Origin of the sequence: Vibrio litoralis DSM 17657, assembly GCF_000426765.1 — a bacterium.
In the GTDB taxonomy this organism is placed as follows: domain Bacteria; phylum Pseudomonadota; class Gammaproteobacteria; order Enterobacterales; family Vibrionaceae; genus Vibrio; species Vibrio litoralis.
This window is the reverse complement of sequence record NZ_KE384567.1, coordinates 528,166-699,419: the sequence shown is the minus strand read 5'-3', so window position 1 is coordinate 699,419 and position 171,254 is coordinate 528,166. Positions and strand designations below refer to the sequence as shown.

The following is a 171,254-nucleotide window of genomic DNA, read 5'->3' as shown; positions in this document are numbered from 1 at the left end:
CGCACCAATCGCGATGGACGAAGGTCTACGTTTCGCAATCCGTGAAGGTGGCCGTACAGTTGGTGCTGGTGTTGTAGCGAAAGTTATCGCTTAATATCAGACTCAAATCTGTATGAAAAAGGGGAGCTTCGGCTTCCCTTTTTGTTGCCTACTCCGAAATTAAGCAATAAAATCATCCCGTATCTTATCTTTTCGCGATTAATTTTCGAACACCACTTGCATCCCATTATGTGATCTGTATAATGCACGGCTCTGGTTTAGCCAGTTGTGAACCAATGAGCAGCGAGGATTCGTGTTAGCACTCCTAGTTCTTAAGGAATTATTCGGTGACTAGCCATAATGTATACTCAGCTTATGTTCGCAGTTAATAAAATTAGTCGTCTAGTTATCTAGAAATAGTTAAGTAGTTTCTGATGAAATTAACTGACAATGTACCCAATAAGGGCACTACGGTTTCACATAAATCAATCGGCATTCCTGCGAACTTACGCAGTTGAGTGGCGATATTGTTTGTGTAATTAATTAATTGGAGCTCTGTCTCATGCAGAACCAACGTATTCGTATCCGCCTAAAGGCTTTCGATTATCGTCTAATCGATCAGTCTACTGCGGAAATCGTTGAAACAGCAAAGCGCACCGGCGCACAGGTTCGTGGTCCTATTCCACTACCTACTCGTAAAGAGCGTTTCACAGTTCTTGTTTCTCCTCACGTCAACAAAGACGCACGTGACCAGTACGAAATTCGTACTCACAAGCGTTTAATCGACATCGTTGAACCAACAGATAAAACTGTTGATGCATTGATGCGTTTAGATCTTGCTGCTGGCGTTGATGTTCAAATCAGCCTAGGTTAAGGGAGAAGAAATAATGATTGGTCTAGTCGGTCGTAAAGTGGGTATGACCCGCGTATTTACCGAAGAAGGCGTTTCTATCCCTGTAACAGTTGTTGAGGTTGAAGCTAACCGTGTTTCTCAAGTGCGTACACTTGAAACTGATGGTTATGCAGCAATCCAAGTAACTGCAGGTGCTAAGAAAGCCAACCGTGTATCTAAGCCTGAAGCTGGTCACTTTGCGAAAGCAGGTGTTGAAGCAGGCCGCGGTCTTTGGGAATTCCGTTTAGAAAACGGTGAAGAGTTTGAAGTTGGCGCTGAGCTAAACGTAGAACTTTTCAATGAAATCAAAAAAGTAGACGTTACTGGCACATCTAAAGGTAAGGGCTTCCAAGGCGCTGTTAAGCGTTGGAACTTCCGTACTCAAGATATGACTCACGGTAACTCTTTGTCTCACCGTGCTCCGGGTTCAATTGGCCAATGTCAAACTCCAGGTCGCGTGTTTAAAGGCAAAAAAATGGCTGGTCACATGGGAGCTGAGCGTGTAACGACTCAAAACCTAGAGATCGTACGTGTTGACGCTGAGCGCAATCTGCTTCTTATTAAAGGTGCAGTACCTGGTGCTATCGGTGGCAACGTAATCGTAAAACCAGCTGTTAAAGCATAACGTCTAGGAGTAAGTAATGGAATTGATGGTTAAAGGTGCTGATGCACTAACTGTTTCCGAGACTACTTTCGGACGTGAGTTTAACGAAGCTCTTGTACACCAAGTAGTTGTTGCGTATGCAGCAGGTGCTCGTCAAGGTACTCGTGCTCAAAAGACTCGTTCTGAAGTATCTGGTGGCGGCGCTAAACCATGGCGTCAAAAAGGTACTGGCCGTGCGCGTGCTGGTACAATCCGTAGCCCAATCTGGCGTACAGGTGGTGTTACTTTTGCTGCGAAACCACAAAATCACAGCCAAAAAGTAAACAAAAAAATGTACCGTGGTGCTATGAAAAGCATTCTTTCTGAATTAGTTCGTCAAGAGCGTTTAATCGTTGTTGATAACTTCTCAGTTGAAGCGCCAAAAACTAAAGACCTAGTTGCTAAGCTTAAAGATCTTGAGCTAAACGATGTATTAATCGTAACTAGCGAAGTAGACGAGAATCTATTCTTAGCTGCTCGTAACCTTTACAAAGTTGATGCACGTGATGTTGCTGGTATTGATCCAGTAAGTCTAATCGCATTTGACAAGGTTCTAATGACTGCTGACGCAGTTAAGCAAGTTGAGGAGATGCTGGCATGATCAGTGAAGAGCGTCTACTAAAAGTTCTACGTGCTCCGCACATCTCTGAAAAAGCGACAATGGCTGCTGAAAAAGCAAACACTATCGTTTTTAAAGTTGCGACTAACGCAACAAAAAAAGAGATCAAAGCAGCTGTAGAAAAGCTATTTGAAGTTGAAGTTAAGTCTGTAAATACCCTAGTACAAAAGGGTAAGACCAAACGTCAAGGTATGCGTGAAGGCCGTCGTTCAGACGTGAAAAAAGCTTACGTTACCTTGAAAGAAGGTCAAGACCTTGACTTCGTTGGCGGTGCTGAGTAACAGGAGTAGTTAAAAATGGCTATTGTTAAGTGTAAGCCGACTTCCCCTGGTCGTCGCCACGTTGTTAAAGTAGTTAATGCTGACCTACATAAAGGTAAGCCTTACGCACCTCTTTTAGAGAAAAACTCTAAAAATGGTGGTCGTAACAATAACGGTCGTATTACAGTTCGTCACATTGGTGGTGGTCACAAGCATCATTACCGTGTAATTGACTTTAAACGTACTAAAGACGGTATCCCAGCGAAAGTTGAGCGTCTTGAATACGATCCAAACCGTAGTGCAAACATTGCTTTAGTATTGTATGCAGACGGTGAACGTCGTTACATTATTGCACCAAAAGGCATTCAAGCCGGTGATGCGATCCAATCTGGTGTTGATGCGCCTATTAAAGCAGGTAACACCCTGCCGATGCGTAACATCCCAGTAGGTTCTACAATTCACTGTATTGAACTTAAGCCTGGTAAAGGTGCACAGCTAGCTCGTTCAGCTGGCGCATATGCTCAACTTGTCGCTCGCGACGGTTCATATGTAACTCTACGCTTACGTTCTGGTGAGATGCGTAAAGTATTATCTGAAGGCCGTGCAACTATCGGTGAAGTAGGTAATTCTGAGCACATGCTTCGTGAACTAGGTAAAGCTGGTGCTAACCGCTGGCGCGGTGTTCGTCCAACCGTTCGCGGTGTGGTAATGAACCCAGTAGACCACCCACATGGTGGTGGTGAAGGCCGTACTTCTGGTGGTCGTCACCCAGTTTCTCCTTGGGGTATGCCTACTAAGGGCTTCAAGACTCGTAAGAACAAACGCACTGACAAGTACATTGTACGTCGTCGTAACAAATAATCTATAAAGAGGAATCGCCATGCCACGTTCTCTCAAGAAAGGTCCTTTTATTGACCTACACTTGCTGAAGAAGGTAGAGAAAGCGGTGGAAAGCGGAGACAAAAAGCCTATTAAGACTTGGTCCCGTCGCTCAATGATCATTCCATCAATGATTGGTTTGACCATCGCTGTCCATAATGGTCGTCAACACGTTCCAGTATTCGTAACTGATGAAATGATCGGTCACAAACTGGGCGAATTTGCACCAACTCGTACCTATCGCGGCCATGCTGCAGATAAGAAAGCTAAGAAGAAGTAAGGAGTAAATAATGGAAGCTATTGCTAAACATAACTTTGCTCGCATTTCTCCTCAGAAAGCTCGCTTAGTTGCAGACCAAATCCGTGGTAAATCAGTAGACCAAGCCCTTGAAATTTTAACTTTCAGCAACAAAAAAGCTGCTGAGTTAATCAAGAAAGTACTTGATTCTGCGATTGCAAATGCGGAACACAACGAAGGTGCAGATATCGACGATCTATCAGTCGCTAAAATCTTCGTAGATGAGGGCCCTATCATGAAGCGTATTATGCCTCGTGCTAAAGGCCGTGCGGATCGTATCTTGAAGCGTTCAAGCCACATCACTGTTGTTGTAGCAGATCGCTAAGAGACTAGGAGAGTAAGCAAATGGGTCAGAAAGTACATCCAAATGGTATTCGTCTTGGCATCGTTAAGCCTTGGAATGCTACATGGTTTGCTAATACCAACGAATTCGCTGACAACCTAGACGGCGACTTCAAGGTACGTCAGTTCTTAACGAAAGAACTGTCTAAAGCGTCTTTATCTCGCATCGTTATCGAGCGTCCTGCGAAGAGCATCCGTGTGACTATTCACACTGCTCGTCCAGGTGTTGTTATCGGTAAGAAAGGCGAAGACGTTGAGAAGCTACGCGCAGCTGTAGCTAAAATTGCAGGTGTACCAGCGCAAATTAACATTGCAGAAGTACGTAAGCCTGAGCTAGACGGTCAATTAGTGGCTGATAGCATCTCGTCTCAGCTAGAACGTCGTGTTATGTTCCGTCGTGCTATGAAGCGCGCAGTACAAAACGCAATGCGTCTAGGTGCTAAGGGTATTAAAGTAGAAGTAAGTGGTCGTCTAGGCGGCGCTGAAATCGCGCGTACTGAATGGTACCGTGAAGGCCGTGTGCCACTACATACCCTACGTGCTGATATTGATTACGCAACTTCTTCGGCTCACACTCAATATGGTGTGATCGGCGTTAAAGTTTGGATCTTCAAGGGTGAAATCCTTGGCGGTATGCCAGACGCTAACGCGGTAGAGCCAAAGGCTGACAAGCCTAAGAAGAAGCCACGTCAAAGCCGTAAGTAAGGAGTCGACTGATGCTACAACCTAAACGTACTAAATTCCGTAAGGTTATGACTGGTCGTAACCGTGGTCTAGCGAAAGGTACTGATGTAAGCTTCGGCGAATTCGGCCTTAAAGCTGTTGGCCGTGGTCGCATTACTGCTCGTCAGATCGAAGCGGCTCGTCGTGCAATGACGCGTCACGTTAAGCGTCAAGGCCAAATCTGGATTCGTATTTTTCCAGACAAACCTATCACTGAAAAACCTCTTGAAGTTCGTCAAGGTAAAGGTAAGGGTAACGTTGAATATTGGGTTGCCCAAATCCAGCCTGGTAAAGTGATGTACGAGATGGGTGGTGTACCTGAAGAGTTGGCACGTGAAGCGTTCCGCCTAGCGGCACGTAAACTGCCTATAAAAACAACTTTTGTAACTAAGCAGGTGATGTGATGAAAGCACAAGACCTACGCGAAAAAAGCGTTGAAGAGCTTAACGCTGAGTTATTGAATTTGCTACGCGAACAGTTCAACTTGCGCATGCAAGCTGCAACTGGTCAGCTACAGCAAACTCATACTCTGAAAGCTGTACGCCGTGATATCGCACGTGTTAAGACTGTTTTGACTAGTAAGGCAGGCGCATAATGAGCGAAACAACTCGTACGACTCAAGGTCGTGTAATTAGCGACAAAATGGACAAGTCTATTGTTGTTGCTATCGAACGTTTTGTTAAACACCCAATTTATGGGAAGTTCATCAAACGTACGACAAAAGTACATGCACACGATGAAAACAACGAATGTGGCCTAGGCGACAAAGTTGAGATTCGTGAGTGTCGTCCACTGTCTAAGACCAAATCTTGGACATTGGTTAAAGTTCTAGAAAAATCGAAAATTTAATTTTTCCTTATTTTTTAGGCTTTTAAAGCGGCCCCAAAGTTTTTTTTGGGGCCGTTTATTTTTTGACTACCTTTCTTCTGGAAACGGTGGTACAATTCGCAGCCCTTATAAAGAGGCAGCCCGACCCGAGATGGGTCTAGTTTTAATATTTAGCGGAGCACTAACATGATCCAAATGCAAAGTACACTGGACGCAGCGGATAACTCCGGCGCTCGCAGAGTAATGTGTATTAAGGTTCTGGGTGGCTCTCACCGCCGTTATGCACATATCGGAGATATCATCAAAGTTACTGTTAAGGAAGCAATTCCTCGCGGTAAAGTAAAAAAAGGTGATGTTCTGAAAGCGGTAGTGGTGCGCACCCGTAAAGGCGTTCGTCGTCCAGACGGTTCTGTCATTCGCTTCGACCGTAATGCTTGTGTATTGTTGAACGACAATACTGAGCAACCAGTCGGTACACGTATCTTTGGTCCTGTGACTCGTGAGCTTCGTAATGCGAAATTCATGAAAATTGTGTCACTAGCACCTGAAGTTCTGTAAGGAGCGGCAATAAAATGGCAGCTAAAATCCGTCGTAATGACGAAGTAATCGTTCTTGCTGGTAAAGATAAAGGCAAGCGCGGTAAAGTAACTAAGGTTCTCGAAACTGGTAAAGTTTTCGTTGAAGGTATCAACCTTGTTAAAAAACACCAAAAGCCTCAACCGGCTCTAGGTCAACAAGGTGGCATCGTTGAACAAGAAGCAGCTATTGATGCTTCTAACGTTGCAATCTTTAACGCATCTACTGGTAAAGCGGATCGTATCGGTTTCCGTTTGGAAGAAGGCAAGAAAGTGCGCTTCTTCAAATCAAACGGTGAATTAATTAAGTAATTTGGAGTTCTACTATGGCGAAACTGCATGATTACTACAAGTCGTCTGTAGTCGCTGAACTGACCAAAGAGTTCAGCTACACAAGCGTCATGCAAGTCCCTAGGATTGAGAAAATCACCCTAAATATGGGCGTTGGTGAAGCAATCAACGATAAGAAGCTACTTGAGAATGCTGCAAGTGATATGGCGACCATTTCTGGTCAAAAGCCACTTATCACTAAAGCACGCAAATCTGTTGCTGGTTTCAAAATTCGTGAAGGCTACCCAATTGGTTGTAAAGTAACCTTGCGTGGCGAGCGTATGTGGGATTTCTTTGAGCGTTTGATTTCTATCGCTCTTCCACGAGTACGTGATTTCCGTGGTGTTAGCGCTAAGTCTTTTGACGGACGCGGTAACTACAGCATGGGCGTTCGCGAGCAAATCATCTTCCCGGAAATCGACTACGATAAAGTCGATCGTGTACGCGGTCTTGATATTACTATCACGACGTCTGCAAACACTGATGAGGAAGGCCGAGCTCTGCTGGCTGCCTTTAACTTCCCATTCCGCAAATAAGGTGAAGGGTTACTGTTATGGCTAAACAATCAATGAAAGCACGTGAAACTAAACGTGCAAAGCTTGTAGCACAATACGCTGAAAAGCGTGCTGCGCTTAAAGCAACCATCAGTGATGTTAACGCATCTGAAGAAGATCGTTGGAACGCAGTTCTTAAACTGCAAGCTCTTCCACGTGATTCAAGTGCATCGCGTCAGCGCAACCGTTGCAACCAAACTGGTCGTCCACACGGTTACCTACGTAAATTCGGTCTAAGCCGCATCAAAGTTCGAGAAGCTTGCATGAAAGGCGAGATTCCTGGACTTCGTAAGGCTAGCTGGTAATTGCCACTTAATCATTTGGAGTAAATCATATGAGCATGCAAGATCCGATTTCGGATATGCTGACCCGAATTCGTAACGGTCAGGCAGCAAATAAAGTTGCTGTGAAAATGCCTTCTTCAAAGCTTAAAGTTGCAATTGCTACTTTACTAAAAGCTGAAGGCTACATCGCTGATTTCGCTGTTGAAGGCGAAGCAAAACCAGAGCTAGAAGTTACTCTTAAGTACTTCCAAGCAAAACCAGTAATCGAGCAAATCCAACGTGTTTCACGTCCTGGTCTACGCGTCTACAAGAAAAAAGGCGAGTTACCATCAGTGATGGGCGGTTTGGGTGTTGCTGTTGTTTCCACTTCCAAGGGTCTGATGTCTGACCGTGCTGCTCGCAAAGCAGGTCTTGGCGGTGAAATCATCTGTTACGTAGCTTAAGGAGTAGAATATGTCTCGTGTTGCTAAAGCACCTGTCGCTATTCCAGCTGGCGTAGAGGTGAAACTGAATGGTCAAGAAATTACTGTTAAAGGTGCTAAAGGTGAGTTAACTCGCGTTTTACACAATGCAGTAGTGATCGCTCAGGAAGAAAACAACCTGACTTTCGGTCCACGTGAAGGTGTAGTGAATGCTTGGGCTCAAGCAGGTACTGCGCGTGCACTTGTAAACAACATGGTTGTTGGTGTTACTGAAGGCTTTACGAAGAAGCTAGTTCTTAAGGGTGTAGGTTACCGTGCTGCTATTAAAGGCAACTCTGTAGCTCTAACTCTAGGCTTCTCTCATCCTGTAGAGCATGAATTGCCTTCAGGTGTTAAAGCTGAATGTCCAAGCCAAACTGAAATCGTCTTAACTGCTTGTGATAAGCAATTAGTCGGTCAAGTTGCTGCTGACATTCGTTCTTACCGTGAGCCTGAGCCTTATAAAGGCAAAGGTGTTCGTTACGCAGATGAAAATGTGCGTACTAAAGAAGCTAAGAAGAAGTAAGGTAACACTATGGATAAGAAAGCATCTCGCATCCGTCGTGCTACACGTGCACGTCGTAAGATTGCTGAGCTAGGTGCAAACCGCCTAGTAGTACACCGTACTCCGCGTCATGTGTACGCTCAGGTTATCGCACCAAACGGCTCTGTGGTTATCGCTTCTGCTTCTACTGTAGAAAAGGCGATCCGTGAGCAAGTTAAGAATACTGGTAACGTTGACGCTGCTAAAGCTGTAGGTAAAGCTATTGCTGAGCGCGCTATCGAAAAAGGCATCTCAGATGTGGCTTTCGATCGTTCTGGTTTCCAATACCACGGTCGAGTGGCGGCACTTGCAGATTCTGCACGTGAAGCTGGTCTGAAATTCTAAGGTAGGGTTGGAAGATGGCTAAACAAGAACAACAAGCTTCAGATTTGAATGAAAAGCTAATCGCTGTTAACCGTGTTGCTAAAACGGTTAAAGGTGGTCGAATCTTTAGCTTTACTGCACTAACTGTAGTTGGTGACGGTAATGGTCGCGTTGGTTTCGGTTACGGCAAAGCTCGTGAAGTACCAGCTGCGATTCAAAAAGCAATGGAAAAAGCGCGTCGTAACATGGTTACTATCGCTCTTAACGAAGGCACTCTTCACCACTCGGTGAAAGGTCGCCACACAGGCTCTAAAGTTTACATGCAACCAGCTTCTGAAGGTACAGGTATCATTGCCGGTGGTGCAATGCGTGCAGTACTTGAAGTTGTAGGTGTTCATAACGTACTTGCGAAAGCGTACGGTTCTACGAACCCTATCAACATCGTTCGTGCAACGATCGATGGTTTGAGCGGCATGAAGTCACCAGAAATGGTTGCTGCTAAACGTGGTCTAACTGTTGAATCTATTTCGGAGTAAGAACACATGGCAACTATTAAAGTAACTCAAACTAAAAGCTCAATTGGGCGCCTACCAAAGCACAAAGCTTCTTTGCGTGGACTAGGCCTTCGTAAAATCAACCACACTGTAGAACTTGAAGATACTCCGTGCGTGCGCGGCATGATCAACAAAGTTCACTACATGGTTAAAGTTGGGGAGTAATCAGAATGCGTTTGAATACTCTATCACCGGCTGCGGGTTCTAAACCTTCTAAGAAGCGTTTAGGTCGTGGTATCGGTTCTGGACTAGGTAAAACTGGTGGCCGCGGTCACAAAGGTCAAAAATCACGTTCTGGCGGCTCTGTTCGTCCAGGTTTTGAAGGCGGTCAAATGCCTTTGAAACAACGTCTACCAAAATTCGGTTTCACTTCTCGTAAGAGCCTAGTGACTGCTGAAGTTCGTCTAGCTGAGCTAGCGAAAGTAACGGCTGACGTTATCGATCTTGATAGCTTGAAAGCTGCTAACGTAATCACTAAGAACATCGAGTTTGTTAAAGTTGTTCTTTCTGGTGAAATCAGCAAGCCAGTAACTGTTAAAGGTCTACGTGTGACTAAAGGTGCTGTAGCTGCTATCGAAGCTGCTGGCGGTAAAATCGAAGCTTAATCTTCGAAGGATAGGTACAGATGGCTAAAAAACCAGGACAAGATTTCAGTACTGCTAAACAGGGTACTGGTGAATTAAAATCGCGTTTATTATTCGTAATCCTCGCGCTTTTGGTATTCCGAGCTGGCTCTTTTGTGCCGATTCCTGGTATTGATGCGGCTGTACTTGCCGATTTGTTCGAACAGCAAAAAGGTACCATCATTGAAATGTTTAACATGTTCTCTGGTGGTGCTCTTTCGCGTGCATCTATATTAGCGTTGGGCATCATGCCGTATATTTCGGCCTCGATTGTTGTCCAATTGCTAACTGTAGTTCATCCAGCGTTAGCGGAACTCAAGAAAGAGGGTGAAGCAGGCCGTCGTAAGATAAGCCGATACACACGCTATGGCACGCTTGTACTAGCAACTTTCCAAGCAATTGGTATTGCAACTGGTCTGCCGAATATGGTCCAAAATCTGGTCGTTATCGATCAAACCATGTTCACAATCATTGCTACCATCAGTTTAGTAACCGGCACCATGTTCTTAATGTGGTTAGGTGAACAAATTACTGAGCGCGGAATTGGTAACGGTATCTCGTTGATTATTTTCACGGGTATTGTTGCTGGGTTGCCAGCTGCAATCGGACATACAATTGAGCAAGCGCGTCAAGGTGAATTGAACGTGCTTCTTCTATTGTTAATCGCTGTGGTTGCGTTCGCTGTTATTTATTTCGTTGTTTTCATGGAACGTGGTCAACGTCGTATTGTCGTTAACTATGCGAAGCGTCAACAAGGTCGTAAAGTGTTTGCAGCACAAAGTACGCATTTACCATTGAAGATAAACATGGCGGGTGTAATCCCTGCTATATTTGCTTCAAGTATTATCCTGTTTCCAGGTACTCTAGCTCAATGGCTTGGCCAGAACGGCGAGAGTAAAACATTTGGTTGGTTAACGGACGTGTCTTTGGCACTAAGCCCAGGTCAACCTTTGTATATAATACTTTATGCGACAGCAATTATTTTCTTCTGTTTCTTTTATACAGCGATGGTGTTTAACCCTCGTGAAACAGCAGATAATTTGAAGAAGTCCGGTGCATTCGTACCCGGCATCCGCCCAGGTGAGCAGACAGCAAAATACATAGATAAAGTAATGACTCGTTTAACGCTAGTTGGTGCTTTATATATTACCTTTATTTGTTTAGTCCCACAGTTTATGATGACCGCGTGGAACGTTAAGTTCTATTTCGGTGGTACTTCACTACTTATCGTAGTGGTAGTAATCATGGACTTTATGGCACAGGTACAGACTCATCTGATGTCTCAACAGTATGATTCTGTGTTGAAAAAAGCGAATCTGAAAGGCTATAACCGCTAATAACAGCGTGTATAGTTCAGATTTCATTACGGAGTTTAGCAATGAAAGTTCGTGCTTCCGTTAAAAAAATCTGCCGTAACTGTAAAGTTATCAAGCGCAACGGTGTTGTGCGTGTAATTTGCAGTGAGCCAAAGCATAAACAACGCCAAGGCTAATTAGCAGAAATTTTTACTTGAAATATGAGGGCAGGCCGAGTATATTCCTCGGCCTACCTTTTGCGTGCAAAAGAAGTAGTATGCCGCTGCGTATCCTCGACGGGCTTTGCAGCGGATAATTCTTTATATAAGTACTAGGAGTGAATAGTGGCCCGTATAGCAGGCATTAACATTCCTGATCATAAACACGCTGTTATCGCATTAACTGCGATCTACGGCATCGGTAAAACTCGTTCTCAAGCTATCCTAGCTGAGCTGAGTATTGCTGAAGATGTTAAGATCAGTGAACTAACTGAAGAGCAGATTGATCAACTGCGTGATGGTGTAGCTAAATACACTGTAGAAGGTGATCTACGTCGTGAAGTATCGATGAACATCAAGCGTCTTATGGACCTTGGCTGTTACCGCGGTCTTCGTCATCGTCGCAGTCTACCACTACGTGGACAGCGTACTAAAACCAACGCACGCACTCGTAAGGGTCCGCGCAAGCCGATCAAAAAATAATCGGATAAGGTAGAGAGTACAATGGCAAAACAACCAACACGCACGCGTAAACGCGTTCGCAAGCAAGTAGCAGATGGCGTAGCGCACATCCATGCTTCTTTTAACAACACAATCGTGACCATCACTGACCGTCAAGGTAATGCTCTTTCATGGGCTACTGCAGGTGGTTCAGGTTTCCGTGGTTCTCGTAAATCTACGCCGTTCGCTGCACAGGTTGCTGCTGAACGCGCAGGTGAAATGGCCAAAGAATATGGCCTAAAGAACTTGGAAGTTATGGTTAAGGGCCCTGGTCCTGGTCGTGAGTCTACTATCCGTGCTTTAAACGCATTGGGTTACCGCATCACTAACATCGTTGATGCAACTCCGATCCCTCATAACGGTTGTCGTCCACCTAAGAAACGTCGCGTTTAATTCGTTTCTAGGAATATTGGAGAAAGATCATGGCAAGATATTTGGGCCCTAAGCTGAAGCTTAGTCGTCGTGAAGGTACTGACTTATTCCTTAAGTCAGGTGTCCGCGCGATCGATACCAAGTGTAAAATTGATAACGCACCAGGTGTACACGGCGCTCGTCGCGGTCGTCTATCTGAGTTTGGCGTTCAGCTTCGTGAGAAGCAAAAAGTTCGTCGTATGTACGGCGTTCTAGAAAAACAATTCCGCAACTACTACAAAGAAGCTGCACGCCTTAAAGGCAACACAGGTGAAAACCTGCTTCAACTTCTTGAAGGTCGTTTAGATAATGTCGTATACCGCATGGGTTTCGGTGCTACTCGCGCTGAATCACGTCAGCTAGTTAGCCACAAAGCTATCCTAGTAAACGGCAAAGTAGTTAACGTTCCTTCATTCAAAGTTACGGCTAACGACGTTGTTTCTATCCGTGAAAAAGCTAAACAGCAATCACGTATTAAAGCTGCTCTAGAAGTTGCTGAACAACGCGAAAAACCAACTTGGATTGAAGTAGATGCTAGCAAGATGGAAGGTACTTTCAAACGTATCCCAGAGCGTTCTGATCTATCTGCTGACATCAACGAACACTTGATCGTCGAACTTTACTCTAAGTAAGGTTTAAACAAAAGAGAGGACACAATGCAGGGTTCTGTAACAGAATTTCTTAAGCCACGTCTTGTTGACATCGAACAGATCAGCACGACACATGCAAAAGTAACTCTTGAGCCTTTAGAGCGTGGTTTTGGCCACACTTTAGGTAATGCACTTCGCCGTATTCTTCTATCTTCTATGCCAGGTTGTGCTGTAACAGAAGTTGAGATTGAAGGCGTTCTACACGAGTACAGCACCAAAGAAGGCGTTCAAGAAGATATCCTTGAGATCCTTCTTAACCTTAAAGGTCTTGCTGTGAGCGTTGCCGAAGGCAAAGATGAAGTGTTTATTACACTAAAAAAATCAGGCTCGGGCCCTGTTGTTGCAGGTGACATCATCCATGATGGTGATGTAGAGATCGCTAACCCAGAACACGTTATTTGTCACCTAACGGATGACAAAGCTGAAATCGCTATGCGTATTAAAGTTCAACGTGGTCGTGGTTACGTTCCGTCTTCAGCTCGTATCCATACTGAAGAAGATGAGCGTCCAATCGGTCGTCTACTTGTTGATGCTACATACAGCCCGGTTGATAAAATCGCCTACGCTGTAGAAGCAGCACGTGTAGAACAACGTACTGACTTAGACAAGCTTGTTATCGATATGGAAACAAATGGCACTTTAGAACCTGAGGAAGCTATCCGTCGTGCAGCTACAATTTTAGCTGAGCAACTGGATGCATTCGTAGATCTTCGTGATGTACGTGTTCCAGAAGAGAAAGAAGAGAAGCCGGAGTTCGATCCTATTCTACTGCGTCCTGTAGACGATCTTGAACTAACAGTTCGCTCTGCTAACTGCTTGAAAGCAGAAGCGATTCACTACATCGGTGATCTTGTACAGCGTACTGAGGTTGAGCTTCTTAAAACGCCAAACCTTGGTAAGAAGTCTTTAACAGAGATTAAAGATGTTCTAGCGTCGCGCGGTCTGTCTCTAGGTATGCGCCTAGAAAACTGGCCACCAGCGTCGATTGCTGAAGATTAATTGATATTAGTTAGAAGGATTAGGTCATGCGCCATCGTAAGAGTGGTCGTCAACTCAACCGCAACAGCAGCCATCGTAAAGCGATGTTTAGCAACATGGCTAGCTCTCTAGTTCGTCATGAAGTTATCAAGACAACTTTGCCTAAGGCAAAAGAGCTTCGCCGCGTAGTTGAGCCTTTGATTACACTAGCTAAGACTGACAGCGTTGCTAACCGTCGTCTAGCATTTGCTCGCACTCGTGATAACGAAGTTGTAGCAAAATTATTTAATGAATTAGGTCCACGTTTTTCTGCCCGTCAAGGCGGTTACACTCGTATCCTAAAAGCTGGCTTCCGTACCGGTGATAAAGCGCCAATGGCATACATTGAGCTTGTTGACCGTCCAGAAGCAGCAGCTGAAGAAGCTGCTGAATAAGCAAAGTTAAATGAATAAAAACGCCGAGTATTAATTACTCGGCGTTTTTTTATGTCGAAAATATAGTGTGAACCATTAATGTTTTAATCTATATAAAAGTTGTTATTTCCAAAGGCTAGTTAATGAGCTTAATAGTCCACTACTTGCCCCTTCGTCACCTAAATAATCCAGTACGATTGGTACATATTGTTCTACCATTGAGCTATCTAGGCCTAACTTTTCAAAAGCACTCTTTACAGCAGCCATGCTATCTAATGTGTTACCCGCTGATTTAGCTCCGTCTAACATACCACTAAGGTTGGAAGACAATCCTGAGAACTCTTCTCCAGCGCTACCAGATAATTCATTTGAAGCCATCGCTAATAGCGCTCCCGCGCCACCGGCAGCTTGCTCGGTAGACACCCCTAATTGATCTTTTAGTGAATTGACTAATTCAGTGCTGCTTTGCGCTTGAGAAGCAAGTTTAGTCACTGCGTCGGTGTTTTCTTCTCCTAGTCCAAATAATGCATAGCTTGGTGATGAGATGACAAGGCTGGCGGAGATGAGGATGAGGGCGAATTTTTTCATAACAGAATTCCATTTATCTTGAATTAGAATCTAGTTATAGCTGTTTTTTATGAATAAAAAAAGCAGCGTTCGCTGCTTTTATATAAATTAACAATCTAAAAACAATTGTTATAAGATAGCAAGAAGCTCAACTTCAAATACTAGGGCTGCAAAAGGAGGGATTGCTGCACCTGCGCCACGCTCACCGTAAGCAAGATCTTGTGGGATATACAGTTTCCATTTTGAACCAACAGGCATAAGCTGTAGTGCTTCAACCCAACCAGCGATAACGCCAGTTACTGGGAATTCAGCAGGTTGGCCGCGAGATACCGAGCTATCAAATACAGTACCGTCAGTTAATTGGCCGTGGTAGTGTACGCGTACTTGCTTGTCTGATGTTGGGATTTCACCAGTACCTTCAGTGATCACTTCGTATTGAAGGCCTGATTCTAAAATCGTTACTTCAGGACGTAAAGCATTGTCTTTTAAGAATACTTCGCCATCTTCAGCAGCTGCTTTTGCTGCTTCTGCACGTACTGTTTCAGCGCGAGTATGAAGCTCACGAAGTGCATTGTTAATGTCATCAACTTCGATTTCAGGCATGTCACCTGTTAATGATGTTGCGATACCTTTAGCGATAGCGGCAACATTTAGGCCTTCTAGGCCACTTCCTGCAAGTTGTTGACCCATTTGAAGACCAATACCGTAACTTGCTTTTTGTTCAATAGTTTCTAGTTTAACGTCAGACATGCGAATCTCTTGTTTGCTTAAATGAAGCACTAAGAATATCAGTTCTGATTCATAGATGAAACTTTGTTAGCAATACAAGATTAACAGTTACAGCTATAGAAAATTTTGTAATATACTGACAAAACGATTAGTTTATTGAATATCCTTGACGCAAATAATATTAGGATGATGCAACGTGAACCAACGTAAAAAAAATAACCAAAGCCGTACACAAGTTATAAAGGATAAATTTATCCAATCAGATCTTGTGATTAGAGTTATTGATGCTTGGCATTCTTTGCCTAAACTGCATCAGCGTATTCTGATGGTGCTTATTCCACTCGTCATTGTCTTACTGTTACTTCCTAGTGAAAAATCACCAGAATTTAAAGATCAAGAGGTTAGCGTTAAGACTAATAAGCCGTCACGTATGACGGTTCCTTTGGTTATTAACGGTGAAGAAACGGCAGCAACCAAACCTAAGCCTAAAGTTGAAAAAAGTGAAAAGCGTGTACAGTTAAGTGGGCCTGAAGCGGATGCAGAAGATAAACCCGAGCGTAAGGTGAGCAATAATGCTGGGCCTGAACCTTGGAATGACTATACAGTACAGAAAGGCGATACCCTTTCGCAGATCTTCCGCAACAATGATTTGCCACTATCTGATTTGAATCAGCTGGTTGAAATTCAAGGTAAGGATAAACCGTTGAGTCAAATTCAATATGGTCAATTGGTACGGTTTAAACTCACCAATCGTGGCGATCTTGATATTCTTCGAATAGAAAAAGAAGATGGCCCGGTGATGTTTTTCCGCTTATCCAGCGGAGGCTTTGCACGTAGTACGGAATAATCCCAGTATTACTACGCACTTCTTGTCATATCAATATGAGGAATATCATCTTCTAGATATTCCTCTGAAACCTTCTTGAATCCATGTTTAGCATAATAGTGCTCAAGATGAGATTGTGCGCCAATGGTAATGTCAGCATCTCCCCATAATTGAACACTATACTCAATCGCAGTTTGAATCAGTTGATGTCCTAAGCCGTTACCGCGGTGATTTATATCAGTGGCTACTCTTCCAATACTGGCATTATCAAAGCTTATGCCTTGTTTAAGAAGACGAGCGCAAGCAATTAATTGATTGTCTTGGTAGCCTAACAGTTGATAAACCCCTTCAAGTTGATCTTTGCCATCGAGCTCTGGATAAGGGCATGTTTGCTCAACCACAAACACATCTACACGCAGTTTTAGTAATTGGTAGAGTTCGTGAGTGGTAAGTTGGTCGAAAGATTTACAAATCCATTGCATAAAAACACTTCTCTTTGGCTTAGTCGATCAGTAAGACAAACTAAGATAATCGACTCAAGCGTCCAGTCAAGCTATATCCCACCTATATTTGTCGTCTATTTGTTTTCATTTATAACTGTCTTTTATATTCCCTTAGCAGTTATTCGAATAAAAAATGAAATTTTAGCATTTCAGGTAATAACGTCTGATCGTCATAATGATTGCCTAATAAGCATTCAGTCGAGAAGAGCTAGTAGTATGGATACGATTACTTTATTCCCAAATAGGAAGGGAAGCAGCGCAGCAGCAAATCAAGCTAGCCAAACAAAGAGCTTGCTGAATTTTAGTCAAAGTCAATTGAAGCCAGGTCAAGTTGCGCTGATTGGTGCGGGACCTGGTGATGCTGAACTTTTAACCTTGAAAGCTTTGTCTTACTTACAACAAGCGGATGTGGTGCTGTATGACTACTTGGTCTCCGATGAGATTATGGCGCTTATTCCTAGTGATACCATTTTAGTTTGCGTCGGTAAAAAAGCGGGACATCACAGTGTGCCTCAGCATAAAACCAATCAGCTATTAGTCGACTTTGCTCAGCAAGGCTACAAGGTCGCCCGCATTAAGGGTGGCGATCCATTCATGTTTGGTCGTGGCGGTGAAGAGCTGGAAGTGCTCGCCGATGCAGGTATTGGTTTTGAAGTTATTCCTGGCATTACCGCGGCGGCAGGTGCGACTGCTTATGCCGGGATCCCGCTGACACATCGTGACTACGCCCAATCCGCCATGTTTATCACTGGCCATTTAAAATCTGAAGATGATCAGATGGAGTGGTCGACACTTGCTCGTGGCCATCAAACTCTCGTGATCTACATGGGCTTGATGAAGTCTTCTTATATCCAGCAGCAATTGATTGAACATGGTCGAGCAACCAATACCCCAATTGCCATCATTGAACGCGGAACGCAAGCCAAACAAAAAGTGCTTATTGGAACATTATCCGAGTTAGCGAGCCTCGCCGAGTATGCTCAGTCACCGTCTTTAATTGTGATTGGTGAAGTGGTGAATCTGTCATCAAAGCTTTCTTGGTTTGGCTCTCATGCTCAACAACAAAATTCAACTCAGCCGATCGCGATTTAGCTCTAGTTAGGAGCCGCATCGTTGAATATTAAACGCATTTAGCGCAAGGACATGAATCATGGAACAAGAACGTTTAACCCATTTACAGCAACTTGAGGCGGAGAGTATTCATATTATCCGTGAAGTGGCTGCCGAGTTTGATAACCCGGTAATGATGTATTCAATCGGTAAAGACTCAGCGGTTATGCTGCATCTGGCACGTAAAGCTTTTTATCCAGGGAAGATCCCATTCCCACTTTTGCATGTGGATACCGATTGGAAATTCAAAGAAATGATTGAATTTCGTGATCGCACCGCGAAGAAATATGGCTTTGATTTATTGGTGCACAAAAATCCTGAAGGACTAGCGATGGGGTGTAATCCCTTCGTTCATGGCTCATCGAAACATACCGATATCATGAAAACCCAAGGCTTGAAGCAAGCATTAAACAAATATGGTTTTGATGCAGCATTTGGTGGCGCTCGCCGTGATGAAGAAAAATCTCGTGCTAAAGAGCGTGTCTACTCATTCCGTGATAAGCACCATACTTGGGACCCGAAAAACCAGCGCCCAGAGCTTTGGCATACTTATAACGGCCAGGTGAATAAAGGCGAAAGTATTCGTGTATTCCCACTTTCAAACTGGACCGAATTGGATATTTGGCAATACATCTACCTAGAAAATATTGAGATTGTTCCTCTGTACCTTTCAGCTGTAAGACCTGTAGTTAATCGTGACGGCATGCTGATCATGGTTGATGATGAGCGTTTTCAATTCGAAGAAGGTGAGAAGGTTGAGCATAAGAGTGTACGTTTCCGTACTTTAGGTTGTTACCCATTAACTGGCGCAATCGAATCGGAGGCAGCGACTTTGCCAGAGATCATTCAAGAAATGTTGGTGGCGACATCCAGTGAACGTCAGGGCCGCGCGATCGACCATGATCAGTCAGGATCGATGGAATTGAAAAAACGCCAAGGCTACTTCTAAGCCCGTTAAGTTATCAAAAGGATTTTATTATGAACGCAGTTGTTGAAGCCGAACTGGCTGAATTGGGCATCGAAGGTTACCTCACCCAGCATCAATATAAATCATTGATGCGTTTTTTAACCTGTGGCTCTGTTGATGATGGCAAAAGTACCTTAATCGGTCGCCTGCTCCACGATTCAAAGCAGATTTATGAAGATCAATTAGCCGCAGTGAATAGTGATAGCCAACGTGTGGGTACTACTGGTGAGCGACCTGACTTAGCATTACTAGTCGATGGGTTACAAGCCGAGCGTGAACAAGGTATTACCATCGATGTCGCGTATCGTTATTTCTCAACCAAGAAACGTAAATTCATCATTGCCGATACTCCGGGCCATGAGCAATACACCCGTAATATGGCAACCGGTGCTTCGACTTGTGATGTTGCCGTGATTTTGATTGATGCCCGTAAAGGGGTATTAGATCAAACTCGTCGTCATTCATTTATTTCCAGTTTATTAGGAATTCGCCACTTTGTAGTTGCGGTTAATAAAATGGATTTGGTGGAATACTCTGAGCAACGTTTTAACGATATCCGTGAAGAATATTTAGAGTTCTCGAAGAACCTAAATCCAGATATCAACATTCAACTGATCCCGATTTCCGCATTGGAAGGCGATAACGTTGTCGATCAGACTCAGAACCTCGCTTGGTATCAAGGTCAGCCATTACTGAAAATCTTAGAAGATATCGATTTAAGCCAAGAACATACTCAAGGTGAGTTCCGCTTACCGGTGCAATATGTTAATCGGCCTAATCTCGATTTTCGTGGTTTTGCTGGCACGATTGCCAATGGCACGATTGCTGTTGGTGATAGTGTGACTGCTCTGCCTTCTGGTAAAAGTTCTAAAGTTGCTCGCATTGTTACCTTTGATGGTGATTTAGACTCTGCTCGAGCAGGCCAAGCGATAACCGTTACGTTAGAAGATGAAATTGATATTAGCCGTGGTGACTTATTAGTTCCAACCGGCGCGACCATCAAAGCTACTAATCAGTTTTTAGCCGATGTGGTATGGATGACCGATCAGCCTTTCGCTGCGGGTCGTCAATACGACATTAAAGTGGCTGGTAAACAAACGGTAGGGCAATTGGAGTCGATTAAGCATCAATACGATATCAATAAGTTAGAAGCGTTTGATGCGACGGAATTGCCGTTGAATGGTATTGGTTTATGCGAAATATCATTAACTGAAACTGTCGCGTTAGATAAATATACTGAGTGCGCGGATACCGGTGGTTTTATCATTATCGATCGCTTAACCAACGTTACTGTTGGTGCTGGTATGGTGCGTGAGCGTTTAACCGAACAGCAAGCAACTGCTCCTGCTTCATCAAGCTTTGAAGTTGAACTCAATGCGCTGATCCGCAAGCATTTCCCGCATTGGGGAGCGAAAGATATTAGCCAGCTTTTTGATTCGTCTTCTCTTAACACTCAAAAGAAGTAAGGCAAGGTGATGGTGGAGTTTGCCATGTGGGATAAATGGTTGGTATTACTGCTGTTGATCGCCATTATTGGTAGTTTAATCTTCACCAAGATTAAGCCGAGCTTTATTTTCGCTACCGCCGCGTTAGTCGCATTTATGACTGGCGCGGTGGATCTTGACGGCATCGCAAAGAACTTTACTAACTCATCATTATTGACGTTAGTACTGTTGATCTTAGCTTCATGTGCCTTAGAGAAAACCCGCTTGATCAGTTGGATCAGTCGCCATATTTCATCAGGTCGATTGGGTAGTGTAGTCGCCAAGCTTGGTTTTTCGACTGCTTTTCTTTCTTCTTTTACCAATAATACCGCGGTCGTGGTGGCCTTGATTGGTGCGATTAAGCGTAATAACTCTCATGCCCCATCGCGGTTATTAATTCCGTTATCTTACGCTGCAATTCTTGGTGGTACTTTAACCTTAATTGGCACTTCGACGAATTTAATTATTAATAGCTTTGTCGTAGATGCTGGATTGCCGAGCCTTGGCTTTTTTGCTCCAACCTGTATTGGTTTAGCGATTTTAGTGATTGGCGTTTTAGTACTGATTCCACTGAGTTATTTACTGCCACATAGCGATTCGAATGAGCAAGATGATCTCCCTTACTTTTTAGAAGCGCGAGTGGAAGCAGGCTCGCCTTTAATTGGTAAAAGTATTGCGCAAAATCACTTGAGAGCGTTACGTAAGTTATTTTTAGCTGAAGTGATCCGCGATGGGGTGACTATCGCATCGGTGACGCCAGATCTAGTATTACTTGAAAATGATCGTCTGTTGTTTTGTGGTGATGTTGAAAGTGTTGCCACATTACAAGAGATCCCCGGCATTACCTTATTTGGCCAGCATCACCTGAACGGACAAAGCTTCATTGAGGTAGTGGTGAGCCAGTCGGCTTCAATTTGTAATAAGACTTTAAAGTCGAGCCAATTCCGTGATCGTTTTGATGCAGTAGTCGTGGCGATTCGTCGCGGGCACGAGCGTTTAGAAGGTGGCTTAGGCAATGTAAAACTGGCCGCTGGCGATACTTTAGTATTGGTTCCAGGCAAAGGCTTTCATTCTGCGCGTCAAGATCATGGCAAAGAGTTTGTGTTGATCAACGATCTTGATTCGAGTGCCAAGCTAGATCGAGCTAAATCCGCGATTGCTTTATTCGGTTTTGCCGCGGTTATAGGGTTATCACTGGTAGGCGCGATTCCGATTATCAAAGGATTAGCTGGCTATATTGTAGTGATGTTAGTGCTCGGGGCGGTGGGCATTAGTGAACTCAGACGTCGTTTCCCTATCGATATAGTGGTGATCGTGGGATCTGCTTTGTGTTTGGCGCAGCTCATGATGTCTTCAGGCTTATCTAAACAAATGGGGGACTTGTTCATTTATTTGTTTAATGGTGGTGGGCCAATGGGCGCAGTGATTGCCACCTATTTACTTACGCTTATTTTAACCGAGTTGATTACTAATAATGCCGCGGCCGCTTTAGCTTTTCCGATTGGTTATAGCATGGCGATAGGTTATGGCGTCGATCCAATGCCGTTTATTATGGCGGTATTGTTTGGGGCGAGCGCCAGCTTTATTTCGCCTTATGGTTATCAAACCAACCTGCTGGTTTACAGTGTTGGTAATTATCATATTAACGATTTTATTAAGATAGGAGTGCCAATCTCGATTGTTTATTCGATCGTGACATTGACGCTAATCCCTTATTTCTTCCCTTTTTAACGCGGACTCTTCGATATGAATCGTAAGGGTTGGCTAAGTAACATGGAATCTATTAATGACTGTTTTGAATAAAGATGAAAATGTCATTTGGCACCAGCATCAGGTGACCAAGCAAACACGCTCTGAATTAAAAAAGCAAAAGCCAGTAGTGCTTTGGTTTACCGGCTTATCGGGTGCGGGAAAATCGACGGTCGCAGGGGCATTAGAGTCTCAATTGGCTAGTTTGGGGTATCACACCTATTTGCTGGATGGCGATAATGTGCGTCATGGCTTATGCAGTGATTTAGGCTTTTCCTCTCAAGATCGCCGAGAAAATATTCGTCGTATTGGTGAGTTGGCTAAACTAATGGCTGATGCTGGTTTGATTGTACTCTCGGCGTTTATTTCTCCACATCGCGCTGAACGCCAAATGGTGCGTGATTTACTGCCCGATGGTGAGTTTATCGAAGTGTTCGTTAATGCGCCTTTAGAAGTGTGTGAAAAGCGCGATCCGAAAGGTTTATACAAGAAAGCGAGAGCTGGTGAGATCCCAAATTTCACGGGTATTGATTCTGAGTATCAAGCCCCACAACATCCTGAAATTGATTTGCCAGCAGGCGATAAATCATTGGATGAGCTGGTGGAGGTTTGTCTACATCAGTTACGAGATAGAGCGATAATTGCTTAACCTAGTTAACCGATAATAGAAGCAAAAAGGGAGCCGTTGAGCTCCCTTTTCGTTATTTACTTAGTTATTTGATTCGTTATTTGGGCTGGCTACATATCGTCATATTCTTCGATGGCATCACCTTGTAAGGTATATCCCGTTTGAGCCAGTTCATGATCCAGTACTTGAGTTTCTAACTTCCCAATTACGTATACCACATCCCATAGTTGTTGAACCGGCGCACCTTTTGGAAATTTGACATAAATAATCTGATTAGGTGGCGGTGGCGGCACATGGATACAAGCTCCAAAATATGGCACCAGTAAAAACTCGGTGATGGTATTCTCATCGCCCTCTAGCGGAATAACAAAGCCGGGAATTTTGACATAACTGTTATTGAGTTCAGGACGAGTATTACCAATTGGATTTTGTTTTGCCTTACCGCCAGTATGATTGCCGGGAGCAGGCATGCCGAGTTTATCAAAGTTCTTTTGCTCATCGACTGGAACTAAGTCTATCCAGTCAAGTTTTAATGGCTCTTGTTTTTGTTCTGCATGAGCTGCGAGAGGCACGCAAAGGCACACCAACAGCATATTTAGCCATAAGAATCTATTGACGAGATGGTTTGATTGAAAAGGTTGAATGGCGATAGTTTGCATCTTTATACCTTTATGGTCATGCCATCAGCGACAGAATGACGATATGCCTTAAGTGATGGGAATAGTCCGATCACGACTCCTGAAATTTGTACCAGTAGTAGTAACATAAGGTCATGTTGGGATAAAGCGGTTAACGCAATTTTGACGCCATATTGATGTTCTATGATTGGCGCACAAGCGGCTAACACAAGGTAGAGTATTCCAGTGCCAACCGTGATACCAAGTAAGGTTAATAAACTCGCTTCACTCATCAATAAAAAGAAGATGTGTTTAGGTTGTGCCCCCATGGCCCGCAAAATTGCCATCTCGCGGCGACGTTCTTGTAGTCCGGTAAGTAAACTCGTCAACATACCTAGTAGCCCAGCAATGACCACAAAACCTGAGATGACCATTAAGGCTTGTTCTGCTACTGACATCATTCCCCACAATTCACTTAATGCAATACCGGGTAAAATGGCACTCAAAGGTTCTTTGTTGTAATTGTTGATTTGCCTTTGCAGCATAAAGGTTTGGATTTTAGAGTTCAGACCCAGCATAAACGCGGTGATTTCTTTGGGCTCAAATTGTTGGTTCTCTAATACTTGTTTATCAGGAGTGTGTCCTAGGTGTGCACCGGATTCCCAGCCAACATGAATCGCTTCAATTGCACCTAATGAAACATGCACAGTTTTATCAACGGGCGTACCGGTTGGCGCTAAAATACCCGTAATGGTGAAGGGTAAGTTTTTGTGGCGAGTAAAAGACTTATCACTGATGCCATGAGCAATAATGATCTCATCACCAATTTGGTAGTTGAGTTTCTTAGCTACATCCGAGCCAATCACGGTTTCAAATAAGCTATGAAACGCTTTCCCTTGAGAGAAAGTAAGTGGTTGCTTACTTCCGTAGCGATAGAATGTAAAGTAGTCCTGATTAGTGCCCATGACACGGAAGCCACGGTGTGAATCTCCCAGAGAAATCGGAATGGCCCACTTAACTTGTGGTAGAGCTGCGATATCTTGATAGCTCTGCCAGCCAATATTATTGGTGGCATTACCAATGCGAAATACCGAATAAAGCAATAAATTCACTTCACCCGAGCGCGCGCCAACGATGAGATCGGTACTTGAAATGGTGTTAGCAAAACTGCTTTTCGCTTGGGTACGGATTTGTTCGACACCCAGTAATAGCACCACTGAAATCGCCACGGTAATGATGGTTAGTATGGCGGTGGTTTTTCGGTTGAGTAAGCTCTTCCAAGCAAGAGAGATAATCGCACTCATTAGTTTGCCTCTTGTTGTGGGTTCACTAGGCTGATTTGGTTAATGGCTGGTAGGTCAACATAGACCTCAAAGTAACGACGCAAACTAGAATCATGGCTGACAAAAATTACCGTGGCACCTGATTGATTGGCTTCTTCAATTAAGAGCTCAATAAAAGCTTGGCGATTATCTTGATCTAGGGCTGAAGTGGGCTCATCGGCAATAATGATTTCGGGTTGACCGATTAATGCTCGGGCGGCGGCGACTCGTTGTTGTTGACCAATACTCAGTTCGTTGATCGGTTGCTCAAAACACGATGTAGGCAAATGTAATCGAGTAAGTAGTTGCTTTGCTTGTTGCTCTAGAGAGGCACTTTGTTGCTCAGCTTTGGCTTTACGATCGCGAGAAAACCGGCAAGGCAGCAAGACATTTTCTAGCACCGATAAGTAAGGCAGTAGATTAAATTGCTGAAAGATATAGCCAATATGACGAGCGCGAAATTTGTCTCGCTCTGCTTGCGATAACAGGTTGAGTTGCTTATCGAGAATACGAACTTGACCTGATTGCGGCGTCATTATTCCGGTTAATAAGCTTAACAAGGTCGATTTTCCACAACCGCTGGGCCCTTGAATAAACACATGTTGCTGAGATTTAATCGCCAGCTGTTCTATCACTAGGGTAGGTGTGGATTGTTTCGGCCAAGTAAAGCTGACCTGTTTAAGTTCTATCGCAAGAGGCATCGTCATCTTGGTCTCTTTTCAGCTTGTTTTTTGAGCCAATAACGACGCGATTAATCCTGAGACTAATCGCGCAACGTTAATTTTTTGAGTCACTATTTTACCATGTAATGGTTTGTTGTGGTTGCTTGAGTTCAATGTGTTTTTGAGCGCTGTCAGTTAATAGATTAACTTCAATGGTTTGGCTTGCTGGGAAGTGACTAAACCATTGAGTCTCTATTTTAGATAATTGAGAAATATTTTTACATTGATACTGGTATTGCATGGTGAAGGTGCCATGCTTTTGGTCGTGGTCGTGGTCGTGGTCGTGGTCGTGGTCGTGGTCGTGGTCGTGGTCGTGGTCGTGGTCGTGGTGATCATGATCGTGTTCATCTTGACCTATGTTGTCTTTGACTAAGAAATCAACTGGCTGGCAATTAGCCGCAGCAGCTAAAGTGAATAACTGGTTAGGTTGTTTAAGTAAGTCGACCGCTTGTTGATAGGCTTGTTTTTCTGCTTGGCTGATTGGTGCATGCTCAAAGCCTAAAATATCTTGCCCTGGAGATTCAACTTCGATTAGAAAGTCATTGCCATCTTGCACCATGTTAACAGTAACCATACCGTGAACATGCGCTTGGTGTTGGCTAAATTCATGTTGCGGCTCTGCGATCGCGAGACTCGATAGACCGAATAGACTGACTGATAAAATCGAAGGGATAAAAATGTTTTTGTGCATTGTGGGCTCTCACTGAATGAATATAGGGTGTGAGAGTAAGCATTATGGCTTGAATTCTCACCAGACGTGTAACTGTTATACTATAACAATTAAGTGCCTGGCAAGAGAATGTTATATTATTACATTATGTATTAATCACAGGTTTTGTTTGATCAGTTGTAGAACCTGATTGATTTGTTGTTCTGTTAACTCGCCATCTTGGTTGAAAAGAACTCGACCGGTTTTGTCTTGGACTATGATGGTTGAAGATTTAGGCGTTAGTTGCCATTGCTTTGCCGCTACCCCTTCTTGATCTAATACCATTGAAGACCAAGGAAAGTCTTTCTTACCATCTTCCGCTGATGATTTTACAAATGAGCTAGTACCCCAAATCGCATCATCTTGGTTCACAATAGTGGTGGTTTGGTATTTATCTTCCGGGAATTTTGCGTGGGTAATAGCTTCCATTAGAGGAGCATTCATGGCTTTCGCTCCACTTCTGCCTGCAATTGCTTGAATCACACGAACTTTGCCGAGCAGTAACTCTGTATTCCAAGGTAAGTAATTGACATCATCATTTTGCATGAAAACCTCGCCACCTTTTTCTACTGTTACTGCAGGTACGCTGCGACCAATTTGAATGTTATTTGCACTTGCAGTGAGTGACACCATGCTTAAAAGAAAGAGGGCAATGGATAGTTTTCTTATCATAGTTGTCTACCTAGTTAGATACGGAAAGTGAGAAAGTCCTCATATAATAGCGCATAAATAGATTTGAAAAGTGTGAAATGTTGCCTAGTTCTAATTTTGCATAACTATTTTTGACTATAAACAGAGCTGGAGGATTTGCGTTTGCGCTTTGTCACGAATTTGCAGCAATTTTACTGTATCAATGTGGCTCAATTAAGTTTTAGCCACTATATATGTATTAAAGCATTATCGAAATATGCGTAGAAGGCTCTTTAAAATGCTCTTAAGGCCTGTTAGAGCGTTATCGCAAATAACAATAATCTGGATAGACTAATGAACATGCAGCCAATTTTTAATCGTTATCGCCCACTTCAAATTGCTCGTTTTGTAAAAGTTGTATTTAAAGGGCACTTTGGAATCAAAGGGGTTGGGGAATTTTATTTCGACCAAGGTAAAGTACTATTGCCAGATGTGTCGAATAAGAAACAGCTGAAGATTATGAAAGAGGTCAACTTGGCTATTCATCAATTATCGATGGAATCTTGAGCGGGGATATAAGAAAACAGGCTTAGAGCGTTAAGCCTGTTTATGCAGTATCTCTTACGAGAAATGTATTAAGCTAGACTCGGTGGGAAGCACACTCCAGTGCCGCCAATGCCACAGTAGCCTTGCGGATTTTTGGCTAAATATTGCTGGTGGTAGGTTTCCGCTAGGTAGTAGTCACCCATTACCGCCAATTCAGTAGTGATATTTTTACTTAAAGATTCACCGATTGCTTGTTGGTAGGTTGCTTTGCTTTGTTCTGCAATCGTGAGATCGCTTTGATCTTCGGTATAAATCACTGAGCGATATTGAGTGCCAATATCATTACCTTGGCGCATACCTTGGGTTGGATCATGTTTCTCCCAAAAGATCACAAGTAACTCTTGTAGCGTCAATTGACTTGGATCGAAAATTACCCGTACTACTTCAGCATGTCCGGTTTCTCCGCTACATACTTCTTGATAAGTCGGATTCGGGGTATAACCACCGCTATAGCCAACCGATGTGCTGAGCACACCATCTAATTGCCAGAAAACACGTTCTGCACCCCAGAAGCATCCGAGTCCTAATATTACTTCTTTACTGCCGGTTGGTTTGTCGGCAGTTAAATCTGTTTGATTAATATAATGTAACTCGGTGATGAGCATTTTTTCATCACGGCCAGCTAATGCCGTTTCTTTGGTCACTAATTTATCTTTATTCGACATATATAATCCTTACTGGCTTTTGAGAAAAGGGAAAGTCTGGTAGTTTAATCTAGGTTCTAAACCATAGACCGATAAATCCCTGTGGTCATTTCAAATAAATATTTTGATTTGACAAATTACAGCAGTTTTGACAATGAGTACAAATATTCAAGTATGAAAAACCGTCTCCTCACTTCATTGTTGACCTGTTTGCTGATTTTTTCGGCTACGCCCAGCTATGCGGAAACCGAGCTGACCATTGAAGGTTTAGATGGTGAGCTAGACGATAATGTGTCGTCGTATTTATCGGCAATTAAAGAAAGTGAATATTCCACCTCATTGCGTTTTCAATCGCGCGTCAAAGAAAATATCATTGATGCCCTCAAAGCGTTAGGTTATTACAACCCGACAATTCTGTTTCAAATTGAAGGTAATACGGACGATCCGGACGCGGATAGCGAGTTAATTGTGACGGTCGATGCTGGCATTCCTACCATCATTTATGAAAGTGATATTGTGATAGAAGGTGATGCGGCCACTGATGTGGATTTTATGCGATTGGTGGATCGCTCCAAATTAAATTTAGGCCAAGTACTGAATCACGGGAATTATGAAGGGTTAAAGAGTGCTTTGCGTAATCTTGCATTACAGAAAGGCTATTTCGATGGCCAGTTTATTGATACTCGCTTGCAAGTCTCGCCAAGTCGCAATCAAGCGTTTGTGCACCTTCATTACCAAAGTGGTCAACGCTACGTGTTTGGCCAAACCACCATTACCGGTAGCCAAATTGAGCAAAAACGGGTTCAGTCGTTAGTACCGTATGAAGATGGTCAACCGTACCAATCGGTTTTAGTCGGTGAGCTTAACCAAAACTTATCGAGTTCTGAGTGGTTTGCTAACATTTCCGTTGAGCCGGATATTGAAAGCGTTAATGAAGATAAGTCATTACCAATGAAAGTGCGAGTCTCACCGCAAACACGTAACCAAATAGAAACCGGTTTAGGTTATTCCACCGATGTTGGTCCGCGCGGCAAGCTTTCATGGAAAAAACCTTGGCTCAATAAATATGGGCATAGTGTCGGGGCCAGTGTGATGTTATCGCACCCAGAAAAAACCTTTACTGCCAACTATAAGATCCCATTGGAAGATGTACTACACGATTACTATCTCGTGCAGTATGGTTTTAAAGATGAGGATGACAATGACACCGATAGCCAAGAGCAAAATCTATCGTTTGAACGTCATTGGCTTTACGATAATGATTGGCATCGAACTATTTATTTACGTTTATTGTATGAAGACTATGTGCAAGCGTCCGAATCAGGCCACTCGTTATATGTGCTACCGGGGATTTCATTTTCCCGAGTAAGAACGCGTGGCAATACCATGCCAATGTGGGGCGATAAACAAAGTATCAGTTTTGAATATGGCGATCCGTCACTGCTCTCTGATACGCGAATTATCCGTGTGGTAGGTCATACTGGATGGGTTCGCGGGATTGGCCCTAATCACCGTTTCCTTACTCGCTTAGATGCGGGGGGCGCTTTTGCCGATGATTGGTCGGAAGTCCCACCATCATTACGGTTTTTTGTCGGTGGGGTGAACTCACTGCGCGGCTATGGTTATGAAGAAGTATCGCCAAGAGATAGTAACGATGAGCTAGAAGGTGGTGCTTATATGGCAACCTCTAGCTTTGAGTATCAATATCGAGTAACCGGCAATTGGTGGGGCGCGGCATTTTTAGATGTTGGTGATGCTTGGACCGATACTCCAGAATTGAAACGAGGTGTTGGTGTAGGCGTGAGGTGGGGCTCTCCGGTTGGTCCGGTGCGTCTTGATTTTGCTTATGGGTTAGATGCCGATGATGGTGATGAATTCCGTATCCACTTTACCTTAGGTCCTGAGTTGTAATGAAGCGATTACTTAAATGGCTACTTGGCATTATTTTATTGATCCCAACGACGGTTTTGGTCGCTTTGCTATTCGTCGCGCTATTGTTGTTTACCAATGTCGGTTTAAACAGTGGTTTGTGGGTAGCGCAAAAAGTCGTGCCAGAGCTGAAAGTGGGTTCTACCGAAGGTAGTTTATTACCCGCTTTTACTTTGCACGATGTGCAATATAACGATGAAACGTTAGGCGTTGCGACGGAATTAAAGCGTTTTGATTTCTCCACCTCAATTGACTGTCTATTTGAGCACTCAGTGTGTATTGATACTATCGCGGTCAATGGCCTGAAATTTTCAATGCCGGATGCGCCTACTTCTGAAAGTAGTGAGCCAGACGATAGTAGCTCATTGATGCCAGCCATTTTTATCCCTATTCCAGTGTCACTGACTCATCTCGAACTTAATGATATTGATTTGAATGTCTTGGGCTATAAAGCATCTTGGAAGCATTTTTCTACCGGGCTTTATATGCAAGGGCGTACGCTGACATTGCGCCCAACTAATTGGCAAACCATTCGTTTAACTTTAGCGCCCGATGAGGCTGACAAAACACCTGAGCCAGTCGATAAAACCCCACTAGCACAGCGGCCCGATATTCCTCTACCTAAAGTTGCATCGCCTATCAACTTGCAAGTCGAACAATTTAATATTGATGACTTTATTTTGCAGCAAGACTCACCGATTAAAGTGAATCACCTAGGCTTTACAGGCTCATTAACGGGGAGCCAACTTGATATCCGGGATCTTAAGCTTGATATGCCACAGGCCGATTTAGATTTAAATACCAAGCTAACGATGTCTGGAGACTACCCGTTAACGCTGAAAGCGAAAGGTCTAGTCAAAATGGCGGAATATTCAGGTCAGACGATAACCTTAGATGCCAAAGGCAGTGTCGCCAATCTTAATTTATCGAGTGAACTTTCGGGGGGAGTGGAAGCTACAATAAAGGCTCACCTTAAACCACTGAAAGCCACGTTACCATTTGGCTTATCTATTAAAGATGCTAAAGCACAATGGCCAGTTAAAGGACAAGCCGACTATAACGTTAATATTGAACATTTAGATGGTAGTGGCTCATTAGAGGGCTATCAATTTGACTTAAACTCGGATGTTTCAGGCAAGGATATTCCCACTTCAGATATCGAATTTGATGCCAAAGGCGACTTTGAACAAATTGAATTACATAAATTAAATATTTCGACGCTCGGTGGCAATGTCACCGGTCAGGCGATGGTGAATTGGCAAGCGCCATTAAATTGGAAAGCGACCTTAGGTTTGAGTGATATTCAGCCCGGCATGCAATGGCCACAAGCAGAAGGTATCCTTAACGGCAGCTTAATTAATACCGGAAACTTAACGCCACAAGGAGGTTGGAAAGTACGGTTCCCAAGCTTGGCGATAGATGGCAAGTTGCGTGGTTATCCTTTGTCTTTAAAAGGTCAGTTTAATGCCAGTGATCTTCATGGCAAAGGCCAATACATCGTCCGAACTCGCGGATTAAAACTCTCTCATGCAAGAAATAGTGTCAAAATTAAAGGCAGGCTTGAGCAGCAGTGGAATATGGATATAGCGCTTCGTATGCCTAAACTGGAAAAAACCATTCCAGAGCTAAAAGGCCAAGCGATGGGCGATATTCAGTTACGTGGTGAGCAAAAGTCTCCGCAAATCTTGACCGACTTATCGATCAGCGACATCGACTGGCAGCAAGGTGAAGCTAAGTTGAAATCGCTGTTGGTTAAAGGGCAAGTTTCGCCTTTCCCATCACCAAGTGGCGATATTCGTTTGAGTGCCCAAGGCGGTTTATATCAAGAACATCAACTCAAAGATCTTACTTTAGCTTTTAAAGGTAATGAGAAAGATCATCAACTCGATCTTGATATGATGACGGATCTATTTTCAACCAATTTAACCGTTCAGGGAGGGATGGGAAATAAGCCGCAACAAATTTGGAAAGGGCAATTAGCCTCAGCGCAAATTACCTTAATGGAGCCAAATACCAACCAACAAACCAACCCAATCTGGCAGATCGATCACCCTGTTGATATCGGCTATCAATTGGCATCGCAACGCGTCGATGTGCAAGCGCATTGTTGGCAACATCTACCTTCGAAAATTTGTTTAGATAAAGACCTTTCAGCTGGCAACGATGGCGAGGCAACGTTGTCGATTCAACAATTTTCTTTTAATGAGTTAGCGGTATTCCTCCCAGAAGATACTGAGATTAATGGTGAGCTAAACGTTAATGCTTGGTTGAAGTGGGCAAATAATAAAGCGCCTCAGGTGAAACTGGATGTCGATATTCCCCAAGGTAATGTCGTTCAGAAATTGGATACTCCACTCACCATTCCTTGGGACAAAATTCAATTATCGGCTAATTTACAGCAAAATAAGCTCGATATGAGCTGGCTATTGGCGTTAACCAATAACGGCCAACTCAAAGGCCAAGCCACGATTCCCAATGTGCAAGCTCAACAGATGTCGATTGATGGTGATAATACTATCGCAGGGATTCATCTCGGTTTTCTGCGTCCTTTGCTCGGTGAGCAAAACCGTCTTAATGCTAATCTGAACTCCAAGCTCGATTTTAATGGCCCCATTTTAAACCCTAAAGTATTGGGCAATTTTGATATTGAGGATTTTCAATTAGAAGGCCCGATGTTCCCAGTCGATATTCATCAAGGGGAAGTTAAAACCCAATTTAATGGTTATTCGGCGAGCTTGAATAGTGTATTAGAAACCGATGATGGTGATTTACAGTTACAAGGGGATGCCAATTGGGCGCAACGTAATAACTGGTATGCCAATTTACGTGCCTTTGGTGATGAGTTGAAAGTTGAATCTCCGCCTATGTTGGCTTTAAAAGTGAAGCCAGATCTCACCATTGCGATTACGCCTACACTGGCAAAAATTACCGGTAATATTGATATTCCTTGGGGGCGCATTTTAGTCGAAGACTTACCAGAAAGTGCGGTAGGGCTATCGAAAGATGAAATTATTTTGGATGAAAAGCTAAATCCAGTCGAAGAGAATAATGGTCTACCGATGGCGCTAGAGAGCGATATTACCATCAATATTGGTGATGATGTCAGTTTGTCGGCATTTGGTTTAAAAGGCTATTTAGTGGGAAGCTTGAAAGTTTCTCAGAAAAATAAAGGTCCATTTATTTTAGGGGAAGTGAGAATCGAGGAAGGGCATTACCAATCCTTTGGACAGGATTTGATCATTCAAGAAGGCAAGATCTTAATGAATGGGCCCGCCGATCAACCTTATGTGGCAATTAAGGCGATCCGAAATCCAGACAATACTCAAGATGATGTGATTGCTGGGATCCAAGTAACTGGCCCCGCCGATGCGCCTGAAGTTAAAGTGTTTTCTGAACCCGCGATGTCGCAAACCAATGCATTATCTTACTTATTGCGCGGTCAAGGTGTAGAGGACGGTGCAAGTGGCAGTACCATGACTACCGCATTAATCGGTTTAAGTTTGGCTAAGAGTGGTCAGTTAGTTGGCGAGTTAGGTGAAGCGTTTGGTGTGCAAGATTTACAATTAGGAACTGCGGGTTCAGGGGATGATTCTCAAGTCACGGTAAGCGGTTATATTGCGCCAGGTCTGCAAGTTAAGTATGGCGTTGGGATATTTAACGCATTAGGCGAGTTTACCGTACGTTATGAATTACTCACCGATTTCTATGTTGAAGCGGTAACAGGGGTCGATAGTGCCGTCGATTTCCTCTACCAGTTTAGTTTTAATTGATAAAAAGAGCCGATAGTGGCTCTTTCATGGCTAGCAGTTCAAATGAGTAGTGGTTATTATTTCTGAGCGCGCTCGTAAGATTCTAGAATCTCTTTACGTGCAGACGCGACATCTTCCCAACCATCAACTTTTACCCACTTACCTTCTTCAAGATCTTTGTAACGCTCAAAGAAGTGTGTGATTTGAGATTTCAGTAACTCAGGTACATCGTTGATATCTTGAATGTGTTCGTACTCTTTAGACAATTTGCTGTGTGGTACTGCAATCACTTTGGCATCTTCACCAGACTCATCCGTCATTTTTAATACGCCAACCGGGCGACAACGAATCACTGAACCTGGCATTAATGGAAATGGTGTAGGGACCAAAACATCGACCGGGTCGCCATCTAAAGATAGGGTGTCGTTCACATAGCCATAGTTACATGGGTAGAACATCGGCGCAGACATAAAACGATCAACAAATACTGCGCCACTGTCTTTATCGACTTCATACTTAATTGGGTCTGCATTCGCAGGGATTTCGATCACTACATATAAATCGTCTGGTAGTGATTTACCAGCAGGTACATTATTCAAGCTCATTGGGCTTCCTTTCTATGTTTGGCTATCTTGAGATAACTTAGATTTGAAATTAACGCTTTGATTATAACGTGACTTGTTAAGGGGTTGTAAAGGGCTTGAGTGAAATATGCGAAGGAAATTCTAGCGAAGTGATAAACGAAAAGAGAAAAAGATAGGAGGAATAAGCTCCTCCTATCTTTATTGTTAGTTGAGGCAATGAGCTATTCTGGATATTGTTCTAAAAAGCTTTCTACTTTATCGACCATTAATGGTGAACCAACGACAAAAGGAACACGCTGATGCAGTTCGGTTGGTTTTAAATCTAAGATACGATTTTTACCGTCGCTTGCTTTGCCGCCAGCTTGTTCCATCAAAAAGGCCATCGGGTTGCATTCATATAATAAGCGTAATTTACCATTTGGATGACTTTCAGTGCTTGGATAAAGGTAGACCCCTCCTTTTAATAAGTTGCGGTGAAAATCAGCCACTAAAGAGCCAATGTAACGAGAGGTATAAGGACGTTTATCTTCTGGTACATTTTCTTGGCAGTATTTGATGTATTTTTTGATGCCGGTTGGGAAGCGAATGTAGTTGCCTTCATTGATTGAATAAATGGTGCCAGATTGTGGGATCACCATCTGTTCATGCGATAGGCAAAATACCCCTAGCGATGGATCGTAAGTAAATCCATGCACGCCGTTACCCGTGGTGTAAACCAACATGGTGGATGAACCGTAAATGATATAACCGGCCGCCACTTGCTTATGACCGGGCTGTAAGAAATCTTCTTCAGTTGGCGGCGTACCGATTGGAGAGACACGTTGATAAATAGAGAAAATTGTTCCGACCGACACGTTAACATCAATATTAGATGAGCCATCGAGAGGATCCATTAGCACGACATACTTGGCATTTTTATTGAGATCTTTATTAAAGGCGACGGCTTCATCTTCTTCTTCACTGGCAACACCACAAACTTGATCGCGAGCTTCTAGCGCCGCTTTAAATTTGTCATTGGCATATAAATCGAGTTTTTGTTGTTCTTCTCCTTGAACATTCTCAGCGCCCACCGAGCCAGTAATATCAACCAGTCCGGCTTTATTGATTTCCCTATTGACTATTTTAGCCGCCAATTTAATGGAACCGAGTAGAGAAGATAAATCTCCACTGGCGTGAGGGAAGTGGTGTTGATTTTCAACAATAAATTCACCAAGTGTACGCATGGTCGACATGTTTAATCCTTTTGTGTCGTTAAGCAGTATGCCCCTATTACGGGTGTGTTAAGGGCTAACTCATTGTAAAAGGATAAACTTTTTTATGGTAATGAAGTAACTTGTGAAATTTCACAAATGTGACATTTGAAGTTTTGTCGTTCGATACTCTTAAATCAAACCATACTTTTAACTTGGTTTACGATACTATTTACGTTTCAAATATTTATTACTTTTTTGCCTCCTAAATGAGGTTGGAACCACTGTTATGCATATTCATATTCTTGGTATTTGCGGCACTTTCATGGGCGGTGCGGCAGTTTTAGCACGTCAATTAGGACATAAAGTGACAGGCTGTGATGCCAATGTTTACCCACCAATGAGCACTTTACTTGAGTCTCAAGGTATTGAGATTATTGAAGGTTTTGACCCCTCTCAGCTGAAGCCAGCCCCCGACCTCGTGGTGATTGGTAACGCGATGAGCCGTGGTAATCCTTGTGTTGAATATGTTTTAAATAACAATTTGAAATACACCTCAGGTCCGCAGTGGCTACAAGAATTTTTATTGCATGACCGTTGGGTATTAGCAGTATCGGGTACCCACGGTAAAACCACCACCTCGAGCATGTTGTCTTGGATCTTAGAAGATTGCGGTTATGCACCGGGATTTTTAGTTGGTGGCGTATTGGGCAACTTTGGTGTGTCGGCTCGTTTAGGCGAAAGCATGTTTTTTGTGGTCGAAGCAGACGAATATGACAGTGCTTTTTTCGATAAACGTTCTAAGTTTGTGCACTACCACCCACGAACACTGGTTATGAATAATTTAGAGTTCGATCATGCTGACATTTTCGATGATCTTGAAGCGATCAAGCGTCAATTCCATCACTTAGTTCGTACTGTGCCGGGTAATGGTCGCATTTTGACGCCAAGTAACGATGATGGCCTGCAAGATGTCATCAAGCGCGGTTGCTGGAGCGAATTAGAATATATTGGCGACGATGGTCACTGGAAAGCTAAGAAAGTAAAAAAAGATGGTAGCCACTTCCAAGTTTATTTAGATGGCCAGCATCACGGTGATGTGGTGTGGGATTTAGTCGGTGATCATAATGTGAATAATGCATTAATGGCGATTGCCGCAGCGCGTCATGTTGGTGTCACGCCTGATCTGGCTTGTGAAGCATTGGGTAAATTCATTAATACCAAACGCCGCTTAGAGCTTAAAGGTGAAGTGAAGGGCATTAAGGTCTATGACGATTTTGCTCACCACCCAACCGCAATTGATCTCACGTTAGAAGGCTTACGTAATAAAGTCGGTGATAGCAAAATTATCGCGGTGTTTGAGCCTCGTTCGAGCACAATGAAAATGGGTGTGCATAAACAAACTTTAGCCGCCGCTTTTAAGCATGCTGATCAAGTTTGTTTATATCAACCAAGCAATATTCAATGGTCGGTAGAAGAGGTGGCACAGCAGTGTCCTCAACCAAGTTATGTTGATGACAATATTGATAACTTTGTAGAATATATTGTGGCTCAAGCAAAAACGGGCGATCAGATCTTAGTGATGAGTAATGGTGGCTTTGAAGGGATCCACGCCAAGTTATTACAAGCTTTACAGCAAAAGTAGTAAAAAGATCACCATAAGTCTAAAGATCATAGCAAGCAAAAAGATCATTGGTGGTAAAAAGATCACTATGATCCTTTTATTTGGTAAACTCACTCTCTATTGAGGAAGCGAATATGTCTCAATTGGTGGAAAAGAAAATCACTCTAGCTTTCACTGGTGCTTCTGGCGCCCCCTATGGATTACGTCTATTAGAGTGTTTGCTGGCAGCGGACTACACCGTTTATTTGTTGATCTCATCAGCGGCCCGTGTCGTGATGGCAACCGAGCATGGTTTAAAGTTACCAAGTGGCCCAGAAGCCGCGCAAAAAGCTTTGGTTGAGCACCTTAAATGCCGCAGTGATAAGTTAATCGTATGTGGTAAAGAGGATTGGTTTTCGCCAGTTGCTTCGGGATCAGCTGCGCCAAAACAAATGGTGGTGTGTCCATGTTCTGCTGGTAGTGTGGCTTCGATTGCTCACGGCATGTCGGATAATTTAATTGAACGTGCTGCCGATGTGGTGATGAAAGAACGCGGCCAATTATTGCTGGTGGTACGTGAAACGCCATTTTCGACTTTGCATTTAGAGAATATGCATAAGCTATCGCAAATGGGCGTCACTATTATGCCGGCAGCACCGGGCTTTTATCATCAACCGAAAACCATTGAAGATTTAGTGGATTTTATGGTGGCGAGAATTCTCGATCATTTAGGTGTTGAACAAGGTTTAGTGCCTCGTTGGGGCTACGATCAACGCTCTAGCTAACAGTTTTGATATTAAGCTAATATAACGACTCGTTTACCGTTACCTAAGATCTTATAATTTGTACAACTCATCGGGGTGCTGAATCATGTGATTTGGCTGAGATAACACCCGTGACCTGAACCAGATAATGCTGGCGTAGGAATTGAGTGGGTTTCTCCTCCTTTTCCCTGTGCCGCTCACTAAATAAGGATTAATCTAGTGAACTTCACACCTAAAGCGCTTACTTTTCTTGCTCTCTCTTGTGCTGCGACCTTTTCTACTTCAGCGCTTGCTAATTCAGAGCTAGCGGAGCAAAAGCCTACCTTAACCGTTTATACTTACGACTCTTTTACTTCCGATTGGGGCCCAGGTCCGAAAATCAAACAAGCTTTTGAAAGCCAATGTGGCTGCAATCTGAATTTTGTTGCCTTGGATGATGGCGGTTCAGTGTTAAGTCGTATTCGTTTAGAAGGCAACAATACCAAAGCGGATGTGGTGCTGGGGTTAAATAACAACATTATGGCGCAAGCTCAGCAAACGGGACTACTTGCCAAACATGATGTTGATACATCTCAAGTCACCATTCCCGGTGGTTGGAATAATCCTTATTTTGTGCCTTTTGATTACGGCTACTTTGCCTTTGTGTACAATAAAACCAAAATGAACAACCCGCCAAAAAGCTTAAAAGAATTAGTTGAGCGTGATGATTTTAATATTATCTATCAAGATCCACGCACCTCGATTACCGGCCAAGGTTTATTGTTATGGGTGAAAGCGGTTTATGGTGATGACGCGGCGCAAGCATGGCAAAAAATTGCCGATAAAACCGTTACGGTGAGCAAAGGTTGGTCAGACTCTTACCCTATGTTCTTAAAAGGGGAGAGCGATATGGTGCTGTCCTATAGTACCTCTCCGGCTTATCACATTATTGCTGAAAATGATGACCAATATGCGGCGGCAGATTTTACTGAAGGGCAATATGCACAAATAGAATTGGCAGCTAAGGTGGCAAGTACCAAGCATCCTAAATTAGCCGATGAGTTTATGCATTTTATCTTAACCGATGATTTCCAATCTGTGATGGCAACCGGTAATTGGATGTACCCAGTGACCGATGTTGAACTGCCGAAAGGTTATGAGCAATTAACGGTGCCAAGCAAGATGTTGTCGTTAGAGCCAGAAACCGTTGCTAAGCAACTGAAAGGTTGGACTCGTGAGTGGCAGACTGCTTTGTCGCAATAACCCCATGACTATACTCTTCGTACTTGAAGCTGCAGCCTTGTTGACGGCGTTCATTCGCCTCAATCACATAGGCAAGCTATGCTCATGGGGCCTCATTCTCTTGTCGCCTTACTGCAACTCCAATTACTTTGAGTATATTCTTGTAGCTTTTAAGGATATTAATAGGATGCCAGCGTGATTAATGTTCCGGTTCCTAAGTTAGGTATTGCGGTTGCGCTGGCGATTGCCGTGTTTGTCTGCGCAACAATAGGAGCGCTAGTTCAGCACGCTCCAACGCTGAATCTTGCTTGGATTTTATCCGATCCTTATTATCGGCATATCACCTTCTTTAGCTTCTATCAGGCATTCTTTTCGACTTTGTTGAGTGTTGGTTTAGCGATTCCGGTTGCTCATGCGTTATCTCGACGAAAATTTATAGGCAAATCGCTATTATTGAAACTGTTTGCTTCGACATTGGTATTGCCAGTGTTGGTAGGAGTATTCGGTATTTTAGCGATTTTAGGTAATAGTGGTTTAGTCGCTGGATTATTTAAAGCTTTTGATACTCGTTTACCCTTTTCGATTTACGGCCTAAGCGGCATTCTAGTCGCTCATGTCTTTTTCAACTTACCCTATGCCTGTCGCTTGTTATTGCATGCTTTAGTGTCGATTCCTAATGAGCAACATAAATTGTGCGCTCACTTGGGAATGAATGGATGGCAGAAGTTTCGCCAAGTTGAATGGCCCCGTATGAGGCAGCAACTTCCACATGTCGCTGGTCTAGTGTTTATGCTGTGCTTTACTAGCTTTTCGACGGTTATGGCATTAGGCGGTGGGCCTAAGTCGACCACGATTGAGCTGGCTATCTACCAAGCAATTAAGTTTGATTTTGACCTACAAGCTGGCGCGATTCTCGCGTTATGGCAAATGCTGCTATGTGGTGGATTAAGTTTACTATTATTGCGTTTAGCGAAAACCTTGCCAGCTTCGACTCAGTCTAGCCAACAAGTGTTACCGGTGTGGTCAGATTCTCGCTTAGCGAAAGTTTGGGATAGCATTTGGATCATAGCGGCAATGTTGCTTGTGTTGCCGCCTTTATTGATGGTGATATGGCAAGGTTTGAATCTTCAATCCTTGATTGTGCTGCAAGATGCTAAGTTTTGGCAGGCGTTGATGGCTTCGTTGAAAGTCGCAACATTAGCCAGTTCGCTTGCCTTGGTGATGGGCATCGCGATTTTATTTACCAGTCGCGCTTGGCATTTGAAAGGGCGTAGTCACTGGGCAGGGCGTTTAGAATTGATGGGTACGATTATTTTAGTGACGCCGGGAATTGTGATTAGTACAGGTCTATTTTTATTGCTGCGTAATCAAGTTGATGTATTCAGCCTTGCTTTTGTGATGGTGATTTTAGTGAATGGTTTAATGGCGTTGCCTTACATAATCAAAACTTTGTCGCAGCCTATGTTGCAAACTGCCCAGCAATATCAATTTTTATGTCAAAGCCTAGGGATGACAGGTTGGACTCGTTTTAAAATGGTTGAGTGGAAAGCGCTGAATAAACCAATAGCTCACGCCTTTGCGATTAGCTTTATGTTCTCGATGGGCGATTTAAGCGCCGTAGCACTATTTGGTAACCAATCTTTCACTACGTTGCCTTTGTATTTATTTCAACTACTGGGAAGCTATCAAATGCCTGCGGCGGCGATGGTCTCTCTGTGTTTATTGGTGTTTAGTGTTATCTGTTTTAGCTTGATTGATGTCGTGTTTAAACGAAGTAGCCGTTAATTATGAAGAAGAATTACCATGTCTGATTGTGCCATTGATATCCAACAAGTCATTTATGATTATCAAAGTGAAACCTTTTATTTTGACTTACAGGTAGAGCGTGGCTCGATTATGGCTTTGATGGGGCCTAGTGGCTCTGGCAAATCAACCTTACTCAGTTTAATCGCCGGTTTTATTGAACCTAAACAAGGGAAGATTAACGTCGATGGGGTATCTGTGGTTGGTTTGCAGCCTCACCAAAGGCCACTGGCAATGTTGTTTCAAGAGCATAATTTATTCAGCCATTTAACGGTAAGACAAAATATTGGACTCGGTTTACATCCGGGCTTGAAATTAACTAGCCAACAAAAACAACAAGTGGAACAAGCCGCCCAGCAAGTTGGTATTGTTGAACTGTTAGATCGCCTGCCAGAGCAGTTATCGGGCGGACAGCGGCAACGCGTCGCACTGGCAAGATGCTTTGTACAGCCACATTCTATTTGGTTGTTGGACGAGCCTTTTTCAGCGTTAGACCCGATTTTACGTCAAGAGATGTTGTCGCTGGTGGCAAGCCTAGCCAAAGAGCGCAATATCACCGTATTGATGGTGACGCATCATTTGTCAGATGCTAAATCGATAGGTAGCCATTTTGCCTTTATGGAGCAAGGACAAGTGACAGAGTGCGATCAAATATCACAGTTAACCCAAGAAAGTAGTAACGCTCATTTAAAAGCATTTCTTAAAGCGAGTGGGAACTAATTCTGAGCTAGATAATGACAGTTTCTATAAAAATGACTGCCAAGTACAAATTAGTAAGGCCTTGACGTAAGTTATATCAGGGCCTTACTATTTTAATATGAGATCAATTAGGTAATTTTTATAGGGATTATTTCTTCGTTAATCTATCGATGAAAAATTGATCACGCTTACCGATAAATTGAGCGTAGTTTTCATCAACAAGACGGTATTTACGCCAAGCTAAAAAGCCTTGTAGATAGCCTATGGCAGAATAAAAAATAACTACGTAAGCTAATACTTCTAACCCTTCCTCTACTACACGTTTGATCACCCGATCGTAATCTGGCCCAAGAATACCTTGCCAAAAATGGCCCATACCGAATAAACGAGAAAATACTAGAAGTAGTGCCATACCTAAGCATAAGGAAAAAAAGTTACGGTTTTGGGTGAAATGAGCAAAGGTATAAATAGTTTGCTTAATATCTCTAGAGGCATAAGCAATCGCTGAAATTGCTACCAATAATGCGGGAACGATCCAGAAACCATGAAAAACCAGATCAAATAACCCGTCTAATTCACGGATGAACATGCAGCTAAAAAAGCCAGTAACCAGAGTACAAAAGTGTCGGGTAGAAGTTTCCTTATAGGTTACATAGCCAAAGGAGAGAGCGGTAAGAAAAAGAATCAACTCCTGAAAGTATTCTGTTAGTGATGTTTCACCAATCCCATGTTTGAGATAAATCAGATCATAACTAAGAGTGGCAACTGGTAAAGTAACAAGCAAAGCAAGTAATAGAAATTGGCCAAGCCCTTTGAGAATAAAACGTATATCAGTAGACATAATTCCTCCGAAATTAAAGCTGCCTTTATTTTTATATTCTAGTCCGTTTTATGTAGCAGTCCGTGTGATATTGGCAGAGGGAGGGGGATTCTATAGTTGATGATATTTCGATGCTAATATTTTTTAGTTTTATAAAATAAAGTTTAATAATAATCAATTCTAAGTTATTCACTAGACAATCAAGGCACACTGTGTGCACCTTGATTGCTATTATTTCCTTTTTTTGAGTGGTTATAGGTTTTCTTCAGCGAACTCCGCTAAACGGCTACGAACCACGCCATTTAAGTGAATATTGGCACTACCTTCGAAGTTTTTAAAACGTTCAACCATGTAAGTTAACCCAGAGGTTACAGGCGTTAAGTAAGTGGAGTCGATTTGCGCTAGGTTACCCGAGCAGACAATTTTGGTGCCTTCACCACAACGAGTAATGATGGTTTTTATTTGCGAAGCGGTCAGGTTTTGGCATTCATCCAGTAATACGAAGGCATTTTGAATCGAACGACCACGCATAAAGTTGATGGATTTGAATTGAATATTGGCTTTATCACAAATGTACTTTAATGAGCCTTCAGTGCAGTGATCGTTTTTATGCAGCGCTTCTAGCGTGTCGGTAATCGCCGCCAGCCAAGGCATCATTTTTTCTTCTTCCGTGCCGGGTAAGAAACCAATGGCTTCACCGATATCGGGGGTATTACGAGTGACAATAATCTTATCGAACATTTTTTTCTCGATGGTCATCTCTAACGCCGCTGCCATGGCAAGCATGGTTTTACCACTACCCGCTGCGCCGGTTAAAATCACCAAATCAATTTCGGGATCAAGCAAGGCATCCATCGCCATTCCTTGATAGACATTTTTCGGATAAATATCCCAAGCATGTCGGTGCATCAGCCGTTCTCGGCTAAGGTCTTTAATTTTGGCACTTGTCGGATGCAGCTCTTCAACACGGCCAGCAAAGTCGGTATCTTCATCGATAATATATTGATTAATAAAGGTTGGCTCTAAGCCTTCTCGATCAACGGTATGAAAAGTTTTACTGCCGCAGTTGTGGCTTTCTACTTGTTTAAAGTTATCCCAAAAGCTGCCTTGGTATTCATTAAAGCCCTTGGTTAGGAACTGCACATCATCAATTAATTGGTCGGTTCGGTAGTCTTCAACATATTGAACTCCTGCGCCTTTGGCTCGTAAGCGCATATTGATATCTTTGGTGATCAATACGACTTCTCGCGGTGCGCGACGGTTTTGCAGAGCAATCACGCCATTTAAAATGCGGTTGTCGCCTGCTTTATCGGCAAAGGCTTTATCACTATCTTGGATATCAAAATCGGCCAGAATTGAAATGGTGCCAGTGGCTTGATTATCCTTAGCAAAAGGAATGCCTTGGGATATTTCATCGGGCGTTGCATCGTGGAAAATCGCTTCTAGGGCTCGAATGGCGACTCGGGCATCTCGGGCAACATCACGTTTGCTGTCTTTGATGCGATCAAGTTCTTCTAATACTGTCATTGGAATGACGACATCGTGTTCTTGGAATGAGTATATGGCGTGGGGTTCGTGGAGTAGGATGTTGGTATCAAGGACAAAGATTTTTCGCGATGATTTATCGTGTGATGTATGGCGTGTTGATGATATTGCGCTAGTTAGCGTTCTGTCGGTCGAGCCCATAGCGTCTCCTTGTTCCGCGGTGCGGAAGGCTAGCAATGTTTGATTGCTATAGAGGCAGCTGGGAACATCCTGTTCCTATTTTCGCTATCGAGAGTGTCGGTAGCGTGCTGCTACATAACGATCAAACCCTTTTTATGGATAAGCAACGATAGCTTTTTAATACAAAACTATCTGAATGCTTATGTTAAGTATACCCAAGTAACTTCAGGATGCGAGTTTCAGCAAGAATAAAACAAGCTTTAGGCAAGGCAAATTGAATATGATCATAGTGATTCTATCTCTGTTCAGTTTAACGCAGCATAAAGCTTGTTTTAACTTGCCCTTTGGAAGCTTCATCCAAACCTTTATGCCGCGTCAGTTTGGTTTGAAAGGTGTTTACATTCCTTCGCCAATCTTCCTTGCCTAAAGGTCTGGATGATAGCTCTGAATTCTGCATCTTGAAGTCACTTGGGTATATTGAAAGATTTTTACTTTCAGCTCTAATTTACCTCTCAAATATTGACACTTTTATGTCAAGGCGAAAATTAACTTCAAATCAGGATGATATATCTAGGCTCATCAAGTAAGATGTGCGGCTTTTTCCTTGTCGGGAAAGCGTATTTAAATGGGGTTTGAGGGAAGAATATTTCATCAAAAACCACTAAAATAGATTTCAATAAAGTTAGATTCATAAGGTAGTCGATTACATGGCATTTGCGTTAGGTCAGCGTTGGATTAGTGATACAGAAAGCGATTTAGGATTAGGGACAGTGGTCGGGCTTGATGCTCGTACTGTGACCTTGATGTTTGCTGCGTCAGAAGAAAACCGTTTGTATGCCCGTAATGATGCGCCGATCACTCGAGTGGTGTTCAATGTCGGTGATGTTATTGAAAGCCAAGAAGGGTGGACTTTAAAAGTTGAGCATATCGAAGTACAAGATGATGTGATCAGTTATATCGGTACTCGCCAAGATAACCAAGAAAGCGATGTTGTATTACGTGAGATTTTCTTAAATCACCAAATTCGCTTTAATAAGCCTCAAGATAAATTGTTTGCCGGTCAAATTGATCGTATGGATAACTTTGTCTTACGCTACAACGCATTAACCAATCAATATCAGCAGCATAAAAGCCCAATGCGTGGCCTTTGTGGTATGCGCGCGGGCCTGATTCCGCATCAGCTTTATATTGCCCATGAAGTGGGACGTCGTCATGCGCCTCGCGTTTTACTCGCTGATGAAGTAGGCCTAGGTAAAACCATTGAAGCGGGCATGATCATTCACCAACAAGTATTAACCGGTCGTTCTGAGCGAATTTTGATTGTGGTGCCGGAAACGCTACAACATCAATGGTTAGTTGAGATGATGCGTCGCTTTAATCTGCATTTTTCGGTATTCGATGAAGAGCGTTGCCTGGAGTCACAAGCTGATGCTTTGAATCCATTTGATACTCAGCAATATGTCCTATGTTCACTCGATTTTTTGAAAAAGAATGAAAAACGTTTCAATCAAGCCTTAGCCGCTGATTGGGATTTATTAGTCGTCGATGAAGCGCATCACCTAGAGTGGAGTGTTGACGCACCAAGCCGTGAATATCAAATGATCGAAGGCTTAGCAGCAAGAATCGCTGGCGTGCTTCTTCTTACTGCAACCCCTGAGCAGCTAGGTCATGAAAGTCACTTTGCTCGACTGCGCTTGCTTGATTCAGACCGCTTTTTTGACTACCCAACTTTTGTGAAAGAAGAGCAGCAATACGAACCGGTAGCCGAAGCGGTCGCAAGCTTAGAATCTGGTCAGCCGCTGACTAACGATCAAAAAAATAGCATCACAGAGTTGTTATCAGAACAAGATGCCGAGCCGCTATTTAGAATTTTAGATGGTTGTAGCTCACAAGCTGAATTTGATATTGAGCAGAAAACCTTAGCCCGCCAAGAATTGATTGATAACTTAATGGATCGTCATGGTACTGGGCGCATATTGTTCCGTAATACTCGTGCTGCGATCCAAGGTTTTCCTGAGCGCCACGTACACATGTTAGAAATGCCAATGCCAGAGCAATACACTCGAGCAATGCGTGTTTCTAAGATGATGGATGGCGAACTACCTGAGCAAACCCAAGCGTTGAAAAACTTATACCCAGAAGAAATCTTACAAGATCTTGAAGGCGATAAAACCTCATGGTGGACGTTCGATCCTCGCGTAACTTGGCTTATCGATAAAGTACTAGAAAAACGCTCTGAAAAGATCTTAGTGATCGCATCTCGCTCTTCTACTGCCTTGCAACTAGAGCAAGCTTTGCGTGAGCGTGAAGGTATTCGTGCCACAGTATTCCATGAAGGTATGTCGATTCTTGAGCGTGATAAAGCGGCTGCTTACTTTGCTCAAGAAGAAGGTGGTGCGCAGGTACTGATCTGTTCTGAAATAGGCTCTGAAGGACGTAACTTCCAGTTTGCCAATCAGTTAGTGATGTTCGACTTGCCATTCAACCCAGACCTACTAGAACAACGTATCGGCCGTTTAGACCGTATTGGACAAACTCGCGATATTGAAATTTTCGTTCCGCATTTAGAAAATTCAGCGCAATCAATTTTGGCTCATTGGTATCACCAAGGCTTGAATGCATTTGCAGAAACCTGCCCGACAGGCCGTGCGGTGTATGATGAATATTCTGCCAACTTAATTGCCATGCTAGCCTCGGGCGACATGAGTGAATTGGATCATTTAGTCGAGCAATCGGCAACGCTTAATAAACAGCTGAAATCGAAATTAGAACAAGGTCGTGACCGTTTGCTAGAAATTCACTCGAACGGTGGCGAAAAAGCACAAAAAATCACTGAAACTATCGCAGCTGGTGATAATGACACCAATCTTGTGACCTTTGCTCTTGGCCTGTTTGATACCATAGGTTTGAACCAAGATGACAAAGGTGAAAATGCCCTAGTGGTGACGCCATCAGAACACATGATGGTGCCAAGCTACCCAGGGCTGCCGTATGAAGGTGCGACTATCACGTTTGATCGCGACACTGCACTTTCTCGTGAAGATATGAACTTTATGAGTTGGGAGCACCCAATGATCCAAGGTGGTATAGATCTACTGCTTAGCGAGAATGTGGGTACTAATGCGGTTTCGTTATTGAAAAACAAAGCGCTACCGGTTGGCACTATGTTCTTAGAGCTAGTGTATTTAGTGGATGCTCAAGCGCCAAAACGCAGTGGCATTAACCAATTCTTGCCAAAAACGCCAATTCGTTTATTGATGGATGCCAAAGGTAACGAACTTTCAGAGCAAGTACCATTTGACACATTTAACCGCCAACTTAGCCCGATTAACCGTCATATGGCGAGTAAAGTGGCCAGTTCGGTGCAAGATCAAATCCATAGTTTAATTGAAAGTGCTGAGCAAGCCGTTTTACCTAAACTGGATGAAGTGCGTCAAACCGCGAAATCTGAGATGCAGCAAAAGCTTAACTCTGAATTAGAACGTTTATTGGCACTTAAAGCCGTCAATCCAAACATTCGTGATGAAGAAATTAGCGCGATTGAAACGCAAATCGAAACGCTGTCTGGTTACATCGAAACCGCTCAGCTACAGCTCGATTCTCTACGTTTGATCGTGGTTGCTCATCAGTAAAAAAAGCAGTCCCTAGTTCCTAGTTTTTAGTCCCTAGAGGTTAATTTCTAGGAACGGGGATGTTTTTATGTATTTTATTTTCTAGTTTTCTATCTTAAATATTCTTCCTTGAACTATTTCCTAGGGACTAGGGACTAGGGACTAGGGACTTGAAACTAGGAACTCTAAACTAGGAACTCTAAACTAGGAACTTGTTTTTCTATGGCCCTACTTGAATACCTCCCACCCATTGATCCTTGGACGGATATCGTCTATCAAGATGAACATATTTTGGTGGCGAATAAACCAGCAGGTTTGTTGTCTGTTCCGGGGCGCTTGGCTGAGCATTACGATAGTATTTGGAGTCGTTTACGTGAGACTTATCCAAATATTGAAGTGGTGCATCGCTTGGATATGGCGACTTCTGGTTTGATGTTATTTGCTTTAACTAAAGAAGCGGAACGCCATCTTAAGAAGCAATTCCAGTATCGCCTCACTCATAAAATTTATTATGCGCGCGTATGGGGAAGGGTTGAGCACGACCAAGGTGAGATTGATTTACCGCTGATTTGTGATTGGCCTAATCGCCCGCGACAAAAAGTCTGTCACCAAGATGGCAAGCCTTCTTTAACACGTTATCAAGTGGTGGCGCGAGAAGAGCAGACTACCGTCGTTCGTCTACTGCCGATCACGGGGCGATCACACCAGCTTCGGGTACACATGATGGCGCTAGGTAACCCGATTATTGGCGATGAATTCTATGCGGCTCAAGAGGCGTTTGAGTACTCAACAAGATTACAATTACACTCGACTGAATTGAGTTTTTATCATCCGAAAGACAATCAATTAGCGACGGCGTTTGTTGATTGTGATTTTTATCCCGACGTAAAAGCGCAAATTTTGCAACACTTTAACGCTGAACCTGAGTTGCCAGATTATAAAACTTTGGTATCGTCGTAGGGGTATTCCCGAGTAACTTATCCCGTGGGTATATTTTATTTTCAGGCCGAAAAGGATTTTACATGTCGATCCCTCCTACTCATTTACCTAGTAAACCAACGGTGGTTTTTTTAGATCACGCCACCATTCCTGAACATATTAGCGTGCCAAACTTAACCTTTGAGCATCAATGGCAACAGTTTGATTTAACGCCAGCGGAGAAGGTGGTAGAGCGTATTGCATCGGCCGATATTGTGATCACCAATAAAGTGCAATTAACGGCAGGCATTCTAAAGCAAGCCCCGAAACTCAAGTTAATTGCGGTCGCGGCGACAGGAACCAATAACGTTGATTTAGACTACTGTCGAGAGCATGGAATAGTAGTAACCAATGTACAAGGGTATGGAACGCGCTCTGTGCCAGAACATGTGGTGGCGATGATGTTTGCGCTAAAGCGTAATTTAGTGGGGTACCATCAAGATATCGCCGCAGGTGAATGGCAAAAACAGAAGCAGTTCTGTTTCTTTACTCATCCTATTACTGATGTGGCCGATTCAACCATCGGGATCATTGGCAGTGGTAGTCTAGGGCAAGCAGTTGGCGTGTTAGCCAAAGCGATTGGCATGAAGGTAGTATTTGCGGAGCGTAAAGGGGTAAAACCTGCGCGCCCTGGCTATATGGCGTTTGAAAAAGTCCTTGAAACGGCTGATGTGTTGACTTTGCATTGTCCACTTACTGATGACACGCAAGATTTAATTGCGATGCCAGAATTGACAGCGATGAAGCCGAGCGCAATTTTAATTAATGCCGGTCGCGGTGGGCTAGTTAATGAGTCAGACTTGGTGGAAGCATTAAAAGCCAAACAAATTGCTGGTGCAGGGTGTGATGTATTTACTCAAGAGCCTGCTGATGAGTCGAATCCGCTTATCGCCAATATGGACTTACCAAACTTACTTCTCACTCCTCATGTCGCGTGGGGGAGCCATTCTTCTATTCAAGCGTTATGTAATATCTTGATGGATAATATTGAAAAATACCAACAAGGTGTGGAGCAGAATCGAGTCTGTTAACTTACCCTGCTTATTTTTTTAAGGTAATAAGCCGACTTCTTTATAATAACGAATTGCGCCCGGATGTAGTGGCGCGGATATACCATCTTTGATCATATGTTCTTTCTTTAACATCGCAAAAGCAGGGTGTAGGCGCTTAAAAGTATTAAGGTTCTCAAATACTGCCTTGGTGATGTTATAAGCAAGTTCGTCGGACATTCGTTTATCGGTAAATACAACCGATAGAGTGCCGAAGGTTTTGATGTTCTGATCGTTGTTTGGGTATAGGTTTGCCGGAATGATCGTAGTGGCATAGTAAGGGGTGCTATCGACTAAGCTATCGATTTTAGAGCCAATCACTGGAATTAACTTGGCCTGACAAGAGGTTGTCGCTTCTTTTATCGAAGCATTAGGGTTACCTAAAATGGAAACAAAAGCATCAATTTGATTATCGCACAACGCTTGAGCTCGGCTTGCCCCGGTAAATTCAGTTGCCCGCGAGAAGCTTTTTGGTGACCAGCCAAATTGCTGCATGATCTTATTCATAGTTGCTCGATCACCCGATCCTTTATTACCAATGTTGACTCTTTTATTGACTAAATTCGCGACATTTTTGATATTTGAATCTTTGCGGACGATGAGATTAAACGGTTCATTGTGCAAAGAGAAGAGCGCGCGCATATTGGTATAAGGCGCTTTAGGGGTAAATTCTTTACTACCTTGATAGGCAAAGTATTGCCAATCTGATTGAGTGATCCCTAAATCATTCTTACCTAATCTCACTTGATCAATATTATCAACAGAGCCTGCTGAAGGCTCGACTGAACAGCGAATATTATGCTGTAAACGCCCTTTATTGATTAACTTACATATAGAGCTACCAGCAGGGTAATAAACCCCTGTTACTGCTCCAGTGGCAATAGTGATATAGCTTTTATTCTCTTCTGCTTTTACCGTTGTGGTTGAGATAACCAATAGGCAAGCCAGTAAGATTTTATGGAGACGGTGAGATAAAAAACGATGAAAATGGAGGGCTGAGGCAGTCATAGCATAATCCTTAATGCTAATAAAACGAGAAATGGCGATCCTTGCCATTGTATATCAACAATATGTGAGAGGTTGATAAGTTGTTAATAAACATACTAACAATAAGGGTTATAAAGATAGATAATTATTGAAAATTATATAAAAAGTGAGAAGGCGTTCACGACTAGTGAGTAAAAAGCTCAAAAGAACGCCTAGCGAGAAGGGAGTTTTATGCCTTAACCTGCGTATTCAAATAACTCGCACACAGAATCGAATAGTTGCTTGGTACTAATATTTAAGGTCGGTGTAATGAAAATTGTATCATCCCCCGCAACGACTCCAAGAATGCCTTCTGATTTGCCTAGAGAGTCAAGCAAACGAGCTATCAACTGGGCCGCTCCCGGACCGGTATGAATCACAACTAAAGCATCGTTATGACCAACATCGAGCACTAGTTCGCGTAAAGAGCTTGAGGCAGTAGGGACACCTAATTCAGCCGGTAAGCAATACACCATTTCCATTTTCGCATTACGCGTTCTTACCGCACCAAACTTCGTCAGCATACGAGAGACTTTGGATTGATTGATATTTTCAAAGCCTTCTTCTCTCAGTGCATCAACAATCTCGCCTTGAGAGCCAAAACATTCTTCTTTTAATAAAGCTTTAAAAGAGCGGACTAAATTATCTTGTTTGTCACTATTTCGCATAATGGATTCTTTTAATGGTACATATAATTTCAATATTTTCGCATAGATGCTCAGTAATCACCAAACGATTAGGTCAAGTTTTCAATAAAAAAATATTGTGAATGTAATGTTGTTTTTTTATGTCGGAAGCATTGATGAAAGGGCCTTACTTTGGTTTGAGCTTTTAATTTAGTTATTGATTTTATATGTAATTTAACAAGGGATGAGTGCAATATCGCAAAGCTGATGTTGAATAATTGTAATTATATTCGACTTATTGTACTTTCGAAGGTATTAAAATTAGGCCCTAAAAATTTCTTAGGGAGTGTCGTTCCAACTCCTTAAACTCAGACCTAAATAATGTAAAAAAATAATCAAATTTTTCGAAGGAGAAAGGCTCATGAAAGTAGCTGTAATTGGTGCTGCTGGTGGTATTGGTCAAGCACTTGCTTTATTGCTGAAAAACGGACTTCCTGCAGGATCAGATCTTGCTTTATACGATATTGCTCCAGTTACACCAGGGGTTGCTGCTGATTTAAGTCATATCCCAACGCCTGTTTCGATCAAAGGTTATGCAGGTGAAGATCCAACTCCAGCATTAGAAGGCGCTGACGTAGTGCTTATTTCTGCCGGTGTTGCACGTAAACCTGGCATGGATCGCTCGGATCTTTTCAATGTTAATGCTGGGATCATTAAGTCTCTAGCTGAAAAAATTGCGAATACTTGTCCAACTGCGTGTGTTGGTATTATTACTAACCCAGTTAATACAACCGTGCCAATTGCCGCTGAAGTATTGAAAAAAGCGGGTGTTTACAATAAGAATCGCTTATTTGGTATTACTACACTCGATGTGATTCGTTCTGAGACTTTTGTTTCTGAATTGAAAGGTGTTTCACTTGATGGTTTAGAAGTTCCGGTTATCGGTGGTCACTCTGGTGTGACGATCCTACCTCTACTTTCTCAAGTAAAAGGCGTGGAATTCTCTGATGATGAGCTAGCTTCTCTAACTAAGCGTATTCAAAACGCAGGTACAGAAGTAGTAGAAGCTAAAGCGGGCGGTGGCTCTGCAACGCTTTCTATGGGCCAAGCAGCTTACCGTTTTGGTTTGTCTTTAGTCAAAGCACTGAACGGCGAGCAAGGAATTGTGGAATGTGCTTACGTTGAAGGTGATGGCGAACACGCACGTTTCTTCGCGCAACCTATTCGTTTAGGTAAAGAAGGCGTAGAAGAAATTCTAAGCTTTGGTGAGTTAAGTGCATTTGAACAACAAGCGTTTGATAGCATGCTAGATACACTAAAATCAGATATTGCTCTAGGTGAAGAGTTCGCTAAGTAAGATAGGCGATATCATCTGATAAAAATAATCCCGTGTAGTTATTGAACTGCACGGGATTTTTATATTTATTGGTTCCTAGGGCTTTTTCTAGAAACTAGGGACTGCAACCTAGAAACTTTGTTATTTCGTCCTTCTAACCGCCATGTGCGCAAGAGTAATCAGAGCTTGTTTGTAGTCTGACTCTGGAATAATGGCTAGTTCTGCAATGGCTTTATCGGCTTCTTCTTCTGCACGTTGTGTCGTGTATTCGAGTGAACCCGTTTCACTCATGGCCGCTATAATAGCGTCCAGTTTTTCCATGCCATTCGAGTGTTCAATTGCATCACGAATCATAGCCGCTTGTTCTGGTGTGCCGTTTTGCATTGCATAAAGTAGAGGTAGGGTAGGTTTACCTTCGGCAAGATCATCACCGACATTTTTGCCCATCTCTTTACCATCAGATGTGTAATCCATCACATCATCAATTAACTGAAAAGCGGTGCCTAAGTACTTACCGTAATTTTGCAGTGCGACTTCGGTTTCTTTTGGTGCATCAACCAACAAAGCACCAATTTGAGTGGCCGCTTCAAATAGACGTGCCGTTTTCGAATAGATCACTTGCATGTAGCTTTCTTCGGTAGTGTTTGGATCGTTGCAATTCATTAATTGCTGAACTTCACCCTCGGCAATCACGTTTACCGCATCACTCATTAACTTGAGGATCTTTAAAGATCCAAGGCTGGTCATCATTTGGAAAGAGCGAGTATAAATGTAGTCGCCAACCAGAACGCTAGCGGCATTACCAAATGCAGCATTAGCGGTTTCTTTACCACGACGCATATCCGATTCATCTACCACATCATCATGCAGTAATGTAGCGGTGTGAATGAATTCTACAAACGCAGCGGCAGTGATGTGATCTTGACCTTGATAGCCTAAAGCTTTGGCTGATAGTAACGCTAAAAGAGGGCGCAGGCGTTTGCCTCCACCACTAACAATGTAGAAACCGAGTTGATTAATAAGGCTAACTTCTGAATTCAATTGTGCATGAATGGTTTCATTCACTTTTACCATGTCGTCGGCAGTGAGTGCCTGGATAGCTTTAAAATCCATTGTTCTTCCAGCTGAGAATAGGGCGTGCTAGGCCTAAATTTAAAAAATAATCATGGATTCTACACTAAAAAACATTGATAAACACGAGTGTAAACGGCATCATTAGCGCACTTTAATCAGGCGATGATCTTTTCGCCATTTTTTTTAATATTTATCTTGTCAAAGGCCAAGCTCTCAAGTAGAATCTGCGCCCTATTGATGACAAGTTTAAGCGCACACCTGATATGTTTAAAATAATTAACATGATGCTGTGCGGAAAAAGCGGAGTAAAATATGTACGCTGTTTTCCAATCTGGTGGTAAACAACACCGTGTAAGCGAAGGTCAAACTCTTCGTTTAGAAAAATTGGACGTAGAAACTGGCGCAAACGTTGAGTTTGATTCAGTTCTTATGGTTGCTAATGGTGAAGAAATCACTATTGGTGCACCTCTGGTTGCTGGCGGTAAAGTAACTGCGGAAGTAGTTAAGCACGGTCGTGGCGATAAAATTAAAATCGTTAAGTTCCGTCGTCGTAAGCATTCTCGTAAGCAAATGGGCCACCGTCAGTGGTTCACTGAAGTCAAAATTACTGGCATCAGCGCTTAATTAACATAACGGAGAAGCTAACATGGCACATAAAAAAGCTGGTGGTTCTACCAATAACGGTCGCGATTCAGAAAGCAAACGCCTAGGTGTTAAGCGTTTTGGTGGCGAATCTGTTCTAGCTGGTAACATCATTGTTCGTCAACGTGGTACTAAATTCCACGCTGGAACGAATGTTGGTATCGGTAAAGACCATACTCTATTTGCTTTATCTGAAGGTAAAGTTAAATTTGAAGTTAAAGGTCCTAAGAACCGTAAGTTTGTAAGCATCGAAACTGCATAAGTTTCTGTTTACTATTGAATTCAAAGCCCTGCCTTTATGGCGGGGTTTTTTATTTATAGCAAAGTTATATAATAGACCCTAGACCCTAGACCCTAGACCCTAGACTCGATAGTCGAGAGTTGGGATTTACAGTCTGTGGTCTACACTCATAATAACTTGCCAATAATGCAGGTGGAGTAGCAAATGAAGTTCGTTGATGAATCAACCATAAAAGTAGAAGCTGGCGATGGCGGTAATGGCGTTGTTAGTTTCTGGCGTGAAAAATTTGTTGAAAAAGGCGGTCCTGACGGTGGTGACGGTGGTGATGGCGGTGATGTTTACATGCAAGCCGACGAAAACCTCAATACACTAGTCGATTACCGCTTTGAACGTTTCCATAAAGCGGAACGCGGTAAAAATGGTAGTGGTGGTAACTGTACCGGTAAACGTGGTGCAGATAAAACCATCAAAGTACCAGTCGGGACTCGTGCAATTGATATTCATACCAATGAAGTGGTAGCAGAAGTCACCGAGCATGGTCAAAAAATCATGATCGCGAAAGGCGGTTGGCATGGTTTAGGTAACCAACGCTTTAAATCTTCAGTTAACCGTGCGCCACGTCAAAAGACCATGGGCACCAAGGGTGAAGTGCGTGAGTTACGTCTAGAGCTATTGTTGCTTGCTGATGTCGGTATGCTTGGTCTACCAAATGCGGGTAAATCAACCTTTATTCGTGCAGTGTCTGCGGCGAAGCCTAAAGTGGCGGATTATCCATTTACTACCTTGATCCCAAGCTTGGGTGTGGTTCGAGCAGGCTCTGAACGCAGCTTTGTGATTGCTGATATTCCAGGTCTAATTGAAGGTGCCGCGGATGGCGCAGGTCTTGGTGTTCGATTCCTAAAACACTTAGAGCGTTGTCGTGTGCTATTGCATATGATTGATCTATTGCCGATTGATGGTTCAGATCCAATTGAAAATGCACTGACGATCATTGATGAGCTTGAGCAATACAGTGAAAAAGTCGCTGCTAAACCTCGTTGGTTGATCTTTAACAAAGTCGATCTTCTTCCTGAAGAAGAAGTAGATGAAAAGATCCAGCAGATCATCGATGCATTAGGTTGGGATGGTCATTACGCTAAGATCTCGGCTTCTAATAAATTAGGTACCAAGGAGCTGGCTTTCCAATTAGCTGAGTTTATGGAAACTTTGCCTAAAGAAGAGCAAGTGATTGAAGAAGAAGAGAAAGTCGACTTCAAGTGGGATGATTACCATAAAGATGCCATGAGCGGTAAAGATGTGATTACCGAAGAGTGGGATGACGATGACTGGGATGATGACGAAGATGACGGTCATGTTATCTACGTTCGTGACTAGTCTACATAATCGATAGATATATAAGCTGTGATTCTTTAAGGATCACAGCTTTTTTTTATCCTAAATCATGCTATTGGATAGGATTTTAGTGCACACTTTAACCACTAGCCTTAATTGTCGATAAAGTGATAGTTCTTATCTGCAGAATGGGCCAATTATCAATGGATTGATGAGAATATAATAATGGATGAAAAACAACGAATAATTACTCGGATGATTATTCAAGCTGGTCAAATGCTGCTTGCACATGGCGCTGAAAGCACTCTAGTCGGAGATTTAATTCGAAGGTTAGGCCTTGCAAGTGGAATGACGGATGTTGAGGTGTCAATGTCAGCTAGCTCATTAGTGGTGACCACTGTTATGAATGAGCATTGTATTACTACCGCCCGCCGTTGTCCTGATCGTGGCATCAATATGACAGTTGTTACGGAAGTTCAGCAAATCTGTATTATGCTCGAGCGTAAAATTATTGACTATCGATTAGCGCTTCATAAACTCGAGCAAATTAAGCCCGTTAGATATAACCGTTGGTTGGTTTTATTTATGATTGGTTTATCTTGTGCTGCGTTCGCGCGCTTAGCGGGTGGGGATGTAATGATATGTGCGATTACCTTTATCGCATCCTGTTGTGGTATGTTTGTTCGTCAAGAAGTGGGGCATCGCAACTTTAACCCACTAGTCAATTTTGCAGTGACTGCATTTGTGACCACATTGATTTCCTCTCAAGCAGTTATCCACCAATTAGGCAATGCTCCATTTACTGCCATGGCATCTTCGGTGCTGATGCTGGTTCCTGGTTTTCCTTTGATTAATGCGGTTGCAGATATGTTGAAAGGTTATATCAATATGGGAATTGCTCGATTTTTCATGGCAAGTTTATTGACCTTTGCCACTTGCTTAGGGATTGTGGCTGCAATGACTGTAACGGGGACATGGGTATGGGTGAGATAATGGATTTTTTGATTGCTTTGCTTACTGATATGTCTCTTGCCGCTATTCCAGCTGTCGGGTTTGCTTTGGTATTTAATGTCCCGGTTAAAGCTCTAAAATATTGTGCTTTAGGTGGAGCCATTGGGCATGGAATTCGATTTGTACTGATGACGTATAATATACCTATTGAATGGGCAACATTTTTTGCAGCAACTATAGTGAGTATGGTTGGAGTTCATTGGTCACATCGTTTTTTAGCACACCCAAAAGTCTTTACTGTTGCTGCCATGATTCCAATGGTACCGGGAGTTTATGCATTTAAAGCGATGATCGCTCTAGTTGAAATAAACCAAAATGGCTATGATGCACAATTATTTAGTATTCTGATCGATAACTTTTTACAAGCTATGTTTATCATTGCAGGGTTAGCAATTGGCCTCGCAATGCCAGGTTTGTTATTTTATCGAAGACGATCCATTGTTTAAAAAGGACGAAATGTGAAGATCAGTATGATTGCCGCGATGGCAAACAATCGTATTATTGGTAAAGACAATCAAATGCCATGGCACCTACCGGCCGATTTTGCTTGGTTTAAACGTTGTACAATGGGAAAGCCGATAGTCATGGGGCGTAAGACCTATGAATCGATTGGGCGACCATTGCCGGGACGTTTAAATATCGTGATTTCAAGAGATGCTTCACTATCCATTGAAGGTGTCACCACAGTAACCAGCATTGAACAAGCCAAACAAGTAGCCGGTGATGTTGATGAATTGATGATTATCGGTGGCGGCACCATCTACGATTTCTGTTTACCTCAAGCCGATTGTCTTTACTTAACCTTTATCGATGCGGATATTGATGGCGATACTCAATTTCCAGATTGGGGAGATAATTGGCAAATTGTTGAGCAAGAAGAATATCTTAAAGATGATAAGAATGCCTACAATATGCGCTTTGTGTGTTTAGAAAAGATTTGATGAGCGAATGAAAAGCTCGTCGGCTATGCTCTGGCGCTAAAATTTGACCAGTAAATCTCGATAAATTGGGGCGTTATTGTAGACTTGCTTGAGTAAACATTTGTTTATCTTCCCAGCGTAACATAGACAAATGTTCTCCCCACACACAACCTGTATCCAGTCCTATCACATTTGCTTTATCATCATGACATCCCATCAGAGCGGCCCAATGCCCAAAAATGACGGTTTTATTTAATGGGATACGTTCTCTCACTTTAAACCAAGGCACTAGACGACTATTGTCGACTTTAGTCGGAGGAAGTTTGCACTCCATCTCTAATTGTCCTTGCTGATTACAAAAACGCATTCGAGTGAAGGCATTGATAATAAAACGATACCGCTCAATGTCTTGTAAATTAGTATCCCATTGAGTGGGGTGGTTGGCGTACATATTTTTGATTAACCAAGACCAATCATCGCTTTGTAAAATAGCGCTAATTTCTTGGCTCGATTGTCTAGCTGTTGTGAGATCCCAACTAGGCGCTATTCCTGCATGACACATGACAAATTCTTCATGCTCTGCCATTAATGGTTGCTGGCGTAACCAGTCAATTAACTCTTGGCGATCGGCTGCCTGCAGTATCGGAAATGTTTTATCTTTAGGCTTAGCATTGAAGTAACCTAAATGTACTGCCAGAAGATGTAGATCATGGTTGCCGAGGATACACTTTGCAGAATCGCCTAAGTCTTTGACAAAGCGTAATGTTTCTAGCGATTTAGGGCCACGAGCAACTAAGTCACCAGCTAGCCATAGTTGATCGACTTGTGAATTGAAATTGACTTGTTTTAGGAGTGCTTGCAGTTCATCAAAGCAGCCTTGGATATCACCAACTATGTAGGTCGCCACAAAACCTCGCTTAATTTAAAATATTTGGGATGGCCATGCGAAATGGCTCGACTTCAGCAAGAAATTGCTCACTTTGCTCATCGAGCACCACATAGTGGCCTTGCATTACGCCTAATGGGGTTTCTAAAGCGGTGCCACTGGTATAAGTATACTCTTGCATCGGTTCAATCACGGGTTGCTCACCGACCACACCATCGCCTTCAATGGTTAACTGTTTGCCGTTAGCATCGGTAATTAACCAACGACGGCTGATTAGTTGAACAGGTTGTTGACTGAGGTTACGAATGGTAATGGTGTAGGCAAAGATATAGCGACTTTTTTCCGGCTGAGATTGTTCTTCTATATAACGAGTGTGAACTTGGCAAGTAATGCTCGGTGCTTGTTGTTGAATCACAAATCTCTCCTATCCTTAGAGAATTGATGTTGAATAGTATCGGTAGAATAAGAGCACCTCTTTGTGCTCTTATTATTTAGTGATGGTTTTATCTGAGTGACTTACTTATCTTTCGCATCAAGGTAGTTTGCCAGAGCAACAAACTGTACTAATGTTAAGTTCTCAGGACGCACACTTGGTTTAATATCCAATTGCTCGAGCTCTTCCGCTGACACTAAGCTTTTAAAGCAGTTTCTAACCGTTTTACGGCGTTGATTAAACCCTTCGCGACACACTCGATCTAACCATTTTAAGCTCGTTGCAGGGTGAGGCAGTACTTCATAAGGCGATAATCGTACTACGGCTGAATCAACCTTTGGCGGCGGAATAAACGCCGTTGGCGGTACTTCAAGTACAGGCATCACTTTACAAAAGTATTGAGCCATAACCGTTAAGCGGCCATACGCTTTGGTGCCAGGGCCTGCTGCCAGGCGATTAACCACTTCTTTTTGCAGCATAAAGTGCATATCTTGAATGTCTTTATGAAATTCAAACAAGTGGAACATTAATGGTGTTGAGATGTTATAAGGCAAATTGCCGAAAATACGTAACTTATTATTTGGTTTTACTAATTCATTGAAGTCAAAGCGCATGGCGTCGCCTTCATGAATGGTTAACTTGCTGGATAACTCTGGGTGATTTCTTAGGCGTTCAGCCAGATCACGGTCCAGTTCGATAACTGTTAATTTATCAACTTCACGGCCAACCGGTTCAGTGATTGCACCTAAGCCTGGGCCAATTTCAACCAGGTTTTGTCCTGGCAGTGGGTTTATTGCAGAAACAATACCATCAATAATATAGGGATCATTTAAAAAGTTTTGGCCAAAGCGTTTACGGGCTTTATGACCTAGATGGACATCATTACTCATTGATTACTCTCTTGTTGCTTTGATTCTGGCTGCTTTGAGCTTTCCACCAGTTGTAAAGCATGGGTGATTGCAGTTAAAAAGCTGCCTATATCGGCATTCCCTGTGCCAGCTAGATCCAGTGCGGTACCATGATCAACTGAGGTCCGAATAAAAGGTAACCCCAGGGTAATATTGACTGAATTACCGAAGCCTTTGTATTTTAGCACGGGTAACCCTTGATCATGATACATCGCCAATACGGTATCGGCTTTTTCTAAATATTTTTGATTGAAGATGGTGTCTGCCGGTAGTGGACCGATTAAATTCATGTCATCTTGTTGACGCATTTTTTCTAATGTAGGCGTGATGGTTTCAATCTCTTCGCGCCCTAAACAACCGTCTTCACCTGCATGAGGGTTAAGGCCACATACGTAGATGTTTGGTTGCTCAATACCAAATTTATTGACTAAATCGGTATGCAAAATTCGGATAATACTTTCAAGGCGTTCAGCGGTCACCGCTTGGCTAACATAAGCCAAAGGAATATGGGTGGTGACAAGCGCTACTCGTAATCCCTCTGTCGCCAACATCATCACCACTAATGGGGTGTTAGAGCGCTCGGCAAAGAACTCTGTATGGCCGCTAAATGCAACACCAGCGCGATTAATCACTCCTTTATGAACAGGGCCTGTGACAATGGCATCGAACTCACCTGTCATGCTTCCTTGGCAAGCACGTTCTAACGTTTGTAATACATAATGGCCATTGGCTTCATTGAGTTGACCAGCTGCAACTGGTTGAGAAACTGCAATATGCTCAACGTATAACTGACCTTTTTGCTGCACTTGAGCAGGTAGAGCTGCGTCGTAGTCTAAGAGTTGCACTTCAATGCCAAGTTGCTCTGCACGCTCAGTTAGCATTTGTTTATCCGCGCAAACCACCAATTGATGTGGCCAATCATATTGAGATAGCGCTAAGACCAGATCGGGACCAATACCAGCTGGCTCACCAGCGGTAATCGCAAGACGACGAATATTTACCATTTGTTCAATGCTCATTGGTCATCTTGCTCGTCTTGTTGATCTAACATTTCAACATAAGCACTGGCGCGAATTTCTTGTAGCCATGCTCCGGCTTCTTCGTTGAATTTACGTTTGAATAAAATTTGGTAAGCGCGGTTTTTCATTGCCGATTCCGTGCGATCGACAGTGCGGCGATCAAGCACTTTAACGATATGCCAACCATGAACCGTTTTGAATGGTTCGCTTATTTGATTTACAGGTAAGGTTTCGACCTGATGTTTAAACTCAGGCACGTAAGTATCGGGCGTTTGGTAACCTAAAATGCCATCAGCCACCGCTGAACCAGTATCTTGGCTGTATTGCTGAGCTAGTTCGCCAAAAGTACGTTTGCCAGTGTTGATTTCGTCAATTAAGCGGTTTAGTTCTTCTTTTGCGCCTTCATCACTTAAAATGATCGACGGTTTAATCAGTATGTGCTGCGCGTTAACTTCGGTAACTGCCACCGTTTTCAAGCCTTTTACATCATCAATTTTCATGATGTGAAAGCCAACACCACTGCGGAATGGGCCAATGATGGCGCCTTTGCCTTGAGTGCTAATTTCATCAGCAAAGATGGTTGGCATTTCTTCTTTACGCATCCACCCCCAATCACCACCTTGTAGAGCTTTTGGGCCTTTCGAGTAGGTGTAGGCGAGAGTAGAAAAGTCTTCACCTTGTTTTAATCGCTCAATCAGCTCTTGCGCTTCTTTTTCTGTGGCGTCTTTATCTTCACCAAAGCGTAATTGAATTTGAGAGACTTTATATTCAACATTTTGAGTGGTTTGTTCAGCCAGCATAGTTGCTAGAGTATCGACTTCGGATGGCGAAATATTTACTCGGCGACGAACCTGCGCATTTCGAGCTTCACTAATCGCGATTTCCTTGCGAATTTGCTCGCGGAAAACAGGGTATGCAATACCTTGTTGCTGCAGTGATGCTCTTAACTGATCTAATGTTTGTTGGTTATCTTTAGCGATACCTTCAATCGCCTGATCGAGACGTTGGTCATCTACTTGAATACCCATTCGTTTTGCTTCTTGCAATTGAATTTCGTCTAGAACCAACTTTTCAAGTACCTGTTCTTGTAGGGTGTCGCTATCAGGAAGCGATTGTTTTTTGTCTTGTGCATTAGCTTGTACTGTTTTTATCGCGGTATCGACGTCCGTTTGTAAAATAACGCCATCGTTAACTATTGCCACAACATGGTTGAGAGGTTGTGGGGCAGCCAGTGTTGTTGAGGCCGTAAACAGACTCATTATTCCAAGTAATGCGGGAATCCATGTCTTCATTTCAGGTATCCAATTAGTACAACAAATATAAGTACAGTAAGTAAGCCTGTCATATTATCATGGCAGACTTATCGATTCATTAGTCAGCAAGGCTAAATGGTCGGCCATAGCCCAATGCATTGCCGCCATCGCTGTAGGTTACGCCTGCACTTTGGCCTAGGCCTTTGATGCCAATGTTTAGGCTAACTTTTGATTCGTATTCTGGACCAGGTTCTGGGTAGACACTTCTAACATCACCTGAGTTCATGATGTGGCGAGAATACGTCAAACCTAAGAACCAGCAATCATCGTTATAAGTGACACCAACTAAGCTTTCTAACATGTTCTGTTCAGTTAGATCATGGTAGTAATTTGCTTGTACACTCCAACGTTGAGCGATCGTAAAACTATTCATTATTCCGGCCTGAGATATACCATCACGAGTGTATTGGTCGACATTATTCAAATTAGTGGTGTTATCTTCTATGTAACCTTTAGATATATAACGATAATTTAATTGAGTATAACCACCGCCGGGTAATTTATATTCAAGGGTGCTGTTGGCCATTTGTAATTCAGACACATCGCCATCGTACTGCACCCCACCTTTAAATAGCCATTCATCGTTGATGTTCCACTCATTCTCTAGTGCCCAAGCAGATAAATTCGCCTCGCCATTATTAGGGTTGATGTAATAGATTTGTCCTAATGAGACATTAAAGCGTTCTTTATAGTTATCATCGTAGAAACGAGACGTTGCACCATAGCTAAGCTGATTGGCTGGTGCGATGTAATCGACGCTGCTGTATTTCATATCACGGAATAAACCGTAATAATCCAATTGCATAAGAGTTGTATCATAACCTTGATAGATATCGTCTTGATTAACTTCAGGGATGTACAGATATTGCAATCGAGGTTCAAGGGTTTGGGTATAGCCACCGAGCCATTTTTGGCTGTTATCTAAAAATAGTGTGCCCGTCATACGGTATTCGGGCACGGTACGGCTGGCATTTTCTTTTAGATCTGAACTAGCGGAAGTTCCATTTTTTAAATCCTGATCATAATAGGTATACATCAACTTCGCTTCGGAAGTTAATTGTCCCCACGGTGCGTAGAAAGGCACCACTACACCAGGCTCTAAATGGACACGGGTTGCATCTGGTAAGTCATCATCATCAGTCTCAAAGCGACTGATATGGCTATTCCATTCCATATCAAAATGAGGCAGCACATCGGGTCGATGGTATTCATATTGTAGTTGTGGCATTAATCGATAAGGTTGCGAGGTTGATAGTACTTGGAAGTCACGTACCTTTAACGTGGTATCCGAATAATCGGTACGGTATGCCACTTCCCCTGCTTGTAATAACTGACCATCTTCACGGTTACCAATATTGGAATCAAGGTCTTCAAAGTAGTCATTATCACTGACGCGAGAGTAGTCGACCGAGAACTTCCAATGGCGATCATAAATACCATCGTGAGAGAAGTTCACCCCCCAACGAGCACCTTTTTCGCTATACAAGTCATCTTTATTTAGATATTCAAAATCGATTGAACCTCGACCAAACCCATCGGTTAAATACCTAAATTCATTTTCAAACTGTACCCCACGTCTTTGCATGTAATTGACGGTGGTGGTCAAATCATATTGTGGTGCAATGTTGAAGTAGATTGGTACATTAATTTCCAAGCCATTTTTTGAATCGTAACCACCGGTTGGATAGAGAAAGCCCGTTTTACGCTTGTCACCAATCGGGACCGTAATATATGGCCAATAAAACACAGGTACATCTAAGATCTCAAAGCGAGTGTTATAAAAGGTGGCTTCTTCTTCTTCGTTATCGATATCAATATCGCTGGCTTTAACACGCCATGATTTATTGCCCTCAGGACAAGTAGTTAATGAACCATCTTCCATGGTGTAGATGCTTTGGCCATCTTTTAATATGTAGGTGGCTTCACCGCGGGCAGGTTGGCAGAGTAGTTTGTATTGTGTATCGTACAGTTCAACGCGATCACCTTTTAAATCAGAATTCACTTTATTTGAGTTCGATTTGATTTGGCCATCGTTCATATTCACATTGCCATCGGCAGTGATGGAGTTCTCACCTTGATTGATGGTGACTTTGTCTGCGGTAATTTTTCTATGCCCTTGGGTGATAACCACATCACCTTGATAAACGGCTTGGTTCCTCCCTGAAGCATTAATGCTATCGGCTTCAATATTTACTGTTTCTTCTGCTGGATCTGCGGCGTTTTTTTTTGGTGCAATACATTGATCTACAGGTACGATTTCCGGCACACTGTCGCTACTACTTTCATCGGCGAAAGCACTAGGTAGGAAGGCAGCACTTATAAGTGTGGTAAGAAAAGTGCGAGAAATTGGTAGCATGAAATAAAATAGTCCTGTGAAACTGAGTGAGATTATAGTTTTTGATAATGCTTATGTATAAACAAAGGTTATTTACAAAAATAAGACGAAATATACACAGATTTTTATATACCCAAGTGACTTCAATATGCAGAATTCAGAGCTATCATCCAAGCCTTTAGGCAAGAAAGATTGGCGAAGGAATGTAAAAACTACCTTTCAAATCAATCTGACGCCGCATAAAGAAGGTTTGGATGAAGCTCCCGAAGGGCAAGTTAAAACAAGCTTTATACTGCGTTAAATTGAACAGAGATAGAATCACTATGATCATATTCAATTTGCCTTGCCTAAAGCTTGTTTTATTCTTGCTGAAACTCGCATCTTGAAGTTACTTAGGTATATCATATAAGAATCTTGCAACAATCGACACTATACAGACAATAGTTAATAATAAAAATTCATAGTTTGGGATTTGGAATCAACATATGTTAGGTAAATTACTGGGGATTTTGTTTGGCTCGATGATTGGGAATATTCCCGGGGCGATCATAGGTTGCTTTATCGGTCATCAATTTGATAAGGCTCGTCGCCGCCAACAAGGATTCCAATCTGCATTTGGATCTGGCGCTTCTCAAGCAGAAAGACAAACCGAATTTTTCCAAGCAGCTTATGCGGTAATGGGACATGTCGCTAAAGCGAAAGGTCAAGTGACCAAAGAGGAAATTCAATTAGCTTCCGTCATGATGGATCGAATGAACCTCACGGGAGAGCAGAAAAAAATCGCTCAAGAGGCATTTCGTCAAGGTAAGGAATCGAGCTTTCCATTGGAAGAGACGCTACGCAAAGTGCGCTTTTCCGCTGGTCGTCGACGTGATTTGTTACAGTTCTTTTTAGAATTACAAATTTCATCTGCCTTTGCTGATGGCTCTCTGCATCCTAGTGAAATTAATGTCTTGCAAATAGTGGCATCAGAGCTTGGCTTTACTGCTCAATATTTGCAACAGCGTTTACGTATGCAAGAAGCGGCATTTCGCTTTCAGCAAGGTGGCGGCTTTGGGGGATATCAGCATCAAGGCCAACAACAATCCGGTGGTCAATGGCAACAAGGACCAACAGCATCTCAATTGGATGACGCCTATGAATTATTAGGGGTAGATAAAAGTGCTGATGCTAAGACGATTAAGCGTGCTCATCGTAAGTTAATGAATGAGCACCACCCTGATAAGTTAGTCGCCAAAGGTTTGCCGCCAGAGATGATGGAAGTGGCGAAGCAAAAAGCACAAGAAATTCAATCTGCTTATGACTTAGTTAAGAAGAGTAAAGGCTTTTAATTCAGCCTAGTTCCAATTTTACTTTTCGTTGAGAGCCCAGTTATATTGATAGCTGGGCTTTTTGTTTGTCTGTTGTATTTCAGGCTTAAAGCGAGATAAATACCCCAACACGCCTTGCTCACCGCCAAAATCTACCGCATACCAATCATAAATAGAAGATAGCTCAAGCTTACCATTAGTTATGTTGACGCCTTTCGAGCTGTTGATGAAGGTTAATTCAGCTTGCTTGAGTAAGCTTTGAGTATTGTCAGCGGTGAAAGCTGTAGCAGGTAAGTTAGGGCAGCCTAAACTGGCGCAATTGACTGCATAGTGGATACGTTTGTCTTGCCAAATCGGGCGCAGGATTCGATGCTCAATATCGTTTAAGCTCAATTCTTGGTCATTAACTGTGAGGATCTCTTGATCCCACGGGCCAAATGAAAATAATCCGCCGAGTTTAGTAATCGAGCTGATCGGGTAGTTGTCTAAAATGAGTTGAACGGTTGCTGCATTGTATAAGTTAACCCAATAAGCAAATTGCTCATTTTTATTGAATTGGCGTGGATCGAGTTTGGTTAGCCTGTTGAGATAATGAAGCAAAGCTTGGCGGTCCGTCGAGCTAATATGTGCGTAGTCAAACAAAGTATTCGAGTCTTGCTGAACGAGATTGTTATCTAATATCCGTTGCCATTCACTATTATCAATGACTTGTGAGTTAGCCGGATTGCTTTGATTCCAATAAGGCCACGGATCGGCTTTGGGAGCCGCATAGGAAAAGAAACTCAAGCTGGCGAGTAGTATTAACCCAACGTATTTCATATTCATTTTTCAATCTCCTCTTTACTACCAATAAAGAATTAGACCTGTAGAGATACTTAGAACTTTCACTTTAGGTTTTAGCTATAAAAAAGCCCAAATACTTATTGAGCATTTGGGCTAGTTTGCTTGCGTTTTTATCTAGTTCAAAGGAGGGCTAGACAAAAAACTGACTACTTCAAAAAGCTAGGAATGTTATTTTCAAACTCTGTGATTTTATCAGCATGTTGTAGTGTTAAACCAATATTATCTAAGCCATTAAGTAAACAATGACGACGGAACTCGTCTATTTCAAAGTTATATTGCTTTCCGTTGGCTGACACTGTCATCGCTTCTAAATCTACGGTGATTTGTGCGCCTTGATTGTTATGAACAAATTCAAATAACTCATCAACTTCACTTTCGGTTAAACGTACTGGCACCATTTGGTTGTTGATGGAGTTGCCGTAGAAAATGTCAGCAAAGCTAGGTGCGATCATCACTTGAATGCCGTAGTCGGCAAGCGCCCAAGGAGCGTGTTCACGAGACGAACCACAGCCGAAGTTTTCACGGGCCAGTAAAATACTTGCGCCTTGATAGCGTGGTGCGTTCATTACAAACTCAGGATTAGGCTGTTTGCCCGCGTCATCTAAAAAGCGCCAATCATGAAATAAATGCTGACCAAAGCCTAAGCGAGTAACTTTTTGTAGAAACTGTTTAGGAATGATCGCATCGGTATCAATGTTAGCAATATCCAGTGGCACGACTAGGCCAGTATGTTGTTTAAAACCTGTCTGTTTAAGGTTTTGAGACATAGCGTGCTCCTTATATATTCTTTTGGTGAGTAAATTCTAGTGAACGGATATCGACAAAGTGACCGGCAATCGCTGCCGCCGCTGCCATTGCTGGGCTAACGAGATGGGTACGACCATCACGGCCTTGGCGACCTTCAAAGTTACGGTTACTGGTAGACGCGCAGCGCTCTTGTGGACCGAGGCGATCGTTGTTCATCGCAAGACACATCGAGCAGCCCGGTAGACGCCATTCAAAACCCGCTTCAATAAAGATCTTATCTAAGCCTTCTTGTTCCGCTTGAGCTTTAACTTGCTCAGAACCTGGAACAATCAGCGCTTGAACATTGGCAGCCACTTTACGGCCTTTGGCAATGGCTGCCGCAGCGCGCATATCTTCAATACGTGAGTTAGTACAAGAGCCAACAAACACTTTGTCTACCGTGTAGTCAGACAGTTTTTTACCCGCTTCCAAGCCCATGTAAGCCAAAGCTTTTTGAGCCGATGCTTTTTCGACTGGGTCAATGAAGTCTTGAGGGTTAGGAATAATGCCATCAACCGACATTACTTGGCCCGGGTTAGTGCCCCAAGTGACTTGTGGTGTGATGTCTGCTGCATCTAGAGTGACCACCGCATCAAATTGAGCGTCATCATCCGATTTAAGGGTTTTCCAGTACTCTACTGCCGCATCAAATTCGGTGCCTTTCGGAGCAAACTTTTTATCTTTGATGTAATCGAAAGTAGTTTGATCTGGTGCGATTAGACCCGCTTTGGCACCTAGTTCAATCGCCATGTTACAAACCGTCATGCGGCCTTCCATTGAAAGGTCGGTAATGGCTTCACCGCAAAACTCTACCACATAACCGGTTCCGCCAGCTGCCGTGGTTTTACCGATGATTGCTAATACGATGTCTTTGGCGGTAATGCCTTCGGCGACCTTGCCTTTGACTTCGATTTTCATGGTCTTGGCTTTGGCTTGTTTTAGCGTTTGAGTCGCCAGTACGTGCTCCACTTCGGAAGTACCAATACCGAAAGCCAATGAACCAAATGCGCCATGAGTGGCGGTGTGGGAGTCACCACAAACAATCGTCATACCCGGCAAAGTAATGCCAAGCTCTGGCCCCATTACATGCACAATACCTTGATATTTATGGTTTAGATCGTACAGCGTGACGCCGAAATCTAAGCAGTTTTTCATCAAGGTTTGCATTTGAATGCGTGCCATTTCACCAGAGGCATTAATATCTTTGGTGGTAGTCGAAACGTTGTGATCCATAGTGGCAAAGGTTTTGCTGACTTGGCGTACCTGGCGACCTTTTTCGCGTAAGCCATCAAAGGCTTGAGGTGAAGTCACCTCGTGTACCAAATGACGGTCGATATATAAAATCGGGTTTTCACCTTGGGCGGCTACGACTACGTGAGCATCGTAGACTTTCTCATATAATGTTTTTGATGTTGAGTTTGACATTGCTAGCTACCTGCTCAAATTAATTATAATGACTGAATGTATTGCGCAATCTTGTCACCCATTTCTGAAGTCGAAAGGGCGGGATTTTTACCAGCAAGATCAGCAGTCAGCTCTCCGGCTGCTAGTGCTTTTGATACCGCTTGTTCGATATCTTGCGCCGCTTGCTCTTCATTTAAGCTATAACGAAGCATCAATGCTGCTGATAGAATTTGCGCCACTGGGTTAGCAATATTCTTACCTGCGATATCTGGCGCACTACCACCTGCGGGCTCATACAGGCCAAACTTACTTTCATTTAAGCTAGCGGATGGCAACATGCCCATTGAACCTGTGATCATGGCGCATTCATCAGAAATAATATCGCCGAAAATATTCGAACAAAGCATCACGTCAAATTGAGATGGATCTTTGATTAACTGCATAGTGGCGTTATCGATGTAGATGTGAGATAGCTCGACATCAGGGTAGTCTTTAGCGATTTCTTCAACCACTTCACGCCATAAAATTGAGCTTTGTAGTACGTTAGCTTTGTCTACTGAGCAGACTTTTTTATCGCGTAGACGCGCTGATTCAAACGCAATTTTGGCAATGCGCTCAATCTCATAACGATGATAAACTTCAGTATCAAAGGCTTTTTCTTGTGGGCCTTCACCTTCGCGACCTTTAGGTTGACCGAAGTAAATACCGCCAGTTAATTCACGAACGACTACGATATCAAAGCCGCGATCAGAAATATCAGCACGTAATGGTGAGAAGCTTTCTAAGCCTGTATGAATTTGCGCAGGACGTAGGTTACAGAAAAGTTGGAAGTGTTTACGTAGCGGCAGTAGTGCACCACGTTCAGGTTGGTCATTTGGTGGAAGATGTTCCCATTTCGGACCGCCTACCGAGCCAAACAATACGGCATCGGCATCTTCACAGCCTTTGATGGTTGCTTCTGGTAGAGGCGTGCCGTGGTTATCAATCGCAATCCCGCCGACATCAAACTCTTGGCGCTCAAATGAAATGTCATGCTTTTGTTCAATCGCATCTAGCACTTTTTGCGCTTGTTGCATGACTTCTGGGCCAATGCCATCTCCGGGTAAAACAGCAATTTTATATGTACCTGCCATGGTTCTCTTTTCCTTAAATATTATCTAAATCACTTTATAAGTAGCTGAGCAAAAGGTTTCAATGAGTTTGGTCAGCTACTTTTTGTTTTTTGCTTGAAAATCTACACAGTTTCCATTCTTTTTGATTGCTTGATCTCGGCAATTTGGTCAGCGCGCTGAATGCTATTGATAACATGTAATAGCGCTTGGCCTGAAGCTTCTACGATATCAGTCGCAAGCCCAGTACCATGGTATTTACGCCCTTTGTAGTTAGCGATGATATCTGCTTGACCTAGGCCATCTTCACCTTCACCTTTGGCGGTTAGGTCAAATTTATCTAACACGATTTCATAACCGGTTAGCTTGTAGATGCATTGGTAAAGTGCATCGACTGGGCCATTACCGACCGCCGCTTCGCATTTTTCTTCATCGCCACATTGCAATTTAATGCTGGTGGTTGCCATCACGCTACCTGATTGCACGCTTAGGTAATTTAACTTAAAGAAATCATCTTCTTCGCGCAAGTTAGCAAAGTGCATTAATGATTCTAAATCGTAATCAAATACTTGGCCTTTACGGTCCGCTAGCTTCAAGAAGTCTTCATATAGAGTATCTAGGTTGTAGTCACCATCACTGTAACCCATGGTTTCCATATGGCTCTTAACCGCTGCACGGCCGGAACGACTGGTTAGGTTTAGAGCTTGGTTTTTAAGGCCGATAGTCTCTGGTGTCATGATTTCGTAGGTATTCTTATTCTTCAACATACCATCTTGGTGAATACCCGATGAGTGACTAAAGGCATTGGCACCGACAATTGCTTTGTTCGATTGAATCGGCATATTACACAATTGACTGACTAGTTTACTGGTGCGGTGAATTTCGTCGTATTTAAGGCCAGTATGAACACCTAGCAATTCAGCACGTGTTTTGATAATCATGGCGATTTCTTCCAATGCACAGTTACCAGCACGTTCACCAATACCATTAATCGTACCTTCTACTTGGCGAGCACCGGCTTGAACCGCGGCCATCGAGGTGGCAACCGACATACCTAAGTCATCGTGGCAGTGCACCGAAATGACGGCTTTATCAATGTTTGGTACGCGATTAAATAGCGTTTCGATGATGCCTCCAAATTCACTCGGTAGGGTATAACCAACGGTATCTGGGATATTGACTGTAGTTGCACCAGCATCGATGGCGGCTTCAACAATGCGACATAGGTTATCAATCGGAGTACGGCCCGCATCTTCACAAGAAAATTCCACGTCATCGGTATATTTACGCGCACGTTTAACCGCATTAACCGCCATTTCTACGACATCATCATAACTACGGCGAAGTTTATCTTGTACGTGGATAGTGGAAGTAGAAATAAAGGTATGAATACGAAAGGCTTCCGCTACTTTTAACGCTTCTGCGGCAACATCAATATCTTTTTCTACTGCACGGGATAGGGCACAAATACGGCTGTTTTTGATTTGTTTCGCGATGGTTTGAACGGATTCAAAATCACCGGGTGAGGAAACCGGAAAGCCAGCTTCAATAACATCAACACCTAAACGTTCTAGGGCATAAGCGATCTGTAGTTTCTCTTTTACGGTTAGGCTCGCTGAAAGTGCTTGTTCGCCATCGCGTAGTGTGGTGTCGAATATAATGACTTGATCGTTCATGTTATCTTCCTTGTGATTAATGCTGTGCTATCCAATGCGGTTTATTCGGCTACTTATTTTTGAGTATTTGCGAATAAAAAAGCCCGCATCGGGATGCGGGCTTGTTTGAAATCGTATGTGGTTTTTCTTCCACTGCCTACCCGCGCGATTGAGTCACGATGAGGAGGAGGTTCAGTAGAGTAGAAAATTGTTGAGTCATGCTTGTTACCTTAGCTATGTCTGCGACCACGTAAAAACTGATTCAATTAGTACCGCACTCAAGGGGGAAGCGTCAACCCTTTAGTCGAAAAAATATCCAAATAACTTCGCCAACTCTCATTTAAACTCGACCCTCAAAAAATCTATCTTCATCATAAGAACAAAAGATCGTCACGTTTTTGTCATTTATCTCCCTTAACTTAGCCAGTGTAGTGCTGATTAAACATCGAACAAGGAGCATACGATGAAAACCATACAGCCGATTGCACGATTTGATTTAGCGTTTTCTTTATTTTGCCTACAACACCGTTTTAATTTGCCAGTTGCTCGTATTAGCAAAGCCATCTCACACACTGGTGATGGGCATTTATATGCAGTAATGGGGCTGTTAGCTTGGTGGTTTGAGCCGAGAACAGGGCAATATTTTTTACTGGCAGGATTGTTAGCATTTTTAGTGGAACTGCCAATTTATTGGTTAGCAAAAAACAGTTTTAAACGTCGCAGGCCCGCACAAATATCTCATTTGTTAACTTCTTTCATTACTCCGTCAGATCAATATAGCTTGCCTTCTGGCCATACGGCTGCCGCTTTCTTAATGGCGGTACTACTCCAACATTTTTATCCAGAGTTTGGCTTGTTGCCTTTTGTTTGGGCTGGGTTGATTGGCATCTCTCGCATTCTGTTAGGAGTGCACTTTTTAACGGATATTGTACTCGGTGCAGCTTTGGGAATCAGTTGTGCTATTGCGGCAATTAACATGTTGGCTGGTGGGTGAAAACAATGAAGATCTTATATGGCGTGCAAGGTACAGGAAATGGTCACATCGCTCGAGCACGGGCAATGGCGGCGGCTTTAGCTAAACAATCGGATGTCTCGGTTGATTTCTTATTCTCTGGGCGAGATGACAAAGCTTATTTTTCGATGGAAGATTTTGGGGATTATCAAACCCGACGAGGGCTGACATTTACCACTGAAAAGGGCAAAGTCAGTCATATGAAAACTGCCTTGAATACCAACCCTAGTCAGTTATGGAAAGAAGTCTCAGATATGGACTTGGGAGGTTATGATGTGGTGCTCAATGATTTTGAACCGATCACTGCCTGGGCGGCCAAAAAGCAAAACGTGCCAAGTATTGGGATTAGCCATCAAAATGCCTTTCGTTATTCGGTGCCCAAAAAGGGGGCCAGTTGGCTTGATCAAACCTTGATACAGCATTTTGCGCCGACTCAACATCATTTAGGCTTGCACTGGTACCATTTTCAGCAGCCTATTCTGCCGCCGATAGTTCATACGCCCACGCAAATTGATAACCAGAAGCATGACTTTATTCTGGTCTATTTACCTTTCGAGGCACTACCGGCTATTAGTGATCTTTTACAGCGCTTTGCCAATCGCCATTTCATTTGTTATCACCCAGAAGTAAAAGAAATGAGCCAACAAGAACACCTCACCTTTATGCCTTTGTCATACCAAAACTTTCAACGAGACTTACATGCTTGTCATGGCGTGATCGCCAATGGTGGTTTTGAGTTGCCTTCTGAAGCATTAACCTTGGGCAAGAAATTACTATTAAAACCATTAGATGGGCAATTTGAACAGATGAGCAATGTAGCGACGCTTGAATCATTAGGTCTCGCCAGTTCAATGCAATGGCTTGATCCTAGTATCGTGCGCTCTTGGCTAGATGACCAGCCAGCTGAGCGAGTGATTTACCCTAACGTTGCCGAGTCGATTGCTGATTGGGTTGTACAAGGTGAGTGGGGAAATATCGCACCACTGTGGAGCCATTTATGGGAGCAGGTCGATTTCCCTCACTATGCATTGATTAATGAGTGAACAACTTTTTTGTCATCAATTTAGTCGCTAAATACTTTTTAGGTTCTTTTATGTATTCCCTTAACTTGTTGAAAATTTGGTTTTTTTAGTGATTATTAGTAAATAAAAATGATTTAATATCAATACAGTTGCTTCTAATATTTGCTTGGTGAATAGTAAGTGCAACCCGACCTATTGGCGGGGCAAATACAATCATTATTCGATATCTTTTTGTGGCGGTTAATCACGTTTGTTATGTGTGATTGGGCTACAATTAAAAGAGGCACAACATAACATGACACTTTCTACTGAACCAAAAAACACGGCCCTTAACTTAAGAACGGAATCAACTTTACGTGGCGTAGATCTTAACTTATTGACGGTTTTTGATGCAGTAATGCAAGAGCAAAATATTACTCGTGCAGCACAGTATTTAGGCATGTCACAACCAGCGGTAAGTAACGCGGTTGCTCGTTTAAAAGTAATGTTTAATGACGAATTGTTCATGCGTCATGGTCGTGGTATCCAACCGACTCAACGCGCTCGTCAATTGTTTGGCCCGCTTCGTCAAGCCCTGCAATTGGTACGTAATGAATTACCGAACTCTATTTTTGTTCCTGAAACATCAGAGCGAGTATTCAAATTAGCGGTTTGTAGCCCTTCAGATTTACGTTTTGCACCAAGAATTATGCGTGGCATTGCTGAAAAATCGCCAAGCATTCAATTAAGCCTTGATGCTGATTTTGATCGTCACTTACCTGAAAAACTTCGTTACCAAGAAGTAGATTTCGTGATTGATTATGCGCGTTTTGAGCAGCCAGGGTATTCAAGTACTGAGATTTTCAGTGATGAATTAGTCGTTGTGACTGCTGCAAATCACCCACGTATCGGCTCTCAAATTAGCCAAGCTGAATTTATGGCAGAAAAACATGCAACGTTATCGAAAGTAAACGGTGTGCGTAGTTTCTATGAGCGCGTTTATACTGGCGATTTTGAATTCCAAGCGTCTTACCATGGTACAAGTTTGAGCAATATCTTGTACGTAGTTGGTCAATCTGAGTTAGTGACAGTGGTTCCTCGCTGGTTGATTGATTCGGTGCCTAACCGTGCAAACTATAAAGTTATGCCTTACCCATACGCAGACAATAAAGTAGCGGGTTACTTAAGCTGGCATGAATCAAGTGAGAAAGATAAAGGTCACATCTGGATGAGAGATCAACTTATGCTGATTTGTGGCGAAACACTTGCTGCAAGCCTATAACAAGTAAACACTTCTAAAAAGCGCAGTCTCTATTTGATTAGAGGCTGCGTTTTTTTATATCTTATTTTTATGATTTAGGAAAATGAGATTATTCTCTCAATATTGATATTATTATCTGCTGAATTTTTACGTCAAACCATTCAAAGTGATTGATGGTTGCTAGGTCAAGTAGATGCTTTCACTGTTTAAGCGTGATCGGTGTGAGTTTTTGAAGGTTTGCTCAAATTAAGTCCGTAGACAAGCCTTTGTCGATGGCGGTAAAGTGAGCAGATTCGGAACATAATTCGAATGTATGCACCCTAGTTGCTTGTTATGACAATGCAAATAGGTACATAGCTAGATTGCTGAGCGGTTATGGAATAACACAGCGTCAGTGGTCTGAAATTTCTTAGGCTAAAAATAAGCCCTAACTATGTAGCACTGAATCATCGCACTTTATTAAGGTCGGTGAGATTCAGTTAACAGGAGGCAACATGGAAATGTTATCTGGCGCGGATATGATCGTCCGCTCCCTAATAGATGAAGGTGTAGAGCACATCTTCGGTTATCCAGGCGGTTCGGTTTTGGATATTTACGATGCTCTACATGAAAAGAGTGATATTGAACACGTACTGGTTCGTCATGAACAAGCAGCGGTTCATATGGCTGATGGTTATGCTCGCGGAACCGGAAAAGTTGGTGTCGTTCTCGTCACTTCCGGCCCAGGTGCCACCAATGCGATAACCGGTATTGCGACTGCTTATATGGACTCCGCGCCAATGGTCGTGTTGTCAGGCCAAGTACCAAGTAGCCTAATTGGCAATGACGCTTTCCAAGAATGTGACATGGTGGGGATCTCCCGCCCTGTGGTTAAACACAGCTTCCTCGTCACTAAAGCAGAAGATATTCCTGAAACCATCAAGAAAGCCTTTTACCTTGCGTCTACTGGTCGCCCTGGCCCGGTAGTGGTTGATCTGCCGAAAAACGTGTTAAATCCATTAGAAAAATTTCCTTATCAGTACCCTGATGAAATTAAAATGCGCTCTTATAATCCGACAACTTCGGGGCATAAAGGGCAAATTAAGAAAGGGCTGAAAACCTTACTGGCAGCGAAAAAACCCGTTCTTTATGTCGGCGGCGGTGCGATTATTTCTGAAGCTAGCGAGCAATTAATTAAGCTTGCAGAAGCGCTCAATTTACCGGTAGTTAGTACATTAATGGGGCTTGGGGCTTTCCCTGCTACTCACCATAATTCGCTGGGCATGTTGGGTATGCACGGTACTTATGAAGCCAATATGGCGATGCATAACGCCGATTTGATATTTGGTGTCGGGGTACGCTTTGATGATCGTACGACAAACAATGTCGAAAAATACTGTCCGAATGCCAAGATCATGCATATCGATATCGATCCATCTTCGATCTCTAAGACTATTCAAGCGGATTTACCTATCGTTGGTTCTGCCGATGAAGTGTTAAATAGCATGTTAAAGCTGCTTGAAGATCAAGGCGCAGACCAAGATAGCGAAGCACTTGAAACTTGGTGGCAAGAACTACAAAGCTGGCGCAATCGTAAGTGTTTAGAATTTGATCGTACTTCGGATCGCATTAAGCCTCAGCAGGTAGTCGAAACGCTTTACAAGCTAACCAAAGGTGAGGCTTATGTCGCTTCCGATGTTGGTCAGCACCAAATGTTTGCTGCGCTATATTACCCATTTGATAAGCCGCGTCGTTGGATTAACTCTGGCGGTTTAGGCACCATGGGCTTTGGCTTACCAGCGGCAATGGGCGTTAAGTTTGCCATGCCAAAAGAAGAAGTAGTGTGCATTACTGGTGATGGCAGTATTCAGATGAATATCCAAGAACTATCAACCTGTATGCAGTACGATATTCCGGTGAAGATCATTAACTTGAATAACCGTTTCTTAGGCATGGTAAAGCAATGGCAAGATATGATTTATCAAGGTCGCCATTCTCATTCTTATATGGATTCTGTGCCTGACTTTGCTGCAATTGCTGAAGCTTATGGCCATGTTGGTATTCGTATTAACAAGCCTGAAGAGCTAGAAGCTGGCCTACAAAAAGCCTTGGATATGAAAGATCGTCTCGTGTTCGTTGATATTAATGTTGATGAAACTGAGCATGTTTATCCAATGCAAATTAAAGGCGAAGCGATGGATAAAATGTGGTTAAGCAAGACGGAGAGAACCTAATATGAGACATATCATTTCATTACTATTAGAAAACCAACCGGGTTCTTTATCACGTGTTGTTGGCCTGTTTTCACAGCGCGGTTATAACATTGAGTCATTAACCGTTTCTCCTACGGATGATGAAACCTTATCGCGTATCAATATCACTACCGCAAGCGATGCACTACAGCTTGAGCAGATTGAAAAAAACCTGCATAAACTTGTCGATGTGCTGAAAGTACAAGAAGTTACAGAGTATGACTACGTTGAACGTGAGTTGATGTTAGTCAAAGTGAAAGCCAGTGGTTTTTCTCGCGCCGAAGTACATCGTTTATCCGATGTGTTCCGAGGGCAGATTGTCGATGTAACAGCGTCGTTGTTTACCATTCAATTGGCCGGTGATAGTGCGAAGTTAGATGCCTTTATCAAAGCGGTATCTGAAATGACCGATGTCATTGAAGTTGCACGTAGTGGGGTGGTTGGTATTGCCCGTGGAGAGCGTGCTTTAAAAGCATAACGCCTGCTATTTTATACATCATAACGCAATAACAGATAACGCAGCCTACGGGTTGCGTTTTTTTATGCTCCAATCTTTTATACCCAAGTGACTTTAAGATGCAGAATTCAGAGCTATCATCCAAACCTTTAGGCAAGGAAGATTGGCGAAGGAATGTAAGTACCTTTCAAACCAATCTGACGCTGCCTATCTCTTATAAAAAAGAAGAGGTTTGGATGAAGCTCCCGAAGGGCAAGTTAAAACAAGCTTTATGCTGCGTTAAATTGAGCAGAGATAGACTAACTATGATCATGTTCAATTTGTCTTGCCTAAAGCTTGTTTTATTCTTGCTGAAACTCGCAGCTTGAAGTTACTTGGGTATATAAAGAAAAGATCTAAGACTTTAGTCTAATAAATCGGCAAAACTTCACTAAACTTATTGAATGGATATTTATCAATTTCGGTGAGTGGCTTATGTCTAATGTCGTGGTTGTTAGAGTAACGATTGCTAGTTTGTTAGTACTCGCTATCAATATTAGTGCTTTATATTTCTTATTGCTGGTGGTGTTGCTGAATACTCATCATCAAGAGTTCTTTGGTTGGTAATGGGGTAGGAAAGGTAGTATCTAATGTAGGGAAGGATAGTGCAGTGAGTTGTACAGCTAAAGGTGGATTGTGTTTTGTAAGGGTAAGAAAAGCATAAAAAAGGAGGCCAATTGGCCTCCTTTTGGTATTTCTATCCGTTCGTTTTAATTAAAGAACGTGAACAGAAGAAGTGTTAGTTGTGCCTGATGGTACTAGAGCACCAGAAACCATAACAGTTACATCGCCTTTCTCGCCGTAGCCTGTTTCTAGCGCTAGAGCCATACCTTGACGGTAGAAGTCTTCAGTATCATTGATAGACTCAACAACGATTGGCGTTACACCTTTAGACAAGCAAAGTTGTGCTGCAGTCTTAGTGTTAGTCGTAACGGCGATGATTTTCGCTGTTGGGAAGTATTTACGAACTGAACGCGCAGATTTGCCTGCTTCAGTTGCCACAACGATTACAGGAGCGGCAAGTTTCTCGGCAGTTTCTACTGCTGATTTACATACTGCTTCAGTGATACGTAGACGAGGGCTGTCTAAACGAGAACCTAGTTCTGCTTTTAGAGCACGGTCAGTACGAGCACAGATTTGCGCCATGATAGTTACCGCTTCAACAGGGTACTTACCTTTCGCAGACTCACCAGAAAGCATTACTGCATCAGTACCATCCATGATTGCGTTCGCAACGTCACCCGCTTCTGCGCGAGTTGGACGTGGGTTTTTGATCATAGAATCAAGCATTTGAGTTGCAGTGATAACCACTTTACGTGCGCGGTTACATTTCTCGATCATCATTTTCTGAGCGAAGATTACTTCTTCAACTGGGATTTCAACACCTAGGTCACCACGAGCAACCATGATGCCGTCAGAAGCTTCTAAAATCTCATCGAAGTTATCAACACCTTCTTGGTTTTCGATTTTAGAGATGATTTGGATGTTTTCGCCGCCGTTTGCACATAGCAATTCACGAATTTCTTTTACGTCGTCTGCTTTACGGATGAAAGAAGCAGCAACGAAATCAACGCCTTGCTCACAACCAAATTTAAGGTCAGCTTTATCTTTTTCAGCTAGTGCTGGAAGTTTTACAGAAACGCCAGGAAGGTTAACACCTTTGTTTTCGCCTAGGTCGCCGTTATTTAATACTTTACATTTAACTTCAGTATCAGTTGTTGCAACTACTTCCATTTCGATAAGACCGTCGTCTACTAGGATAGTATCGCCAGCTTTAAGGTCTTGAGCGAAACCAGGGTAGGTTACTGCTACTGTGTTTTTGTTACCCACAACAGAAGTGTCAGTTGTGAATGTGAAATCTTGACCCGCTACTAGAGCAACATCATTGCCGTTTTCTAGTTTGATAGTGCGGATTTCAGGACCTTTAGTATCTAAAAGGATTGCAAGTTGTTTGCCTGTGTTCTTCATTACTTGGCGAAGGTTAGCAATACGATTGCCGTGTTCTTCGAAATCACCGTGTGAGAAGTTCAAACGCATTACGTTCATACCAGCGTTTGCTAGTTCAGTTAGTTTCTCAACAGATTCAGTTTTCGGGCCAATCGTACATACGATTTTGGTCTTTTTCATGAGTAGATACTCTCCGGTAAGTAATATTACATTTTTCAATTTTTACACGTTTTAATCGCAAGCAACTTGATTGGTTGGGTGCATTAAAACAGAAATTCTTTGCTGCGTTTTTATTGCCTGACCTACATTGTAGCCATTATTCTCATTCTCGCACGGCCACACTTCACTTTCGTTGCAGCCACCATTTCATTTTGCAGTCTGCGAGGGGCTGCGTTGTAATTTTGTTTCTTAAATGGGGTAATAATTTTACCAGTCTTTGTGGGTAAGATCACGATACTTACTTGTCTTAGAACAAGGTTTCTGCAAAAAACATTTATTTTTTATAGTGAAAAAAATAGACAATTAAGTTTCGATTGTGTTTAATGTGTTTCGTTTCGAAACTTAATCGGTTTTATTTTATGTCAAAACGAAATACTCAACAGCGACGTCACCTTATTGTTCAACAAGTAAATGAATTAGGTGAAGTCAGTGTTGAAGCTTTGAATAAGCAATTTAATATCTCTGAAGTCACCATAAGGAAAGACTTGTCAGCATTGGAATCCAGTGGTTTGCTATTGCGCCGTTACGGTGGAGCGATTGCGTTACCGAAAGAAATTATCAATGAAGCATTTTCGGAAGAAGTTTCGAAGCGAAAGGTTGAGTTAGCGAAAGCCGCAGCATCACTGATTAAAGATCACCATAGAATCATTATTGATAGCGGCAGCACTACCGGTGCTTTGATCGAACAACTTAATCATAAGCGTGGTTTAGTGGTGATGACTAACTCACTGAATGTCGCCCATGCATTAAATGCACTAGAAAGCGAACCAACCTTATTAATGACCGGCGGCACTTGGGACACCCATTCGGAATCATTCCAAGGCCAAGTCGCAGAACAAGTGCTTCGCTCTTACGATTTTGATCAGCTATTTATCGGCGCCGATGGCATCGACTTAGCCCGCGGAACCACCACATTTAATGAACTTTTAGGTTTAAGTCAGGTGATGTCCGAAGTGGCGCGCCGTGTGGTAGTGATGGTGGAATCTGACAAGATTGGTAGAAAAATTCCAAATTTAGAGCTGGCATGGGACAAAGTCGATGTGCTGGTAACTGATAATGGCATTTCTTCCGAACAACAAGCACAAATACAGAAACATAATGTGCAAGTTCTGGTTGCCTAATATCGAAAAACTTAATTTATTAAATTACGCTTTACCACCTTTTGCTTGGTGCTGGTAAAGGAATAAAAAAGGATAACAATATGTGTGGAATCGTTGGTGCTGTTGCGCAGCGTGATGTAGCTGAAATTCTTGTTGAAGGTTTACGTCGTTTGGAATATCGCGGCTATGACTCAGCCGGTGTCGCGGTGGTCGATGCTAATTCAAACATGACGCGCGTGCGCCGCTTAGGCAAAGTACAAGAATTAGCCGATGCGGTTGACGCTGCCGATGTGTTTGGTGGAACCGGTATTGCTCATACTCGTTGGGCTACTCATGGTGAACCTTCTGAAATCAATGCTCATCCACACGTTTCTAATGATATTTCGGTGGTACACAATGGTATTATTGAAAACCATCAAGCCTTGCGTGAAACCTTACGTGAGCGTGGTTATGTGTTTGAATCTCAAACGGATACCGAAGTGATTGCTCACTTAGTTGAATGGGAACGTCGTACTTCTGAAACATTAATCGAAGCATTGCAAAAAGCGGTTAAGCAGCTTGATGGTGCTTACGGCACGGTAGTATTTGATCGTAAAGATCCAAGCCGTGTAGTGGTTGCGCGCTCAGGTAGCCCAATTGTGATTGGTTTAGGGGTAGGTGAAAACTTTATCGCCTCGGATCAATTGGCTCTATTAAATGTCACTCGTCGTTTTATGTACCTTGAAGAAGGTGATGTTGCTGAAGTGACTCGCCGTGAAGTGACCGTTTTTGCTGAGAATGGTGAGCGAGTAGAGCGTACGGTTTCTGAATCAAGCGCAGAGCATGATGCGGGTGATAAAGGTCAATATCGTCACTTTATGCAAAAAGAAATTTTTGAGCAGCCAACCGCATTAATTAATACCATGGAAGCACGACTCACCAAAGACACTGTGGTGACCGAAAGTATTGGCGTGAATGCTGCCGAGATCCTATCTAAAGTTGAGCATGTACAAATCATCGCTTGTGGTACGTCTTACAATGCCGGTATGACAGCACGTTACTGGTTTGAGTCTTTGGCTGGCGTAAGTTGTGATGTGGAAATTGCATCAGAATTCCGCTACCGAAAATTTGTGACTCGTCCAAATAGCCTGTTGATCACTCTATCTCAATCAGGCGAGACTGCAGATACCTTGGCCGCATTACGTTTAGCTAAAGAGAAAGGCTACATGTCAGCGATGACGATTTGTAATGTTGCTGGTTCATCTCTTGTGCGCGAATCTGACTTTGCCTTTATGACACGCGCCGGCACTGAAATCGGCGTGGCTTCAACCAAAGCTTTTACGACTCAACTTGCGGCGCTATTAATGCTAGTCACTGCTATGGGTAAACAGCAACAACGTATCGATAGAGCAAAAGAAGCGGAAATTGTGGAAGCTCTGCATTTACTGCCTTCGCAAATTGAAAAAGCACTCGCTTACGATAAAGAGATTGAAGCCTTGGCCGAAGACTTTGCCGATAAACATCACACACTATTCTTAGGCCGTGGTGAGTTTTACCCAATTGCTGTTGAAGCCTCGTTAAAGCTAAAAGAAATCTCTTATATTCACGCGGAAGCCTATGCTGCCGGTGAACTAAAGCATGGCCCATTAGCGTTAATTGATGCCGATATGCCAGTGGTAGTAGTCGCGCCAAATAATGATCTACTAGAAAAGCTTAAATCAAACATTGAAGAAGTCCGTGCACGTGGTGGTTTGTTGTATGTGTTTGCGGATGCTGGCGCAGGGTTTGAAGCGGATGAAAGCATGAAGATCATTAATCTTCCACATGTCAGCGAGATCACCGCACCAATCTACTACACCATTCCAATGCAGTTACTTTCGTATCATGTTGCTTTGATTAAAGGCACCGATGTCGACCAGCCAAGGAACTTAGCCAAGGCTGTGACGGTTGAGTGATTTCAATTTAAATTAATGGTTTACAGTGTAGTTCTAGCAACTAAATGTTGGTTGTGAGTAAATGGTTGTGTTCAGGTTTGGACGCAGCCATTTTTTATATCACCTATATTAGGCAATCTTTCAAAAATTGTTTATTATTCTGAAACTTTCATTAGGTGAGTCAGCTATGAACTTGTCACAAATTGAAGCATTCTGCACCGTTGCTAATACCGGTTCTGTTTCTGAAGCGGCCCGACAGCTAGAATGTAATCGCACCAAACTTAGTATGGCCATTAAAGCACTTGAAACGGATCTTAATGTTAAGTTGTTTATCCGCACAGGCAATAACCTCACCTTGTCTGAGATTGGGAAGGCCGTTTATAAGGATTGCGAAAGTATTCTTATTACCGCTTCTCGTGTTCGTCGAATATGTTCTCAAGTTTCTAATGAGTTTGCCGCTGAAATATGGATAGCTCGTGATGATGCTTTACCGGATATGTTATGGCAGGAATTTGCCCATTCTCTCAGTAAGCAGTTTCCTAACACTTCATTTAACATCATTTTGGCTTCTAGTGGCGACTTAGCCAATTTAGTGGCCACACAACAAGTTGATTTTGCATTTGGAGTGGATTACGAACATATCGATGACGCTCGTATTGTTCGCCAGCCTTTAGGCAAAATTCGCATGATGTCGGTGTGTAGTTCAACTCATCCATTAAGCAAAATTCAACGAGTCACCGATGAAGAGTTACGTAAGTCTATGCAAGCGGTCATGGCCTACCTGAATGAACAAGATAATGCCAGTTTAGAGCCTTTTTCTCGCCGCTATATTGGTTTCTCTAGTTTTGAGTACATGCTTAATACCATATTGACTGAATCGGCATGGGGAGTACTTCCTGAACCCTTGATCCGTCATCACTTGCGTGAACAGCGCCTTTCGGTGATTCGCCATACTTATGGATTAACCCAAGAAGATTTTTGTATGTTCAGTGGCGCCGAAGGCGCTGATAGCCCGGCCATTGATTGGTTAGTCGATAAGGTGAGTGATTATCTGTTCGACTTCTAAAGTATTTTAACCGTCTTTACTTTGCTAAGTCAGCCAGTGTCAATTAATATGACAGTTAATGTTGGCCGTTAGTTGTTGAATTATATTAAGTTAATTTTTTCCCGTGCTTTTCCATTTCTAGTCGCTGTAAATCATTATTGTAAAGCGCCTCCATTGCGCCAAAATATCTTTAGTTATCTAAAGGTATTAATCAAATGTCTGTTCACACAAGGTGTAACGAAAATCGTGTTTTGGCTTTCTCCGCTGTTTTTGCATCAATATTTGCAGCGGGAGGCTTGATTGTAGGCTTACTTGTTGGCTCGCTTGTCATCATGTTTGATGGGGTGTATTCCCTTGTTAGCCTGCTGTTAACATTATTGTCGCTAGTGGCCGCTCGTTATATTAAAAAACCATCCGATTCCCAATTTCCTTTTGGTCGTGCGCTATTCGAACCTGCGGTTATCGCGGTCAAAGGTGCGGTGATCTTATTAATCGTCAGCTATTCATTATATTCAGCGATTGGTGCCATGTTTACTGGAGGCCGCGCTGTTGATGTTTCGATTGCAACCGCCTTTGGTGTTATCAATGTTATTGGTTGTGGTCTGGCTTGGTGGTGTATGGTTTCATTACGAAACAAAAATTTTTCTGGTTTGATTGATGCTGAAGTGAAGCAATGGCAAATGGATACATTACTGAGCGTTGCCGTAACCGCGGGGTTTGTGGTGGCTTGGTTGATGACATTAACACCGCTGGCAAAATACGCGGTGTATGCCGATCCAATGATGATGCTATTGATGTCATTTTATTTTATTAAAGTGCCGTTTGAGATGCTGCGCTCTGCATTAAGAGAAATCTTTTTGATGGCACCAAGTAAAGAGATTTACCAAACCGTTGATCAAAGCATTATGGTGATGAATAAAGACTCTCAACAAGAAATTGAATTAGCGGGTGTGGTGAAGGTGGGTCATGAATTGTGGGTCGATGTGGATCTTCATGTTGATGATTCTAGTGAGTTGATCTCACGTGATGATATTGAACAAGCCAGACATGGTATTGAAACTCGCTTGTCTTCTCTGCCATTGAAATTACAGCTCACGATTAATATTGCCAGTTAATGTTTCTGACAGCTTTCGGAGTGGTGATGTTTTTCTACTTTCACTTTCTCAGTATTGGTTTCCAAGGCTTGCAAGATAGTGCATTCCTCAGCACTACCTTTACCTCCACAGCAAGCTGACGATAAGGTTTTTAATGAGCGTTGAAAGTGCTGCAACTCAGAGAGTTTTTGTTCGACATCCGCGAGTTTTGCATCCACTACTTGTTTGACATCAAAGCAGGAATTACTGGCTTTATCGACTTCGATTTCCAGCAACTCTTTAATATCTGAAAGGTTAAACCCTACCTTTTTGGCTCGAATAATAAATTGCAGCGCTTGCTTATCTTGCTCGTTATACAGGCGGTAGCCAGATTCAGAGCGTGCAGATGGGCTCAATAAGCCGGACTTTTCATAAAATCGCAGGGTGTCATTATTAATGCCACACAATTTTGCCAGTTCTCCGATTTTATACATTGCTCATTCCTTTATATTTTTAAACTCTCTAAAGTATAAACCCTAGAGCTAAGTCTAGGGTCAATAGTTTTGCATCAAAGGAATTTTGCTGTGAAAGCTAGTTAGAATGGCGTTTAAAAATAATCGAAGTATTAATGCCGCCAAACGCGAAGTTGTTGCTCATGATGTATTGGCAATCCATTTCACGGCCATCGCCACGAATATAGTCTAAATCACCACATTCAGGATCGATGCTTTCTAAGTTGAGCGTTGGGCTAAACCAGCCAGAATGCATCATTTCTAAGCTCAGCCAAGCTTCAATCGAACCACAAGCGCCTAAGGTATGACCAAAATAGCTTTTCAGTGAACTGATTGGGGTTTGATTGCCAAAGACATTAAAGGTCGCTTGGCTTTCTGCGATATCACCACGATCAGTTGCAGTGCCGTGAGCGGAAACGTAGTCAATCACGCTTGGTTCTAATTGAGCATTGTCTAACGCCAATTCCATACAATGTTGCATGTTTTCCATTTGTGGTTGAGTGACATGGGCAGCGTCGCAATTGCTAGCAAAGCCGACGATCTCGGCATAAATTGTAGCGCCGCGGGCAACCGCATGCTCATAGTCTTCAAGCACTAAAGTGCCAGCACCTTCACCAATCACTAAGCCATCTCGATCTTTATCATAAGGGCGAGGGGTGGTTTTCGGAGCGTCGTTTTTTAAACTGGTTGCAAAAAGGGTATCAAAAACTGCTGACTCAGTTGGGCATAGTTCTTCACCACCGCCTGCTACCATGACTGTTTGGTAACCATGTTTGATTGCTTCATAAGCATAACCAATGGCCTGGCTACCTGAAGTACATGCGCTGCTGGTTGGGATCACGCGACCACGTAGTCCAAAGAAGAGTCCGACATTAACCGCCGAGGTATGTGGCATCATTTGTACATAAGTCGTGGCGGTGATGGCGCGGGTTGATTTTTCATTGAGCATGACACCAAATGCGCCAATAGCCGGAGTGCTGCCAGTTGAAGAGCCGTAAGCGACACCAGTTTGGCCATTAGTCAGTACCCCATGCTTTTCGCCATCAGGGGTTAATAAGCCACTTTGCAGTAGAGCATTTTCTGAAGCCAAGGTTGCCATTTGAGAGACACGACCCATACCGCGAATCTTTTTACGGGTGTAGTGCTTTGGCAGTTCAAAATCCAATACCGGTGCGGCCAGTTTGGTGTTTAAGCCATCGTATTGCACATAACTTTCCATAAACTGCACAGCGTTTTCACAGGCTTTTAATTTAGGCTCAATCGCTTGCCAATCATTACCAAAAGCAGTGACGCCAGACATCCCTGTTACTACAACACGACGACTCATACTAAACCTCCATTTACTGAAATCACTTGGCGCGTAATATAAGCCGCATTGTCCGACATTAGATAGCTGACTAATCCGGCGACTTCCTCAGGTTTGCCCATGCGGCGTAGTGGCACTTGTGGTAGCGCGTGTTCTTGAACGTGTTCATCAACCATACCCGTATCAATCAAACCTGGAGCGACACAGTTGACGGTGATTTTACGTTTAGCCAACTCTAAGGCGAGTGATTTAGTCGCACCAATGACGCCAGCTTTGGCCGCGCTGTAGTTGGTTTGTCCACGATTGCCCATGATGCCAGAAACCGAAGCCATAGTGACAATACGGCCACCTTTGCGGAGTTGTACCATTGGCATAACGCAAGGATGCAGAACGTTATAGAAACTGTCTAAGTTGGTATGAATCACGCTATCCCATTCGTCACTCATCATGGCGGGAAAGGCAGTATCACGAGTAATGCCGGCATTGCTGACTACGCCATAGTAAGCGCCATGTTCAGCGATATCAGCTTCGATTTTTTCACGGCACTGCTCGCGGTCGCTAATATCAAATTGCAGTAGACGGGCATTTCCACCGGCTTGCTGAATGCTAGCTTGAGTTTGTTCTGCACCTGCTTGATCACTCATATAGTGAACCACAACGTTAAAGCCATCTTGAGCTAATTGAATCGCAACCGCTTGGCCTATGCCTTTACTTGCGCCAGTAACGAGAACCTGTCGGGACATTGGTTTTTCCTTTTTTCGCACGTTATGCAGTTTTATTGAGCCTAGATATTATTCAGACTGCATAGCGTTTAGTTGTTCGGGTGAAGGCACAAAAGCATTCAGTTGTGCGCTAGCAAGTGTTTTAGCCTGGACTTCGATACGGCATTGAAACACCGCCATGCCATTGTTTTCCATAACTTGTTCGGCATAGATATCTAAGGTTTCACCAAGTGGAAATTCCGAGCACTCACTCTGATAGCGGCGACTGCCTAGTAAAAAACCTATCGCAGGTGGCTCGCCTTGTTGCCAGGCTTGAAAACCGGACCAAGCGGCGATCGATTGCGCCATATATTCAATACCAACATAGCCAGGTACGCTTTGAGACTCTTGGTTAAAAAACAGCTCATCGGCTTTAATCATCACTTGAGTGTGAATGCTTTGTTGATCGACGGCAATCAGCTTGTCGACCAAGATCATTGGTGCTTGATGAGGGACTAAGTCGGCAATGTTTGGCAATGAAGCATTATTTGTTTCAGTCATTTGGGTATCCAAAAATCAGGCTGACATTATTGCCACCAAAAGCGAAAGAATTACTTAAAATAACCGGCTGTTTTAAAGCTTGGTTTGGTGCTGCCAAGGTAATGCTAAATTCAGCGCTTTCACCATCATTAATTTGCTGCGGTATCGACAGTTGATAGTGTAATACATGCCAGCAAATCGCCGCTTCAATCGCACTAGCCGCGCCCAATGTGTGTCCGGTAAGGGGTTTGGTTGAACTGACCGGAACTTGATTGCCAAATACCCGTTCGATGGCTTTGGCTTCCATTTGATCATTGAGCTTAGTGGCGGTGCCATGAGCATTGATATAGCCAACATCACTAGCGTGGAGACCTGCGTTATCTAATGCTTTACGTATCGCTTGTTCTGCGCCATTACCTTCAGGATGGGGCGCCGAAATATGATGGGCATCAGAGCTATCTCCAGCGCCGAGTAAGGCTAAACAAGGCTGATTAGCTTCTGGTTTTTCTAAGCTTAGCAGCATAAAAGCCGCCGCTTCACCAATGTTGATGCCATCGCGATTGGCGCTAAAAGGATTACAGCGTTGGTGCGACAGTGCTTCTAAACCATAAAAACCATTTAAGGTCAGCTTGCATAGGGTATCAGTTCCGCCAACAATCACTGCATCTACCAGACCCGCTTTAAGTAAGCGTTGGGCGGAAATATAGACTCGGCCGCTAGAAGAGCAAGCGGTCGAGATAGTGTAATTAGGACCTGTGATGTCGTAGTAATCTGCAATAAAGCGACTGGTGTTAGCCATTTCTTGTTGGTGATAATCAAAGCCTGCGGGTAATTCGCCACTTTGCTTCCATTGAGTAAGCGCCTGTTCACCATCAGAAATACCCGAGGTACTGGTGCCAATAATCACCGCAATTCTATCTACGCCATATTTCTCAATCGCTTGTTTGATGGTGTGATCGATTTGCAGTAATGCCGACAAGGCTAAGCGGTTGTTATGAGTATTTTGATGAGCAAATTTCGCATCGATGGTCGGCAATGGACCATTGGCTACTCCGACTACCGTTTCACTACCATCATTGAGCCAATCGGTGCTGACTTGCATATTCGGCGTGTCGGCTTGCTGTAAATGCTGGTGGATCATTTCCGTTGTCCAGCCTAATGCGGAGTGAGAGCCACACGCATGAATATACAGAGGTGGATTAGGCTGTGTGGGCATGTCAGTAATAGTCCTTATTACATCGTATTAAGATGGAAGCCAAAGTGCGAAAATTAATCTTGTTGGTATTGTAAGGTTTTTATCACAATGGTGAAGTCTAGAGAGTGATTAATAAAAGTAATGTCACCTTTGAGTGGGTCAATTGACGCATAATTAATCTCTGCAATCAGTGTCCCATGGTTATCAACCAGTATTCTTTGTTTGGTGTTGTTCTGTTGTTTCTCGGTCAGTGTCCAACCAGCTTTTTGCAATCTAGGTTGCCATACATCTAATGGGTATAAAGTGATCATCAGATTAAACAAAACCTGTTCTGGCTTAGGTAAGGTATTAGCAAGCCCGGCCATCACATAAGTATCTAACCGATTATTTTGATAGGTTAAGCTGAGCAAACGAGTTCCCCAAGACGAAAAACCAGCCAGTACGAGTTTATCTTGAGTGATTTGCAATTGAATTGGCAGTTGGTTGCTTTGGGCTTTTTTGGTTTGATCAATATAGCGTACGCTGAGTAACTGACTGGCGGTTAGGCTATAGCCGAGTTCAGAAGGTTGAGGTAGCGCTACCCAAGTATCATCCGCAATCTGGATTCGATTATTTTCTTCCGAGCTATCAGAGGAAGAAGTATTTGAGTGTGTTGAACAAGCGGTCAGGCTTACCAGTAATATCAATCCTACAAATCTAGTTAGAATCTTCATGTCATCCTTCCTTACTGAGAGTCGCAGGTGGCTTCATGGCTAAGGGCGCTAATAGCCAACTAATGATAATGCCAAATAACACGGTAATACCAAAGCTATGAATGGCTTGAGTCTCGCTGAGAGCTAATAAACCAAAAGATAAAATAGTGGTAAGCGCAGATAAGCTTATCGCGAGCAGTGTAGAATTACGTTTTAATGCTAGATGGGCATCAGAGCTTGCTTGTGATCTAGACTGTTCGGCAAAAAATAAGGTGTAATCAATACCAATTCCGAGTACCAAAATCAGCGCCAACAAGTTAAACAAATTGAGCGAACTTCCCGTTAGCACGGTGACGGCAATGCCTACAGCACCCGCAACGACAGGGGGAAGGACGATTCGTATTCCTTGTGCAAACCCATAACGCAGAGATACCACCAATAAAATCACTAGGCTTGCTAGTGCGAGTAATTGCGTGACATGTTGGCGATATAAACCAAACAGTTGTGAGATTTCTTGGGTTTTATTAAGGTAACTGACATTTGATTGTTGCTCGGCCAATCCTTCCAACGCTTGACCATTTTGTACACCATTGAGGGTAATGACGGCGGAAGATTGCCCATCTATTTCACCTAGCCACATAAACCGCACGGGCTTGGAAATCGGCGAGTGAAGAAATTGCTCAATAGTGACCGCTTTAAAATCTGAATCCAGTTCTGGCGTTTGCTTTAACTTCAATGCTTGAGACAAAGGCTGGCTTTGCGATTGATACAAAGCTTGGCTTAATTCGAAGTTGTGCTTTTGCTGCTGCGGGCTGGCAATAAACTGGCTGATACTTTGGTAGCCACCTAAATTGCCGTCTTGAATTTGTTGTTCTAGCTGCTCGGAGACGCTCTGTAATTTATCCAATAGTTGAGCATTATTTGGCGCGCGTACCAGCAACATTTGTTGGTCGTTTTGAATGCCTGAAATCGTCTTTATGGTTTGTTCTTGTTGCTTGAGGTTTGCCGGCATGGCTTGCAGCTGACGGATATCGTCATTGTAGTGGGCATGATACAAACCGATTCCAGCCGCTATTATTAACGCAGAGGGAATGATGATACGCACTTTGGGTTGTTGCCACGCTGATAACCATAGCGTGAGTATTTTGTTAAAAGGCAAGGTGCGATCGATGCTTGGCGCCGAGGCTAAAATCGGGTACCAACACACTACAGTGGCGTAGGCGGCAAATAGGCCAATGGCAGAAAATAGCGCTAATTGTTGCAAGCCTGGGAACGGGGCAATCAACATACCAAGATAGCCAATTAAGCTGGTGACTAGCCCTAGTGTGATGGCAATCAGGATATGTTTCAGCCCTTGCGAAGCATTCCAGCGAGAGCCAGCAGCCAAACGGTCGGTGAGGTAGTGAAAGGCGTAATCAATCGACACACCAATTAAGCTTGCGCCGAACACTAGGCTAAATAAATGGACTTTGCCAAAAATCAGCACCGTAATGACAAATGCCGCCACTAGGCCACAACTGATGGAAAGCAGCGCTAAGCTTAATGGCATCATGCTGCGATAGACTAATAAAATCAGCAAGATCACGCCGACTAACGAACCCACGCCAATCGTGCTGATTTCACTTTTCGCACTTTGAGTGCCGTGCGCAGCGTAGAAGATCACGCCGGTATGCATAACATCAACCTGATCGTGTTTAAATTCTTGTTTAAGATCTTGCTCCAATTGAGAAAGCTCAGCCAGTTTATCTTGAAGTGCCATGCTGTAGGCCGATCCGTTGAGATCAGCGCTGATCAAAACATAATGCTGATCTTGGTAGTCAGTGGTTAAGTAACCGTTGGATAAACGAAAATTGCCAGAGTGAGCAGTTAATTGCTTGAGATAGTCTCGAAATAATAAAAAGGGGTCACTGTTGAGCTCATTACCACTGACGCCAGAAAATGGGCTGTAGACAGATTGAATCACATATTGCGTTTGAGATTGTGGTGAATTGGCGAGCCTTTGTTGCTGAGTTGGCGTGAGCAGCTGAAAGCGATACGGGAAGAAAAATTGTCCCCATGCTTGTTGGGCATCTTGCGCCAGTTTGCCATCCACTTGTTTGAATAAAGACAGCTTTTTTAATCGCGCTTCAAATCGTTGGGCAGCTTGCTGCGCTTTATCTTGATCTGGACTTGAAACTAAAAAGATCACTTTGTCGCTCATGCTTGAAGCGACCCGATCAAAAGCAACTTGAGCACTAGGATCTTGTTGGTTTTTTGGTAACAACGCCATGATGTTGGTTTCGATCGGCAAGGTTCGGCCAAGCAATTGCGTGAACAATACTGCACTTAACATCAACATGACCGCAAGCCATATTAGAGCCAGTGGTTTTTGTTGGTCATGTTGAATTAAACGTTTGATCATCAAGATGTCTATTGTCCAAAGATGGCTTGTTCAGCCGTAGATAAATCACTAGGTTGATGAGTTTGCTTGCTAAACTCGATATCGGTGCGATCGCCACGAATCTCGATTAGCTCAATACGATTAATATAATCATTCGCTTCAATATTGATCTGGCTGAACACTTTATTGAGTGGTGCCAATTTTGGCGTTAAAGATAACACCCATTGATTGCTTTGGTTTGAGCTTAATTTCAGATCAAATTGTTGCTGCAAGGTTTGAGTATCGCCTTTGAATAACGATAAAAACACATGGCTAAAATAAAACACCATAGGGTTATCTGCGACCTTCACCACTTGCGCAGGCTCCGAGCCAACTTGTTGACTAAGGGTATCTTGGGTTAACACCAAGGAAGTTGGAAAGGGCGTCGTTTGTTGCCACCACAATCCATATTGGCTTGAAAGCAAGAACTGGCCTTGTGATATTAAAGGCGCATCAAACATTTGCATGTGACGGGTTTGAGTAAAGTCCCCACGTACTACTTGATGGCTGGCTAATTGCTGTTGCAGCTGTGCTAGCTTGTCATTATCGCCGGTGGCGGCTTGACTAGTCTGAGTTAAAAACAACAAAGCACACAGCAAGAGCACTAGGCCATAGATAGCTTTCCACGTGATTTTATACCCAAGTACGAAGGGTTTAAGAATTATGTTCATTAGCACTCCAGGCAGCAAGTTTATCGGTGAAAGCTTTCGGGGATACAAAGCACATTTTTTCGTTTTCAATACAGACCGCCACTTGCATGGTGTAGCCTTTGGTTAAGCGTTGATTGGTTTCGGCATTGTAGATCACGTAATCGACTTTTAAGCGGTTTTCCCACTCGCTCAACTTGGCTTCAACTCGTACGGTTAAATCAAACGGGATAGGTTTGATGTATTTGACGCGAGTATCAATAATCGGCCACATGTAACCAGAAGCCTGCATTTCACGGTAGTTATAACCAATCTTATCCAACATCACGCGGCGCGCTTCTTCAAAGAAACGGAAATAATTGCCGTGATAGACCACCCCCATAGGATCGGCATCCTGGAAAGAGGGAGTCATGATGACTTGGGAGGATAGGGCTTTATATTCCATTCTTTCTACCATAAGTGTTTTACGTGTCTAGGACGCTACGCTGCTTGAGTCTTGAGCGCTTCGCTTCTCGAGTTCAGGATGCTATTTTGAATCTTGGCGCTTCTTTCCTCGAGTAACAAGAGCGAAGCGTACGAGTTTTCGACTCACGTAGATCAATACAACTTCCACTCTTGCTGCTGGATCTTACCAACAAACTTACGTAAATCCGCTTCTAACGGACGATCTTCGACGACAAATTCAAAGTCGGTTTGTACCGCTTCAAGCATCTCTTTTAATGCCGGGCTGAAGTGTTGCTGATCCAGTTCGTTATTGCGTTTACGTAGTTCAATCGCTTGAGTGGCAGCCAATAACGATGCAGAAGCAACCTGTTCAGTTAACTGTAATACCCGTAGGCAATCACGAGAAGCAATGGTGCCCATGCTGACTTTATCTTGGTTATGACATTCAGTGGAACGTGAAAATACACTGGCTGGCATGGTGTTTTTCAGTGCTTCGGCGGTCCATGCGGAAATGCCGATTTGTACTGCTTTAAAACCGTGGTTAATTGGTTTACGTTCGCCGGTCGCGCCGGTTAAGTTAAACGGTAGTCCGTTGTTAAACTTATAATCCATCAACTGCGCCATTTGACGATCCAGTAGATCGGCAAGGTTTGCAACGGCGGTTTTTAAAGTATCCATCGCCATTGCTATATGACCGCCATAGAAATGTCCGCCATGTAGTACGCGTTCGTTATCCCCATCAATGATTGGATTGTCATTGGCACTGTTCAGTTCATTTTCAATCATTTGACGTAACCACGGTAGGGTGTCTTGCAACACGCCAATCACATGCGGTGCACAGCGTAATGAATAGCGATCTTGCAAGCGATCACTATTACTTGGTGGACGTTCTGCTTGTAGATCAGCACGTAACCAAGCGGCAATTTGTTGCTGGCCTTGATGGGGTTTTACGGCAAACAGCGCTTCATCGAAGTGAAAGTCATTACCTTGCATGCCGAGTGACACCATAGCGGTAATACGCGTGGAAAGCTGAGCCAGATATTCTGCGCGCTTAAAGGCAATACAAGCGATCGCCGTCATCACTGAGGTGCCATTCATTAACGCTAAGCCTTCTTTGGGCTTAAGTTTAATCGGTTGGATATTCAGTTCAGAAAATACTTCAGAAGTTGGACGCACTTGGCCTTTGTATAACACCTCACGCTCACCAATTAATACGGCTGCAAGGTAAGAAAGTGGCGTTAAGTCTCCGCTCGCGCCCACTGAACCTTCTTGTGGAATTAAAGGTGTAATGCCTTGATTGATTAGGGTAACGATTTGATTGAGTAGGTCATGAGTGACACCAGAAACCCCTTGCGATAACGAACATAAACGCGTGGCTAATACCGCGCGAGCTTGTTGTTCATCTAAATGCTCACCTAAACCACAGCCGTGAAAGCGGGTTAAATGCAGGGGGAGTTCATCGACTAAATCCATTGGAATGGCAACCGTACAAGAATCGCCATAGCCAGTAGTGACACCATAAATTACGCCTTCTTGTTGTAAAAGACGCTCTAAAAAAGCCACACCACGATCAATTTTACTGGTGAAGGCTTCATTGCTGTTCATTTGTGCCTGACTACCCTGAGCGATAGCCATGACATCTTCAATCGTCAGGCGTTGTGCGCCAAAAGTAATGCGGTTGTTATTGCGATTTTGATTAGTCATTGTGTTCACTTTGTCCTGAATTCGGATCGTGTTGAGTCGTACTGGCACTGTCACTTGGCGTTGGATTGGTCAGCTGCCAAAAATTAAAAAAGTTATACCATTGTAATGGCGCTTGTAAGGTGAAGTGTTCTAAGCGTGTGGCGTACTGTTGAACAACCTCTTGCAAGGCTTGCATACGCTGTTTTCTTGGCAGCACAATTTGGTCATAAAATGGTTCAAAATAGACATGATAGTTTGGGCGTTTCTGGCTTTGTTGTTCATCACGTAGGCCAAACAATAAATAGACTGGCGCGGCTAACACACTGGCCAGCATAAAAGGGCCTTGCGGGAAAGGGGCCGGTTTACCTAGAAAGTCCGCCCAGATTACGCGTTGTTCTTTGGTCACGGAGGTTCGGTCACCCACAATCACGATCCATTCACCTTGTTCAAGCTTTTGCTGCAATAAAATTGCGGTATCCGGTCCAAGTGAGGTGACTTGAATGAGATTAACCGAGGAGTCGGGATTGACAGCTTTCATGACACGGTTAAAGCGTTCAGCGTGCTCGGTAAACACTAAAGCATTAATGGTGACATTGGTACGCAAGCTTCCCATGGCTCGGCAAAGCTCTAAGTTACCTAAATGTGAGCCGAGAATAATAACACCTTGTTGGTTGCCTATGACGTGTTCAAAGTGCTCTTTGCCATGAATGGTCAAATCATCACGAGTAATATCCCCACGCCATCCAGCCAGTTTATCCAACATGGTCTGGCCAAATGATAACAAGTGTTGGTAGCTAGAAAGCGGTGTAGCTAACGCGATCTTTTGTTCGCGACAGTAATGTTCAAGTTGTTGGATATACTGCTCAGAGGCGAGTCTCGCTTGCTTACCGGTTTTGTGATAGTAACCAATCACTAGTTTTAGAATGGCATTAAATACTGAGCGACCGAGTAGAGAGTAAACCGCCATTAGCAGTTTGATACCAAAAACCGAACCTTGTTCTTTACTTTTCGCCCAGTGCGTATTTGAGGTTTGTTTGTCTTTTTCTGCTTGAGGTGGCTTGAAATGACGGGCGATCAGTTTAGGAATACGCGGTAGCATGCCAAAAAATAATTTAGTGTGCATTTTGCTGATGCGAATATTGTCGTGTAGGGCATCAAAGTGAGAAATGCCATTTTCTGGATAAATAACATGAGTTTCAATGAATTGACAGTCGACACCTTGCCAGTACATTTTGACCATAATCTCAGTGTCAAAATCCATTCTCAGACCCATTGAATACCGGTCGAGCGTGGCAATGGTTGCATCCAGTGGATAAGAACGAAAGCCGCACATGCTGTCTTTGAGAGCAAAAGAGAGCGTTTCAATCCAAACCCAAATATGAGTGGCATAACGGCCATAAAGGCGCGCTTTGGGTACCGATTCGTCATAGATAGGACGACCTGAGATTAATTGCTCAGGATTGGTTTTTGAGGCTTCAATTAATCGAGGAATGGCGGTTGGATCGTGCTGTCCATCGGCATCAATTTGGATCGCATGGCTAAACCCTAGTCGGTGCGCTTCCCGTAAGCCCAAAATCATTGCCCCGCCTTTACCTTGATTAACTGGATTGGCAAGTAAGGTCAGATTTGGTGTGTCGATTAAGTTATTTAAAGCCGCTTTGGTGTCGCTATCACTACCATCATCCACTACCAAGATCGGATAGCCAAAAGGCTGCAAAGAGGCGATAACGCTTGCCATGGTCGAGCCGTGGTTATAGCAAGGAATGACAAAGCAGGGTGAAAATGAGGCCATATTAAGACATGCTTCCTTTAACCTAATAAGATTCGACCCGATGAATGAGTACGTACCTCATCATCTTGCCCTGAGGTATAACTAAAGTGCAGCTTTTGTTTGTCAGCATGCCAAGTTAAGGTCAGTTTGACTAGTGTGTCTTTTAAAATAGGCTCTTGGAATTTGATCACTTCCATTGATTGAAAGGATTTTGGCGAATCGAAAAGTTGCTGAGCATAATGGACTGCCCAATCAATTTGAGTGACCCCCGGCAATAAAGCAAACTGAGGAAAGTGACCTTTAAAGTCTTCAATTTCAGCATCGACTTGTAGATGTAAAGTGAGGGTGTTTTCGTCACCTTTTTTCTTTATAACGGTGGGTTTTCTTATCACTGTCATCTTATTTACTTCTCGATTCTGAGTGGAAGAGTTGCTCAATATCACTGATTAACCGCTTACCCTGAGTATTAAGGGGAATCTCATCAACCACTCGAAAACGGCGTGGAATACCCACAGGCTCAATCCATTGATGCAAAGATTGGCGTAGCATCAGGACAAATTTTCCCTTACCGAGTTGCTTGAGTTTCGCTTGTCCAATTGGGGATAGCGTAATCGCGGCAGCGGTAATTAAACGCTTAGGCTCTTGATATGGGATCACTGCGGCTTCTGTAATGTCATCAAGTTGATTTAAACGACGCTCAATCTCACTTAATGATATACGCTTTTCTTCTATTTTAATGACTCGGTCTGCACGACCTTTCAAAATAAAATGCTGATCATCTAATAACTCACATTGATCGGCAGTTTGATACCAATTTGCGATATCCACCAACGGTGATTTGATTTTCAAACATTGCTCGGCATTGACATCAATTTGCGTGCCGACAAATGCTTGCCAAGGTGTGTCGCTTGAGCGCTGTTGGCGATGGGCGATACCACCAGTTTCAGTGCTGCCGAGCACTTCATGTGGGTAACTGTTAAATAATGTATTACAGGTTTTCGCGGCATCCAGAGGTAGTGGACCACCGGATGAAAAAATAGCGCGATAACGGTTTGCTGGCTCGGCTGGGGTTAAGCGCTTGAGTAAAGCGGGGCTACTGATCAAAACCGTATCTTGATCTGCATGTTCGATAATTTGCTCAGGGTATTGCCAGTTTTGGGCAAGAAATGGCCTGCCAGCCGAAAGTGGCCATAGAATGCGAAATAGCAGACCATAAATATGCTGGTGAGAAACCGTGCTAGCTGTGGTTACTCCGGATAATGATTCACCCCAAGTAGCTTGTAATTGTGCCACTTCTTTTTCGAGAATTGATAGTGGCTTGTCGATGGCTTTGGGTTGGCCACTGGAGCCTGAAGTAAACAAGGTGATTGCTACATCGGCTAAATCTTTAAATTGAAGCAAGCCCATCTCAGATTTCTTGGCCAATACTTTGGGAACATCAAAGGCAAAGTGTGGCGCGAGAGTCGTGGAGTCAATCACCTCATCATGCAAAACCGCATCAAAGTGTTGAGAAAGTTCGGCTAAGGCCGCCGGTTGTAAATTGCCCGGTATGATAAGTTGCTTTTGACTATGATAAGCCGCCATAAATGCCACGGAAAACCAGTAGCTATTGTCAAAACAAAGCGCCCAACGAGATTCACTACGAGCAAGTAATTGTTGGCTGAGTTGATAAGTATCTTGTTGAAATTGTTGCCAGCTAATTGCCTGGCCTTGCTGGTTGAAACCATCGAATGCAACAGGAAAATCGACAGAGCGTTGAGTGGCTCTATCGGTATTCATCAATTGAGAAAGAGGAACAAAAGAAGCAGGTATCATGCTGGTGGCAATTTCCATATTGGGAGTTTTTAAAACTAGCAGTAATAGTAACGAGTTGATTATTGCTCGTTAGATTTCCGGATATAACCTCTTACTAGCCATTCAATCGTAAATAAACTTCCGGCAAACAAATAACTGAGTAAGCCATTGTATAAGGTCCAGATTTCAAGTGGCAAAAAGCAGGTATAAAGTGCGATCGAGCCATTAATCACAAAGTAGCCACACCATACTTTGGTGACATTGCGAGTGTAGCGCACGCCACTTTCTGGTAGTTCAGGTTCTTGTAGGCGAGCCAGTCGCTCCACTAAGGTTTGCGATTGCCATAAGCTGCTGAAGAATAATAGAAACATCAGAAGATTAACCACCACTGGGTAGTAGGTAAACCAACCGTGTTCGCGAAATAATGTCGCACATAAAGTGAGAATAATACCGGCAGCGCCACTTAACCAAGCAATGTATTTAAGTTCTTTTAACTTAGTTTGATGACCGGCTGCAATACGAATGACAAACAGGGCGACAAAGATAATACCTATCACGCCAATGCCCCAACGGCTCAATCCGTAATAAACCGCTAAAGGATAAGCCAGTAGCAGTAGGGCAGATAAAGCCGTTAATGCGCGCATTATTTTTCCTTGAGTAGCTCTACCACAGCATCAACAACATCGTTGACGGTACGTACTGCTTTAAACTCATCAGGTTGGATCTTTTTGCCGGTTAATTTTTGTAGATGAACTACAAGGTCAACCGCATCAATGCTATCGAGGTCCAGCTCTTGGTAAAGTTTTGATTCTGGCTTGATATCATCAGCATCAATTTCAAATAGCTCAACAAAGGCATCTTGTACTTTGCTGAATACTTCGTCTCTGTTTATTTCCGTCATAATATTCTTGTTCTGTTTGAGTTAGTTTTGTTGAGCGCTAATGTAGTTCGCTAGGTTCGCGACAGAAGCAAAGTGCTCACGAGTTTGATTATCGTCAGCATCAATCACAATATGATACTTTTTCTTAATGGCAAGACCGAGTTCTAGTGCATCGATAGAATCTAAACCTAGCCCATCACCAAATAAAGCCGCGTCAGTTTCGATATCTTCCACTTGAATATCTTCAAGGTTTAACGCTTCAATAATTAATGCTTTTAATTCGTTGTGTAATTGTTCCACTCTAACCTACCTAAATTGATAAAAGGTTTATTCATTATAATATACCCTTGCCTATTGAAGCGGCAGCTTTGTTGCCACAACATGAATGACGTTGGGGTCGGAAGTCTGTCTTCCGTTATTTTGTACATTGGTTCGCTATTTGTATCTACTTGATATCGGGGAATATCGCACTCGATAAATGTCGATTCAGTTGACGCGCAGCAGTGGTTGGAGAGTCACTGCTTTGGATGAATTCCTCGACCTTAATTTTGTTTTTCACTTCTACATGAAAAAAGGGTTTAGTATCGGGTACTTGGTACCATTTCATTTGCTTGGTTAAAAAGCTCGGGTTCACAGTGATGTGAACCACTCTTAAATCGGTTTGCGTGCGCACGGCAATTTGTGCTGCGCCTCGCTGTAACTTTAAGGTTTGACCGGGCGTCGTGCGAGTACCTTCAGGGAAAACCAGCAGAACATTACCATGGTTTAGCCGTTGGCTACAGTCATCGAGCAAGCTTTCTGGGTCTCGATTAGGGATGTAACCGGCGGCTTTTACGATCCCTTTCATAAATGGGTTATGCCAAATCGCGGCTTTGACCAGACAATCGCATTGCGGTAGGTGAGAGGCAATTAACACATAATCAATTAAGCTTGGGTGATTGGCGACGATCAAGCAATTTCTGTCTTGTTGCATTTGCTCTACATTATCGAAGCGGTAATCAATCGTGCCAGTAAATTTCATGGTACGGCAAAATAAATCGAAAGCCTGTTGAATGATCGATTGAACCCGCATTTCACGTTGGGTTTGATTGCGAGCCGCCCAAGTCATCAGTGGAAAGACGATAAAGGTTAGGCACAGTGCGCCAATACCAAAAATTGCAAAGCAACTGCCAGTGGCAATTACTCGCCAGTATTTATTACAACGTTGGGCAAAGCTAAGTGAATGGTTTGCCATTATTCAGCGTCACCTCGTTGCCATTGCCATTGATTTCGAGAATCTTCAATCGTCCAGGAACGGCTTTGGCTCGCTAATTGTTGAATGATATCGATGGTTTGCGAACGATTTTTGAATTCTATATTTGATGTTGTCTTGGCCTGCCAAGTAATTTGTGTCTGTGTACCTGAAGTTAAAATTAAACCTAATGAATACAATGGTGGAGTGGGTTGTGATTCAAATTGGTCATAAGGTTTTGGCAGTGGCGCATCAAAGTCGATCAGCAATATCTTATGCTGTGGATTTTCGGATAAGTAAGCACTAGCCTCAATTAACGCATGATGTAGGCTAGATTCGCAGCCGGCAAGTGAGGTGGCTGGAATCGGGCTTTTGGTGGCAATGGTAAATAAGCCTGCGCTAGTGTTATGTACCGATTGAGAAAATGCCATTGGTGAGGCTTCTTCACCTTGCAGCACTTGCTGTAGTAATTCGACGGTACGCGGCAGTTCACCATGACGACTTGAAAAAATCAGGTAGTCAAAGTCGGATGGGCTTGATTGCTGTAAATGGATGGCGGTCTGTAAGGCAATTTTGCTCAGCGGGCTCATGCGGCGGCGCATCATCGCTGGAATTAAATTGACCTCTAGCGATGCATTTTCACTACCAGTATTAAACGAACAATAATGACGCCAATCAGCAGGCGTGCTGAAGCCCGGAGAGAGTGCGTGCCATTGCTCAATATTAAATGCAATTGTGCTCATTGATGTTCATTCATACCATTTGTGAAAACAAAATGTAAAAATAACATTTTTATTGATGTAAACATTATATTGTTCAGTCATTAATTGATACAAAAAAATATAACCTTAATGGGGATATAATTATCGCTTCGAACTGCGATAGCTTTGTTCCTCTTATCTACTGACTCGTTATTTGGACTTTATTTTGAAGCAATATCAACACGATCCATACACTGCATTAGAAGCGAAAACTGAAGCTCAGAAATTAGCCTTTTCTCCCATTGTTTTTCATACCGCTCGAACTTTACGTGATCTTGGTATTTTAGCAGCATTAGAAAAACAGCCAGAGCAAGGCATGATGGCCGCACAAATTGCCGAAGCTACTCAAGTGTCTGAATACGGTGTCAAAGTGTTATTAGATATGGCGTTAAGTGCACATATCGTGACTTGGCGTGATGAGCATTATGTACTGGCTAAGCTAGGCCATTCCTTATTAAGCGATGGTATGACTATTGCCAATATGGATTTTACGGCAGACGTTTGTTATGCCGGCATGATGCATTTAACCGAAGCGATTCAAGAAGGCACGCCTGCGGGTTTGAAAGAGTTAGGCGATTGGTCAACGATTTATGAAGGCTTATCTAGCTTGCCGGAAAAGGCGCAAGATAGCTGGTTTAAGTTTGATCATTTTTATTCGGATAATACCTTCCCTATTTTGTTGAAGCATATTTTTGCTAATCAACCTAAACGCATTTTTGATATTGGCGGAAATACGGGGAAGTGGACACTGCAATGTTGCCAGCATGATGAGAATGTCAACGTTACGATTATCGATCTGCCACAACAAATTGAGTTAGCCAAAGAGAATGTTGCTCAGCATGGTTTTTCTGAGCGGGTTGAGTTTTTCCCAACCAATATGCTCGATAGGCAACAAGCTCTGCCACAAGGGGCTGATGTATGGTGGATGAGTCAATTCTTAGACTGTTTCTCGCCGATGGAAATCCTCAGTATTTTGCGTCGAGTTCGTGCGGCAATGAAGCCTCAGGACGATGTGTATATCCTTGAGCTATTTTGGGATGCGCAGCGCTATGAAGCGGCGTCATACAGCTTAAATGCTACTTCGCTTTATTTTACCTGTTTAGCCAATGGTAATAGCCGTTTTTATCGTAGCGATGATTTTTTAGAGATCGTAAAAGAAGCCGGATTTGTGGTGAACAATCGCATTGACAATATAGGGCTTGGGCACACGCTTTTACATCTTAAAGCGGATTAATATTGAATTTAGATAGGGATTTAGAGTGAGCACAGTACAGAAAACATCGGTGGTGATTATTGGTGCGGGTCCTTCGGGCTCGGTTGCTGCCGCGATTTTAAATCAGCATAATATAGATTGTGTGGTTCTTGAGCGCAGTACCTTTCCTCGTTTTTCTATTGGTGAAAGCTTGCTACCGGCTTGTATGGAAAGCTTAAAAAAAGCCAATATGTTTGAAGCGGTCAACCAAGCGGGTTATCAATTTAAAAATGGCGCCGCATTTCGTTATCAAGATAAATATACTTATTTTGATTTTACCGACAAGTATACCCCAGGTGAGGGCACGACTTTTCAAGTTCAGCGCGGGCCATTCGATAAACTACTCGCGGACGAAGCGCAAAAGCAAGGTGTTGCGATTCGTTATCAACATACCGTAACTGAAGTAGATGTTGAGCCAAAACAGCCGGTGTTATCTGTTATTGATGAATCAGACAAGCCCTATCAAATTCAAGCCGATTTTATTTTAGATGCTAGCGGTTATGGACGAGTATTACCTCGACTACTTGATTTAGAATTACCTTCAGATCTCCCGCAACGCAAGGCGTTATTTACTCATGTTACCGATAATATTACGGACAGCTTAGCTACTGAGTTAAATTATGATCGCGATAAGATCACCATCTATGTGCATCCTGATAATCAAAGTGTTTGGTATTGGCTAATTCCATTTAGCAATGGCGTGTGTTCTGTTGGGGTCGTTTCAACGCCTGATTTCTTTGACGCTTATTCTGATGATGAGATTGCCGCGTTGAAACAATTAACCTCAGAAGAGCCGCATTTAAAGTTGCTATTTAGGGATGCTGATTTTTGTCACATGAGCGGTACAATTGGCGGTTACTCGGCCAATGTGAAGCACCTCGCGGCTAGCAACTATGCGATGTTGGGTAATGCTGGTGAGTTCTTAGATCCAGTATTCTCATCTGGCGTGACGATTGCGATGAAGTCTGCGGAGATGGCAGCCGATACGTTAATTCGTCAATTAAATGGTGAAGTGGTCGATTGGCAACAAGATTACGCAGAGCCATTAATGGTTGGGGTAGATACCTTCCGAGCTTATGTCGAAGGTTGGTATGACGGACGTTTCCAAAATGTGGTGTTTTTTGAAAATTCTCATCCAGACATAAAGAAAAAAATCAGCTCCATTTTGGCTGGTTATGCGTGGGACACCTCTAACCCTTATGTAGCTAACCCGCAAAAGCGCTTGAGTACCTTGGCTGAAATTTGTTCTAGTTAACGATTTAAAGGTTCAAGTCAGCTAGAGTTATAGACAATAAAAAGCCCCGAACGATCGGGGCTTTTGTGTATCTGAACAATTATGTATCTGAGCAATGATTGCGAGTACGTCGATATTAGTGATCAAAGTACACGTAGTTTTGCCAGCTCTTCATTCGGATTAGGATTTTACGAATGATAGCAACGTGTTCTAATTTGCCTGAGTAGACCGCAATTTCAACATTGGCACCCATAGGTAAGTTGTATTGCTCTACATCATCAATCAGCTTGAACTTCACCATAATGCGGCCTTGAGTTTGCAGCATATTGGTGCCTAGTAGCGCACCACTGGCTTGTATCTGGCTTTCTGCAATTGCAGGCAGCACTTCAGCTACTTCTGCTTTGAAAGATTTACCAGGTAGCGCTCTAAAGATCACATCCGCTTCATCACCGGCTTTAATATTCAGTGTTGAATTTTGACGGAAAGCACCAACGAAATAATGATCTTGAGTGCTCACGAAAGTCAAAATTGGCTTAAATGGTAGTGGAACTGCCATGACGCCGGGCTTTAATGCTAACTGCGAAACATAACCATCGGTTGGAGCACGAATAATGGTTTGGTCTAGATTAAATTGCGCTTTATCTAATGCCGCTTGTGCTTCTGCTACTGAAGTATTAACACCATCAATTTGCGACTCGTAAGCTGCTTTGGCGGCACTTTCATTAGAAAGCGCTGCTTGGTAGGCCGCTTCTGCGCCTTTAGCGATTTGTTGTTTGTCATCCACTTGTTGCAAAGTAAATGCGCCACGCTTGTAACCTTTTTGATAACGCGCCGCTTCACGTTGAGAGCGATCTCTTTCTGCTAAAGCTTGTACGCTACTAGCAGCCGCTTGTTTGTAAGCTGCTTCAAGTACTAATACATTTTGATCTGAGGCAGCAAGCGCTGCTTTTTGTTGTACTACCGCAGCTTTAAACGGCGTATCATCTAAACGAACTAATACATCGCCTTGTTTAACTAGTCTGTTTGGCTGAACTTCTACAGAGACCACACGAGCTCGAACATTAGAAACCATTGGTGTCGTGCTATAGATTTGGCCACCAAGCTGAGTAAATGGTTGGAAGTAGTTCATGGCTAAGAAAATAGAGCCAAGTAAAACGACACCACCTAAAACAGCGGTTGGAACTGTCCATTTGTTAAGTGGAATACGGAAGATTTTAAATATCGCAATACAAAAAGCGGTATAGGTTAGAATCAATATTGTTTCCATTAGTTTGATTCTCCCTTGGTGCTCTCTTGTGTGTTCTCAGTTGGTTTTGCTTGAGGTGTCAATTCAGCCATTTGTTTTTGTAGCTGAGAGATTTGCTTATTTAATTCATCCACTTTATGGTGCATATCATCTTGTTCGGCTTGTAGTTTATTAAAGCCCCAACCACGATCTTCGCGCCATAAGGTCGCCCAGATCCACAAGAATGGCCAAAGTACATGCAAAGTAAATAGGCTTACCCAGCCCGCAACATGAATGGCGTCTTGGTGAGGGTGATTGCGTTTTTTGGAAATTTCATAGGGGATATCGTGAATAACAATGATGCCGTAAAACAACACCAGTACGACGAAAATAAGTATGCCTAAGGCTACGTAATCTAATGTCATTATTTTTCCTTTACCTGTTCGCTTAATGTAATGCGCTGACAGTTACTAATAAAAATATCGTGATTTTATCAATGCTAGTTAATATTCTATGCCAAACAAAGCTTTGTTTAAAACACTGCGTTTTGTACTCTTAGGGCGGTATTTCATAATATATGGTGTATACGTCATGTTAGTTTATACGATGCCAATGAAGTTCCAAAGTTTTTATCCAATTTAATTATTAAGAGATACTAATTATATGCGTTTAAATTTAGTCGCAGCATTTAAAAAAGAATGGTTTTTAGTCGCGATGGTTATCAGCATGTTACTCGCTACGATTATTCCTGATGTTGGACGTAGCCAAGGTAGCTTGCATTTAGATCAAGTGACCGCTTTCGGTATTGCGATTGTTTTCTTTTTGCATGGTATTGGCCTTTCTCCGCAATCGTTAAAAGCGGGGATGAGTAATTGGCGACTTCATCTATTTATTCAGTCGGCGACGTTTATTCTCTACCCTTTACTTTGGGTAGTGTTCGGTCAGGGGCTACTGGCTGTGATGCCTAGCGCGCTGGCACTTGGTTTCTGTTTTTTATTTGTATTGCCGAGCACCATTTCGTCATCCGTCGCTATGACCGCGATTGGTCGAGGCAATATGCCAGGAGCAATATTTAACGCGTCACTCTCTAGTATTCTAGGCATTTTAATTACACCGCTACTGATTCAAGTTTTTATGGGCTTAGAAGGCGCTAAAATTAATGTTATGGAATCGGTTACTTCCATTTCGACGATGCTATTATTGCCTATGGTATTAGGTCAACTGTTGAGACCTTTTTTGCTGGCTAGTTTTGAAAAACATAAGAATATTGTTGGTAAACTGGATAAATACGTAATCTTATTAATTGTTTTTAATGCCTTTAGTGATTCAGTGGCAGAAGGTATTTGGCATAGCTTTTCGATTGAATATGTCATTATGTCAGTTGTGCTCTGCGGACTGGTGCTGTTTTTTGTTGTTAACTTGATGGTCAAAAGTGCTGGTTGGCTGGGTTTTGATCATGGTGATGAAGTGGCGGCAGTTTTCTGTGGTAGCAAAAAAACCTTGGCGGCCGGCGTGCCAATGGCGAAAGTGATTTTTAGTGCTGATCCTAGGTTGGGGATGATATTGTTGCCGATAATGATTTATCACCCATTACAAATATTTTATTGCGCAGTTCTGGCCAATCGTTATCAAAAGAAAGCCATCGCTCGTGAACAGCAAATAGAGGCTAAGAGCTAATGTCGACAATACCTCAAGAGTGGTTGGTGTTTACCCAAGACTATTACAAATGGTTTATTACGGTATTGGTTTTAGTGTTCTATCCAATGCTGCGCCGCATTCCTGGCAAGATTTTTTTACGTGGAATGAAAGCTGGCATTAGCCCTCACCGTAAGCAGCGCGCCAGATTATTACTCAATACCATTACTTCTATCATTTTAATCTGTTTGCTATTGATGCTATGGGGGATTGAGTTAAGAGGCCTATTGGTTGTTGGTTCCTCCATGTTTGCTTTACTTGGTGTGGCGCTATTTGCCGGTTGGTCATTACTGAGTAACTTAACCAGCTTCTTAATTTTGTTTACCCAAAATGATTGCCGAGTGGGTCGCTGGGTGAGAGTGGTAGATGGTGCGAATTTTTTGGAGGGGGAAATCACGGAAATGGGTTTTATGAACGTTCAGCTACGTAGTCTGGATGGGGATTTGGTTTTGTACCCGAATAACTTATTTATGACGCGCCCAGTGATTGTGTTAAAAGTGCCACCACAACCTAAAACTGAAAACGAAGCAGTTGAAAATAAAGAAGCGGTAACAGCAACAGAAGCGGAAGGTTTAGATAAAAAAGTGGTTTAATTACTTTTAATAAACATCTATATACATTAAAGCCTGAACTTGATTTTCTTCGCGAACCGTTCAGTTTTTTTATGATCTAAAGTCGTTTTTTGTGACTTATCCCACAAAACATTTTACAAACTATCAAGCATCGATAATAATACGCCGCTTTTAAAATCCAGTTCATATTTTAATCAGGTAATATTATGTCAACCGCGACTACTTCAAAACCAGCAAATCCAGCACCATTAGGCCTTATGGCGTTTGGTATGACGACGATTCTTTTAAACTTACATAACGTAGGCTTATTTCCATTAACTACCGTAGTTCTTGCTATGGGGATTTTTTATGGCGGTATTGCACAAGTTATCGCTGGTATTATGGAATACAAAAACGGTAATACATTCGGTACGACTGCGTTCACTTCTTACGGTATGTTTTGGTTATCACTAGTTGGCCTAATTTTAATGCCAGGTATGGGCTTAGGCGAAGCAACGCCAGCGCATTTTCTTGCCTCTTACCTATTAATCTGGGGCATCTTCACAGGCTTCATGTTTATCGCAACCTTGGCTCGTTACCCAGTGGCTAAACAAGTAGTCTTCGGTAGCTTAACTCTACTATTCTTTTTGCTTGCAGCGGGTGATTTCACTGGCATCGCAACTATCGGCCATATCGCAGGTGTTGTCGGCATCTTCTGTGGTTCAAGCGCGGTTTACCTAGCGGTTGCTACAGTGATTAACTTAGAGTTTGGCCGTACTATTCTTCCTATCGGTGAGAAGAAAGTTGCTGCACCTGTTGAGTCAATTAAAGCCGCTGCTTAATGATTTAACATGACGAGAGTATAAACTCGCATAGAATAATTTATATTAATAAAATAGCCCCCAGTGACGCTTTTGTCGTGACTGGGGGCTTTGTTTTACATTGTATAGTTATGAAATGGTTACCACTTAATAAGCGGCACCTTCTTCGATAAAGTCATCTACATTGTTTTTGTCTACTAGTTCAGCTGCTAAGATCACTCGAGATGGTGAAGAGTGATACATATTACCTAGGTTTTCATGCTTTAAACCGGTAATAGCAAGGCTAATCCCAGATGCCACCATGCTTGGTGGGTAAGTGACGGTTGCACGAACAACAGTGTCGCCATCTTTAATCATCTTCATAACATCTTGTGAACCTGCCCCCCCTAACACGGTTTTAATATCGGTACGGCCTGACTCTTTGATAGCTTGCATTACGCCTTTTAACATATCGTCATCTTGGCACCAGACTGCATCAATTTGTGGGTGTTTTTGTAGGTAGTTTTCCATTACCGCTAACGCTTTTTGAGTTGACCAATCAGCTGGTTGACTATCAAGAATTTCAATGTTTTTATGCTTTGCAATTACTTCATTGAAAGCATCAACACGTTGTTTATTGATTGGAATCGACATGCCTTCAATCACGACAATTTTGCCTTTTCCATCCATTTCTTCAGTTAGCCATTCACCACTCACTCGACCTAGACCAGCATTATCACCAGCAATAAATACATTTTGTGTTGGCTTTTCTAGCTCTCTATCGACCACTACGGTATAAATGCCATTACCATATGCTTCTTCGATGACTTTTTGTAACGTTGCTGGGTTATGAGGAAGGATGACTAATGCATCAATGCCTTTTATCATTAAGTCTTCCACATCACCGACTTGTTTTGAGCCAGAGCTTGCGGCAACAACATAAAATTCAAGATCTTTATCTTTGGTTTCAAAGTCTTTGACGGCTTTTTCTGCCCACCAGAGTAAGCCCGCGGTCCAACCATGATCTGCAGAGGGGACCGATACACCAATTTTATAGCTTTTGGCGATGGCGGCATTTAAAGATAAAGTGGTGAGTAAAAATACGCCCAATATCCCTTTGCTTATAAATTTGAATAAGCTCATGTTTTTCTCCTTATTATGACACCTTTCTACATTCATACGGTTATGGCATTCATATGTAGAAAGTGTTTATTGTTGTGTATATTTATCGTTCACGTTTAAATTGCATTAGTACCGCAATAATAATGACTAGACCTTTGACGGCGCCTTGTAAGTAAGGTGATACTCCTATTAGATTTAACATGTTATTAATTATCCCTAAGATAATGGCACCAATGACGGTACCCCATAGGGTTCCTTTTCCTCCTGTTAATGCGGTTCCACCAATAACCACTGCGGCAATTGCATCCAGTTCGTAAAATAAACCAGCATCCCCTGGGCTTATTGAATTGAGACGAGATGAGAGCATGACGGCAGAAAGCCCGACAGTGAAGCCCACTATTACGAAGGTATAAAAGTACACTCTAGTAACGTTAATGGCCGAATAGGTCGCCACTTTTGCATTAGAACCGACGGCACAAACATGACGACCAAATGCAGTATGACGCAGTAAAATATGGCCAATAATCGCTAAGGAAAAGAAAACCCAAACTGGTATTGGAATCGCGAGGAAGTAGCCTCCTCCAATGTCAGGATAATGAGAGTTAGTCGCGACCATTTCGCCAGCATCACTTATGTATAAGGTTAAAGAGCGGAAGATCGACATCGTAGCTAACGTTGCAACAAACGCGGTGATCTTTCCTTTGGTCGTGAGTAGTCCATTAATTGCACCTAAGAACGCACCGATAACCATGGCTGCCGAGATAGAGATAAATACAGCTAACCAACCATCGCCCAGGTAATTCAAAAGCATTAAGACGAGAACGCCAATTAACGCCACCATGGAACCTACCGATAAATCAATACCGCCGGCAATGATGACGAAAGTCATACCTAACGCAATGATGCCGGTATAGGAAACCTGCCTTAATACATTGGTAATATTTCTTGGGTTGAGGAAATGCTCACTGGCAATGGCCGATAGCACAATCAAGATGATCAGTGCGATCAAGGGGGCCCATGTTGATAAATTTACTTTAGGTAACGAGTTAGATTTCATTTTTACTGCCTCATTCATAACATTACCTCCGTCTGTTGATTGGTAATATTTGATGTACTACCTTGCAAGCCTGCGGCTAAGAACATGATGTTTTCTTCGTTCATTTCATTTTGTGGGAGTTCACCTTGAATCGTGCCTTCACGCATCACAATGACTCGATGGGCTAGGCCAATAAGCTCTTCCATATCTGATGAAATAACAATTACTGCCAAACCCTGCTCAGTGAGGTTGTGGATAAAGTGATAGATATCTTTCTTAGTGTTAACGTCAACTCCTCGAGTGGGTTCATCCAAAATTAAGATTTGTGGTTGAGTATCCATCCATTTTGATAAATACACTTTTTGCTGATTACCACCACTCAAATACAGTAGTTCCGTATCTAATGACGCAGCTTTAATACTGAATTGGCGAACATATTCGGAGGCTTTTTGTTCGGTGGCCTTATGATTAATAAAGCCCTTACAGTAGTTATTGAGTGAAATGAGGCTGATGTTTTCAATCAGGTTGAAGTTCATCGTAAGGCCACAGCCTTGACGGTCTTCACTTAAATAAGCGAGCCCGTGCTTGACTGCGTCGTTAATCGATTTAATTTTAACTGGGTTTTGGTGAACCGAAACATGGCCTTGATGCTGTCTGAGCCCCATAATAGCTTCCGCGGTTTCAGTGCGGCCACTTCCGATTAGCCCAGAAAACCCCAGAACTTCTCCTTTATTCACTGAAAAGTTAATGTCATGCAGGAGGTTTTTGATTGAGAGGTGCTCTACTTTTAATGCCTCTTCTGAGGTAGGTTCAGAGCGAGCGGGAAAGACTTGATTTAACTCTCTACCGACCATCTTTCTCGCCATATCTTGTTCATCGATTTGGGAAACATCATCGATAGAAACAAGTTGGCCATCACGTAGAATTAACAAGCGGTCACAGAGCTGTTTCACTTCTTTGAGCTTATGAGAAATAAAAATGATGGTCACGCCACGTTGCTTAAGTTTGGCAATAAGCGTAAATAAAATTTTCACTTCTTGATTCGTTAAGACGGTTGTGGGTTCGTCCATGATTAATATTTGCGCATCATTGACTAAGGCTTTCGCTATCTCAACCATTTGCTTTTCTGCAACGCTGAGTTCTTCAATTAAGGTATCAGGGGCGATCTTAGTTTCTAATTGAGATAACAGTGCCTGAGTTTTGTCACGCATGACCTTTTTATTGAGAAGGACTTGTTGCTTCACTTCCTGTCCTAGGAAGACATTTTCAAACACATTCAAGCTAGAAATTAAATTAAACTCTTGCGGTATCATAGCAATGCCCAGCGCTTTAGCTTCTGCTGGAGAGTTGATATTGACTTCTTTTCCAGAAACAGAAATGTTGCCAGAGCTGAGTTGGTAAATACCTGAAATGATTTTCAACAAGGTCGATTTTCCAGCCCCGTTTTCTCCGAGTACCCCCATGACTTCTCCTGGCATGATATCAATACTGATGTTGTGCAGTACCTGAACACCAGAGAAGCTCTTGCAGATATGTTTAAGTGACAAAATTGGATTAGGTGAGTTCATGTGCGTTCTCCAACTGAGTCCATTGCCCATCATGTTGAGAGGAGTGCAGCATAGCAGTGATAAACTGCAATCCTTCCAGGCCTTCTTGGGTTCCAGGGAGTGGGAACTCGGCCAGTGCGCTATTGACCGCTTGGCCTTGTTTTACTTTTTGGATGACTTGTGCGGTTTCTAAATATAAATTGGCAAACCCTTCCAAGTAACCTTCAGGATGGCCTGCTGGGGTTCTAGTGAGATAAGCATGTTGGTCAGAAAAGCTATAGCCGGCACGAGTAATAATTTGTGTGGGGTTAGCGTGCGGGTGATAAAGCAGGTGATTCGGATTTTCTTGTTGCCACTCAATTCCACCTTCGCTACCAAATACTCGAATTTTCAATCCATTTTCATGACCTGGTGCCACTTGTGTTGTCCACATCATGCCTTTTACTCCTTGTTCAAAACGTAATAGCGCATGGACATTGTCATCGAGCATTCGGCCTTCAACAAAAGTCGAGAGATCGGCACTGACTTTATCGAGCTTTACATCAGAAATGAAACGAGCCAAATTAAAGGCATGAGTCCCTATATCACCTAAACAGCCAGCTGCGCCTGAGCGAGAGGGATCGGTTCTCCACTCTGCTTGTTTGTTACCACTGTGTTCTGCCGCATCGGTCATCCAATCTTGTACATACTCGACTTGGATTAAACGAAGTTGTCCGAGTAAACCATCTTGCACCATTTGTCTTGCTTGGCGGACAATCGGGTAGGCGCTGTAGTTATGAGTTAAAATAAAGAGCTTATTGGATTGATCGGCAATCTTTTTCAGCTCTATTGCTTCTGCGAGGTTTAAGGTCATTGGCTTATCACAAATGACATGAATGCCAGCCTCTAGGAAAGCTTTGGCAATAGGAAAGTGCATATGGTTGGGGGTCACGATACTTACGGCTTCAATACCATCATCACGCTGAGACTCTTGTTGAGCCATGGTTTTAAAGTCGGAGTAGCTTCTTTGAACCTCAATACCTAGATGGCGAGCTGATTCGTGTGCTCTTGTCGGATCGGAGCTTAGTGCACCAGCGACTAGCTCAAACTTATCATCAATCCGAGCTGCAATTCGGTGCACTCCACCAATAAATGCACCACTACCGCCGCCGACCATACCAAGTTTTATCTTATTCATATCACTATCCTCACAGACCTAAAATTCGACGGTTGGCATTTTGATCAACGCTGCTATCAGCGAAATCATCAAAAGCTTTTTCGGTAACGCGGATGATGTGTTCTTCGACAAATTTCACACCTTCTTTAGCGCCATCTTCGGGGTGTTTTAAACAACACTCCCATTCAACGACCGCCCAACCTGAGAAGTTGTACTGGGTTAGCTTGGAAAAAATACCATTAAAGTCGACTTGACCATCACCGAGGGAACGAAAACGACCAGCACGCTCTGTCCAGCTTTGGTAACCACCGTAGACCCCTTGTTGTCCTGTTGGGTTGAACTCAGCATCTTTGACGTGGAATAGCTTGATTCGATCATGGTATCGGTCAATAAAGTTAAGATAATCAAGTTGTTGCAACAAAAAATGACTAGGGTCGAATAATATATTGCAACGAGGATGGTTATCGACAGCCGCAAGAAACATTTCAAATGTAATGCCGTCATGCAAGTCTTCGCCTGGGTGGATTTCATAGCAGACATCAACCCCTGATTGATCAAAGGCATCCAATATTGGTCGCCAGCGAGCCGCCAGCTCTTCAAACCCCGTTTCGACTAACCCTTGAGGTCTCTGTGGCCATGGGTAAATAAAAGGCCAAAGTAAAGCCCCAGAGAAAGTGGCATGAGCGGTTAGGCCTAAGTTTTTTGACGCTTTAGCCGCAAGCATTAATTGTTCAACTGCCCATGATTGGCGACGTTCGGGATTATTGTGTACAAATTCAGGGGCAAATCCATCAAACATTTGATCATAGGCTGGGTGAACCGCAACTAGTTGACCCTGTAAGTGGGTAGATAACTCGGTTAAGGTGAGGCCTGCTTTTTCTAAAGTGCTTTGAACATATTGGCAATATTCAAGATCGTTTGCAGCACGCTCTAAATCAAAAATTCGTTTATCCCAAGTTGGCATTTGGACGCCTTTAAAGCCTACTGAGCTAGCCCATTGAGTGATGTTTTCTAATGTATTGAACGGGGGGGTATCATCAATAAACTGCGCGAGGAATAACGCGGCTCCTTTTATCGTTTTCATTTTCATCCCTTACTTTTTCTATTATGGTTACATTTGTAATCGATTACATTTTTTAGCCGAGGAAGTACATAAAATGAATCTATTATCGTTATCTGTTTTTTGATTTATTGATAACTTTGATTAAAACCTAGGCATGACTTTACGATTTATCTAGCTAATGTTACAAAAATGTGATCTATGGTGGTTTTTTAAGCAGGGTTGGTGTTTATTAAATTCAGTAGTGGTTTAATCGTGAAATGTAAAATTATGTAACCCATTACATTATAAGGGGGGATGATGCCAACGATTAAGGATGTTGCTCGAATTGCAGGGGTATCTACCGCCACTGTTTCTAGGGCTATGATTTCTCCTGATAAAGTGTCTGAAAAAACACGCTTAAAAGTGGAGTCTGCTATCGCAGAATCGGGCTTTTCTCCTAATGTAATGGCAAGAAACTTGAGGCGTAGTGAGTCCAAAACGGTCGTCGTGATTGTACCTGATATCGCGAATATGTTTTTTGCCAATATCGTACGTGGAATTCAAGCTGTCGCCTTACAAGCCGGTTATAAAGTATTGTTAGGCGACTCTATTCATACGGTAGAGCAAGCCAAAGTGTATTTAGATTTAATTAGTAGTAAGCAAGCCGATGGGGTTATTTCTTTAACGGCGGAATTACCTAAAGAAATTCGTCAAGGGACGACCATTCCTATGGTCATGGCGTGTGAGTACTTTCCATCCTTTCCTATACCAACAGTAAGAGTGGATAATCAATTAGCAGCGAAAAATGCGATCGAATACTTAGTGAGTATAGGCCATCGTAAAATCGGCTGTATTTCTGGTCCCAAGCAAAACCCGATTTGTGTTGCACGTAAAGATGGCTATCAACAGGCCTTAGAGCAAGCGGGACTTTCGCTTTCAGAGCAAGCTTTTGAAGAAGGGGATTTCAGTTTTCAATCGGGGTACTCTGCGTTTATGAATATGTCCAATCATGAAGATATGACCGCTTTATTTTGTTTTAATGACATGATGGCTTTAGGTGCGATGAAAGCTGCATTACAACAAGGCGTTAAGGTGCCTGATGATTTGTCCATTGTGGGCTTTGATGACTTAGCTTTTGCTGAGTTTGCTTCACCAGCCCTAACAACCATACGTCAGCCTCAAGAAGAGATAGGGCGAAATGCCATGAAGGTCATGCTAAAAAGGTTTAATGGCGATAGAGTCAACTTTGATACAGTAATTTCGACACAATTATTGGTTAGGTCGAGTACTGCACCACCTAAAACCTAAAATTAATCTTCCTCCATGTATTTTAGGTATGAGATCACGAAAAATAAAAATCGTAATATCAAAGCAAAATCTCTCAAGTGTTTTTTATTTACTCCTCTTCTAGTTTTATAAGGCGAGTAAGCCCCTCTCATGGATTTGGGGTAAAAATAATAAACAATGAGGATGTAGCATGAAAAAATTAATACTGACAGTCTTAGGCATGATGTTAAGTGTTGGGCCAGTGCAATCTTTCGCCAAAGATATAAAAATAGGTATGGCGATTGACGACTTGAGATTAGAACGCTGGCAAAAAGACCGCAATATTTTTGTCAATAAAGCCGAAGAGTTAGGCGCGACCGTGTATGTTCAATCGGCGAATGGTAATGAGCAAACACAAATCTCACAAATTGAAAATATGCTTTCTCGTGGCGTCGATGTATTAGTCATTATTCCATATAACGGTGAAGTATTAAGTAATGTCATAAAAGATGCCAAACGTGATGGAATTAAAGTGCTTGCTTATGACCGACTAATTAATAACGCAGATATCGACTTTTATTTATCATTTGATAATGAAAAAGTCGGTGAGATCCAAGCGCAAGCGATGATAGATAAAAAGCCAACCGGTAATTATTTCTTAATGGGGGGGGCACCAACCGATAATAACGCAAAATTATTCCGTCAAGGCCAAATGAATATTCTTCAACCTAAGATTGATTCCGGCGATATTAAGGTTGTTGGTGATCAATGGGTAGATTCTTGGTTAGCAGAAAATGCATTGAAAATTATGGAAAATGCCTTAACGGCGAATAATAACAAGATTGATGCAGTTGTCGCGTCAAACGATGCTACGGCTGGTGGTGCGATTCAAGCGTTAGAAGCCCAGGGTTTGGCCGGTAAAGTCGCTATTTCTGGTCAAGATGCCGACCTTGCTGCAATCCGACGCATTGTAGATGGTACTCAGACAATGACGGTATATAAGTCGATATCTGAATTAGCCAATAAAGCGGCAGAAATTGCGGTTAAATTGGGAAGTGACGAAGACGTTGCATCGAATGCCTCTCTCAATAATGGCTTAAAAGATGTTCCCGCTTGGCTGTTGAACCCTATTTCAGTCGATAAGTCGAATATTGATGCAACTATTATTGCCGATCAATTCCACTCTAAAGAAGACGTTTATCAGAAATGACAAAAAAAGCACTTAATTACTCGGGTGGTTAAGTGCTTCTAGGAGAAGTATATGCGCTTATTAGAGATGAAAAATATAAAAAAAACCTTCGGTAATATTTATGCGCTTAATGGTATTCATTTAACTCTCGATAAAGGTGAAGTGTTATCCCTTTGTGGTGAAAATGGTTCCGGTAAGTCGACCTTAATGAAGGTGCTTTGTGGCGTTTATCCTTTTGGGGAATATGAAGGCGATATTTACTTTGAAGGCAAAAAAGTCGAAGCACAATCTATTAAAGATACAGAAAATCTTGGTATTGCGATTATTCATCAAGAACTCACTTTAGTGAAAGAATTAAGTATTTTAGAAAACCTATTTCTGGGTGATGAAATTAGTCACTTCGGCGTGGTCGACTTTATCCAAATGCATCAAAAAGCAGTGGGCTTACTTGATAAAGTTAAATTAACTGTGTCTCCAGAAACAAAAGTTAATGAGCTTGGGGTCGGCCAGCAACAATTGGTTGAAATAGCCAAGGCATTATCTAAAAAAGCCAAATTATTAGTGCTTGATGAACCGACCGCACCCCTAACTGAATCAGAAACTCAAATTTTATTAAACTTGGTGAAGAATTTAAAAGGGCAGGGAGTAAGCTGTATTTTTATTTCACATAAGTTAAGTGAAGTGAAAGCGATTTCCGACCATATCTGTGTGATTCGTGATGGTGAGCATATTGGGACTCGTCTTGGCTCTGAAATGACGACTGATGACATTATTACCATGATGGTAGGCAGGGAGATGAAAGAATTGTATCCCAAAGAAGCTCATGAGATCGGTGATGAGGTTTTGCGTGTTGAGGATGTATTTGCAAAAGATAAATCTAATCCTAGTACTTACAAGGTGAAAAGTGCAAACCTTCAATTACGACGAGGGGAGATCTTAGGTATATCAGGGCTTGTAGGAGCAGGGCGTACGGAGTTGATGGAATGTATTTATGGCTGCTATCAAGGTGAATACGCAGGATGTTTTTATTTGAATGGAAATCCAATCTCATTCAAAACTAGTGAAGCCGCATTAAAATCAGGTATTGCAATGGTGCCGGAGGACAGAAAACGACATGGCATTATTCCGATCATGTCGGTAGGGCATAATATTTCGATTGCAGGGTTAGATAAATTTTCAAGTTATCAAGGCTTATCGAGAACGGATGAAGAGAAAGCCATTTTAGATTCAGTTGAGCAATTAAAAGTGAAAACGTCCAGTCATGATATCGCCATCAAACATTTATCGGGAGGCAATCAACAAAAGGCTATTTTAGCTCGGTTCTTAATGTTACAGCCGCAAATCTTAATTTTAGATGAGCCGACTCGGGGGATTGATGTCGGTGCTAAATATGAAATTTATAAATTGATGTTCGCCCTAGTGAAACAAGGGATTAGCATCATTATGGTGTCGTCTGAATTACCTGAAATTTTGGGGATTAGTGATCGCGTAGTTGTCATGCATGAAGGGGTTATTAAGGGTGAATTTAAAAATGAAGATTTGACACAAGAAATGATTATGGATTGTGCGCTATCAGAACAAAAACAAGGAGAAGTAGCATGAGTGTGCAAGTGAAGGCAGGGAGAGCACCGGATAAGAGTCGTTCTATTTGGTCCTATTTAAAAGGGGATCATTTGCAGATGGTTATTATGATCATCGCGATTCTTTTTATCATGCTGTTTTTTAGTGTGATGACTGATTGGAGCTATTTAAGCCCTAGAAATATTTCTAATTTATTCAGGCAAACAGCGATAACGGGCATTCTTGCGATTGGCATGGTGTACGTGATTATTAGTGGTGAAATTGATCTTTCTGTTGGTTCTATGATGGGGCTGCTTGGTGGTCTAGCTGCAATTATGGATGTTTGGCTTGGACTTCCACTAGCCTTAACCATTGTCATTACATTAATTTCTGGGTTATTACTTGGTGCTTGGAATGGATGGTGGGTTGCTTACCGCAAGGTACCTTCTTTTATTGTTACTTTAGCTGGCATGTTAGCCTTTAGAGGCATTTTGGTTGGTGTGACTGATGGTACCACTGTGGCACCAACATCGGATGCGATGTCCATTATAGGGCAAAGCTATCTACCCAATATGATTAGTTTATTTTTAGGAGTTACAGGCCTGTGTGGTTACTTTGCGTGGCAAAAGCGCCAAAACCAATTAAGGCGTCATTATGGGTTAACGGTTCCTGATGTATCTAAAAATATTGGTAAAAGTGCCATTACCGCTATCGCTATTTTAGGCGTGATTCTATTGCTCAATGATTACCGTGGCGTGCCTATGCCAGTATTAATTTTATCGGTATTACTGATTGTGGGTATGTTTATTTCGAATAAAACCAGCTTTGGGCGACGCATTTACGCAATAGGAGGCAATATTGAAGCAAGTCGTTTATCTGGTATCAATGTGGAGCGCAATAAATTAGCCGTTTACGCTATGAATGGTCTTTTAGTCGGGGTGGCTGCCTTGATATTAAGTTCACGGTTAGGTGCTGGATCTCCTTCTGCCGGAAACATTGCTGAGCTTGATGCAATTGCCGCTTGTGTGATTGGTGGTGCGAGTATGGCTGGCGGCGTGGGGACGGTCCTTGGAGCGGTGATTGGTGCCTTTATTATGTCAGCTTTAGACAATGGTATGAGTATGATGGATGTTCCAACGTTTTGGCAGTACATCGTCAAAGGCTCGATCTTGTTGCTTGCGGTATGGATGGATAGCGCGACGAAGAGAAAAGCGTAATCGAATTAGATTTTATTGCATAGCTGTAATAGTATGTCTCCACCACACTAAGTGGCACAATTTTTTAACTTATTCTCAGGGCGGGGCGAAATTCCCCACCGGCGGTATATAGCACTTGATGTTATCAGCCCGCGAGCGCCTAGTTCATTATCGTTTTGAAGTAGGGTCAGCAGATCTGGTGAGATGCCAGAGCCGACAGTTATAGTCTGGATGGGAGAGGATAAATGACACTTAACTACCTTAATGTTCTAAGGTGGTTAAGTGGCTTTGACGTTGGTAATGCGTAGCTTTTGGCTATAGGTTTACTGACCCCTTCTTAAAGAGCCCTGATTCTGGTATCCACAGGAGACATTACCATGAATCAGAACCAACCTTCTTTATTAGCCGAATTTGGAAATCCTATTGAGCGTGTTGAAGCCGCTTTAGTTGCATTGCAACAAGGGCAAGGCGTACTCGTGCTTGATGATGAGGATCGTGAAAATGAAGGCGATCTTATTTATTCAGCAGAAACACTTACCGATGCACAGATGGCATTAATGATCCGCGAATGTAGCGGTATTGTGTGTTTGTGCTTAACTGATGAACAAGCCAATCAACTTGATTTACCGCCAATGGTGGTTAATAACAATAGCCAGAACCAGACGGCATTTACGGTTTCAATTGAAGCCAAGCAAGGGGTGACAACAGGTGTATCAGCAGCTGATCGTGTCACGACAATTAAAACCGCCATCTTTGCTGATGCTAAGCCGGATGATTTGGCGCGTCCAGGCCATGTATTCCCGCTACGCGCTCGTACCGGTGGGGTATTAACACGTCGCGGGCATACAGAAGGTACGACAGACTTAATGCAATTGGCCGGTTTAAACCCTGCTGGCGTATTGTGTGAAGTGACTAATCCTGATGGGACAATGGCGCGTGCAGAAGAGATCGTGGCATTCGGCAAACTGCATAACATGCCAGTATTAACCATTGACGATATCGTTCAATACCGTGAATCGTTAATGAAAAAACAAGCGTAGATTATTCGTTGAAGTGTCATATAAAACTATAGCGATTAAGTCTGCTTCAATATGATTACTATATGAGTTTGTATTAGTTGAAACCAAAAAGACGCCCATAGGGCGTCTTTTTTAATATGGTGGCCCCACACAGACTTGAACTGTGGACCTAACGATTATGAGTCGTGCGCTCTAACCAACTGAGCTATGGGGCCAAATTGTTGGACGATTATAGGGGAATGAACCAAGAGTGTCTAGATGTGTGCGTCTAGATTGCGCTTAGTTTTTACCCACTTAAACGGCTTATATTCTCCAATGACTTGAAGTTTAAATTTTAGGCACAAAAAAGGTGAGTATAGAACTCACCTTTTCAATCAGAAATGTATCCAGCTTGGTTTACTCGTCCAAGAAGCTGCGCAGTGTTTCTGAGCGGCTTGGGTGACGAAGTTTACGCAATGCTTTGGCTTCAATCTGACGAATACGTTCACGGGTTACGTCGAACTGCTTACCCACTTCTTCCAAAGTGTGGTCAGTGTTCATATCGATACCGAAACGCATACGAAGTACTTTTGCTTCACGAGGCGTTAGACCCGCTAACACATCTTTAGTTGCGAACTTCAAGCTAGTCGAAGTAGCAGAGTCTAAAGGTAGCTCAAGAGTCGTATCTTCAATGAAATCACCTAGGTGTGAATCTTCATCATCACCGATAGGGGTTTCCATTGAAATTGGCTCTTTAGCAATTTTCAGTACTTTGCGAATTTTGTCTTCAGGCATCTGCATGCGTTCAGCCAATTCTTCTGGTAACGGCTCACGACCCATTTCTTGAAGCATCTGACGAGAGATACGGTTCAATTTGTTAATGGTTTCGATCATGTGTACCGGAATACGAATCGTACGTGCTTGGTCAGCAATTGAACGAGTGATCGCCTGACGAATCCACCATGTTGCATAAGTCGAGAACTTATAACCACGACGGTATTCGAACTTATCAACCGCTTTCATTAGGCCAATGTTACCTTCTTGAATAAGATCCAAGAATTGTAGGCCACGGTTAGTGTATTTTTTCGCAATCGAGATAACCAAACGTAAGTTTGCTTCAACCATTTCTTTCTTCGCACGACGAGCTTTTGCTTCACCGATTGACATGCGACGGCTGATATCTTTGATAGTTTGAACATTCAAAGATGTTTCTTCTTCGATTGATTTTAGCTTGAAGATACTACGACGCAGTTCTTCTTCGCTTTGTTTGATCTTTTCTGCGTATGGCTTGCCTGATGCCAGAACTTCGTCTAGCCATGCTTCTGATGATTCATTACCAGTAAAGGCTTGTACGAATGCTTTTTTCGGCATTTTTCCGTATTCAACACAAGTACGAATAATCAAACGCTCTTGGGTACGTACGCGATCCATTGAATTTTTAAGATTATTGACTAAATAATCAAACTGTTTTGGAATCAGACGGAATTGACGGAAAACATCAAGGAACTCTTGCTTTCTATCAGCAATTGCTTTGCTTTCACGACCGTGTTCATTGATCGCAAGTTGCAGGTTCTGATAGGTATTGCGAAGTTCAGTAAAACGTTCTAGAGCAAGCTCAGGATCGATACCTGTATCTTCCTCTTCTTCGTCCTCATCTGAATCATCATCATCATCGTCATCCAGATCATCATCCGTAACAGCAAGCTCTGAACCAACGTGTGTTGCAGTTGGTGCGGCATTGCCATCATCATCAGGATCAACGAAGCCTGAGATAATGTCGGTTAAACGAAGTTCTTCAGCTTGAACTTTATCAAATTGCTCAAGAATGTAAGAAATAGTGCCTGGGTATTCAGCGACTGAACATTGTACTTGGTTGATGCCATCTTCAATGCGTTTAGCAATGTCGATCTCACCTTCACGAGTTAATAGCTCAACCGTACCCATTTCACGCATGTACATGCGCACTGGGTCAGTAGTTCGGCCAATTTCACTTTCTACACTTGAAAGTGCGGCTGCTGCAGCTTCGGCAGCGTCTTCATCTGCTACTGCCTCATTCAACATAAGATCGTCCGCATCAGGTGCGGTTTCAACGACTTGGATACCCATGTCGTTAATCATTTGAATGATGTCTTCTACCTGTTCTGAATCTACGATTTCTTCAGGTAGGTGGTCATTTACTTCGGCGTAGGTCAGATAGCCTTGTTCCTTACCTTTTGCGACAAGTAACTTTAGCTGTGACTGCGGATTTTGATCCATCGACGATATCCAACTTGAGGTCTGAGTGAAGAATATTAGTATGCGAAATGCAAACCGCCAATTATAACAAATTTAATCATTGCTCGCCACTTAAGAACATTTTCTTAGGGCGTTGCTGAACTAAGGACGTTGAAGAATAAGATCTTGCAACTCCCGTTTTTCCTCGACTGATAAGCCGGAGCTTCTTTCTTTCGCTTGCAATGTTTCAATTTGTTTTTCAATACATTGGGCTAGTATTTTATCCAATGTATCTAAAAATACATCTTGTTCATTATCATCATTGAGGGGGATATCCCAATTCATTAAGCGTGATAATAATGCTTCATTTTGTTGATTTCGCCAGTGTTCGATTAACTGGGCAGACTTGATATGGGGATTTTCTCGACAAATATCAAGTACATTTAGTAATAAACTTAAGCCTGGTAAGTCTATATGGCGAATTGTATCTAAGTTTGGTGCTAATTCAGCATAGCTGGGTTTTTGCAACAGTAATGCGATAACTACTCGCATTGGAGTGCGTTTTATCTCTTTATGTGGTTGAGGTGTTGTTTGCGGCTGACTGTCTTTAGCGATTAATTGTTGCAATTGACGCTCATCCAGTAACCCGAGTTTTTTACCGAGTAAGTCCCTCAAGTATAGACGCAATGTCCCACCTGGCACTTTTTCTATTAATGGCACCACCAATGAGGTTAATTTTGCTTTACCTTCATTACTACTGGTATCCACTTGCTGCATCAAGGTCGAGAATAAAAATTCAGACAAAGATGTTGCATGGAATACCTGTTGTTCAAATTGCTCTTTGCCATATTCACGAATGTAAGAATCTGGGTCTTCACCATCGGGCAAGAACATAAACTTTAATTGGCGGCCATCCGTTAAATACGGTAACGCATTTTCCATGGCGCGCCACGCAGCTTCTCGACCGGCGCGGTCACCATCGTAACAACAGACGACAGTACCAGTTTGGCGAAATAACATTTGCATGTGATCACCAGTGGTTGAAGTGCCTAGGGCTGCAACTGAGTAATCAACGCCATATTGTGCTAAGGCAACCACATCCATATAGCCTTCGACCACTAATATTTGTGCAGGTTCACGATGGCTTTGCAAGACATCATATAAGCCGTATAACTCTTTGCCTTTATGGAACACCGGGGTTTCCGGAGAGTTTAAATATTTAGGTTTTTCATCACCGAGTACACGGCCACCAAAACCAATCACTCGTCCACGACGATCGCGAATCGGGAACATAATACGACCACGAAAACGGTCGTAGCGATTGCCTTTATCATTTTCAATCAACATGCCGCCTTCGACCAACATATCCTGTACGGCTTTTTGTTGGCCAAAATTTTTACGCACATTATCCCATTCATCAGGGACGTAACCGATGCCAAATTTTTGTACGATCTCACCGGATAATCCACGATTTTTAAGGTATTCAATCGCTGGTTTATTGGCGGCAACTTTTAACTGAGACCGATAATATTGGCTAATACTTCCCAGTAAGTCGTATAGATTACGTTTTTGCTCCGCGTTAGCGCGTGGGGCATTATTTTGAAAGTTGCCACCGCCGCGTTGCTCACGAGGTACATCAAGGCCTAGCATTCCAGCTAATTCTTCAATCGCTTCTACGAACTCAAGACGTTCGTATTCCATCATGAAATCAATAGCGTTACCGTGTACACCGCAGCCAAAGCAGTGATAAGTTTGGCGATCTGGAGTGACAATAAAAGAAGGGGATTTCTCATTATGAAACGGGCAACATGCGCCGTAGTTCTTACCTTGTTTCTTGAGCTTGACGCGTGGATCAACAAGATCGACGATATCAACTCGAGCAAGAAGGTCATCAATAAAACTACGTGGAATGTGTCCTGCCATATAAGGTTTAAACTCTTAATGAATTTTAAATTTGGGTAAATGAAAATTGAGTTACTAGTAAGTAGGTAGAGGTCGTTCTATGTTCATTTGTCATTGCAGTGTGGTTTGTTGCCAAAGAATTAAAGTTTCTTAGAGACGAATTCCTCGAAACTAGGGACTAGTAACCTTCATCCTTTCACATACAAACAAGCCGTGCAAATCCAAAGAAGTGCACGGCTTGTTTTAATTTAATCTGGGGAAATTAAGCTAACTTAGAACGAACCAAACCACTTACTTTACCCATGTCTGCACGTCCTTGAAGTAGAGGTTTTAATACCCCCATTACGTTCCCCATGTCTTGCATGCCCGCAGCACCAGAATCGGTAATCGCTTTATCAACTAAAGCCGATACTTCTTCATCGGTTAGCGGTTGAGGCATAAATTCCTCTAGAACCGTAATTTCAGCTTTTTCAGCATCTGCAAGATCTTGACGATTTGCAGCTTCATATTGCGTAACAGAGTCGCGACGTTGTTTAACCATTTTAGTCAACACAGAAAGAATGTCATCATCCGAAAGTGTAATTCTTTCGTCGACTTCACGTTGCTTAATGGCTGATAAAGCTAAACGAATAGTGCCAAGGCGCAATTTGTCCTTGGCTTTCATCGCTAATTTTTGCTCTTCTTTGAGTTGTTCAATTAGAGCCATAACTTAAGTCCTTATGGAAGTTAAGTTATTAGTACAAGCGAACGCGACGTGCGTTTTCGCGAGCTAGCTTCTTAGCGTGACGCTTTTGAGCTGCTGCTTTAGCGCGTTTACGTACAGTTGTTGGTTTTTCGTAATGCTCACGACGACGCACTTCAGAAAGAACACCTGCTTTTTCGCAAGAGCGCTTGAAACGACGTAATGCAACGTCAAACGGTTCGTTATCACGTACTTTAACTACTGGCATATGCCTTTCACCTCAGGGGTTATTCATTAATGCTGATCTTTGAGTCTGTTCAATTGTTAGCCCAGACATTAATCAGCTAGATCAAAAATGGTGCGGAATTTTAATCCGATCGCTACCCATTTGTAAAGCATTATCAAGGGAAGATCTGGTTAAATTTTTTCCGAGGCGGTAAGATTACGCTCAATTATAGAAAAATCAACCGATGTACCAAGATGTACAGGGATAACTATGCGAATTTTAGGTATTGAAACCTCATGTGATGAAACCGGTATTGCAATTTATGATGAAGAGCAAGGGTTATTGTCTCATCAATTATATAGCCAAGTGAAACTACATGCTGATTATGGTGGTGTCGTGCCGGAACTGGCCTCTCGTGATCATGTTAAGAAAACCATTCCGTTGATTAAAGAGGCTCTGAAAGAAGCAGGCTTAACCTCAAAAGATATTGATGGCGTGGCCTATACTGCTGGCCCAGGCTTAGTTGGCGCATTATTAGTGGGCGCAACGATTGGCCGCAGCCTTGCTTATGCGTGGAATGTGCCCGCAGTGCCAGTACACCATATGGAAGGGCATCTGTTAGCGCCGATGTTAGAAGATAATCCACCTGAGTTCCCATTTGTCGCCTTACTAGTCTCTGGTGGCCACACTATGATGGTTGAGGTGAAAGCGATTGGTGAGTACCAAATTTTAGGTGAATCCATTGATGACGCCGCAGGTGAGGCATTTGATAAAACCGCTAAGTTAATGGGCTTGGATTATCCTGGTGGTCCTTTGCTATCTCGTTTGGCTGAAAATGGCACCAAAGGTCGCTTTAAGTTTCCGCGTCCGATGACGGATCGCCCGGGGCTTGATTTTAGTTTCTCTGGTTTAAAAACCTTTGCGGCTAATACCATTGCGGCAAACGATAATGATGAGCAAACTCGCGCGGATATTGCTTATGCTTTCCAAGAGGCGGTATGTGACACCTTAGTGATCAAGTGTCGTCGTGCACTAGAGCAAACCGGACTAAAGCGTATCGTGATTGCAGGCGGAGTAAGTGCTAACAAGCAGCTGAGAATTTCGCTAGAAGCTCTGGCACAAAAAGTCGGTGGCGCGGTGTATTATCCTCGTACTGAATTTTGTACCGATAATGGTGCGATGATTGCTTATGCGGGGATGCAGCGCTTACGTAATGGTGAAATGACCGATCTTTCTGTTCAAGCTCAGCCGCGTTGGCCTATCGATCAATTGAAGCCAATTGAATAAATTTTGGTGAGAATTCGATGAACAAACGGCAGTTTAGGTTGCCGTTTTTATTTAGAAGATAATTTCTTTTTATCCATCTTAGGTTCACTACCATCAATTAAGCGTTTAATATTTTGGTAGTGTCTAAAGATTATTAGGCAAGAGAGCATAGCCACTGGAATGGTGTATTGCGGTTTGACCAACCAAGTATAAAACGGCGCAAGTAGTGATGTGACAATGGCGGCAAGCGATGAATAGCGACTAAAGAAGAAGGTGATAAGCCATGTCGCCATCACCATACCGGTTAAATCAAAACCAATCGGCGCCATGGTACCTACGGCGGTGGCAACGCCTTTACCACCTTTAAAGTGGAAGAAGATTGGGTAGATGTGTCCTAAACAGGCGGCAACCCCAATAAAACCAAGAATCAGTGGTTCGATACCTAGGTAGTAACTTCCCCAAACCGGAAGCATGCCTTTCAAAATATCACACAGCAGTACGCCGAGCGCAGCCCATTTACCGCCGACACGCAATACATTGGTTGCCCCCGGGTTTTTTGAACCTTGAAGACGTGGGTCTGGCAATTTGCACATTCGACAGATCAGCACCGCACTCGAAATTGACCCGAGTAAGTAGGCGAGAATGATCAATATAAGTGCCAGAATGCTCATAGTCTTCCTAGGCGGTAGTGTGCAGTTGGGGCTTTCTACCCAAATCACGTGAATATATAGTATATTTTGCGCATATTACGTGTTTTTATCTCGCTTGGGTATCCGATGAGTCGTAATCTTAGAAATTCATCGATATTAATGCTAGGCATACAAAATTAATTATTCTTAATAAGGAAGCAGCATGGCCTTGGACAAAGTATTTATTGAGCAATTAGAAGTGATTACTACGATTGGCGCTTATGATTGGGAGCAAGATATTAAGCAGAAATTAGTGCTTAATATCGAAATGGCTCACGATAACCGTCCGGCAGGCAAAAGTGATGATGTTAATGATGCATTAGATTACGCCCAAGTGAGCCAAGCGGTACTAAATCATATTGAGAATGGTCACTTTCAACTAGTTGAACGAGTCGCTGAAGAAGTAGCTGAACTTATCATGACAACTTTTGCAGTGCCTTGGGTGAAAATTCACTTAATTAAGCCTGGTGCCGTGCCACAAGCGAAAGGCGTAGGCGTGATTATTGAACGAGGCCAAATGTGACACTCAGTTATATTGGAGCAGGCAGTAATCTCGAACCCAAAAAGCATGTAAAGGCCGCCTTTGAAGAGCTTAGCTTGCTAGGTGAATTAAGATCTTCTGCGGTTTATCAATGTCAGCCCGTTGGCTTTGATAGTCATGCTTTTTATAACCTAGTGTTTGAGCTGGAAACTTCATTAAGTTTGTCTGAATTACACATCAAGCTTAGAGAAATTGAGTTGAAGTGGGGTCGCGAGGTTGAGGCACAAAAGTTCCAAGATCGAACGTTAGATCTGGATATTTTGTTGTATGGAAACGTGGTTTCAACGGTTAAGCCGATCTTGCCAAGAGCCGATATTTTTAATTATGAGTTTGTGTTGCAGCCGTTATATGAATTATGTCCAGATTTGAGCGTACCAAATGATGGTCGAAGTATTCGCCAACTATGGGATGGTTTTACGCCGAAAGGTAGTCTGCAAGCGGTTCCGTTTGATTTTAGTTAATACAGACAGTTAATCTAGGCCGCAGATACAAAATGGGCGTGATACTTAACCGTATCACGCCCATTTTATTATATTTGAACCTGTCGGTAGGTTTGATTAACCCCAAGCCATGCCAAGTAATAACAGGCCAAATAGAATGCGGTAGATACCAAACCCGACAAAGGTGAACTTAGCTAAGAAGCTGATAAACCACTTAATTACAAAGTAAGCCACAATGAAGGCAGTAACAAAACCAACCGCAAGGTTAGTAAAATCGGCGGTAGTGAAGTCTTGGTAGTGCTTTAATAAATCATAACCTGATGCCGCGGCTAAAACCGGTAAACCGAGTAGGAATGAAAACTCAGCACAGGTTTTACGATTCAACCCGACAAGCATGGCACCAATAATGGTTGAGCCAGCACGGCTAGTACCTGGAATTAGGGCAAATATCTGCGCGAAACCAATCCACATCGCTTGCTTCATAGTGACATCATTAACATCGGTGGTTGGGCAGGATTCTTCTTGATAATACTTTTCAACTGCGATGAAAATAATCCCGCCGACGATAAACATTACTCCTACTACCGTGACACTAAATAACGCCTTCACCACATCACTCATTAGAAAGCCAATGATACCGATAGGTAAGAAAGCCACTGCGACTTTCACCCAAAGATCAAAGAATCTAGGGTGAAACTTTTCTTTATAGTTAGCGATAACGGCCAAAATAGCGGCCACTTGAATAATCACTTCAAAAGCTTGGTTGGTATCGGTATTGGCAATGCCTAACCAATCACCGACAACGATCATGTGTCCAGTTGATGAAATAGGTAAAAACTCAGTAATACCTTCGATTATTCCGAGGATAATGGAATCAAAAATGGTCATTGGAAGTGTGTATCCTTAGTTAGATATCGTGGCTGGTAAAATCACTTACCGGATCGCGTTTATGTTTTATACCCAAGTCAGTTAGGGATAAAAGTGTGGTGATGTAAAATGGGTCGTATTGTACGATGATTTTTATCGATAATACAGGGGGTTATTTGAGCAGTTTTACCGACTCAATTGCCGCTGTTCTTTGCTTATCTAATTCCTCTCGGATAGCTTTCCCAATAACGCCTTGGGAGATAATGGCTTGTACATTAATGCTTGCCGCAGCGTGGTAATAATCTAACATGCGCTTTTTTTGTGGATAGGGTTGTGATTCCAATCCTAATCGTCCCTGATGATCGGCCTGACAGCATAACAAAACTTGTTCAAAGCGTTGCGGTTTACGCCAAGCATCAAGCTGGTTGAGCAATTTGAGCGCGGTCGATGGTTTAAGTTCCATGGTTCGATGAAGATTGGAATGATGCTGGCAAACCAATAGTGCTAAATCACGGCATTCATTGGAAACGGTTAAGCGTTGGCAAAGTTGTTTGATCAGTTTTAGACCAGTATGACAATGCATTTTATGGCTTGGCCATTCTGATTCAGGGGTGATGGCTTTACCTAGATCATGCACTTGCGCGGCAAATCGTACCGCAATATCAGAGCTTAATTGAGCGGCTTGCTTAGCCACCATTAAAGTGTGAATACCCGTATCAATTTCAGGGTGCCAGCGCTCAGGTTGCGGGACGCCAAATAATGCGTCGATTTCCGGCAAAATCACGGCCAGTGCGCCGCATTGTTTTAAGGTTTCTAGAAAAACTTGTGGAGAGTCGGTGTTTAATGATTTTTGCCATTCTTGCCATACGCGCTCAGCCGTCAAATATGATAATTCGCCAGAATCCACAATTTGCTGCATTAACAGCATAGTCTCAGGGGCGATGGTAAAGCCAAAGGGTTGTAATTTAGCGGCAAACCTTGCAACGCGTAGCACACGCAATGGATCTTCGCTAAAGGCAGGGGAGACATGACGTAGTATTCGAGCTTGTAGATCTTTTTCGCCGTGGTAAGGATCGTGTAAGCTGCCATCGGGGCTTTGTGCAATGGCATTAATGGTTAGATCGCGGCGGGCCAAGTCTTCTTCTAGGGTTACATCGGGCGCGTAATGGCATTCAAATCCAGTATAACCTTGCCCAGACTTACGTTCCGTACGAGCCAGTGCGTATTCTTCTTGAGTTTCAGGATGAAGAAATACTGGGAAATCTTGCCCGACCGCACGAAAGCCTTGTGCCAACATTTCTTGTGGACTGCTACCCACCACCATCCAATCTTTATCGTAACTTGGAATGCCAAGAAGTCGGTCACGCACCGCACCACCTACCAGATAAATTTCCACTCGAATTCCTTTTTTACCGTCATATTGATCGGCATTTTAGCAACAATACCAACTCCAACAAATAACTGATCACCTTAGCTTGTTAAAAAACTCGCTAACTGCGTTATAACCTTTTTGTTTATAAAGACTTGCATGTAGAACCACTACTAACAGAAACTTTATGCCTTGTTATCAAGCTTTTTCCCTACGCTAATTTAGACCACTTATTTATCGGAATTGGTATAAACTAGAACTTCGCCACGATGAAGCCGTCTGTAAGTATAAATTTAGCCTTTATTGGTGTACTTTAGGGTATCTGATTTTAGCTATCGATAGCTTTTCTTTTCTGGTTTGAGAGTGTGCATGTACAAGGATTTTTTTGGTTTATCAGAACTGCCGTTTACGATTGTTCCTAGCTCTCGCTATATTTTTCTGAGTGCGCGTCACCGTGAAGCCATGAATCACTTACAAGCGGGTTTAGGTGGAGGGGGCGGTTTTGCCTTACTCACCGGTGAAGTGGGCACGGGGAAAACCACCGTTTCTAAAGCACTGCTTTCAGTATTAGAGTCGAATGTTAAAACCGGACTCTTGTTGAATCCAACCTATACCAGCACTGATTTGTTAGAAGCGATTTGTGATGAGTTTTCTATTGGATATCAAGAATCTGCCAGTCTTAAGCAACTCACCCAAGCGATCTACCAATACTTATTGGATAACCATGGTAAGGGCATCAAAACACTACTATTGATTGATGAAGCGCAGCATTTATCGGCCGATGTGTTAGAACAATTACGTTTATTGACCAACTTAGAAACCGAAAGCCAAAAGCTACTTAGAGTGCTATTGATTGGTCAGCCTGAGCTGCAATATAAACTGCAAACCGAAGAGCTTCGTCAACTCGCGCAACGCATTACTGGACGTTACCACCTACTGCCTCTAAGTACAGAAGAAGTCTCACAATATATTCAATTTCGCTTGCAAGTAGCGGGTGGACAATATGATGTTTTCACGGGCAAAGCGGTTAAGTTGATAGTCAAGCAAACTCAAGGTGTGCCTCGTTTAATTAACCTAGTGTGCGATAAGTGCATGCTGTATGCCTACTACAGTGGTGAGGCTCATATTTCTTTGTCTATCGCGGAAAAAGCGTGTGAAGATGTGATGAGTTTTCAGCGTCCAATTGGCCGTTCTAATCCTGCGTTAAATGGTAGAACCGAATCGGCCAATCAATCTCAACCTTGGCTAGCGTATATCGCCAGTTTGTCGGTGGGATGTTTGTTAGCGGCGGCAGCATGGTTTTGGTTACCGAGTTGGATGGCCAATGAAAAATTTGAGAGTGCCAAGCTTGAGTCAGTTGCCGCATCAATCTCACCACAGGTGGAGCAAGCTGATAATTTAGCCGAGTCTTTAGATGCTCAAGAACGCAATGATTTATCATCTCAAAACAACAATTCTAAAAACAATAATGTCGCCGAGTTGGTTGAGCCGCTGATTCGCCAAAGTTATAACCCCATTGCCGCGATGAAAACATTAATGGCTTTGTGGGGATATAAGGTGGCGAATGATGAAGCCAATTGCCAACAAGCCGAGCGTGCGAATTTATACTGTTACCAAGATTCCGGCACTTTAAATGTTCTGGCTGTGATTAATCGCCCAGCCATGCTGACACTACAAGATCAATACCATTCTTATTTTGCCATTTTATATAAATTGTCTGATGACAAGGCGCAATTACTACTCGCAGAGAAAAGAATTGAAGTTCCAATCGAATGGCTGAAACAACATTGGAGCGGAGAGTATCAGTTGTTGTGGCATAGTGAATTGGCCGATCAAACCTTGAAGTTAAACTCTCAAGGGCCGGAAGTGGCGAAACTGAATAACCTATTGTCTCAAGTACTAGGTGAGCCGCTAAAAGAGCGTCGTCAGTTTGATCAAAGTGTGAAAAATAAAGTGGAAGCCTTTCAAATGTGGCAAGGCATTAATGTTGATGGTATCGCAGGTAAAAGAACACTGATGCTGCTTGATAGCTACGTTAATAATAAAGCGCCGAGTGTGGTTGATAATATCTTACCGTTAGCCACGGAGGATAAGTAATGTCGGAAGTCATGAAAGCGCTTCAACAATCCGAACAAGCCTATCAAGCGCAAATATCACAGCCTCATTCATCTTCCTCAACTCGCGTTAATGCCAGCAAAACCACGCGCTGGTGGTTGGTTGGGGTATTTGCCGTGTTACCTATTATTGCGATATTGGCAATGATGGCTTATTTGCATTTCAATCAGGTCGCGAATACATCCTCTCAGCTTGAAACGACTGATGCTGAAAAAAATCAACAACAAGCGACTAGGTTTGAGCCAAATGAATCAAGTGAGAAAAGTGAGCCACTGGCCAAGTTGTTACCTTATCCTGAACTAACCGGATTAGCGGCATTACCTAAAGCGGTCGCCAAGCCCTTACCTGCGAAGCCTAAGCCGTCAAGTACCTCGAGTCGAAATAACGCACCATCAGAAGGGCGACGTATTGAAACCGATCAAGTTAATCTCAGCCAAACATCAGAGCAAGACTGGAATGTTGATGATCTTGATCTTTCTGGCTTATCACCGGAACTGGCTCAGCGTTTTCAATCGGCACTAGAAAAGCATCCCGCTCAAAGCAAGTCTCAAACGCAAACTACCGTGATGCCGACTAAACCGCAAGACGCGATTAATTTAGTCGGGCATGAAAGTGATTATCGCGGTCGCTTACCAAAAATGAATTTTGAAACCCATATGTATTCTTCTAAATCCCAAAGCCGCTGGATTAAAGTGAACGGCAATAATGTGCATGAAGGGGAGTGGGTGATCAATAAATTGGTCAAGTTGGATCAAATCCTGCCTGGTAGTTTGATTGTGACGTTTGATAATCAACAACTGCAAATTCCAGCCTTGTATGAATGGGGAGGCTAACCACTTTAAGTTAGCTAATAAAAGTAGTCATTCCACGAGGATCGCTATTTTTATCTTAAGTTAAACGATTTCTTTATGGGAATAGCCACAAGTTGTTTAAAAATGTTTCCGCAATAATAAGAGTTTTAATGCTAGAATTCGTCAGTTTGTTTTTTATAAAAGATTAAGGCTGCGTATGTTCCAGATATTACAAGGCGCTCAAATGTTATTCGTAGCATTCGGTGCGTTGGTTTTAGTTCCACTGTTAACTGGGTTAGATCCTAGTGTTGCGTTATTCGGTGCTGGTATCGGTACTCTTATCTTCCAAGTGATTACCAAGCGAAGCGTTCCCATTTTTCTTGCCTCTTCTTTCGCTTTCATTGCTCCTATCATGTATGGCATCCAAACATGGGGTGTTGCTAGTACCCTAGGTGGTTTAATGACCGCGGGTGCCGTGTATGTGATATTAGGAGCGGTGATTAAAGTGCGTGGCAGCGGCTTCATTCATAAGTTGTTACCACCAGTGGTCGTTGGCCCAGTGATCATGGTTATTGGTTTAGGACTGGCTCCTGCGGCCGTGAATATGGCGCTAGGTAAAAGTGGTGATGGTGGTATTCAAATTGTCGCTCATGATGCTGCATTATGGATTTCTGCGGTTTCTTTGATTGTGACCATTATTTTAAGCGTGATGGGTAAGGGCTTCTTTAAGCTAGTGCCGATTCTTGGCGGTATCGTTTCTGGTTATATCGTGAGCTTATTCTTCGACGTAGTGGACTTTTCACCTGTTCAACAAGCGGCATGGCTTGCAGTACCTAACTTTACTTTCCCAGAGTTTAATATCAATGCGGTGCTATTTATGATCCCGGTGGCGATTGCGCCAGCGGTTGAGCATGTCGGTGATATTCTGGCTATCTCTAATGTGACTGGCAAAAACTACCTGAAAAAGCCCGGATTGCATCGCACTATGACGGGGGATGGGGTGGCAACTATGGCTGCGGCTATGTTTGGTGCACCACCCAATACCACCTACTCAGAGGTGACTGGAGCGGTAATGCTCACCAAGGCTTTTAACCCTGTGATCATGACATGGGCGGCGGTGACTGCTCTGATATTAGCATTTGTAGGTAAACTAGGCGCAGTACTGCAAACTATTCCGGTTCCTGTGATGGGTGGCATTATGATCTTATTATTCGGTTCGATTGCTGTAGTTGGTTTGAATACTTTGATTAAAAACCAAGTTGATTTACACAAGTCACGTAATCTAGTGATTGTGGCGGTGACATTGGTGTTTGGTATTGGTGGAATGGCGTTCGGTATTGGTGAGTTTAGCCTACAAGGTGTCAGCTTATGCGGTATCGTGGCAATTATTCTTAATCTAGTACTTCCTAAAGATATTGGAGAAAACCATATTGTCGATAACGCGCAAATGGAAGGTGATTCAGACGTTAAGTAATATGATCTCAAAGTTAAAGTGATAGATACAAAAAGTGCGCCCTTGTTATAGGCGCACTTTTTTATATCTTAAATAACCGTAACGGAGGTTAGATAACGATAACTGAGGTTAAATACCTAAGGTTGTGGGATTAAGCCCAACCACCTGGGTTTCTCTTACGGCGTGGAATGATGTGTGGCAGAATTAAACCAAACAATAGACCTAGACCTGCAACGCCACCGCCATACATGAAGTAACGAAGTAGTAAGTCATCTTTTTGAGTATCAATTCTTGCACGTAATGCGCGAACTTCTTCTTGAGAATCAGCAAGCTGCTGGTTGATTTCGCGATAGTTAGTTTCTAAATCGGTAATCTGCTTTTTGCTTAACTCTAGAGAACTAACTAGACCTGCTTTTTCAGTATCCGACGTTTCACGAGCTTTACTTAATTGCTCCTTTACCGTTGCCAATTCTTTTTCAAGTTTAGGCATGCGAACAGCCATGCTGACATCTTGAGTCACATACTTGCTCTCAATCCAGCCTTTACGACCTTTGCTATCTAAGATTTGCGTAAATTTAGTTGAGTTATTGCGACCTAATACTTTAATCACTTCACCTGCATCAACACTACCAATGATACGGTAGTCATTACTTGGTCCTGAATGCACATAAGTAAAAAGTTGGTCTGAAATGTAGAAGTCACGTGCGTATGTCATTGGAGCAAAAAAACATGCCAATAATACTAAGCAAAGAAGCTTTTTCACATTTTGTCCCTTTTAATTTGGTATAAAGCTTTCAGTTGAATAAAGCTTTTTCATTTATATACATCTAAAGGAGATGAACAGTAATTAACTGTTTCAATAGCCTGATAAAACCAGACACCTTAAATATCCCCCAGAATTGGATAGATAAGAGCTTATCGAATAGTAAGAAGTTTCAGCTTGAGGTGCAACAAAAGAGGGAGCTTTCGCTCCCTCTTTTTACCTTGTCGCAAAAATTATGACATAGCTATGACAGAATGCCTTACGACGATAGCGGGGTTGTATTATGCAAAGATGCCTTGAATTGCGTAGAAGAATACAATAGAAAGCACTGCACCTGCTGGCAGGGTAATGATCCAAGATGCCACGATATTACGTACTACACCTAGGTTCAATGCTGCGATACCACGAGCAAAACCAACACCCAATACCGCACCCACTAAGGTTTGTGTCGTTGAGATAGGTAAACCAGTACCAGATGCCAATACCACGGTAGTTGCGGTTGCAAGTTGAGCCGCAAAGCCACGGCTAGGAGTTAGTTCAGTAATACCCGTACCAACGGTTGCCATTACTTTGTGACCCATAGTCGCAAGACCCACCACAATACCGATACCGCCCAGAGGAAGGATCCACCATGCGATGGCGCTTTTCGTTGTTAATTCACCCATATTCTGAACAGTTGATACTACAGCAGATAGTGGACCAATTGCATTAGCTACATCGTTTGAGCCATGAGCAAATGCCATCGCACACGCTGTGATAACCATTAATACGCTAAAGATACTCTCAACACCGGCAAAGCTATGGTCTTCTTTTTGACCGGCAAATTTTCTGCTGATATAGATATAACCACATACCATTACAAGAGCAGAAACCAATGCTGAATACATCCAAGCTTCACTATGAGTTAGATGCAGGCCAATGTGCTTTAAGCCTTTCTTGATGGTAACTAGAGCGATTACCATAGTGGTAATAAACATGTAAACCGGTACAAAACGTTTCGCATTGTGGACTGGGTTTTCAGTATCGAAAATCAGCCGTTGTGCACTGACAAAGATACCATAGGCAAAAAAACCAGCGATAAAGGGCGTGACAATCCAGCTGCCAACGATACCTTGCACTGAATGCCAATCAACACCTTCGGTACCTACTGAAACACAAGCAAAACCAATGATGGCGCCAATAATTGAGTGAGTCGTTGATACTGGCCATCCCATATAAGAGGCCAAAAGTAGCCATGTACCTGCCGCAAGTAAGGCTGACATCATACCGTATACTAAAACGTCCGGTTGGGCGGTGTAGTATGAGGTGTCAATCACCCCTTTGCGTATGGTGTCTGTTACTTCGCCACCTGCCAGATAAGCACCAGCAAATTCAAAAATCATAGCAATAACAATTGCTTGCTTTACTGTTAGCGCTTTAGAACCAACAGATGTGCCCATTGCATTGGCAACATCATTTGCACCAATACCAACAGCCATTAGGAAACCAAAGAACGCTGCAACTAAAATTAAAATAGTGCCGTAGTTTGCGAGGATATCCATCGTAATACCTAGTTTTTGAGATAACAATTTAGGTAAGTTGGGCGCAAGGAATCACACCCTGCACTTACCGCATCAGTTATTTTTTACTGTTTTATTTATTGTAGCTATGTCGAACGTTAAGAACGAGACAGCATGACTTCCAAACGAGCACCAACACGTTGTGCTTGATCGGCAATACCACCAACCCATTCAAGGATCTTGTATAGGAATACAATATCAATCGGGTTGTATTTAGATTCAATTGCCATTAACTGCTGACGAAGCTCAATTTGCATCGTGTCAGTGTCATCTTCAATTTCATCTAGTTGGTTAATCATTTCGGCAACAAGAGTCACTTCACGACCTTTAAAGCCTGTCTCAAGTAGTTCGTCCAATTCGTGGATAACTTCTTGAGCTTGGCTTGCAGCGTCAAGGCAACGAGATACATAAGCAATAAACGCTTCATGCATTTGAGTTGGGATTTCCAACTGACGACCAATCACGCGCCCTGCAATATCTTTTGCAAGGTTAGCAAGCTTGTCTTGTTGAGTGAGGAGTTCAAGCATGTCGGTACGATCTACCGGCATGAAAAGGCCACGTGGAAGTTTGAGACGGATCTCGCGCTTCAATACGTCAGCTTCACGCTCTAGACGAGAGATGTTTTCACGAATGTTATTCGCTTCTTCCCAGTCGCCTTTGGCGCAAGTTTCAAAAAAAGGGATTAGGTGAGAACAGCATTCGTTCACACATACAACATGTTCTTGCAAAGGCTTAATAGGGGACTTTGCAAATAACCCCATTATCGTATTTACTGGCATGGTTATTCGACCTACAAAAAAATATAACCCATTGGACATTTGGCTTAACTTTAGCTCAAATACTGGACTGTGCTATAAAGTCGCGCATGTTAACTTAATCTGAAAAGCATTCATACTATTTTAGATCATGTTATCTGCAGATCATATTATTGTGAGTTATAAGTATGTCCAAGTAATTTGATCATATATTTCTCTCTTGCTCACTACTCAATTCCGCAATATCCTTTCTGGGTAATTCACAATAGGTATCACTATGGAAACCGAGATAGAACTTAAGTTTTTTGTTTCACCTGATTTCACAGATATTTTAAAGAAAAAAATTGCCGAGACCAAAGTCCTACAGCATAGTAGAAAAGAGCTTGGCAATATTTATTTTGATACCGCCGATTCTTGGTTACGCGACCATGATATTGGTTTGCGGATTCGTCAAAGCGATGGCGTGTATGTTCAGACGGTTAAAACGTCTGGTAGAGTCGTAGCGGGCCTGCATCAACGTCCCGAATACAATGCTGAGCATACCAGTAATGAACCGAATCTTTTACTTCACCCAGATGATATTTGGCCAGCAGGCCGAGAAGTATCTGTCTTACAACAGCAAATTGTCCCGCTCTTCGCCACCAACTTTGAGCGTGAGCAATGGTTATTGAGCATGCCGGATGGAAGTCAAATAGAAGTGGCTTTCGATCAAGGTGTCGTGGTTGCAGGCGACAAACAGTCACCTATTTGTGAAGTAGAGTTAGAACTGAAATCAGGGCAAACCGAATCCTTGTTTACTTTAGCGCGCATTTTGTCTGATCAAGGTGGCATGCGTTTAGGTAATTTAAGTAAAGCGGCTCGCGGTTATCGTTTAGCGCAAAACCACGAGTCCGATCCGGTGCTAGATTTTTCTTTAATTGAAACGGACCCAAAATTCAGCGTAGAAGAGTGTTTTGTTCAATCGCTAGAACATGGCTTGTCGCACTGGCATTACCATGAACAAATCTACTGTGAGCAAAAAACGGTAGAAGCGTTAGAGCAAATAGATTATGCGATTCACTTTATTCGTCAGTTGTTTACGGTTTATGGCGGGATCATTCCTCGCCGTGCTAGTGCGTTATTGCGCCAAGAGTTCAAATGGTTAGAAGAAGAGTTATCTTGGTTGAAAACCTCGCAGTATTTAGAGGATTTAACCGAAGATAAAGGCTATACCTTGCGTAAGCTTGATTGCCAAAAGCAACTGGTTGCGGTACTGAATGAACAAAAAGAAGCTCTACCTAGTTCAGATTTGATTTTAAAGTTATTTGAGTCTGCACGTTATACCGCAGTATTGCTGGATTTAAGTCGTTGGATTTTATCGAAAGGTTGGCAACCATTTTTAGACGACAAAGCGCGTGAAAAAATGGCACAAGACGTTAAACCTTTTGCGATGAAGCAGTTAGATCGCAGCTGGGCAGAGCTAATTGAAGCTTTTCCAGTTGAGCGTGAGTTGTCGCGCCAAGATTATATCGATCAGCAATCTCGCTTGAAACGTAACTTGCTTACTGGGTTGGCGTTCGCTTACTTGTTCGATTTAGAGTTGCGTACTCAATTTCGTTTGCCTTGGGTAGACTTGTTGGAAGGGATTGATGATTTATTGACTCTAGAGCCATTACAACAGTTATTACCTGATCTTGAAGAATCGGATAAAGAACAGTTAGAGCGCTGGATAAGACGTCAAGAAATGTCGATTCTACATGCCATGGAGCAAACGCGTGCTCGTTGTATTGAAGCTGCTCCATATTGGCATCGAAATAATTAATCGGCGCAATTCATGATTGATTCAATCCAATAACGAACAAAGGGATCGAAAGATCCCTTTGTTATTTCTGCTAGTTGAATATTTGAAGTCAATGAAGCTAGCTCTTTCGATTCTAACTATCTCGATTCTTCTGCTGTAACTGTTGCTCTAAGCGTTCTATTTTATCGAGCATGATTTGTTGCTGAGATAGCAATTGTTGTAGTGCATTATTATCTTCTGCTTCGGTTTTTACCGGCGAAGTTAAAATTGATGTGATCAAACCAGAAATCATACCGAATATCCCCACACCACAGATAATCATTGCCGTAGCGAGTACTTTGCCACCAACGGTGACAGGATAGTGATCACCATAACCTACTGTAGATATAGTGACTAAACTCCACCACAAGGCATCTCCGGCAGTATGGATATTGCTATCGATCGCATCACGTTCAAACATCAACATAAAAATAGAGCCGCTGCAGACTAAAATGATCAATAAAGTGAAGATAGTTGCTAAGGTTGCTTCTTTACGGTTCTGTTTGACTTGCTTGATAAAAGAGTTGCTATAGCGGAATAGGGACAGCATTCTGATAATATGCCAGATTCGAGCAAGTCGAAGGATTTCAATGGTAGGAATGCTGGCGACGATATCTAGCCAATGGGATTCCAAATAGTCTAATTTGTGTGCAGAGCGGCAGCAATCAATCGTCAGTTGCAGTAAAAAGAGAATACAAATGGCGGTATCTATGCCTAATAAGGTATGGCGGGTTTCTTGATCGACTGGAAACAGGAGCAAATAAATGACAATGCCGACTGAGATAAACGAAAGCAATAATGACATTAAGCTCATTGGTTTAAAATCGGAGCCGTTATGCACCTTAGCCATGGTGTTTCCTTATTAATTGATTTCTAACGTAGAATATACCTAAGTGACTAGGGTATAAAGTATCCGCACTTTATCATGCACAAGATAAACGACCAATATAATGGCCTATTAATGAAACAAGGAGTTTCTATGAGTTTGCCTGCTGCGCTACAAGCCCTTTCTGATTCTGCATTCACTACATTGCTTGAGCGTCATTCAAATAGCTTACAAGATTGGTCACAAGACGAAAAGCAGCAGCTCGAAACTGTTTTAGGTCTAAGCGACTTTATTACTGAATCTCTGATGAGTGATGAGACGTTACTCGAACAGTTGCCTCAACTCCTTAAAGTAAATAAACGTGCTGAGAATTATCGTCAGGAGTTGCAGCAACGGTTATCGCAATGTGGCAATGAAATCGACTTTTTGCATCAACTGCGGCTATTCCGTCGTCAAGAAATGTTGATCATTGCTTGGCGTGATTTTTTGCAACAATGGCCTCTAGAAACGAGCTTGCAGCATTTGTCGATGTTGGCGGAGGCGATGATTGTTGAAGCATATCAATGGCAATACAAAGTATGCTGTGAAGAGTGGGGAACGCCGTGCAACGCGCAAGGAGAAGCCCAACCTATGCTGATTATTGGTATGGGTAAACTCGGTGGTGCTGAGCTGAACTTTTCTTCGGATATTGATTTAATTTTTACCTACCCAGAAAATGGCGAAACTCAAGGTAAGCGTCGCAGCTTAGATAATGCCCAGTTCTTTACTCGCCTAGGTCAACGTGTGATCAAAGCGCTCGATCAGACTACCTTTGATGGCTTTTGTTATCGAGTTGACATGCGGTTACGCCCATTTGGCGAAAGTGGCCCATTGGTGATGAGTTATGCCGCACTAGAAGATTATTACCAAGAACAAGGTCGTGACTGGGAACGTTATGCGATGGTGAAGGCTCGCGTGATGGGCTGTGAAATGTATCCTCAATATCAAGAGCTGCGTCAGATGCTTAGGCCGTTTGTGTTCCGCCGTTATATTGATTTTAGTGCGATCCAATCTTTGCGCCGCATGAAGTCGATGATCAGTGCTGAAGTGCGTCGCCGCGGTTTGAGCAATAACATTAAGCTTGGCGCAGGCGGTATCCGTGAAATTGAATTTATCGTGCAGGTTTTTCAATTAATTCGTGGTGGGCGAGAGCCGAGTTTGCAAGGGCGAGGCTTATTGGAAACCTTAACCGCGATTGATGAGCTTGGTCTGCTTGAGTCACATGAAGTGCAAACCTTGCGTGAATCTTATCTATTTCTACGTCGCCTGGAAAACTTATTGCAAGCGATTGGTGATAAGCAAACTCAAACCTTGCCTGATGATGAGCTTGATCAGCAGCGTTTAGCCTTTGCTATGTCGATGCCTGATTGGTCTTCACTAATTCAAACCACCTTCCAACATATGCAGAATGTTCATCAAGTTTTTGTTGATTTAATCGGTGAGGAAGAGGAGTCCGAAGATTCGGTTGCACCGCATTTTATTGAAATGTGGGATATGGCCAGTGAAGCGGATGTATTAGAAACTATTTTGCAGCAAGATGTTGGATCGGAACATGCGGTGGCTTTAGCTGAAGTGATCGTTCGTTTTAAGCAAGATCTTGCCAAAAAGACGCTGGGTCCACGCGGACGTGAAGTGCTTGTTCGCTTAATGCCTAAAGTCTTCGAGATGGTTTTTGCGCATAAAGATGCCCAGTTTGGTTTGGCGAGAGTATTACATCTACTGAATCGAATCGTGACTCGAACGACATATTTAGAATTGTTAGAAGAGCATCCCGGAGCGTTAAAGCAGCTAGTCCGCCTATGTACTGCAAGCCCGATGGTTTCTGAAAAGCTAGGTCGCTATCCGATTTTACTAGATGAGTTAATCGATCCTCAGCAATTGTATAACCCTATTGAGTTACATCAGTATCGCTCTGAGTTACGTGATTTTCTAGCGCGCATTCCAGAAGATGATATGGAGCAGCAAATGGAAGCGCTGCGCCAATTTAAGCAGATTTGTATTTTGCGTATTGCGGCTGCCGATATTGCAGGGGTACTTCCTGTGATGAAAGTAAGCGATCACTTAACGTATCTGGCAGAAGCGATAGTGGATGCCGTGGTACAACAAGCGTGGCTGCAACTCACTGAAAAATACGGTGAGCCGAGTCATTTAGCCGATAGAGAAGGCCGCGGCTTTGCGGTGGTCGGTTATGGCAAAGTGGGCGGTTGGGAGCTAGGGTATAACTCAGATCTTGATGTAGTGTTTTTGCATGATTGCCCAACCAACGTTTATACCACAGGGCAAAAAGAAATTGATGGTCGCCAATTTTACCTAAGGCTAGCGCAGCGAATTGTGCATATTTTTTCTGTGAGAACGCCATCGGGTATTTTATATGAAATGGATACTCGCCTAAGGCCTTCTGGTACATCTGGTTTACTGGCTTGTGCAACAGAAACCTTTGAAGAATATCAATTGCAACAAGCCTGGACTTGGGAGCATCAAGCATTAGTACGAGCTAGGATTATTTACGGCGATGCTCAACTAGTGGAAAGCTTCAGTCACATTCGACATAACGTACTTACTAAAGAGCGAGATGGTGAAAAACTCCGCCAAGAAGTTAGCGATATGCGAGAGAAAATGCGTGAGCACTTAAGCGCCAAGAAGCCGGGCCGTTTTATGCTTAAACAAGATAAAGGAGGTATTACCGATATTGAGTTTTTAGTGCAATATTTGGTGTTGCAATATAGCCACACTCATTCGCCTTTAACCCAATGGTCGGATAATGTGCGTATTTTGGAAAAGGCTGCCGAACAAGGACTAATGACAGTTCAAGATTCTGAGCAATTAATAGCGGCCTATACTTGCCTGCGTAATGAAACGCATCATAGAAACTTGCTAAACTTAGATGTCGATGTTGATGACTCTCGTTTTACTGAGCAAAGAGATTGTGTTATTGCACAATGGCAGCACTGGTTTGTTCAACACAGTGACTAAATACAAGCTCAGTTGCTGAATTCTACATCTTGAGTTACTTGGCTATATAAGCCTGTGATATTATCGGCTTAACAACGTTAATTTTAGCTTAATGAAAATGATGTATTCGTTAAGCATGCGGAGAACAGTATGAAACCTATTTTGCCTGATTACGCTCAATCTGGTGTATTGATCATTGGTGATGTAATGCTAGACCGTTACTGGTATGGCCCAACAGGTCGTATTTCGCCTGAAGCACCAGTACCGGTAGTTAAAATTGAAAATAATGAAGAAAGACCGGGCGGTGCAGCAAACGTTGCAATGAATATCGCGGCATTAGGTGGCAATGCAAAATTAGTCGGTTTAACCGGTCAAGATGAACCCGCTCAAGTATTAAATCAAAAGTTATCGTCACTCAATGTCACTTGTGATTTTGTTACCGTGCCGAATCTACCGACGATTACTAAGCTACGAGTGATGAGCCGTGGCCAGCAATTGATTCGTTTAGATTTTGAAGACAGCTTTGAAGATGTTGACTCTAAACCAATGCTAGAGCGTATGGCGCAATACCTCCCTCAAGTGAAATCATTGATTCTATCTGATTATGGCAAAGGCGCATTAGACGATGTGCAAACCATGATTCAGCAAGCCAAAGCGGCCAATGTTCCAGTGTTTATTGATCCGAAAGGTACCGACTTTGAACGCTACCGTGGCGCAACCTTACTTACTCCAAATTTATCAGAATTTGAACTGGTCGTAGGTAAAACCAAGAACGAACGAGAACTAGTAGAAAAAGGCTTAGCTCTGATTGAAAAGTTCGATTTCGAAGCGTTATTGGTGACACGTAGTGAGCATGGCATGACACTATTACGCCGTGGTGAAGAACCATTCCACCTACCAACTCAAGCGCAAGAAGTGTTTGATGTGACGGGTGCTGGTGATACTGTTATTTCAGTATTAGCCGCTTCGGTTGCCGCGGGTAAAGATTTAAAAGAAGCTTGTGCATTAGCGAATGCGGCAGCAGGTGTTGTGGTTGGTAAATTGGGTACTTCAACGCTATCAACCATTGAATTAGCTGAAGCGATCCATGGTAGTAAAGATACCGATTATGGCGTGATCAGTGAGTCTGCTTTAATTGAAGCGGTCAAACGTGCGCGTGCGCGTGGTGAAAAAGTGGTGATGACCAATGGCTGCTTTGATATTTTGCATGCAGGGCATGTGTCTTATTTAAATAATGCCGCAGAGCTTGGCGATAAGCTCATCGTGGCGGTTAACACAGATGCGTCAGTAAAACGTCTCAAAGGTCCAGGTCGCCCGGTGAATCCAACTGATCGCCGCATGGCAGTGTTAGCGGGTCTTGGCGCAGTAGACTGGGTGGTACCATTTAGCGAAGATACGCCACAGCGATTAATCTCAGAAGTACTACCAAGTATTCTTGTTAAAGGCGGCGATTATAAGCCAGAAGAGATTGCTGGTGGTGAAGAGGTGATCGCTGCGGGTGGAGAAGTAAAAGTATTAAACTTTGAAGATGGTTGTTCCACTTCAGAAATCATCAATGCAATTAAAGGTGGTAAAGGTTAATTCTTTCTGCTTTGAATTATACCAATCAAATTAATTAACTAACCTAAAGAGATACAAAAACGCCACTTCAATTGAAGTGGCGTTTTATTTTAAGCGAGAATCAAAAGCTCTGATTGTTGTCAGATCAGAGATTATGATGGACGTTTAAGACCTGCATTGATATCGAGAATATCTTGCTCGCTCAATGTACCAACCGCTTGTTTTAGTTGAAGCACACTTAGTACGTAGCTGTAACGTGCATCAGAAAGCTGACGGTTAGCATCGTATAAACGACGTGTTGCATCTAATACGTCAACGATAGTACGAGTACCTACTTCATAACCAGCTTCCGTTGCTTCTAATGCCGATTTAGCAGAAATCACAGACTGCTCGTAAGCACGGATTGAACCAATCGAAGCGTTAATGTTGTTGTAGTAAGCACGAACATTTTTCACTACGTTACGGTAAGTCGCTTCAAGTTGCTGACTTGCTGATACGTATTGGTATTGAGCGGTTTTCACGTCAGCGTTAGTTGTGCCACCTTGGTATAGAGGAACGACTAAATTAATACCAACATTGTAATCATTACTCGTATAGTTTCCTTGATACGAATGGTCATCATGGGCGTCAATATCTGAATATTGATAACCGCCATCGAGTGTTAGCGATGGAGAATAGCCTGATTGAGCTAAAGAAATATTGCTCTTGGCAATATCTTGAGCAATACGAGCGGTTAATAAATCTAAGTTTTTCTGCTGCGCTTCATCAACCAATGCATTTTGGTTAGTTTGCGGTACATTGGCTGCAAAACGTTTGGTATCTAGTTCGCTTAGATCTTTATGATCTTGGCCAGTGATTTCACGTAGCGCCTCATAGCTGTTAGTCACATCATTTTTTGCCAAAATTTCATCGGCTAATACGCTATCGTATTGCGCTTGTGCATCGTGTACATCGGTGATTGCTGATAGACCTACTTCAAAACGTTGTTTCGTCTGCTCAAGTTGACGACCTACCGCTTTTTTCTCTGCTTGGATAAAGGTTAGGTTATCTTGCGCTTGCAATACGTCAAAGTAAGCTTGAGAAACCCGCAAAATCATTGCCTGTTGCTCTGCGGCGTAGGCTGAATCTTGTTGGCGAGCATTTTGCTCAGCAATATCTAAATTTACCCAGCTGTCGCGACGATAGAGTTCTTGAGAGAAGTCCACGCCTGCTGTGAAAGTATTTCTTTCGTTTTGAGACTGAGAGCTAATTGCTGGGCCTGAAACAGAATGCGAGCCCCTGTGGTTATTAATATTACGATTGATATTGTAACCCGCGGTCAAATTAATTTGAGGTAAAAGGTCACCGCGGCTTGACTCGATCGCTTCAAAGGAGGCGTCACGGTCTGCTTTTGAACGTAATAATTGAGGATCGTTTTCTTTTGCTTGATTATAAATCTCTGCCAGATCATCAGCGTGTGCAAGGTGAGCGCCACCTAGAGTAAGGCCAATGATAAGTGGAAGCAGTTTTTTCATGGTTCTTTTCCCGCTTATAAAAATTAATAGACAACATGGCTTAGATTGTAACCTAAGTAGCTAGAATGTTATGCAAACTTTTACACTATTTTACCATTTGCTATCCGGATGGATAATAAAATAAGTAAAAACTAAAAAAAATTCAATGTTTATCAAATAAATTTATAACAACGCTTGTTGATTGATTATTATCGTGATTAGATCCCTGATCCGATAAAAAGGAGTTTCACTATGAACTTTAAACCATTTAAGTCGCTTTTTCAGCCTAGTGACGTTCAAATTGCGAGTAAAGAAACCGTATTTAATGGCTTTTTTAAAGTAGTGAAATACACCTTTAAGCATCGTTTATTTGCTGGTGGCTGGAGTCAGCCGGTTATTCGTGAAATGTTTGAGCGAGGTCATGCCGCCGCTTTACTGGCTTATGATGCTACCCGTGACCAAGTGGTATTAATCGAGCAAATTCGAGTTGGTGCACTAGAGCACTCATCACCTTGGCAATTAGAAATTATCGCTGGTATTAATGATAAGGATGAGCCTCTCGATCAAGTGGTTCGACGTGAGGCCAAAGAAGAAGCTGGCATTGACATTGGCGAAGTACAACATATTAGCCACTATTATCCTTCATCTGGCGGCTGTTCTGAAACCTTAGATGTGTTTATTGGCCAAGTCGATGCCAGTTCAGCTTCTGGTGTTCACGGGGTTGATGATGAGGATGAAGATATTCAAGTGCATGTAATGAGTCGTCAGCAAGCGTATCAGCTGGTCGAATCTGGTGTAATTGAAAATGGTGCCACTATCATAGCTCTACTATGGTTAGAGTTAAATAATCAAAAGATCAAACAGCGTTGGGCTGAGTAAAGACACCTATAGTCGATGAACCATCTCAGTGTTTTGATGACTAAAAATATTCTAGAAAAAGGTTTCTAAGGTTATTAATGCAAAAAACGTATCATGTTGATCTGGCGGGTTTAATGCGAGTGTATGAAACCAATTATGCCAAAATGAATTCTTTACTGCCGTTTGATCCTACGGTAGGAGATACGCGTTCGTATCAAGTCTCGCAAATGGCTTATCAATTAGAAGTTAAAGAGATTACGCGTTACACGACTTTAGTGGATGTTTTTCAATGTGATGCCCGTCCAGTATTTCCACTGCCACGCATGCAAGTGCGCTTATATCATGATGCTCGGGTTGCGGAAGTGTGTGCTAGTGAGCAGATTTCGCGGGTAGAAGCGCGTTATGATTATCCTAATAAAAAAATGATGCAAAAGGACGAAAAGTTCCAAGTAAACCAATTTCTTGGTGAGTGGTTAAGCTTTTGTTTAAGGCACGGAATTAGCCGCGCCCCGATTTATTAATGTCAATCCCAACTTATTAATTTCAACCATAGCATATTTGAGTTAGCAGCCTTGAAAAAAGATTCTCCCACTATGATTGAACCAGAGCGTGAAGATATAACCTTGGTTCAGATTACCGATACCCACCTTTTTGCGGATGACAAAGGGGAGTTGCTTGGTGTGAACACCTTAAGTAGCTTTTCTGCGGTGGTTGCTGATATTAAAAAACAAGCACTCGCTTATGATGCTTTGATTATGACTGGGGATGTATCGCAAGATCACACCGATGAATCTTATGCCAATTTTGAACAAGGCATCGCCCCTTTGAATAAGCCTTGTTATTGGTTACCGGGCAATCACGATTACCAACCAAGCATGCAAAGTGTTTATCCTTCTACCCAAATTCAACAAGATACCCATCTGTTGGTTGGCCAGTATTGGCAAGTCATTTTATTGGATAGCCAAGCAGAAGGTAGTCCACATGGCTTTTTGACTGAGCAACAACTGCAGTATTTATCGGGTTGCCTATCTGCGTACCCTGACCGTTTTAGCCTAGTGTTATTACACCATCACCCATTATTGGTGGGTAGTCAGTGGCTTGATCAGCATTGCTTACATAACAGCGATGCATTCTGGAAAGCGCTAGAGCCGTTTAATAATGTGAAAGCGGTATTATGTGGTCATGTTCACCAAGACTTCCATCAAGTTCATCAAGGTGTTGAGGTGCTGACGAGCCCATCGACTTGCATTCAGTTTAAGCCTCAATCGAATGATTTTGCCCTTGATAAGGTAGCTCCAGGTTGGCGTTCTTTGATTTTGAAAGCCAACGGTCAGCTTGAGACCCAAGTGTATCGATTGGAGGGAGAGGAGTTCTTACCAAACTTTGAGGCTCAAGGTTATTAAATCACACGATAATGGATAAATCAGGCTTGGCACGATGGCTTCAGAATACCAATTAGGTGTAGAATTGAACCTCAACAAAAACTGAGGAGAATATCGTGTCCAAACCTTCAATGTTGCTGTATTTACATGGCTTTAATAGCTCTCCCGGTTCCCATAAAGCCAATGTTATTCGTCAATACTGTCAGCAACATCGCCCTGATATTAAGCTCGAGATCCCACAACTTCCTCATTTTCCTAAGCGTGCAGCAGATTATGTAGATGCCTTTGTGAGCAACCACCACCGGGATTATAATATTGGTCTGATGGGGAGTTCACTCGGCGGTTATTTAGCAACTTGGTTAAATGATAAATATAGTTGTCGAGCGGTGGTGATCAATCCCGCGGTTCGTCCTTATGAGTTATTGGTTAACTTCCTTGGTCAACAAACCAATCCTTATACTCAGCAGCACTACGTATTAGAACAGAAACATATTTTAGAGCTTAAAGCACTTGAAGTGGCAAGCCTTAGAACGCCTCAAGATTTCTGGTTATTACAGCAAGAAGGCGATGAAGTGCTCGATTATCGTCAAGCGGTAGATAAATATCAGCATAGTCGCTCAACTGTTGAAGTCGGTGGCAATCATAGTTTCGTGAATTTTGAACGTTACCCACAACAAATTATTGAGTTTTTGCAACTGTAGTGTGTTTACCGTTATCGTGTGAAACTCGTATCTTGAGGTTGTTTGGGGATAGCTATAGAATCCTTTCTTTCTTTGTGTCTAAATTTGGCTTTGTGGCTTAACTTGACATTGTATATGGGGATACAGAGTATATTTCTAATTAATACCATGTGACATCATTTGTATGCCAAAATGGCTACCATCTTTTTTGAGAATATCTTTTTATTATGACTGAACAATATAATGCTGGTGCGATTGAGGTCCTAAATGGGCTCGAGCCGGTTCGCCGTCGCCCAGGGATGTACACCGATACCGTACGTCCAAACCATCTGGCGCAAGAAGTTATAGATAACAGTGTCGATGAAGCCTTAGCCGGTCATGCCTCTAAAGTGCAAGTGACCCTTTATGCTGACCAATCGGTTGAAGTGACAGATGATGGTCGAGGTATGCCAGTCGATATTCACCCTGAAGAAAAAATCTCAGGGGTGGAGCTGATTTTCTGTAAACTGCATGCTGGTGGTAAGTTCTCAAATAAAAACTACCAATTCTCTGGCGGTTTGCACGGGGTAGGTATCTCAGTTGTGAATGCCTTATCTACACGTGTCGAAGTGACGATTAGACGTGATGCTCAAGTGTATGAAATTGCATTTGAAAATGGTAATAAAGTCTCTGAACTTGAAGTCACCGGTACTTGTGGTCGTCGTAATACTGGAACCAGTGTTCATTTCTGGCCAGATGCTTCTTATTTTGATTCTGGCAACTTCTCCGTTAGTCGATTAATCAATAACTTACGCGCTAAAGCGGTATTGTGCCCTGGCCTTGAAATTGAGTTTATCGATAAAGTGAACGATAAAACTCATAAATGGCTTTATGAAGATGGCTTGAAAGATTACCTAGTTGAAGGTGTGAAAGGCTTCCCAGTGTTGCCTGAAGAACCTTTTACTGGTGAGTTTATCGCGCAAACTGAAGCGGCTAATTGGGCGATTATTTGGTTGCCAGAAGGTGGCGATTTAATTACCGAAAGTTACGTTAACTTGATCCCCACCGCTCAAGGTGGTACTCACGTTAATGGTTTACGTCAAGGCTTACTGGATGCAATGCGTGAGTTCTGTGAATTCCGTAATTTGCTGCCACGCGGCGTGAAACTAACCGGTGATGATATTTTTGATCGTTGTGCTTATGTCCTGTCGATTAAGATGCAAGATCCACAATTTGCTGGTCAAACTAAAGAGCGCTTGTCTTCTCGTCAATCGGCGGCGTTTGTTTCTGGCGTGGTCAAAGATGCCTTTAGTTTATGGCTTAATGAAAAACCACAGATAGCAGAGTTACTTGCAGAGTCTTGCATTGCCAATGCGCACCGTCGTATGCGTGCTAGTAAAAAAGTGGTGCGTAAAAAAGTCGCTTCTGGTCCAGCGCTACCGGGGAAATTGACCGATTGTTCAGTACAAGACTTAAACCGTACCGAGCTTTTCTTAGTGGAAGGGGACTCGGCGGGCGGTTCAGCCAAGCAAGCTCGTGATCGTGAATTTCAAGCGATTATGCCACTGCGTGGTAAGATCTTAAATACTTGGGAAGTGTCTTCAGACCAAGTTCTTGCCTCTGATGAAGTTCACAATATTTCGGTTGCACTAGGCATTGACCCGGATACTGATAATCTTGATGGTTTACGCTACGGTAAAATTTGTATTCTTGCCGATGCGGACTCCGATGGTTTGCATATCGCGACACTACTTTGTGCGCTATTTATGCGTCATTTTGAATCTTTGGTTCGTGCTGGCCATGTGTATGTTGCCATGCCGCCTTTGTTCCGTATCGACTGTGGTAAAGAAGTCTTTTATGCCCTAGATGAAGCAGAAAAAGATGGCATTTTAGAGCGATTAAGCAATAAGAAAGCCAAAATTAACGTACAGCGATTTAAAGGTTTGGGTGAGATGAACCCATTACAACTTCGTGAAACGACCATGGATCCGAATACTCGTCGCTTAGTGCAATTAACCGTTGATGATAATGAGCAAACCATAGAAATGATGGATATGCTACTCGGTAAAAAGCGTGCGGAAGACCGTCGTAATTGGCTACAAGCCTATGGTGATCAAGCAGACGTAGAGCTATAAGCCCTTTATAGAAAAGAATTAAGGTTAATCAATGAGTTCTGAAATGACATTTGATGGCGTTGAACAGTTAGCCCTGCGCAAATTTACTGAAGATGCGTATCTAAATTATTCAATGTACGTAATTATGGACCGTGCCTTACCGTATGTCGGGGACGGCCTCAAACCAGTACAGCGTCGTATTATTTATGCGATGTCTGAGCTTGGTTTATCGGCTGCAGCAAAATATAAAAAATCCGCTCGTACCGTCGGTGATGTACTCGGTAAATACCACCCTCACGGTGATTCAGCCTGTTATGAAGCCATGGTATTGATGGCTCAGCCGTTTTCTTACCGTTACCCATTAGTTGATGGTCAAGGTAACTGGGGTGCGCCGGATGATCCTAAGTCTTTCGCTGCGATGCGTTATACCGAAGCTAAACTATCTAAGTTTGCTGAGGTGTTATTAGGTGAGTTAGGCCAAGGTACGGTGGAGTGGGCGCCAAACTTTGATGGCACCATGAAAGAGCCGAAAATGCTGCCGGCGCGTTTGCCGCACATTTTACTTAATGGTATTACCGGTATTGCGGTTGGTATGGCAACCGATATTCCGCCACATAACGTGCGTGAAATTGCTGGTGCAGCAGTACATTTAATTGATAATCCGAAAGCCGAATTGGGCGAGGTGATGGAGCATGTTAAAGGCCCAGACTACCCAACGGAAGCGGAAATTATCTCGGCACCAGCTGATATCGAAAAAATTTATCGCACTGGTCGTGGCAGCATTAAAATGCGCGCTATATGGCACAAAGAAGGCTCTGACGTCGTTATAACTGCATTGCCTCACCAAGTGTCTGGTGCAAAATTGCTTGAGCAAATCGCCAACCAAATGCGCGCTAAAAAGCTGCCGATGGTCGATGATCTGCGTGATGAATCGGATCATGAAAATCCAACTCGTATTGTGATTGTACCGCGTTCAAACCGTGTCGATTGTGATCAGTTAATGAACCACTTATTTGCTTCAACCGATCTTGAGAAAAACTACCGTGTTAACTTAAACATGATCGGTTTAGATAATCGTCCTGAAGTGAAAGGTTTAGTTCAAATTCTGCTTGAGTGGATTGAATTCCGTAAAACCACAGTACGCCGTCGTTTGCAACATCGCTTAGACAAAGTACTCGATCGTCTGCATATCTTAGAAGGTTTATTGGTTGCTTATCTAAACCTTGATGAAGTGATTGACATTATCCGTACTGAAGATGAGCCAAAAGAAGTATTAATGGCACGCTTTGGAATTACGGAAATTCAAGCTAATGCGATTTTAGATACTCGCTTGCGTAACTTAGCCAAGCTTGAAGAAATGAAGCTGCGTGGCGAGCAAGATGAGTTAGAAAAAGAACGTCAAAAACTAGAGCAACTGCTGGGTTCGGATCGTCGTTTAAATACCTTGATCAAAAAAGAAATCCAAGCGGATGCGGAAAAATACGGTGATGATCGTCGATCTCCACTGGTTGAACGTGCAGAAGCGAAAGCCTTAACTGAACGTGACTTGATTCCAAGTGAGCCGATTACGGTTGTACTATCTGAAAAAGGTTGGATCCGTCATGCTAAAGGCCATGATGTTGATGCTTCGACACTGAACTATAAATCTGGTGATGGTTATCTTGCTTCGGCGCATGGTAAGAGCAACCAGCCTGCGGTGTTCTTAGGTTCTGATGGCCGTAGTTATTCATTAGAGTCTCATTCGCTTCCTTCGGCACGTAGTCAGGGTGAACCTATCACTGGTCGTTTAGGGATTGCCGAAGGTAGCCAAATTCGCCAAGTGTTGATGGGTGAAGAAGATCAGTTATGGTTAGTTGCCTCTGATGCCGGTTATGGCTTTGTCTGTAAAGGTGCGGATCTATTATCGAAAAACCGCAGTGGTAAGGCGTTGTTAAATCTTCCTGAAAACGCTGAAGTACTACCGCCTAGCCCGGTTTCGGATATCGAGAAAGATGAGATCTTAGTGATCACCAATGATGGCAGAATGCTGTTATTCCCGATCAAAGACCTACCTCAATTAAGTAAAGGTAAAGGCAATAAGATCATCAATATTCCTTCAGCCAAAGCTAAAACACGTGAAGAAGTGGTCTCGCAATTAATTGCTATCCCTTATGGCGTGACGGTGACCTTATATGCAGGCAAACGTAAGCTAGGCTTGAAACCGATTGATTTGGATAACTTCCGAGGTGAACGTGGCCGCCGTGGTGGTAAGCTGCCAAGAGGCTTGCAACGTGTGACTCGTATTGAAGTGGAAGCCAATAGTTCGACAAGTAACGAAGAAGAGTAAATTCTGTCTTTGTTATTAAAAGGATTAAAGCCGCTAGACAAGTTGTTTAGCGGCTTTATAATTTTTCGCAACTCGGCTATGTCCACATCACTAAAACTGCCGCAATCGCCACCAGAACCAAACCTAAACCATCCTTAACTTTGACTTTCTGTTTTAGCCAAAGCACTGAAATCATCATGGTAAAAAATATTTCAACTTGTCCTAGTGTTTTAACATACGGCACTGTTTCTAGTGACATTGCACTAAACCAACCAATAGAGCCTAAACAACTTGTCGCACTGGCAAGGAAGGTCAGTTTAGGGCGTTGCCATAAGGCTTGTAAGGTGGATTTGTCGGTCATAAAAATATAAGCCAACAAGATTAACGTTTGTATGCTAATCACTAACCACAACACCCAAGCAGCGTTATAAGGGAATGGTAAGTTAAGTGATAGACTGGCTTCGCGTATCCACAGAGAGGTCAATGCAAAGGCGCTGCCACAACATAAACCGAGTAACACGGTTGAAAGGGAAATGCCTCGAATGCCAGAGGTAGTACTTAACATAAACACCCCAATTCCACCTAAGCAGACGCCCATCCAACCGACTGTTGATAATTGAGTGCCAAAAAACAGCATGCCTAAAATAGCGGCGGCTAACGCTTCACTTTTGGCAAGTCCGGCGCCAATCGCGTAATTATTGAGTTTAAATAATTGAACCATTAGCGCGGTGGCGAGGATTTGCATTAAAGCGGCAGCAATAACAAAAGAAACGAAGCGAGTGTTGAATTCGGGTAAAGCGACAGGGTTGGTTTGATAAAGGGCAAATAGGTACAGTGCAGCAATCGGGCTAGCCCATAAAAATCGCGCCAGTGTGACCCCGAGTGTTTTGACCTCTGCGGATAATTTACTTTGAAAAGCATTGCGCCAAGACTGCATAAAGGCAGCCATCAAAGTAAACAATATCCATGTCATACTAGGTTTCCATTGAACTATAAAGTTAAGAAGGACTTGGCGAATTAATCCCTAGGATCTTCTTCGATGGTCACAGGTAGTGTGATGGTTTTACCGTCGCGTAATACATCAAAATCAACCGTAGTGCCAGGTCTCAGTTCAGTGACCATTTCCATAACGCTTTGGCTGTTAAGGACTTTTTTACCATCAATAGCGACGATAACATCTTTTTCTTTTAAGCTCGCTTTGTCTGCTGGTCCACCTTCAGCAATGCTTAGTACAATAATGCCACTCACATGATCAATGCCGAGTAGGCGCGCGGCAACCGCGTTCATGTCTTGACCATCAATACCTATGTAACCTCGGATCACCCGACCATCGGCAATAATTTTGGTCATAATTTTATAAGCTAAAGGGTAGGGAATAGCGAAAGAAATACCATAAGTTTCAAGGTCGGTAGCTTGTTGAAATGAAGCGGTATTAATTCCGATAAGCTCGCCACGGGTGTTTACTAATGCGCCCCCCGAGTTACCTTTGTTAATTGCCGCATCGGTTTGGATGAATGCCTGACGGCCATCGGCACTAACAGAGGAGCGACCAATAGCCGAAATAATTCCAAATGTGGTGGTTTGACCTAGGTTGTAAGGGTTACCGATCGCTAAAACAATATCGCCGACTTTGGTTTTGCTCAGTGAGTTTTGTGGAATAACCGGTAAGTTATTCATTTCCACTTTGAGTACCGCAATATCGGTTTGTTTATCTGATCCCACTAATTGGGCGCTCGATACTCGGCCATCTTGCAATGCGACTACGATTTGATCGGCTTGTGCGACGACGTGGTAGTTGGTAATGATGTAGCCTTTGTCTGAGACAATAACCCCAGAACCAAGTCCTTGAGTTTTAAGCTTTAAACGATCGCCTTCAACATATTGACGACTGTAAATATTCGCCACCGCAGGGCCGGCACGATGTACCGCATGGCTGAACGAAACTTGGACATCATCGATGTTTTCAGCTTTAGATTCGCTTTCGATATGAACTAAATCCTGACGTAATGAGGGAACGGCAATAAGAATGACCGCTGCTGTTGCTAGCCCGATAAGAATAGGTCGAAGCAAAAATTTAAGCATTTTTTCCTCAAATAGGCAGAATTAGAAAAGAGATGATTTGGCAAAGAATAGCACTGGATGGAAAACAAAGAAAAGAGAAGTTTACAGGGAAACTTCTCTTTCAGTTAGACTTTATGCTGTTTGAAAGGATTCTATTTCACCACAAGATAAATGGTTCGATCACCTCGTTGGATATTTAAAGCCAGAATATTGGTTTTTTGCTCGAGCACTTTTTTCATTTGCGCTAGGTTTTTCACGCGAGTTCGATTGACACCAATAATAATGTCACCTTGTTGTAGTTGATAGGCTTCCGCAGATGAGCCTTTGGCAATATTGGTAATTTTAATTCCCGAAATAGCATCGCTACTGTCGGTATTGCTGAATTTCGCCCCTTCTAATCCCGGGTGAATATCACTTGCACTGGCTTGAATTTGTTCAGCTTCGTCAAGGGTCACGGTTTTAGATAACGCTTTACCATCACGAATTAAGCCCAGCTTGACAGTTTTGCCAGCTCCTATAGTGGCGATTTTCGCTCTTAGCTCTCCGAAAGTATCAATGTTTTTATCATTTATTGAAGTGATCACATCGCCAGCTTGTAGTCCGGATTTTTCAGCGGCACTGTCTGGCAGTACTTGGCTGACAAATGCTCCTTTACTGCTGTTATAGCCCATGGCTTCGGCAAGATCGGGGGTGATTTCTCCACCTTGAATTCCTAAAATGCCGCGTTTAACGCCACCGAATTCAATAATTTGTTCGGTTAGGTTTTTTACCATGTTAGAGGGGATAGCAAATCCAACCCCTACGTTCCCTCCACTCGGCCCTAGAATAGCGGTATTGATCCCGACGAGCTCACCGTTGAGATTCACCAGTGCGCCACCTGAGTTACCGGTATTGATAGCCGCATCGGTTTGAATAAAGTTCTCAAAGTTCTCAATGTTGAGCCCACTACGTCCTAGCGCTGAAATAATACCAGAGGTAACGGTTTGACCTAGTCCAAATGGGTTACCTATCGCCACGGCAAAATCACCGACACGCAATTGATCGGAGTCGGAGATTTTTATTTGTACTAAGTTGGACACTTTCTTGTCGAGCTTGATGATCGCAATATCGGATAACTTATCGCCACCAATCAGCGTCGCTTTAACTTCTCGTCCATCTGACAGTGCCACGAGAATTTTATCGGCATCATTGATGACATGGTAGTTAGTGACGATGTAGCCATTTTTAGCGTCAATAATAACCCCTGAGCCTAATCCTCTAAATTGTCTCTCAGGTAGAGATTGTGAAGGAAAGTCAGGGCCGAAGAAAAAGCGAAATTGCTCAGGGATAGATTGACTGTTGGCATTTTTCTTACCTTCAACCAACACCGAGACAACAGCAGGCGTTACCTGCTCTAGCATAGGCGCTAGGCTTGGCATTTGTTGGCCATCGACTGAATTAGGAAGGCTGGCTGAAGCTGAAGCCGGGGTAAGGATAGCACTGAGGCTTAATGAGATAGCGCTCAAAACAAGTAAAGGTTTTTTCATTCTAATACTCCTTGATTGAACAAAATCAATATTAAAGGATTATACCCAAGTGACTTGGGTATAGAACTAAAAACCTTTACAAAGTTCCCAAATTGAACCGTTTAATGAAAGAAATTTATGACGCTTTATTCAGCTCTGGAGAATCAACATAAGTTTTTGGTTGTTCTTTTAATAAACCCGTTGAGCCCTTGGCGTAGTCTTTAGGTTGAATCTCCGGCGTCTCTTCAGGCTTACTACGTTCTTCCGATGGCGCTTCAGTGGTTTGAGTGATAAATGGATTATCTTGCTTAGGAATATTTGGCAATAGATCGGTAGAAGTCTGCGCCATGTGTTGGTAAAGCTTAGTGTAATTCTTACCAAGAGTATCAAGCATTTCAGCGGCATTTGAAAAATGATCAGAAAGATCTTGGCGATGCTGCTCTAGTTCAAATTTAGCAGTATCGAGTTCTTTTTGTAGTTGTTTGTGTTTCTTGTACTCAGGTGTCATTAAACGGGCAACGATAATGCCGATAATGATACCAATAACCAAACCTACTGCAGCATAAAGAAAAGGCATACAAGCTCCTTACTATTGATTTTTAACATGTTTATTACGACGTGTTATACATGTTTGCAATACATGGTACTATGAGAATCTTGCTCTATAAAGCAAAAACTGCCCTTAAAAACGTCTAACGTAGATGGGCCGTTTTTTCTCAATATTCCACTTTATTTCGTATTCATGGATGACATTGAATGATGACGCCTAAGCAAAAGTATCAGCACGACATTGAACATTCTGGGTTTCAATATGACCCAGCGCAACAATATGCCGTTGAGAAACTGGATCAACTTTATCACCAATTTCTTGAGTATGTATCAACTCGACCAGAAAAACCGAGTTTATTTTCAAAATTGCTAGGTCGGAAGGCTCAAGTCACCATTCCTAAAGGGCTATATTTTTGGGGCGGGGTAGGTCGTGGTAAAACTTATCTGATGGATTTATTTTTTGATGCGCTGCCTTATGAAAAAAAGAGCCGCATGCACTTTCATCGCTTTATGCAGAAGGTGCATTCTGAGCTTTCTAGCTTAAAAGATGTCAGCGATCCGTTGCAAGTAGTCGCTGATAGGTTTAAGCAACAAGCGGATATTATTTGTTTCGATGAATTTTTTGTTTCCGATATTACCGATGCGATGATTTTGGGGACCTTGTTTGAAGCGTTATTTGAGCGAGGCATTGTGCTGGTGGCGACATCAAATATTCCGCCTAAAGATCTGTATCGTAACGGCTTACAACGCGCTCGTTTTCTACCGGCCATTAAGCTGATTGAACAGCAATGTATAGAAGTGAATATTGATAGCGGTATTGATTATCGAATGCGAACCCTTGAGCAGGCCGAGATTTACCACTTTCCATTAGACGAAAAAGCGCAGGCCAATTTAGAGCATTATTACTTGCAACTCAGCCGCGATGAATGTCGAGACACTAAATCTGTCGAGATTAATAATCGCAATATTGAGGTTAAAGGCGTATGCGATGGCGTGTTGTATGCCAGCTTTTCTCAGCTTTGTGAAAGCTCGCGTAGCCAGTCTGATTATATTGAAATATCACGCTTGTACCACACGGTGTTGCTTTCTGAAGTCAAGAAAATGGGGCGCAATAGAGAAGACGCTGCACGTCGATTTATTGCTTTGGTTGATGAGTTTTATGAGCGTAATGTGACGTTAATTATTTCAGCGGAAGTGGCACTAGAGTCTTTATATAGTGAAGGGCAGCTTGAATTTGAATTCCAGCGTTGCCAATCACGTTTAATCGAGATGCAGAGTCTTGATTATTTAGCCAATGAACACTTGGCTTAATATGGTGTTGTGAGTCAGTGCTGGCTAGATTTCTATACTAAAATATAGAATTAACTAGTGATTCATCGGTTTTTATAATTAATCTCAGTTTTTTGGTAAAAATAGATGATTTTTCCCTCACTCTTCTCTATAATCCTGCGACCCACCGTTACTGCAGGCTAAGTTCTATGGACGAAGCCGAGAGTACCAACGACTCGAAGGGGTGATGAATGGGACTCTTAGACAGTGGGAATAAGCTTTTTGAGCTTCTTATCCTAAGGGTAATAAGCGGTTGCTTGTTCCTTAAACTATGAATTTAAATTAAACGGGTATTATTAGCATGAAAACTTTCGTTGCTAAACCAGAAACTGTAAAACGCGACTGGTATGTTGTAGACGCTGAAGGTAAAACTCTTGGCCGTCTAGCAAGTGAAATTGCATCTCGCCTACGTGGCAAACATAAAGCTGAGTACACTCCTCACGTTGACACTGGTGATTACATCATCGTAGTAAACGCTGAGAAAGTAGCTGTTACAGGTAACAAAGCGAAAGGTAAAGTCTATTACCGTCACTCTGAGTTCCCTGGTGGCCTAAAATCAATCACTTTCGAAAAACTGATTGATAAGAAGCCAGAAATGGTTATTGAACTAGCTGTTAAAGGTATGCTACCACGTGGTCCTCTTGGCCGTGCTATGTACCGTAAGCTAAAAGTTTACGCTGGCGCTGAGCACAACCATGTTGCTCAACAACCACAAGTACTAGACATCTAATCGAGGATTATCGAAATGGCAGAGAATCAATACTACGGCACTGGCCGTCGCAAAAGCTCAGCTGCTCGTGTTTTCATCAAACCAGGCAGCGGCAACATCGTAATCAACAAACGTGACCTAGACACCTACTTCGGTCGTCCAACTTCACGTATGGTTGTTAAACAACCTCTTGAACTTGTTGAAATGGTAGAGAAACTTGACCTATACATCACTGTTAAAGGTGGTGGTATTTCTGGTCAAGCTGGTGCGATCCGTCACGGTATCACACGCGCTCTTATGGAATACGATGAAACTCTACGTCCTGCTCTACGCGCAGCTGGCTATGTTACGCGTGACGCTCGTTGCGTTGAACGTAAGAAAGTTGGTCTACGTAAAGCACGTCGTAAACCACAATTCTCTAAGCGTTAATTTTCTCTACAGAGTTTTCTCTGTATTGCAAAATCAACGTCACCAGTTTTCTGGTGTGTGGTTACAAAAGCTCAGCTTCGGCTGAGCTTTTTTGTATCTATAGAAAACATCTTCTTTCTAATCCCTCCTGTTTTTCTAAATTCACCTTAAAATCTAAATGTTACATAATGTGTCATTTGGGTTTGATTATCTTGCAATATCCGACAGGTTTCGGAGCTTTTAAGCTTTCTGCTTATTCTTCATCCTCTTGTATTTAGGGTTTTTGGGCGCTTTTGTGAAGTCCTAAACAAATATGGGTCACAGATGTTACTAAAAGGTAGCTTTACCTTGTCTCTATGTAGCGGTTTCTTTATCATTTAAAAGAATTTTTATAAACATGTGCATGATAATAAGCATATTAATGTCGATGTTAGCTAAATCGATTTTAAAAAAAATGAAAATGCACGTTAAGAGTACAAAGGTCGCAAGATCTAAGGATTGGGTTACTCTTTTGTATTTAATACAGATTGGGAGATGTTTGGATGAGCAATGCGCCTATCAATAATGGCCGTCGGCGCTTTTTGACTGCCACCACTGCGGTTGTAGGTGGAATAGGGGCTGTGGCTGTAGCCGTGCCTTTTATTAAATCTTGGAATCCAAGTGAAAGAGCAAAAGCGGCTGGTGCTCCAGTTGAAGTCGATGTAAGTAAAATAGAAGAAGGTCAACTGGTTCGTGTTGAATGGCGAGGCAAACCGGTTTGGGTTGTACGTCGTTCTCAAAGCACCTTAGAGCAGCTAGAGGCTTTGGATGATAAGCTTCGTGATCCTGCATCAGAGCAAGAGCAACAGCCTAGTTATGCTCAAAATAAATATCGTTCAATAAAGCCTGAATACTTTGTGGCGGTTGGTATTTGTACCCACCTTGGTTGTTCACCGACTTATCTACCAGACACTTTTACTGAACAAGTTAAAGGCGTGAAATCAGGATTTTTCTGTCCATGCCATGGTTCGAAGTTTGATTTGGCGGGGCGTGTATTCCAAGGGGTGCCAGCACCATTAAACCTAGTGGTTCCAGAGCATGGTTATTTGAGTGATACACGGATTATCATTGGCGAAAGTCGTGAGGAGGGAGCCTGATGCAAGCCTTACTTGATTGGGTAGAAAAACGTCTACCTGCGATGGATGCTTATAAAAAGCACTTATCCGAATATCCAATGCCGAAGAACTTCAACTTTTGGTACCTTTTTGGTTCTTTAGCAATGTTGGTATTGGTTAACCAGATCCTTACTGGCATCTGGCTAACCATGAACTATGTTCCTTCTGGCGATGGCGCTTTTGCCTCGGTTGAATACATCATGCGTGATGTGGAGTATGGTTGGTTACTTCGTTATATGCACTCAACTGGCGCTTCTGCGTTCTTCGTTGTAGTGTATTTACACATGTTCCGTGGCCTTATCTACGGTTCGTATCAAAAGCCACGTGAGCTACTGTGGATCTTCGGTATGTTGATCTTCTTAGTGCTGATGGCTGAAGCTTTCATGGGCTATTTGCTACCTTGGGGACAAATGTCTTACTGGGGGGCTCAGGTAATCATTTCTCTATTTGGTGCGATTCCGGTTATTGGTGATGATTTAACGCTATGGATTCGTGGTGACTATGTTATTTCTGGTGCGACGCTAAACCGTTTCTTCGCACTGCACGTAATTGCTTTACCGATTGTGCTACTGCTGCTGGTTGTCTTACACGTACTAGCCTTGCATGAGGTAGGTTCAAACAACCCTGATGGTATTGATACTAAGATTCCGAAAGCGCCAGATGATAATGGCGAGTATAAGACTCAGTTTAAATTCCATAAGCAGTTTACCAAAAAATACAATATCATCGACTCAGTCCCTTTCCATCCTTATGGCACAGTTAAAGACTTAGTGGGTGTGGCTGGTTTCTTATTCTTCTTTAGTTATGTGTTGTTCTTTAACCCAGAAATGGGTGGATACTTCCTTGAGCCGCCTAACTTTGAAGCTGCTAACCCGCTGAAAACACCAGAGCATATTGCACCGGTATGGTATTTCACACCGTTCTACGCCATTTTACGTGCGGTTCCTGATAAATTATTAGGTGTTGCGGCAATGGGTGCATCGATTCTGTTCTTATTCTTACTGCCTTGGTTTGACCGTTGTAAAGTGCGTTCATACCGCTACCGCAGCAAGTGGCACTTATTGAATATTATCCAGTTTGTGGTGTGTTTCATTGGCTTAGGTATTTTAGGTACTTTACCTGCAACACCTCTGTATACCCTGTTATCACAGATCTTTAGCCTAGGATATTTCATGTTCTTCGTTCTACTGTATTTCTATAGTAAAAATGAAGCGACGAAACCATTGCCAGAGAGGGTAACATTCAAATGAAAAAGTGGATTGTAGGACTTTTGACTATTATGTTGCCATTCTCGGTAATGGCAGCAGGTGGAAATGTACATTTAGACAGTGCTAATAATGACTTAACGGACAAGGCATCTTTGCAACGTGGTGCTAAAACCTTTATGAGCTATTGTGCAGCATGTCATTCAACTCAATATCAACGTTATCAGCGTGTCGCGACAGATTTGGGTATTCCTGATGATTTAATGATGGAAAACCTAGTATTTGATCCTAATGCTAAAATCGGTGACTTGATGACCAATGCTATTCCAGCGGAAGACGCTGGCAAATGGTTTGGTACTCCTCCACCGGATTTAACTTTAGTGGCTCGAGTGCGTGGTGTTGATTGGTTATACACTTACTTACGTAGCTTTTATGCTGATCCATCACGTCCATTTGGGGTGAATAACACAACGTTCCCTAATGTTGGTATGCCACACGTACTTGAAGGTTTACAAGGGATCCCTGAGCCAGTGTTTGAAACCACCGTTGTGGATGGTGAAGAGCATAAAGTCGTCACGGGAACTAAAATCGTCAAAATGGGTGAGTTAACCACGGAAGAGTATGACAATACTGTCCGTGATTTAGTTAACTTCCTTGAGTATTCTGGCGATCCGGTGAAGCTCGAACGGCATGCACTAGGCTGGTGGGTAATGGCTTTCTTGGTGATCTTTACTATCGTAGTGGTCTTACTGAAGAAAGAATACTGGCGTGATGTTCACTAATAGCCAAGGCTTGTTGAGCTATAATCAATAAGCCTTGGGAATAAAAATTAGCCTGAATGTAAATATTTGTGCTAAAATTCCTTGCTAATTTTTATGTAATGGGGGCATTGAGCCTCCATTTCTTTTTTATTTTTAAGTGTGCTGGAGGGCTTCTCAATGGCTGTAGCTGCCAATAAACGTTCTGTGATGACTCTATTTTCAAGTGCTTCAGATATGTATAGCCATCAGGTTCGTATTGTTCTAGCCGAAAAAGGGGTTAGTGTTGAAGTTGAGTTAGTTGAAGAAGATAACTTACCAACTGAGCTTATAGAATTAAACCCTTACAAGTCAGTTCCGACTCTAGTTGATCGCGAGCTTGCACTTTATAACTCAAATATCATCATGGAATACCTTGATGAACGTTTCCCTCACCCACCTTTGATGCCGGTTTATCCTGTTGCTCGTGGTAATAGTCGTTTGATGATGTACCGTATTGAGCGTAACTGGTATTCACAAGCAGAGAAAATTGTTTCAGGTACACCTGAAGAAGCGGAAGCGGCTCGTACTAAGCTACGTAATGACTTGTTAACTTTAGCCCCTGTTTTTGCTGAATATGAGCACTTTATGAGTGAAGAATTTAGCTTAATTGACTGCTACTTAGCACCATTACTATGGCGTCTACCGACATTCGGTATTGAGCTATCAGGCCCGGGTTCAAAAGAGTTAAAAATCTATATGAGTCGTGTGTTTGAGCGTGATTCATTCTTAGCTTCATTAACAGAAGCTGAACGAGAAATGCGTTTGGTTCGTTAATCATGGATATGGATAAAATGACACCAAGACGCCCTTATTTGGTGCGCGCATTTTATGAATGGTTAGTGGATAATGAACTGACGCCACACTTAGTGGTGGAAGCAACATTACCTGGCGTTCGTGTACCAATCGAGTTTGTGCAAGACGGACAAATTATTTTGAATGTTGCGCCACGAGCGGTTGGTAACTTAGAAATCAGTAATGATGCCATTATGTTCAATGCTCGCTTTAGTGGTCGTCCACATTCAGTCATCGTCCCTATGTATGCGGTACAGGCTATCTATGCACGTGAAAACGGTGCTGGAACTATGTTTGAACCAGAAGATGCCTACACTGCTGAAATGGAAGCGGGTATCGAAGAAGAGCCAGTATCTTCACTATCAAGTGTTGATAGCTCAAGTGATGAAGCTCCTGAAGTGCCAACGTCTGACGAATCTGAAGCTCCGGCTAAACCTAAAGGTCGTCCGAGTTTAACTATCGTTAAGTAGTTATAACTAAATCATTTCGTTTTCAAAAGCAGCGTACTAAGTGCGCTGCTTTTTTTTGCGCTAAACTTAATCTAATGAGTCTAATACCAATCGTATTAATTATTTACTCATCCTTGCTTGCTAAAAGACTCGATAACATCGTTATAAATTTTGTTTGTAGAATAACTACTTACCAAAAATTTCAGCCTTGTTCTCAAGCCTTTTCTCAGCGCAATTTTTGAGCACCTAATTAATGTGATTGGTATAAATAAGCTCGAAAGAGCTTCTAAACATTCCTTCTCGACATTCCTCTTTGTCTTGATATACTCGTAGGTGTTTAGACGTCTAGATTGCTTATGGAGGGAGTGCAATGCCAATCAAGATTCCCGATCAACTTCCTGCTTCTGATACCTTACGTCAGGAAAGAATCTTTATTATGTCGGAGACGCGTGCGACTACGCAGATGATCCGACCACTTAAAGTGTTGATCTTAAATTTGATGCCGAAAAAAATTGAGACGGAAACTCAGTTCTTACGTTTACTTTCAAACAGTCCGCTGCAAGTTGATATTGAGTTGCTGCGTATTGATGATCGACCAAGTAAAAATACCCCAACCGAACATTTGAATAATTTTTATCGCCAATTTGATACTGTAAAAAACCGAAACTTTGATGGTTTGATTATTACAGGCGCGCCATTAGGGTTAGTACAGTTTGAAGACGTGGCTTATTGGGATCACTTACAGACGATAATGTCATGGGCTAAAAATCACGTGACTTCTACATTATATGTTTGTTGGGCAGCTCAGGCGGCTTTAAAGCTGCTGTATAATTTGCCGAAACGTACGCGTAAAGAAAAGCTGTCAGGTGTGTATCATCATGATGTAGTGAGCGAGTTTCATCCGGTAGTAAGAGGCTTTGATGATAACTTCTTAGCGCCTCATTCTCGCTATGCTGACTTTACCGCCGAATACTTATCGGAACATACAGATTTAGATATCTTAGCCACTTCTGATGATGCGGGCGTTTATCTTGCGAGTAGTAAAGATAAGCGACATGTCTTTGTCACGGGGCACCCTGAATATGATGCGCATACACTACATAATGAATATGTGCGCGATCTAGCAGAAGGGATGGATCCGGCAATTCCAGTGAACTACTACCCAAATGACAACCCTGATAACCCACCGATTGCCAGCTGGCGAAGTCATGGTCATTTGTTGTTTTCTAACTGGTTAAATTACTGTGTTTACCAGCAAACGCCTTACGATCTTGATCATTTCTCGATAGAGAATTTTACTAAAGATGATTAATTAATACTGTCTTAGTACACATTAGTATCAATAAACCTAGTAATAATAAACCTAGTAGTAATAAAAAAGCAGCATAACTATTTGGAATGATTCCTTAACGTTATGCTGCTTTATTGTGAAGCGCTGTAGCTAATTTATTTGTTAGTTAGTTAACTTGGTTTATTTTCCTGCTTTTGCGAATCGGCTTCCACTTGCGCGCGTAGTTGATCCGCTTCTTCCATTTGTTTTTGTACTACTTTGGCTTTATTGATCATTGGGGTAATCGTTGAGCCCTGAATTAGAATCGAGAATACCACTACCGCGTAGGTCATCACCATGATGATTTCTTTAATATCAATATTGTCAGCGGTTACAAAGTACTTATCGTGTGGAATCGATAGTGCCATAGCCAGTGCCAAACCACCACGTAGACCACCCCAAGTTAGAATTTTCACTGACCACTTGTTGTAGGTTCTAAAACGCTTAAAGCCAATAAATGGAATCCAAACACTTAGGAAACGAGACAGTAGAACCAGTGGTACTGCAATTGCCATCATAATCCAATCTTCAGAATGAAATTCGAACAACAATAGTGACATACCGATAAGTAAAAACAGGATGCCGTTGAGGAATTCATCAATCAGTTCCCAGAAGTGATCCATGTGCTCAGTACTTTCTTTAGAAAAACCAACATAGCGAGTCCAGTTACCAATCATGATACTGGAAACCACCATCGCCAGTGGGCCTGATACTTCAAGCGTTTCAGCAAAAGCGTAACCGGCGGTTGGAATACAGACCATTAATAGTAATTCCATTGAATGATCGTTGGTTGAGCTGATTAGGTAGTGGAACACGAGACCTAGAACAAAACCGTAGGCGATACCACCCACCGCTTCTTGCAAGAATAATGTCAGTACGCCACCAGGAGTCGGAGCCTGGCCACTAAATGCAACGGTAAAGATAGTGACGAAAATAACTAAGCCAATCCCATCATTGAAAAGCGACTCGCCTTCAATTTGAGTTGAAATACGTTGTGGTGCTTGGAGTTTCTTAACAATGGCCAGCACTGCAATTGGATCGGTTGGTGAGATAAGTGCACCAAACAGGATGCAGTAGATCAAATCAATATGAATGTTAATCGCATCGCAAATTGCATATAAGCTGAAACCGATAAAGAAAGTAGAGAATAGGGTGCCACCAAATGCAAGAATGGCGATCTCCCACTTTTGATCAGCAAAATGCGGTAGCTTGATACCTAGACCACCTGCAAATAGCAAGAAGCCAAGCACACCATTTAATAGGAAGCTTTCAAAGTTAATTTCCGTCATCGTTTTTGAGGCGATGTCGATAAGGTTAAACCAGCCACTATGGCCAGCAATAAGAATGATTAGTGAGAGCATCATTGAGCCCGCGGTAATAGCAATAGTCGTTTGTAGGCGACCAAACTTACTGTTAATCAGTGCAATCACCATCGCAGCAAACGATAGGAAGCAAAGGGTATTATAGACCGACATAGTTTAACCTTGGCTAATGTAACAAATTGTAATTCCGCAATTTTCGTGCGCTTACTGATAAATATCAATATATTTTTAACAAGATTAGAGTAAAGCAGATAAAAAGCATGTTAAAAAGGATATATTAGAGTTTTAAATTTCATTTTAGACGTCTAGATTTCCATTATAAATAAAGCATGTTAGGATATATTAAAGACTTAAGGAAAGAGGTTGTATCGTGGCTGGAAGCACAAATTCTCATCGCAATGAAGTAAAACATCAAATTCAAGAATTATTAAAATCTCGCATTTTATTGATTGATGGTGGCATGGGAACCATGATCCAGTCTCATCAATTGCAAGAAAATGATTACCGAGGCGAACGCTTTGCGGATTGGCATAGTGACCTTAAAGGTAATAACGACTTATTGGTTTTAACTCAACCGCAGTTAATTAAAAAGCTGCACAGCGACTACTTAGCGGCTGGCGCGGATATTCTAGAAACCAATACCTTCAATGCCACCACCATCGCGATGGCTGATTACGACATGGAAAGCTTAAGTGCAGAGATAAACTTTGCCGCGGCAAAACTTGCTCGTGAAGCTGCCGATGAGTGGACAGCAAAAACGCCAGATAAACCAAGATTTGTTGCCGGCGTTTTAGGGCCAACTAACCGTACTTGCTCAATTTCTCCTGATGTAAATGACCCAGGCTTTCGTAATGTCAGCTTTGATGAGTTAGTGACTGCTTACTCTGAATCTACCCGCGCGCTAATCAAAGGTGGCGCAGATATCATCATGATTGAAACCATCTTTGATACCTTAAACGCCAAGGCTTGTGCATTTGCGGTGTTAAGTGTGTTTGATGAGCTCGGTTTCAAACTGCCAGTCATGATTTCCGGCACGATTACTGATGCCTCTGGCCGTACACTTTCAGGGCAAACGACCGAAGCATTTTATAACGCACTACGTCATGTTGAACCACTGTCATTTGGTCTTAACTGTGCACTAGGGCCAAATGAATTACGTCAATATGTTGAAGAGCTATCGCGCATTTCAGAAGCTCATGTTTCTGCTCACCCAAATGCCGGTTTGCCTAATGCCTTCGGTGAATATGATCTTGAGCCGCGTGAAATGGCGAAGCATATTCAAGAATGGGCGGAAAGTGGCTTTCTAAATATGGTGGGTGGCTGTTGTGGTACCACGCCAGAACATATTCGTCAGATGGCACGGGTTGTTGAAGGGGTTAAACCTCGTACATTGCCTGAGTTACCAAAAGCTTGTCGTCTATCGGGGTTAGAACCGCTCACCATAGATAAGGATTCATTATTTGTGAATGTCGGTGAGCGTACTAACGTAACTGGTTCTGCCAAGTTCAAGCGTCTGATTGTTGAAGAGCAATATGATGAAGCACTTGATGTGGCTCGCGAACAAGTGGCCAATGGCGCGCAAATCATCGATATCAATATGGATGAAGGGATGCTCGATGCCAAAGCTTGCATGGAACGCTTCCTGAATCTATGTGCCTCTGAGCCAGAAATCTCTAAAGTGCCGATCATGGTAGATTCCTCTAAATGGGATGTCATCGAAGCCGGCCTAAAATGCGTACAAGGTAAAGGCATCGTCAACTCTATCTCGATGAAAGAAGGCGTTGAGAACTTTATTGAGCAAGCCAAATTGATCCGTCGCTATGGCGCGGCAGTGATCGTGATGGCCTTTGATGAAGTGGGCCAAGCCGATACACGTGAACGTAAAACCGAAATTTGTACCAAGGCTTACCGCATTCTGGTGGATGAAGTGGGATTTCCGCCAGAAGATGTTATTTTTGACCCTAATATTTTTGCCATTGCGACTGGCATTGATGAGCACAATAACTATGCCGTCGACTTTATTGAAGCAGTCGGTGATATAAAGCGTGATCTCCCTTATGCGATGATTTCTGGTGGTGTATCGAACGTTTCTTTCTCATTTCGCGGCAATAACTACGTACGTGAAGCAATCCATGCCGTTTTCTTATACCACTGTTTTAAGCGCGGTATGGACATGGGGATCGTTAATGCAGGTCAACTTGAAATTTACGATAACGTTCCGGATAAACTGCGTGAAGCGGTTGAAGATGTAGTATTAAACCGTCGTGATGATGGCACAGAACGTTTATTGGAGCTCGCCGAAGAATACCGCTCCAACGGGGTAGGTAAAGTCGAAGATCCTAATGCTTTAGTATGGCGCACATGGGACGTTGAAAAACGTATTGAGCATGCTTTAGTGAAAGGGATTACTGAATTTATCATTGAAGATACTGAAGCGGCGCGTTTGAAATTGGATAAGCCCATTGACGTGATTGAAGGCCCATTAATGGATGGTATGAACGTCGTCGGTGATTTATTTGGTGAAGGTAAAATGTTCCTCCCTCAAGTGGTCAAATCTGCTCGAGTGATGAAACAAGCCGTTGCCTACCTTGAGCCTTTTATTAATGCTTTAAAAGAGGAAGGGCAAAGAAGTAACGGTAAGATTTTATTAGCGACCGTAAAAGGTGATGTTCATGATATCGGTAAAAATATTGTAGGCGTGGTTCTGCAATGCAATAACTATGAGATCATCGACTTAGGCGTGATGGTGCCAACCGAAAAAATCCTTAAAGTAGCCAAAGAAGAAAACGTCGATATTATTGGTTTATCTGGCCTGATCACGCCATCGCTTGATGAAATGGTACATGTAGCGAAAGAAATGGAACGCCAAGGGTTCGATTTGCCATTATTGATTGGTGGTGCAACAACATCAAAAGCTCACACTGCGGTGAAAATTGAGCAAAATTACTCTCACCCTGTGGTGTATGTGAATAATGCCTCTCGAGCGGTAGGGGTTTGTTCTGCCTTATTATCAGATGTTTTACGTCCCGCTTTTGTGGAAAAGCTCGATATTGATTACGACCGAGTTCGTGACCAGCATGCCCGTAAGCGCCCAAGAACAAAGCCTGTTACCATCGAACAAGCTCGCGCAAATAAAGTCGCGATTGATTGGCAAAGTTACACGCCACCCGTACCAGTAAAACCTGAAGTTCAAGTTTTTGAAAATATTGATGTTTCAATGCTACGTAACTATATCGACTGGACACCTTTTTTCTTAACTTGGGGATTGATGGGCAAATACCCTTCTATTTTCGAGCATGAAGAAGTCGGCGAAGAAGCAAAACGTATTTTTGATGATGCGATTGTTTTATTGGAAAAAGTTGAGCAAGACGGAATTTTGAAAGCCAGTGGAATG

General features: G+C 42.8%; 169 protein-coding genes, 1 tRNA gene, 2 pseudogenes and 2 riboswitches (1 of these 174 running past the window's edge). Of the genes and pseudogenes, 101 read left to right on the top strand and 71 right to left on the bottom strand.

Features of this window, described 5'->3' with window-relative positions; genetic code table 11:
- The 29 genes from K358_RS19115 to rplQ all read left to right on the top strand — a co-directional run.
- The coding region (locus K358_RS19115; RefSeq protein ID WP_083962850.1) for an EF-Tu C-terminal domain-related protein at positions 1-94 on the top strand (94 nt) is incomplete at its 5' end.
- A gap of 447 nt (positions 95-541) precedes the next feature.
- The gene (gene rpsJ / locus K358_RS0116940) at positions 542-853 is read left to right on the top strand and encodes a 30S ribosomal protein S10 (protein ID WP_017026395.1); all 312 of its coding nucleotides are present in this window, start codon (positions 542-544) and stop codon (positions 851-853) included.
- A gap of 13 nt (positions 854-866) precedes the next feature.
- The gene (gene rplC / locus K358_RS0116935) at positions 867-1,496 is read left to right on the top strand and encodes a 50S ribosomal protein L3 (RefSeq protein WP_027697927.1); all 630 of its coding nucleotides are present in this window, start codon (positions 867-869) and stop codon (positions 1,494-1,496) included.
- Between the two features lie 16 nt (positions 1,497-1,512).
- Positions 1,513-2,115, top strand: coding sequence for a 50S ribosomal protein L4 (gene rplD / locus K358_RS0116930; protein WP_027697926.1), 603 nt, complete (start codon positions 1,513-1,515; stop codon positions 2,113-2,115).
- Complete coding sequence (rplW, locus tag K358_RS0116925) at positions 2,112-2,414, top strand: 50S ribosomal protein L23 (RefSeq protein ID WP_027697925.1); 303 nt, start codon at positions 2,112-2,114, stop codon at positions 2,412-2,414. Before rplD ends, rplW begins: the two co-directional genes overlap by 4 nt.
- A gap of 15 nt (positions 2,415-2,429) precedes the next feature.
- Positions 2,430-3,254 (top strand): 50S ribosomal protein L2, encoded by an 825-nt coding sequence (rplB, locus tag K358_RS0116920; protein WP_017026391.1) that lies wholly within the window; start codon positions 2,430-2,432, stop codon positions 3,252-3,254.
- Positions 3,255-3,273: 19 nt separating this feature from the next.
- Positions 3,274-3,552, top strand: coding sequence for a 30S ribosomal protein S19 (gene rpsS / locus K358_RS0116915; RefSeq protein WP_004398469.1), 279 nt, complete (start codon positions 3,274-3,276; stop codon positions 3,550-3,552).
- Positions 3,553-3,562: 10 nt separating this feature from the next.
- The gene (gene rplV / locus K358_RS0116910; RefSeq protein ID WP_027697924.1) at positions 3,563-3,895 is read left to right on the top strand and encodes a 50S ribosomal protein L22; all 333 of its coding nucleotides are present in this window, start codon (positions 3,563-3,565) and stop codon (positions 3,893-3,895) included.
- 20 nt (positions 3,896-3,915) lie between these two features.
- The gene (rpsC, locus tag K358_RS0116905; protein ID WP_017026389.1) at positions 3,916-4,617 is read left to right on the top strand and encodes a 30S ribosomal protein S3; all 702 of its coding nucleotides are present in this window, start codon (positions 3,916-3,918) and stop codon (positions 4,615-4,617) included.
- A gap of 11 nt (positions 4,618-4,628) precedes the next feature.
- Positions 4,629-5,039 carry a 50S ribosomal protein L16 gene (rplP, locus tag K358_RS0116900; protein ID WP_027697923.1) on the top strand — a complete coding sequence of 137 codons (411 nt, stop codon included), beginning with the start codon at positions 4,629-4,631 and terminating at the stop codon, positions 5,037-5,039.
- Positions 5,039-5,230 carry a 50S ribosomal protein L29 gene (gene rpmC, locus K358_RS0116895; protein ID WP_017026387.1) on the top strand — a complete coding sequence of 64 codons (192 nt, stop codon included), beginning with the start codon at positions 5,039-5,041 and terminating at the stop codon, positions 5,228-5,230. Before rplP ends, rpmC begins: the two co-directional genes overlap by 1 nt.
- Positions 5,230-5,484: a 30S ribosomal protein S17 gene (rpsQ, locus tag K358_RS0116890; RefSeq protein WP_027697922.1), complete on the top strand. Its 255-nt coding sequence runs from the start codon at positions 5,230-5,232 to the stop codon at positions 5,482-5,484. Before rpmC ends, rpsQ begins: the two co-directional genes overlap by 1 nt.
- A 165-nt stretch (positions 5,485-5,649) precedes the next feature.
- Entirely contained in the window at positions 5,650-6,021 is a 372-nt protein-coding gene (rplN, locus tag K358_RS0116885; RefSeq protein WP_017026385.1) for a 50S ribosomal protein L14, read from the top strand.
- A 14-nt stretch (positions 6,022-6,035) separates the two neighbouring features.
- The gene (gene rplX / locus K358_RS0116880; protein WP_027697921.1) at positions 6,036-6,350 is read left to right on the top strand and encodes a 50S ribosomal protein L24; all 315 of its coding nucleotides are present in this window, start codon (positions 6,036-6,038) and stop codon (positions 6,348-6,350) included.
- A 14-nt stretch (positions 6,351-6,364) separates the two neighbouring features.
- On the top strand, positions 6,365-6,904 hold the full coding sequence (gene rplE, locus K358_RS0116875) for a 50S ribosomal protein L5 (protein ID WP_027697920.1): 540 nt from the start codon (positions 6,365-6,367) through the stop codon (positions 6,902-6,904).
- A gap of 17 nt (positions 6,905-6,921) precedes the next feature.
- Entirely contained in the window at positions 6,922-7,227 is a 306-nt protein-coding gene (gene rpsN / locus K358_RS0116870; RefSeq protein ID WP_027697919.1) for a 30S ribosomal protein S14, read from the top strand.
- 29 nt (positions 7,228-7,256) lie between these two features.
- Positions 7,257-7,649, top strand: coding sequence for a 30S ribosomal protein S8 (gene rpsH / locus K358_RS0116865; protein WP_027697918.1), 393 nt, complete (start codon positions 7,257-7,259; stop codon positions 7,647-7,649).
- Between the two features lie 10 nt (positions 7,650-7,659).
- On the top strand, positions 7,660-8,193 hold the full coding sequence (gene rplF, locus K358_RS0116860; protein ID WP_027697917.1) for a 50S ribosomal protein L6: 534 nt from the start codon (positions 7,660-7,662) through the stop codon (positions 8,191-8,193).
- Between the two features lie 9 nt (positions 8,194-8,202).
- The gene (rplR, locus tag K358_RS0116855) at positions 8,203-8,556 is read left to right on the top strand and encodes a 50S ribosomal protein L18 (protein ID WP_027697916.1); all 354 of its coding nucleotides are present in this window, start codon (positions 8,203-8,205) and stop codon (positions 8,554-8,556) included.
- A 14-nt stretch (positions 8,557-8,570) separates the two neighbouring features.
- Positions 8,571-9,071, top strand: a complete 501-nt coding sequence (gene rpsE, locus K358_RS0116850; RefSeq protein ID WP_027697915.1) for a 30S ribosomal protein S5 — start codon at positions 8,571-8,573, stop codon at positions 9,069-9,071.
- Between the two features lie 6 nt (positions 9,072-9,077).
- Positions 9,078-9,254 carry a 50S ribosomal protein L30 gene (gene rpmD / locus K358_RS0116845; protein ID WP_027697914.1) on the top strand — a complete coding sequence of 59 codons (177 nt, stop codon included), beginning with the start codon at positions 9,078-9,080 and terminating at the stop codon, positions 9,252-9,254.
- A gap of 5 nt (positions 9,255-9,259) precedes the next feature.
- A complete protein-coding gene (gene rplO / locus K358_RS0116840; protein ID WP_027697913.1) occupies positions 9,260-9,694 on the top strand; it encodes a 50S ribosomal protein L15 in 435 nt (144 codons plus the stop codon).
- A gap of 20 nt (positions 9,695-9,714) precedes the next feature.
- Positions 9,715-11,049, top strand: a complete 1,335-nt coding sequence (secY, locus tag K358_RS0116835) for a preprotein translocase subunit SecY (protein ID WP_027697912.1) — start codon at positions 9,715-9,717, stop codon at positions 11,047-11,049.
- Between the two features lie 41 nt (positions 11,050-11,090).
- The gene (gene rpmJ, locus K358_RS0116830; protein ID WP_000868186.1) at positions 11,091-11,204 is read left to right on the top strand and encodes a 50S ribosomal protein L36; all 114 of its coding nucleotides are present in this window, start codon (positions 11,091-11,093) and stop codon (positions 11,202-11,204) included.
- A gap of 147 nt (positions 11,205-11,351) precedes the next feature.
- Positions 11,352-11,708 (top strand): 30S ribosomal protein S13, encoded by a 357-nt coding sequence (gene rpsM, locus K358_RS0116825; protein WP_027697911.1) that lies wholly within the window; start codon positions 11,352-11,354, stop codon positions 11,706-11,708.
- Positions 11,709-11,729: 21 nt separating this feature from the next.
- The gene (rpsK, locus tag K358_RS0116820; protein ID WP_027697910.1) at positions 11,730-12,119 is read left to right on the top strand and encodes a 30S ribosomal protein S11; all 390 of its coding nucleotides are present in this window, start codon (positions 11,730-11,732) and stop codon (positions 12,117-12,119) included.
- A 29-nt stretch (positions 12,120-12,148) separates the two neighbouring features.
- Positions 12,149-12,769, top strand: coding sequence for a 30S ribosomal protein S4 (gene rpsD / locus K358_RS0116815; RefSeq protein WP_027697909.1), 621 nt, complete (start codon positions 12,149-12,151; stop codon positions 12,767-12,769).
- Positions 12,770-12,793: 24 nt separating this feature from the next.
- On the top strand, positions 12,794-13,786 hold the full coding sequence (locus K358_RS0116810) for a DNA-directed RNA polymerase subunit alpha (RefSeq protein WP_017026372.1): 993 nt from the start codon (positions 12,794-12,796) through the stop codon (positions 13,784-13,786).
- A gap of 26 nt (positions 13,787-13,812) precedes the next feature.
- Complete coding sequence (gene rplQ / locus K358_RS0116805; protein ID WP_027697908.1) at positions 13,813-14,199, top strand: 50S ribosomal protein L17; 387 nt, start codon at positions 13,813-13,815, stop codon at positions 14,197-14,199.
- A 102-nt stretch (positions 14,200-14,301) separates the two neighbouring features.
- On the opposite strand, the gene K358_RS0116800 is transcribed toward rplQ, so the two are convergent.
- Both K358_RS0116800 and bamJ read right to left on the bottom strand, forming a co-directional pair.
- Positions 14,302-14,766 (bottom strand): DUF2780 domain-containing protein, encoded by a 465-nt coding sequence (locus K358_RS0116800; RefSeq protein ID WP_027697907.1) that lies wholly within the window; start codon positions 14,764-14,766, stop codon positions 14,302-14,304.
- Positions 14,767-14,874: 108 nt separating this feature from the next.
- The gene (gene bamJ, locus K358_RS0116795) at positions 14,875-15,495 is read right to left on the bottom strand and encodes a BamJ family beta-barrel-assembly machinery protein (protein WP_027697906.1); all 621 of its coding nucleotides are present in this window, start codon (positions 15,493-15,495) and stop codon (positions 14,875-14,877) included.
- A gap of 175 nt (positions 15,496-15,670) precedes the next feature.
- Between bamJ and K358_RS0116790 the strand changes: the two genes are divergently transcribed.
- Positions 15,671-16,321 (top strand): LysM-like peptidoglycan-binding domain-containing protein, encoded by a 651-nt coding sequence (locus tag K358_RS0116790; protein WP_027697905.1) that lies wholly within the window; start codon positions 15,671-15,673, stop codon positions 16,319-16,321.
- An 11-nt stretch (positions 16,322-16,332) separates the two neighbouring features.
- Here the strand turns inward: K358_RS0116790 and K358_RS0116785 are convergent, their stop codons facing one another.
- Positions 16,333-16,782: a GNAT family N-acetyltransferase gene (locus K358_RS0116785; RefSeq protein ID WP_027697904.1), complete on the bottom strand. Its 450-nt coding sequence runs from the start codon at positions 16,780-16,782 to the stop codon at positions 16,333-16,335.
- A 237-nt stretch (positions 16,783-17,019) separates the two neighbouring features.
- On the opposite strand from K358_RS0116785, the gene cobA reads away from it, so the two are divergent.
- The 5 genes from cobA to cysC are packed head-to-tail and all read left to right on the top strand — an operon-like array spanning position 17,020 to position 22,762.
- On the top strand, positions 17,020-17,895 hold the full coding sequence (gene cobA / locus K358_RS0116780; protein ID WP_038150293.1) for a uroporphyrinogen-III C-methyltransferase: 876 nt from the start codon (positions 17,020-17,022) through the stop codon (positions 17,893-17,895).
- A gap of 58 nt (positions 17,896-17,953) precedes the next feature.
- Positions 17,954-18,862, top strand: a complete 909-nt coding sequence (gene cysD / locus K358_RS0116775) for a sulfate adenylyltransferase subunit CysD (RefSeq protein ID WP_027697902.1) — start codon at positions 17,954-17,956, stop codon at positions 18,860-18,862.
- A 29-nt stretch (positions 18,863-18,891) separates the two neighbouring features.
- Positions 18,892-20,346 carry a sulfate adenylyltransferase subunit CysN gene (cysN, locus tag K358_RS0116770; protein ID WP_027697901.1) on the top strand — a complete coding sequence of 485 codons (1,455 nt, stop codon included), beginning with the start codon at positions 18,892-18,894 and terminating at the stop codon, positions 20,344-20,346.
- 24 nt (positions 20,347-20,370) lie between these two features.
- Positions 20,371-22,095, top strand: a complete 1,725-nt coding sequence (locus tag K358_RS0116765; RefSeq protein WP_027697900.1) for an SLC13 family permease — start codon at positions 20,371-20,373, stop codon at positions 22,093-22,095.
- A gap of 55 nt (positions 22,096-22,150) precedes the next feature.
- Complete coding sequence (cysC, locus tag K358_RS0116760) at positions 22,151-22,762, top strand: adenylyl-sulfate kinase (protein WP_027697899.1); 612 nt, start codon at positions 22,151-22,153, stop codon at positions 22,760-22,762.
- A gap of 89 nt (positions 22,763-22,851) precedes the next feature.
- Here cysC and K358_RS0116755 read toward each other — a convergent pair whose 3' ends face one another.
- The 5 genes from K358_RS0116755 to K358_RS0116735 all read right to left on the bottom strand — a co-directional run bounded on the left by K358_RS0116755 (position 22,852) and on the right by K358_RS0116735 (position 26,783).
- Positions 22,852-23,334, bottom strand: coding sequence for a DUF3299 domain-containing protein (locus K358_RS0116755; protein ID WP_027697898.1), 483 nt, complete (start codon positions 23,332-23,334; stop codon positions 22,852-22,854).
- A gap of 68 nt (positions 23,335-23,402) precedes the next feature.
- Complete coding sequence (locus K358_RS0116750) at positions 23,403-24,662, bottom strand: ABC transporter permease (RefSeq protein WP_027697897.1); 1,260 nt, start codon at positions 24,660-24,662, stop codon at positions 23,403-23,405.
- Positions 24,662-25,387, bottom strand: a complete 726-nt coding sequence (locus K358_RS0116745) for an ABC transporter ATP-binding protein (protein WP_027697896.1) — start codon at positions 25,385-25,387, stop codon at positions 24,662-24,664. Before K358_RS0116745 ends, K358_RS0116750 begins: the two co-directional genes overlap by 1 nt.
- Before the next feature lie 91 nt (positions 25,388-25,478).
- Positions 25,479-26,093 carry a zinc uptake protein ZrgA gene (gene zrgA, locus K358_RS0116740; RefSeq protein ID WP_027697895.1) on the bottom strand — a complete coding sequence of 205 codons (615 nt, stop codon included), beginning with the start codon at positions 26,091-26,093 and terminating at the stop codon, positions 25,479-25,481.
- Between the two features lie 135 nt (positions 26,094-26,228).
- Positions 26,229-26,783, bottom strand: a complete 555-nt coding sequence (locus K358_RS0116735; protein WP_038150292.1) for a YtfJ family protein — start codon at positions 26,781-26,783, stop codon at positions 26,229-26,231.
- A 312-nt stretch (positions 26,784-27,095) separates the two neighbouring features.
- Here K358_RS0116735 and K358_RS0116730 point away from each other — a divergent pair, with 312 nt between their 5' ends.
- Complete coding sequence (locus K358_RS0116730; RefSeq protein ID WP_156888759.1) at positions 27,096-27,308, top strand: DUF1107 family protein; 213 nt, start codon at positions 27,096-27,098, stop codon at positions 27,306-27,308.
- Positions 27,309-27,376: 68 nt separating this feature from the next.
- On the opposite strand, the gene msrA is transcribed toward K358_RS0116730, so the two are convergent.
- Positions 27,377-28,012 (bottom strand): peptide-methionine (S)-S-oxide reductase MsrA, encoded by a 636-nt coding sequence (gene msrA, locus K358_RS0116725; protein WP_027697892.1) that lies wholly within the window; start codon positions 28,010-28,012, stop codon positions 27,377-27,379.
- Positions 28,013-28,165: 153 nt separating this feature from the next.
- On the opposite strand from msrA, the gene tamA reads away from it, so the two are divergent.
- Positions 28,166-29,902: an autotransporter assembly complex protein TamA gene (gene tamA, locus K358_RS0116720; protein WP_027697891.1), complete on the top strand. Its 1,737-nt coding sequence runs from the start codon at positions 28,166-28,168 to the stop codon at positions 29,900-29,902.
- The gene (gene tamB / locus K358_RS0116715; protein WP_027697890.1) at positions 29,902-33,690 is read left to right on the top strand and encodes an autotransporter assembly complex protein TamB; all 3,789 of its coding nucleotides are present in this window, start codon (positions 29,902-29,904) and stop codon (positions 33,688-33,690) included. The genes tamA and tamB overlap by 1 nt, the downstream gene beginning before the upstream one ends.
- Before the next feature lie 56 nt (positions 33,691-33,746).
- On the opposite strand, the gene ppa is transcribed toward tamB, so the two are convergent.
- Both ppa and fbp read right to left on the bottom strand, forming a co-directional pair.
- Entirely contained in the window at positions 33,747-34,274 is a 528-nt protein-coding gene (gene ppa / locus K358_RS0116710; RefSeq protein ID WP_027697889.1) for an inorganic diphosphatase, read from the bottom strand.
- A 200-nt stretch (positions 34,275-34,474) separates the two neighbouring features.
- A complete protein-coding gene (gene fbp / locus K358_RS0116705; protein ID WP_027697888.1) occupies positions 34,475-35,485 on the bottom strand; it encodes a class 1 fructose-bisphosphatase in 1,011 nt (336 codons plus the stop codon).
- Positions 35,486-35,732: 247 nt separating this feature from the next.
- Between fbp and mpl the strand changes: the two genes are divergently transcribed.
- The 5 genes from mpl to thiQ all read left to right on the top strand — a co-directional run bounded on the left by mpl (position 35,733) and on the right by thiQ (position 41,554).
- On the top strand, positions 35,733-37,088 hold the full coding sequence (gene mpl / locus K358_RS0116700; RefSeq protein WP_027697887.1) for a UDP-N-acetylmuramate:L-alanyl-gamma-D-glutamyl-meso-diaminopimelate ligase: 1,356 nt from the start codon (positions 35,733-35,735) through the stop codon (positions 37,086-37,088).
- Positions 37,089-37,201: 113 nt separating this feature from the next.
- On the top strand, positions 37,202-37,831 hold the full coding sequence (locus K358_RS0116695; RefSeq protein ID WP_027697886.1) for a flavin prenyltransferase UbiX: 630 nt from the start codon (positions 37,202-37,204) through the stop codon (positions 37,829-37,831).
- Between the two features lie 61 nt (positions 37,832-37,892).
- Positions 37,893-37,990: riboswitch (TPP riboswitch) on the top strand.
- Positions 37,991-38,029: 39 nt separating this feature from the next.
- Positions 38,030-39,052, top strand: coding sequence for a thiamine ABC transporter substrate binding subunit (gene thiB, locus K358_RS0116690; protein WP_027697885.1), 1,023 nt, complete (start codon positions 38,030-38,032; stop codon positions 39,050-39,052).
- A 174-nt stretch (positions 39,053-39,226) separates the two neighbouring features.
- Entirely contained in the window at positions 39,227-40,816 is a 1,590-nt protein-coding gene (gene thiP, locus K358_RS0116685) for a thiamine/thiamine pyrophosphate ABC transporter permease ThiP (RefSeq protein WP_425315039.1), read from the top strand.
- 18 nt (positions 40,817-40,834) lie between these two features.
- A complete protein-coding gene (gene thiQ / locus K358_RS0116680; protein WP_027697883.1) occupies positions 40,835-41,554 on the top strand; it encodes a thiamine ABC transporter ATP-binding protein in 720 nt (239 codons plus the stop codon).
- Between the two features lie 127 nt (positions 41,555-41,681).
- Here thiQ and K358_RS18685 read toward each other — a convergent pair whose 3' ends face one another.
- Positions 41,682-42,374, bottom strand: coding sequence for a hypothetical protein (locus K358_RS18685; RefSeq protein WP_051241354.1), 693 nt, complete (start codon positions 42,372-42,374; stop codon positions 41,682-41,684).
- A 231-nt stretch (positions 42,375-42,605) separates the two neighbouring features.
- Positions 42,606-44,039 (bottom strand): PhoH family protein, encoded by a 1,434-nt coding sequence (locus tag K358_RS0116670; RefSeq protein WP_083962849.1) that lies wholly within the window; start codon positions 44,037-44,039, stop codon positions 42,606-42,608.
- A gap of 259 nt (positions 44,040-44,298) precedes the next feature.
- Here K358_RS0116670 and K358_RS19315 point away from each other — a divergent pair, with 259 nt between their 5' ends.
- From K358_RS19315 to K358_RS0116650, 4 genes are all read left to right on the top strand, one after another.
- Positions 44,299-44,445: a hypothetical protein gene (locus K358_RS19315; protein WP_156888758.1), complete on the top strand. Its 147-nt coding sequence runs from the start codon at positions 44,299-44,301 to the stop codon at positions 44,443-44,445.
- A 280-nt stretch (positions 44,446-44,725) separates the two neighbouring features.
- Positions 44,726-47,650, top strand: coding sequence for an RNA polymerase-associated protein RapA (gene rapA, locus K358_RS0116660; protein ID WP_027697881.1), 2,925 nt, complete (start codon positions 44,726-44,728; stop codon positions 47,648-47,650).
- A 201-nt stretch (positions 47,651-47,851) separates the two neighbouring features.
- Positions 47,852-48,589 carry a bifunctional tRNA pseudouridine(32) synthase/23S rRNA pseudouridine(746) synthase RluA gene (gene rluA, locus K358_RS0116655; RefSeq protein ID WP_027697880.1) on the top strand — a complete coding sequence of 246 codons (738 nt, stop codon included), beginning with the start codon at positions 47,852-47,854 and terminating at the stop codon, positions 48,587-48,589.
- Positions 48,590-48,651: 62 nt separating this feature from the next.
- On the top strand, positions 48,652-49,638 hold the full coding sequence (locus K358_RS0116650) for a D-2-hydroxyacid dehydrogenase (RefSeq protein ID WP_027697879.1): 987 nt from the start codon (positions 48,652-48,654) through the stop codon (positions 49,636-49,638).
- Between the two features lie 18 nt (positions 49,639-49,656).
- On the opposite strand, the gene K358_RS0116645 is transcribed toward K358_RS0116650, so the two are convergent.
- Positions 49,657-50,664 (bottom strand): TAXI family TRAP transporter solute-binding subunit, encoded by a 1,008-nt coding sequence (locus tag K358_RS0116645; RefSeq protein WP_051241353.1) that lies wholly within the window; start codon positions 50,662-50,664, stop codon positions 49,657-49,659.
- Positions 50,665-50,879: 215 nt separating this feature from the next.
- Positions 50,880-51,350 carry a transcriptional regulator ArgR gene (gene argR, locus K358_RS0116640; RefSeq protein WP_027697877.1) on the bottom strand — a complete coding sequence of 157 codons (471 nt, stop codon included), beginning with the start codon at positions 51,348-51,350 and terminating at the stop codon, positions 50,880-50,882.
- Between the two features lie 379 nt (positions 51,351-51,729).
- Here argR and mdh point away from each other — a divergent pair, with 379 nt between their 5' ends.
- On the top strand, positions 51,730-52,665 hold the full coding sequence (gene mdh, locus K358_RS0116635; protein ID WP_027697876.1) for a malate dehydrogenase: 936 nt from the start codon (positions 51,730-51,732) through the stop codon (positions 52,663-52,665).
- Between the two features lie 120 nt (positions 52,666-52,785).
- Here mdh and ispB read toward each other — a convergent pair whose 3' ends face one another.
- Complete coding sequence (gene ispB, locus K358_RS0116630; RefSeq protein WP_027697875.1) at positions 52,786-53,757, bottom strand: octaprenyl diphosphate synthase; 972 nt, start codon at positions 53,755-53,757, stop codon at positions 52,786-52,788.
- Between the two features lie 273 nt (positions 53,758-54,030).
- On the opposite strand from ispB, the gene rplU reads away from it, so the two are divergent.
- From rplU to folA, 6 genes are all read left to right on the top strand, one after another.
- Complete coding sequence (gene rplU / locus K358_RS0116625) at positions 54,031-54,342, top strand: 50S ribosomal protein L21 (RefSeq protein WP_027697874.1); 312 nt, start codon at positions 54,031-54,033, stop codon at positions 54,340-54,342.
- A 22-nt stretch (positions 54,343-54,364) separates the two neighbouring features.
- Entirely contained in the window at positions 54,365-54,622 is a 258-nt protein-coding gene (rpmA, locus tag K358_RS0116620) for a 50S ribosomal protein L27 (protein WP_017026335.1), read from the top strand.
- 183 nt (positions 54,623-54,805) lie between these two features.
- On the top strand, positions 54,806-55,975 hold the full coding sequence (gene cgtA, locus K358_RS0116615; RefSeq protein ID WP_027697873.1) for an Obg family GTPase CgtA: 1,170 nt from the start codon (positions 54,806-54,808) through the stop codon (positions 55,973-55,975).
- A 183-nt stretch (positions 55,976-56,158) separates the two neighbouring features.
- Complete coding sequence (locus tag K358_RS0116610; RefSeq protein WP_027697872.1) at positions 56,159-56,926, top strand: threonine/serine exporter family protein; 768 nt, start codon at positions 56,159-56,161, stop codon at positions 56,924-56,926.
- On the top strand, positions 56,908-57,390 hold the full coding sequence (locus tag K358_RS0116605) for a threonine/serine exporter family protein (RefSeq protein WP_083962848.1): 483 nt from the start codon (positions 56,908-56,910) through the stop codon (positions 57,388-57,390). Before K358_RS0116610 ends, K358_RS0116605 begins: the two co-directional genes overlap by 19 nt.
- Before the next feature lie 12 nt (positions 57,391-57,402).
- A complete protein-coding gene (gene folA / locus K358_RS0116600; protein WP_027697870.1) occupies positions 57,403-57,885 on the top strand; it encodes a type 3 dihydrofolate reductase in 483 nt (160 codons plus the stop codon).
- Between the two features lie 73 nt (positions 57,886-57,958).
- Here folA and K358_RS0116595 read toward each other — a convergent pair whose 3' ends face one another.
- The 6 genes from K358_RS0116595 to lptD form a co-directional block, all read right to left on the bottom strand.
- Entirely contained in the window at positions 57,959-58,771 is an 813-nt protein-coding gene (locus tag K358_RS0116595; protein WP_027697869.1) for a symmetrical bis(5'-nucleosyl)-tetraphosphatase, read from the bottom strand.
- A 10-nt stretch (positions 58,772-58,781) separates the two neighbouring features.
- Positions 58,782-59,162: a Co2+/Mg2+ efflux protein ApaG gene (gene apaG, locus K358_RS0116590; RefSeq protein WP_027697868.1), complete on the bottom strand. Its 381-nt coding sequence runs from the start codon at positions 59,160-59,162 to the stop codon at positions 58,782-58,784.
- A gap of 104 nt (positions 59,163-59,266) precedes the next feature.
- Positions 59,267-60,073, bottom strand: a complete 807-nt coding sequence (gene rsmA, locus K358_RS0116585) for a 16S rRNA (adenine(1518)-N(6)/adenine(1519)-N(6))-dimethyltransferase RsmA (RefSeq protein WP_027697867.1) — start codon at positions 60,071-60,073, stop codon at positions 59,267-59,269.
- Positions 60,070-61,110, bottom strand: coding sequence for a 4-hydroxythreonine-4-phosphate dehydrogenase PdxA (gene pdxA, locus K358_RS0116580; protein WP_425315038.1), 1,041 nt, complete (start codon positions 61,108-61,110; stop codon positions 60,070-60,072). Before pdxA ends, rsmA begins: the two co-directional genes overlap by 4 nt.
- Positions 61,107-62,402 (bottom strand): peptidylprolyl isomerase SurA, encoded by a 1,296-nt coding sequence (surA, locus tag K358_RS0116575; protein WP_027697865.1) that lies wholly within the window; start codon positions 62,400-62,402, stop codon positions 61,107-61,109. Before surA ends, pdxA begins: the two co-directional genes overlap by 4 nt.
- 79 nt (positions 62,403-62,481) lie before the next feature.
- The gene (gene lptD, locus K358_RS0116570) at positions 62,482-64,779 is read right to left on the bottom strand and encodes an LPS assembly protein LptD (RefSeq protein WP_027697864.1); all 2,298 of its coding nucleotides are present in this window, start codon (positions 64,777-64,779) and stop codon (positions 62,482-62,484) included.
- Positions 64,780-65,243: 464 nt separating this feature from the next.
- Between lptD and djlA the strand changes: the two genes are divergently transcribed.
- Positions 65,244-66,089: a co-chaperone DjlA gene (djlA, locus tag K358_RS0116565; protein ID WP_027697863.1), complete on the top strand. Its 846-nt coding sequence runs from the start codon at positions 65,244-65,246 to the stop codon at positions 66,087-66,089.
- An 18-nt stretch (positions 66,090-66,107) separates the two neighbouring features.
- Here djlA and K358_RS0116560 read toward each other — a convergent pair whose 3' ends face one another.
- From K358_RS0116560 to leuA, 5 genes are all read right to left on the bottom strand, one after another.
- Positions 66,108-66,887: a DUF547 domain-containing protein gene (locus K358_RS0116560; RefSeq protein WP_027697862.1), complete on the bottom strand. Its 780-nt coding sequence runs from the start codon at positions 66,885-66,887 to the stop codon at positions 66,108-66,110.
- A 170-nt stretch (positions 66,888-67,057) separates the two neighbouring features.
- Positions 67,058-67,678 (bottom strand): 3-isopropylmalate dehydratase small subunit, encoded by a 621-nt coding sequence (gene leuD / locus K358_RS0116555; protein ID WP_027697861.1) that lies wholly within the window; start codon positions 67,676-67,678, stop codon positions 67,058-67,060.
- Between the two features lie 10 nt (positions 67,679-67,688).
- Entirely contained in the window at positions 67,689-69,122 is a 1,434-nt protein-coding gene (leuC, locus tag K358_RS0116550; RefSeq protein ID WP_027697860.1) for a 3-isopropylmalate dehydratase large subunit, read from the bottom strand.
- Between the two features lie 23 nt (positions 69,123-69,145).
- On the bottom strand, positions 69,146-70,234 hold the full coding sequence (gene leuB, locus K358_RS0116545; RefSeq protein ID WP_027697859.1) for a 3-isopropylmalate dehydrogenase: 1,089 nt from the start codon (positions 70,232-70,234) through the stop codon (positions 69,146-69,148).
- Positions 70,235-70,335: 101 nt separating this feature from the next.
- Positions 70,336-71,886 carry a 2-isopropylmalate synthase gene (gene leuA / locus K358_RS0116540; RefSeq protein WP_027697858.1) on the bottom strand — a complete coding sequence of 517 codons (1,551 nt, stop codon included), beginning with the start codon at positions 71,884-71,886 and terminating at the stop codon, positions 70,336-70,338.
- Between the two features lie 442 nt (positions 71,887-72,328).
- Here leuA and K358_RS0116535 point away from each other — a divergent pair, with 442 nt between their 5' ends.
- The 7 genes and pseudogenes from K358_RS0116535 (at position 72,329) to K358_RS19515 (ending at position 78,433) form a co-directional block, all read left to right on the top strand.
- Positions 72,329-72,859, top strand: coding sequence for a phosphatase PAP2 family protein (locus K358_RS0116535; protein WP_027697857.1), 531 nt, complete (start codon positions 72,329-72,331; stop codon positions 72,857-72,859).
- A 5-nt stretch (positions 72,860-72,864) separates the two neighbouring features.
- On the top strand, positions 72,865-73,920 hold the full coding sequence (locus tag K358_RS0116530) for an MJ1255/VC2487 family glycosyltransferase (RefSeq protein ID WP_027697856.1): 1,056 nt from the start codon (positions 72,865-72,867) through the stop codon (positions 73,918-73,920).
- Between the two features lie 274 nt (positions 73,921-74,194).
- Positions 74,195-75,076, top strand: a pseudogene (gene leuO / locus K358_RS0116525) (transcriptional regulator LeuO); the annotation flags it as partial.
- Positions 75,053-75,160 (top strand): annotated as a pseudogene (leuO, locus tag K358_RS19600) (transcriptional regulator LeuO); the annotation flags it as partial. The pseudogenes leuO (K358_RS0116525) and leuO (K358_RS19600), both read left to right, overlap by 24 nt.
- A gap of 473 nt (positions 75,161-75,633) precedes the next feature.
- Complete coding sequence (locus tag K358_RS0116520) at positions 75,634-77,352, top strand: acetolactate synthase 3 large subunit (RefSeq protein ID WP_027697854.1); 1,719 nt, start codon at positions 75,634-75,636, stop codon at positions 77,350-77,352.
- A 1-nt stretch (position 77,353) separates the two neighbouring features.
- Entirely contained in the window at positions 77,354-77,848 is a 495-nt protein-coding gene (ilvN, locus tag K358_RS0116515) for an acetolactate synthase small subunit (protein ID WP_027697853.1), read from the top strand.
- Between the two features lie 453 nt (positions 77,849-78,301).
- Positions 78,302-78,433 carry a hypothetical protein gene (locus K358_RS19515; protein WP_086961987.1) on the top strand — a complete coding sequence of 44 codons (132 nt, stop codon included), beginning with the start codon at positions 78,302-78,304 and terminating at the stop codon, positions 78,431-78,433.
- A 147-nt stretch (positions 78,434-78,580) separates the two neighbouring features.
- Here K358_RS19515 and pykF read toward each other — a convergent pair whose 3' ends face one another.
- Positions 78,581-79,993 carry a pyruvate kinase PykF gene (gene pykF / locus K358_RS0116505; protein ID WP_027697851.1) on the bottom strand — a complete coding sequence of 471 codons (1,413 nt, stop codon included), beginning with the start codon at positions 79,991-79,993 and terminating at the stop codon, positions 78,581-78,583.
- 398 nt (positions 79,994-80,391) lie between these two features.
- Between pykF and K358_RS0116500 the strand changes: the two genes are divergently transcribed.
- The 4 genes from K358_RS0116500 (at position 80,392) to K358_RS0116485 (ending at position 85,205) form a co-directional block, all read left to right on the top strand.
- Positions 80,392-81,153: a DeoR/GlpR family DNA-binding transcription regulator gene (locus K358_RS0116500; RefSeq protein ID WP_027697850.1), complete on the top strand. Its 762-nt coding sequence runs from the start codon at positions 80,392-80,394 to the stop codon at positions 81,151-81,153.
- 80 nt (positions 81,154-81,233) lie between these two features.
- Positions 81,234-83,066, top strand: coding sequence for a glutamine--fructose-6-phosphate transaminase (isomerizing) (glmS, locus tag K358_RS0116495; protein ID WP_027697849.1), 1,833 nt, complete (start codon positions 81,234-81,236; stop codon positions 83,064-83,066).
- Between the two features lie 166 nt (positions 83,067-83,232).
- Positions 83,233-84,111 (top strand): LysR family transcriptional regulator, encoded by an 879-nt coding sequence (locus K358_RS0116490; protein WP_027697848.1) that lies wholly within the window; start codon positions 83,233-83,235, stop codon positions 84,109-84,111.
- Positions 84,112-84,305: 194 nt separating this feature from the next.
- The gene (locus tag K358_RS0116485; protein ID WP_027697847.1) at positions 84,306-85,205 is read left to right on the top strand and encodes a cation diffusion facilitator family transporter; all 900 of its coding nucleotides are present in this window, start codon (positions 84,306-84,308) and stop codon (positions 85,203-85,205) included.
- On the opposite strand, the gene zntR is transcribed toward K358_RS0116485, so the two are convergent.
- The 18 genes from zntR to K358_RS18675 all read right to left on the bottom strand — a co-directional run bounded on the left by zntR (position 85,202) and on the right by K358_RS18675 (position 101,721).
- Positions 85,202-85,657: a Zn(2+)-responsive transcriptional regulator gene (gene zntR / locus K358_RS0116480; RefSeq protein ID WP_027697846.1), complete on the bottom strand. Its 456-nt coding sequence runs from the start codon at positions 85,655-85,657 to the stop codon at positions 85,202-85,204. The two genes, K358_RS0116485 and zntR, sit on opposite strands and share 4 nt — an antisense overlap.
- Before the next feature lie 97 nt (positions 85,658-85,754).
- Positions 85,755-87,002, bottom strand: a complete 1,248-nt coding sequence (locus K358_RS0116475) for a beta-ketoacyl-ACP synthase (protein ID WP_027697845.1) — start codon at positions 87,000-87,002, stop codon at positions 85,755-85,757.
- On the bottom strand, positions 86,999-87,724 hold the full coding sequence (locus tag K358_RS0116470; RefSeq protein ID WP_027697844.1) for a 3-ketoacyl-ACP reductase FabG2: 726 nt from the start codon (positions 87,722-87,724) through the stop codon (positions 86,999-87,001). The genes K358_RS0116475 and K358_RS0116470 overlap by 4 nt, the downstream gene beginning before the upstream one ends.
- Positions 87,725-87,772: 48 nt before the next feature.
- Entirely contained in the window at positions 87,773-88,243 is a 471-nt protein-coding gene (locus K358_RS0116465; protein WP_027697843.1) for a hotdog family protein, read from the bottom strand.
- Positions 88,236-89,438: a beta-ketoacyl-[acyl-carrier-protein] synthase family protein gene (locus tag K358_RS0116460; RefSeq protein ID WP_027697842.1), complete on the bottom strand. Its 1,203-nt coding sequence runs from the start codon at positions 89,436-89,438 to the stop codon at positions 88,236-88,238. Before K358_RS0116460 ends, K358_RS0116465 begins: the two co-directional genes overlap by 8 nt.
- A 53-nt stretch (positions 89,439-89,491) precedes the next feature.
- Positions 89,492-90,130, bottom strand: a complete 639-nt coding sequence (locus K358_RS0116455) for a DUF3261 domain-containing protein (RefSeq protein ID WP_038150290.1) — start codon at positions 90,128-90,130, stop codon at positions 89,492-89,494.
- A 1-nt stretch (position 90,131) separates the two neighbouring features.
- Positions 90,132-92,510 (bottom strand): MMPL family transporter, encoded by a 2,379-nt coding sequence (locus tag K358_RS0116450; RefSeq protein ID WP_038150288.1) that lies wholly within the window; start codon positions 92,508-92,510, stop codon positions 90,132-90,134.
- Between the two features lie 8 nt (positions 92,511-92,518).
- A complete protein-coding gene (locus tag K358_RS0116445) occupies positions 92,519-93,199 on the bottom strand; it encodes a LolA family protein (RefSeq protein WP_083962847.1) in 681 nt (226 codons plus the stop codon).
- Positions 93,183-93,632, bottom strand: a complete 450-nt coding sequence (locus tag K358_RS0116440; RefSeq protein ID WP_027697838.1) for an acyl-CoA thioesterase — start codon at positions 93,630-93,632, stop codon at positions 93,183-93,185. The genes K358_RS0116445 and K358_RS0116440 overlap by 17 nt, the downstream gene beginning before the upstream one ends.
- 140 nt (positions 93,633-93,772) lie before the next feature.
- Positions 93,773-95,323 carry an HAL/PAL/TAL family ammonia-lyase gene (locus K358_RS0116435; RefSeq protein WP_027697837.1) on the bottom strand — a complete coding sequence of 517 codons (1,551 nt, stop codon included), beginning with the start codon at positions 95,321-95,323 and terminating at the stop codon, positions 93,773-93,775.
- Positions 95,316-97,094, bottom strand: a complete 1,779-nt coding sequence (locus K358_RS18680; protein WP_038150286.1) for a glycosyltransferase family 2 protein — start codon at positions 97,092-97,094, stop codon at positions 95,316-95,318. Before K358_RS18680 ends, K358_RS0116435 begins: the two co-directional genes overlap by 8 nt.
- 17 nt (positions 97,095-97,111) lie before the next feature.
- Positions 97,112-97,471 (bottom strand): ApeI family dehydratase, encoded by a 360-nt coding sequence (locus tag K358_RS0116425; RefSeq protein ID WP_027697836.1) that lies wholly within the window; start codon positions 97,469-97,471, stop codon positions 97,112-97,114.
- Position 97,472: 1 nt separating this feature from the next.
- The gene (locus K358_RS0116420) at positions 97,473-98,888 is read right to left on the bottom strand and encodes an AMP-binding protein (protein WP_244875265.1); all 1,416 of its coding nucleotides are present in this window, start codon (positions 98,886-98,888) and stop codon (positions 97,473-97,475) included.
- 59 nt (positions 98,889-98,947) lie between these two features.
- Positions 98,948-99,511 (bottom strand): COG4648 family protein, encoded by a 564-nt coding sequence (locus K358_RS0116415; RefSeq protein ID WP_027697834.1) that lies wholly within the window; start codon positions 99,509-99,511, stop codon positions 98,948-98,950.
- Positions 99,511-99,768: an acyl carrier protein gene (locus K358_RS0116410; RefSeq protein ID WP_027697833.1), complete on the bottom strand. Its 258-nt coding sequence runs from the start codon at positions 99,766-99,768 to the stop codon at positions 99,511-99,513. Before K358_RS0116410 ends, K358_RS0116415 begins: the two co-directional genes overlap by 1 nt.
- Positions 99,769-99,789: 21 nt before the next feature.
- The gene (locus K358_RS0116405) at positions 99,790-100,047 is read right to left on the bottom strand and encodes a phosphopantetheine-binding protein (RefSeq protein WP_027697832.1); all 258 of its coding nucleotides are present in this window, start codon (positions 100,045-100,047) and stop codon (positions 99,790-99,792) included.
- Positions 100,048-100,192: 145 nt separating this feature from the next.
- Positions 100,193-100,981, bottom strand: a complete 789-nt coding sequence (locus K358_RS0116400) for a lysophospholipid acyltransferase family protein (RefSeq protein WP_027697831.1) — start codon at positions 100,979-100,981, stop codon at positions 100,193-100,195.
- The gene (locus K358_RS18675; protein WP_038150285.1) at positions 100,981-101,721 is read right to left on the bottom strand and encodes a beta-ketoacyl synthase chain length factor; all 741 of its coding nucleotides are present in this window, start codon (positions 101,719-101,721) and stop codon (positions 100,981-100,983) included. The genes K358_RS0116400 and K358_RS18675 overlap by 1 nt, the downstream gene beginning before the upstream one ends.
- Before the next feature lie 184 nt (positions 101,722-101,905).
- On the opposite strand from K358_RS18675, the gene K358_RS0116390 reads away from it, so the two are divergent.
- Together K358_RS0116390 and K358_RS0116385 are read left to right on the top strand one after the other, a co-directional pair.
- Positions 101,906-102,973 carry a class I SAM-dependent methyltransferase gene (locus K358_RS0116390; protein ID WP_027697830.1) on the top strand — a complete coding sequence of 356 codons (1,068 nt, stop codon included), beginning with the start codon at positions 101,906-101,908 and terminating at the stop codon, positions 102,971-102,973.
- A gap of 25 nt (positions 102,974-102,998) precedes the next feature.
- Complete coding sequence (locus tag K358_RS0116385) at positions 102,999-104,246, top strand: NAD(P)/FAD-dependent oxidoreductase (RefSeq protein WP_027697829.1); 1,248 nt, start codon at positions 102,999-103,001, stop codon at positions 104,244-104,246.
- A gap of 115 nt (positions 104,247-104,361) precedes the next feature.
- On the opposite strand, the gene K358_RS0116380 is transcribed toward K358_RS0116385, so the two are convergent.
- The gene (locus K358_RS0116380; protein ID WP_027697828.1) at positions 104,362-105,492 is read right to left on the bottom strand and encodes an HlyD family secretion protein; all 1,131 of its coding nucleotides are present in this window, start codon (positions 105,490-105,492) and stop codon (positions 104,362-104,364) included.
- A complete protein-coding gene (locus K358_RS0116375; protein ID WP_027697827.1) occupies positions 105,492-105,875 on the bottom strand; it encodes a DUF3302 domain-containing protein in 384 nt (127 codons plus the stop codon). Before K358_RS0116375 ends, K358_RS0116380 begins: the two co-directional genes overlap by 1 nt.
- 289 nt (positions 105,876-106,164) lie before the next feature.
- Between K358_RS0116375 and K358_RS0116370 the strand changes: the two genes are divergently transcribed.
- From K358_RS0116370 to K358_RS0116360, 3 genes are all read left to right on the top strand, one after another.
- On the top strand, positions 106,165-107,127 hold the full coding sequence (locus K358_RS0116370) for a bile acid:sodium symporter family protein (RefSeq protein ID WP_425315042.1): 963 nt from the start codon (positions 106,165-106,167) through the stop codon (positions 107,125-107,127).
- A complete protein-coding gene (locus K358_RS18670; RefSeq protein WP_051241352.1) occupies positions 107,127-107,738 on the top strand; it encodes a mechanosensitive ion channel domain-containing protein in 612 nt (203 codons plus the stop codon). Before K358_RS0116370 ends, K358_RS18670 begins: the two co-directional genes overlap by 1 nt.
- Before the next feature lie 185 nt (positions 107,739-107,923).
- On the top strand, positions 107,924-108,538 hold the full coding sequence (locus K358_RS0116360; RefSeq protein ID WP_027697825.1) for an acetate uptake transporter: 615 nt from the start codon (positions 107,924-107,926) through the stop codon (positions 108,536-108,538).
- Between the two features lie 126 nt (positions 108,539-108,664).
- On the opposite strand, the gene K358_RS0116355 is transcribed toward K358_RS0116360, so the two are convergent.
- The 5 genes from K358_RS0116355 to K358_RS0116335 form a co-directional block, all read right to left on the bottom strand.
- The gene (locus K358_RS0116355; protein WP_027697824.1) at positions 108,665-109,639 is read right to left on the bottom strand and encodes a substrate-binding domain-containing protein; all 975 of its coding nucleotides are present in this window, start codon (positions 109,637-109,639) and stop codon (positions 108,665-108,667) included.
- A gap of 82 nt (positions 109,640-109,721) precedes the next feature.
- Positions 109,722-110,693: an ABC transporter permease gene (locus tag K358_RS0116350; protein ID WP_027697823.1), complete on the bottom strand. Its 972-nt coding sequence runs from the start codon at positions 110,691-110,693 to the stop codon at positions 109,722-109,724.
- A complete protein-coding gene (locus tag K358_RS18665) occupies positions 110,690-112,222 on the bottom strand; it encodes a sugar ABC transporter ATP-binding protein (protein ID WP_038150284.1) in 1,533 nt (510 codons plus the stop codon). The genes K358_RS0116350 and K358_RS18665 overlap by 4 nt, the downstream gene beginning before the upstream one ends.
- Complete coding sequence (locus K358_RS0116340) at positions 112,209-113,378, bottom strand: Gfo/Idh/MocA family protein (protein ID WP_027697822.1); 1,170 nt, start codon at positions 113,376-113,378, stop codon at positions 112,209-112,211. Before K358_RS0116340 ends, K358_RS18665 begins: the two co-directional genes overlap by 14 nt.
- 10 nt (positions 113,379-113,388) lie before the next feature.
- A complete protein-coding gene (locus tag K358_RS0116335; protein ID WP_027697821.1) occupies positions 113,389-114,441 on the bottom strand; it encodes a sugar phosphate isomerase/epimerase family protein in 1,053 nt (350 codons plus the stop codon).
- A 276-nt stretch (positions 114,442-114,717) separates the two neighbouring features.
- Between K358_RS0116335 and K358_RS0116330 the strand changes: the two genes are divergently transcribed.
- From K358_RS0116330 to ribB, 5 genes are all read left to right on the top strand, one after another.
- A complete protein-coding gene (locus K358_RS0116330; protein ID WP_027697820.1) occupies positions 114,718-115,707 on the top strand; it encodes a LacI family DNA-binding transcriptional regulator in 990 nt (329 codons plus the stop codon).
- A 169-nt stretch (positions 115,708-115,876) separates the two neighbouring features.
- Positions 115,877-116,875 (top strand): D-xylose ABC transporter substrate-binding protein, encoded by a 999-nt coding sequence (xylF, locus tag K358_RS0116325; RefSeq protein WP_027697819.1) that lies wholly within the window; start codon positions 115,877-115,879, stop codon positions 116,873-116,875.
- Between the two features lie 51 nt (positions 116,876-116,926).
- Positions 116,927-118,456: a xylose ABC transporter ATP-binding protein gene (locus tag K358_RS0116320; protein ID WP_038150282.1), complete on the top strand. Its 1,530-nt coding sequence runs from the start codon at positions 116,927-116,929 to the stop codon at positions 118,454-118,456.
- Positions 118,453-119,631, top strand: coding sequence for a sugar ABC transporter permease (locus K358_RS0116315; protein ID WP_051241351.1), 1,179 nt, complete (start codon positions 118,453-118,455; stop codon positions 119,629-119,631). Before K358_RS0116320 ends, K358_RS0116315 begins: the two co-directional genes overlap by 4 nt.
- Positions 119,632-119,698: 67 nt before the next feature.
- Positions 119,699-119,857, top strand: a riboswitch (FMN riboswitch).
- A 130-nt stretch (positions 119,858-119,987) separates the two neighbouring features.
- Positions 119,988-120,650 (top strand): 3,4-dihydroxy-2-butanone-4-phosphate synthase, encoded by a 663-nt coding sequence (ribB, locus tag K358_RS0116310; RefSeq protein WP_027697816.1) that lies wholly within the window; start codon positions 119,988-119,990, stop codon positions 120,648-120,650.
- 117 nt (positions 120,651-120,767) lie between these two features.
- Here the strand turns inward: ribB and K358_RS0116305 are convergent.
- The 5 genes from K358_RS0116305 to rpsU all read right to left on the bottom strand — a co-directional run bounded on the left by K358_RS0116305 (position 120,768) and on the right by rpsU (position 125,674).
- A tRNA-Ile gene (locus K358_RS0116305) sits at positions 120,768-120,844 on the bottom strand.
- Between the two features lie 181 nt (positions 120,845-121,025).
- Entirely contained in the window at positions 121,026-122,864 is a 1,839-nt protein-coding gene (gene rpoD, locus K358_RS0116300; RefSeq protein WP_027697815.1) for an RNA polymerase sigma factor RpoD, read from the bottom strand.
- A gap of 120 nt (positions 122,865-122,984) precedes the next feature.
- Positions 122,985-124,745, bottom strand: a complete 1,761-nt coding sequence (gene dnaG, locus K358_RS0116295) for a DNA primase (RefSeq protein ID WP_027697814.1) — start codon at positions 124,743-124,745, stop codon at positions 122,985-122,987.
- A 241-nt stretch (positions 124,746-124,986) separates the two neighbouring features.
- Entirely contained in the window at positions 124,987-125,430 is a 444-nt protein-coding gene (locus K358_RS0116290) for a GatB/YqeY domain-containing protein (RefSeq protein ID WP_027697813.1), read from the bottom strand.
- 28 nt (positions 125,431-125,458) lie between these two features.
- Positions 125,459-125,674, bottom strand: coding sequence for a 30S ribosomal protein S21 (gene rpsU / locus K358_RS0116285; protein WP_017024921.1), 216 nt, complete (start codon positions 125,672-125,674; stop codon positions 125,459-125,461).
- A 228-nt stretch (positions 125,675-125,902) separates the two neighbouring features.
- Between rpsU and tsaD the strand changes: the two genes are divergently transcribed.
- Positions 125,903-126,919, top strand: coding sequence for a tRNA (adenosine(37)-N6)-threonylcarbamoyltransferase complex transferase subunit TsaD (tsaD, locus tag K358_RS0116280; protein WP_027697812.1), 1,017 nt, complete (start codon positions 125,903-125,905; stop codon positions 126,917-126,919).
- A gap of 47 nt (positions 126,920-126,966) precedes the next feature.
- Here tsaD and plsY read toward each other — a convergent pair whose 3' ends face one another.
- On the bottom strand, positions 126,967-127,569 hold the full coding sequence (gene plsY / locus K358_RS0116275; protein WP_027697811.1) for a glycerol-3-phosphate 1-O-acyltransferase PlsY: 603 nt from the start codon (positions 127,567-127,569) through the stop codon (positions 126,967-126,969).
- 181 nt (positions 127,570-127,750) lie between these two features.
- On the opposite strand from plsY, the gene folB reads away from it, so the two are divergent.
- On the top strand, positions 127,751-128,110 hold the full coding sequence (gene folB, locus K358_RS0116270) for a dihydroneopterin aldolase (protein ID WP_027697810.1): 360 nt from the start codon (positions 127,751-127,753) through the stop codon (positions 128,108-128,110).
- Complete coding sequence (gene folK / locus K358_RS0116265; protein WP_027697809.1) at positions 128,107-128,589, top strand: 2-amino-4-hydroxy-6-hydroxymethyldihydropteridine diphosphokinase; 483 nt, start codon at positions 128,107-128,109, stop codon at positions 128,587-128,589. Before folB ends, folK begins: the two co-directional genes overlap by 4 nt.
- A 96-nt stretch (positions 128,590-128,685) precedes the next feature.
- On the opposite strand, the gene K358_RS0116260 is transcribed toward folK, so the two are convergent.
- Together K358_RS0116260 and K358_RS18660 are read right to left on the bottom strand one after the other, a co-directional pair.
- Complete coding sequence (locus K358_RS0116260; RefSeq protein WP_027697808.1) at positions 128,686-129,456, bottom strand: undecaprenyl-diphosphate phosphatase; 771 nt, start codon at positions 129,454-129,456, stop codon at positions 128,686-128,688.
- A gap of 151 nt (positions 129,457-129,607) precedes the next feature.
- Entirely contained in the window at positions 129,608-130,831 is a 1,224-nt protein-coding gene (locus tag K358_RS18660) for a multifunctional CCA addition/repair protein (protein ID WP_038150279.1), read from the bottom strand.
- A 342-nt stretch (positions 130,832-131,173) separates the two neighbouring features.
- Here K358_RS18660 and K358_RS0116250 point away from each other — a divergent pair, with 342 nt between their 5' ends.
- The 3 genes from K358_RS0116250 (at position 131,174) to K358_RS0116240 (ending at position 135,184) form a co-directional block, all read left to right on the top strand.
- Positions 131,174-132,901, top strand: a complete 1,728-nt coding sequence (locus tag K358_RS0116250) for an AAA family ATPase (RefSeq protein ID WP_027697807.1) — start codon at positions 131,174-131,176, stop codon at positions 132,899-132,901.
- Positions 132,901-133,752 (top strand): general secretion pathway protein GspB, encoded by an 852-nt coding sequence (locus K358_RS18875; RefSeq protein ID WP_051241350.1) that lies wholly within the window; start codon positions 132,901-132,903, stop codon positions 133,750-133,752. The genes K358_RS0116250 and K358_RS18875 overlap by 1 nt, the downstream gene beginning before the upstream one ends.
- 175 nt (positions 133,753-133,927) lie before the next feature.
- Positions 133,928-135,184: a uracil-xanthine permease family protein gene (locus tag K358_RS0116240; protein ID WP_027697806.1), complete on the top strand. Its 1,257-nt coding sequence runs from the start codon at positions 133,928-133,930 to the stop codon at positions 135,182-135,184.
- Positions 135,185-135,314: 130 nt separating this feature from the next.
- Here the strand turns inward: K358_RS0116240 and K358_RS0116235 are convergent, their stop codons facing one another.
- The 3 genes from K358_RS0116235 to K358_RS0116225 all read right to left on the bottom strand — a co-directional run bounded on the left by K358_RS0116235 (position 135,315) and on the right by K358_RS0116225 (position 138,264).
- On the bottom strand, positions 135,315-135,926 hold the full coding sequence (locus K358_RS0116235; RefSeq protein WP_027697805.1) for a TIGR04211 family SH3 domain-containing protein: 612 nt from the start codon (positions 135,924-135,926) through the stop codon (positions 135,315-135,317).
- 281 nt (positions 135,927-136,207) lie between these two features.
- Positions 136,208-137,467 (bottom strand): inorganic phosphate transporter, encoded by a 1,260-nt coding sequence (locus K358_RS0116230; protein ID WP_027697804.1) that lies wholly within the window; start codon positions 137,465-137,467, stop codon positions 136,208-136,210.
- A gap of 116 nt (positions 137,468-137,583) precedes the next feature.
- Positions 137,584-138,264 carry a TIGR00153 family protein gene (locus K358_RS0116225; protein ID WP_027697803.1) on the bottom strand — a complete coding sequence of 227 codons (681 nt, stop codon included), beginning with the start codon at positions 138,262-138,264 and terminating at the stop codon, positions 137,584-137,586.
- Between the two features lie 253 nt (positions 138,265-138,517).
- On the opposite strand from K358_RS0116225, the gene K358_RS0116220 reads away from it, so the two are divergent.
- Positions 138,518-140,041 carry a CYTH and CHAD domain-containing protein gene (locus K358_RS0116220; RefSeq protein ID WP_027697802.1) on the top strand — a complete coding sequence of 508 codons (1,524 nt, stop codon included), beginning with the start codon at positions 138,518-138,520 and terminating at the stop codon, positions 140,039-140,041.
- A 112-nt stretch (positions 140,042-140,153) separates the two neighbouring features.
- On the opposite strand, the gene K358_RS0116215 is transcribed toward K358_RS0116220, so the two are convergent.
- Positions 140,154-140,909: an ion transporter gene (locus K358_RS0116215; RefSeq protein WP_027697801.1), complete on the bottom strand. Its 756-nt coding sequence runs from the start codon at positions 140,907-140,909 to the stop codon at positions 140,154-140,156.
- 129 nt (positions 140,910-141,038) lie between these two features.
- Between K358_RS0116215 and glnE the strand changes: the two genes are divergently transcribed.
- The gene (gene glnE / locus K358_RS0116210) at positions 141,039-143,897 is read left to right on the top strand and encodes a bifunctional [glutamate--ammonia ligase]-adenylyl-L-tyrosine phosphorylase/[glutamate--ammonia-ligase] adenylyltransferase (RefSeq protein WP_027697800.1); all 2,859 of its coding nucleotides are present in this window, start codon (positions 141,039-141,041) and stop codon (positions 143,895-143,897) included.
- Between the two features lie 129 nt (positions 143,898-144,026).
- Positions 144,027-145,457, top strand: coding sequence for a bifunctional D-glycero-beta-D-manno-heptose-7-phosphate kinase/D-glycero-beta-D-manno-heptose 1-phosphate adenylyltransferase HldE (gene hldE / locus K358_RS0116205; protein ID WP_027697799.1), 1,431 nt, complete (start codon positions 144,027-144,029; stop codon positions 145,455-145,457).
- Between the two features lie 131 nt (positions 145,458-145,588).
- Here hldE and tolC read toward each other — a convergent pair whose 3' ends face one another.
- On the bottom strand, positions 145,589-146,950 hold the full coding sequence (tolC, locus tag K358_RS0116200; RefSeq protein WP_027697798.1) for an outer membrane channel protein TolC: 1,362 nt from the start codon (positions 146,948-146,950) through the stop codon (positions 145,589-145,591).
- 231 nt (positions 146,951-147,181) lie between these two features.
- Here tolC and nudF point away from each other — a divergent pair, with 231 nt between their 5' ends.
- The 6 genes from nudF (at position 147,182) to parC (ending at position 154,268) form a co-directional block, all read left to right on the top strand.
- Complete coding sequence (gene nudF, locus K358_RS0116195; protein ID WP_027697797.1) at positions 147,182-147,808, top strand: ADP-ribose diphosphatase; 627 nt, start codon at positions 147,182-147,184, stop codon at positions 147,806-147,808.
- A gap of 77 nt (positions 147,809-147,885) precedes the next feature.
- On the top strand, positions 147,886-148,308 hold the full coding sequence (locus K358_RS0116190) for a DUF1249 family protein (protein ID WP_027697796.1): 423 nt from the start codon (positions 147,886-147,888) through the stop codon (positions 148,306-148,308).
- A 72-nt stretch (positions 148,309-148,380) separates the two neighbouring features.
- Positions 148,381-149,190 carry a 3',5'-cyclic-AMP phosphodiesterase gene (gene cpdA / locus K358_RS0116185; protein WP_027697795.1) on the top strand — a complete coding sequence of 270 codons (810 nt, stop codon included), beginning with the start codon at positions 148,381-148,383 and terminating at the stop codon, positions 149,188-149,190.
- 110 nt (positions 149,191-149,300) lie between these two features.
- Positions 149,301-149,870 (top strand): esterase YqiA, encoded by a 570-nt coding sequence (yqiA, locus tag K358_RS0116180; RefSeq protein WP_226981007.1) that lies wholly within the window; start codon positions 149,301-149,303, stop codon positions 149,868-149,870.
- 206 nt (positions 149,871-150,076) lie between these two features.
- On the top strand, positions 150,077-151,963 hold the full coding sequence (parE, locus tag K358_RS0116175) for a DNA topoisomerase IV subunit B (RefSeq protein ID WP_027697793.1): 1,887 nt from the start codon (positions 150,077-150,079) through the stop codon (positions 151,961-151,963).
- A 31-nt stretch (positions 151,964-151,994) separates the two neighbouring features.
- Positions 151,995-154,268, top strand: coding sequence for a DNA topoisomerase IV subunit A (gene parC / locus K358_RS0116170; protein WP_027697792.1), 2,274 nt, complete (start codon positions 151,995-151,997; stop codon positions 154,266-154,268).
- 76 nt (positions 154,269-154,344) lie between these two features.
- Here the strand turns inward: parC and K358_RS0116165 are convergent, their stop codons facing one another.
- The 4 genes from K358_RS0116165 to zapG all read right to left on the bottom strand — a co-directional run bounded on the left by K358_RS0116165 (position 154,345) and on the right by zapG (position 158,390).
- Positions 154,345-155,220 carry a DMT family transporter gene (locus K358_RS0116165; protein ID WP_027697791.1) on the bottom strand — a complete coding sequence of 292 codons (876 nt, stop codon included), beginning with the start codon at positions 155,218-155,220 and terminating at the stop codon, positions 154,345-154,347.
- A gap of 44 nt (positions 155,221-155,264) precedes the next feature.
- Positions 155,265-156,329, bottom strand: a complete 1,065-nt coding sequence (gene degS, locus K358_RS0116160; RefSeq protein ID WP_027697790.1) for an outer membrane-stress sensor serine endopeptidase DegS — start codon at positions 156,327-156,329, stop codon at positions 155,265-155,267.
- A gap of 131 nt (positions 156,330-156,460) precedes the next feature.
- Positions 156,461-157,834: a Do family serine endopeptidase gene (locus K358_RS0116155; RefSeq protein ID WP_027697789.1), complete on the bottom strand. Its 1,374-nt coding sequence runs from the start codon at positions 157,832-157,834 to the stop codon at positions 156,461-156,463.
- Positions 157,835-157,949: 115 nt separating this feature from the next.
- Positions 157,950-158,390, bottom strand: a complete 441-nt coding sequence (zapG, locus tag K358_RS0116150) for a Z-ring associated protein ZapG (protein ID WP_027697788.1) — start codon at positions 158,388-158,390, stop codon at positions 157,950-157,952.
- A 182-nt stretch (positions 158,391-158,572) separates the two neighbouring features.
- On the opposite strand from zapG, the gene zapE reads away from it, so the two are divergent.
- The 9 genes from zapE (at position 158,573) to metA (ending at position 166,520) form a co-directional block, all read left to right on the top strand.
- Entirely contained in the window at positions 158,573-159,673 is a 1,101-nt protein-coding gene (gene zapE, locus K358_RS0116145) for a cell division protein ZapE (RefSeq protein WP_027697787.1), read from the top strand.
- A gap of 319 nt (positions 159,674-159,992) precedes the next feature.
- The gene (rplM, locus tag K358_RS0116140) at positions 159,993-160,421 is read left to right on the top strand and encodes a 50S ribosomal protein L13 (RefSeq protein ID WP_017056029.1); all 429 of its coding nucleotides are present in this window, start codon (positions 159,993-159,995) and stop codon (positions 160,419-160,421) included.
- A 15-nt stretch (positions 160,422-160,436) separates the two neighbouring features.
- Complete coding sequence (rpsI, locus tag K358_RS0116135; protein WP_027697786.1) at positions 160,437-160,829, top strand: 30S ribosomal protein S9; 393 nt, start codon at positions 160,437-160,439, stop codon at positions 160,827-160,829.
- A gap of 521 nt (positions 160,830-161,350) precedes the next feature.
- The gene (gene petA, locus K358_RS0116130) at positions 161,351-161,944 is read left to right on the top strand and encodes a ubiquinol-cytochrome c reductase iron-sulfur subunit (RefSeq protein WP_027697785.1); all 594 of its coding nucleotides are present in this window, start codon (positions 161,351-161,353) and stop codon (positions 161,942-161,944) included.
- Positions 161,944-163,212 carry a cytochrome b gene (locus K358_RS0116125; protein WP_027697784.1) on the top strand — a complete coding sequence of 423 codons (1,269 nt, stop codon included), beginning with the start codon at positions 161,944-161,946 and terminating at the stop codon, positions 163,210-163,212. The genes petA and K358_RS0116125 overlap by 1 nt, the downstream gene beginning before the upstream one ends.
- On the top strand, positions 163,209-163,949 hold the full coding sequence (locus K358_RS0116120) for a cytochrome c1 (protein WP_027697783.1): 741 nt from the start codon (positions 163,209-163,211) through the stop codon (positions 163,947-163,949). Before K358_RS0116125 ends, K358_RS0116120 begins: the two co-directional genes overlap by 4 nt.
- A 156-nt stretch (positions 163,950-164,105) precedes the next feature.
- Positions 164,106-164,741 (top strand): stringent starvation protein SspA, encoded by a 636-nt coding sequence (gene sspA / locus K358_RS0116115; RefSeq protein ID WP_027697782.1) that lies wholly within the window; start codon positions 164,106-164,108, stop codon positions 164,739-164,741.
- A gap of 2 nt (positions 164,742-164,743) precedes the next feature.
- Positions 164,744-165,229: a ClpXP protease specificity-enhancing factor gene (sspB, locus tag K358_RS0116110; RefSeq protein ID WP_027697781.1), complete on the top strand. Its 486-nt coding sequence runs from the start codon at positions 164,744-164,746 to the stop codon at positions 165,227-165,229.
- A 349-nt stretch (positions 165,230-165,578) separates the two neighbouring features.
- Positions 165,579-166,520: a homoserine O-acetyltransferase MetA gene (gene metA, locus K358_RS0116105; RefSeq protein WP_027697780.1), complete on the top strand. Its 942-nt coding sequence runs from the start codon at positions 165,579-165,581 to the stop codon at positions 166,518-166,520.
- A gap of 149 nt (positions 166,521-166,669) precedes the next feature.
- On the opposite strand, the gene K358_RS0116100 is transcribed toward metA, so the two are convergent.
- Entirely contained in the window at positions 166,670-168,013 is a 1,344-nt protein-coding gene (locus tag K358_RS0116100) for a cation:proton antiporter (RefSeq protein WP_027697779.1), read from the bottom strand.
- A gap of 217 nt (positions 168,014-168,230) precedes the next feature.
- On the opposite strand from K358_RS0116100, the gene metH reads away from it, so the two are divergent.
- Positions 168,231-171,254, top strand: the 5' portion of a protein-coding gene (gene metH, locus K358_RS0116095) for a methionine synthase (protein WP_038150275.1). 678 nt of this gene lie beyond the right edge of the window; 3,024 of the gene's 3,702 nt are visible here — the first part of the coding sequence; the start codon lies at positions 168,231-168,233; its stop codon lies off the right edge, out of view.

What these genes read in the sequence shown, in the direction of transcription:
- K358_RS0116470 (WP_027697844.1), bottom strand. Translation starts at nt 87,724, where the DNA reads ATGTCCCGACAGGTTCTCGTTACTGGCGCAAGTAAAGGCATAGGCCAA.
- K358_RS0116340 (WP_027697822.1), bottom strand. Translation starts at nt 113,378, where the DNA reads ATGAATAAGATAAAACTTGGTATGGTCGGCGGCGGTAGTGGTGCATTT.
- rpsD (WP_027697909.1), top strand. Translation starts at nt 12,149, where the DNA reads ATGGCAAGATATTTGGGCCCTAAGCTGAAGCTTAGTCGTCGTGAAGGT.
- cysD (WP_027697902.1), top strand. Translation starts at nt 17,954, where the DNA reads ATGGAACAAGAACGTTTAACCCATTTACAGCAACTTGAGGCGGAGAGT.
- K358_RS18685 (WP_051241354.1), bottom strand. Translation starts at nt 42,374, where the DNA reads ATGTCTACTGATATACGTTTTATTCTCAAAGGGCTTGGCCAATTTCTA.
- rpsU (WP_017024921.1), bottom strand. Translation starts at nt 125,674, where the DNA reads ATGCCAGTAGTTAAAGTACGTGATAACGAACCGTTTGACGTTGCATTA.
- surA (WP_027697865.1), bottom strand. Translation starts at nt 62,402, where the DNA reads ATGAAGACATGGATTCCCGCATTACTTGGAATAATGAGTCTGTTTACG.
- msrA (WP_027697892.1), bottom strand. Translation starts at nt 28,012, where the DNA reads ATGTCGAATAAAGATAAATTAGTGACCAAAGAAACGGCATTAGCTGGC.
- K358_RS0116215 (WP_027697801.1), bottom strand. Translation starts at nt 140,909, where the DNA reads ATGGCTAAGGTGCATAACGGCTCCGATTTTAAACCAATGAGCTTAATG.
- rpmD (WP_027697914.1), top strand. Translation starts at nt 9,078, where the DNA reads ATGGCAACTATTAAAGTAACTCAAACTAAAAGCTCAATTGGGCGCCTA.
- secY (WP_027697912.1), top strand. Translation starts at nt 9,715, where the DNA reads ATGGCTAAAAAACCAGGACAAGATTTCAGTACTGCTAAACAGGGTACT.
- rplO (WP_027697913.1), top strand. Translation starts at nt 9,260, where the DNA reads ATGCGTTTGAATACTCTATCACCGGCTGCGGGTTCTAAACCTTCTAAG.
- K358_RS19315 (WP_156888758.1), top strand. Translation starts at nt 44,299, where the DNA reads ATGATCATAGTGATTCTATCTCTGTTCAGTTTAACGCAGCATAAAGCT.
- rplM (WP_017056029.1), top strand. Translation starts at nt 159,993, where the DNA reads ATGAAAACTTTCGTTGCTAAACCAGAAACTGTAAAACGCGACTGGTAT.
- K358_RS0116610 (WP_027697872.1), top strand. Translation starts at nt 56,159, where the DNA reads ATGGATGAAAAACAACGAATAATTACTCGGATGATTATTCAAGCTGGT.
- rpsH (WP_027697918.1), top strand. Translation starts at nt 7,257, where the DNA reads ATGAGCATGCAAGATCCGATTTCGGATATGCTGACCCGAATTCGTAAC.
- rsmA (WP_027697867.1), bottom strand. Translation starts at nt 60,073, where the DNA reads ATGAGTAATGATGTCCATCTAGGTCATAAAGCCCGTAAACGCTTTGGC.
- K358_RS0116810 (WP_017026372.1), top strand. Translation starts at nt 12,794, where the DNA reads ATGCAGGGTTCTGTAACAGAATTTCTTAAGCCACGTCTTGTTGACATC.
- K358_RS0116415 (WP_027697834.1), bottom strand. Translation starts at nt 99,511, where the DNA reads ATGCGCGCATTAACGGCTTTATCTGCCCTACTGCTACTGGCTTATCCT.
- K358_RS0116330 (WP_027697820.1), top strand. Translation starts at nt 114,718, where the DNA reads ATGCCAACGATTAAGGATGTTGCTCGAATTGCAGGGGTATCTACCGCC.
- K358_RS0116800 (WP_027697907.1), bottom strand. Translation starts at nt 14,766, where the DNA reads ATGAAAAAATTCGCCCTCATCCTCATCTCCGCCAGCCTTGTCATCTCA.
- K358_RS0116645 (WP_051241353.1), bottom strand. Translation starts at nt 50,664, where the DNA reads ATGACTGCCTCAGCCCTCCATTTTCATCGTTTTTTATCTCACCGTCTC.
- nudF (WP_027697797.1), top strand. Translation starts at nt 147,182, where the DNA reads ATGAACTTTAAACCATTTAAGTCGCTTTTTCAGCCTAGTGACGTTCAA.
- rpsJ (WP_017026395.1), top strand. Translation starts at nt 542, where the DNA reads ATGCAGAACCAACGTATTCGTATCCGCCTAAAGGCTTTCGATTATCGT.
- leuA (WP_027697858.1), bottom strand. Translation starts at nt 71,886, where the DNA reads ATGAACGATCAAGTCATTATATTCGACACCACACTACGCGATGGCGAA.
- K358_RS0116755 (WP_027697898.1), bottom strand. Translation starts at nt 23,334, where the DNA reads ATGCTGTTGGTGTGCCTTTGCGTGCCTCTCGCAGCTCATGCAGAACAA.
- K358_RS0116155 (WP_027697789.1), bottom strand. Translation starts at nt 157,834, where the DNA reads ATGAAAAAACCTTTACTTGTTTTGAGCGCTATCTCATTAAGCCTCAGT.
- rplQ (WP_027697908.1), top strand. Translation starts at nt 13,813, where the DNA reads ATGCGCCATCGTAAGAGTGGTCGTCAACTCAACCGCAACAGCAGCCAT.
- degS (WP_027697790.1), bottom strand. Translation starts at nt 156,329, where the DNA reads ATGCTTAAATTTTTGCTTCGACCTATTCTTATCGGGCTAGCAACAGCA.
- rpsE (WP_027697915.1), top strand. Translation starts at nt 8,571, where the DNA reads ATGGCTAAACAAGAACAACAAGCTTCAGATTTGAATGAAAAGCTAATC.
- leuC (WP_027697860.1), bottom strand. Translation starts at nt 69,122, where the DNA reads ATGTCAAACTCAACATCAAAAACATTATATGAGAAAGTCTACGATGCT.
- djlA (WP_027697863.1), top strand. Translation starts at nt 65,244, where the DNA reads ATGTTAGGTAAATTACTGGGGATTTTGTTTGGCTCGATGATTGGGAAT.
- thiQ (WP_027697883.1), top strand. Translation starts at nt 40,835, where the DNA reads ATGTCTGATTGTGCCATTGATATCCAACAAGTCATTTATGATTATCAA.
- cysN (WP_027697901.1), top strand. Translation starts at nt 18,892, where the DNA reads ATGAACGCAGTTGTTGAAGCCGAACTGGCTGAATTGGGCATCGAAGGT.
- zapG (WP_027697788.1), bottom strand. Translation starts at nt 158,390, where the DNA reads ATGCCTTTTCTTTATGCTGCAGTAGGTTTGGTTATTGGTATCATTATC.
- K358_RS0116560 (WP_027697862.1), bottom strand. Translation starts at nt 66,887, where the DNA reads ATGAAATACGTTGGGTTAATACTACTCGCCAGCTTGAGTTTCTTTTCC.
- K358_RS18670 (WP_051241352.1), top strand. Translation starts at nt 107,127, where the DNA reads ATGTCGACAATACCTCAAGAGTGGTTGGTGTTTACCCAAGACTATTAC.
- rpsI (WP_027697786.1), top strand. Translation starts at nt 160,437, where the DNA reads ATGGCAGAGAATCAATACTACGGCACTGGCCGTCGCAAAAGCTCAGCT.
- dnaG (WP_027697814.1), bottom strand. Translation starts at nt 124,745, where the DNA reads ATGGCAGGACACATTCCACGTAGTTTTATTGATGACCTTCTTGCTCGA.
- rpsK (WP_027697910.1), top strand. Translation starts at nt 11,730, where the DNA reads ATGGCAAAACAACCAACACGCACGCGTAAACGCGTTCGCAAGCAAGTA.
- K358_RS18680 (WP_038150286.1), bottom strand. Translation starts at nt 97,094, where the DNA reads ATGGCCTCATTTTCACCCTGCTTTGTCATTCCTTGCTATAACCACGGC.
- tolC (WP_027697798.1), bottom strand. Translation starts at nt 146,950, where the DNA reads ATGAAAAAACTGCTTCCACTTATCATTGGCCTTACTCTAGGTGGCGCT.
- K358_RS0116465 (WP_027697843.1), bottom strand. Translation starts at nt 88,243, where the DNA reads ATGACTGAAACAAATAATGCTTCATTGCCAAACATTGCCGACTTAGTC.
- K358_RS0116520 (WP_027697854.1), top strand. Translation starts at nt 75,634, where the DNA reads ATGGAAATGTTATCTGGCGCGGATATGATCGTCCGCTCCCTAATAGAT.
- rplU (WP_027697874.1), top strand. Translation starts at nt 54,031, where the DNA reads ATGTACGCTGTTTTCCAATCTGGTGGTAAACAACACCGTGTAAGCGAA.
- rplB (WP_017026391.1), top strand. Translation starts at nt 2,430, where the DNA reads ATGGCTATTGTTAAGTGTAAGCCGACTTCCCCTGGTCGTCGCCACGTT.
- rplE (WP_027697920.1), top strand. Translation starts at nt 6,365, where the DNA reads ATGGCGAAACTGCATGATTACTACAAGTCGTCTGTAGTCGCTGAACTG.
- K358_RS0116400 (WP_027697831.1), bottom strand. Translation starts at nt 100,981, where the DNA reads ATGGCAAACCATTCACTTAGCTTTGCCCAACGTTGTAATAAATACTGG.
- pdxA (WP_425315038.1), bottom strand. Translation starts at nt 61,110, where the DNA reads ATGAGCATTGAACAAATGGTAAATATTCGTCGTCTTGCGATTACCGCT.
- K358_RS0116460 (WP_027697842.1), bottom strand. Translation starts at nt 89,438, where the DNA reads ATGCCCACACAGCCTAATCCACCTCTGTATATTCATGCGTGTGGCTCT.
- K358_RS0116445 (WP_083962847.1), bottom strand. Translation starts at nt 93,199, where the DNA reads ATGAACATAATTCTTAAACCCTTCGTACTTGGGTATAAAATCACGTGG.
- K358_RS18665 (WP_038150284.1), bottom strand. Translation starts at nt 112,222, where the DNA reads ATGAACTCACCTAATCCAATTTTGTCACTTAAACATATCTGCAAGAGC.
- rapA (WP_027697881.1), top strand. Translation starts at nt 44,726, where the DNA reads ATGGCATTTGCGTTAGGTCAGCGTTGGATTAGTGATACAGAAAGCGAT.
- parE (WP_027697793.1), top strand. Translation starts at nt 150,077, where the DNA reads ATGACTGAACAATATAATGCTGGTGCGATTGAGGTCCTAAATGGGCTC.
- K358_RS0116360 (WP_027697825.1), top strand. Translation starts at nt 107,924, where the DNA reads ATGTCAACCGCGACTACTTCAAAACCAGCAAATCCAGCACCATTAGGC.
- ilvN (WP_027697853.1), top strand. Translation starts at nt 77,354, where the DNA reads ATGAGACATATCATTTCATTACTATTAGAAAACCAACCGGGTTCTTTA.
- ispB (WP_027697875.1), bottom strand. Translation starts at nt 53,757, where the DNA reads ATGGATTTTAAAGCTATCCAGGCACTCACTGCCGACGACATGGTAAAA.
- K358_RS18875 (WP_051241350.1), top strand. Translation starts at nt 132,901, where the DNA reads ATGTCGGAAGTCATGAAAGCGCTTCAACAATCCGAACAAGCCTATCAA.
- rpsS (WP_004398469.1), top strand. Translation starts at nt 3,274, where the DNA reads ATGCCACGTTCTCTCAAGAAAGGTCCTTTTATTGACCTACACTTGCTG.
- pykF (WP_027697851.1), bottom strand. Translation starts at nt 79,993, where the DNA reads ATGAAAAAGACCAAAATCGTATGTACGATTGGCCCGAAAACTGAATCT.
- K358_RS0116220 (WP_027697802.1), top strand. Translation starts at nt 138,518, where the DNA reads ATGGAAACCGAGATAGAACTTAAGTTTTTTGTTTCACCTGATTTCACA.
- rplR (WP_027697916.1), top strand. Translation starts at nt 8,203, where the DNA reads ATGGATAAGAAAGCATCTCGCATCCGTCGTGCTACACGTGCACGTCGT.
- lptD (WP_027697864.1), bottom strand. Translation starts at nt 64,779, where the DNA reads ATGCTACCAATTTCTCGCACTTTTCTTACCACACTTATAAGTGCTGCC.
- K358_RS0116695 (WP_027697886.1), top strand. Translation starts at nt 37,202, where the DNA reads ATGTCTCAATTGGTGGAAAAGAAAATCACTCTAGCTTTCACTGGTGCT.
- K358_RS0116190 (WP_027697796.1), top strand. Translation starts at nt 147,886, where the DNA reads ATGCAAAAAACGTATCATGTTGATCTGGCGGGTTTAATGCGAGTGTAT.
- K358_RS0116670 (WP_083962849.1), bottom strand. Translation starts at nt 44,039, where the DNA reads ATGGGCTCGACCGACAGAACGCTAACTAGCGCAATATCATCAACACGC.
- zapE (WP_027697787.1), top strand. Translation starts at nt 158,573, where the DNA reads ATGACGCCTAAGCAAAAGTATCAGCACGACATTGAACATTCTGGGTTT.
- K358_RS19515 (WP_086961987.1), top strand. Translation starts at nt 78,302, where the DNA reads ATGTCTAATGTCGTGGTTGTTAGAGTAACGATTGCTAGTTTGTTAGTA.
- K358_RS0116735 (WP_038150292.1), bottom strand. Translation starts at nt 26,783, where the DNA reads ATGATAAGAAAACTATCCATTGCCCTCTTTCTTTTAAGCATGGTGTCA.
- K358_RS0116450 (WP_038150288.1), bottom strand. Translation starts at nt 92,510, where the DNA reads ATGATCAAACGTTTAATTCAACATGACCAACAAAAACCACTGGCTCTA.
- rplX (WP_027697921.1), top strand. Translation starts at nt 6,036, where the DNA reads ATGGCAGCTAAAATCCGTCGTAATGACGAAGTAATCGTTCTTGCTGGT.
- rpmA (WP_017026335.1), top strand. Translation starts at nt 54,365, where the DNA reads ATGGCACATAAAAAAGCTGGTGGTTCTACCAATAACGGTCGCGATTCA.
- K358_RS0116335 (WP_027697821.1), bottom strand. Translation starts at nt 114,441, where the DNA reads ATGAAAACGATAAAAGGAGCCGCGTTATTCCTCGCGCAGTTTATTGAT.
- K358_RS0116765 (WP_027697900.1), top strand. Translation starts at nt 20,371, where the DNA reads ATGTGGGATAAATGGTTGGTATTACTGCTGTTGATCGCCATTATTGGT.
- rpsC (WP_017026389.1), top strand. Translation starts at nt 3,916, where the DNA reads ATGGGTCAGAAAGTACATCCAAATGGTATTCGTCTTGGCATCGTTAAG.
- K358_RS0116475 (WP_027697845.1), bottom strand. Translation starts at nt 87,002, where the DNA reads ATGAGTCGTCGTGTTGTAGTAACAGGGATGTCTGGCGTCACTGCTTTT.
- K358_RS0116750 (WP_027697897.1), bottom strand. Translation starts at nt 24,662, where the DNA reads ATGAGTGCGATTATCTCTCTTGCTTGGAAGAGCTTACTCAACCGAAAA.
- folB (WP_027697810.1), top strand. Translation starts at nt 127,751, where the DNA reads ATGGCCTTGGACAAAGTATTTATTGAGCAATTAGAAGTGATTACTACG.
- K358_RS0116120 (WP_027697783.1), top strand. Translation starts at nt 163,209, where the DNA reads ATGAAAAAGTGGATTGTAGGACTTTTGACTATTATGTTGCCATTCTCG.
- K358_RS0116500 (WP_027697850.1), top strand. Translation starts at nt 80,392, where the DNA reads ATGTCAAAACGAAATACTCAACAGCGACGTCACCTTATTGTTCAACAA.
- zrgA (WP_027697895.1), bottom strand. Translation starts at nt 26,093, where the DNA reads ATGCACAAAAACATTTTTATCCCTTCGATTTTATCAGTCAGTCTATTC.
- K358_RS0116370 (WP_425315042.1), top strand. Translation starts at nt 106,165, where the DNA reads ATGGTTATCAGCATGTTACTCGCTACGATTATTCCTGATGTTGGACGT.
- mpl (WP_027697887.1), top strand. Translation starts at nt 35,733, where the DNA reads ATGCATATTCATATTCTTGGTATTTGCGGCACTTTCATGGGCGGTGCG.
- K358_RS0116490 (WP_027697848.1), top strand. Translation starts at nt 83,233, where the DNA reads ATGAACTTGTCACAAATTGAAGCATTCTGCACCGTTGCTAATACCGGT.
- glmS (WP_027697849.1), top strand. Translation starts at nt 81,234, where the DNA reads ATGTGTGGAATCGTTGGTGCTGTTGCGCAGCGTGATGTAGCTGAAATT.
- fbp (WP_027697888.1), bottom strand. Translation starts at nt 35,485, where the DNA reads ATGTCGACCATGCGTACACTTGGTGAATTTATTGTTGAAAATCAACAC.
- rpsN (WP_027697919.1), top strand. Translation starts at nt 6,922, where the DNA reads ATGGCTAAACAATCAATGAAAGCACGTGAAACTAAACGTGCAAAGCTT.
- rplF (WP_027697917.1), top strand. Translation starts at nt 7,660, where the DNA reads ATGTCTCGTGTTGCTAAAGCACCTGTCGCTATTCCAGCTGGCGTAGAG.
- rpmC (WP_017026387.1), top strand. Translation starts at nt 5,039, where the DNA reads ATGAAAGCACAAGACCTACGCGAAAAAAGCGTTGAAGAGCTTAACGCT.
- cysC (WP_027697899.1), top strand. Translation starts at nt 22,151, where the DNA reads ATGACTGTTTTGAATAAAGATGAAAATGTCATTTGGCACCAGCATCAG.
- tamA (WP_027697891.1), top strand. Translation starts at nt 28,166, where the DNA reads ATGAAAAACCGTCTCCTCACTTCATTGTTGACCTGTTTGCTGATTTTT.
- K358_RS0116745 (WP_027697896.1), bottom strand. Translation starts at nt 25,387, where the DNA reads ATGACGATGCCTCTTGCGATAGAACTTAAACAGGTCAGCTTTACTTGG.
- petA (WP_027697785.1), top strand. Translation starts at nt 161,351, where the DNA reads ATGAGCAATGCGCCTATCAATAATGGCCGTCGGCGCTTTTTGACTGCC.
- K358_RS0116440 (WP_027697838.1), bottom strand. Translation starts at nt 93,632, where the DNA reads ATGGTAGAAAGAATGGAATATAAAGCCCTATCCTCCCAAGTCATCATG.
- K358_RS0116375 (WP_027697827.1), bottom strand. Translation starts at nt 105,875, where the DNA reads ATGACATTAGATTACGTAGCCTTAGGCATACTTATTTTCGTCGTACTG.
- rluA (WP_027697880.1), top strand. Translation starts at nt 47,852, where the DNA reads ATGGCCCTACTTGAATACCTCCCACCCATTGATCCTTGGACGGATATC.
- K358_RS0116315 (WP_051241351.1), top strand. Translation starts at nt 118,453, where the DNA reads ATGAGTGTGCAAGTGAAGGCAGGGAGAGCACCGGATAAGAGTCGTTCT.
- K358_RS0116380 (WP_027697828.1), bottom strand. Translation starts at nt 105,492, where the DNA reads ATGGAAACAATATTGATTCTAACCTATACCGCTTTTTGTATTGCGATA.
- K358_RS0116230 (WP_027697804.1), bottom strand. Translation starts at nt 137,467, where the DNA reads ATGGATATCCTCGCAAACTACGGCACTATTTTAATTTTAGTTGCAGCG.
- sspA (WP_027697782.1), top strand. Translation starts at nt 164,106, where the DNA reads ATGGCTGTAGCTGCCAATAAACGTTCTGTGATGACTCTATTTTCAAGT.
- K358_RS0116250 (WP_027697807.1), top strand. Translation starts at nt 131,174, where the DNA reads ATGTACAAGGATTTTTTTGGTTTATCAGAACTGCCGTTTACGATTGTT.
- K358_RS0116785 (WP_027697904.1), bottom strand. Translation starts at nt 16,782, where the DNA reads ATGCAATGGATTTGTAAATCTTTCGACCAACTTACCACTCACGAACTC.
- cgtA (WP_027697873.1), top strand. Translation starts at nt 54,806, where the DNA reads ATGAAGTTCGTTGATGAATCAACCATAAAAGTAGAAGCTGGCGATGGC.
- K358_RS0116320 (WP_038150282.1), top strand. Translation starts at nt 116,927, where the DNA reads ATGCGCTTATTAGAGATGAAAAATATAAAAAAAACCTTCGGTAATATT.
- tamB (WP_027697890.1), top strand. Translation starts at nt 29,902, where the DNA reads ATGAAGCGATTACTTAAATGGCTACTTGGCATTATTTTATTGATCCCA.
- K358_RS0116605 (WP_083962848.1), top strand. Translation starts at nt 56,908, where the DNA reads ATGGGTATGGGTGAGATAATGGATTTTTTGATTGCTTTGCTTACTGAT.
- rpsQ (WP_027697922.1), top strand. Translation starts at nt 5,230, where the DNA reads ATGAGCGAAACAACTCGTACGACTCAAGGTCGTGTAATTAGCGACAAA.
- yqiA (WP_226981007.1), top strand. Translation starts at nt 149,301, where the DNA reads ATGTTGCTGTATTTACATGGCTTTAATAGCTCTCCCGGTTCCCATAAA.
- rpoD (WP_027697815.1), bottom strand. Translation starts at nt 122,864, where the DNA reads ATGGATCAAAATCCGCAGTCACAGCTAAAGTTACTTGTCGCAAAAGGT.
- K358_RS0116355 (WP_027697824.1), bottom strand. Translation starts at nt 109,639, where the DNA reads ATGAGCTTATTCAAATTTATAAGCAAAGGGATATTGGGCGTATTTTTA.
- leuD (WP_027697861.1), bottom strand. Translation starts at nt 67,678, where the DNA reads ATGTCTCAAAACCTTAAACAGACAGGTTTTAAACAACATACTGGCCTA.
- K358_RS0116165 (WP_027697791.1), bottom strand. Translation starts at nt 155,220, where the DNA reads ATGACATGGATATTGTTTACTTTGATGGCTGCCTTTATGCAGTCTTGG.
- K358_RS0116240 (WP_027697806.1), top strand. Translation starts at nt 133,928, where the DNA reads ATGTTCCAGATATTACAAGGCGCTCAAATGTTATTCGTAGCATTCGGT.
- cobA (WP_038150293.1), top strand. Translation starts at nt 17,020, where the DNA reads ATGGATACGATTACTTTATTCCCAAATAGGAAGGGAAGCAGCGCAGCA.
- rpmJ (WP_000868186.1), top strand. Translation starts at nt 11,091, where the DNA reads ATGAAAGTTCGTGCTTCCGTTAAAAAAATCTGCCGTAACTGTAAAGTT.
- K358_RS0116225 (WP_027697803.1), bottom strand. Translation starts at nt 138,264, where the DNA reads ATGCCAGTAAATACGATAATGGGGTTATTTGCAAAGTCCCCTATTAAG.
- K358_RS0116455 (WP_038150290.1), bottom strand. Translation starts at nt 90,130, where the DNA reads ATGAAGATTCTAACTAGATTTGTAGGATTGATATTACTGGTAAGCCTG.
- metA (WP_027697780.1), top strand. Translation starts at nt 165,579, where the DNA reads ATGCCAATCAAGATTCCCGATCAACTTCCTGCTTCTGATACCTTACGT.
- K358_RS0116420 (WP_244875265.1), bottom strand. Translation starts at nt 98,888, where the DNA reads ATGATACCTGCTTCTTTTGTTCCTCTTTCTCAATTGATGAATACCGAT.
- rplC (WP_027697927.1), top strand. Translation starts at nt 867, where the DNA reads ATGATTGGTCTAGTCGGTCGTAAAGTGGGTATGACCCGCGTATTTACC.
- tsaD (WP_027697812.1), top strand. Translation starts at nt 125,903, where the DNA reads ATGCGAATTTTAGGTATTGAAACCTCATGTGATGAAACCGGTATTGCA.
- K358_RS0116530 (WP_027697856.1), top strand. Translation starts at nt 72,865, where the DNA reads ATGAAGATCTTATATGGCGTGCAAGGTACAGGAAATGGTCACATCGCT.
- rplW (WP_027697925.1), top strand. Translation starts at nt 2,112, where the DNA reads ATGATCAGTGAAGAGCGTCTACTAAAAGTTCTACGTGCTCCGCACATC.
- ribB (WP_027697816.1), top strand. Translation starts at nt 119,988, where the DNA reads ATGAATCAGAACCAACCTTCTTTATTAGCCGAATTTGGAAATCCTATT.
- K358_RS0116485 (WP_027697847.1), top strand. Translation starts at nt 84,306, where the DNA reads ATGTCTGTTCACACAAGGTGTAACGAAAATCGTGTTTTGGCTTTCTCC.
- K358_RS0116350 (WP_027697823.1), bottom strand. Translation starts at nt 110,693, where the DNA reads ATGAATGAGGCAGTAAAAATGAAATCTAACTCGTTACCTAAAGTAAAT.
- K358_RS0116425 (WP_027697836.1), bottom strand. Translation starts at nt 97,471, where the DNA reads ATGACAGTGATAAGAAAACCCACCGTTATAAAGAAAAAAGGTGACGAA.
- rplP (WP_027697923.1), top strand. Translation starts at nt 4,629, where the DNA reads ATGCTACAACCTAAACGTACTAAATTCCGTAAGGTTATGACTGGTCGT.
- rplV (WP_027697924.1), top strand. Translation starts at nt 3,563, where the DNA reads ATGGAAGCTATTGCTAAACATAACTTTGCTCGCATTTCTCCTCAGAAA.
- K358_RS0116410 (WP_027697833.1), bottom strand. Translation starts at nt 99,768, where the DNA reads ATGACGGAAATAAACAGAGACGAAGTATTCAGCAAAGTACAAGATGCC.
- K358_RS0116290 (WP_027697813.1), bottom strand. Translation starts at nt 125,430, where the DNA reads ATGGCTCTAATTGAACAACTCAAAGAAGAGCAAAAATTAGCGATGAAA.
- hldE (WP_027697799.1), top strand. Translation starts at nt 144,027, where the DNA reads ATGAAACCTATTTTGCCTGATTACGCTCAATCTGGTGTATTGATCATT.
- xylF (WP_027697819.1), top strand. Translation starts at nt 115,877, where the DNA reads ATGAAAAAATTAATACTGACAGTCTTAGGCATGATGTTAAGTGTTGGG.
- glnE (WP_027697800.1), top strand. Translation starts at nt 141,039, where the DNA reads ATGAGTTTGCCTGCTGCGCTACAAGCCCTTTCTGATTCTGCATTCACT.
- K358_RS0116535 (WP_027697857.1), top strand. Translation starts at nt 72,329, where the DNA reads ATGAAAACCATACAGCCGATTGCACGATTTGATTTAGCGTTTTCTTTA.
- K358_RS0116730 (WP_156888759.1), top strand. Translation starts at nt 27,096, where the DNA reads ATGAACATGCAGCCAATTTTTAATCGTTATCGCCCACTTCAAATTGCT.
- leuB (WP_027697859.1), bottom strand. Translation starts at nt 70,234, where the DNA reads ATGGCAGGTACATATAAAATTGCTGTTTTACCCGGAGATGGCATTGGC.
- argR (WP_027697877.1), bottom strand. Translation starts at nt 51,350, where the DNA reads ATGCGAAATAGTGACAAACAAGATAATTTAGTCCGCTCTTTTAAAGCT.
- K358_RS0116260 (WP_027697808.1), bottom strand. Translation starts at nt 129,456, where the DNA reads ATGACCATTTTTGATTCCATTATCCTCGGAATAATCGAAGGTATTACT.
- cpdA (WP_027697795.1), top strand. Translation starts at nt 148,381, where the DNA reads ATGATTGAACCAGAGCGTGAAGATATAACCTTGGTTCAGATTACCGAT.
- sspB (WP_027697781.1), top strand. Translation starts at nt 164,744, where the DNA reads ATGGATATGGATAAAATGACACCAAGACGCCCTTATTTGGTGCGCGCA.
- mdh (WP_027697876.1), top strand. Translation starts at nt 51,730, where the DNA reads ATGAAAGTAGCTGTAATTGGTGCTGCTGGTGGTATTGGTCAAGCACTT.
- plsY (WP_027697811.1), bottom strand. Translation starts at nt 127,569, where the DNA reads ATGAGCATTCTGGCACTTATATTGATCATTCTCGCCTACTTACTCGGG.
- bamJ (WP_027697906.1), bottom strand. Translation starts at nt 15,495, where the DNA reads ATGTCTGACGTTAAACTAGAAACTATTGAACAAAAAGCAAGTTACGGT.
- K358_RS0116125 (WP_027697784.1), top strand. Translation starts at nt 161,944, where the DNA reads ATGCAAGCCTTACTTGATTGGGTAGAAAAACGTCTACCTGCGATGGAT.
- zntR (WP_027697846.1), bottom strand. Translation starts at nt 85,657, where the DNA reads ATGTATAAAATCGGAGAACTGGCAAAATTGTGTGGCATTAATAATGAC.
- K358_RS18675 (WP_038150285.1), bottom strand. Translation starts at nt 101,721, where the DNA reads ATGAGCACAATTGCATTTAATATTGAGCAATGGCACGCACTCTCTCCG.
- ppa (WP_027697889.1), bottom strand. Translation starts at nt 34,274, where the DNA reads ATGAGCTTGAATAATGTACCTGCTGGTAAATCACTACCAGACGATTTA.
- parC (WP_027697792.1), top strand. Translation starts at nt 151,995, where the DNA reads ATGAGTTCTGAAATGACATTTGATGGCGTTGAACAGTTAGCCCTGCGC.
- K358_RS0116650 (WP_027697879.1), top strand. Translation starts at nt 48,652, where the DNA reads ATGTCGATCCCTCCTACTCATTTACCTAGTAAACCAACGGTGGTTTTT.
- K358_RS0116435 (WP_027697837.1), bottom strand. Translation starts at nt 95,323, where the DNA reads ATGACTAATCAAAATCGCAATAACAACCGCATTACTTTTGGCGCACAA.
- rplD (WP_027697926.1), top strand. Translation starts at nt 1,513, where the DNA reads ATGGAATTGATGGTTAAAGGTGCTGATGCACTAACTGTTTCCGAGACT.
- K358_RS0116100 (WP_027697779.1), bottom strand. Translation starts at nt 168,013, where the DNA reads ATGTCGGTCTATAATACCCTTTGCTTCCTATCGTTTGCTGCGATGGTG.
- rplN (WP_017026385.1), top strand. Translation starts at nt 5,650, where the DNA reads ATGATCCAAATGCAAAGTACACTGGACGCAGCGGATAACTCCGGCGCT.